Source organism: Pseudomonas sp. Bc-h, assembly GCF_002080045.1.
Taxonomy (GTDB): domain Bacteria; phylum Pseudomonadota; class Gammaproteobacteria; order Pseudomonadales; family Pseudomonadaceae; genus Aquipseudomonas.
Genome location: NZ_MUIN01000017.1, coordinates 1 through 227463 on the forward strand (window position 1 = coordinate 1; position 227463 = coordinate 227463).

Here is a 227463-nt window from a genome sequence, read left to right on the forward strand (position 1 = left end):
TGCATCGCCGATGGTAGTGTGGGGTTTCCCCATGTGAGAGTAGGTCATCGTCAAGATTAAATTCCGAAACCCCATCTGCGAAAGCAGATGGGGTTTTGTTTTTGCGCCCGGAAAAACCCTGGCGCGTGGCCTTGCTCTATGCGTCAACATCTTGCATGGATATCATGCGTCCCTCACTGACAGGTGTTAACGAAATGCAAACGTTGTTGAAGCTTCTCGGGGATGGGGAATTCCACTCTGGTGAGGCGCTGGGTGCAGCGCTTGGTGTCAGCCGCAGCGCTGTCTGGAAGAGGCTTCAGCAGGTGGAGGCTGAAACCGGAATAGAGATCCACAAAATTCGGGGGCGAGGCTATCGCCTGGCTACTCCTCTATATCTACTGGATGAGCGTTGGCTGAACGAAGGTCAGGGAGATGCGAACTGGTCGATTCATGTGTACGACAGTATCGACTCCACAAATGCCGAAGCAATGCGCCTGGTGAGTCGGGGTGACCGATTACCTCTCCTTGTGATCGCAGAGCGGCAGACGGCAGGTAGGGGGCGTCGCGGGCGTAAATGGGTGAGTCCCTTCGCTGAAAACCTTTACTACAGTTTGGCGCTGCGCATCGACGGCGGTATGCGTCAACTGGAGGGGTTGAGCCTGCTGGTTGGGTTGGCGGTGGTCAAGATGCTCCGGGAAATGGGTATCAAGGATGCTGGCTTGAAGTGGCCTAACGACATCCTGGTAGGTGGCCGAAAGCTTGCCGGTGTGCTGCTGGAGCTTACAGGCGATCCGGCAGACGTCTGCCACGTAGTGATCGGCATCGGTATCAACGTGAACATGCGTGCTTCTGCTGAAGTTGATCAGTCGTGGACGTCGATGATGCTGGAGCTCGGTGATGCCCAGGATCGGAATGAAATTGCGATGAAGGTAAGTCGTAATCTTGAGGCTTACCTGTCGATGCATATGAATAAGGGGTTTGCTGCTTTCAAAGACGAGTGGGAGGCCAATCACCTTTGGCAAGGTAAAGCTGTGACGCTGCTCGCTGGTGATAATGCAATAGAGGGGGTTGTCGTGGGCGTTGACGCTGTCGGTGCGTTGCGCCTGGAGGTCGCTGGCGAGTTGATGGTCTTCAGTGGCGGCGAGTTGACTTTACGGCTGCGTCAGGCTGCCGGTTGACGATACCTTGGGAAATAACTGCGTTGGGGCTGCTTTGGGTAACTGGTTTCGTCCCTGTGCGTGATTGGTCGTGAGGTTGTTATGCGGTGGGTGTTTTTGTTGTTGGTGATGTTGAATGTCTTCTACTACGTGTGGCACCAGCAGGAGGCGCCATTGCGTCCCAAGGAAGTCGCGCCTCTATCACTTTTCAAGGGTGCCAGCCAGGACATCCAGTTGCTCGTCGAATCAACCTCGGCAAAGTCTGCAAGTCAATGTTTGTACCTCGGAGGTGATATTCCTCAGGCTGAGGCCAAAACGATCGAGCAGCGTTTGACGACCCTGGATATACAAACCCAATTCGGCAAGCGTCTGGATGCCTCTGGGGTCGTGTACTGGTTGAAGATCGCGACAGATAGCCGTCGTCTTGTTGACGACTCCTTATTGGGGAGGTTGCGCCAGGACTTTCCGCAATTAAAAAGTGAAATAATGTCGTGTGAAGGCATTGCAACTGCTGATTAGTTTGCATAGAATGGCGCCCGCTTCGCAGTGCAGGACAAATTGAAATGCACGCGAAACAAAGGTCAACGTTTGTAACCTCAAGTTTTTATTGAGAAAAAGGTTGACAGAAGGCTGGCATGATATAGAATGCCGGCTCGCTTAGGAGGGGTTCCCGAGCGGCCAAAGGGATCAGACTGTAAATCTGACGTCTACGACTTCGAAGGTTCGAATCCTTCCCCCTCCACCAAATTTTCGAGCGTAAGCAACATGCTCGGCGGGTATAGTTTAGTGGTAGAACCTCAGCCTTCCAAGCTGATGATGCGGGTTCGATTCCCGCTACCCGCTCCAAGTTTTGTTGGTTGTGCAATGCGTTTTGCTCTTGTAGCTCAGTTGGTAGAGCACACCCTTGGTAAGGGTGAGGTCAGCGGTTCAAATCCGCTCAAGAGCTCCATTAATAAAGGCAGATATGAAAGTATCTGCCTTTGTTTTAAGCGGTTGGTTCGGTTCGGTGTTTCGGCTTCAGGCCTGGGCTGCAATCAGTCGCTAGCAGTGATTCGGTAGGGGTGAGACTGTGGCCTTAACGAATAGCTGTTGAAATCTTCCTGTCGGGTCCGCATAATCTTCGGCCTGATTTTGCTTTTAGGTCAGTAGCTCAATTGGCAGAGCGACGGTCTCCAAAACCGTAGGTTGGGGGTTCGATTCCCTCCTGACCTGCCAGATTCGCTTAACGTGTCTGGCTTTCTTTTCACAGGATTTTAGTAGATGAATCCAAAGGCTGAAGCCCCAGACTCCCGTTTTGATCTCGTCAAGTGGCTCGTTGTAGTCCTCTTGGTCGTGGTGGGTGTCGTCGGAAATCAATACTACTCGGCGCAGCCAATCCTGTATCGCGTGCTTGCCTTGCTTGTGATTGCCGCCGTTGCAGCCTATGTGGGGCTGCAGACTGGCAAAGGCAAGGCTTTCTTCGTGTTGGCCAAGGAAGCTCGCGCTGAGATTCGTAAAGTCGTATGGCCTACTCGTCAAGAAACCACCCAGACTACCCTCATTGTGGTGGCTGTGGTTCTGGTTATGGCGCTGCTGTTGTGGGGGCTAGATTCCCTGCTCGGCTGGCTTGTTTCCTTGATCGTCGGCTAAGGGTGTCCCGTGGCTAAGCGTTGGTACGTTGTGCATGCCTACTCGGGTTACGAGAAGCATGTTATGCGCTCTCTGATCGAGCGTGTAAAGCTGGCAGGCATGGAAGATGGTTTTGGCGAAATTCTGGTCCCTACCGAAGAAGTCGTAGAGATGCGTAACGGCCAGAAGCGCAAAAGCGAGCGTAAGTTCTTCCCTGGTTATGTGCTTGTTCAGATGGACATGAATGAGGGTACTTGGCACTTGGTCAAGGATACCCCGCGTGTGATGGGCTTTATCGGTGGTACGGCGGACAAGCCGGCTCCTATCACTGATAAGGAAGCCGAGGCTATTCTGCGTCGTGTTGCTGATGGCAGCGACAAGCCGAAGCCCAAGACTCTGTTCGAGCCAGGTGAAGTGGTTCGCGTTACTGATGGTCCGTTCGCGGATTTCAACGGTACGGTTGAAGAAGTTAACTACGAAAAGAGCCGGATTCAGGTCGCAGTGCTCATTTTCGGACGCTCTACTCCGGTAGAGCTCGAGTTCAGTCAGGTCGAAAAGGCATAGCTGAGCTGGAAATCCCTTACCCCGCAGCCCTGGGCTGTGGGGTTTTGTCGTCACTGGGATAAACGCGCAAGTAACCGGGGAGCCTTTTTCAGGCGTTTGAACCCGTAATTGGAGTGCCTCATGGCCAAGAAGATTACCGCTTACATCAAGCTTCAAGTGAAAGCCGCTCAGGCTAACCCAAGCCCACCTGTTGGTCCGGCTCTGGGTCAGCATGGCGTGAACATTATGGAATTCTGCAAGGCTTTCAACGCCCGTACTCAGGGTCTTGAGCCAGGTCTGCCGACTCCTGTGATCATCACTGTTTACAGCGACCGCAGCTTCACTTTTGAAACCAAAAGCACCCCTGCTTCGGTTCTGCTGAAGAAAGCAGCTGGCCTGACCAGCGGCTCGGCTCGTCCGAACACCGTTAAAGTTGGCACTGTTACCCGTGCTCAGCTGGAAGAGATCGCTAAAGTCAAAAACGCGGATCTGACTGCTGCTGACATGGAAGCTGCCGTGCGTACCATCGCCGGTTCTGCTCGTAGCATGGGCCTTAACGTGGAGGGTGTGTAATGGCTAAGCTGACCAAACGCCAAAAGGCAATCGCTTCGAAAGTTGAAGCTGGCAAATCCTACAGCTTCAACGACGCAGCTGCTCTGCTGACCGAGCTGTCGACCGTTAAATTCAGCGAGTCCGTGGACGTAGCTGTAAACCTCGGTGTTGACCCGCGTAAATCCGACCAGGTTGTTCGCAGCGCCACCGTGCTGCCACACGGCACTGGCAAGACTGTTCGCGTTGCTGTCTTCACTCAAGGTCCAGCAGCTGAAGCCGCTCTGGCTGCCGGCGCTGATCGCGTTGGTATGGACGACCTGGCTGCCGAAATGAAAGGCGGCGACCTGAACTATGACGTGGTCATTGCATCCCCGGACGCAATGCGTGTCGTAGGTCAGTTGGGTCAGATCCTCGGTCCACGTGGCCTGATGCCTAACCCGAAAGTCGGCACCGTGACTCCAGACGTAGCTAACGCGGTCAAAAACGCAAAAGCTGGTCAGGTTCGTTATCGCACGGACAAGAACGGCATCATCCACACCTCCGTTGGCAAAGTCGGTTTTGATGCTGACAAGCTGCGTGAGAACGTTGAAGCCCTGATCGCTGACCTGAAGCGTATCAAGCCAGCTTCCTCGAAAGGTATCTACGTCAAGCGCGTCACCCTGAGCACCACTATGGGCCCAGGCCTGGTCATCGACCAGGGTTCGTTGAACGCGTAAGACCGCAGGGTGCGGGTAACCGCATCTTTGCAAATATTGGGGTCCCTGCCTGGCGGGGGCTATCCAAGACCGTAGGCGGCGAAAGTCTTAAAACACAAGCCTACGCAGATGGTGCTCCCGGTTCCTTACCGAATCAGACACCAAAACGACATCCGGCTTCGGTCAGATGAAACGGTAACAAGCAGGAGTTAAACCCGTGGCAATTAAACTCGAAGACAAGAAGGCCATCGTCGCTGAAGTCAACGAGGCTGCCAAAGTCGCTCTGTCCGCTGTCGTGGCTGATGCCCGTGGCGTAACAGTAGGCGCGATGACCGGACTCCGTAAAGAGGCTCGTGAAGCTGGCGTATACGTACGTGTCGTACGTAATACCCTGCTCAAGCGTGCCGTTGCTGACACTGAGTACAGTGTTCTCAACGACGCGTTCACCGGCCCGACCTTGATCGCTTTCTCCAACGAACATCCTGGCGCTGCTGCCCGTCTGTTCAAAGAGTTCGCTAAAGGTCAGGACAAGTTCGAGATCAAGGCAGCTGCGTTCGAGGGCAAGTTCCTCGCAGCTAATCAGATCGATGTACTGGCAACCTTGCCGACCCGTAACGAAGCCATTTCCCAGCTGATGAGCGTGATCCAAGGCGCTACCAGCAAACTGGCTCGTACTCTGGCGGCAGTTCGCGAACAGAAAGAAGCTGCTGCAGCCTAAGGCTGCACACCTCTTCTCGCGTATTTTTGTTTATTTCGAAGGCCGCATAGGCCCTCACACAATTCAGGAATTAGAGTCATGTCTATCTCTCAAGACGATATCCTCAACGCCGTAGCTGAAATGTCCGTTCTGCAGGTTGTTGAACTGATCAAGGCTTTCGAAGAAAAATTCGGTGTTAGCGCTGCTGCTGCTTCCGCTGGCCCAGCTGCTGCTGCCGCTGTCGTTGAAGAGCAAACCGAATTCAACGTCATGCTGACCGAAGCTGGCGAGAAGAAAGTCAACGTCATTAAAGCAGTTCGTGAACTGACCGGTCTGGGCCTGAAAGAAGCCAAGGCAGTCGTTGACGGCGCTCCAGCAATGGTTCTGGAAGCAGTAGCAAAAGACGCTGCTGACAAAGCCAAAGCTACTCTGGAAGAAGCAGGCGCTAAAGTCGAGCTGAAGTAAGCATCGACCTTGCGTCTCCAGCCCGAGCGTTAAGCGAAAGGCTGATGGCTGGTGGCTTCTGCCACCGGCCTTTTTCCGTTCTTGGTGATCGATTAGGTCGGCGCCACTAACGTGCTTCAACCACCTCGAACGGTGGCGCAAACCATGGGGTTTGCAAGATTTTCTGGCCGCTCCCGTCGGGGGAGGCCAAACAAGCAGGTGACCAAGCTGGGGAACGCTGATGGCTTACTCATATACTGAGAAAAAACGTATCCGCAAGGACTTTAGCAAGTTGCCGGACGTCATGGATGTGCCTTACCTCCTGGCCATCCAGCTGGATTCGTATCGTGAATTCTTGCAAGCGGGAGCGACTAAAGATCAGTTCCGCGACGTGGGCCTGCATGCGGCCTTCAAATCCGTTTTCCCGATCATCAGCTACTCCGGCAATGCTGCTCTGGAGTACGTCGGATATCGTCTGGGCGAACCGGCATTTGATGTCAAGGAATGCGTGCTGCGCGGCGTGACGTACGCCGTACCTTTGCGGGTAAAAGTGCGCCTGATCATTTTCGACAAAGAATCGTCGAACAAAGCGATCAAGGACATCAAAGAGCAAGAAGTCTACATGGGTGAAATCCCCCTGATGACTGAGAACGGTACCTTCGTTATCAACGGTACCGAGCGTGTGATCGTTTCCCAGCTGCACCGTTCCCCGGGCGTGTTCTTCGACCACGACCGCGGCAAGACGCACAGTTCTGGCAAGCTGTTGTACTCCGCTCGCATCATTCCTTACCGTGGTTCGTGGCTGGATTTCGAGTTCGATCCAAAGGACTGTGTATTCGTCCGTATCGACCGTCGCCGCAAGCTCCCTGCATCGGTTCTGCTGCGTGCGCTGGGCTACACCACTGAAGAAGTGCTGGACGCGTTCTATACCACCAACGTATTCCACGTTCAGGGCGAGAACCTGAGCCTGGAGCTGGTGCCTCAGCGCCTGCGTGGTGAAATTGCCGTTCTGGATATCCAGGATGACAAAGGCAAGGTGATCGTTGAGCAAGGCCGCCGTATTACCGCGCGCCACATCAACCAGTTGGAAAAAGCCAATATCAAGGCTCTTGAAGTTCCTCTGGATTACGTCCTTGGTCGTACCACCGCCAAAGCGATCGTGCACCCGGCTACCGGCGAGATCATTGCTGAATGCAACACCGAGCTGAACACCGAAATCCTGGCGAAGATCGCCAAGGCTCAGGTTGTTCGTATCGAGACGTTGTACACCAACGATATCGACTGCGGTCCGTTCATCTCTGACACTCTGAAGATCGATTCGACCGGCAACCAGCTGGAAGCTCTGGTCGAAATCTATCGCATGATGCGTCCTGGCGAGCCGCCAACCAAGGATGCAGCCGAGACGCTGTTCAACAACCTGTTCTTCAGTCCTGAGCGTTACGATCTGTCGGCTGTAGGTCGCATGAAGTTCAACCGTCGTATCGGTCGTACCGAAATCGAAGGTTCGGGCGTTCTTTGCAAGGAAGACATCGTTGCGGTCCTCAAGACCCTCGTTGACATCCGTAACGGCAAAGGCATCGTCGATGACATCGACCACTTGGGTAACCGTCGTGTTCGCTGCGTAGGCGAGATGGCCGAGAACCAGTTCCGCGTTGGTCTGGTGCGTGTCGAGCGTGCGGTCAAAGAGCGTCTGTCGATGGCTGAGAGCGAAGGTCTGATGCCTCAGGACCTGATCAACGCCAAGCCAGTTGCTGCCGCGGTGAAAGAGTTCTTCGGTTCCAGCCAACTGTCGCAGTTCATGGACCAGAACAACCCACTGTCCGAGATCACCCACAAGCGTCGTGTCTCTGCACTCGGCCCTGGTGGTCTGACTCGCGAGCGCGCAGGCTTCGAAGTTCGTGACGTACACCCGACGCACTACGGTCGTGTTTGCCCGATCGAAACGCCGGAAGGTCCGAACATCGGTCTGATCAACTCGCTGGCTGCCTATGCCCGCACCAACCAGTATGGCTTCCTGGAAAGCCCGTACCGCGTGGTGAAGGAAGGCCTGGTGACCGACGAGATCGTCTTCCTGTCCGCTATTGAAGAAGCCGATCACGTGATCGCGCAGGCTTCTGCTGCCATGAACGACAAAGGTCAGCTGATCGATGAGCTGGTTGCCGTACGTCACCTGAACGAGTTCACCGTCAAGGCGCCGGAAGACGTGACCTTGATGGACGTTTCGCCGAAGCAGGTCGTTTCGGTTGCAGCGTCGCTGATTCCGTTCCTCGAGCACGACGACGCCAACCGTGCGTTGATGGGTTCGAACATGCAGCGTCAGGCTGTACCGACCCTGCGTGCCGACAAGCCGCTGGTGGGTACCGGCATGGAGCGCAACGTTGCGCGTGACTCCGGTGTTTGCGTCGTTGCCCGTCGTGGCGGCGTCATTGACTCGGTGGACGCCAGCCGTATCGTTGTTCGTGTTGCTGATGACGAAGTTGAGCCAGGCGAAGCCGGTGTCGACATCTACAACCTGACCAAGTACACCCGCTCGAACCAGAACACCTGCATCAATCAGCGTCCGCTGGTGAGCAAGGGTGATCGCGTTCAGCGTAGTGACATCATGGCCGACGGTCCGTCCACCGACATGGGTGAACTGGCTCTCGGTCAGAACATGCGCATCGCGTTCATGGCATGGAACGGCTTCAACTTCGAAGACTCCATCTGCCTGTCCGAGCGTGTCGTTCAAGAAGACCGCTTCACCACGATCCACATTCAGGAACTGACCTGTGTGGCGCGTGATACCAAGCTGGGCCCTGAGGAAATCACCGCTGACATCCCGAACGTGGGTGAAGCAGCGCTGAATAAACTGGACGAAGCCGGTATCGTTTATGTAGGCGCTGAAGTAGGCGCTGGCGACATTCTGGTGGGTAAGGTCACCCCGAAAGGCGAGACTCAGCTGACGCCAGAAGAGAAACTGTTGCGTGCAATCTTCGGTGAGAAGGCTAGCGACGTCAAAGACACCTCCCTGCGCGTACCTACCGGTACCAAAGGTACTGTCATCGACGTACAGGTCTTTACTCGCGACGGCGTTGAGCGTGATGCTCGTGCCCTGTCGATCGAGAAGAGCCAGCTGGACGAGATTCGCAAGGATCTGAACGAAGAGTTCCGTATCGTTGAAGGTGCAACCTTCGAGCGTCTGCGTTCTGCTTTGGTAGGCCGTAGTGTAGAAGGTGGTGCTGGCCTGAAGAAAGGTCAGGAAATCACCGACGAAGTCCTCGACGGTCTTGAGCACGGCCAGTGGTTCAAGCTGCGCATGGTCGAAGACGCGCTGAACGAGCAACTCGAGAGAGCCCAGGCTTACATCGTTGATCGCCGCCGTCTGCTGGACGACAAGTTTGAAGACAAGAAGCGCAAGCTGCAGCAGGGCGATGACCTGGCTCCAGGCGTGCTGAAAATCGTCAAGGTCTACCTTGCCATTCGTCGCCGCATCCAGCCGGGCGACAAAATGGCCGGTCGCCACGGTAACAAAGGTGTGGTCTCCGTGATCATGCCGGTTGAAGACATGCCGCACGATGCCAATGGCACGCCTGTGGATATCGTCCTCAACCCGTTGGGTGTACCTTCGCGTATGAACGTTGGTCAGATTCTCGAGACGCACTTGGGCCTCGCGGCCAAGGGTCTGGGCGAGAAGATCAACCGTATGCTCGAAGAGCAGCGTAAAGTCGTTGAACTGCGCAAGTTCCTGAACGAGATCTACAACGAGATCGGCGGTCGTCAGGAAAACCTGGACGACCTGTCTGATCAGGAAGTTCTGGATCTGGCGAAGAACCTGCGTGGCGGCGTTCCAATGGCAACTCCGGTGTTTGACGGTGCCAAGGAAAGCGAAATCAAGGCCATGCTGCGCCTGGCGGACATGCCGGACAGTGGCCAGATGCAACTCTTCGACGGTCGTACCGGTAACAAATTCGAGCGTCCGGTAACTGTTGGCTACATGTACATGCTGAAGCTGAACCACTTGGTGGACGACAAGATGCATGCGCGTTCCACTGGTTCCTACAGCCTGGTTACCCAGCAGCCGCTGGGTGGTAAGGCGCAGTTCGGTGGTCAGCGTTTCGGGGAGATGGAGGTCTGGGCGCTGGAAGCATACGGCGCGGCATACACTCTGCAAGAAATGCTCACAGTGAAGTCGGACGATGTGAACGGCCGTACCAAGATGTACAAAAACATCGTGGACGGCGATCACCGTATGGAGCCGGGCATGCCCGAGTCCTTCAACGTGTTGATCAAAGAAATCCGTTCGCTCGGTATCGATATCGATCTGGAAACCGAATAACACGTGACGCGAATCGAGGGTGGGTCGGTATGACCACCCTCTGCTCCGCCAGGAGGAAAGGCCTTGAAAGACCTACTGAATTTGCTGAAAAACCAGGGTCAAGTCGAAGAGTTCGACGCCATCCGTATCGGATTGGCATCGCCTGAGATGATCCGTTCGTGGTCGTTCGGTGAAGTTAAAAAGCCGGAAACCATCAACTACCGTACGTTCAAACCTGAGCGTGACGGCCTGTTCTGCGCCAAGATCTTTGGCCCGGTAAAGGATTACGAGTGCCTGTGCGGTAAGTACAAGCGCTTGAAGCATCGTGGCGTGATCTGCGAGAAGTGCGGCGTTGAGGTTGCACTGGCTAAGGTCCGTCGTGAGCGTATGGCTCACATCGAGCTGGCTTCGCCGGTTGCTCACATCTGGTTCCTGAAGTCGTTGCCGTCCCGTATCGGTTTGCTGATGGACATGACCCTGCGTGATATCGAGCGTGTTCTCTACTTCGAGAGCTATGTCGTTATCGATCCAGGCATGACCACCCTTGAAAAAGGCCAGCTGCTGAACGACGAGCAGTACTTCGAAGCCCTCGAAGAGTTCGGTGACGACTTCGACGCCCGCATGGGTGCCGAGGCTGTCCGCGAGCTGCTGCACGCTATCGACCTGGAGCACGAGATTGGCCGTCTGCGCGAAGAGATTCCGCAAACCAACTCCGAAACCAAGATCAAGAAGCTGTCCAAGCGCCTGAAGTTGATGGAAGCCTTCCAGGGTTCCGGCAACTTGCCAGAGTGGATGGTGTTGACCGTTCTGCCGGTTCTGCCGCCAGATCTGCGTCCACTGGTCCCACTGGATGGCGGTCGTTTCGCGACTTCCGACCTCAACGATCTGTATCGTCGAGTGATCAATCGTAACAACCGTTTGAAGCGCCTGCTGGATCTGTCCGCTCCGGACATCATCGTGCGCAACGAAAAGCGCATGCTGCAGGAAGCTGTGGACGCGTTGCTCGACAACGGCCGTCGCGGCCGTGCGATCACCGGTTCGAACAAGCGCCCTCTGAAATCCCTGGCTGACATGATCAAGGGTAAACAGGGTCGTTTCCGTCAGAACTTGCTCGGTAAGCGCGTTGACTACTCGGGTCGTTCGGTAATTACCGTAGGTCCGACCCTGCGTCTGCACCAGTGCGGCCTGCCGAAGAAAATGGCTCTCGAGCTGTTCAAGCCGTTCATCTTTGGCAAGCTGGAAATGCGCGGTCTTGCGACCACCATCAAAGCGGCCAAGAAAATGGTCGAGCGCGAACTGCCAGAGGTCTGGGACGTTCTCGCTGAGGTGATTCGTGAACACCCAGTGCTTCTGAACCGTGCGCCGACTCTTCACCGTCTGGGTATCCAGGCGTTTGAACCGGTACTGATCGAAGGTAAGGCTATTCAGCTGCACCCGCTGGTCTGTGCTGCGTACAACGCCGACTTCGACGGCGACCAGATGGCCGTTCACGTTCCGCTGACGCTGGAAGCCCAGCTCGAAGCGCGCGCGCTGATGATGTCGACCAACAACATCCTGTCGCCAGCCAACGGTGAGCCAATCATCGTTCCTTCGCAGGACGTTGTACTGGGCCTGTACTACATGACTCGTGAAGCGATCAACGCCAAGGGCGAAGGTCGTGTGTTCGCGGATCTGCAGGAAGTTGACCGTGTATTCCGCGCCGGCGAAGCCGCGCTGCATGCCAAGGTCAAGGTGCGGATCAACGAAACGGTCAATGACCGTGACGGCGGCAGCGTGAGCGGCACCCGTATTGTCGACACCACCGTCGGCCGTGCATTGCTGTATCAAGTTGTGCCAAAGGGCCTGTCGTACGACGTCGTCAACCAGCCTATGAAGAAAAAGGCGATCTCCAAGCTGATCAACCAGTGCTATCGCGTGGTTGGTCTGAAAGAGACCGTGATCTTCGCTGACCAGTTGATGTACACCGGTTTTGCGTACTCGACCATTTCGGGTGTTTCCATCGGCGTTAACGACTTCGTTATCCCGGATGAAAAAGCTCGCATCATCGATGCCGCGACCGAAGAAGTTAAAGAGATCGAAAGTCAGTATGCCTCCGGCCTAGTAACCCAGGGCGAGAAGTACAACAAGGTGATCGACCTCTGGTCCAAGGCGAACGACGAAGTCTCCAAGGCGATGATGTCCAACCTCTCGAAAGAGAAGGTTGTCGACCGTCACGGCGAGACTGTGGATCAAGAGTCCTTCAACTCGATGTACATGATGGCTGACTCGGGTGCGCGGGGTTCCGCAGCACAGATTCGTCAGTTGGCGGGTATGCGTGGTCTGATGGCCAAGCCGGACGGCTCGATCATCGAGACGCCGATCACCGCGAACTTCCGTGAAGGTCTGAGCGTACTCCAGTACTTCATCTCGACTCACGGTGCTCGTAAGGGTCTTGCGGATACCGCGTTGAAAACCGCGAACTCCGGTTACCTGACTCGTCGTCTGGTCGACGTTGCGCAGGATCTGGTGGTTACCGAAGTCGACTGCGGCACCGAACAGGGCCTGCTGATGACTCCGCACATCGAAGGCGGCGACGTGGTCGAGCCTCTGGGTGAGCGCGTACTGGGCCGTGTAATTGCCCGTGACGTGTTCAAGCCGGGCACCGAAGACGTCATTGTTCCTGCCGGTACGCTGGTAGACGAGAAGTGGGTCGAATTCATCGAGCTGAACAGCATCGACGAAGTGATCGTACGCTCGCCAATCAGCTGCGAAACCCGCTATGGCATCTGCGCCAAGTGCTACGGTCGCGATCTGGCCCGTGGTCACCAGGTGAACATCGGTGAAGCTGTCGGCGTTATCGCTGCACAGTCGATCGGTGAGCCGGGTACCCAGCTGACCATGCGTACGTTCCACATCGGTGGTGCGGCAAGCCGTACTTCCGCAGCCGACAGCGTTCAGGTGAAAAACGGCGGTATCGTCCGTCTGCATAACCTGAAGCACGTAGAGCGTCTCGATGGCAACCTGGTCGCGGTATCGCGTTCCGGTGAGCTGGCGATCGCCGACGAATTCGGCCGTGAGCGTGAGCGTTACAAACTGCCTTACGGTGCAGTGATCTCGGTGAAGGAAGGCGACAAGGTCGACGCTGGCTCTATCGTGGCCAAGTGGGACCCGCACACTCACCCGATCGTTACCGAAATGAAAGGTACCGTGACCTATGTGGGCATGGAAGAAGGTATTACGATCAAGCGCCAGACCGACGAACTGACCGGTCTGACCAACATCGAAGTACTTGACGCCAAAGACCGCCCGGCGGCTGGCAAGGATATTCGTCCTGCGGTCAAGATGGTGGGTATCGATGGCAAGGATCTGTTGCTGCCAGGTACTGACGTACCGGCTCAGTACTTCCTGCCAGCGAACGCCCTGGTCGGCGTTGCGGACGGTGCTCAAGTGGGCGTGGGTGATGTTATCGCCCGTATTCCACAAGAGACTTCCAAGACCCGTGACATCACCGGTGGTCTGCCACGCGTTGCTGACTTGTTCGAAGCGCGTCGCCCGAAAGAAGCATCGATCCTGGCGGAAGTCAGCGGTACGATCGCATTCGGTAAAGAGACCAAAGGCAAGCGTCGTCTGGTTATTACGCCAAACGACGGCAGCGATCCGTACGAAGAGCTGATTCCGAAATGGCGTCACCTGAACGTCTTCGAAGGTGAGCAAGTGAACCGCGGTGAAGTTATCTCCGACGGCCCTAGCGATCCGCACGACATCCTGCGTTTGTTGGGTGTCAGCGCTCTGGCGAAATACATCGTCAATGAGATTCAGGACGTTTACCGCTTGCAAGGCGTGAAGATCAACGACAAGCACATCGAAACGATCCTTCGTCAGATGCTGCGCAAGGTTGAGATCTCCGAGTCTGGCGACTCGAGCTTCATCAAGGGCGACCAGATGGAGTTGACGCATGTTCTGGTTGAGAACGAGCGCCTCGCACAGGACGAGAAGTTCATCTCGAAGTTCACTCGTGTGCTGCTTGGTATCACCAAGGCATCGTTGTCCACCGAATCGTTCATCTCGGCGGCCTCCTTCCAGGAGACCACTCGCGTACTGACCGAAGCGGCGGTAACCGGCAAGCGCGATTACCTTCGCGGCCTGAAAGAAAACGTGGTTGTGGGTCGTCTGATCCCTGCCGGTACCGGTTTGGCTTATCACAGCGAGCGCAAGCGTCGTCGTGAAGCTGACAAGCCGTTGCGTGTGAGCGCGAGCGAAGTTGAAGCCGCGCTGACCGAAGCGTTGAACTCAAGCAGTAATTGAGAGTAGGGCCCTGATCTTGATGTCCATTCACAGCTGACAGGTTTTTTCCTGTGAGCGGGTGGGCATAGGGGTCGGGGCTTTGCCTTGACTGGGGGCAGGATCCTCTTTAGACTCTTGTACCCCTAAATCTGGCGGGACTCATGTCCTGCCATTTTGCTTTTCTTGTAAGACAATAGCGTCGCAAGACAACAGTGGAGCTAGTAGATGGCAACTATCAACCAGCTGGTACGTCAGCCGCGTAAGCGTATCGTCGAGAAATCCGACGTACCTGCGCTGCAGAACTGCCCGCAACGTCGTGGCGTGTGCACTCGTGTGTACACCACCACGCCGAAAAAACCTAACTCGGCACTGCGTAAAGTATGCCGTGTGCGCCTGACCAACGGTTTCGAGGTTTCCTCGTACATCGGCGGTGAAGGCCACAACCTGCAAGAGCACAGCGTCGTCCTGATTCGTGGCGGCCGTGTAAAAGACTTGCCGGGTGTTCGTTACCACACCGTTCGCGGCTCCTTGGATACTTCCGGCGTTAAAGGTCGTAACCAGGGTCGTTCGAAGTACGGTACCAAGAAGCCTAAGTAGTAGCGGCTTTTTGTAAAAACTGAATCATCTTATTTTCTGAGTCGATAAGAGTAAGGTCGGAGGCGTCCCGAAAGGGCACCGATTCCGAGCGAACCTGAAGACCGTTTGAGGGCTTATCCATGCCAAGAAGACGCGTAGCAGCCAAGCGCGAAGTGCTTGACGATCCAAAATACGGAAGCCAGATCCTGGCCAAGTTCATGAACCACGTGATGGAAAGCGGCAAAAAAGCCGTTGCCGAGCGTATCGTTTATGGCGCGCTGGACAAGGTTAAAGAACGCAAGAACAGCGACCCCCTGGAAATCTTCGAGAAAGCTCTCGACGCCATCGCTCCGCTGGTCGAAGTAAAGTCGCGCCGTGTAGGCGGTGCTACTTACCAGGTTCCGGTTGAAGTTCGTCCGTCCCGTCGTAATGCTCTGGCAATGCGTTGGCTGGTAGACTTCGCGCGCAAGCGCGGTGAGAAGTCTATGGCTCTGCGTTTGGCTGGCGAACTGTTGGACGCCGCTGAAGGCAAAGGTGCTGCAGTCAAGAAGCGTGAAGACGTGCACCGTATGGCTGAAGCCAACAAGGCTTTCTCGCACTACCGCTTCTAATTTCAGCGTCACTAATTTTGCGAGGGCTTTATGGCTCGTACTACACCGATCAACCGCTACCGTAACATCGGTATCGTTGCTCACGTGGATGCTGGTAAAACCACCACCACCGAGCGCGTCCTTTTTTACACTGGCAAAAGCCACAAGATGGGCGAAGTGCATGACGGCGCTGCGACCACTGACTGGATGGTTCAGGAGCAGGAGCGTGGTATTACCATTACTTCTGCTGCCATTACCGCCTTCTGGCAGGGTTCGGCCAAGCAGCACAAAGACCAGTACCGCTTCAACGTCATCGATACCCCGGGTCACGTAGACTTCACCATTGAAGTTGAACGTTCCCTGCGTGTACTCGACGGCGCTGTCGTTGTGTTCTGTGGCACTTCCGGCGTTGAGCCGCAGTCCGAAACCGTATGGCGTCAAGCCAACAAATACGGTGTTCCACGTATCGTTTACGTGAACAAGATGGACCGTGCCGGCGCTAACTTCCTGCGCGTGATCGCTCAGATCAAGCAGCGTCTGGGTCACACCCCGGTGCCAATCCAGTTGGCTATCGGTGCCGAAGACAACTTCCAGGGTCAGATCGATCTGATGACCATGGAAGCGGTTTACTGGAACGATGCTGACAAGGGCATGACTCCACGTCGCGAAGCTATCCCTGCAGAACTGCAGGAGCTGGCTGAAGAGTGGCGCAGCAACATGGTTGAGGCCGCGGCCGAAGCCAGCGAAGAGCTGATGAACAAGTACCTGGAAGGTGAAGAGCTCACCATCGAGGAAATCAAGGCCGCTCTGCGTCAGCGTACTATCGCTGGCGAAATCGTCCTGGCTGTTTGCGGTTCTTCCTTCAAGAACAAGGGCGTTCCCCTGGTTCTCGACGCCGTTATCGACTACCTGCCGGCTCCTGTCGACATTCCTGCTATCAAGGGTTCCAACCCTGATAACGAGGAAGAAGAGATGGAGCGTCATGCAGACGACAACGAGCCGTTCTCGGCTCTGGCGTTCAAGATCGCTACCGACCCATTCGTGGGTACCTTGACCTTCGTCCGCGTTTACTCGGGCGTGTTGGCCTCCGGCGACGGCGTGATCAACTCGGTTAAAGGCAAGAAAGAGCGCGTGGGTCGTATGGTGCAAATGCACGCAAACGCCCGTGAAGAGATCAAGGAAGTACGCGCTGGCGACATCGCGGCCCTGATCGGCATGAAGGACGTCACCACTGGTGAAACCCTCTGCAACGCTGACAAGCCAATCATCCTGGTTCGCATGGACTTCCCGGAGCCGGTTATTTCGGTTGCCGTTGAGCCAAAGACCAAGGATGACCAGGAAAAAATGGGTATCGCACTGGGCAAGCTGGCTCAGGAAGACCCTTCTTTCCGCGTTAAGACTGATGAAGAGACTGGTCAAACGATCATCTCTGGCATGGGCGAGCTGCACCTGGACATCCTGGTTGACCGGATGCGCCGTGAGTTCAACGTCGAAGCCAACATCGGCAAGCCTCAGGTTTCCTATCGTGAGCGCATCACGAAGAACTGTGAAATCGAAGGCAAGTTCGTTCGTCAATCCGGCGGTCGTGGCCAGTTCGGTCACTGCTGGATCCGTTTTGCACCTGCTGATGAAGGTCAGGAAGGTCTGCAATTCGTGAACGAAGTAGTGGGTGGTGTGGTTCCTAAGGAATACATCCCGGCTATCCAGAAGGGCATCGAAGAGCAGATGAAGAACGGCGTTGTTGCCGGCTATCCGCTGATCGGCCTGAAGGCTACCGTGTTTGATGGTTCTTACCACGACGTCGACTCGAACGAGATGGCGTTTAAGGTGGCTGCTTCCATGGCGACCAAGCAACTGGCCCAGAAGGGTGGTGGTGAGTTGCTCGAGCCGATCATGGCGGTAGAGGTTGTTACGCCTGAAGACTATATGGGTGACGTGATGGGCGACCTTAACCGTCGTCGCGGCATGATCCTGGGTATGGAAGACACGGTTTCCGGCAAGGTGATTCGTGCCGAAGTTCCGTTGGGTGAGATGTTCGGTTATGCGACCGACGTTCGCTCGATGTCCCAGGGTCGCGCAAGCTACTCTATGGAATTCAAAAAATACAATACAGCGCCGTCGCACATCGTCGAAACTGTAACCAAAAAACAAGGCTGATTCAGCGCCTTTAGGCTAGGAGTTATTTGTCGTGGCTAAAGAAAAATTTGATCGTTCCCTTCCGCACGTCAACGTTGGCACCATCGGTCACGTTGACCACGGTAAAACCACTCTGACCGCTGCTCTGACTCGCGTCTGCTCCGAAGTTTTCGGTTCGGCTCGTGTCGACTTCGACAAGATCGACAGCGCACCAGAAGAGAAAGCTCGTGGTATCACCATCAACACCGCGCACGTTGAATACAACTCGCTGATCCGTCACTACGCTCACGTTGACTGCCCAGGTCACGCTGACTATGTGAAGAACATGATCACCGGTGCTGCCCAGATGGACGGCGCGATTCTGGTTTGTTCGGCCGCTGATGGTCCGATGCCACAAACCCGTGAGCACATCCTGCTGTCCCGTCAGGTAGGCGTTCCGTACATCGTGGTCTTCCTGAACAAGGCTGACCTGGTAGACGACGCTGAGCTGCTGGAACTGGTTGAGATGGAAGTGCGCGATCTGCTGAGCACTTACGACTTCCCGGGCGACGACACCCCAATCATCATCGGCTCTGCCCGTATGGCGCTGGAAGGTAAAGACGACAACGAAATGGGCACCACTGCCGTTCGTAAACTGGTTGAGACTCTGGACAGCTACATCCCAGAACCAGTTCGTCTGACCGACAAGCCATTCCTGATGCCAATCGAAGACGTGTTCTCGATCTCCGGTCGCGGCACCGTTGTTACCGGTCGTGTTGAGCGCGGTATCGTCAAGGTTCAGGATCCACTGGAAATCGTTGGTCTGCGTGACACTACCGTCACCACCTGCACCGGTGTTGAAATGTTCCGCAAGCTGCTCGACGAAGGTCGTGCTGGCGAGAACTGCGGCGTTCTGCTGCGCGGCACCAAGCGTGACGACGTTGAGCGTGGCCAGGTTCTGGTCAAGCCAGGCACCGTCAAGCCGCACACTCAGTTCGAAGCTGAAATCTACGTGCTGAGCAAAGAAGAAGGCGGTCGTCACACTCCGTTCTTCAAAGGCTACCGTCCACAGTTCTACTTCCGTACTACCGACGTAACCGGTAGCTGCGAACTGCCGGAAGGCGTAGAAATGGTTATGCCAGGTGACAACGTTAAAGTTTCCGTCACTCTGATCAAGCCAATCGCGATGGAAGACGGTCTGCGTTTCGCTATCCGTGAAGGCGGTCGTACCGTCGGCGCTGGCGTCGTAGCCAAAATCATCGCTTAATAAGTGATGAATTGAAAAAGCCCCCGCCTAGCGGGGGCTTTTTTATTGGGTTGACACCTATCTTGGGCGTCTATAGAATTGCGCCTCCTTTTAACGGGCGTATTGCGCTCGGTGGGAATAGCAGCCGGAGTCTGAAATCCAATGCAAAATCAGCAAATCCGTATCAGGTTGAAGGCTTTTGACCATCGCCTGATCGACCAATCCACCCAGGAAATCGTGGAAACCGCGAAACGTACTGGTGCTCAAGTGCGTGGTCCAATTCCACTGCCTACCCGTAAAGAGCGGTTCACAGTTCTGGTATCCCCGCACGTCAACAAAGACGCGCGTGACCAGTATGAGATCCGTACTCATAAGCGCGTTCTGGATATCGTCCAGCCAACGGATAAAACCGTTGATGCACTTATGAAGCTCGATCTTGCGGCCGGTGTGGAAGTGCAGATCAGCCTCGGCTAAGACTTGGGTCTTAGTCGTGTAACGCTCTGAAATGGGCGGCCATAGCGGGTGAAAGCCCCGTACACTCATGAGGTTTACAACATGACTATTGGTGTAGTCGGTCGTAAATGCGGTATGACCCGTATTTTCACCGAAGAAGGTGTCTCCATTCCGGTCACGGTCATTGAGATCGAGCCGAATCGCGTCACCCAGTTCAAAACCGAAGAAAGCGATGGCTATCGTGCAGTGCAAGTCACCGTCGGTGAGCGTCGTGCTTCGCGTGTGACTGCCGCTCAGGCAGGCCACTTCGCTAAAGCGAACGTTGCCGCTGGTCGCACTGTTCTGGAATTCCGTCTTGAAGAAGGCGAGTACCAGGCTGGTGATCTGATCAATGCGGAAATTTTTGCCGCTGGTCAACTGGTAGATGTGACCGGTCAGTCCAAGGGTAAAGGCTTCCAGGGTACTATCAAGCGCCACAATTTCCGTGGTCAAGATAATACTCACGGTAACTCCGTATCCCACCGCGTCCCGGGCTCTATCGGCCAGTGCCAGACTCCTGGTCGTGTATTCAAGGGCAAAAAAATGTCCGGTCATATGGGCGCTGAGCGCGTGACCGTGCAGTCCCTGGAAGTAGTGCGCGTGGACGCTGAACGCAATCTGTTGTTGGTCAAGGGTGCCGTTCCTGGCGCTACTGGCGGCAATCTGGTTGTACGTCCAGCAGCCAAGGCTCGCGGTTAAGGGGAAGCTGACATGCAATTAAATGTAAATGACGCTCAAGCGATCGAAGTTTCCGAACTGACATTTGGCGGCGAGTTCAACGAGACGCTGGTTCACCAAGCAGTCGTGGCCTACATGGCTGGCGGCCGTCAGGGCAGCAAGCAGCAAAAGACCCGTTCCGACGTTTCCGGTGGCGGCAAGCGCCCATGGCGTCAGAAGGGTACTGGCCGTGCTCGTGCCGGTACTATCCGTAGCCCAATCTGGCGTGGCGGCGGTACCACATTCGCAGCGCGTCCTCAGGATCACTCTCAGAAGCTCAACAAGAAGATGTACCGCGCAGCACTGCGCTCCATCCTTGCTGAACTGGTTCGTACTGATCGTCTGGTCGTGGTTCAGGATTTCGCCGTTGAATCGCCGAAAACCAAAGACCTGCTGGGCAAGCTGAACGACATGAGCCTGACCGACGTTCTGATCGTGTCTGACGCTGTTGACCAGAATCTGTACCTGGCTGCTCGTAACCTGCCGCACGTTGATGTACGTGATGTTCAAGGTTCCGATCCAGTTAGTCTGATCGCATACGACAAAGTGTTGATCACTGTGTCGGCCGTGAAGAAATTCGAGGAGCTGCTGGGATGAACCAGGAACGCGTATTTAAAGTTCTGCTTGGCCCGCACGTTTCCGAGAAGGCTACGGTTCTGGCAGACAAGAAAGGTCAGTTCGTTTTCAAGGTTGCTACTGATGCAACCAAGCTGGAAATCAAGAAGGCCGTCGAAAGCCTGTTCAGCGTGAAAGTAGAGCGCGTGACTACCCTGAATGTTCTGGGTAAGACCAAACGCACTGCTCGCGGCCTGGGCAAGCGCAATGACTGGAAGAAGGCAGTTATCTCCCTTCAGCCAGGCCAAGATCTCGATTTCAGCAGCAGTGCTGAGTAAGGAAGGGGTGCATCATGGCAATCGTTAAATGCAAACCGACTTCCCCTGGCCGCCGTTTTGTGGTCAAGGTGGTCAACCAGGAGCTGCATAAAGGCGCTCCTCACGCACCGCTGCTCGAGAAAAAATCGAAGTCTGGTGGTCGTAACAACAATGGCCGTATTACCACTCGTCACATTGGTGGTGGTCATAAGCAGCATTATCGTCTGGTCGATTTCCGTCGCAACGACAAAGATGGCATCTCTGCCACTGTCGAGCGTATCGAATACGATCCAAACCGTACTGCTCACATCGCACTGCTGCTGTACGCAGACGGCGAGCGTCGCTACATCATCGCCCCTAAAGGCGTGAGTGCAGGCGACCAGCTGATTGCAGGCGCTCTGGCTCCAATCAAGCCAGGTAACGCTCTGCAACTGCGCAACATCCCAGTGGGTTCTACCGTACACGGCATCGAACTGAAGCCAGGTAAAGGTGCACAGATCGCTCGTTCCGCTGGTGCTTCGGCTCAGCTGATCGCTCGTGAAGGTGTCTACGTGACCCTGCGTCTGCGTTCCGGTGAAATGCGCAAAGTGCTGTCGGAATGCCGTGCAACGCTGGGTGAAGTCTCGAACTCCGAGCACAGCCTGCGTTCGCTGGGTAAAGCTGGTGCCAAGCGCTGGCGTGGCGTTCGCCCAACCGTTCGTGGTGTTGCCATGAACCCGGTTGACCACCCACATGGTGGTGGTGAAGGTCGTACCTCTGGTGGTCGTCATCCGGTATCGCCGTGGGGCTTCCCGACTAAGGGCGCGAAGACTCGTGGTAATAAGCGTACCGACAAAATGATCGTCCGTCGTCGCAAGTAAATAGAGGGATACGACAGTGCCACGTTCTCTGAAAAAAGGTCCTTTTATTGATCTTCACCTACTGAAGAAGATCGAAGTGGCGGCGGAAAAGAACGATCGCAAACCAGTTAAGACCTGGTCGCGTCGTTCGATGATCCTGCCACAAATGGTCGGTCTGACCATTGCAGTGCATAACGGTCGTCAGCATGTTCCTGTTCTCGTGAACGAAGACATGGTCGGCCACAAACTGGGCGAGTTTGCCGGTACCCGCACATATCGTGGGCACGTGGCAGACAAGAAAGCCAAGCGTTAAGGGGTAAGGAACGATGGAAGTAGCCGCTAAGTTGTCGGGCGCTCGAATCTCCGCCCAGAAAGCCCGCTTGGTCGCCGACCAGATCCGCGGGAAGAAGGTGGGCGAAGCGCTCAACCTGTTGGCTTTCAGCAGTAAGAAAGCCGCCGAGATCATGAAAAAAGTGCTGGAGTCGGCCGTAGCCAACGCCGAGCATAACGAAGGCGCAGACGTTGATGATCTGAAGGTCAGCACCGTTTTCGTCAACGAAGGGCGTTCGCTGAAGCGCATCATGCCACGTGCCAAAGGCCGTGCTGATCGCATCGTCAAGCGGTCTTGCCATATCACTGTCAAGGTTGCTGACAAGTAACGGAGTCGAAGAGATGGGTCAGAAAGTACATCCCATTGGCATTCGCCTGGGAATCGTCAAGGAGCACACCTCCGTCTGGTACGCAGACGGTCGGACTTATGCGGACTACTTGTTCGCTGATCTGAAGGTGCGTGAGTATCTCCAAGACAAACTAAAAAGCGCGTCCGTAAGCCGTATCGATATCCATCGTCCGGCTCAGACTGCACGTATCACCATCCACACCGCTCGTCCCGGCATTGTGATCGGCAAGAAAGGTGAAGATGTTGAGAAACTGCGTCAGGACCTGACCAAGCAAATGGGTGTGCCTGTGCACATCAATATCGAAGAGATCCGCAAGCCGGAGCTCGACGGTATGCTGGTTGCGCAGAGCGTAGCTCAGCAGCTGGAGCGTCGCGTAATGTTCCGTCGCGCTATGAAGCGCGCAGTACAGAACGCCATGCGCATTGGTGCCAAAGGCATCAAAATCCAAGTGAGCGGTCGTCTCGGCGGTGCTGAAATCGCACGTACTGAATGGTATCGCGAAGGTCGTGTGCCTCTGCACACCCTGCGTGCCGACATCGACTATGCCAACTACGAAGCTCACACCACTTACGGTGTGATCGGTGTAAAGGTTTGGATCTTCAAAGGCGAAGTAATCGGTGGTCGCCAAGAAGAGCTGAAGCCACAAGCACCAGCGCCTCGTAAAAAAGCTGCTAAGTAAGGGGTACGCCAAATGTTGCAACCAAAGCGTACGAAGTTCCGCAAGCAGATGACCGGTCACAACCGTGGTCTGGCACTGCGCGGTAGCAAAGTCAGCTTCGGCGAGTATGCGCTGAAGTCTGTAGCTCGTGGTCGTCTCACCGCTCGTCAGATCGAGTCAGCGCGTCGTGCACTGACCCGTCACGTAAAACGTGGCGGCAAGATCTGGATCCGTGTATTCCCGGACAAGCCTATTTCCAAAAAGCCCCTCGAAGTTCGTATGGGTAAAGGTAAGGGTAACGTGGAGTACTGGGTTGCTCAGATTCAGCCAGGCAAAGTCCTGTATGAAATCGAGGGTGTTTCCGAAGAGTTGGCGCGTGAGGCTTTCGCCCTGGCTGCTGCAAAGCTGCCGCTCGCCACCTCCTTTGTTAAGCGGACGGTGATGTGATGAAAGCGAATGAACTTCGTGAAAAATCAGCACAGCAACTGAACGAGCAACTGCTCGGCTTGCTGCGCGACCAGTTCAATCTGCGTATGCAGAAGGCAACTGGCCAGTTGGGGCAGTCTCACCTGCTCTCGCAAGTTAAGCGTGACATCGCTCGCGTGAAGACTGTGCTCAACCAGCAGGCAGGTAAGTAATCATGGCTGAAGCCGAAAAAACCGTCCGTACGCTGACTGGCCGTGTTGTCAGCGACAAGATGGACAAGACCATCACCGTTCTGATCGAGCGTCGCGTAAAGCACCCGATCTACGGTAAATACGTTAAGCGTTCGACTAAGCTGCACGCGCACGACGAAACCAACCAGTGCCACATCGGCGACAAGGTCACGATCCGTGAAACCCGTCCGCTGGCCAAGACCAAGTCTTGGGCCCTGGTTGATATCCTCGAACGCGCTGTGGAAGTCTAAGGGCTAGGGGTCGGAGAAATTATATGATTCAGACTCAATCCATGCTCGATGTGGCCGATAACAGCGGCGCTCGCCGCGTTATGTGCATCAAGGTGCTTGGTGGCTCTCATCGTCGTTACGCTGGTATCGGTGACATCATCAAAGTGACCGTCAAGGAAGCAATTCCGCGCGGTAAGGTGAAGAAAGGTCAAGTGATGACTGCTGTTGTAGTCCGCACTCGCCACGGTGTTCGTCGTGCAGACGGCTCCATCATCCGCTTCGATGGCAACGCTGCTGTTCTGTTGAACAACAAGCAAGAGCCGATCGGCACCCGTATCTTTGGGCCAGTGACCCGTGAACTTCGTACTGAGAAGTTCATGAAGATCGTCTCGCTCGCCCCAGAAGTGCTGTAAGGAGATCCGACATGCAAAAGATTCGTCGTGACGACGAGATCATCGTGATCGCCGGCAAAGACAAAGGTAAGCGCGGTAAGGTGCTCAAGGTTCTCGCTAATAACCGTCTGGTTATTGGTGGTCTGAACCTGGTGAAGCGTCATACCAAGCCAAACCCGATGTCGGGCGTGCAAGGCGGTATCGTCGAAAAAGAGGCTCCACTGGACGCCTCTAACGTCGCCATTTTCAACGGCGAAACCAACAAGGCAGACCGCGTTGGCTTTAAAGTTGAAGACGGCAAAAAAATTCGTGTCTTCAAGTCGACCCAAAAAGCGGTTGATGCTTGAACACTGCTAGGTAGAAGACCATGGCACGACTAAAAGAGATTTACTGGAAAGAAATCGCACCGAAGCTTAAGGAAGAACTTAAGCTTTCGAACGTGATGGAAGTTCCACGCGTAACAAAGATCACCCTGAACATGGGTCTGGGCGAAGCGATTGGTGACAAAAAAGTCATCGAGCACGCTGTAGCTGACCTGGAAAAGATCACCGGTCAGAAAGTCGTTGTGACTTACGCTCGGAAATCCATCGCTGGCTTTAAAGTCCGTGAAGGTTGGCCGATCGGCGTCAAAGTGACTCTGCGCCGTGAGCGTATGTATGAATTCCTGGATCGTCTGCTGTCGATCTCCCTGCCTCGGGTCCGCGACTTCCGCGGCCTGAATGCCAAGTCCTTCGATGGTCGTGGCAACTACAGCATGGGCGTGAAAGAGCAGATCATCTTCCCGGAAATCGACTACGACAAGATCGATGCCCTGCGCGGTCTGGACATTACCCTGACCACCACTGCTCGTACGGACGAAGAAGGTCGCGCATTGCTGCGTGCGTTCAAGTTCCCGTTCCGCAACTGATTGGAGTAGGACCATGGCCAAGAAGAGCATGAAAAACCGTGAGCTGAAGCGTCAGCTCACCGTTGCCAAGTACGCCACCAAGCGTGCGGCACTGAAAGCAATCATCGTGGATCTGAACGCAAGTCCAGAAGCGCGTTGGGAAGCGACAGTTGCCCTGCAGAAGCAACCACGTGACGCAAGCGCCTCGCGCATGCGTAACCGTTGCCGCCTGACTGGTCGTCCGCACGGTGTTTACCGCAAGTTCGGCCTGGGCCGTAACAAGCTGCGTGAAGCTGCAATGCGTGGTGACGTACCAGGTCTGGTTAAAGCCAGCTGGTAAGCCGCACTTCTCGTACCATGCTGGCCGGTTTCTCTGTAAACCGACCAGCGTGAGACCTGAATTCGAATCAAGCCCCTTTTGGGGCTTGATTCGTTTGTGGGGTACGTCTAGAATTGCCGGCTCGCCAGAGTCCGTGTTTTCACGTGCCCGAGTTTTTTGGCGACAAGCAGTAGCCGTAAGGCTAATTATTTTGTATTAGGAGCGTCTAGCCCATGAGTATGCAGGACCCGTTAGCGGACATGCTAACTCGTATCCGTAATGCCCAGATGGCTGAAAAGCCCGTCGTAAGCATGCCATCCTCCACTTTGAAGGTGGCTGTAGCTAAAGTCCTGAAAGACGAAGGCTATATTGCGGGTTATCAGATCAGCAGCGAAACCAAGCCCTCGCTGTCTATCGAGCTGAAATACTTCGAAGGCCGTCCGGTCATCGAAGAGGTCAAGCGCGTTAGTCGTCCAGGCCTGCGTCAGTACAAGTCCGTCGATGATCTGCCAAAAGTTCGTGGCGGTCTCGGTGTGTCTATCGTCTCCACCAACAAAGGTGTGATGACGGATCGTGCTGCGCGCGCTGCCGGTGTCGGCGGCGAAGTGCTTTGCACAGTGTTCTAAGGGGGGATAAGCATGTCACGCGTAGCTAAGAACCCCGTTAAGTTGCCATCAGGCGTCGAAGTCAAACTCGTCGGCCAGCAGCTTTCGGTGAAGGGTGCCAAGGGTACTCTGGACCTGAACATTCATTCGTCCGTTGAAATTGTTGAAGAAGCTGGTGAGTTGCGTTTCGCTGCTCGCAATGGCGATCAACAAACTCGCGCAATGGCTGGTACCACTCGTGCGTTGGTAAACAACATGGTCCAAGGCGTAAGCCAAGGCTTCGAGCGCAAGCTCCAGCTGGTCGGTGTTGGTTACAAAGCGCAAGCAAAAGGCACGGTGCTGAACCTGGCCCTTGGCTTCTCGCACCCAGTGGACTACGAATTGCCGGAAGGCATCACCGCTGAGACTCCCAACCAGACCGATATCGTTATTCGCGGTATCGACAAGCAGTTGGTTGGTCAAGTGGCCGCTGAGATCCGCGACTTCCGCCGTCCAGAGCCGTACAAAGGCAAAGGCGTGCGTTACGCGGACGAAGTCGTCCGTCGTAAAGAAGCCAAGAAGAAGTAGGGCATAGCAAATGACCGTCAAAAAAGTTACCCGACTGCGTCGCGCTCGCAAAGCACGTCTGAAAATGCACGAACTCGAAGTCGTGCGTCTCTGCGTGTACCGCTCTTCGCAGCACATTTATGCCCAGGTCATCTCGGCCGACGGCAGCAAAGTCCTGGCAAACGCCTCGACTTTGGACAAAGAACTGCGTGATGGCGCCACTGGCAACATCGACGCGGCCACTAAAGTTGGCCAGCTGATCGCTGAGCGTGCGAAAGCCGCCGGTGTATCGCAAGTGGCTTTTGATCGTTCCGGCTTCAAGTACCACGGTCGCGTTAAGGCGCTGGCTGATGCTGCTCGTGAAGGCGGGCTGGAGTTCTAAGTTATGTCAAATAACGACCAAAAACGCGACGAAGGCTACATCGAGAAGCTGGTACAAGTTAATCGCGTAGCAAAAACCGTTAAAGGCGGCCGTATCTTCACTTTCACCGCGTTGACCGTGGTGGGTGATGGTAAAGGGCGTGTTGGCTTCGGCCGTGGCAAGTCACGTGAAGTGCCTGCTGCGATCCAGAAGGCAATGGAAGCTGCTCGCCGCAACATGATCCAGGTTGATCTGAACGGTACCACCCTGCAGTACGCTATCAAGTCCGCCCACGGCGCTTCGAAAGTTTACATGCAGCCTGCTTCTGAAGGTACTGGCATCATCGCCGGCGGCGCAATGCGTGCTGTCCTGGAAGTGGCCGGTGTTCAGAACGTTCTGGCCAAGTGCTACGGTTCGACCAACCCTGTCAACGTTGTTCACGCAACGTTCAAGGGTTTGAAGACCATGCAGTCCCCTGAGTCGATCGCCGCCAAACGCGGCCTGAACGTTCAGGAGATCTTCTGATCATGGCTACCGTTAAAGTTACGCTGATCAAAAGCATGACCGGCCGCATCCCTAACCACAAACTGTGCGTTAAGGGTCTGGGTCTGCGTCGCATCGGTCACACTGTAGAGGTCCTTGATACCCCGGAAAACCGTGGGATGATCAACAAGGCTTACTACATGCTGCGAGTCGAGGGTTAATCGATGAAACTCAATGATCTGAGTCCAGCGCCGGGTTCCCGTCGCGAAAAGCATCGTCCGGGCCGTGGTATCGGTAGTGGTTTGGGCAAGACCGGTGGCCGCGGCCACAAAGGTCAGACCTCCCGCTCCGGTGGCACCATTGCTCCGGGCTTCGAAGGCGGCCAACAGCCGTTGCATCGTCGTCTGCCCAAGTTCGGCTTCGTCTCTTTGAAAGCTATGGATCGTGCAGAAGTTCGCACCTCCGAGCTGGCTAAAGTGGAAGGCGTTGTAACTGTGCAGTCCCTGAAGGATGCCAACGTGATCAACCAAAACGTACAGCGTGTGAAAATCATGCTGTCCGGTGAGGTTACTCGCGCGGTCACCCTCAAAGGTATCGCAGCCACCAAAGGTGCGCGTGCGGCTATCGAAGCAGCTGGCGGCAAGTTCGAGGAATAAATGGCTAAGCAAGGTGCTCTCTCAGCGCTCAGCAAAAGCGGCGGGTTGTCCGAGCTCTGGGCTCGACTGCGTTTTCTGTTCCTGGCGATTATCGTCTATCGGATCGGTGCGCATATCCCAGTTCCAGGTATCAACCCTGACCGGCTGGCGGACCTGTTTCGACAGAATGAGGGGACCATTCTTAGCTTGTTCAACATGTTTTCCGGTGGTGCGCTGGAGCGCATGAGCATCTTTGCACTGGGGATCATGCCGTACATCTCGGCATCGATCATCATGCAGCTCATGACCGCTGTCAGCCCGCAGCTGGAGCAGTTGAAGAAGGAAGGTGAGGCTGGTCGTCGCAAGATCAGCCAATACACCCGCTATGGCACCGTCGTCCTGGCTCTGGTTCAAGCTATTGGCATGTCCATTGGTCTGGCCGGTCAGGGCGTTGCTTTCTCTGCAGATATCGGCTTCCACTTCGTGGCAGTCACCACCTTTGTGGCTGGTGCGCTGTTCATGATGTGGCTGGGCGAGCAGATCACAGAGCGCGGTGTTGGTAACGGTATCTCGATGTTGATTTTTTCGGGTATCGTCGCCGGTCTTCCGAGAGCGATCGGGCAGTCTTTCGAGTCTGCACGTCAGGGTGATATCAACATTTTCGCTTTGGTCGCCATCGGTTTGCTGGCAGTAGCGATTATCGGTTTCGTGGTGTTCATTGAGCGTGGTCAGCGTCGTATTGCTGTTCACTACGCCAAGCGTCAGCAGGGCCGTAAGGTCTTCGCTGCGCAGACCAGCCACTTGCCGCTGAAAGTGAACATGGCTGGTGTTATTCCGGCCATTTTTGCGAGCAGCATCTTGCTGTTTCCGGCTTCGTTAGGTGCCTGGTTCGGTCAGTCTGAAGGTATGGGCTGGTTGCAGGACATCTCGCAGTCGATCGCTCCTGGTCAGCCGTTGAATATTCTGCTGTTTAGTGCAGGGATTATTTTCTTCTGCTTCTTCTATACGGCGTTGATGTTCAATCCGAAAGACGTAGCGGAAAACCTGAAGAAGTCCGGTGCCTTTATTCCGGGCATCCGTCCTGGTGAGCAGTCTGCGCGCTATATCGATGGCGTTTTGACCCGTCTGACCATGTTCGGTGCTCTATATATGATGGCCGTATGCCTGCTGCCCCAGTTCCTGGTGGTGGCTGCAAACGTGCCGTTCTACCTTGGCGGGACCTCGTTGCTGATCGTGGTCGTGGTTGTGATGGACTTCATGTCCCAAGTGCAATCTCACCTCGTTTCGCACCAGTATGAATCCCTGATGAAGAAAGCCAACCTGAAGGGCTACGGCAGCGGCATGCTGCGCTGAAGCACCCATAAGGTTCGAGGAGTTGGTGATGAAAGTTCGTGCATCGGTGAAAAAGCTGTGCCGTAACTGCAAGATTATTCGCCGCGAAGGTGTTGTTCGAGTAATTTGCAGCGCGGAACCACGTCACAAGCAGCGCCAAGGCTGAGTGTGATCTGTGCTAAAAGCCCAGCAGCTAGTGCGCTGCTGGGTTGATTATTTGTTATTACAGCGATATTATCTCGCGCCCTATTTCTTGGCTTCCGGGGCGTAGGTAGCTGTCAATTGGAGTCCCACTGAATGGCCCGTATTGCAGGCGTTAACATTCCAGATAACAAGCATACTGTTATCTCGCTGACCTACATCTATGGTGTTGGTCGCACGACTGCACAGAAAATCTGTGCTACCACCGGGGTTAACCCGGCGGCAAAGATCAAAGATCTGAGCGACGAGCAGATTGAACAGCTGCGTGGCGAAGTCGCGAAGTTCACCACTGAAGGTGACCTGCGTCGCGAAATCAACATGAAAATCAAGCGCTTGATGGACCTCGGTTGCTATCGCGGTCTGCGTCATCGTCGTGGTCTTCCAGTACGCGGTCAGCGTACCAAGACTAACGCGCGTACCCGTAAAGGTCCGCGTAAGCCGATCCGCAAGTAATCGCCCCAGCGAATCGACAGGAATTAAATCATGGCAAAACCTGCTGCTCGTCCTCGTAAAAAAGTTAAAAAGACAGTGGTTGATGGCATCGCCCACATCCATGCATCTTTTAACAACACCATCGTGACCATTACCGACCGTCAAGGTAACGCTCTTTCCTGGGCTACCTCCGGTGGTTCGGGTTTCCGCGGTTCCCGCAAGTCCACCCCGTTCGCTGCTCAAGTAGCTGCCGAGCGTGCTGGTCAAGCTGCGCTGGAATACGGCCTGAAAAACCTCGACGTCAACGTCAAGGGTCCAGGTCCAGGTCGTGAATCTGCAGTTCGTGCTTTGAACGGCTGTGGCTACAAGATCGCCAGCATCACCGACGTGACGCCAATCCCGCACAACGGGTGCCGTCCGCCGAAGAAGCGCCGCGTGTAATCCAGGAGATTGTAAAGAATGGCTCGTTACATTGGTCCAAAATGCAAACTCGCTCGTCGCGAAGGCACCGATCTCTTCCTGAAGAGCGGCGTGCGCGCGATCGAATCGAAGTGCAACATCGAAGCTGCACCAGGTATCCACGGCCAGCGCCGCGGTCGCCAATCCGACTACGGCACCCAGCTGCGTGAAAAGCAGAAAGTCCGTCGTATCTATGGCGTTCTCGAGCGTCAGTTCAGCGGTTACTACAAAGAAGCTGCCGGCAAGAAAGGCGCTACTGGTGAGAACCTGCTGCAACTTCTCGAATGCCGTCTGGACAACGTCGTATACCGTATGGGTTTCGGTTCTACTCGTGCCGAATCTCGTCAGCTGGTATCGCACAAGTCGGTTAGCGTCAACGGCAAAACCGTTAACGTTCCGTCCTACCAGGTTCGTGCTGGTGACGTGGTCGCTATTCGCGAAAAAGCGAAAAACCAACTGCGTATCGTCCAGGCTCTCGATCTGTGTGCCCAACGTGGCCGCGTAGAATGGGTAGAAGTAGACACTGAGAAAAAATCTGGCGTCTTCAAAAACGTTCCAGCTCGCAGTGATCTGTCCGCCGACATCAACGAAAGCCTGATTGTCGAGCTCTACTCCAAGTAAGGGCTAGAAAATAGGTGCATCCATGCAGATTTCGGTAAATGAGTTCCTGACACCCCGCCACATTGATGTGCAGGTTGTCAGTCCAACCCGCGCCAAGATCACTCTCGAGCCTCTCGAGCGTGGTTTCGGCCATACCCTGGGCAACGCGCTGCGCCGCATCCTGTTGTCCTCCATGCCCGGCTGTGCAGTAGTCGAGGCCGAGATTGACGGTGTACTCCACGAGTACAGCGCCATCGAAGGTGTACAGGAAGATGTCATTGAAATCCTGTTGAACCTTAAAGGTCTGGCTATCAAGCTGCACGGTCGAGACGAAGTTACGCTGACCTTGTCGAAGAAGGGTTCGGGGGTGGTTACCGCTGCCGATATTCAGCTGGATCATGATGTCGAGATCGTTAACCCCGATCACGTAATCGCTAACCTGGCGTCTAACGGCGCCCTGAACATGAAGCTCGTTGTAGCTCGTGGTCGCGGTTATGAACCAGCAGACTCGCGTCAGAGCGATGAAGACGAAAGCCGCAGCATCGGTCGCTTGCAGCTTGACTCTTCGTTCAGCCCGGTTCGCCGTATCGCATACGTGGTGGAAAACGCCCGTGTCGAGCAGCGTACCAACCTGGACAAACTGGTTATTGATCTGGAAACCAACGGTACTCTGGATCCTGAAGAGGCAATCCGCCGCGCTGCAACCATCCTGCAACAGCAGTTGGCTGCGTTCGTCGACCTCAAAGGTGACAGTGAGCCAGTGGTAGTCGAACAGGAAGACGAGATCGATCCGATCCTGCTTCGTCCGGTTGACGATTTGGAACTGACTGTACGTTCGGCCAACTGCCTTAAGGCGGAGAACATTTACTACATCGGCGACCTGATTCAGCGCACCGAAGTAGAACTGTTGAAGACTCCGAACCTGGGCAAGAAATCCTTGACTGAAATCAAGGACGTTCTGGCTTCTCGTGGTCTCTCCCTCGGCATGCGCCTCGACAACTGGCCGCCTGCAAGTCTTAAGAAGGACGACAAGGCGACTGCCTGATCGTCGTAATCACCGAACGTAGTGTTTGGTAAGGAATGAACCATGCGTCATCGTAAAAGTGGACGTCACCTGAGCCGTACCAGCTCTCACCGCAAGGCCATGTTTCAAAACATGGCGGTGTCGCTGTTCGAGCACGAGCTGATCAAAACTACCCTGCCGAAAGCCAAGGAACTGCGCCGCGTTGCCGAGCCGCTGATCACCCTGGCCAAGGTTGATAGCGTTGCTAACCGTCGTCTGGCATTTGACCGTACCCGTTCGAAAGAAATGGTCGGCAAGCTGTTCAACGATCTGGGCAAGCGTTATGCAACTCGTGAGGGTGGCTACCTGCGCATCCTCAAGTGCGGTTTCCGCGCTGGCGACAACGCGCCAATGGCGTACGTCGAACTGGTTGATCGTCCTGTCGGTGGCTCTGTAGAAGCCGCTGAATAAGACATCAGTCTTTACAAAAAACCGGGCCTAGTGCCCGGTTTTTTGTTGCCCTTAAATTGGCTGAATACAACGCGTTATCAGTTATCGTGCATGATTATTGCGCTAAGTCTAAGTGATAAAGAGAACCTGCTTCGTTTACGCGTGTTTTCGGCACCAGATGTCAGAAAATAGCGTTTTTTCTTCGCTTTTCTGCTGTGGGGCGAGTGACCTGTCCTCAATGTTGGTTCAAACTATCGTCTTTCATGAAGGAGATCCACGGCGATGCAAGGCCACCCGGACGTCATCGATTACCTCAACACGCTGCTGACCGGCGAACTGGCTGCACGCGACCAGTATTTCATCCACTCGCGGATGTATGAGGATTGGGGTTTCAGCAAGCTCTATGAGCGGATCAACCACGAGATGGAAGAAGAGGCACAACACGCTGATGCGTTGATGCGCCGGATTCTGATGCTCGAAGGCACTCCTCGCATGCGCCCGGATGATCTTGACGTAGGCACCACCGTCCCTGAGATGTTCGCCAGCGATCTTCGCCTGGAATACAAGGTTCGCGCCGCGCTGTGCAAAGGCATCGCTCTATGCGAGCAGCACAAGGACTACGTCAGCCGCGACATCTTGCGCGTGCAGTTGGCAGACACTGAAGAAGACCACACCTACTGGCTTGAGAAGCAGATGGGCCTGATCAAATCCATCGGCCTGGAAAACTACCTGCAATCGCAGTTCTGATTCAGGTCCAATAAAAAAGCCCCTGTCGCGGTGTTCGCGGCAGGGGCTTTATGGTTTCTGATGCGCTCAATGCATCAAGCGCTATCCCGTTCCAGCAATGGCTTCAGGTAATGGCCGGTGTAAGACTGCTTCATCTCTGCCACCTGCTCCGGGGTACCTGTAGCGATGATCTGACCGCCTTTGGAGCCACCCTCCGGCCCAAGGTCCACTAGCCAGTCCGCAGTCTTTATCACGTCAAGGTTGTGCTCGATCACTACCACGGTGTTGCCGTGGTCCCGAAGACGATGCAGCACGTCCAACAATTGCTGAATGTCGGCAAAGTGCAGGCCGGTCGTTGGCTCGTCCAGGATGTAGAGAGTCTTGCCGGTGTCGCGTTTGGACAGCTCGCGAGAGAGTTTCACGCGCTGTGCTTCACCACCTGACAGCGTTGTCGCTGACTGCCCCAGTTTGATGTAGGACAAACCTACGTCCATCAGGGTCTGCAGCTTGCGCGCCAAGGCGGGGACGGCGTCAAAGAAGGCGCGGGCTTCTTCGATGGTCATTTCCAGCACTTCGTGGATGTTCTTGCCCTTGTATTTGATCTCAAGGGTTTCCCGGTTGTAGCGCTTGCTCTTGCACACATCGCAAGGGACATAAATGTCTGGCAGGAAATGCATCTCCACCTTGATCAGGCCATCGCCTTGACAGGCCTCGCAGCGCCCACCCTTGACGTTGAACGAGAACCGCCCCGGGCCGTACCCGCGCGAGCGTGATTCAGGTACTCCGGAGAACAACTCCCGGATGGGTGTGAAAAGACCGGTATACGTTGCAGGGTTTGAACGCGGCGTCCGTCCGATCGGGCTTTGATCGATGTCGACCACTTTATCCAGATGCTGCAATCCATCGATGCTGTCGTGGGTCGCAGCTTCCAGCGTGGTGGCGCCGTTCAATTCGGTCGCGCTGAGCGGAAACAGTGTGTTGTTGATCAGCGTCGACTTGCCAGAGCCCGAGACCCCGGTCACGCAGGTCAACAGGCCGATCGGGATTTCCAGATCGACATTGCGCAAGTTATTGCCGCGCGCTCCCTTGAGCTTGAGCGACAATTTCTTGTTCCGCGGAGTGCGCTTGGCCGGCACTGCAATCTTCACCCGACCGGACAGATATTTGCCGGTGAGTGAGTCGGGGTGCGACATGACTTCCTGCGGGGTACCTTCTGCGACGATGTTACCGCCGTGCACGCCAGCGCCCGGACCGATGTCGACCACGTAGTCTGCCAGACGGATCGCATCCTCATCGTGCTCAACCACGATCACGGTATTACCGATATCGCGCAGATGACGGAGTGTGTCCAGCAGGCGGTCGTTGTCGCGCTGATGCAGGCCAATGGAGGGTTCGTCGAGAATGTACATGACGCCCACGAGGCCCGCGCCAATCTGGCTCGCCAGGCGGATCCGCTGGGCCTCGCCACCCGAAAGCGTGTCCGCGCTACGATCCAGCGTCAGGTAGTCCAGGCCCACGTTGACCAGGAACTGCAGACGTTCGCGGATCTCTTTGAGGATCTTGTCGGCAATCTCGCCGCGACGTCCCGTGAGTTTCAAGCCAGCGAAATAATCGGTGGCGTCCCCGATCGGCAGATTGGTCACTGCAGGCAGCGTCTTCTCACCGACCCATACGTGACGGGCCTCACGACGCAAGCGCGTACCACGGCAATCAGGGCACGGCTGAGTGCTGAGAAATTTGGCCAATTCTTCGCGAACGGTGGCCGACTCTGTCTCGCGATAACGGCGCTCCAGATTCGGGACGATTCCCTCGAACGGGTGCGCGCGTTTGACGATGTCGCCTCGGTCGTTCAAATAGCGGAAATCGACGTTCTGACTGCCGCTGCCGTTGAGCAGGACCTTCTGTTGGTCTGCGGGCAGTTCCTTGAAAGGCACTTCAAGGCTGAAGCCATAGTGTTTGGCCAGCGAACCGAGCATCTGGAAGTAATAGACGTTGCGCCGGTCCCAGCCGCGTATCGCGCCCTCGGCCAGTGTCAGTTCGGCATTGACCAGTCGTTTGATGTCGAAGAACTGCTTGACCCCCAGGCCGTCACAAGTAGGGCAGGCTCCTGCGGGGTTGTTGAACGAGAACAGCTTGGGTTCCAGCTCGCTGATGGCATGGCCGCAGATCGGACAGGCAAAGCGCGCGGAGAAGATGATTTCTTCGCCCGGCTCATCGTCCATTGGTGCAACCAGAGCAATACCGTCGGCGAGCTTCAGTGCAGTCTCGAAGGACTCGGCAAGACGCTGCTGCAGATCGGCACGTACCTTGAATCGATCGACGACCACGTCAATGGAATGCTTCTTCTGTTTGTCGAGCTTCGGCAACTCGTCTAGCTCGCAGAGCTTTCCGTTGACCCTGGCGCGGACGAAGCCTTGCGCGCGCAACTCCTCGAAGACGGCCAGATGCTCGCCCTTGCGTTCGCGAACGACTGGAGCCAGCAACATCAGCTTGCTGCCTTCGGGCTGGGCCAGTACCAGATCGACCATCTGGCTGACGGTCTGGGCCTCCAGCGGGATGTCATGATCCGGGCAGCGTGGCTGGCCTACCCGCGCATACAGCAGACGCAGGTAGTCGTAGATTTCAGTGATGGTGCCCACGGTGGAGCGAGGGTTATGCGACGTCGACTTCTGTTCGATGGAAATGGCTGGCGACAGACCTTCAATGGTATCGACGTCAGGTTTTTCCATCATCGACAGAAATTGCCGGGCATAGGCCGACAACGACTCGACATAGCGGCGCTGCCCCTCGGCGTAAAGCGTGTCGAATGCCAGCGACGACTTGCCCGAGCCGGAAAGGCCGGTAATGACGATCAGTTTGTCGCGTGGCAGGGTCAGGTCAATGTTTTTCAGGTTGTGGGTTCGTGCCCCACGAATCAGGATCTTGTCCAAGGTGGCCTCGCACGGCGGGCGTCAAAACACAGGAGTATACGGCGAAATACTGGATGGATGCACACTATCGAGATGCTTCCTGACGCGCATGCGAAAAAGAAAATTCCCGCGATGCGCGGCAATGCGTCGTATGTGCTGTACATCGATGGGACTGGTAGAATCGCCGCCGGTTCACATGAGGTTCTTCCATGCACGATTCTCACAGCGAGCGCATGAGTGGCAGCGAAACCCGCGCGGCGGGCGGTCTGGCGCTGGTGTTCGCGTTCCGTATGCTTGGCATGTTCATGGTGTTGCCGGTACTGGCGACCTACGGCATGGACCTGGCTGGCGCAAGCCCGGCACTCATTGGTCTGGCGATTGGCGCATACGGCCTGACTCAGGCAGTCCTGCAAATTCCGTTCGGTATCATTTCAGACCGCATCGGTCGTCGCCCGGTGATTTATCTTGGGTTGATCGTGTTCGCGCTGGGCAGCGTGCTGGCAGCCCAGTCGACATCGATCTGGGGTGTGATTGCCGGTAGGGTGCTGCAAGGCGCCGGGGCGATTTCCGCAGCGGTCATGGCGTTGCTCTCCGATCTGACCCGCGAACAGCACCGAACCAAGGCCATGGCCATGATCGGCATGACCATCGGTGTATCGTTTGCGATTGCCATGGTGGTTGGCCCCATTCTGACCAGTGCATTCGGTCTGTCCGGGCTGTTTCTCGCCACTGGCGGGATGGCGCTGATCGGCATCGTGATCGTCGCGTTTGTCGTTCCGAAATCGACGGTGACCTTACAGCATCGTGAATCCGGCCTTGCGCGTCAGGCGCTGGGCGCAACCCTTCGCCATCCGGATCTGCTGCGTCTGGATTTGGGTATCTTCGCGTTGCACGCCATGCTCATGTCCAGTTTCGTCGCGTTGCCGCTGGCGCTGGTCGAGAAAGCCGGTTTGCCCAAGGAGCAGCACTGGTGGGTCTACCTGACCGCGCTGCTGATTTCTTTCTTCGCCATGATCCCTTTCATCATTTACGGCGAGAAGAAACGTCAGATGAAGCGGATTCTGCTCGGCGCCGTGTTGGTGCTGATGCTCACTGAACTATTCTTCTGGGAGTTCGGTGACACGTTGCGAGCGTTGGTGATTGGGACAGTTGTGTTCTTCACCGCGTTCAACCTGCTGGAAGCCTCGCTGCCTTCGTTGATCAGCAAGGTTTCCCCGGCAGGCGGCAAAGGCACGGCGATGGGGATTTATTCCACCAGTCAGTTCCTCGGTTCTGCCGCTGGCGGCATCCTCGGTGGCTGGCTGTTTCAGCACGGCGGGCTGGATGTGGTGTTCCTCGGCGGTGCGGGTCTGGCCGCCATCTGGCTGGCGTTTGCTGTTACCATGCGCGAACCTCCGTACGTGACCAGCCTTCGCCTGCCGTTGTCGCCCCAGGCCCAATGTGACGCAGGCCTTGCCGATCGCGTGTTGGCCGTACGTGGAGTAACAGATGCAGTAGTTGTGGCCGATGAGGCCGCGATCTATATCAAATTTGACAAAGAACTGTTGGATCGGGCGTCTTTCGACGAAGTGGTCAATCCAGCGTCGGAAACGGTTGAAGCCTAGGAGAACGTTATGGCCCGTGGGGTTAACAAAGTCATATTGGTCGGCACATGCGGCCAGGATCCCGAAGTTCGCTACTTGCCTAACGGTAATGCCGTGACCAACCTGAGTCTGGCGACAAGCGAACAGTGGACCGACAAGCAAACCGGTCAGAAGGTCGAGAAGACCGAGTGGCACCGCGTTTCGATGTTCGGCAAGGTTGCCGAGATTGCCGGTGAGTACCTGCGCAAGGGTTCGCAGGTCTACATCGAAGGCAAGCTGCAGACTCGCGAGTGGGAAAAAGACGGCATCAAGCGTTACACCACTGAAATCGTTGTGGACATGCAGGGCACCATGCAACTGCTGGGCGGTCGTCCACAGGGCGACAATGCTCAGCAAGGCCAGGGCGGTGGTGGTTATCAGAACTCCGCGCCTCGTCCACAGCAATCGCGTCCTCAGGCTGCTCCTCAGCCACAGCGCGAGTCGCGTCCCGCTCCGCAACAGGCGCCACAACCGGCCCCTGATTTCGACAGCTTCGATGACGATATCCCGTTCTGATCCCACGGGATCGAACGCGGTAGCGACAAAGCAAAAGCCCCCGAACAGTTGCGCCTGTCGGGGGCTTTTTTTGTGAAGTCTGCGCGCGGATTACAACCCCAGATCCGACAGGCCTGGATGATCATCCGGACGACGACCCAGCGGCCAATGAAACTTGCGCTCTGATTCCTTGATCGGCAAATCGTTGATGCAGGCGAAGCGGTTTGCCATCAGCCCGTCTTCTGCAAACTCCCAGTTCTCGTTGCCGTACGAGCGGTACCAGTTGCCCGAGTCATCGTGCCACTCGTAGGCATAACGCACGGCGATGCGGTTGTCGGTGAACGCCCACAACTCCTTGATCAGACGGTAATCGAGCTCCTTCTTCCATTTGCGGGTCAGGAAGGCCTTGGCTTCTTCGCGGTTTGTGGCGAATTCGGCGCGGTTACGCCACTTGGTGTCGAGGGTGTAAGCCAACGAAACCTTTTCCGCATCACGGCTGTTCCAGCCATCTTCGGCCAGGCGGACCTTTTCGATAGCCGATTCGCGGGTAAAGGGGGGAAGCGGCGGGCGAGTTTGTGCGTTGGACATGGCGAAGCCTCCAGACAGTGATCAGTTCAGCGGTTAATAAAGCGTTCTTGAAACTCAGGCTTCTACGGCGAAGCCTGTTTCAGCAACAGCTGGGCAACATCCCTGGCGCTGTCGGCAGCATCGTAGTCGCCCATGACGCGGGCCACGGTGATGGCGCCTTCCATGAGAATCAGCAGCTGTCTGGCCAGCACTGACGGCTGCTCGACATTCAACTGCTCGCACAGCTCAAGCGTGTAATCGAACAACTTCTGTTTGTGCAGCTTGGCGATCAACCGGATCGGATCATTGGGGTCGCCAACTTCTCCGGCGGTGTTGATGAACGCACAGCCGCGAAACCCTTCGGACTCAAACCAGCCTTTGAGCACCGCGAACATGTTGAGGATGCGCGCATCAGGTGTTTCAGCCCTGTCGGACTCGGTTCTGAACCAGTGCATCCAGCGCACGTCGCGGGCATTGAGCGCAGCGGCGGCGATTTCGTCCTTGGTGGCGAAGTAACGGTAGATGCTTTTTCTGGCGACGCCGGATGTCTTCACCAGGAGATCCATGCCGGTGGCGTGGATGCCGTTCTGATAGATGAGTTGCTCGGCGGTCGCGAGGATCTTTTCGCGTGTTTCGGTCGTCGATGGGTTCATGGGATTTAAGGTAGAACGATCGTTCTCCATGGTCAAGCGACTTTTGAGAAATGATCTTTTTCGCGGGTCGGAGTGGCTGATCGCAAACGAAGCTTTGCGCTGAAAAGCGAACTTGCCCGGTGAAATTCGATCAGTTTCTTTGGGCCCTGAATGCGTCGGGCCTCAAGACTGAAAGGAGTGACCTGCGTTTTGCCGAACTTCAAATCCGTCCTGCTGCTGTGTCTGACGCTCTGCGTCGCAAGTTTCAACGTTCTGGCGGCCGACGCACCTGCCGCAAGTACCGCTCAATCCGCTGCGCCCGCCGACTCTGCGCCCGCGGCCGTACCTGCCAAGCCTGAGATTTTGGTGAAGGGCGGGCTTCTCGGGGTCATCAGCTCCAGCATCGACAGCGTGCAGGACAAGCTGGATCTGGACGGCAATCTGTTCGACTCCTGGCGTTTACGTGCAGACCGCGCTGCAGACGAACTCGATACGCTGGTCAACAAGCCGCTGGCGCGTACACCGTGGAGCATCACCAGTGACTTCCTGATTCTCTCAGTGGTGTGGATGGGTGCCTTTGTGCTGCTCAACCGCGTCGCGACTTTCATGGTCTCGCGCATGTCGCGGCACCGTTTGTTGGTCAGGCGCGAGCGGACCCGCGGGGTACTGGGTTATATCCTGCCGTTCACCATTGCGGCCCTCATATGTCTGCCGCTGACGCTGTATGTCAGTCATTTCATGTCTCCGTCCATCGGGCGTGCGCTGGCGTTGTGCCTGGCGTATTCGACCAGCAGCGGCATTTTCTCGACCTCGGTGTTGCTGTCGGTGATCGTGCTGTTCAACTCCGGGCACAAACGGACGGCTGTGCGCATCATTCGTGGCTACGCGCCGCATCCGTTGTTCATCATCGGGTTCCTCGCAGCATTGAGTGATGCACTGACCAGCCCGCAGATTTCCCGGCAGTTCGGGGGCAACGTCACCACCAGCGTGGCGGCGTTTACCGGTCTGATGGCGTCGGTGATGTTCTGCATGGTGGTGATTCGCATGCGGCGGCCAGTGGCGCACCTGATTCGCAATCGGCCGCTGAGTGCTCGCCTTGCAAGGCCTGCGTTGCAGCAGACGCTGAAGATATTCTCGAGCCTGTGGCACTTGCCGATTCTGCTGATGATTCTGGTCTCGGCGGTCAATCTGATCGGTGCGGGGGAGGACAGTCAGGAGGCTTTGCGTTGCGCTCTGCTGACCACGGTTCTGCTGATTGGCACGGTGTTTCTCAGCACGCTGTTCCAGCACATGTTCAAACCTGCGCAGGCGCGTACCGGCAGTGTCTACAGAGAGCGCCTCCTGAGCCTCTTGCACGCAGTACTGCGTATCGCCCTGGCGGTGGGATTCATTGAAGTACTGGGCCGGATCTGGGGTTTTTCGCCGTTCGAATTCGCGCAACGCAACGCGCTGGGCAAAGTGATCAGTGATTCGCTGAGCAGCATCGGGTTGATCTTTCTGGTGACGTGGCTGCTCTGGGTGGTGATGGACACGGCGATTCAGGAAGCGCTCAAGCCACCGACCAATAGTCGCTCCTCGCGCCAGCCCAGCACACGGGTCAAAACCATCCTGCCGTTGCTGCGCAATGCCATGAAAATAATCCTGGTGGTGATCTGCACCATCACCACCATGGCTAATCTGGGAATCAACGTCGCGCCACTGCTGGCCGGTGCCGGGGTCGTCGGTCTGGCGATCGGTTTCGGTTCCCAGCAACTGGTCCAGGACGTCATCACCGGTCTGTTCATCATCATCGAAGACACCATTTCCATCGGCGATTGGGTGGTGCTGGACTCCGGCCATGCGGGCACCGTGGAAAGCCTGACCATCCGCACGTTGCGCCTGCGTGACGGCAAGGGGTTCGTGCATTCGGTTCCGTTCGGGCAGATCAAGGCGGTCACCAACCAGTCCCGGCAATTCGCCTACGCGTTTTTCTCGTTCCAGTTCACCTACGACTCGGACGTGGATTGCGCGACGTCGCTCATTCGTGAAGCCGGGCAGGCGATCAGCGATGACTTCTTGCTGGCGAGCAAGCTGCAAGGGCCGCTGGAAGTTTTCGGGCTGGACCGCATGGACATGAACGGCATTGTGATCACCGCGCAGTTCCGGACTTCATCGGGTGGGCAATACGCGGTGAGCCGAGCGTTCAACGACAAGCTCAAACGTCTTGTGGATAAGTCGACGGACGTGCGCTTCGCGCAAACTTACCCACAGCTGGTCATGAGCCCGCATAACGGGCAAATGCTGCCGATGGATGAGGATGACGAGCGACAACCGTTGCCTGGCAAGGCGTCGGTGGTGAACAAGGATGGGTCAGAGAGCCCGGTTTGAGCTGGGCATTTTTAGCAGTCTGGCTTGCTGGCGTGGGCGGTTTTGAAATCCTTGCTGCTGGCAACCCGGACCGCTACAGAATTGAGGCGGTCCGGCGATTATCGAAATAGCCGATCCCGCACCTGCAGCATCATTCCCGCATCCAGTTCGCCCCAGTATTGCGGTTTGCCTGCGACGATAGCGGCGATGGGAACGCCGTCGCGATACACCAGACGATTACCCACCACCGCAGGGACCTTCGCGCCTGGCAACAAGGTGCCGGCCAGGTTCAGCGGATCAACGCCACTCACACCGATCAAGCTTCCATCCAGCGGGCGCTTGCGCACTTCACGCAGTAACGGAATCGCCTCGGGCAGTGCGAACTGTTCGCCTGCCAGTCCCGCGACAAAGCGCCCGCCGCGAATTTCGCCTCGCGCTTCCAGACGGTGGAACGTGCGAAGCAATTCACGCCAGCTCGGTAGCCAGTCCGCTTCGCGTTCCAGCAGCCGCCAGAACACGACGCCATAGCGGCGCAACAGCGTCATGGCGATGTGTTCGAGGGTATCGCTGTCGAGTCGTTGCGATGCAGGCGCTTGCTTGACCGGGGCGCGTCGCAATAGGGCCCAGCGCCCGGCATCGTCCATCCCGCCAATGAACGCTCCGCGATTACGCCGACTGGTGTGCGCCGCGCGCTTGCTGGCAGGCGTGATCAGTGCGCGAAGCCCGGCGAAGCTGTCGGCGTTAACAAGGCCTGCGCCGACCAGTTCCTGCAACGCGTTTTCAAGTTCGGTGCGTAGCAGGTGCGCTTCGCCAGTGAGCTCATCGAAGAACATCGCGCCATGGGTCGACAGCACTTCATGCACCTTCTGCGCGCGCAATGACAATTCGGTTGGCGCAGGTTGCTCGGTCAGGCCGCTCCACAAACGTACCTGAGGGCGTGGCAACAGCACAATCGGCGTACTGCGCAACGCCGCGCTGCCAACCTTGTTGCGGCTGGTCAGGCGCATCCACACCACCTTGCCGGACCGACACAGGTCATCCAGCCAGCTTTGGGAATAGTCCTTCAAGCGCGCCGGAAGAATGTCGCTGTCCCAGGCGCCTGCGGCTGCCGAAAAACCTTCAAGCTGATCGACCACTTCCGGCAACGCAGCCTTGCCCTGACTCTGTGTCGAAGTGGAAAGATGCTGCCAGTCGAACAGGAACCGCACGAAGTCCTGCAACGAGACGGGCTCGATTTCCCGGCGCAGGCGTTTGACGGTGTAGCGATGAATGCGCGACAGCAGATGCCGCTCGCACCATTGCTCTTCGCTGGCGCCCGGATCGAAACGGCCACGAAGCACGTAGCCTTCGTTTTCAAGTTGCGCCAATGCCTGAGCGACCTCGCCGGGCGGCAGGGCCAGAGGCTCGGCGATGGCTTGCAAGGTCAACGGCCCGAACCCGCTCAAGCGGGCGCGCACGATCTCGACTCTGGCGTCATCCTCACTCCAGGCTTCATCGAAACCTGGCAACGCAACCAATGGCGGGTGCATCTCAGCGTCTGTATAGACGGCCTGGAGGCAGGTCAGACGTTCCAGCGCAATCCACAGCGCTTGCTCGGGCGTCACTTGCAAGCGAGTTGCGCGGCCGGAGCGGGCGAGGCTTTCCAGCCATTTCATCCAGTCCTGCTGATCCCGTGCTTCCGGGCCGCTGACGCAGCCCAGGCTCATCAGCGCTTCGTGCATTTCATCCACATTCTGCGGTTGCGGCCAGGCCTCGTCGCTGACGGCTGCTATCGCGTCGGCGTCGAGCGCGCCCAAGTCGTCGGCAGATTCAGGATCGCTCCAGCGGCGATTGAGTACGGCTTGGGTCCGGCGCTCTTCAAGCGGCGCGTCGTCCAGAAAGGTGTAGGGCTTGGCATTGAGAATTTCAGCCGCCAAAGGGGAGGGCGCAGGCAGGTCTCGGCTGATCAGGCGCACTTCGCCTTTTTCCATGCGTCGCAGCAATGCCAGCCAACCGTCTGCGTCCATCGCCTCATGCAGGCAATCGTCGAGGGTCTGTTCTACCAGCGGATGCTCGGGGACTTCCCGTTCGCCCACCAGGTTTTCCAGGCAGGCGATCTGGTCCGGGAACACCGTGGCGATCAGGTCTTCGCTCTTCATGCGTTGTAGTTGCGGCGCGACCTTGCGCCCGCCCGCGTAACGCGGCAGGGCCAGCGCGACACCCGCGTTCCAGCGCCAGCGCACCCCAAACAGCGGCGCATCGAGCACGGCCTGAATCAGCAGATGCTCGGCGGTATTGGAATTGAGGTAACGCCAGACCTCGTCCAGCGCAAAGCTGTGGCTGGTGGACAATGAAAGGACGATCGCGTCTTCGCTGGCAGCGGCCTGCAACTCGAAATTGAAGGTGCGACAGAACCGCTTGCGCAGTGCCAGACCCCAGGCCCGATTCACGCGGCTGCCAAACGGTGTGTGGATGACCAGTTGCGTGCCGCCGGACTCGTCAAAGAACCGCTCCATCACCAGCGTGTCCTGGGAGGGCAGCGCGCCGAGGGCCGAGTGAGCGCGGGCCAGATAATCGCCAATCTGCTCCGCGCTGGCTGAATCCAGTCCCAGGGTTTTCATCAGCCAGTCGATGCATGGCCGCAAGTTGCCCGGGTGGGCGCTGAGTTGTTGGTCGATATCGGCCTGCAAACGCGCCACGGCGAAGGAAAGTTCGTCACTGCGGCCGGGCGCCTCGCCCAGCCAGAACGGAATGTTCGGTGGCACGCCTTGCGCATCTTCGACCCGTACGCGGCCCGCATCGATGCGCAGTATTCGGTAGGAAGTGTTGCCCAACTGGAAGATGTCGCCGGCAATGCTTTCCACGGCGAAGTCTTCGTTGACCGTGCCGATGTTCAGCGCCTGCGGTTCGAGAATCACACTGTAGTCGGCGTTGTCCGGAATCGTCCCGCCACTGGTGACCGCCGTGAGTTTGCTACCGCGTCGCCCGCGCAACGTACCGGTCACTGCGTCGCGGTGCAGATAGGCCGCGCGCACGCCCTGACGGCCGCTGTAGCCTTCGGCGAGCATGCCCAGTAGCGCCTGATAGTGGCCTTCGTCGAGTTCCGCGTAGGGCGACGCCTTGCGGAACAGCTCCAGAAGCGCCTGTTCGTGCCACTCCTGACAACTGACCTCGGCAATGATCTGCTGCGCCAACACATCCAGCGGCGCCTTTGGAATCAACAGAGTGTCGAGTTCCCCGCGTCGTACGCAGTCCAGAAGGGCTGCGCATTCGATCAAGTCATCCCGCGAAACGGCGAACAGTCGGCCCTTGGGCGTTCCACCAACCTGGTGGCCGGAGCGTCCTACGCGCTGGAGGAAGGCAGCGATGGAGCGCGGCGAACTGATCTGGCAGACCAGATCGACATCGCCAATATCGATACCGAGTTCCAGCGAAGCAGTGGCAATCAGGACCTGGAGATCACCGCGCTTGAGCCGTTGCTCGGCGTCCAGACGCTGCTCCTTGGCGAGGCTGCCATGGTGCGCCGCCACAGCCTCTTTGCCGAGACGTTCGCTCAGGTGCCGAGCCATGCGTTCGGCCAGGCGTCGGGTGTTGACGAAGATCAGCGTGGTGCGATGTTCCCGGGCAAGCTCTGCCAGGCGGTCATAGACCAGCTGCCAGACGTCGTTGGCCATCACCGCCGTCAGCGGCACGGGCGGGACTTCAATGGCCAGATCCCTGGGCCGCGCATGCCCGATGTCGACAATCGCGCAAGGCCGGCGGACCGGGTCGCTGCCGACCAGAAAACGCGAAACCCGATCAATGGGTTTCTGGGTCGCGGAGAGCCCGATGCGCAGCAAAGGTTGTTCACACAGCGCCTGCAATCGTTCAAGGCTAAGCGCCAGATGGCTGCCGCGTTTACTGGCGGCGATGGCGTGAATCTCGTCGACGATCACCGTTTGTGTGTTCGACAACATGCGCCGGCCTGAATCCGAGCCCAGCAGCACGTACAACGATTCAGGCGTGGTCACCAGAATGTGCGGCGCGGTCTTGCGCATCGCCGTGCGTTCTTTCTGTTGGGTATCGCCCGTGCGCACGGCAGTGCTGATGCGCAATTGCGGCAGACCCCGTTGTGCCAACTGCTCGGTGATGCCCGAGAGAGGGTTTTGCAGGTTGATCTGAATATCGTTGGACAGCGCCTTGAGGGGTGAGACGTAGACCACGAAGGTCTGATCTGGCAATTCGCCGCCCATGTCCAGGCCTTGATGAACCAAATCGTCTATCACCGCCAGAAACGCAGTCAGGGTTTTACCGGAGCCGGTGGGCGCAGCGATCAGCGTCGACTGACGTCGCTTGATCAACGGCCACGCCCCGGCCTGAGCTGCCGTGACAGCCGGGAATGTGTTGCGAAACCAGGCGCTGACAGCGGGGTGAAAGGCGTCGAGTACCGGATCGAGAGTCTGGGAAACATTCATGGGTAAATTTATGCGGGCGCTGGCTTGCGGATGCAAGGGCCGGTGATCGGGGGCTTTGCCCGTCCACCTGTTGGGACTTGTCCATCGACGTGTTATGTTTGTGAGCGTTTTTCACCTATTTTTCTCAAGACTGAGCCTGCTGACTCTATGCGAATGCGCCTTATGCTGTTGGGCGGCGGGAATGCCCTTGGGCAGGCGTTGATTCGTCTGGGTGCCGAGGAGGACATTGGATTCCTCGCACCGCGTCCACCGCAAGACGGTTGGGATGCGGCAAGCCTGACGCAACTGCTCGATGACACCCGCCCGGATGCCTTGATCAATCTTGCTTACTACTTCGACTGGTTTCAGGCGCAGAGCGTGAGTGCAGAGCGGTTGAGCTCTCAGGAGCGCGCCGTCGAGCGCCTCTCCGAACTGTGCCAGCACCACAACATCGTTCTCGTTCAACCTTCCAGCTATCGCGTATTCGATGGCTCGCGAGCGACTGCCTACAGCGAAAAAGACGAACCTGTACCGCTGGGTTCCCGTGGTCAGGCGCTATGGCGGATCGAACAAAGCGTGCGTGCGACCTGCCCGCAACATGTGCTGCTGCGTTTTGGCTGGCTGCTCGACGACAGCGCCGACGGCGTGCTCGGGCGGTTTCTGAAGCGCGCCGAGTCCCCTAACGAATTGTTGATGGCCGACGACCGCCGTGGCAATCCGACGCCGGTCGATGACGCCGCGCGGGTGATCATCTCGGTCCTCAAGCAACTGGACTGCGCCGCGCCGCTGTGGGGCACTTATCATTACGCAGGTCACGAGGCGACAACGCCGCTGGCGCTGGGGCAAGCGATCCTTACAGAAGCGCGTCTGATGCGTGCACTGGCCATCGAAGCCCCGACGGCTCAAGCCCATGCCGCCAGCCCCGACGCTGCCGAAGAACCGCAGAACGCCGTGCTGGCCTGCAAGAAAATCCTTCACACTTTTGGTATCAAGCCCCGCGCATGGCGTGCCGGTTTGCCCAGCTTACTGGACCGCTATTACCGTCATGTCTGATGCTCCTGTCCTCATCACCGGCGGCGCCGGTTTCATCGGTTCTCACCTTGTCGACGCCTTGCTCGCCAAGGGTTACGCCGTGCGCATCCTCGACGACCTGTCCACCGGCAAGCGCAGCAACCTGCCGCTGGACAACCCTGGGGTCGAACTGATTGAGGGCGATGTCGCCGATGCCGCCCTGGTGGCGCGCGCGGCGGCGGGCTGCCAGGCGGTGGCGCATCTGGCAGCAGTGGCGTCGGTGCAGGCTTCGGTCGACGATCCGGTGAAGACTCACCAGAGCAATTTCATCGGCACCCTGAACGTCTGCGAGGCCATGCGCCAGGCGGGCATCAAGCGTGTGGTGTTCGCTTCGAGCGCTGCGGTGTACGGCAACAATGGTGAAGGTGAAGCCATCACCGAAGACACCGCAAAAGCGCCGCTGACGCCTTACGCATCGGACAAGCTGGCCAGCGAATACTATTTCGACTTCTACCGCCGCCAGCATGGGCTGGAGCCGGTGGTGTTCCGCTTCTTCAACATCTTCGGGCCGCGCCAGGACCCGTCTTCGCCGTATTCCGGCGTGATCAGCATTTTTGCCGAGCGCGCGGAGAAGGGCCTGCCGATTTCGGTGTTCGGTGATGGCGAGCAGACGCGGGACTTCTTCTACGTCGAAGACCTGGTCGATCTCGTGGTGCAGGGCTTCGAACTGCCTGCGGTGGAAGAAGGGGCGGTGAACGTCGGCTTGAACGCGACCACTTCGCTCAACGAGCTGTTGGCGGCGTTCGAACAGGTGGTCGGCAGTCTGCCGCCGGTGACCTATCTCGCAGCCCGCTCAGGGGACATCAAGCACTCCCGCGCCAACAACCAACGGTTACTGGAGCGCTTCATCGTTCCTGAGCCAACGCCGTTGAAAGTCGGGCTGGCGCGCTTGCTGGGGCGCTGAATCGCGCAACGCAAAAAGGCACCTTCAAGGTGCCTTTCGCGTTTGCGGACAAATGAACTCCTGTAGCCGTCCGGCTTGCCGGCGGTGGCGTTGTCGAAATCGCGACCGCCGGCGAGCCAGATTGCTACAGAGTCATCGACCCTGGGTAGTGACGTGCCTCAGAACTTGTAACCAAACCCCAGCATGTAAACCCACGGGTCGACATCGACGTTGACCTTGGTGCGTCCGACGCCAAGCGCCGAAGGGCCGTCCAGCGATGCCTGGGTGTCGATGTCCACGTACCAGACCGCAGCGTTGACCATGATCTTGTCAGTCAGCATGTAGTCCATCCCCACTTGTCCGGCCCAACCCCATGAATTTTTGATGTGCAGGTTGTTCATGCCCTGGCCCTTGCGGTCAGTGCTCAGGTTTTCGTCGTAGAACCAGGTGTAGTTAACGCCCAGACCGGCATATGGCTGGAATTTCGAGTTGGCTTCCATCGGGTAGTACTGCAGCGATAGTGTCGGCGGCAGCTGTTTGACATCCGCCAGTTTGCCATCCAGCCCCGCGCCGAGGCCCTTGAGTGCGACGGTGTGCTGGAACGGCGTGGAGGCCAGCAGCTCGACCCCGACGTGATCGGTCAGCATGTAAGCGAAAGTCAGGCCCAGTTGAGTGTCGCTGTCCAATGTCGCTTTGGTGCCCGGTGCCTTGACGCCGTCGAATTTCAAGTTGCCGCTGTCTTCGTTGGGTGCAGTGGTGGCCGCGCCGGCGCGAACGATGATGTCACCGGCCTGGTGAGCGTGGGCAGCAAGAGGTACGCCGAGTGCGAGCGCGAGCAACGACGCGCTGAGCAAGGACTTGTTCATGGGGGCTCCGTAAAGGCATTGGAAAGGGATGCCTTAATGTTACGGAGGGACTGGAGCGAGTGTTTTGACCTGGCTCAATGAAGCGTTGATCAGAACACCCGTGGCCCTGCTGCTAAAGGAATTGTTGAACTCGGGATGCTCACTGATCCGGCAGTTCATACACCAGAATTTTGTCCGCCTCCATCTGATAGCCGGCATCGGCCAGTTCGCTGGTGCTCGATTTGACCTGCATCGGCCCCTCGATCCAGTACGGCTGATACAACTCGTCGACCTTCACACCCAGCTCACTGGTGACGTGGACGATCTGGTTCGGCGGCGGGGGCGGTACATGGATGCAGGCGCCGAAATACGGCACCAGCAGAAACTCCGTGACGCGGCCTTCTTCGCTGACCTCCAGCGGCACGATGTAACCCGGCAGGCGCACCATCTGGCCGTCGAGCGATTTGACTACTGGCGCGTGGGGCGCCAATTGGTGAGCGGCGGGCGCGGATTCCACTGACAAGGCATCGGCCATTTTCGACAGGTCGTGGATGGGCGCCGTGACCAGTTTCACCGGCGGCGCATCGGGCGGAATCATTTCCTGCCAGGTCAGCACCCGCAGGTCCTGCGCCCACAAGGGGCTTGCGCACAGCAACGACAACAGCACCCACAAGCCACGCATCACAAGGTCCTCACAAACGAATCGACAGGCCATCGGCCAACGACTGGCGATAAGCGCGCCAGGCCGGCACCACGCCCATCAGCAGCGCCGCGCCGAGAATGCCGCCCAGCAGCGTCCATTCATAAGCGCTCGGCAGGGACAGTGGCAAGTACAAACCGTAGTTCGCCTGGACATAACCCTGGGCCGCGGCGATCCCGACGTACAACAACGCAAGGCCGCTGACCGCGCCCGCAAGCGCCAGAGCAAAGGCTTCCAGAATCAACAAACTTGCGATGTGCCAAGGCCGCGCGCCGACTGAACGCAGAATGGCCATTTCTCGACGCCGCTCGTTGAGGCTGGTGAGAATCGCCGTAAGCATGCCGATCAGCCCGGTCAGCACCACGAACAGAGAGATCACGAAGAGTGCCTTTTCGGCAGTGCCCATCAGACTCCATAGCTCCTGCAAAGCCACGCCGGGCAAGATAGCCAGCATGGGCTCGCCACGAAACTCGTTGATCTCACGCTGCAGGGCAAAGGTCGAGATCTTGTTGTTGAGTCCCAGCATGAAGGCGGTGATCGCCGTCGGCGTCAGGTCCATGTTGCGCGCCTGATCGGCAGTGATACGCCCGGCGCCCTGCGCGGGAACGCCGTTGTGCCAGTCGATGTGGATCGCTTCCATGCCGCCGAGGCTGATATGCAACGTGCGGTCTACCGGGGTGCCGGTGCGTTTGAGAATGCCGACGACGGTAAATGGCTTGTCGTCATGCTTGACCAGACTCACCACCGCGACGCCGTGGGCCAGCACCAGTTTGTCGCCAAGTTTGTAATGCAGCGCATCGGCCACTTCGGCGCCCAGTACCACCTCGAATGGGTCGGTGGCGAAGGGGCGGCCATCGGCGATTTGCAGATGTTGCTGGCGGCCGTACTGGTAATGCTCGAAATACGATTCGTTGGTGCCCATCACCCGATAGCCGCGGTGGCTATCACCCAGTGAAATCGGAATCGCCCACTTCACCTGCTTGCTGTTGGCGAAGTGCTCGAAGCTGTCCCAGCGGATGTTGTTGGTGGCGTTGCCGATGCGAAACACCGAATACAGCAGCAGATTCACCGAGCCAGAACGAGCCCCGACAATGAGGTCGGTGCCACTGATGGTGCTGGCGAAGCTGGCGCGGGCTTCGGTGCGCACACGCTCCACGGCCAGCAGCAGGCAGACCGACAACGCGATGGCGAAAGCGGTAAGAAAGGCGGTAAAGCGGCGGTTGGCGAGACTGGCCAACGCCAGGCGAAGAAGATACATCTCAAACCTCGGTGACGACGGCGGCGCGATTGAGCTCGGCCAACGACAGATGACGGTCGAACAGCGGCGCCAGGCTCTGATCATGGCTGACGAACAACAGGCTGGAACCTGCCTCGCGGCATTCGGCAAACAGCAATTTGATGAACGCTTCGCGCGCGTCGGCATCGAGGGCCGAGGTTGGCTCGTCAGCGATCACCAGCTCTGGCTGGCCGATCAATGCGCGGGCAGCGGCGACGCGTTGCTGCTGGCCGATGGACAGCGAGTCGGCGCGACGGCTCAGCAGCTGCGGGTCTTTCAGGCCCAGGTGAGCAAGGAGTGTCGCGGCGGCCTGATCGACGCTGCCATGGCGTTGCGTCGCGCGTTCGGCACGCAGTTTCGAGAAATGGCACGGCAGCTCGACGTTCTCACGCACCGACAGGAACGGCAGCAGGTTGAACTGCTGGAAGATGTAACCCGTGTGATCGACGCGGAAACGGTCGCGTGCGCCCGCCGAAAGTTGCGTCAACTCCTGGCCGAGCAGGCGAATGTTGCCGCGATTGGGTTTTTGTACGCCGCCCAGCAGTCCCAGTAACGTCGTCTTGCCGCTGCCGCTCGGGCCTTTGAGAAACAGGGTTTCGCCTGCTTCCAGACGAAATGCCGGAATATCCAGCAGCTCTGGATGCCCCGGCCAGGCAAAGCCGAGATCGGACAGTTCGATAAGTGCTTGAGTCATGGCCTCAGTCGCATCTGAAAAGTGAACGACCGGCAAGTCCCGGTCGTGTGTGAAGCCATGTTGGTTAAAACTTGACCACTGGATTGCTGGGGCGAACTTCTGCACCCATCTGGCGTTTCGGGGTAACCAGTTGTACCTGAATGGTCTGCGTGGCCGGGAAGCTCTTGAAGAGTTGCGTCAGGTCCAGTTTGTTCAGCACTGCCGGGACGTTGCAGTTGAACTGGTAATGACCGTGGATTTCGCTGTGCTCGTGTTCGTCGGCATCGCCGTCGTCGTGATCGTCATCCTTGTCGCCAAACAACGGGCTTTCGAGCTTCTGTTTGGTGACGGTACAACCTGCGGCTTCGGGAATGCTGAACAGGCCGTGGGGCTTGAGCAGCGTTTCGCGCGCCTGGGCCAGGGTCGCTTTATCGGCATCAGAGGTGGCAGCATGTTCGAAGCCGACAATGTTCATCGCCGGGGTGTCCAGTTCCAGCTCCAGCGTGCGGCCGTCGAGTGCCATGTCCAGACGCGCCACGCCGTGCACATGCGCGCCAAGGCTGCCGTGCTCATGATCGTGGTCATGTTCATCGGCAGCGTGAGCGAGAGCAAGGGGCAGCAGCGCGAAGGGCAGGGCGAGAAGCAGACGACGCATAGGGGAGGGCTCCAGAGAAGATGAAAAAGTTGTTATGTGATCTTATAACAATAAGTCACGCCGTTTATTAACTTTTTTGCCATGGCGCAGCATCAGGCGATTAGGTGCAGCGTGGGAAATCCTGTGGGACCATGCCGCTCAGTCAACCAGAGGACACACATCATGCTGCGAATCCGTGGAACCGTCGGCGATCTGGCCGTGGATCTGACCGTTGAAATGGACGAGAGCGATTGGGCTCGGCTGGGCTCGCAGTTGGGCGTGCAATTGCAGGAAAGCAAACCCGCAGGCGAGTCAGTTACCAAGCCGGTTGCCAATCGCAACGATGCGGTCTGGGATATAGCTCAAGACCTGCTGCGCAAGGCCGGGCACATGAGCGGGCCGGATCTGCTTGGGCAACTGGAAGGGCTGGCGGGAAGTACTGCGGCGGGCAAGCGATTGATGGTGCGCATGCGCCACAGCTCCAACGTGAAAGTCGAAAGCCATGGCGATGCGCCGGAGTATCACTGGGTCGATCAGTAAAGCGCAGCGAACAACTTGCGGCGGTAGGTCGTAACGAGCGGGTGGTCGTTGCCCAGCAGGTCGAATACCTGCAGCAACGTCTTGTGCGGCTGGCCTTCGTTGTAATTTCGATTGCGGATGAACAGCTTCAGCAAGCCTTCCAGCGCGGCGTCGTATTGCTGGCGGGAGAGCTGATGAATCGCCAGTTGATGCGCCGCTTCGTCATCCTGCGGGTTTTGCGCCAGACGAGTCTTCAGAGTGGCGGCATCCGGCAGGGCTTTCGCTTCGCCGAGGAACGTCAGCTGAGCTTTCGCACCGGCCAGCGCGGCTTTGTGGTCGTCACTCTTGACCGCATCCAGCACAGTGCGCGCTTCGTTCAGTTCGCCACGTTCAGCCAGGCAGCGCGCGTACAGAATAAGCGCGGCGGCGTTGGTGTTGTCTTCGCTCAGAATGGTCTGCAGAACGGCTTCGGCCTCAGCGAAATGGCTCGCGGCGAACATTTCCTGAGCGGTTTGCAGTGGGTCAGCGGCAGCAGGCGGCGGCATCTGCACATGAGGCTCGAGCAGCTTGCGGATCTCGGACTCGGGCTGGGCACCGGCGAAACCATCCACCGGCTGGCCATCCTTGAACAGCACCACGGTCGGCAGGCTGCGAATACCGAAGCGGCCGACGATGTCCTGCTCGGCGTCGCAGTCGACCTTGGCCAGCAGCAACTCCCCCTGGTAACTCTCGGCGATTTGCTGCAGCAGCGGCATCAGCACTTTGCATGGCGCGCACCACTCGGCCCAGAAATCCACCAGCACCGGTTTGTGAAAGGAATTCTCGATGACCAACTGATCGAAAGTGGCAGTGGTCGCATCGAAGATGTACGGCGTGTCCTGGCTCATCGCAAGTCTCGAAAAAGGCTTAATGGGGCCAACTATAAAGGGCTGGGGGGATTGTCGAAAGCGGGGTGTTTCGAAGTACAGGAATTCCCGCTTCGCCCAAGTATCAACGGGCGGCGTGATACAGGCTCACGTTGCGAAACTCCCAAGGCTCCGCCAGATCGGGCAGGGTGAGGGCTTCCAGCATTCCCAGTCGCCGATACAGCGGATGCTGAAAATCCCGGACTCGCGAATCCGCCACCAGTGCCTCTTTGCCGCGACTCAGAAACTGATCCAGCAACGGCAGATTGGCGCGGTCGTAGAGCACGTCGGCCACCAGAATCAGGTCGAAGCGGTCTTGCTCGGCAAAGAAGTCCGCCGAGTAACCCAGCGTTACGCCGTTGAGTTCTGCGTTGGCCTTGCACGACGCGATGGCGACGGGATCGAGATCGCACGCCACCACTTCCAGCGCGCCAGCCTTCATTGCAGCAATGCCCGCGACACCCGAACCGGCACCGAAATCAAGCACGCGCTTGCCCTCGACCCACTCCCGATGCTCGGCCAGAAACCGCGCCAGCGCCAGGCCGCTGGCCCAGCAGAAGCTCCAGTAGGGTGGATCTTCGAGGATGCGACGCGTCTCGTCCGGGCTGAAGGCGCGATCCATCTTGTCTGCATCGATGAGCCACAACTTCAGGTCGGTACCAGGCAGCGGCTCGGCGACCAGTCGGGCATCGCCCAGCAGTTCGCTCAATGCCGCCTGCAGGTGGAACGGGGGTGTCATGGCGCGGTGACGAATTGCAGCTGGCCCAGCGACTGCGTTTCAGGCTTGGCGATCAGCACCGACGGCAGGTGCAGGATCAATTGCCCCGACTGGCTGGCGCGGCCGCGCAACTCAACCCGTGCACCTTGCGGGAATGCCTCTGGATTGAAGCGCAACTGGAAGGGCAGCGATTTGTTGTTGCCGGTAAGGATCGTGCTGCTCAGCAGCTTTTGCGGGCGATTGCGCTCGTCGATCACCAGCAACGCCAGCTCGACTTCGGCGCCGGCGGGGACGCCCAGCAACTGCCCGCTCAACTCGCGCTGATAAGGCAGCAGCGGGCCTGGGCCTTCCGGCAGTTTGATCGCGTTGGGTGCAGGCTTGGCGGGCGCTGCGGGTTTGGGCGGCTCAGTGGTGCTACAGGCGGCGAGCAGGCCGACCAGGCTGATTACAGCAAGCGAACGTAGCGTCATGAACGGCTCCAGCAAAAAACAGAATCGAGTGAGATATGCGAGGTAGACGCAGTATCGCCGAGGGTGACAGCTTTCGCTGCACCGGATGCGCGTCTATATACCTCAAACCCCGAGACTTGTCTTGCCGGTGGGATGCGCTACCATGGCCCTCCCTTTTTTTGTTGCCTGCCACCATGCACTGTCCCTTTTGCGGTGCCAACGACACCAAAGTCATTGACTCGCGCCTTGTAGCCGAAGGCGATCAGGTTCGTCGCCGTCGTGAATGCGTCGCTTGCGGCGAACGTTTCACCACATTCGAGACCGCCGAACTGGTCCTTCCTCGTCTGATCAAGCAAGACGGCAGCCGTCAGCCCTTCGATGAAGAGAAGCTGCGCGCCGGCATGCAGCGTGCGCTGGAAAAGCGCCCGGTCAGCGTCGAGCGGCTTGAAGCCGCCCTTGCACACATCAAAAGCAAGCTGCGAGCGACCGGCGAGCGTGAGGTCAAATCACTGATCGTTGGCGAACTGGTCATGGGCGAGCTGCAAAAACTCGACGAAGTGGCCTATATCCGCTTTGCTTCGGTGTATCGGCGGTTCCAGGACCTCAACGAATTCCGCGAAGAAATCGACCGACTGGCCCGTGAGCCGGTTAAAGAGTGAGCATGTCCTCCACAGAGCAAAGCGTGCTCGACGCGTTTTACATGGCGCGAGCGCTGGAACTGGCACGCAAGGGCGTCTACTCGACGCACCCCAATCCACGGGTCGGCTGCGTGATCGTGCGCGACGGCGAAGTGGTTGGCGAAGGTTGGCACGTTCGCGCGGGCGAGCCCCACGCTGAGGTTCATGCGCTGCGTCAGGCCGGCGAAAGAGCCCGTGGCGCAACTGCCTACGTCACCCTCGAACCCTGCAGCCATCATGGACGCACGCCGCCTTGCGCCGAAGCGCTGGTCAATGCCGGCGTCGGTCGCGTGGTCGCCGCGATGCAAGACCCCAACCCCGATGTCGCCGGACGCGGCCTGTTGCGTCTGATGAGCGCCGGTATCGCTGTACAGAGCGGCGTGCTGGAAGGCGAGGCGCGGGCGATCAACAAGGGCTTCCTCAAACGCATGGAACACGGCCTGCCTTATGTGCGGGTCAAGTTGGCGATGAGTCTCGACGGCCGCACGGCCATGGCCAGCGGCGAAAGCCAGTGGATTACAGGGCCCGAAGCGCGCTCGGCGGTGCAGCGTCTGCGTGCCCAGTCGAGTGTGGTATTGACCGGTGCCGACACAGTGCTGGCCGATAATGCGCGGCTCACCGTTCGCCCCGATGAGCTGGGCCTGAATGCCGAACTGACCGCCCTGGCCATGACCCGCCCGCCGTTGCGTGTGCTGATCGATGGCCGTCTGCGGGTGCCCCTGGACTCGCCGTTCTTCAAGGCGGGCAGTGCCTTGGTTGTCACTTGCGCGGCGGCATCGGCGCGCGAGCGCTATCACGATGAAGGCCATGAAATGCTCGCGCTGGCGAGCAGCGGGGGGCATGTCGATCTGCGCAAATTGCTGGTCGAGCTGGCCGCCCGTGGCGTCAACGACGTGCTGGTCGAGGCCGGTCCCAAACTCGCAGGCGCTTTCACTCGTTTGGGTCTGGTCGACGAATTCCAGATTTTCGTCGCCGGCAAGTTCATGGGCTCCTCGGCGCGTCCGCTGCTGGACCTGCCGCTGGCACAAATGAACGAGGCGTTCGAACTGAAAATCGTCGAAATGCGCGCAATCGGAAATGACTGGCGAGTCATCGCAATACCTGCGACGAGCGCGAGCGTATAATTTTCGGCCATCGTATCAACGCTGGCCCTGTTCTCCCGGAGGACCCATGTTTACCGGCATTATCGAATCCATCGGCAGCATCCGCGCCATTACTCCCAAAGGCGGCGATGTCCGCGTTTATGTAGAGACCGGCAAACTCGACCTTTGCGACGTCAAGCTTGGCGACAGCATCGCTGTCAACGGCGTGTGCCTGACTGCAGTCGAACTGCCGGGCGACGGCTTCTGGGCAGACGTCAGCCGCGAAACGCTCGACGTCACGGCGTTCGTCGATCTGAAGACCGGCAGCCGCGTCAATCTGGAAAAAGCCCTGACCCCGACCACGCGCCTGGGCGGCCACCTGGTCAGCGGTCACGTCGACGGCGTTGGCGAAGTGCTGTCCCGCGAAGAAAACGCCCGTGCGATCCAGTTCCGCATGCGTGCTCCGCGTGAGCTGGCCAAGTACATCTCACACAAGGGTTCTATCACCGTCGATGGCACCAGCCTGACCGTGAACGCCGTCAATGGCGCCGAATTCGAGCTGACCATCGTGCCGCACACCCTGTCCGAGACGATCATGGGCGACTACCGCCCGGGCCGTAAGATCAACCTTGAGGTGGATCTGCTGGCACGTTACCTGGAGCGCTTGCTGCTCGGTGACAAGGCGGCCGACCCGACGCCGGCCCAGGGCGGCAACATTACTGAAAGCTTTCTGGCCGCCAACGGCTACCTCAAATCCTGAATTGAAGGGGGTGCCGCGTGGCGCTCAACAGCATCGAAGAACTGGTTGAAGACATTCGCCAAGGCAAGATGGTCATCCTCATGGATGACGAAGATCGCGAGAACGAAGGTGATCTGATCATGGCCTCCGAATGCGTCAAGGCCGAGCACATCAACTTCATGGCGCGTTACGCCCGTGGCCTGATCTGCATGCCGATGACCCGCGAGAAGTGCGAAACCCTGAAGCTGCCGCTGATGGCTCCGCGCAACGGCTCGGGCTTCGGCACCAAGTTCACCGTTTCCATCGAAGCCGCCGAAGGCGTGACCACCGGTATTTCCGCTGCTGACCGCGCCCGCACCGTTCAGGCCGCCGCCGCGAAGGATGCCAAGGCCGAAGATATCGTCAGCCCGGGCCACATCTTCCCGCTGATGGCACAGGCGGGCGGCACCCTGTCCCGCGCCGGTCACACCGAAGCAGCGTGCGATCTGGCGCGCATGGCCGGTTTCGAGCCGACTGGCGTGATCTGTGAGGTCATGAATGACGACGGCACCATGTCCCGCCGTGCTGAACTCGAAACCTTCGCCGCCGAGCACAACATCAAGATCGGCACCATCGCCGACCTGATCCATTACCGGATGATCCACGAACGTACCGTTCAGCGGATTGCCGAGCAGCCTCTGGACAGCGAACTGGGCCAGTTCAATCTGGTGACCTATCGTGATTCGGTCGAAGGTGATGTTCACCTGGCGCTGACCCTGGGCAAGGTTTGCGCGGATGAACCGACACTGGTTCGGGTGCACAACATGGACCCGCTGCGCGACCTGCTGATGGTCAAACAGCCCGGCCGCTGGAGCCTGCGTGCCGCCATGACGGCGGTTGCAGAGGCAGGGAGCGGTGTCGTTCTGCTGCTCGGTCACCCCCTCGATGGCGATGCCGTTCTGGCCCATGTGCGGGAAACCGCAGGCGCAGCACCGGTCAAGACGCCGACCACTTACAGCACCGTTGGCGCTGGTTCGCAGATCCTTCGCGACCTTGGCGTACGAAAAATGCGCCTGATGAGTTCGCCAATGAAGTTCAACGCGATATCCGGTTTCGATCTGGAAGTTGTAGAATACGTGCCCTCCGAATAAAGACTGGCAGGTCAGGGGCTGTGAAAACGCTGATGTTTTCGCGGTTTTTGTTCCTGCGGTCGCCGATTCGTGGCCTAAAATCCCAGCACGCGCGCCTGATGCGCGCTTGCTTGCTCTTTAATACGAGAACACGAGACTCAGCCGAATGACCCTGAAGACCATCGAAGGTACCTTCATCGCCCCCCAAGGTCGCTATGCCCTGGTGGTTGGCCGCTTCAACAGCTTCGTCGTCGAAAGCCTGGTGAGCGGTGCCGTTGATGCCCTGGTTCGCCATGGCGTGAGCGAAAGCGACATCACCATCATCCGCGCGCCGGGTGCTTTCGAAATTCCGCTGGTAGTACAGAAAGTCGCTCAACGCAGCGAGTTCTCCGCGATCATCGCCCTGGGCGCCGTGATCCGTGGCGGTACTCCGCACTTCGAATACGTTGCCGGCGAATGCACCAAAGGCCTGGCTCAGGTTTCCATGGAGTTCGGTGTGCCAGTCGCTTTCGGCGTACTGACCGTCGATTCCATCGAACAAGCCATCGAACGTTCCGGCACCAAGGCCGGTAACAAAGGTGCCGAAGCTGCGCTGTCCGCCATCGAGATGGTCAGCCTGTTGGCGCAGTTGGAGGCCAAGTGATTAACGACGAAAGCGATCAGTTCAACCCGCGCGACCCACGCCCGGCCGACGCTGGCAAACCATCGAAGAGTGAAAAGCGCCGTGCTGCGCGCAAGCTTGCCATGCAGGCGCTCTACCAATGGCACATGGCCAAGCAGTCGCTGAACGAAATCGAAGCACAGTTCCGTGTCGACAACGATTTCAGCGATGTCGACGCCGCCTACTTCCGTGAAATCCTGCACGGGGTTCCTGCGAAGAAGGCTGAGATCGACGTCGCGCTGACGCCATGCCTGGACATCACCATCGACGAGCTGGACCCGGTTGAACTGGCCGTATTGCGCCTGTCCACCTGGGAGTTCCTCGAGCGCATCGACGTGCCGTATCGCGTGGTGATCAACGAAGGCATCGAGCTGGCGAAAGTCTACGGTTCGACCGACGGCCACAAGTTCGTCAACGGCGTACTCGACAAGCTGGCTCCGCGTCTGCGCGAAGTCGAAGTCAAGGCTCACAAGCGCTGAGGCGTCTGGGTCTCTCCAGAACCTCTAGTGTTTGACGCCATGGGCGAGTTCGAGCTGATCCGCAATTACTTCGCCGCCGCGCCTTGTGCGCAGCCCGGCGAAGGTGTCGCATTGGGAATCGGCGACGACTGCGCCCTGTTGTCGGTGGCCTCTGGCGAACAGCTGGCGATATCCACCGACACGCTGGTGGCCGGGGTGCATTTCCCCGACGTCTGCGATCCTTTCCTGCTGGGCCAGCGTGCCCTCGGCGTCTCTGCCAGCGATCTGGCAGCGATGGGCGCCAACCCCATTGGCTTTACCCTCGCACTGACCTTGCCGGACGTTTCCGCCGACTGGCTGCAGGCGTTCGCCCGCGGTTTGAACGACATGGCCCAAGGCTGCTCAATGCGCCTGATTGGCGGAGATACCACCCGTGGGCCGTTGAGCCTGACGGTGACGGTGTTCGGTTCAGTTCCCTCTGGTAAGGCATTGACCCGCGGCGGCGCTCAAGTCGGTGATCTGCTGTGCGTCGGCGGCCCGCTGGGCGATGGTGCCGGGGCATTGCCGCTGGTGTTGAACCAGCGCAGCACCGAGGCGTCTACCACACAGGCTCTGCTGGCGCGCTACTGGTCGCCGCAGCCGCAGTTCGAGCTGGGCCTGGCGTTGCGCGACAAGGCCACGGCGGCGCTGGACATCTCCGACGGCTTGCTCGCCGATTGTGGGCATATCGCGTTGGCATCGGGCGTACGCTTGCTGGTCGAGCGCGACAAGTTGCCGATGTCTGACGCGCTAAAGGCGTTTTTCGATCCTGATGAAGCGCTCAATGCCGCGCTTAGTGGCGGTGACGACTACAGACTGGCGTTCACATTGCCGCCATCATGGTTGGCTGATCTGCTTGCCGCTGGTCAGCCCGTGTTCGTTATCGGGCAGGTCGTCGAGGGGCAGGGCGTGGCGCTTATCGATGAACATGGACAGGACGTCACTCCGTTGACTCGGGGTTATCAACATTTTCGGGAGACACGGTGACAGACCATCCTAATCAGGTCCCGGCGGAAAACGTTCCGCCGTCGGTATGGACCAACCCCTGGCATTTCCTGGCCTTCGGCTTCGGTTCCGGCACCTTGCCCAAGGCGCCCGGCACCTGGGGCTCGATGGTTGCCGTGCCGTTCATTCCACTGTGGCAAATGTTGCCGGATTGGGGCTACTGGCTGATGCTGGGGCTGACCATGCTGTTCGGCTTCTGGCTATGCGGCAAAGTGGCGGACGATCTGCGCGTGCATGACCACGAGGGCATCGTCTGGGACGAAATGGTCGGCATGTGGATAACCCTGTGGCTGGTGCCCGAAGGCTGGGTCTGGCTGTTGGTGGGTTTTCTGGTGTTCCGCTTCTTCGACATTCTCAAACCGTGGCCCATTCACTGGATCGACAAACACGTACACGGCGGCGTCGGCATCATGCTCGACGATGTTCTGGCGGGCGTTTTTGCCTGGTTGGCGATGCAGGGTCTAGTCTGGGTGTGGGGAGTGATATAGGAAACGAGCCATGGGCCGCGTTGGGATGAAATGGCTGCTGGGGCTGTCGCTGTTGGTTGGGTTGTGGATGGCGGCCGATGTAGCGTCTGCCGACGAGAAACCCGATGACATCGTGTTGGTCAGCGAACAGTGGAATGCCTACACCGAAGCGGACGGAACCGGCTTGGGCTGGGACTTGATGCGTGAAGTCTTCGAGCCCGCCGGAATCAAGGTCCAGTCCCGTATCGAACCCTATACCCGCGCGGTCGGCCTGGTGCAGCGCGGGGAAGCGGACGCCTGGGTCGGCGCCTACGAAAATGAGGTCGAAGGCACGCTGTACCCCAAATGGCATTACGACACTGACGAAATCTACGCAGTGGGTCTTGCCTCTAACCCCGCTCCGACGTTGAAGACCCTGGGAAGCTATCGGCTGGCCTGGGTTCGCGGCTATGAGTTTCAGCATTATCTTCCCAACGTAAAACATTTCAACGAGGTCGCCCGACGCGATCACATCCTGCCGATGCTCGAGCACGCGCGAGCCGATCTGTACATTGACGCCAAGCCGGAAGTGGATTTCATCCTCGCGCAGAGCAAGGAGCCCCAGCGGTTTCGCACGACTTATCTGACGGCTATCCCGCTCTATCTCAGTTTTGCAGACAACGAGCGAGGCCGTTTCCTGCGTGATCTATTCGATGAGCGCATAGCGCAACTGGTCCGTTCAGGCAAGCTGCGGCCAATATTCGTGCGCTGGAAACAGCCCTATCCGTTCGACACAGGCGATGCTGCGGGCAAGGCCGGGGCCAGACAATGATCAAACTTCCTGATCTGAATGGCCGACAATTCAGCCTAAGCGCCTGCGGGTACCTGCTGTTACAATGCCGCCTTGCTAATTTCCAGTCCTCATACTGATCAGGAGCACACGGTGCCCGTCGTATTTGTCGCGGCTTCCAAGCTGCCTACCCCTTTTGCCACTTTCAAAATGAACGGCTTCCTCGAGCAGGAAACCGGTCGCGAGCACGTAGTACTTAGCCTCGGCGATGTGTCGGATGGCGCCCCCGTTCTCGGTCGCGTGCATTCCGAGTGTCTGACAGGCGATGCCTTGTTCAGCCAGCGCTGCGATTGCGGTTCCCAACTCGAGGCTGCTTTGCGCGCCATTGCGGCTGAAGGTCGGGGTGTTCTGTTGTACCTGCGTCAGGAAGGACGCGGCATTGGCTTGATGAACAAGATCCGTGCTTATGAACTGCAGGACGGCGGTGCTGATACTGTCGAAGCGAACGAACGCCTGGGCTTTGCGGCCGACCAACGTGATTACGCGATCTGCTTGCCGATGCTGGAGCATCTGGGCGTGAAGTCGCTGCGTCTGATGACCAACAACCCGCGTAAGGTCAAAGCACTGACCGACATGGGCATCACTGTCGCCGAGCGCGTGCCGCTGCACACTGGCCACAACCCGCACAACAAGCTGTATCTGGCGACCAAGGCGGGGAAACTCGGTCACATGATGGGTAATGAACATCAGAGCGAGGTCGATCCGGCGTGACACGCGGCAACGTGCGCCGTCGTCTGGCGCTGGCGTGGTGGCGGCAACTGGCATTGACGCTGGGGCCGCTGCTGGTTGTCTGCGTGTTTTTCGGCGGCGACGAAGCGACCACCACCCCGTCGGTGTTCGCCATGCCACTGTTCATCGCAGGCATCGCCTCGATGTTTCTGAGTCTCAAGCCATTCGGCGTCTATAAGCGGTCGTTGATCGCAACGCAAAAAGCACTCGACACCCCTGAAGAGCCCGCCGCCTGGTTGCGCCTCGCGGCAGATCGGCGCACGGCGTTTCTGTTCGCCGGTATTCCCGCCTGGATCGCTGCGCTGGCGGTGTTCGCCGATCTGGAAGCCGTGCCGCTCGCCCTGTTGGCGTTGTCCAGTGTCGTGCTGTTGTACCTCTATCGCATCCCTCGCCAGTTGGCATGATGCGCCGGCTGATCGCCTGTTTGCTGGTGCTGATGGCGGGGCAGTGTATCGCTGCTGAACGTGTTGTCAGCCTCGCGCCTTCGCTCACTGAAATCGTCGTTGAACTGGGTGCCGAAGATTTGCTGGTCGGTGTGCTCGATGGTGGCGAGCGTCCCGCTCAACTCGCAGCCGTGCCGTCGGTTGGGCATTACGGGCAGTTGGAGATGGAAAGGTTGCTGAGTTTGCAGCCCAGCCTTTTGCTGCTCTGGCCCGGCAGCGTCAGCGCTGCTCAACGCGATCAGCTGCAGCGTTTGCATATCCCGACCTTCACTGCCGAGCCGCATTCGCTGGATGAGCTGGCGGACCAGATCGAGCAGATCGGCGCGCGTCTAGGGCGCGGCGAGCGTGGGCGTCAGGTGGCAGGGGAGTTTCGTCAGCGGCTGGTTGAGCTGCGTCAGCGCTATCACCGCGATGCACCCATCAGCGTGTTTTATCAGGTGTGGAATCAGCCGCTGTACACGGTGGGTGGTGGTCAGATCATCAGTGATGCGTTGAGCGTGTGCGGCGCGCGGAATGTGTTTGATGACCTGAGTCAGCCAGCGCCGCAGGTGAGTCTGGAAGCTGTATTGCAGCGAAACCCCGAAATCGTTGTCGCAGGCTCGGTTTCCCAGCTGAGCATGTGGAAAGCCTGGCCCTCGTTGAAAGCACGCTTTGTGGTGGTGCCGGACACAGGCGTCGAGCGGCCGAGTGGGCAGATGGTGGGGGCGGTGCAAAAGTTATGTGAAAGTCTTTTTCCCGGGCCAACTCAATAATCTGCAGCACCGCTCGCGGGCGGTAACGTCCGTGAGATCGCTACCGCTGGCAAGCTGCTACCACAGGTGGTTTGTCCGCGATTAAAGGCCAGGCGTCCAGGTCACGCCAAACATCCAGGTCCGCCCTTCTTCCCGGTAGCCGTAGTAGCTGCCATCGAAGCTGTACAAGGTGCGGCTGTAACGTTTGTCCAGCGCGTTATCCAGCTTGAACTCCAGCTTCACCTCGTCACTCGCCTTCCAGCTGCTGCGCAGACCGAACAACGCATAACCACCGATGTGCTGGGTATTGGCTTCGTCGTTGTAGCTGTCGCTGACCGCTTGCCAGCTGGCGCCGATGCCAAGCCGATCAAACTGACGATCCAGGTCCAGATTCACGGTGCGTCTGGCGCGGCGGTTGAGCGTGTGCCCGGTGTCGCGATCACGGGGGTCGATGATCGACGCGCCGAGCTTGCCGGTCCAGCCGAACAGTTGCTGTTCAAGTGATGCCTCAAAACCGTTGATTCGCGCCGATCCAATGTTCTGCGGGGCGAAATCAGCGTCCAGCGCAATCGCGTCTTTTAGGTCCGTGCGATACAGCGAGGCTTCGAGCTTGCTGGTGTCGCTCAGGCGGCTGCGCCATTGCAGTTCGTAGCTCTTTGAGTGCTCGGGCTTGAGATTGGGGTTGCTGAACCCTGGGTAATACAGATCGTTGAACGTCGGTGCGCGGAAGCCTTCGCTGTAGGACAGCAGCACGTCATTGGCATCGTTGAGAGGCACCGTCAGCGTGCCGCTCCAGGTGTTCTCGCTGCCGAACTGCTGATTATCGTCGTGCCGCAGGCCAATTTCGGTAGAAAACCCGTCGCCCTTGTAGCGGTGCTGAATGAACGCAGCGCGGTTCCAGCGGCTTTCTTCATCGAACGGTGTGCTGCTGTTGACCCGATCTTCGTACCAATCGCCGCCGAGCATCAGGCTGTTGCGCTCATCCAGCGTCAGGTCGTTCTGCCAGTTCACCGAGTCGCGATACGTGTTGAACACGTAACGGTCGTCGCTAAGTTTGTCGAAGGTCTTCTCGCGGTTTTCGCTGTGGCCAAGTTCAAGACGTGTTTTCCAGCCTTCGTTGACTCGTGCATCCAGGTAAGTGCCCAGAGTGCTCAGCTCGAAATCGCTGTACTGCTGCTGGCCGACGCTATTGAAGGTGACCGGGTCGAACAGGCCGAACGGGTTGTCGAACTCAGTCTTGCCCTTGTTATCCAGCGCGTTGAAGCCGATTTCCACATCATCGGTCAGCCAGTGGCTCAGGTTCAGGCTGTAGGCCTTGTTACGATAGGCATCGTGGTCGGCATCACTGGCGAAGGAAGGGCCGGTGCGGTCGATGCCGGCGGTTTCATCGAGGCTGGTGCTGAGATTGAAGTGGGTTTGCTCGTCGCCGCCAGATAATCCCAGGCTCTGCTGCCAGGTATCACGATTGCCGAACCCGCTGTGCAGCCGCGCCTGCAGGCCTTGCTCCGCGCCACGTCGAGTGAAGATCTGGATCACACCGCCAATCGCATCAGCCCCGTAAATGACCGAACGCGAACCGCGCAGGACTTCCACTCGTTCGATTTGTTCGATGTTGAGGTACTGCAAGGCGCTGTCGGCGGAGGTGGCGTTGGCGATGCGTTGGCCGTCGACCAGCACCAGACTTTGCGCGGCCTTGGTCCCGCGAATATAGATCCCCGGCAAGCTGCCGCGCCCGCCGCTTGGCGCAACCTGAACGCCAGGGACGCGATTGAGCAGATCGGTCACGCTGGTCGGCTGCAGGCGCTCTATGTCATCGCGGGTAAAAACGGTATTGGCCGCCGTGCTGGCGTCGCGCTGCTCGACCTGGCGGTTGGCGCTGATGACAACGTCTGACAGTTTCAGGGCTTGCTCACGATCAGGCAGATCGGCGAAGGCTTGAGTGATGGGAAGCAGCGATAGGGTAAAGGCGAGGCGGTGCAGGTTCATGTTCGTTCGTTTCAGTGATCGTTCCCACGCTCCGCGTGGTAACGCTGCCCCGGGCGCTCTGCGTCCAGCGCAGAATGAAGCGGAGCGTCAGGAGATGCATTCCCACGCAGAGCGTGGGAACGATCAGGGGTTAGATCTTCTGCAAACGCTCGGTGATCGAAGCTTCGATCCCGTCCGCATCCAGCCCGCATTCGGACAACATTTGCGCCGGCTTTGCGTGTTCGACGTAGACATCCGGCAAGCCCAGGTGCAGCACTGACTTGAGAATGTTCTCCCGCGCCAGAAACTCGCTGACTGCGGCACCGGCACCGCCCATGATGGCGTTTTCTTCGATGGTCGCCAGCAGGTCGTGGCTGGCGGCCATTTCGCGTACCAACGCCTCGTCCAGTGGTTTGACGAAGCGCATGTCGACTACGGTCGCATCGAGTTTTTCAGCGACTTTAAGCGCGTCGGCCAATTGCACGCCAAACACCAGCATCGCCACTTTGCTGCCCTGACGACGGACGATGCCCTTGCCGATTTCCAGCGGCTCCAGGCTGCTGTCGATCACGGCGTTCGGGCCGGTGCCACGCGGATAACGCACGGCGGCCGGGCCGTTGAACAGATGGCCGGTGCTGAGCATCTTGCGCAGCTCGTTCTCGTCGCTCGGTGTCATCACCAGCATGCCGGGGATGCAGCGCAGATAGGACAAATCGAAGCTGCCAGCGTGGGTCGGGCCGTCTTCGCCTACAAGCCCTGCGCGGTCGATTGCGAACAGCACGTCGAGGTTCTGCACCGCGACGTCGTGGATCAGTTGATCGTAACCGCGCTGAAGGAAGGTCGAATAAATCGCCACCACAGGCTTGGCGCCTTCACAGGCCATACCCGCCGCCAACGTTACGGCGTGTTGCTCGGCAATGGCCACGTCGAAATAACGGTCCGGATAGCGTTCGCTGAACGCCACCAGATCAGAGCCTTCCTTCATGGCCGGGGTAATACCCACCAGACGCTCGTCGGCGTCGGCCATATCGCACAGCCACTGACCGAACACACCGGAGTACTTCGGACCACTGGCCTTTTTCGGCGCGGCGGCGGGAGCATTCAGCGGGTCGAGCTTGGTGATCGCGTGGTAGCCGATCGGGTCGACCTCGGCAGGTGCGAAGCCTTTGCCCTTTTTGGTGACCACATGCAGGAACTGCGGACCTTTGAGGTCGCGCATGTTGCGCAGGGTAGCGATCAGGGTCGGCAGGTCGTGGCCGTCGATAGGACCGATGTAGTTCCAGCCCAGTTCTTCGAACAGGGTGCCGGGGACCAGCATGCCTTTGGCGTATTCCTCGGTGCGACGGGCGATTTCCCACGCACCCGGCAGACGCGACAGCACTTTCTTGCTGCCTTCGCGCATGCTCGCGTAGGTGCGGCTGGAAAGAATCTTCGCCAGATAGTTCGACAGCCCGCCGACGTTGCGCGAGATCGACATGTCGTTGTCGTTGAGGATCACCAGCATGTCGGCGTTGACTTCGGGGGCGTGGTTCAACGCCTCGAAGGCCATGCCGGCCGTCAGCGCGCCGTCACCGATAACGGCAATGGACTTGCGCTCGCTGCCTTGCAGGCGCGCGGCAATGGCCATGCCCAGGGCGGCACTGATGGACGTGCTGGAGTGGCCGACGCCAAAGGTGTCGTACTCGCTCTCGCTGCGACGCGGGAACGCCGCCACGCCGCCTTTCTGGCGCAGGGTCGACATCTTTTCGCGGCGACCGGTGAGGATCTTGTGCGGATACGCCTGATGGCCGACGTCCCAGACCAGCCGGTCGTCGGGGGTATCGAAGACGTAATGCAGGGCAACGGTCAGCTCAATGACGCCAAGACCGGCACCGAAGTGTCCTCCGGTCTGGCCAACGGTATAGAGCAGCTCCAGGCGCAGTTCATCAGCCAGGGCTTCGAGCTCTGCTTCACCTAACCGGCGCAGGCCATCCGGCGTCGCTGCCTTGTCGAGCAGGGGCGTGGACGGGCGCTCGCGGGGAATCTCTTTGAACGTCGTGGGCATCAGGCGAATCGTTATAAGTAAAAGAGGCGGCAGTTTACCTGATGCATCGCAAGCTGCACACGAAGGGCTGCAAACCGATGTTCAGATGATGACGTTGGTGTTGATAACCGGGGCGGACCGCTGGGGCGCCGCACCTGATCAAGGTCTATGACCTGCGCTTAGTTGCGGCGTTCGACGATATAACGCGCCAAAGCGCGAAGCGGCTCCGCTGCAGCGTCAAAAGGTCGCAGAGCCACCAGCGCCTGATCACGCAGTTCCAGCGCGTAATGCTTGGCCTCTTCCAGGCCCAGCAGCGCAGGGTAGGTCGGCTTGTCGCGGGCGATGTCGGCGCCCTGGCGTTTGCCGAGGGTGGCGGTATCGCTTTCGACGTCGAGGATGTCGTCCTGCACCTGAAACGCCAGGCCGACGGCGCGGGCGTAGATCTGCAGGGCGTTCAGCTGATCCTGAGAGGCATGTTCGCTGGCGAGGGCTCCCAGCTTGACGCTGGCCTCGATCAGCGCGCCGGTCTTGTGCCGGTGCATGAATTCCAGCGCCTTCTGATCAAGCTTCAGACCCACCGAGCCCAGATCGATGGCTTGCCCGCCGACCATGCCCGCAGGCCCTGCGGCGTGGGCGAGGGTGGCGACCATCTTCAGGCGGGTGTCGGCGTCCTGCGGGGTCAGCTTGCTGTCGGTCAGTACGCTGAACGCCAGACTTTGCAGGCCGTCACCGGCGAGAATCGCGCAGGCTTCATCGAAGGCTTTGTGAGTGGTAGGCAGGCCGCGACGCAGATCGTCGTCATCCATGGCGGGCAGATCGTCGTGCACCAGCGAATAGGCGTGGATCAGCTCGACGGCGCAGGCTGCGCCATTGGCCTTTTCGGCGTTACCGCCCAAGGCCTCGCACGCGGCGTAGACCAACAACGGGCGCACGCGCTTGCCGCCATTGGTGACGCTGTAGCGCATGGCGGCGTAAAGGCGGGTGAGTTCGGGGGCGGGGGCGTCGAACAGGCTGTCCAGCGCCGCATTGACGCGAGCCTGACTAAGGGCCTGATACTCGGCGATCATTCGGGCTGTTCCGCGTCGAAGGGTTCCTCGGCCAATTCGCCATCGCGCTCCAGCAACACCTGGACCTTCTGCTCGGCCTGCGCCAGTGCGCTCTGGCACTCGCGGGTCAGGCGAATCCCCTGTTCAAAAGCGGTCAACGAATCTTCCAGCGACAGCTCGCCGTTCTCCAGACGCTCGACCAGCGTTTGCAAATCCGTGAGGGACTGTTCGAAATCCAGTGCAGCTTTCTTGCGGGCCATGGCGGCTATCCCGGTAGACGTTAAACCGGCGCGACACTAGCAGAGCGAGGGCATTGGGGCAAATGAGAGGTGCCGGGCGGAATGGGTGGTTAGCGTCAAACAACCGCTCGCCAGCGACTTCACTGCGTAGCAGAACGGCTTGCCGGCGGTGGCGTCCTCAAGAACGATCCCGCCGGCAAGCCGTGCTGCTGCGGCATTACAGATTTACAGATAAGTAAACACTGTCTCAGCCGGCAGGCGCGACTTGGGCAGTTTGGCGTTGAAGTCGGTTTCGCTGCGATAGCCCAGCGCGACGATCACCAGACTGGTGAAACCTTTCTCGCGCAGGCCCAGTTCGCTGTCGAGTTTCTTGAAGTCGAACCCTTCCATCGGCGTTGCGTCCAGACCCAGCGAAGCGGCGCCCAGCAACAGCGTGCCCAGCGCCAGATAGGTCTGCTTTTCCATCCAGTGCTGGACGTCTTTCTGGTCATGCTTGTGCAGGTTCACATAGCCGCGACGGCTTTTGTCCTGGCCGGCCATGGCGTCAGCGGCGCCATCGAAACGACCGTCACGCTCTTCCTGCGCCAGCAACGCTTGCAGGTGTTCTTCAGTCATTTCGGTGCGGGTGCACAAAACGATCGCGTGGGAAGCATTGAGGATCTTGGCTTCGTTATAGACGAAACCACCTTCAGCGCCTTTCGCCACACGCGCCTTGCCTTGCTCGTCAGAGGCGACGACGAAATGCCACGGCTGCGAGTTCACCGAAGACGGGCTGTGGCGCAGCTGGTCGAGCAGAATGTCGATAGTTTCCTGTGGGATCTTGCGGCTGTTGTCGTAGGCCTTGGTGGTGTAGCGGGATTTGGCGAGTGCGGTGAGTTGCACGGTTGATCTCCTGAGTTAAAGCGGCCGAAGCTGAAAACGAAGTGGCAGGCGCAGCCGGAAGCCGGCGCCGAGGGGGCGCCGATCTTCACATGCAACAACCTGGATGAACAGTTGGTTCAGAAACCTTCCAGCACGATCTTGCCCTTGGCCTTGCCGCTTTCGATCACGGCATGGGCGCGGCGCAGGTTTTCGGCGTTGATGGTGCCGAAGCGCTCGCCCAGAGTGGTCTTCAGCACGCCTTGGTCGATCAGCAGGGAAACGCGATTGAGCAGTTCGTGCTGGGCGATCATGTCCGGGGTCTCGAACAGCGAGCGAGTGAACATCAGCTCCCAGTGCAGCGACAGCGCCTTGCGCTTCATCGGCACCACGTCGAGGGTTTTCGGGTCGTCGATCAGCGCCAGTTTGCCTTGGGGGCGCAGGGCTTCGATCAACTGCGCAAAGTAGCTGTCGGTGTGAGTCAGGCTCGCGACGTGGCTGACCTGGCCGACGCCGATCTTTTGCAGTTGCTCCACCAGCGGCTGACTGTGGTCGATCACATGATGGGCGCCGAGGTCTTTGACCCACTCGCGGGTTTCCGGGCGAGAGGCAGTGCCGATGACGGTCAATTTGGTCAGTTGGCGTGCCAGTTGAACCAGGATCGATCCCACACCACCGCCAGCGCCGATGATCAACAGGCTGTCGCCTTCGCCGCCACCTTCTTTTACGCCAAGGCGGTCAAACAACAACTCCCAGGCCGTAATAGAAGTCAGCGGCAGCGCGGCAGCATGAGCGTTGTCGATCGATTTCGGTTTGCGGCCGACGATGCGCTCGTCCACGAGGTGAAACTCGCTGTAGTTGCCGGGGCGGGCGATGGACCCGGCGTAGAACACCTCGTCACCGGCCTTGAACAACGTCACCTCGTTGCCGGCTTCGCGAACGATGCCGACCGCGTCCCAACCCACCACTTTCGGTTCGGTGGCGGCCGAGCCTGCGCGGATCTTGGTGTCCACGGGGTTGACCGAAATGGCGCGCACCTCGATCAGCAGATCCCGGGGCCCGGGAGCAGGTTTGGGCAGGTCCATGTCCATCAGCGATTTCGGATCTTCGATGGGCAGACCGTGCTGGGTGAAGGCAATGGCTTTCATGGCGTTCTCTCTTGAAGGCAATGGCTAAAAGTTGGGCCTATCTTGTTCTTCTCTACCGACAAGAAAAACCCGCACAATGCGTCAACACTTTCACAGCTGGAGTGAAAATGATCCGCATCGATGATCTGGCGCTTTTCGTCCGTACGGCTGCGCTGGGCAGCTTTTCCAACGCAGCGCGGGAAGTGGATTTGCTGCCGGGCCAGGTCGCCGCTGCCATCAAGCGTCTGGAGCGAGAACTGGATATTCGCCTGTTCGCCCGTTCGACCCGCAGCCTGCGCCTGACCGCCGAGGGCGAGCAGTACCTGCCGACCGCCAAGACCGTGCTCGATACGCTGCGCGACGGCCGGGAAAAACTGCGTCGCGAGAGCGCCGAACTGCAAGGCACCTTGCAGGTTGCGGCGCCTTCGGATTTGGGACGCAACGTATTGTTGGAATGGATGACGGATTTCCGCCGACAGCATCCTGCGCTGAACCTGCGATTGTTCGTCTCGGACCAGGTGGCTGACATGTTCCGCGATCCTGTGGACGTGGCCATTCGCAGCGGCGTTATCGAAGACGCCAATTACATTGCCTTGCCGCTCGCACCTTATAACCGCCGGGTGCTGGTGGCGTCGCCTGACTATCTGGCGCGCAAAGGGCGACCGCTGACATCGGACGATCTGTTGCGTCATGACTGTTTGCTGTACATCCTCAACGGCCGGGTCTATGACAAATGGCCGGTGGGTGCGCGCATATTTACGGTGTCGGGACCGCTGCTCACGGACGATGCCGATCTGGTCCGCCGCTGGGCCGTGGCGGGCGAGGGCATCGCTTATAAATCATGGGTGGACGTGCGGGATGATGTGCTGGCAGGGCGGCTGGAGCTGCTGTTGCCGGATTATCCAGGCGAACCCGCGCCGCTGAATCTGGTGTATCCACACCGCAAGCAATTCTCGCCTGCGGTGCAGCAACTGCACTCGATGCTCAAAAGCCGGTTCGTCGACATGGAGAAGGGCTTGCCGAAGTTGCTGTAAATGGCCTGCGAACAGCGCATTTGTGGGAGCCGGCTTGCTGGCGAAAGAGTCAGGTCAGAGAACCGCCTGCAACCTGACACTCTGCATTCACCCGTGCGCCGGCTCCCCCAGATTTAGCGCTTCATGCTCGGCCCGGCCGTGCCGCTGTTCAGCCGTCCACGCAACGACACCAGCCACCAGGCAGCCCCCACCGCCAGGGTGATCCCGGTAGTCAGGGCGGCGACGTGGTTCTCCTCCGGCAGGCTCAACGTCAGGATCACCCCCAACGCCCACAGGCCACCCAGCAGAATCATCGGCAACAGCCAGCGACCCAGACTGAACACGCCCTTGGGTGCGTCAGGCATGCTGCCTTTGCGGTAGGCGATAAACGCTGCGATCAGGGTCAGTAGGTAGGTGCAGTAATACGTGAGCCCCACCATCGAGTAGATCGCTTTGACGAAACCGCCGCTGGCCAGGTTGAGCAACACCGCAATCAGGGTGATCAGCAAGATGGCACCAACCGGCGTACCGAAATGCGGGTTGATCTTGGACAGCGCCTTGGATCCGGGCAGCATGTTGTCCCGCGAAAGGGCGAAAGTCATCCGCGTGGCCACGGCCATGTTGGCGATCAGGCAGGCCAGGATCGAGGCGAATGCGATGACGATCATTACGCTGCCGGCGAAGTTGCCCAGTTGCAGGCGCACGATGTTGATCACCGGGTTTTCCGACTGCGCGAACAGATCGCCTACCGAGCCCGGAATCGCGATGCCCAGAAGCGCGAACACGACAAAGCCCAACACGCTGGACACCACCACGGCGCGAATCATTGCTCGAGGCGCGCTGCGGCGTGGGTCTTTGGTTTCTTCGGCCAGATCTGCGGCGCCTTCCCAACCCAGTAGCACCGAGACCGGCAGCAACGTCGCCAGTGCCAGCGTGGAGAAGCTGACGGGTTCACCGCTGACTGCTTGCGCCGATGTCAGAATTGCCACGCCCTGAGTGTGCTCGAAGAAGAAAAACACCCCGAAGAACAGCGCCACGGCCAACAGCACCGTGCCGATGATTTCGATGATCGCGCCGATGTCATTGATCCGCGTGGCCAGCCGTATGCCGCAGACATTGAGCACGCCGACCACCAATGTTGCGCCGATGCTCAGGCCCTGAATCTGTCCTTGCGTCGGGTTAGGCCAGATCTCCGGCGCGAACACGCTGCCGATGGCCGCCGACGTTGCTGCCGTACCGGCCACGAAGGAAATGAACGCCACCCAGCCGGTGAACCAGCCGAAGTGATTGCCTGCCAGACGGCTGGACCATTGATAGGCGTAGCCGGTCAATGGAATGCGCCCGGCCAAATGGGAGTAGACCAGCACTATGCAGCCCACCAGCGGGATCACTAACAGCCAGAGCAGAATGCCGATGCCGCCGACCCGCGTGAACGGATCGGAGAACAGCGTGACCACCCCGGTGTTGATCGAGACCATCGAGAACGCCAGCGCGAAAGAGGTGAACGACCCCATCGTGCGGTGCATCTTCTGTTCGTAGCCAAGCGCGGCGAGGTCGGCATCATCGCTGGACAGCGGCAGGTCGCTGCGAGGTTGGGCATCGACAGCGAGTTTGCTTTCAATGGATGCTGTCATGCCCGTTGCTCCTCGATGATGCCGATGATTTCGTCCAGCACATCCAGAGCGCGCGACAGCTGTGCTCGTTCGATGTCCAGAGGAGGTTTGACCTTGATCAGATTGCCGAGACCGGCGTAACGGCTTTCTCCGAACAGTACGCCGCGCTCGACACCGAGGCGATAGACCTCTTGTGACTCGCGGCGGGCCGGCTCTTTGGTGGTGCGATCCTTCACCAGTTCCACGGACACCATCAGGCCAGGGCAGCGCACATCGCCAATCAACGGATGTCGCTGCCGCATTTCAAGCAGGCGTTCAGTGGCGTACTCGCCCGACAGCCGCGCCTTCTCACACAAGCCATCGGCCACGATCGCTTCCACCGTGGCGTGACCGGCTGCCAGCGAAACCGGAAAATGGCCGAAGGTCAGTGCTTCTTCGCCTTCGTCGAACCACTTCAGGTCATCTCGGGCCAGAATGCCTGCCAGCGGGAAACCACCGCCGACGCCTTTGCCGAAAACGATGATGTCCGGAACGATGTCGTAATAGTCCGCAGCCCACATGGTGCCCATGCGACCGAAGCCAGTCTGGACTTCGTCGAAGATCATCAGGATGCCGTGACGATCGCAGATGTCGCGCACGCCTTTGTAGTACGAACGTGGAAACTCGATGTGGCCGCCGTTGCCCTGAATCGGCTCCATCATGATCGCCGCCACGGCGCCGTCCACACCCTTGAGAATCGTTTCTTCGAGCAACGCCAGACAGAGTTGCGATTCGGCTTCCGGGTCCATGCCCATTCGGGTGCGATACGGATAAGGATGTGGCACGCGGGTGAAACGTGGCTGGATAGGCAGGAACGGGTTGTTCGGATGTGGCCAGCTGGCGCCCAGTGTGGCGAGCGAGCGACCGTGATACCCGTCCTGCAGCACGATCAGGTTCTGGGCTTTGGGGTTGTTCTTGAAGGCGAGCTTCATCGCCATTTCACCGGCTAGACTGCCGTGAAGGGCAAAACCCATCTGGTTCAGCGACGCTGGGGAGACCTCTCGCAACTTCGACACCAGGCGTGTGTGCGCCGCCGAGCCGAAGTTCGGCCGGATGTGTGTCATGTCCCGCAATTGAGCGATGGCGGCTTCGACCACGCGTGGGTCGTTTGCACCCAGATTGTTCGACCAGGCCTGAGCGGTGCAGTCGATGTATTCCTTGCCGGTATCGTCCCATACCAGCGAGCCACGGGCCTTCACCAGATTGATCTTTTTCGCTGGCGCGACAATTGCTTCATTCGAAAGAGTGTTTGTATTCATTGTGTTCATGTCTTTCTCCAGTGCGTGGATCGGGGAAGCTCGTCGCGTCGAGTGGCTTCATCCTAGACCGCACGTGGCGCACTTTAGAAAGACGGATTTGCGTTGGATTCATTGGCCTGCCTTATGAGTCAGGCCGCGATAAGGAGGGGTTGTGCAGACGTCGGCAATGGATATCCGCCTGCTCAAGGCGTTCGTGACGGTGGGTGAGGAACTGAGCTTCATTCGCGCGGCGACGCGGCTGCATGTGTCACAGCCGGCGCTGTCACAAAGCATTCGTCAGTTCGAAAGCCTGCTCGATGTACAGCTGTTCGTGCGCAGCACGCGTCATGTGGCGCTGACAGAAGCGGGTGCGGCTCTGTTGGAGGAGGCCCAGGAAATCCTGCGGCGTATCGATCATCTGGCACAGACCGCGCGGGATCACGCTTCAGGACTGCGCGGCTCGCTCAAGGTGGGTTTTCTCATCGGTGCGGGTGTGGACCTGATGCCGCAGATTCTCAGCGCCTACGCCGAGCGCTTTCCCGACGTGAACGTGGTGGTCAAGGAATTCGACTTCGCCTCGCCCCATGCGGGAATCGATGAAGGCATGGACGTGTCGGTGCTGCGCCCGCCCATCGAGTCGGCGAACGTGGAGCTTATCACTCTGGTGGAAGAACCCTGCGTAGCCTGCCTGCCGTGCGGCCATCGACTGGCCAGCGCCGACACGGTGAGCATCTACGACCTTCTCGACGAGCCCATTGTCGCCGCACCGGGACAGGGCGCATGGCGCAGTTACTGGACTGGGGACATTTACCGCAACAGCGAAAGCGCCCGCGTGGTGCACGAAGCCTCTACCGTGGAAAGCGAGCTGCAGGCCGTGGCGTCCAAACGCGGCATCAGTATCACCGCATCGTCCACCGCGCGCTTCTACAGCCGCCCGGGCCTGGCATTTCCGGTGATCCGCGATATGCCCTTGTGCAAGGTGGCGATCGCCTTGCCCGGCGAACCGAGTCTGGCCGCGCGCCACTTCGCTGAATTGGCTCAGGAGGTGGCGCGGGAGATGGCGGCAGGGGTAGCATTGTAATGTTTAGTGCGAGTGCCTAGGCTCGCCACTGCGTGCGATCACTCGCAGATGCAACGTCGCAGGCTCCAGACAGCCGCCTGTGGATAACTGTCCGACCAGCTGGCGATACAGCTCTTGCCACGGCGTCTGCGAAGCAGGCATTTTCGGCTCGAACTGCGCGCGGCGTTCGGCCATTTCTTCGTCGCTGACCAACACGTTGACGCTGCGGTTGTTCAAGTCCACGCGCAGGCGGTCGTTGGTTTTCAGCAGCGCCAGCCCTCCGCCCACGGCTGCTTCCGGCGACATGTTGAGGATCGACGGGCTGGCAGAGGTGCCACTCTGGCGACCATCCCCAAGGCATGGCAGGGAATCGATGCCGCGTTTGATCAGCTCCGCTGGCGGTGCCATGTTCACCACTTCCGCGCTGCCCGGATAACCCACCGTGCCCGCGCCGCGAATCACCAGAATGCAGCGCTCGTCGATGTCCAGCGACGGGTCGTTGATGCGGGCGTGGTAGTCCTCGGGCCCTTCGAAGACGATCGCTCGCGCTTCGAAGCTATTCTCTGCGCCCGGCTCCGAAAGATAGGTCTTGCGGAAGGCTTCGCCGACCACCGACATCTTCATGATCGCGCTGTCGAAGAAGTTGCCGCTGAGCACGATAAAACCGGCGCGGTGCTTGAGCGGGTCTTCGTAAGGGCGAATCACGTCGGCGTCCTGGGCAACGGCATTGCGCACGATTTCGCCAATGGTCTTGCCTGACACCGAGCCGCACTCCTCATGCAGCTTTCCGGCTTTTTGCAGTTCATGCATCACCGCCGGTACGCCGCCCGCGCGGTGGAAGCCTTCGCCCAGATATTTCCCGGCAGGCATGCAGTTGACCAGCAACGGCACGTCTTCGCCGATGCGCTGCCAGTCGTCCAGACTCAACTCGACACCCATGTGCCGGGCGATGGCGATCAGGTGTGGCGGGCAGTTGCTTGAGGCCCCCAGTGCCGACGCCACGGCAATCGCGTTTTCGAACGCTTCACGGGTCATGATCTGCGACGGGCGAACGTCCTCACGCACCAGGTCACAAATGCGTTTGCCGGTCATGTAGGCCATCTGGCCGCGCTCGCGATAGGCCGCGGGAATGCTTGCGCAACCGGGCAATGACATGCCCAGCGCTTCGGCCAATGCGTTCATCGACAGCGCAGTGCCCATGGTGTTGCAGTGACCCACCGATGGCGACGCGGCAGTGGTCATTTCCATGAAACCTTCGTAATTGATCTCGCCTGCCGACAGCAGATTGCGCGCATGCCAGAGCACGGTGCCGGAGCCGATCAACTCGCCTTTGTGACGACCGTCGAGCATCGGCCCGCCGGACAGCACGATTGCTGGTAAATCCGTGGTGGCAGCGGCCATCAGGCAGGCCGGGGTGGTTTTGTCGCAGCCGGTGGTCAGTACAACGCCATCGAGGGGGTAGCCATGAAGGATCTCGACCAGGCCCAGATAGGCGAGGTTGCGATCCAGTGCGGCGGTAGGGCGGCGCGTCTGCTCGGCCATAGGGTGGACGGGGAACTCCATAGGAATCCCGCCTGCGTCACGAATCCCTGCCTTGACTCGCTGCGCCAGTTCCAGGTGATGACGATTGCACGGCGCAAGGTCGCTGCCGGTCTGGGCGATGCCGATGATCGGGCGCCCGGATTGCAATTCTTCGCGGGTCAGGCCGTAGTTCATATAGCGCTCGACGTAGAGCGCGGTCATGTCGGCGTGGTCGGGATCGTCGAACCATTGCTGGCTGCGCAGGGGGCGTTTAGGCGTATCGGACATGGTTCGGGTCTCTCTTGGAATTAGGTGTGCTGCAGCGATCTGTTATCGGTAACATTGACCCTGAAACTCACATTTGTAAACCACCGGGATATCGGGTGTGACGGGGAGTTAGCGCCTGGCCCGGGCTATGTGGGAGGGAGCTTGCTCGCGAACGTATTGAATCAGTCGCCATTGACGTAACTGTTATGGCGCCTTCGCGAGCAAGCTCCCTCCCACGGGTGTGTCGCTGTGGGGGAGGATTTACCTCAACGAGACAGCAGATCCCGAGCTGCCAGGTTACGAATCAACGACCCGACCCCGAATGTCCAGGGCGTTGCCTGGCTGCTGTGGGTCACTTCGTTATGCAGGCCGCCGAGCAGGCGACTGCTGATGCTGACCTGATCCCCGAGCTTGTGGGTGAAACCGCCGCCAACATGATCGCGATCCTCGGTCGGGGCGAAGAGGGTGCCGAGGTAGAGCAGGAAGCCGTCCGGATACTGGTGGTTGGCGTTCAGGGTTTGCGCTGCGATGTCTTCCGGGTCGCGGCTGATTTGCGACATCGAACTGGAGCCCTTCATCACATAGCCGTCCTCGCCTTTCACCTGCAGATCGACCACGCAATTACGCACGTCGTCCATCGAAAAGGTCTCGTCGAACAGGCGAATGAACGGACCGATGGAGCACGAGGCGTTGTTGTCTTTCGCCTTGCTCAACAGCAGGGCACTGCGGCCTTCGAAGTCGCGCAGGTTGACGTCATTACCCAGCGTCGCGCCACGGATCTGGCCGCGACTGTTCACCGCCAGCACCACTTCCGGTTCCGGGTTATTCCACTCCGATTTCGGGTGGATACCGATCTGGCTACCACTGCCCACCGCAGCGAGCACCGGAGCCTTGGTGAAGATTTCCGCATCCGGACCAATGCCGACTTCCAGATATTGCGACCACATTTTTTGCTCGATCAGCAGCGCCTTGAGTTTGCTGGCCTGCTCCGAACCCGGCTTGATGCTGCGCAGGTTGTCGCCGATGGCGTTGTGCACGATGGCCCGCACGCTTTCGGCTTTGGCCGGGTCGCCTGCGGCCTGCTCCTCAATCACGCGCTCGATCATGCTCGCGGCGAAGGTCACGCCAGCGGCCTTGATCACTTGCAGGTCGGCGGGGGCGAGGAGGAATGGCTTGCGGGTGTCAGGATTGGCGGTCGAGTTGGCCAGTAGTTCTTCGACACTGGCGATCAGGGTGCCTTGGGTTTCGCGCACAGCCTTGAGCGGCGATTCGGATTCAAGCAGCTCGCTCAGGGTTGCGAACCTGGCCGACAGATCGAACACCCCGTCGCTGCGCAGCACGACAGGCGAAGGCCCGCTGACGCTGCCGGGCACCCAGGCGCGGCCGATCAGCGTGCCGTTCAGGCCATCGGCTGGCAAAGTGTTTTCAGGGGTGAGTTGAACAGGCATGGCGCGATCCTCGAAGGTTTTTATGCTTTTCCTGCCGACCCTAATCAGCGACGCCGATAAACTCCAATGACATCTGTTCAATTATCGATAACACTGGGTTATCGCAATTGAGGCTGCTTACCATGTCCGACATTTCCTTCTCGACGGTCTGCAACTGGCTGAAGTTCAAGCATCTGGTGCTGATCGACACCCTGGCTCGCACCCGCAACATGCACGCCGCCGCACTGCACATGAACCTCAGCCAGCCGGCCGTGAGCAAGATGCTGCGCGAGATCGAGCGCTTGCTGGGTTTCGATCTGTTCGAACGCCTGCCGCGCAATATGCCCCCGACTGCGTTGGGTGAGCATGTAGTGCGTTATGCGCAGATAGCCCTGAACGACGCGAACAAGTTCGTCGATCAGATCAGCAGCTTGCGCGAAGGCGGGCACGGGTTTCTCAAGGTTGGCGCGATCTTCGCGGCCACGGCGGTGGTGCTGCCGGATGCGATCGTTCAGTTGAAGCAGCGCTGGCCGCTGTTGTCCATCGAGATCGTGGAGCAGACCAGCGACCACCTGATGGAAATGCTCGACGACAAGAAGCTCGACCTGGCCGTGGCGCGCTACACCAATGAGAATCAGCAGCAGGTCTATGACTTCCAGGCACTGGCCCCGGAGCCGTTCTGCATGGTGGTCAACAGCCGTCATCCGCTGACCGAGCTGGACGAGGCGCCGTTGCAGGAGCTGGGCAAGTGGCCGTGGATTCTCTATCCGGTGGGTACGCCTATCCGAGCGCGCATGGAGCAGGCGTTTGCGCAAGCCGGGATCGCCACGCCGAAGAACACCATCGACACCATCTCGATGCAGACCTTCCTGCAAGTGCTGCAGTCTGGTCCGATGATCGCCATGCTGCCCGCCTCCATGGCCCAGCCGCATCTGGAAACCGGACTGCTGAAAGTGCTCGACACGCCGCTGAAGCTGGCACCGCAGGACTACGGAATCCTTACCCGCCGAGGTGAGCCGTTGCTCGGTGCCGCGTCGGAATTTGCCGAAATCCTTTTGGCGAATGCGCAGGTGGCTCGTCAGTGATTTGTTCGACTGCACTGCTGAACTGATCGCTCAATTCGGCAGCGACAAATTATCAGTGGGAGGGAGGTTGCCCGCGAGTGTGCCAGACCGATCACTGGCAATGGGTCTGATCCGCCGCCTTCGCAAGCCAGCTCCCTCCCACAGGTTTTCGGGTATGGCAAATACCAGGCAAGATCGAAGATCGCTCGCAGTGATCGATAACCCCGAGTTATCAATCAATGGAAACATGTCATTGTCGCGCCCCGTATTTACGGTAGTCAGGCTGGGTTGTTATCGGTAACATCGCTCCGTGTTTAGACCCTCCATAACAACAATACAGGCGCGTTCGAGTGCCTGGAGGTCCCACCATGGAAACCGTTTCCGATCGCCTGCCCGAACCCTCGGGTGCGGGGCAAGCCAGCTTCGAAGATCGTACCTACCGCAAAGTCATCCTGCGCATTCTGCCGGTCCTGCTGCTGTGTTACATGGCCGCTTACCTGGACCGGGTGAACATCGGCTTCGCCAAGCTGGACATGCTCAATGACCTGCAATTCAGCAACACCATCTACGCCCTCGGCGCGAGCATCTTCTTCTGGGGGTACTTCCTCTTCGAGGTGCCGAGCAACTTGTTGCTGCATCGCTTCGGCGCGCGCTTCTGGATCGCCCGGATCATGCTCAGTTGGGCCATCGTCTCCATGGCCGTGGCCTTCACCGTGCCGTTGGCGAAGTTTTTCCATATCGAATCCGAAACCATGTTCTATGTGCTGCGCTTTCTGCTCGGCATCTGTGAGGCAGGATTCTTCCCGGGCGTCATCCTTTACCTCAACTACTGGTTCCCGACTCGTCGTCAAAGCCGGGTGATGTCTGGCTTCCTGATGGCGATGCCGATCAGTCTGACACTGGGCGGTGTGATTTCCGGCTGGCTGATGACCAAGATGCAAGGCGTGCAGGGCATGGCCGGCTGGCAGTGGCTGCTGATCATCGAAGGCATTCCGTCGGTAATCATGGCCTTCGTGGTGCTGGCGTTCATGGCCAACAACATCGATGCCGCAAAATGGCTGTCGCCCGAAGAGAAAGCCATGCTCAAGGCCAACCTGCAGACCGACAGCAAAGGCAAGGCGTCGAACCTGCGCGAGGTGTTCTTCAACGGTCGGGTGTGGCTGCTGGTGCTGATCCTGCTGACGTTCAACACCGGCTTCTACGGCCTGGCGTTCTGGATGCCGTCGATCATCAAGAGCGCCGGGATCTCCAACCCGCTGGACATCGGCCTGCTGACGGCCATTCCGTATGGCATCGCGGTGATCGCCATGACCCTCAATGCGCGCCACTCCAACAAGACCGGCGAGCGTCGTCTGCATGCTGCGATCCCCGCGATCATCGGGGGTATCGGGCTGATGCTGAGTGCGTACTTCGCCAATAACGTGGTGCTGTCGATCATCTTCCTCAGCGTTTCTGCGTCCGGCGTGCTGAGCCTGATGCCGATCTACTGGACGTTGCCAGGCACTGTGCTGTCGGGCGTTGCAGCGGCGGCGGGGATCGGCATGATCAACGCCATCGGCAACCTGTCCGGCTTTACCGGCTCGATGATCACCGCGGTGGCCGAAAACCTGACTGGCAATATCAACAACGGCACCTATGTGTTGGGTGCGTGTTTGTTCGTCAGTGCCGCGCTGATTCTGTCGATTCCAAGAGCGATGCTGGCGCGCCATGAAGAGCCGGCTCCTACCCCGACCGGCGCGCTCTCACAGGCTTGATATCGCGCGCTCCTGTAGCAGTCCGGCTTACCGGCGGTGGCGATCTCCGGTCTGTCACCGCCGGCAAGCCGGACTGCGACAAGGCGATTCACCCAACACACTTTGACTGGCTGCCATCGCCATACGCGATGGCAAGCTCGCCAATGCCTGATATCCGGTCGGGGTAGGAGCCGGCTCTTCATGGCGCGCCAGCATCGCTCTTGGAATCGACAGAATCAGCGCGGCACTGACGAACAAACACGCACCCAACACACTTTGACTGGCTGCCATCGCCATACGCGATGGCAAGCTCGCCAATGCCTGATATACGCCCCTCCCGCTCACTCCTAACATCGGTCGCACACGACCCATCGCCACTGGCGAAATGAAAGGAGAGCCCATGAAAAACTTCCGAATCGGCCAGATCGTTCCCAGCTCCAATACCACCATGGAAACCGAAATCCCTGCGATGCTGACCTCGCGTTACTCGTTGTTTCCGGAGGAGCATTTTACCTTCCACTCTTCACGCATGCGCATGATGCATGTCAGCCCCGAAGAGCTGAAAAAGATGGACATCGACAGCGACCGTTGCGCATTGGAGCTGAGCGATGCGCGGGTGGACGTCATGGCTTATGCCTGCCTGGTGGCGATCATGTGTCAGGGCGCGGGCTATCACAAAGTGTCGCAGGAGCGTCTGGGCAAAACCGTCGCTGGCAACAAGTCCAATGCCCCGGTGCTCAGCTCGGCAGGGGCGCTGATCGACAGCCTGCACATGCTCGATTACAAGAAAGTCTCGATCATTACCCCGTACATGAAGCCCTTGACCCAACAGGTCATCGACTACATCGAAGCGGCCGGTATCGAAGTGGTCGATTCCATCAGCCTGGAAGTTTCAGACAACCTTGAGGTCGGCCGTCTGGACCCCATGAATCTGGTGGCCCACGCTGACAAGTTGAAAATCGGACAGGCTGACGGCGTGGTGCTGTCGTGCTGCGTGCAGATGCCTTCGCTGCCCGCCATCCAGGTCGTACAGAACCGTCTCGACAAGCCTGTGCTCTCGGCTTCGGTTGCCACCGTTTACCAGATGCTCAAGACCTTGGGCCTCAAGGCTCAGGTGCCGAACGCAGGGCATCTGTTGTCCGGCGCGTTCTGAGTCAATGACGGACGAGGTACTATGGCGGCCATTCTGGCCAGCACGCCCGGTACCTCACATGAAACTCGATCCCGTTTCGTTGCGCCTCTTCGTCAGCGTTGTCGAAGAAGGCACCATCGCAGCCGCCGCCAAGCGTGAGCACATTGCGGCGGCTGCGGTGAGCAAGCGGCTCAGCGAACTGGAAGAGTTGCTCGACTCCCGGCTGCTCAATCGCACCAACAAAGGCATCACCCCGACTGACGCCGGTCTTTCGCTGTTGTTCATGGCCCGCAGCGCGCTGAACAACCTCAATGAAATCGTCGTGCAAATGCGCGACTACTCCCATGGGCGTCGCGGTTCGGTTCATGTGCTGGCCAACATTTCTGCGATCACCCAGTTCATGCCGGGGCTGATCAAGTCCTTCATGGCGCTGTACCCGCTGATCAATGTCGGGCTTGAAGAACAGCAAAGCCTGGCGATCACCAAGGCGGTGGCGGAAAATCGAGCCGACATCGGCATTTTCACGCGCCTGCCCCACGGCGCGGACATCGAGGTCTTCCCGTTTCGCACCGACCGTTTGGTGCTGTTGGTGCCGAACGATCACCCGCTGGCAGGGCGCGAATCGGTCACCTTCAGTGAAACTCTCGATCACGAGTACGTCACGCTGCGCAGCGGCACTCATCTCAATTTTCAGCTGATAAAAGCCGCCAACGATCTGGGCCGCTCGCTGAAAATCCGCATGGAAGTTTCCAGTTACGACGCGCTGTGCCTGATGGTTCAGGCTGGTGTCGGAATCGGCATCATGCCCGCGGGCAGTGTGGAAATTTACAAGATGGATGGCGCGACCGCCGTGCAACTGCACGAGGACTGGGCCAGCCGCGAACTCAGCGTGTGCGTGAGATCCAGGGCAGGTTTATCCACAGCTGCGCAGCTGTTTCTGGAGCATTTGTTGGGCGAGTAGCGAGAGCGAGAGCTTCACGCACCCCACAAACTCTGTAGAAGCACGGCCGTGGGGGCCGTCAAGTCTGTGTAGGATCACTTCGGGTCATACCCGCCAAAACACGCCCGAACCAGCACCATCAACACCGCCAGATTCCCCTTCAAGCCACTGATCTTGGTCGGCACGTCGCCCTGTGGATAACGCCTTACCGTGGGCAGTTCGACGCAGCGATACCCCAGCCTCGGCGCGCGGTAGGACAGATACGCCAGCAGTTCATAAGTCATGAACACATCGCGAAACGTCGCAATTCGCGGGTCGAGCAACATCGTGCGGCTGTAGGCGCGAAACCCCTGTGTGGTGTCGGTCCAGTCGAATCCCGAGGCCAGACTCAGCATCGGCGCGTGTATGAAACGAATCGCGATGTCGCGGGATTTCGGCGTGTTGTCTGCCACGCCTCCAGCCAGAAACCGCGAGGCCTGAACGAAGTCCACGCCTTGTTTGAGCGCCTCGATGAACTGCGGTATCGCCTGCGGATCGTCCTTGTCGTTGCCGTCGATGGTGATGATGCCCTCGTACCCCTGATCCAGGGCAAACGCATAGGCGCAGCGCAATTGCGCGCTGAGTTTGCCCGGCGAGGTTTTCACCAACAGCCCGCGCACCCCGGTCACCATCAGCATGTCATGGGCCAGCGAGCCATCAGTGCTGCCGCCATCGACAATGATAATGTCGGCGATTTGATTGATCGAAAGCGCTGCCATGCGCGCGAGCAGGCTGACGATGCGCTCGCCTTCGTCGATGACCGGGATGACCACGCAATAGGCATGCACGCGGCCGAGCCACAACGGCGTCTCGAAGAACGGGATCTGCCGCGCGAGTTTGGTCAGCGTCGGTCGTCCGGGAGAGAAAGTTGTGTCAGTCATCAGGCCACCCGCGCAGTGATCAGGGCGACACCTGCGATCACCAGCAGGATGCCGGCCGCTGTCGTCCAGTAGAAGGTTTCACGAAAAATCAGGATCGACGAACAGGCCACGGCGGCCACTGCACCGGCAGTCAACACCGGGTGGGCGATGTTCAGCGGCAGGCGGGCGAGCGCGGCGGCGTAGAGCAAGAACGCGGCGCCGTACAAACCGAGTCCGACCCAGAATGGCCAGTTGCTCAGGGCCTCCAAGGGCGAACCCAGCGAAGGAAATCTGCGCGGCGGCATCATCGCCATTTTCACCAGCACGCTGGCCGAGGCGTTGGATAAAATCCCGAGGATCAGAATCGCCCACTTCATGGCTGCGTACTCGGGGGTTGGTTCCGGTAGTGCTGGATGGCCACGTTCAGCGCCCGCTCGATGGTGTCCAGATGCGATTCGTTGCGCGTCGGTAGCATTTCGATGCTGACCAGCAGATCCGGGAGATGGCGGTTGATGGCAGCGGCCATGGCGACATGATCGGTATCGCCGTCGCCCAGCGGCAGCAGGTCTCGCTCGCTGGCGTGAATGTGGCCGATCAGGTCGGCGTCATCTTTCAGCACGCTGTAAGGATCTTCGCCATTGATCGTCAGCGACCCGGTATCCAGTTGCATAAGGATGCTCGGATGGTCGACCTTGCGCACAATCTGCGCGGTGACGGGGCTGGTGGTCATGAAGTTGGCGCCGTAGCACTCGGGGTTCGGCTCCAGGCAAAAGGTCACTCCGTGATCTTCTGCGATGGCGCCCAGCGCCCGAAAAAACGGCACGGCGATGTCCTGCGCCTCCCAATCGTCCAGGCCTTTGCGGTCTCGGTTTTTCGGCGAACCGAACACCAGTCGGGTAGCGCCCAGACCGGAGCCGATGCGACAGACCTCGTTCAGGTGCTGCAGCATCGAGGCCTGACTCGCCGCGCAGCCAAAAAGGTTCAAGCCTTGCGTGCCGAACAACAGCGCCTGCATGCCGGTGATATCGATTCCGCGCGCAGTCCATGCGTCACGAACATCGGCAATCTGTCTGGATGTCGCGGCGACCGGATCAGGGAAATATTTGCCGGGCGCGACGTCGATTGCGTCGACGCCGTAGCGCTTGAGCAGCGCAGCGATGTTCTCATCCTCGACGACGTCCCAGGCGATGTTGGAAATGGCCAGCCTCATGCCTTGGCCTCCGTCGCGCGAGCTTCCGATTGCGCGTAACTGCGCACCGCCTGGATGGTGTCCCTAACGCTGTATTGATAGCGGCCCCGCCCCCCGAACAACGCCGCGTGGCAAGTCTGCATCGTGTATCGCGCAGGCATGACGCTGCGCACGTTTTCGAAGGGCACGCCAAACCCTTGGAGTGAGATGTCCGCGACTGTCACCGGCTCGGCACACAGGTGGATCAGGTCCAGCCCTGCGTTGAGCGCGGTCTGGATGTCGCATGCCAGATTGACCATCGGATAAAACTGGAACAGGCCACGGCTGTCGATGGCCGGCAGATTGTTCTGATGGAGGAAGTCGTAAATCACATTCTTGCGCAGTCCAGGACCGATGAGCCCCGGCAGACGGACGATCAGATGACGTGGGAAAAAGTCCTCGACGAAGCACTCCAGCAAGCGTCGGTTCATGCCATAGGCGTGCAGTCCGACCTCATCCACCGGCGAGTCCTCATCGACGCCAATCGGCGTATGGAACACGTCGACGGTGCTGATCAGCACGAAGGTCTGGCAGCGCACCGTGCGCAGGTGATCGATCAGCTTTTCGATCTTCTCCCGGTCGGCGTCGGGCTCGCGATTGGCGATCCACTTCTGCGCCGAGGCGCCCGCGCAGACCAGCGTGTCGAAGCTGCGTCCTTCGATCTCATGAATGTTGGTCGAACGATACAGCGCGTCGAAGCGCGCCTGACGCATCAGGGTCGAGCCGACAAAACCGGAGAAGCCAATCAGACCGTTGCTCATAATTGCGCATCCAGCGGGCAGTGCACCCGAATCAGTTGGGCGTTGTACACATAGAAATACGAGGTGTAAGTGCAGTTCAGGCGGCTGATTTCGGCTTCCAGTGCCTTGCCGCGACCGCTGACGTCCTTGTCCAGATTGACGTGGGAAACCAGTACGGAAAAATCCTTCGCCGGCCGCTGTCGCAGCAGTTCGGCGAGTGAATCCTGATATTCGACCATGCCCAGATTCGGGGCGCGATGCTTGGTGGCTTCGTCGAAAACACGCACGTACTGATGCTTGTTCAGGCGCTGGTCGAGCAGGGCGTAATACTCCAGCGAAGGCTGAGCATCGGGGTAAACGAGGAATTGGGTGGGCGGCATCTGCGCGACATGCTCGTACAGCGCATTATTGTCGACGTACTCGTAATTCACGCCCTTGAGGTTGTTGTAACAGGCCTTGCCGGCCTGCAGCGTCATCAACAACAGCAACGCCAGGCCGAGCATCTTGAGTGGGCGAGCAGGGCTGGCAGTGAACTCCAGCACTGCGCAACAGGCGATGACCATGCTGAACGGCACCAGCCAGATCACATGACGCGGGTAGGTCGCAGGGTAGAAACCGACGATTCTGCCGACGATCACCACCAGCAAAATGCCAATGAAAACCAGGTTCAGCGTGAACACAAAACCCTGTCGACGGGTGACCAGCAGCGCGACGTTGGCAATGCCCGAAACGACCAGCAATGCCTTGCCATACGCGCCGAGAATCGCCTCCTTCAGCACCCCCAGCGAGCCGAGCGCAGAGGTTGAGTAGTAATCGTCGTAATTGCCCAGCTGATACACCGTCAGGTATTTCATGTAGGCGTAGGCGGCGACCACCATCAGTGCGCAGATGAACAATGCTGCAATCGTCGCCTTGCCTCGTTCGTCCCACGGCCTGAAGGCAAAGGTCAGAGACGCATACACCAGCAGCGCGCCGGAGACGATCAGCGTCGAGAAACCCAACACGCTGAGCACGGCTGCCATGACAATCGGCCAATAGAGATTGCCGTGCTCCTCGGCTTGCCACAGCGAGTAGATCGCCAGAAAACTCACCGACACTTCCAGGAAGTAGTGCTTGAGTTCTGTCAGAAACAGCCCCATCGAAAACGAGTGGCCGATCATTGCCAGCAGGAACACCACCGCGCCCCAGCGATACTGCCGAAACACCGCGAACATCGGCGCGATCAGCACGCAAGACAGAGCCAGCACCGACAGCCGCAGCGGCTCGATGTTGTAGTGGAACAGCCACATGATCGCCTTGAAAAACAGCGACGCCAGCACCGGTTCGGCCTGATCGTAGTAAGGCAGTGGTTTGAGAAATTCGCCGGGGCTGCGCAGGGCGATGATGTCCTTGAGCAGCATCGCTTCGTCGATCCAGATCGAGCGCGTGGCAAGGGTCAGAAACAGGCTCGCGAGCACCGCAATTGCGAGGGGCAGAACGAACGCCGGGGCGATGCGCGACAGATCAGAAGACTTCATTGTCCAGTTTCTCCAGCACGTCATAGATGTTGTCGATCTTGCCGCCGAGCACCGAGTAGCAGCCTGGCAAACTGGCGTGCTTCTCGAACAGAATCGGCCTGCCGTCGTTGCGGTCGTTCTTCGCCAGTACGGTTTTCACTTCGTACAGCGAGTCCATGTGCCGTGAGTCGAGAATTGCCGGGAGATAACGGCCCACATCGCGAACCATGCGCTCGACGCGGCTGGAACGCTGGTGCCGGGCGAGCTTGTCGTACGGGTTGATCGCCTTCTCGTCATCCCAATGCAGATGAGGCGTGAACCGCACGTGAGACAGCGTGTGCAGGTCGCGCGAAGGGAACGGCATCATCGAGAAAAACGGCCCGTCCATCACCGTCACTCCGAGGCCTTCAAGCGCAGGCGGCATCTGCATCAGGGCCATTTCGGTGATCTCGTGACGCAGGTCGGTGTCCAGCCCCGGAAAGTCACCATTGAAGTGATTGCTGCCGCTGTAGGTGCAATTGAACAGATAACGACAACTCAGCCGCTGCGGGCCGTTTTCGTGCTCGGTTACCACTTGCAGCGTGGCGTCGGGTCCCTGGTAGATTTCGGTGGCGCGGGTCTGAAAGCGCACCTGCACACCGCATTCTTCAAGCTCCTGCACGGCCCAGCGCGCCAGTTGCGTGGAGTCGAAGGCGTACTCCTGCACCTGAAACACCTCTTCGATCAGACGTGGTTCGAACAGCCCGTGAGCGGCCGCATCCGCGCGCTTGATTTGCGCCCCGATGTCGCGACAGAAGCGCTCGAACTGCCGCGCCGTGACCTTCGAGTTGTGCCGCGCAATCGCATACAGCTTGGTGAAATCGCACTTCACCGCGTTTGGCCAGTCAGCGACGAAACGCGGCAGGTTGATCCGGCTGCGATAGGCCGTCGTGAAGCTGCGCGGGTAGTGATAGCCGTTATGGACGCGAGCCTGATTGTTGTAGGACGCGCGCCTGAGCAGGCCGCTTTCGCGCTCCAGTAGAACGATGCGTTTGAAGCCGCGCTGCCGGGCCAGATGGATCGCAATCGCCGATCCGTAGAACCCGCCGCCGATGACGATCGCCTCATGGCAAGGCTCCGGTTCGATCATCAAGATGCGCGCTCCCCGCCCCAGGTCCGTGCCATGCCGATCACCGGTGCGACTTCCTCGACGTTGAGCTTTTCCAGCCGCGTCATCCGGCAACTGGTGAACTCCTGACCGATGTAATACAGCGGCCCGTCGTTGGAGAAACTCGCCATGTTCAGGATGTACTCGCCGAGAACCAGCAGCACCAGCGAGATCAGAAAAAACATCCCCGACTCCTGCAGCGACAGACTGATCCAGCCCGCCGCCACATCGGTCTTGAACAGCGCGACACCCACCACGTACGCGCAATAGATCAGGTTCATCACCGCACCAAACAACGACAACGCCGTCACCAGTCGCATCGGCGCGCGGGTGCTCGACACCAGCATGCGAATCCCCCGATCCACGCTCTCGCCCAGATGCTTGCGCGGCTGCGCCTTGGGTGGGGCCGAATAGCTCAGGCACGTGCGCGCAAAACCGCCCGTGGCCGGCAAATGCCGATAGATCATCGTCGGTTTGGGATGCTGCAGAATGAAGTTGATGACCTTCTTGGTCAGCAGCCGAAACTGCGGCGCGTCCCTGACCAGATGAATGCCGTTGCACCAGCGATACGCCCGATGAAACAGCTTGAAGGCAAAGCGGTACAACAGACTTTGCGACGTGTGCTCGGTGTTGCAGACAAACACCACATCCGCTCCACGAGCCGCGTGCTCCAGCATGTTCGGCAGAAACGCGATGTCGTCCGCCAGCGGATCGAGCACCACCGCGTAATCCCCGAGCGCATTCTCCAGACCGACCCACGACGCCGTGTCCAGATCGACCTCCTTGGTCAGCGCGTACACCTGCAGATTCGCGACCCCGTCCTCCGCCGTCAGCCGCTTCAACTGCGTCACACTGCCATCGCTCGAGGCGTTATCGACAATGATCAGCTCATAGTCCGACACCATCGACGCAATCACCTGCGTCGCCTCGACCAACATCCCCTCAAGCCCTTCGGCCTGATTACGAACGACAAACACCACCGACAGAAAACAGGGAAAAAAAGCCATGGCGCGATACTCGGCAAACGGCCTTCCCTGGCAGTGTTTTTTTATAGAAGTGTGCAGACAGGTGTTGATAGGTGAACACGCAGTGAGTTGGAATTATTCAACGGGTTGGGGAGAGGCGTCTCGGGGTTGAAAATGGTCTTGTTAGATAATTTCAAAAGTTTGTATTTCTTTAAAAAGGCTTTGTAATCAGAAGGTTGTACCTAGCGAAAAGACAACCCTCATGCGGAAACAGAGACACTCGTCAGCTGGTTTTACACAGATTAGGGCTGCGCAACCGCTATTTAAAGTTTGCATAGGTGCATCGGCTTACAGCGAGAATACTGGCGCCAGAGTTTGGCAACTGAACGAGCATAAATCTCCCCTGTAGCAGCCCGGCTTGCCGGCGGTGGCGGTTTAGAAAGGTCATTTAATTTATGCGTATCACCGCACTCACATAGTTGTGGCTTGCCGGCTACAAAACACGCTTAAAGAGTAAATTTTGATGCTCGTGGGACACAAAGTAGCGGCCTCCAAAACCAAGGCCACTTTGCTTTTCTGTGTCTCAGGGGCTACAGTCCTCGCACCATTGCTAGTTTTTGATGCCCGAGGGCCACAAATGTCCACGCTTTCCGACGTTTCCGAAATGCTTAGACAAGCCCGCCGCGAAGCTCGACTGAGCCAGGAGGCGATCGCGGAACGCGCAGGGGTCTCACGTTCAACCGTTGCGCGCATGGAAACCATGGCCAAAGGAGACATGAGCGTCTCAGCATTCGTCCGCCTGCTGGAAGCCGCAGGTTATGACCTGAAACTGATCAAGGCGGGCCATCAGCGGACGGTCGAAGACATCCTTGCCGAGCAACGCAGCGGAGGGGGATGAGTGATGATTCTGGATGTTCATGTCGGGGACAGGCATGTCGCCAAGCTCTACCGCGAGTGGGATGAGTACGTCCTGCGGTATCTGCCAGAAACTGATGTCGCGGACTTTGTCAGCCTCGCATTGCCCGTTCGCGAAGAGCCTTGGCGTTGGCCGCGCGATCTTTTCCCGTTTTTTCGGCAGAACCTTCCTGAGGGATACCTTCTTGGGGTAATCCGAGAGGAGTTCGGCGCATTGCTGGATGGGACTGATCTCTCACTTCTTGCTGTAATCGGGGGCTCCGGGATCGGTCGTGTATCAGTGACTCCTGAAGGGACGTTACCGGGCATTGAACTGGCCCCACTGGAAATCGAACAGCTCTTGAAGTCTGACAACACCACGGAGCATTTCGAGACATTGGTCAGGCGCTATGCACGTGCTGCGGTCTCGGGAGTCGTACCGAAATTCATCGCCCAAGACGTCGCAGAAATGGACCTGCACATTGGAAAGCCAACGATACGAACCGGTTTTCACATCATTAAAGGATCGGACGATACGACGCCGTATTTGGGATTTAACGAGTTCTACACCATGAGAGTGCTTGAGCGCCTCAAGGTCGCACCAGTGGCGACATGCAGGATGTCAGAAGATGGTCGGGTGCTGGTCGTAGATCGCTTCGATGTCGACGAGAATGGTCGACCGCGGTACGGGGTAGAAGATGCCTGCGGACTCTTGGGTCTGCCTCCTCACGAAAAATACGCTACGACTACAGAGCGGGTCTGGAAAGCAACTCGAGCCTACATTCAACCAGATCGGCTACGCGAGCAGAGAGAGCACTTCGGCTGGCAGATCCTGACGAATTATGTGGTTCGTAACGCCGACTGCCACGCGAAAAATATCGCCCTTTTTTATACCTCGCGAACAGACGTCGAATTTACCCCGATCTATGACTTAGTGACGACACAGGCTTATCCTCGTTTCGCCACGAACCCACCGGGCTTGTCCATTGGGGGACGGCAGACCTGGACGCCTGGTCGCACACTTGAGATCTTTTTCAATGGCGTGTTGGGCATTCCCCCACGACAGTACGCGGCGATGGTCGAACAGCTCTGCGAGTCTGCAGTTGAAGTTGGAAAAGAACTGATCGAAGCTGCGAAGAACGAACCTGCCTGGAGAGACGTTGCCAAGCACATGGTGCATGCCTGGAATCAAGGCATGGAGACCTTGCGCAGCACAAAAGCTGCTCCGCATTTACGAGGACTGGAGGCGGCCATTACCGAGGCGGGATTTTCTGGCCCCAGAGCTGCGCAAAGCGGCCGGGTTCAGATTGGCCGCTCCGAATTGCTAGCACCGAGAAAATCCAGGTAGGTCTGCGTCAGGTCACTCATAAAGCCAAGGCTTCAACTCATCCCGATTCTTCACCACGATCTGTTGCGCCGCCGCTTTCGGGTCGAGCTTCTTCGGATCGATCTGGAAGCGCTGCAACACATACTTCACCAGCGCGCGGCGCGTCGGAATCTCCAGCACCCCGTTCTGCATGCCGAAATCGGCTTCGATGATCGCCTTCTGCTCAGGCTTGAGGCGTGAGTCTGGCTCGATGATCACGGCGACCTCGGTGTTCCAGTCCTCGTCGGCATCGATCAGGTTCTCGGTCTTGTGTTCGTACTCGGGCTGGCCACGCAAGCGGCTCAAGACGAAGTCGCGGTACATGCGGTTTTTCTCGCAGTGCAGTGGCGCTGTCATCAATGAACAGCGGCGTGAACTATTTGCTCGGTGCGTAGCCCTTCAGTTGCTTGCCAAATGTAAGATTTTCAGGCGCATGTTCGTTGATGTAGGTATTGATTTCCTTCGACGCCTGCTGACGGCTGATCCCGAAGCTCCGGATAAGGTGTTCCGTGGTCAGCCGGCCTTGCCACCACGCAACGGTCTCGATCAAACGTGGAGCGCGTGCTCGTCTACTACTACGAAGGCCACAAACCCACACCCGAACGCATCGACGAGCTCGGCGCCGGCTGGATCGCCGAAGAGGCCCTGGCCATCGGCATCTGGTGCGCGCTAACGGCGACATCGTTCGAGCAAGGCGTGATCAACGCGGTGAACTACAGTGGCGACAGTGATAGCACAGGCTTGATCACTAGCCAGATCCCAACCGAAGGTGTCCGCCAGACACCTGCACATATCGACCTGAAACTTCATACCGATCGTGGCATCGGTCAAACCGCCGCCAACCATCGCCACGGCCGTACCCAAGCCCGGAATCACACCCGCCAGCGCTGTGACACCGCCGCTTGTTACGGACATCTTGGCGTAACGGCTGATGATCTTCTCCGCCACCAGCGCCTGAACCTCATGCTCAGACGCCTTCGGTTTGGATGACTTCACCTGGCATTGCAATCGACTCTACCGCCTTGAGCAGGCGCCATTCGTTTTTGGGTTTGGGTGAAGCCAATGTACCTCTCAGTTTATTGATCTTCGCTGACGCTGTGGCAATCTGTGCGCTTGCGTTCATAGACCCCAGGCACCGCTCATGCTGATCTTCGACTGTACCCAATCCGCGTGTGAATTCTTCTCCAGTAAGGTGAAGGGTCAGCTTGTCAGCCATGTGCAACCGGCTTCTGCCGCAGAAACGCTTGAGGTCGCAGACGCGACTTGGCCAGCCGTTGACCGCTGGCAGCTGCACTGCGTGAAGTTCGGGCGAACCAACGTATTGGTCGCCGTCCAGGTCGATACACGCTTTGCCATGACGTTCGTCAAACTCAAACCCGGCGACGTCAAAGGCTTTCTGGAGCAGTTCTGCGGACGCTATCAGATTGAACTGCTCCTCCTGGCAGACAACACACAAGTCCCGCTTCCTCCGCAAACCGAACTACAGCGCCACGCCATCGCGTGGGCCGAGAGCATGTCCCCGGCTTACTTCTTCAAACGCAATGATCGCAGCGTTCAGTCGCACATCACCCAAGTGCTGGATTTCGCGGACCAGGTCGCTTACGAGAAAGGCCTGCCCGTCGAGGTGGAGGATGTGATCGCGTTCGACATGCGCGTGAATCGCTTTCTACGCAAGATCGGTGGCAAGGGTGATTACTTTCATCCGGATGAGGAAATGCTGCTGCGGGTTTATCCGGTGTTGGGTGGGGCGCTTTCTGTGGAGGGGGTGAAGGAGAGATATCGTCAGGTAGGGCGGGGAGGAACTCACCGGCCAGACTCTGATGACAGTGAGCGAGGCTAGGATCTGATTATCCCGTCCAGCGCTGTCTTCGTTTGCACAACCTTGCCCCAGAGCCGGCATAGGCAAGACGAGAAGGGATGTCATAAAAACGCATTGGGTTGGTATGCCAGACATTAAAAAGCCGGCTTGTGGTCGGCGTTATTTTCGATATTTTCCTAGGATTTACTGGGTTTTGCAGAGGGATTTTATTCTGTCCCCCCACTTATCCCCCCATTTGCTTGCTGCGTAGTCAGGCAATCGGTGCATCCACGTCGCTAAAAGATGACTTTAGTTGCCTTCTCTTCTCTCATTTAATGACAAGCTGCTACGATGCGGTCGGCAAAAGAAGCAGGCGATAGCCGCTGCAGGGAGGCGTTGTGACTATTTCCATCCGTGACGTGAAAGATGTGCTCCAAGCTCGCTCACTCAGAAATCCATCGCTTGATGCGCTGAACCCGAACGACCAGTCCTATCGCGCGCTTTTACTCCAGCCTGCCGGTCCAATATTAGCCGATAATTCCCGCATCGGTCCGCTCGACCTCGAGTTCGCCGACAAGCAGGCGACGAAGTTTCTAGAGCTTGCCACAGCGAAGGGACACCATCTCGTTGTAACCCCGGAGTACTACCTTCCCATAGCGACTCTGCTGAAGTGTGCTCAAGGCGCTACTTTCCCTGCCGTCGGAGCTCTTTGGGTTCTGGGGTGTGAAAGCATGACGCCCGTACAGGTCGAGAAGTTTAAGGTCGACTGTGCTGGGCACTGCGATGTGATCTTCGAGGAGGATACAGCGGCGGCCATTCAGGGTGTCTATTACGATCCTGTCGCGTACTGCTTCGTCACGAATGACGCCGAGGGAAAGGACCGGCGCGTGATCATCTTGCAGTTCAAGACGATTTCCTCGAGGGATCTGCACTTCTTCGAAAACAAAAACCTTCGCTGCGGTAACGTCATCTATCAATTCAAGGGTACGGATGAAGAGCTCTCACTCGCAACCATCATCTGCTCCGACGCCTTTAATGTATCTCCCGACGAAGCTGTACGCAGGAAACTTTCGCGTAACGCAACGCTGCTACACATTCAGCTGAACCCGAAGCCTAGGCACACCGGCTACATGCGCTATCGCGTCGATACGTTCAGCAAAAATAAGGACTTAAACAACTGCGACATCGTCTGCTTGAATTGGGCAGAAAACATGGTCCAAGTTGATGAGCCCGGCGGCAAAAGCGAGGCATGGAAGAACGAGAGCGGGTCCGCTTGGTACATCTCGGAACATCGTTGTTCATCGAACGACGATGAGGTTGAGAATAATGAAAAGTGTGGTCTTTATTTCACACGCCACGTTAACCAGCGGCACGTGCTCCACTTTCACTTCGGTGCAGCTGCGTTTGAATTGACGGTTGCTAAGGTTGTTCACCTAGGTTTCCGAGTCCACGACAACCATCTTGGACCTAAGATGGATGTTCGGTACACCTGGCAGGATGATCAGCAAGTCTGGGTACCGAACGTAGAAAACCCCGATCCGGGCTTGTCAGATCTCTTCGCACTTTCGTCTGATGTTACGTCGGCTTTCTCAAGCCTGAAAACGGGGAATAGCCGACTTCAGGTGGAGCGTGCTATTGCGCTTTCATGCGGCCTCTCGAAATGCAAGGAAGCTTGGTTCAAGGCTGCCGACCTTGATGCGTGCAAACTGGGGGAGGACGAAGTTGTGCGACGCGTGACGCTCGCTCTGGACCGCGATGAGGCTGCGCGCAGTGCACGCGAAAGCAGCATCAAAAAAGTTGCGGCTCTCAACAAAATCTTGGCCACGAAGAAGCTACCTCCTCAGATTCACGACCTAGGTGGTGGTGGAGCTCAAATCATGTGGCGGCCAGACTTGCCGCACGTGAACGTCTTCAAAGATGGGAAACATCCAGCTTTGGTCGCTTATTTAGGGATGGCTCCGAGCTCCGAGACCATTAAAAACGTAGGTGACGCTGCATTTGAGTTGCTGCGCCGTGAGAACAACAATGACCACAAGCACCGCATCGCGGTCTGCTATCACACGATAGATGGGCAAGCCGAGTTCGCACCAATTTCCAAGCTCACTGACATCACCCATGGAGGCGGCAGTGCCACCTCCATTGTGGAGGGGGACTAAATGTTGGAACTTCAGTCGGTTCGAGAGAAAGTCTCCGCACTGCTCGGTGATGTACAGAACATCGATGACACGGTCGTACGAGGCGAGCGCCGCCACGAAGGCAGGTGCTACGCAATTGCCTATGTGGACCTTGCCGATAATGTGGTCGGCCGTGCTCGCGAACTTTATGACTTTCAGGAGCGAGTCCTCGGCGACGACTTCTTCGGCACGCCCGGCGACTTGCGATGGAACAAGTACCTTTACATCGTTGCCGGCCCGAAATCGCTAAGCGATGGCGGCTTCGAAAAAGCGAAGGCGACGATTGAGTCGGACAAAGAGTATGCACGCAAGCGTGTCGTCTCTGAAGAAGAGCTTGAAGCGTTGCTTGGCGCGTCTCAGCATTTCATACCAAACAACGCTGGCAAGGACTTCAACGTCGTTAGTGAATGGGAGAAGCGCCTCGCCGCTGCTGATTTGGATGAATTGCTTGATCGGCCTACACGAAGGGACGTCGTTGAGCGCATCGGCACTCGCTCAGCCAAACGCGTGCCCGTTGCAGACAAGACCCTGACGCTAAATCCATCAGACGCGCTGCTTGCTCAGAATTGGCTTGCATCTATTGCCATTGATCGGTTCCGTCCAGTCCACGATGGAAAATCGTACACATTTGGCCAGGTAACTCTCATTGTTGGGGCCAACGGCACCGGCAAGACATCTCTGCTTGAAGCTATCGAGTACTTCTACTGTGGGTACAACCGTAGGCAGGGGAATGCAATCACTCCGATAATCTCCGGTTCATTGGTCGGCAGCATTGAGCCGCTGTTAGCCTCCACGGACGCTGGACGAATCAGGGCACGCTGTTTCACTTGGTATAATCGGGATGAGCGATTTGCGAAGTCGATTCTGAGTGCGTTCACTCGATACAACTTTCTCGATACAGATGCGGCCTTCAGAATCTCGACAGAATTAGAGCCATCAGAAATACCAAGTGATTTGAGTCGTTTACTTGTCGGTGCGGACGCCTCAATGATTTGGGACTATCTCGGCAAGATTTCGCCTGAGGTCGAAACTGCCCACGAGCGTTCAATTATTCGAGTCGACGAGAGTCGGCAGATGCTCGAGATTGCTCAGAAGGAGCTTGAGGATGCCCAGAGTCGCCCCTCTAACGGCAAAGCTCTTACAGACGCGTTCCGTGTCGCCTTGGATGGGCTTAGTTGGAAAGCTCCAAGAGTTACAGCGCCCCTAGCTACTGAGGAAGAAGCAGAGGGCCTCTCGGAGGCGCTCGGACATCTACAATCTGTACTTGCGGCAGATTCAGCCGCAGTGTCTATACATGCAATTTCGGTGCGTAGTACTGAGCTCAACCAGGCACTTGCCAAAGCCCTTCCGCTCGAAGCTGAGCGAAAACGATACACGCAAAAAATAAATCGGCTGGTTGATGAGATAACTGTCAGCGAAAATGCGTCTGAAACCCTAGACCGTTGGCTAACTTACGTGAATAGTGGTTTCGCCGTCGCCTATGCTCGCGGCACGAAGGCCAAAGCAGCGGTCGAAATCGCACAGGGCAAGCTTGGACTGTTCGCGACTAGCGATATACCTGAAGTACCTCAAGAATATGCAGTCGTATCGCTGGAGTCTGCAATTCGCGACGCAAACTTGGATGTTCTGGACAGCAGCGATCAAGTGATCGATTTGGAGAATCTGTCTGACAGTTTTGGAAAGGCAGCATCTGCACGAGCACAAGCTGCACGCCAACTACGAGCCGCTGCTGCGGCATCGTTCGACGCAGGCCATCCGGAAGATGAATGTCCCATTTGCCGGGCCAAATATTTGCCTCAGGAATTGGCCGCTCTTGTCGATCAAATCACCCACACACTAGAAGAGACAAACGAGCTCACAGAGGTTACTTCTAAACTTGCCGAAGCTCAGGAAAAACTCGATTCTTTTCAAGAGAGGGTCCGCTTCTTCGAGCTGCTGCAGCGGATGGCAAACGCCTTTGACCTACCACCAGATGTTCTCTGCGCTGAGGTTCCCGCTCGACTGGTAAAGTTAAAATTTGAGTTGGCGAGTGCTGAACAAGAACTTACCGCCGCCAGAATGGACTGGAAGCAACTCGCCAACTCCGAATTAACGATCAGCGAGCACGATGACCTTCGGAGCGCTGTAACTTCTCTTTTGATCTCGCCCGAATCAGAGTTCGATACGGCAGCTATCGATGAAGCACGAATCACGTTTCGCGAAGCTGCTGCTGCAACTCGGAAAATTCAAGCTGAGAATCTCGAGGGGCACAATCACGTAGAAAAACAGCTTTCTGATCTCAGTAAGACTGTCTGTGTCGGAGGTTGGAAGACGCGCGCTCAACACGACGCTGGTATAGAGTCTCTCGTTATCATGCAAGGTGAAATAGAGTCGATTCAGAGCCGAATTGATGCTTTGCAAGGCCTTATGGATATAGACGGCAGCAAGCTTATCGCTGAGTTAAGTATGGGTATCGTTGGCGCCATTCGAATCCATTCTGAGGCGATTGAGGCCGTCAAAATTGAAAGCATGGCATCAAGCAATATTTCCACACTTGTTGAACGCGTTGAGAAATTAAAGCAGCAGCTGAAACGAGGTTCTGAACAGGCGGAAAACTATCTGATCGCCAAAGAAACTTTGGAACTGCTCCGCAATGAGTGCTCTCTTGAGCATGCAACGCAAGAGTCGTTGGGTGCCATCAGCTCGCAGATTAATGAAATTTTCCGTCGTATTCATTCTCCACACGAGTACGAGTATGTTGGTAAGGGAGAGGCACTCCTTCAGACATGTACCTCGCACGAGATGCGTACGCTTGAGCAAATAAGCACCGGGCAGCGTGCAGCTTTCGCGCTATCTGTATTCTTGTCGATGAACCGCAACGCGACCAAGGCACCGCCAGTCCTTCTGATTGACGACCCTATCGCACATATCGACGATTTGAACGCACTGTCCTTCCTCGACTACCTACGCGATTTGGCTGTGAACTCCAATCGACAGATTTTCTTTGCTACAGCAGATACTCGAATCGCGTCGCTCTTTGCTCGGAAATTTAGCTTTCTAGGGGAATCGTTTCGGAGCATTCAGCTAGAGCGTGGGATCGCTGCTGGTTAGGGGCGATTTAGCCTGATCCATTGCGCGCATGAGTGGGAATAATCCGTATGCCTATTTCGAAGATGTGCTGACGCGGTTGCCGACACAGAAAGCCAGTGAGATCGAGCATCTACTGCCGCATCAGTGGATGCCTGGCTGATCTACGCAAGGCGTACTCCCCGTACGCTTACCCTTCCCCGACGCTTACCTTGTTCGGAGTTTCTGGTTACGCTTGTTGGATCCGCTTCGCCTACCCTCCAAACCCGCTTGGGAGGCGTAGCATCAGGTTCATGTGTCCTTCAGGTGCTAGGAGTGCCGATATGCCCGGGAAAACACCGTGGGAAGCTGCGATTGAGGTTGAGCCGAAAACCGACTCTGAGCGTTACCTGAGCCAGCTTGCGCGTCGTGCGTTCTTGAGCCTCTGGTGCTACAGCAATGTTCATACTGACGAGGGAAAAACCTCGCCAACCGGCGATGGCAAGGAGCTCTGTGATTTGCTCGTGGTTTTTGGAAACCACATCCTGATTTTCTCGGACAAGGAGTGCGTGTACACCGACCACGCTGACCCTTTGGTGGCTTGGGGGCGATGGTACAAGCGAGCGGTAGACAAATCGGTGAGCCAGCTGCTGGGCGCTGAGAAATTCATTCGTGAGCACCCCGATCGACTCTACCTGGACAAGCAGTGCAACGTGCCTTTCCCGTTCCGTTTGCCGGACATGAAACAGGGGATCATCCACCGCATCGCGGTGACCCGTGGCTCACACGACGCGGGTGTCGCCAATTGGAAGGGTGAGAGCAGTGGCAGCCTGATGATTAACACGGTGCTTGAGGGCAAGGCCGACCACCTTAAGATGCCGTTCACCATTGGCTGGCCTGCCGGAAGAGATCGTTTCGTTCATGTGCTCGATGAGTTGACCCTGGACGTACTGCTAGGTGAACTCGACACCATTGCCGACCTAGTCGCCTATTTTTCGGAAAAGGAGCGCTTCTTCAGCAGCGCCAAGTACATCAGCGCGCCGGGTGAGGAAGAGCTTATTGCGCACTACCAGACTACTGTCCGGAATGACAAGCACGCCCTGCCGCACGTTCCGAACGTTCCGCCCGGGTCGAGCATGATCATGTTGCCGGAGGGGGAGTGGGAGGCTTTCAATACGAGTTCCCAGCGTGCCTCACGAGATGCCGCCAACAACCAAAGCTATATGTGGGATCAAATCATTGAGTATCAGTCGACTTTCATAAGGTCTGCCAAGTCGGTGGCGGTGCTTGGTGGTAGTTACACTGTGGATCAGCAAGAAGAGCTCGTCAGGGCCATGGCAAGTGAGACCCGCTTTGGTCGACGCATGCTGGTAGCGGCGTTAACTGGCGTCCTACATCATCCTGTCGTTGCAAATGGGCAGTTTACCCGCAGAGCTCGAAGTCTCTCGGTGCCTGATCGGTATTATGTTTTCACCGTAATGGGGCGTGACGTAACTAGCGACTATGAGGTGTACAGGAAAAACAGAGCACTCGTTCTTACCGCCTATTGCCATGGCGTGAGGTTAAAGCACCCTGATGCGAAGGAGGTAATCGGCGTCGCGATTGAACCCATGACGTCCGACGCTTCATCGCAGGATGTTCTTTACATGGAGTTTCTTGGCCCACCGACCCCTGAACAACTGGTCACTGCTCGTGAGGATTGTGATCGCATAGGCATAATGCAAGATTTCGCGATGAGTGAAATCGCATATCCGGCGCAGGAATTTCCAGGGCCTAGGCCGATGAAGGATTACGAACGGTCTAATGGGCCTGCTAATCGCGCTGAGCGTCGAGCACAGGCGAGCGCTCAGCGTCGAAACGGCGGCGGGAAACGAGGGCATTGATGCTCTGCAGAGTTGAGACCATGCAGAAATCGCCGTCCAACTCTCTGTTCTCATCAATTTTTAGGGTTTTGGCGCACCAGGCACGCGGCAGCTGATTCAGCAGGCGAATGAGGTTGTGTAACTGCTGCGACAACAGTGGATGCGGGCCTGAGTAAGGCAAGGTGAGTTGGGCGGACGCTTACGATGCATCAGCCAGTAAGATTGATCAGTTGCTGCGCATCGGTATATGCCTTGGTGACATAGGCAGGTGAGCAGGGCAGACGCTCACTGCCAGGCCTGGAGGACGAATGGTTGACCCCCGCTCTGTAGAGCAGCGTCGCAAAATCATGCAATCCGTCGGAACCGCTAACACCGGGCCGGAAATAGTCGTACGAAGAGTTCTCTACGCTTTGGGATATCGGTACAGGTTGCACCGGAAGGATTTACCTGGAAAACCAGATATTGTTTTTGTAAAAAAAAGAAAGGTCATCTTTGTTCATGGTTGCTTTTGGCACGGACATGGGTGCCCGAAGGGGCGACTACCCAAAAGCCGTCTTGAGTACTGGGGCCCTAAAATTGATCGTAATCGCCAACGGGACCGTGAAGCCGAGGAAGCCCTTGCTCTCAAGGGGTGGGACGTTCTGACGGTATGGCAATGCGAGCTTAAAGACCTTCACCTTTTACGGTGTCGTCTGTCGGTGTTTCTTGGGCCCAGCAAAAAACCGATCGACATCTGTCCCGGAATCGCGTAAATTCCACGCCTCGTATGAAGGCGATGATTTTTCTCGCCGAGGGAGGAATGCAGATGACACGACCAATTGGAATAGATCTCTTTGCAGGGGCCGGTGGAATGTCCCTGGGCTTCGAGCAGGCTGGCTTTGACGTGGTAGCTGCCGTTGAGATCGACCCAATCCATGCAGCCGTGCACTCTTACAATTTCCCCAACTGCGTAGTGATACCTCAATCGGTGTCCTCGTTAACTGCTGAGGATATTCGTGACGCTGCGAACATTGGCCGCCGAAATGTAGACATCGTTTTTGGTGGCGCCCCGTGCCAAGGCTTTAGCTTAATGGGGCAGCGCGCCCTTGATGATCCGCGTAACTCGCTGGTCAAAGACTTTGTACGCATTGTCGTAGGCTTGGAATCCTCATACTTTGTTTTTGAGAACGTTAAAGGCATTACGGTTGGCCGACACAAACAGTTTCTTGCGGAGCTTATCGAAGAGTTTCAGAGCAACGGCTACGACGTTCTGCCTTGGAGAGTACTCAATGCAGCAAATTATGGCGTACCGCAGGAACGAGAGCGTTTGATTTTGATTGGGGCGAAGCGTGGACTAGAGCTTCCTGAGTACCCAGAGCCGACAACTAGGTCACCTAGATCATCTCTGCTACTCGATGCGCAGTTGCCAGAGGGACCCTCTTGCCAAGATGCTCTGGGAGATATTCCTGATGCAGAAGACTACGACGCCTTAATTGAAAATGATTCAACAGCCGTCAAATGGGGACGTCCGAGTGCCTATGCCAAAATTCTTCGCGATATGGTTGCCGAGTCGACCTACTACGGCTACAAAAGAAAATGGAACAAAGAGTTACTCACAAGCAGCCTCCGCACGAACCATTCTGAAATATCTCGTGCTCGATTTGCATCTACCGAGATGGGCCAGGTAGAACCAACCTCTCGATTCTTCAAGCTGCACGCTAATGGGGTATCTAATACGCTTCGTGCGGGCACCGACTCTGCGCGTGGTGCATTCACCAGTCCTAGACCCATCCACTACAAGTATCCGCGCTGCATAACTGTGCGTGAAATGCTTCGTTTACATGGTTTTCCTGACTGGTTCCGCACGCACGTCACGAAATGGCACGGCGCAAGACAAGTCGGGAATGCTGTTCCCCCTCCATTGGCGCGAGCAGTAGCGGCAAGCATCATTGACGCCATTGGATGGGAGCCGTCCAGTCCAACCGGCGCCATTTTGATGGGGGATGAGAGACTGCTTTCGATGGACATGGGCCAAGCCTCTCGCCATTTCGAAATCAATGTTCCGATCAAGCAGCGAGATCGCAAGGGGACACCGAAACCTAGGCAGTCAGTCACTCAGCCAGCTTAGTTAAATGCCCTTTACCTTTGGCTGAAGCACGAACATAGCGTCTCGATGGAATGTCGGGACGCTAAACTGATCTAAGGTTTCCCTGGTTACTGCTGCGAATTCGACCACGTAAATCCCTTTGTTCCTGATCGCTGCAATCGCTACAGGGATGACGAGATCAGTTTCAGTCGATTTGAAAGCGGCTATCACTTGGCGGCCAATCTGTTCAGTTAAAATGCGCTGATTACCTTGTTTGGCTTCCACAGTAATCAGTACTTCAGACTGTTTGCCATCAGGCGCTGCGTGCAGCGCTCGAAACAATGCATCTATCTGAACCTTTCTCAGTTTTATGTCCATTTGAAGGTGCGTGAGCTCCAGCGCATCAATCTGGCTATTCGAAGCACTTGCAAAGTGACTCTCTATTATCCGCAGGTTAACCGCTACCTGTAATAGCCAAGATTCATCCGTGCGCCCTAGAGCTTTGGACGCTAACGGTAAGCTAAGGCTTTGCACCGCGAAGCTAGGCGTAGAGTCGGAAGGCGTAAAGTCTTCATCAAGACTATCCAGTGCCCCTTCTATCCCATGAACAAACTCGAAAATGGCACCATCACCTGTCCTTTGTACTCCTCCGATCTGAAGGTCTTTCAGGCGCTGCGGCCACATCTTCGAGGCGCCTCTGCCTCTGACTATGTCCTTCATGAAGTTGAAGGGGTTACTGTCGAGCTTCATTTTGATGCCATAGTGCTCTGCACAGTAGCGCTTCGCTTCTTGAACGTCCTCTGCGGTCACCAGGGTGCGTGTAAACGTCTGGGCCTCCTTGTCGTAAAGCGTATCGAATATCCGTTCGATGACTATGGGTTTTTCGCTAACGGCCATTCACCAGTCTCCATCTGAAATTTACGATCAGAGATGGTAGCAAGAAAGGTTCGTGGCACGTTGAATGGTTAAGTGCCCGCGCCAGCGAGCAGGGTTCTCACCCTCTCGCAGGTTACGTGCCTTGGCAGCATCTAGAATCTGTTCGATTTGTCCACGTACCTCGTCAGCGGTTCTGGTTTTGGTGGCCCAGATAGGTTGAAGCACTTTGAGCACCTGGGTAGTCCCGATCTCCTCAGCAGACAACTTGCCGATGTGGGCAAACGCATAGAGCTCCAGCTTCCGAAGCCAGCCTTTACGCCACTTCTCTGACCAGGTGCCTCCGTGTGCTTCGCAGTATTCTTTGGCGAGTGTCTCGAACTTCAGCTGTTTGGCCTCGCTGGCTCGCTGTGCTTCGCGCTGAGCAGAGCGTTCGATGTCGCGAGCCGCTAGAGGATCAATACCGTCGCTCAACTGGCTTCGTTTAGCACTGGCGTCTTGTCTGGCTTTCTTTAGGCCGACCTCGGGGAATGAGCCTAATCCCATCTCTCTGCGACGCCCCGCCAATTGAAAGCGAAGTAGCCAGGATTTGCGCCCGGTTGGTTTGACGACCAAGCGAAGCCCGTCGCCATCTTCATAGGTGCCGGGTTCGGTCAGATTTTCGACTTTTTTCGGGTTCAGCTTACCCATTTGATTTCCCCTTCTCGTCCTTTTGTCCCCCCATCTGTCCCCCCACCTCATCGTCGGATGTAGTCAGATGGCGTTGAACACCATCGGACAGGGATGCGCCTGAAACATCCGTGATAGCTAGGCTATCGGCAGGATTCTCGGATGGGATAGGATTATTTCGGACAATTAAAAAGCCGGCTTGTGGCCGGCTTCTCGGTGACAGGTTTGGTTAGTTTTTGGCTATCCGCACCCATCCGCAAAAGTGCGCGCTACGAAGAGGCGCTTGTGAGGTAAACGAGGCGGGCCGTGGGGCGATCGCCTGGTCTGTCACCCACCAGCGGGTAGCCGATGGGTGTTGAAACGAAGGCGTGCAGGATACTCATGTTCGCTGCGAATGCCCACCCTTGATGCGCTGCCATTTGTCCTTTTCCTTCTGGATCAAGGCATTGTCGCGGGGTGGCGGCGGTTGTTGAGGGTGGACCACCAGAAGATCCAGCCGAGGATATGGATGTTCTGTTCCTGGATCTGTTCGGCGCTGAAGATTTCGTCGGGGTATTCGGCGGCGTTGTGGCTGCGCAGACGCAGGGCGCCGCCGGGGAGGCGGTAGAGGTATTTCACGCGCAGCATGCCGTCGTGTTCGAGGGCGTACATTTCGCCGTCGATGACGTGGGTGCGCCCTCGGTCGACGCCGATCAGCGAGCCGTCCTGAATTTTGTCGGCCATGCTGTTGCCGACCATGGCGACGCAGATGGCGTTGTGTTGTTCGACGTCCATGGCTTCGAGTACCTGTCGTGCGAGTCGGACCTTGTGGTTGGGGATTTCGCCCAGGGCGGTGCGGCCGGGGCTCTGGGTTTGCAGTTCGGTGAAAACCGGCATGTCCAGTTCGTCGCGCCCGTTGCTGCGCTCGGATCGCGTTTTTGGCAAGCCGTTGAGTCCGTTTTTGTCACGACTTTCTCCGGGGTGCTTCGGGCCGTCGCCGCTGCGCAGCCAACGCACGTTGACGCTCAGCAGTTCGGCGACTTCTTCCATGCGCGCCATGGGGATACCGCGTTTGAACCAGTTGTTCACGTGTTGCGGCGTCACCTTGCGGTTGGCGGCGAAATCTGTCGCGGAGAGATGGCACTCCCGCAGAAGGACGCGTAGTCGATCACCTGATGTATTCATGAACCGAATTTTACGGAAGGTTCAACTTTGTTTAAATGAACGAAGTGTTCAAATGAGTGGAGTGTCAATGTTGCGTTTGTGGGTTTGTATTACAGCGACAGACAGTGCATGTAGGTCGATTCTTTGATTGTTTTGTTTTTAATCAACAGTGCTCTAGTACTTTGCAAGTGGCGGAAATACAGGCTGATCTTGATTGGAGCCGTGATTCAGGGCGGTCGGGAAAGTTTAACTGACGAGGAGGGCGCACCGTTTGTTGTCAGGAAGCGAAACGGACTTTACTGGGTTAAACAGATTGTGTGTTTTGAAAAATATTTAAACGTCTGGCGCGTATTAAGTGCCGGAAAAAGCTGCGGGGGGTAGTTTGCGGAGGGAGTATGAGGGGGGAGTGCAGGACGGGGAGCAGCCCTTCAGAGCGCTCAGGAAGAGTGTTCTGAAGGGCGCGAATCGGATCAGCCTTTGTAGGCTGCGACCGATTTGGTGATGGCTTCGCGAGCGGCGTCTGTGCCAGCCCAGCCTTCGATCTTCACCCATTTGCCTTTTTCGAGGTCTTTGTAGTTAGCAAAGAAGTGCTCGATCTGCTGGATCAGCAGCGGTGGCAGGTCGGTGTATTCCTTCACGTCGACGTACAGCTGGGACAGCTTGTCGTGTGGGACTGCGATGACTTTGGCATCGCCGCCGCCGTCGTCGGTCATGTTCAGGATGCCGACTGGACGGGCGCGGATGACCGAACCTGGAGCAACCGGGTAAGGGGTCACGACCAGCACGTCGAGGGGGTCCCCGTCGTCCGCCAGGGTGTTCGGGATGTAACCGTAGTTGGCCGGGTAGAACATCGGGGTGGCCATGAAACGGTCAACGAACAGGCAGTCGCTATCCTTGTCGATTTCGTATTTGATCGGCGCATGGTTGGCCGGGATCTCGATTGCGACGTAGATGTCATTCGGCAGGTCTTTACCGGCCGGAATCTTGCTGTAGCTCATTGGGCTTTGCCCCCTTGGTTGACCATTCAGAATCTGACATGCCGCACCATCGTGCGACGCCAAAAAGTGGCCGGATTATAGGCATATTCGAGAAGTGTTGCCATGCGTGGCAGTCGGCTTCTACGCGTCGTGTCGAGCCTGATAGACCGGGTTTTCCAGCTGAAGTGCCGTCAGTCGCGCCAAAGGGTCCTGGCGATAGAAAGCCTTCAACTGCTGGTAGACCTCTGGATAAGCTTCGACCAGCAGATCCGGGCCGCTGAAGAAGTACTCGCTGGTAACCGCGAAGAACTCGGCGGGGTTCTCGGCGGCGTAGGGATCGATGGCCGTTTCAGCATCAGGATCGGCGTCCAGTTGACGGTTGAGGTCGTCATAGGCGCTTTGCATGACACTCGCCCAGTCACTGACGCGCATATCGTTGTGCAGCGGCGGGTGGCCATTGGCGTCGCCATTGAGCATGTCCAGCTTGTGCGCCAGTTCATGGATGACCAGGTTGTAGGCTTCCCAGCCGCCGCTCGACAACACGCCCGGCCAGGCAAGAATGACCGGGCCTTGCGACCAGGCTTCGCCGCTGTGTTCACCGTCCCACTCGTGCTCGATGCCGTTGGCATCGCGGTGTTTTTGCGGGCTGATGAAGTCGTCGCCGTAGAGAATGATTTCGTGAAAGCCCTGATACCAGTTCAAGTCGCCCAGCGCCAACAAAGGCAGTTGAGCCTGCGCGGCGAGGAACAGCCGGGACTCATCATCGAGGTCGACGCCCTCAAGGGCCGTGAGGTGTTTGGCTTGCAGGAACAGCACGCAGCTGTCGAGCAGTGAGCGGTCCTCTTCAGCGGTCAGGCCGTCGAGAATTGGCAGTCGCTGACGCACCCGTTCCCACAGTTGCGGGTCGACGGGGTTGCGCGCCAGCGTGCGACGATTGAGCCAGCCTCGTAGCGACCATCCCATGAATCAACGCGCTTCGGCGGAACGGCCCATGCGGCTGCGGATCAGGCCGATGATCATTGGCAGCAGCGACAACAGGATGATCGCCAGTACCAGTAGGGTCAGGTTCTTCTTGATGAACGGGATGTTGCCGAAGAAGAAACCCAGCGTCACCAGGCCGCCGACCCACAGGATCGAACCCAGCACGCTGAAGCCCACGAAGCGCAGGTACGGCATCTTGCCCAGGCCGGCAACGAACGGGGCGAAGGTGCGGATGATCGGCAGGAAGCGCGCCAGGGTGACGGTCTTGCCGCCGTGGTGCTCGTAGAATTCGTGGGTCTTGGTCAGGTAATCGCGGCGGAAGATCTTCGAGTTCGGATTCTTGAACAGCTTGTCGCCGACCGTCCGGCCAATCACGTAGTTGGTGCTGTCCCCCAGGATTGCGGCGGCCATCAGCAGACAGGCCAGCAGCACTGGGTCCAGGCCACCACCTGCAGCAACGGCACCAGCGATGAACAGCAGCGAGTCGCCCGGCAGGAATGGCGTTACGACCAGGCCCGTCTCACAGAAAATCACCAGAAACAGAATCGCGTAGACCCAGGTGCCGTAATTGGTCACTAGCATGTCGAGGTAAACGTCGAGGTGAAGAATGATGTCGAGCGGGTTGAAATCCATGTACGGCACCTGATTGAGAGACCCGGGCCCGGGCCTTCTGGGCGATAAGTTGAGGTGATGTGGGCCGCATTATAGAGGCAAGAAACAGGATGTTGCTGGGTGATGTCGAGATGGAAACATTTGGTAGCGATGGAGCACAGGCTTACGACTGCATCCTGTTCTGCGGGAGGGGGCTTGCTCGCCAAACGTTGTGTCAGTGCCAATGCTGTTGGCTGACCCAACGCTTTCGCGAGCAAGCTCCCTCCCACGCATCATCTAGCGTCTGGCATGGCAACGTCGTGTGAGTACCAGCCTTAATTGATCGGCAATACGTAGTTCTTGAACTGCGTGTCCTCACGGAAACCGATCGACTCGTAAACCTTTTGCGCGACGTCGTTGTTGGCGCTGGTGGAGACGCGCATGCGCACGGCCTGGGTTTCCCGGGCCATCTTCTTGGCTTTCTGGATCAGGTGATCGGCGACCAGTTGGCGTCGGGCGTCTTCGGCGACATAAATGTCGTTGAGGATCCACACGCGCTTGAGCGAGAGCGAGGAATAGCTGGGGTACAGCTGACAGAAGCCCAGCAGCTTGCTGTCGTCCTCGTCGTGCAGGGCCAGATAAATCACCGACTCTTCGCGGCGCAGACGTTTTTCAAGGAACGCGCGGGAGGAATCGGGGAAGGGCAGTTCGCCATAGAACTCGCGGTATTTGACGAACAGCGGGGTCAACAGGTCCAGGTGCTCCAGAGTCGCTTGGATGATCCGCATGGTTGGGCCTCAGCTTCATTGTGCAATTCATGAAAGGGGGAGGACGCGCCTGGCACGGGGACAGACGGTTCCGACTGTGCCTAAGCGGTTTAGAAAGCGCAATCCAAAAGCGGGAATCGATTGTTGTACGCAAAATCTTGAAACGCCGCAGAACTCTGTAGGAGACGTCGAAGGTTACGACGGCAGCGATCGTGGTAGGTCCGTCAAGAAAGAGTTGCTTGATACACCGCTGTCGCTGCCGTCGTGACCTCCGGCGTCTCCCACAGGTGCGATGCCGTCGCCCAGGTGCGATGGCTTTTCCACAGGTACGGTGGCGTATTTGAAGGCATGGTAACAAAAAACGGCCTCCGAAGAGGCCGTCATGTGCGGGCTAGTGCTAAATCAGAAGAAGCCCAGCGGGTTGATGTCGTAGCTCACCAGCAGGTTTTTGGTCTGTTGGTAGTGCTCGAGCGCGATTTTGTGGGTTTCGCGGCCCACGCCGGATTTCTTGTAGCCACCGAACGCAGCATGCGCCGGGTACAGGTGGTAGCAGTTGGTCCACACGCGACCGGCCTTGATGGCGCGGCCAACACGGTAGGCGCGGTTGATGTCGCGGGTCCATACGCCTGCGCCCAGACCGAACTCGGTGTCGTTGGCAATCGCAACGGCTTCGGCTTCATCCTTGAAGGTGGTCACGCTGACCACCGGGCCAAAGATTTCTTCCTGGAACACGCGCATCTTGTTGTTGCCTTTGAGCAGCGTCGGCTGGATGTAGTAACCGGTCGCCAGGGAGCCTTCCATTTTCTCGACCTTGCCGCCGGTCAAAAGCTCGGCGCCTTCGCCCTGTGCGATCTCGAGGTAGGAGAGGATCTTGTCGAACTGCTGCTGCGATGCCTGAGCGCCGACCATGGTTTCGGTGTCCAGAGGGTCGCCGCGTTTGATCTTCAGGACCTTCTTCATCACCGCTTCCATGAACTGCGGGTAGATCGACTCCTGAACCAGGCAGCGTGAAGGGCAGGTGCAGACTTCGCCCTGGTTGAAGAACGCCAGCACCACGCCTTCTGCGGCCTTGTCGATGAACTCGGGCTCGGCGCTCATCACGTCTTCGAAGTAGATGTTCGGCGACTTGCCGCCCAGCTCCACGGTGGACGGGATGATGCTGTCGGCTGCCAGTTTCATGATGTGCGAGCCCACTGGCGTAGAGCCGGTGAACGCGATCTTGGCGATACGCTTGCTGCTGGCCAGAGCTTCACCGGCCTCACGGCCATAGCCTTGTACGACGTTGAGTACACCTTTTGGCAGCAGGTCGCCTATGGTTTCCATCAGGACGGTGATACCCAGTGGCGTTTGCTCGGCAGGCTTGAGCACGATGCAGTTACCGGCGGCCAGCGCGGGTGCGAGTTTCCAGGCGGCCATCAGGATCGGGAAGTTCCAAGGGATGATCTGGCCCACCACGCCCAGAGGCTCATGTATGTGGTACGCAACGGTGTTGCCGTCGATTTCAGCGGCGGAGCCTTCCTGAGCGCGAAGCACGCCAGCGAAATAACGGAAGTGGTCGACCGCCAACGGGATGTCGGCGTTGAGGGTTTCGCGCACGGCCTTGCCGTTGTCCCAGGTTTCAGTGACGGCCAGCAGTTCGAGGTTCTGCTCGATGCGGTCGGCGATTTTCAGCAGGGTCAGCGAGCGCTCCTGAACGGAGGTCTTGCCCCACGCATCGGCAGCGGCGTGGGCGGCGTCCAGGGCTTTATCGATGTCTTCGGCAGTGGAGCGAGGGAATTCGGCGATCAGCTTGCCGGTGATCGGCGAGGTGTTCTCAAAGTACTGGCCTTTGACCGGCGGCACGAATTCGCCACCGATGTAATTGCCGTACTTGGTCTTGAAGGTAACGATCGAGCCTTCAGTACCGGGATGGGCATAACGCATGGTGAATATCTCCTTGCTCTTGTGATTGTGTGGGGATAACGCGCTGCTGCACTTGATGTAACGACGCTTGATGAAAGCGTAGAGCAAAGCGCGGGCCACTGCCGCGTAGTGCCCGGTTTGTAAGGGTTGTGTCGGAAAATCAGATGGTTGGCGAATGTCCTTGTGCCAGCTCCGGTACGGCGAGAGTGACACTTTGTATCGAATGTGGGACAGCCCGGCCCCCTGAGCCTTTGGAAGCATTGCAATGCTCGAAGTCGAAGAGGATGCTGGTCGCAACTCCCCGGGAGCAAACCTTGGAAGAACAATAAAAATGCACAGCAATCCGTTCGCTCGACATGCCCAGCAAGTCCTGACCGTTGCCCAAGGCAAGGCTCATCATCAATACGGCCCCGGCGCCGACCCTTCCATTGCTCGATCCTGGCTGCGCTGTCTTGAGGACTATCACCTCGACCCCGCCCAGGCCATGGCGCCCACCGTGCTGGAACATGCCCGTGTACTGGAAAGTCGCGAACGTCTACAGCAGGTGCTGACCATTGCCGGTAGCGAGATGAACAGCTTGCATCAGCAACTCTCGGGCGGTAACGCGGTTTTGCTGACAGATGCCCGCGGCGTCATCCTCAATTGCGTCACCGAGCCTGGCGAGCGCCGGATCTTCGAGCGCGCCGGTTTGTGGCTGGGCGCCGACTGGAGCGAGGCGCGGGAAGGCACCAACGGTATTGGTACATGCCTTGTGGAGCGTCAGTCGGTGACGATCCATCGCGATGAACATTTTCGCGGACGGCATACCGGGCTCACCTGTTCGGCAAGTCCGGTGTTCGACCCCCATGGCGATCTGCTCGCCGTGCTCGACGTTTCTTCGGCGCGCCATGACGTCTCCCGGCAGAGCCAGTTCCACACCATGGCGCTGGTCAACCTCTCGGCGAAGATGATCGAAAGCAGCTACTTCCTGCGCCATTTCGACAATCAATGGCTGCTGCGTTTTCATCTTCAGGCCGGCTCGGTCGGGCTGTTCAGTGAAGGCCTGCTGGCGTTCGATGGCGAAGGGCGTGTCAGCGCGTTGAACCAGAGTGCATTGAACCTGTTTGGCTTGAATCGCATCGATCTGATTGGTCAGCCTGTCGAGTCGTTGTTCGACTGCTCGCAGGATGAGTTGCTGAGTCGCGCTTCCCCGGATGCCGCTACCAGCTGGCCGCTGCGCACTCGGGATGGACGAGGATTCTTCGCTGTACTGCGTGGGCAATCGCGGCCTGTCCTGAAGGCCACTTCTGTATCTGTTGCCAGCAAACTTCTCGTGAAGCCGGCATTGAGCGGCATCTGCCTTGGCGATCCAACGTTGCAGACTGATTTCCGGCGGGCCCTGAAGGTCTTCGAGCGAGACGTTCCGTTGCTGGTCAATGGCGAAACCGGTTCGGGCAAGGAGGCCTTCGCCAAGGCTGTCCATCAGGCCAGTCAACGCGCGGGTAAGCCGTTCGTGGCGCTGAACTGTGCGGCCATTCCGGAGAGCCTGATCGAGAGCGAACTGTTCGGTTATCGCGGCGGAAGTTTTACCGGTGCGCGCAAGGAGGGCATGCGCGGCAAGCTGCAACAGGCTGACGGCGGCACACTGTTCCTCGATGAAATCGGCGACATGCCAGTGGCTCTGCAAACGCGATTGTTGCGGGTGCTGGAAGATCGTCTGGTGGTGCCCATCGGGGGCGAGCCGCAATCTGTGGACGTACGAATCATCAGCGCAACCCACCGGAATCTGCTGGGCCGCGTGGAGGATGGCACCTTTCGGGAGGACCTCTACTACCGCCTCAACGGCCTGGAAATCGCCTTGCCGCCTTTACGTGAACGCAGCGACAAGTCTCAGTTGCTGGATTTTCTATTGGAAGAAGAGGCCGGTGGCCATCCGGTTGTCATTGAAAGCGAAGCGCGGCAGGCGCTGTTGGGCTTCGGCTGGCCCGGCAATGTGCGGCAGATGCGCAATGTGCTGAGAACACTGGCTGCGTTGTGTGAAGACGACTTGATCTGTTTCGCCGACCTGCCGCAGGTGGTTCGTGAGGGGGCTGTTCAGAAGGCGGCCGTTGCTGAGCAAAGTGATTCACCCCTGGACGACGCCGAACGCTCGGCATTGATCGCGACGCTTGAAGCACAACGCTGGCACATGACCCATGCCGCCAGGGAGTTGGGAGTCAGCCGCAACACCTTATATAGAAAGCTGCGCAAGCATGGGATTGCACGGTAGTCAGCTGCGCCACGGTACCTGTGGGAGGGAGCTTGCTCGCGAAGGCAACCGGTCTGTAACCAATCTGCTGCCTGCGAGAATGAATCGCGAGCAAGCTCCCTCCCACGAAGGTTCTGCGTTGTTTGCGGGCCTTGTGTCTGGCAGCGCGCTGCGATTGAACTGTGCGAACCGACCCTCTCTAAGCTAACCTGCGCGAATGTTTTAAGAGGTCGGTCATGCACATTCATATTCTGGGTATCTGCGGCACGTTCATGGGTTCGCTGGCGGTTCTCGCCAAGGATCTGGGCCATAAAGTCACCGGCTCCGATGCCAACGTCTATCCGCCGATGAGCACACAGCTCCAGGCGCAGGGCATCGAGCTGATGCAGGGCTACGACCCGTCGCACATGGATCCGGCGCCGGATCTGGTGGTGGTCGGCAACGCCATGTCGCGGGGCAACCCGGCTGTGGAATACGTCCTGAACAAAGGCCTGCCATACGTTTCCGGCCCACAATGGCTCGCCGATCACGTGCTGCGTGGGCGCTGGGTGCTGGCGGTTGCCGGAACCCACGGCAAGACCACCACCAGCAGCATGCTGGCCTGGGTGCTGGAGCACGCAGGCATGAGCCCGGGCTTCCTGATCGGTGGCGTTCCGCAGAATTTCGCGGTGTCTGCGCGTCTGGGCGACACGCCGTTCTTCGTGGTCGAGGCCGATGAATACGACAGCGCCTTCTTCGACAAGCGCTCCAAGTTCGTCCATTACGGCCCGCGCACGGCGATCCTCAACAACCTTGAGTTCGATCACGCTGACATCTTCCCCGATCTTCCGGCGATTGAGCGCCAGTTCCACCACTTGGTGCGTACGATTCCGAGCGAAGGTCTGGTCATTCATCCGACCACCGAGCCCGCGCTGCAGCGTGTGATCGAGATGGGCTGCTGGACGCCGGTGCAGACGACCGGGCAGGGCGGCCAATGGCAGGCGAAGCTGCTCAGCGAAGACGGCTCGAAGTTCGAGGTGATTTTCGAAGGCGTCGCACAGGGCACGGTGGACTGGGACATGACCGGCCAGCACAACGTCGCCAACGCACTGGCGACGCTGGCGGCCGCGCGACATGTCGGCGTCGTGCCGCAGCAGGGCGTCGAAGCGTTGAGCGCGTTCAAGAGTGTGAAACGGCGTATGGAGAAAGTCGCTGAAGTGCGCGGCATCACCATTTATGACGATTTCGCCCATCACCCGACCGCTATCGCCACCACGCTGGATGGCCTGCGCAAAAAAGTCGGCGATTCGCCGATCATTGCTATCGTCGAGCCGCGTTCAAACTCCATGAAGCTCGGCGCGCACCGCGATGGTCTGCCAGAGAGCGTCGAACAGGCCGATCAGGTGGTCTGGTATTCCCCGGCGAATCTGGGTTGGGATCTGGCGGCAACCGCCGCGCAGTGCACGGTTCCGGCAGTGGTTTGCGACTCTCTGGAAGGCATCATCGAGCGTGTGAAGAGCCAGGCTCAACCCGGCACTCACGTGGTGATCATGAGCAACGGCGGCTTCGGCGGCCTGCACGGCAAATTGGCCGAGGCGCTGAAATGAGCGGGCCTGAACGCATCACCCTGGCGATGACCGGCGCGTCCGGCGCGCAATACGGGCTGCGTCTTCTGGATTGCCTGATTCGCGAAGACCGCGAAGTGCACTTTCTGATTTCCAAGGCAGCGCAACTGGTCATGGCGACCGAGACCGACGTCATACTGCCGCCGAAACCGCAAATGATGCAGGCGTTTCTGACCGAGTACACCGGCGCAGCCGATGGGCAGATTCGTGTATATGGCAAGGAAGACTGGATGTCGCCGGTCGCGTCCGGCTCAGGTTCGCCGGCCGCCATGGTCGTTGTGCCGTGCTCCACGGGCACCTTGTCCGCCATCGCCACGGGCGCCTGCAACAACCTGATCGAGCGCGCTGCCGATGTGACGTTGAAGGAGCGCCGCCAGCTGATTCTGGTGCCCCGCGAAGCGCCGTTTTCCAGCATTCATCTGGAAAACATGCTCAAGCTGTCGAACCTGGGAGCTGTGATTCTCCCGGCGTCGCCTGGCTTCTATCACCAGCCGCAGACGATTGACGATCTGGTGGATTTTGTCGTGGCGCGGATTCTCAATCTGCTGAACATCCCTCAGGACATGCTGCCGCGCTGGGGCGAGCATCATTTTGGCGCCGATGAATAAGAAACTTTTTGTCCTCACCGTTGGGCTTTTGCTCGCGACCGGTTGCTCGACCGTGCGTACGCTGGACGCCAATCAGCCCGGCGCACCTGTGGTGTATTCCGGCACGCGGCTGGATCTGTATGCGATTCAGGGTGGCTGTTGCGAGAAGGATCGTTTCGGTGCCGAGGCTCCGAAGTATCCGATGCTGGATCTGCCGGGCAGTGCGCTGCTGGATACGCTTCTGCTGCCGTTGTCGGTTCTGACGGTGCTGGGTGTGGGGTTTCAGGCGTCGGGCGGGTTGTAAAAGCCCTGTAGCCTCCCGTGGCAGTCCGGCTTGCAGGCCGTGGCGTCCGTCTCATTGCTACCGCCGGCAAGCCGGACTGCTACCGGGTATTTGACCGGCCAATATGCGCCGTTATTTCCCCAGCCGCCGCAACTCATCCGATTCCACGATCCGCACCCCATCCTGCTCCTCCAGCGCCAGGCGCCACAGCGCGCGGGCCAGGTGGCAGGCCTCGATGCCGCCGTATTTGCCGGGAATCAGCTTGGCGATCGGCGCGGCCAGTTGTTCCACCAGGCGTTGATCCTGACGCTCGCCAATCAGCAGTGAAGGGCGGGCGATGGTCAGTTGAGGCCAGTCCTGATCCCTGAGCGCGTCCTCCATTTCGCCTTTGACGCGGCTGTAGAAAATGCTCGATTCGGGGTCGGCGTTCACGGCGCTGATCACCAGCAGATGACGAGCCCCCAGCTCGCGAGCGCGCTTGCCAAAGGCCACGACCATGTCCATGTCCACGGCGCGAAACGCGTCTTGAGAACCCGCCTGTTTGATCGTGCTGCCCAGACAGCAAAAGGCGATATCGACCCTGCCGCCCAGTTCGGCGAGCAGCGATGTGAAGTCGCCAACAGGATTTTCCAGATGGGGATGTTCGGCCAGCGGCCTGCGACTGGGGGCCAGTACGCGGCTGACAGTGGGTTCGTTGAGCAGACGATCGAGCAGGTGTTCACCCGTCAATCCAGTCGCTCCGGCCAGCAGGATGTGTTGCGGCGTCAAGTACATGGTCTTTCTCCCTTGATACGACACAAGCATAGGCGCTCTATCGCAACAGACTGCTCGCGGATAACGCTGGTTTCACAAAACTTGTGAAATCTTCATTCCACCGGCGACGCCAAGCCAATTGTGGGAGCTTGCTCGCGAAAGATTTTTCAATCGACGCACATGTGTCGAATGTTCCGGCCGTTCTCGAGCAAGCTTCCTTCCACAGTCCCGGCGGTGGTCTCAATGTCTGGCTGCTGACCTCAGCCGTGCTCTACCGCTTGACCGTATTCAACGCCCGTTCCGCCTGGCTCTTGCGCAGCTTCTGCCAGTGCGCGATCACGCCTTTCGGCGCCCAGATCTGCGGTTCGGACGGGTTGAAGTTTTCCTCGATTTCCCGCTGCGCAACGATGGCGCTGGCGGTGTTGAAGGCCTGTTGCAGATCGTCTGTTTCCACCAGCGCCTTGCCGAACAGCGCTTCGCCGAAGTAGGTGAAATCCGCCTCTTCGGAACAACCGAACGACACCCGATCTTCCCGCGAAGCCGTGATGACCATGGTGTGTTCATCCTTGATCGCCGGGATGAAACCTCCGGAATAACAGGCCGAAATCACCACGATCTTGTCGCGATTCTTCAGCGGCGCGAGCATGCCGGCCATCTCGTTGGCGGGGAGGTCCGACAGCTCCAGACGCGGCTGATCCAGTACCAGTTCGTGCTCGTGCGTGCCGTGGCTCGTGAGGTAAATGAAGATCAGGTCTTCAGGGCCGCTGCGCTGGGCGAGTGTCTGCACGGCGCGGCTGATGTTCTCCCGGGTGGCCATCGGGCGATCAGTCATGTGATCTCGATGGTTGACCAGCGAAATCTGGCCGAAAGCGCCGAAGCGGGTCGAGAGCAATTTGTTGACGTAATCGGCCTCGCGCAGGAACACGCTCTGCTTGCCATCACCGCCCACGACCAGGCTGTAGAGCTCAATGGCGGGGGTCGAAGCGGGGACCGCGGCAAGGGCCTTTTCCAACAGCGGACCCTGTGCGAGCAGGCCCATTTCCAGCGGATCGGGCAGCAGCTTGCCCATCGCATCGCGCACGCGCTGGCCGTTGGCCCAAGTGCCGCTCTGCACGCTGCCGTCGGCTGAGGTCAGCACACCCGGGCCGTTGTAATTGTCGTTGTCGAACTGGCCGACATAGGCACTCCCGTCCGGCATTTTCAGCCGGCCTTCGCCGACGAATCGCCAGTTGCGAAATTGCCCCTGATAGTTGGTGCCGTCAGCACCGATCAATTCGCCCTTGCCGGTGAACGCGCCATCCTTGAACTGGCCCGACCAGACGTCGCCGTCGGCGTTTTCATAACGTCCGCGGCCGTTCAGTTGGTTGTTGTGGAAGCCGCCGACGTATTGATCGCCGTCCGCGCTGTTGAAATTGCCGGTGCCTTGCAACTGGCCGTCGACGAACTTGCCACTGAACTGGTTGCCCGAGGCATCGCTGCGCTGGCCTTCGCCATTGGGTTTGCCATGGGAAAACTCGCCCTGATATTCGCTGCCGTCTTCGAGCTCCAGATGGCCCAGCCCGTCGTACAGGTCGGCCTTGAACTCGCCGCGATAGCTCATGCCGTGCTCTTTGAGCGTGCCTTCGCCTTCGCGTCGCCCCAGTTTGTAGCCACCGACGTAGCTGCCGGCGCTGGTGGTCAGCGTGCCCTGGCCCTGAAACAGGCCATCCTGAAAGCCGCCCTTGTAGACGTCGCCGTTACTGGCGTGCCACTCGCCCTGGCCGTTCCATTGACCGTTCTTGAACTCCCCGGCGTACCAGCTGCCGTTGGGGTAGTCGATCCGGCCCTTGCCTTGCAGAACGCCGTTGACCACGTCGCCACGGTAGCGACCGCCATCGGGCAGGCGTGCATCGGGCGGCAACAGTGATTCGCCGTCACCGCAGGCGGTAAGCAGAAGAGTAAGGGCCAGAGGAGCAAGCGCGCGCATGGTAAATCCCGAAAATGAGTGTTTCGGCGTGATCAGAGTCGCGTACTTGTATCGAGTCGCTCACACAGCCGCAGCGAGTATGCCGTAGCCGGGAAGCGTCATGAAACAGTCTGTTACGACTGTTTCATGTTTTATGAGGTTTACACGAAGGCGAGGGAAAGTGGTTCAGCGATGAACGCAGGCTTCTCCTGACCCTCGATTTCAAGCGTTGCAGTGGCTTTGAGCAACCACTGGCCGGGCTTTTTCTCGGTCACTTCGGTAAGGGCAACTTTTAGACGAACGCGTGAATCGACTTTTACCGGCTGAATGAATCGCACGCTGTCCAGGCCGTAGTTGACGACCATTTTCAGGCCCTCGGGCAGCACGAGCAGCGACTCCATGAGCTTGGGGATCAACGACAGCGAAAGAAAACCATGGGCGATGGTCGAGCCGAAAGGCGTTTGCGCGGCCTTGACCGGATCGACGTGAATGAACTGAAAGTCGCCAGTGGCTTCGGCAAACAGATTGATACGTTCCTGGTCGATGGTCAGCCAGTCGGAACTTCCCAGTTCCTTGCCTTCATAACTCTTGAGCTCTGCAACAGGTACATAGGGCATCGATACTCTCCTTGTGAATCAACTATGTTTTTAACGGATCTACCGCGTCAGGCGCCGTTACTGCCTGGACAGGTTGCGATGTCCGCATCGTGCAATCCGAAGCCTGAAGATCAGCACGCCCACGGGCTGTGGTCAAGAAGCCGAAGGCTTGCGAATACCGACCCATAGCTGGCGAAGCTGCATGCTTATAATGTCGCCGCGAATTTGCTGGAGTTTTCTATGTTGTTAAGAGGCCTGACGTGGCTGGTGCTGTTCCAGTTGGTGGGAACGGCGCTGAATCATTTATTCCTGTCGATACTGCCGGGGCCGATCATCGGCCTGGTGCTGTTGATGATCTACCTGATGGTGCGCGGCGAAGTCAGCGAACCCATCAGCCTTGCCGCCAGCAGTCTGCTGCGTTACCTCCCTCTGTTGCTGGTGCCGCCAGCGGTGGGTGTCATGGTCTATGCCGGACAGATAGCCGACGACTTCTGGGCCATTGTTGGGTCTCTCGTGTTGTCGTTAATGATCTCGCTCACGTTCGCTGGCTGGTTGATGCAAAAACTCATCGACCGTCAGGCCCACCGCCGGGAGCCGTCATGAGTCTGGATTGGCAAGGTGCGTGGCTGGCGGTCATCCATCATCCGCTGTTTGGCATCGCTGTTACCCTCGGGGCTTATCAAGTGGTGCTGGCCGGTTATGAGAAAACACGATGGGTGTTCCTCCAGCCGGTGCTGATATCGATGCTGGTGGTGATCGGCGTGCTGGTCAGTTGTGGGCTGAGTTACGCCGAATACCGCAAGAGCACTGAAATCCTCAGTATTCTGCTCGGGCCTGCAACCGTCGCTCTGGCGGTGCCGCTTTATCTGAATCTGCGGCGTATCCGACAGTTGTTCTGGCCGGTCTTGACTACGCTGGTGATTGGCGGGGTGTTTGCGACGGCGTTGTGCGTGGGCCTGGGCTACGTGCTGGGCGCCGATCACATGATCCTGATGACCATGGCGCCGAAATCGGTCACTTCGCCGATTGCCATGCTGGTGGCCGAACAGATTGGTGGTGTGGCAGCGCTAGGCGCGGTTTTCGTATTGATCACAGGCGTCATTGGCGGCATATTCGGCCCCGGTCTGCTGACCCTCGCAGGGGTGCAGAGCCCGGAAGCAAGAGGTATGGCGCTCGGGCTGACCGCCCATGCGGTGGGGACTTCAGCGGCCTTGCAGGAAGGTGAGGAGTGCGGTGCCTTTGCAGCGCTCGCCATGAGTTTGATGGGTGTCGCCACGGCGTTGTTCCTGCCGTTGGCGGTGTCTCTGGTTGCTTGAGGGTGTGTTTATGTCGTTGCCGCTGTTTCCGCTGAATGCTGTGCTGTTCCCTGGGTGTGTCCTTGATCTGCAGATCTTCGAGGCGCGCTACCTGGACATGATTGGTCGCTGCATGAAACAGGGCGAAGGTTTCGGCGTGGTCTGCATCACTGAAGGCAGTGAGGTGGGTGATGTGCCCGAAGGTTTTTCGCAGATCGGCTGCGAGGCGCTGGTGACTGATTTTCAGCAGCAGGACAACGGGCTGCTGGGGATCCGCGTGGTGGGCGGTCGACGTTTCCGGGTAGTCGATGCCCAGACCCAGCGCGACAATCTGCTGATCGCAGAGGTGGAGTGGCTGGAAGACCCGGACGAAAAGCCTCTGCAGGAAGAGGATGAGGACTTGGTCGCGCTGTTGGCTGCCCTGGCCGAGCACCCCATGGTCGCCGCGCTGAATATGGGCCTGACCGCCAGCGGTCAGCAGTCACTGGCCAATCAACTGGCGTACCTGTTGCCGTTCGCCGAAGAAGACAAGATCGAACTGCTGGAAATCGATGACGCCGAAGAGCGGCTCGACGCGATTCAGGATCTGCTGGATGAGATGCAGGGCGACATGCAGGCCTGATCGGGCGTAACCCAGATATGTAGCGGCCCGGCTTGCCGGCGGTAGCAACTCCAGGTACACAACCGCCGGCGAGCCGGGCCGCTACAGGTCAGGCACAAGCCATTTCTGCATGTGATGACTCAATACTCATACCGAATCAGCCCATGAGTCAGCGAGTGAAACGCGAACCCGCCCAGCACTGCGACAATCGCCGGTAACAACAGCCACCACACGCGAAGCGGCAAGGCGGGCAGGGGCTGTTTGTTCTGGACGAACGCAAGGCTCGCCGCGCAGGTGAAGAATGCCAGCAGCATCCCGGCCAGCACATCCGTAGGCCAATGAACCCCCAGATAGACACGCGACACGCAGATCGAAGCCGCCGGAATCGCCCCCAGCACAAGCCAGGTCAGACGCAGACGCACCGGTTGCCCACGGCCGGCCAATACCGCCAGAGTCATGAACAGCGCGAACGACGCCGACGCGTGTCCGCTGGGCATGCTGTAGGTGGTCAATGGTTCGGCGAGCACTTCCGGGCGCGCGCGGGCGAAGGTGTGTTTCATGCTCTGGTTGATGATCGCCGCGCCCAGGGTCGTCGCACAGGCGAAGATCGCGTGGCGCCATTGGCGGGTCACCACCAGAATGATCAACAGCACTGCGGCGGCACAGAACTGCGTCCTGAAATCGCCGAGGCCTGTGACCAGCACCACGAAATTTTCTGCGGCTGCACTGCGGTGTTCCTGCACCAGCGTCATCACGCCCTGATCGAGATGGGCCAGATACGGCCAGCCCAGAAACACGCCGATCAGCAGAATCAGGCAGGTCAGGGCGATCAGTCTGGTTGCATAGCGCTTGGCTCGCACGCTGCCCTGAATCGCCACGCCCAGCAAGACAGCCAGACCGGCAGCAACAACGCCTGCTTCTGGCCAGAAGCCTTCTGGCAATGGCAAGCGGATCGCTGCTCCTGTCGCCCAACCCGGCAGGATGTAAGCCACCGACCAGCCCGCCGCGGCGATCACGCTGACACCGGCGAAGCGCACGAACGGCATGTCGAACATGCCGGCGACCATTGGCAGCATCGGACGCAGCGGGCCAATGAAGCGACCGACCAGCAGGCTGGCGATGCCGTAGCGCTGGAAATAGGTTTCAGCCCCCGTCATCCATTCCGGGTGATGGCGCAAGCCCGGCAAACGCCGAATGTTCTGGTGGAAACGACGGCCCAGGAAGTAGGAAACGAAATCACCCAACAGCCCGCCCAGAAAACCCAGCAACAGGGCTTCGCTCAACGGCAAAATGCCGCTGCCGGCCAGCGCTGCAATGGCGAACAGGGCAACGGTGCCGGGGATGATGATCCCTGCGATCGCCAGGCACTCCAGGCACGAAACCAGAAAGATCGCGGCGCCAAGCCACGACGGGTTGAGGGTCAGCCAAGCGGTGATGCTGTCGAGCCATGAGCCCATGGATCAGTTTCCTTGCTCGATGATGAAGTAGTCGCGACCTTCGACTTGCCCGCGTCGAACCGGGTTCCGCGTGCAGAAGCGCGCATAGGCGGCGTCGACGAAGCGGTACATCAGGTGCTCGTCGCGCCCGGCAGGGATGCCGAGGCGGGTGGTCTGGAGAATCTGTGAGGGAGGTGGGCCCACGTCTTCGACGAAAATCTGTTCGGGGTCGAAGCGCTTGGCGTCCCACATCGGTACCTTCAGGCCCAGCGCTTTGCACAGGAGGGTCTGCCCGGCGCAGAGCCGCTCGGGCGGTCGCAGGTTGCCGCTGGCATCGGGGTTGTTCAGTAGCATTTGCGCCAGGCTGTTTTCGTCCGAGACGGCATCGACCCAAGGATAAGCGGATTTGATCAACACGGCATTCCCGGGCCCGCCAGCGCTGAAGTTCAGCGAATCGCCGCCGCGGGCGTAATACATATAGATGTGGCCGCCATCCAGAAACAAAGCCTTACGTTTTTCCGTGTAGCCGAGGGAGGCGTGGCTGCCTTTTTCCTCGAGGTAGTAGGCTTCGGTCTCTATGATGCGCGCCGACAGCCATAATTCGCCCACCTTGTGTCGCACCACTTTGCCCAGCAGATCGCGGGCGAGTGTCTGCGCATCGCGGTTGAAGAAGCTGTCGGGCAGGGCGCGGGAAGACTGGGTGGGCATGGGCTGATGGCATCAGGGGGTGGCTGGCGATGATAGCAATCTCGGGCTTAATTGCAGCTGAATGGGCGGCTGGTAGCGTCATTCGTTTTGCTTTTGTAACGGTCCGGGTTGCCGACGGTGTCGGTCTCAGGGGCGCTACCGCCGGCAAGCCGGACTGCTGCAGGTGGGGTTTCGCGCTTCGATCCACAGGTTTCATCCAGCAAATCCGGCTTATATCGACCATCCGCCTGTCGCCGCTGTCGTTCGGCACGCCCGACAGCTATAATCGGCCGCTTTCTTCTCTGCCAAGACCTCTGAGACCATGACTGAGTCCGTTCTTGACTATATGACCCGTCTGGGTCGCGCCGCCCGTGAAGCCTCGCGTGTGATCGGCCGCGCCAGTACCGCGCAGAAAAACCGCGCGCTGGGCGCCACTGCCGCTGCACTGGACGCCGCTCGGGCCGAGCTGACTGCTGCCAATGAGCAGGACCTCGCCGCCGGCCGCGCCAATGGTCTTGAACCTGCCTTGCTTGAACGTCTCGCCCTGACCCCGGCTCGTATCGACAGCATGATCGCCGGTTTGCGTCAGGTCGCCAGCCTCCCGGACCCGGTCGGCACCATTCGCGACATGAACTTCCAGCCTTCCGGCATCCAGGTTGGCAAGATGCGCGTGCCGCTGGGCGTGGTCGGCATCATCTATGAGTCGCGTCCGAACGTGACCATCGACGCTGCCAGTCTGTGTCTGAAGTCCGGCAACGCGACCATCCTGCGGGGTGGCTCCGAGGCCATCAATTCCAATCGCGCCATCGCCGCCTGCGTTCAGCGCGGTCTTGCCGAAGCCGGTCTGCCTGCTGCCGTGGTGCAAGTGGTCGAAACCACCGACCGCGCCGCAGTCGGCGCATTGATCACCATGCCCGAGTATGTGGACGTCATCGTTCCCCGTGGCGGCAAAGGCCTGATCGAGCGCGTCAGCCGCGAGGCCAAGGTGCCGGTCATAAAGCACCTGGATGGCATCTGTCACGTGTATGTCAGTGCCCATGCCGATCTGGTTGCGGCCCAGCGCATCAGTTTCAACGCAAAGACCTATCGCTACGGCATCTGCGGCGCCATGGAAACCCTGCTGGTGGATCAGGCGATTGCTGCCGATTTCCTGCCGCAGATGGCCGGTCAGTTTCGCGAGAAGGGCGTGGAGTTGCGTGGTTGCGAGCGTACCCGCGACTTGATCGACGCGATCCCGGCGACCGAAGAAGACTGGCACACCGAGTATCTGGCGCCGATCCTGTCGATCCGCGTTGTGACCGGTCTGGATCAGGCCATCGAGCACATTAACCATTACGGCTCGCATCACAGCGATGCCATCATCTCCGATTCTCAGGCTCAGACTCGCCGCTTCATGGCTGAAGTCGACTCCAGTTCGGTGATGATCAACGCGCCTACCTGCTTTGCCGATGGCTTCGAGTACGGGCTGGGCGCGGAAATCGGTATTTCCACCGACAAGATCCACGCCCGTGGCCCGGTGGGGCTGGAAGGCCTGACCTGCGAGAAGTACGTCGTCATTGGCGACGGTACGCAGTTGCGCGGTCAAGCCTGACTTGGCTGATAGCCGCCAGCACGCAGGCAAAGGTGCAACTAAGGTGAACGATGCCGCCGGCGCTTCGGGCCATGCAGCGCGCACGCCCAAGCGTATCGGTATGCTCGGCGGGACCTTCGATCCCGTGCATATCGGCCATTTGCGCGGCGCGCTGGAAGTCGCCGCGCTGCTTGAACTCGATGAGTTGCGTCTGACGCCCAGCGCCAGACCGCCTCATCGCGATATGCCAGGTGTATCAGCGCAGGACCGTCTGGCGATGGTTCGCAGTGCGGTACAAGGCGTATCGCCATTGACGGTGGATGACCGCGAATTATTGCGGGATAAACCGTCTTACACCATCGACACGCTGGAATCGATGCGCGCGGAACTGGCGCCCGATGACCAGCTGTTTTTATTGCTGGGTTGGGACGCCTTTTGCGGGCTGCCCAGCTGGCATCGTTGGGAAGAGTTGCTGGAGCACTGCCATATCGTGGTGCTGCAACGCCCGGACGCCGACAGCGAGTCGCCGGACGCCATGCGTAACCTGCTGGCGGCGCGCGCGGTCAGCGATCCGAAGGCCCTGAAAGGGCCCGGCGGACACATTACATTCGTCTGGCAGACGCCGCTTTCGGTGTCTGCCACCCAGATCCGCCAACTGCTGGCCAGCGGGAAGTCGGTACGTTTTCTGGTGCCAGACGCAGTACTGGCCTACATCGAGGCGCACGGGCTGTACCGTGCGCCCAATTGAACTGAATGAGTTTTTTATGACAAAGCAAAAAATTTCCGTTTCCGGCGAAGAGCTGGTTGAACTGACCAAGGCCGCTCTGGAAGACGTCAAGGCTCAGGACATCCTGGTCATCGACGTCAAGGACAAACACAGCCTGACCGACTACATGGTGATCGCCACCGGTACGTCGAACCGTCAGATCAATGCGATGCTCGACAAGGTTCGCGAGAACGTCAAGGCCAAGGGCGCACAGCCTCTGGGCGAAGAAGGCAAAGGCGAAAGCGACTGGGTGCTGTTGGACCTGGGTGACGTGATCGTGCACATGATGACCGCCGCTGCCCGTCAGTTCTACGACCTGGAACGTCTGTGGCAAGGTGCCGAACAGAGCCGTGCCGCCAGCGGTGCGCATCACACGCCGGGCAACGAATAAGGCCTTGTCGTGCGTCTGCGTCTGATTGCTGTTGGTTCACGCATGCCTAAATGGGTGGAAGAGGGTTGGCATGAATATGCCAAGCGTCTGCCATCCGAACTGGCTCTGGAGCTGGTGGAAATTCCGCTCAATACCCGTGGCAAGAACGCCGACGTGGCCCGCCTGATCCGTCAGGAAGGTGAGGCCATGCTGGCGAAAGTGCAGCCGGGCGAGCGGATCGTCACCCTCGAAGTTCACGGCAAACCGTGGAGCACCGAGCAGCTGTCGGTCGAGCTCGACCGCTGGCGTCTGGATTCGCGCACGGTGAACCTGATGGTCGGCGGCCCCGAGGGGCTGGCGCCGGAAGTCTGTGCCCGTGCCGAGCAGCGTTGGTCGTTATCGCCGTTGACGTTGCCGCACCCGCTGGTGCGCATCCTCATCGGTGAGCAGATTTATCGTGCCTGGACAGTGCTGTCCGGTCACCCTTATCACAAGTAGCGCCGCTGCCTTCACTGTGAACACGCCCTAAATGTCTCAGCCGATTCGCCTGAAAGACCACGAAAAGGACGCACGCCTTGTGCGCAGCCGGGTCGTGGTCGGTGCAGTGGCCGTGATCGTGCTGATTTGCGTGTTGGTGGCGCGGCTGTATTTCCTTCAGGTCATCCAGTACGACTATCACTCGACACTGTCGGAAAACAACCGCGTTCATGTGCAGCCGATTCCGCCGAGCCGCGGGTTGATCTTCGACCGCAACGGCGTGGTCATTGCCGATAACCGCCCCAGCTTCAATCTGAGCATGACCCGCGAACGCTCAGGCGGTGACTGGGCCCAGGTGCTCGACACGATCATCGAAGTGCTTGAGCTGACGCCGGATGACCGGATCATCTTCGAAAAGCGCATGAAACAAGGGCGTCGCCCGTTTGAACCGGTGCCGATCCTGTTCGAGCTGACCGAAGAGCAGATCGCCCGGATCGCCGTCAACCAGTTCCGCCTGCCCGGCGTTGAAGTGGTGGCGCAACTGATTCGACACTACCCGCAGGGCGCGCATTTTGCGCACTCCGTGGGTTACATGGGGCGGATCAACGAGAAAGAACTGAAAAGCCTCGATCCCGTGAATTACAGTGGCACCCATCACATGGGCAAGACCGGTATCGAGCGCTTCTACGAGCCTGAGCTGCACGGTCAGGTCGGCTATGAAGAGGTCGAGACCAACGCCCGTGGCCGCGTGTTGCGCGTGCTGAAACGTACCGATCCGGTTCCCGGCAAGGACATCGTCCTGAGCCTGGATATCCAGTTGCAGGAAGCGGCCGAGGCTGCATTGGGCGGGCGTCGCGGGGCCGTCGTGGCGCTGGATCCGAGCACCGGCGAAGTACTGGCGATGGTCAGTCAGCCGAGCTTCGACCCTAACCTGTTCGTTACCGGCATCAGCTTCAAGGCCTATTCCGAGCTGCGCGATTCGGTGGACCGTCCGCTGTTCAACCGCATTCTTCGCGGTCTGTATCCTCCCGGCTCGACCATCAAGCCCGCCGTGGCCATTGCCGGCCTCGACACAGGCGTGGTGACTGCCAGTACCCGGGTGTTCGACCCCGGCTACTACATGCTGCCCAATTACGATCACAAGTACCGCAACTGGAACCGCACCGGTGACGGCTGGGTCGATCTGGACACGGCAATCATGCGGTCCAACGACACCTATTTCTATGATCTGGCGCACAAGGTCGGCATCGATCGCCTGTCCACATACCTGAACAAGTTCGGCATCGGCCAGAAGGTCTCGCTGGACATGTTCGAGGAATCGCCGGGCCTGATGCCGTCCCGCGACTGGAAACGTATTACCCGTCGTCAGGCCTGGTTCCCGGGGGAAACGCTGATTCTCGGGATCGGTCAGGGCTACATGCAGGCCACTCCCCTGCAACTGGCGCAGGCCACGGCGCTGGTGGCGAACAAGGGCAAATGGAATCGTCCGCATCTGGCCAAGACTGTCGAAGGCCAGAAGCCGGTGGACGAAAACCCGATGCCCGATATCGTCCTGCGCGATCCGTCCGACTGGGCCAAGGTCAACCACGGCATGCAGCAGGTGATGCACGGTGCCCGGGGTACTGCGCGCAAGGCCGCGATAGGCTCGCAATACCGCATTGCTGGCAAGAGCGGCACCGCGCAAGTCGTCGCCATCCGCCAGGGCGAAAAATACGATCGCTCGAAAGTGCAGGAGCGCCACCGCGACCACGCCTTGTTCGTGGGCTTCGCGCCGGCCGACAACCCGAAAATCGTCGTCGCCGTGATGATCGAGAACGGCGAGTCCGGTTCCGGGGTGGCAGCGCCGGTCGTGCGTCAGGTCATGGATGCCTGGCTGCTGGACCCCCAAGGCCATCTCAAACCCGAATACGCCAGCAATACACTGCCTCCGGAGACCGCGGCCCGTGAAGAGTAATTTCGACCGCATCCTCTCCAGTGAAGATGTGATGCGCCGTCGCGCCACCTTCCTGCAGAAAATCCATGTCGACGGCCCGCTGCTGATCCTGTTGCTGACGCTGGCCGCAGGCAGCCTGTTCGTCCTTTATTCGGCCAGCGGCAAGAGCTGGGACCTGCTGATCAAACAGGCCACCTCGTTCGGTATCGGGCTGGTGTCGATGTTCGTCATTGCGCAACTCGAGCCTCGCTTCATGGCGCGCTGGGTGCCGATTGCCTACATCTTCGGCGTGTTGCTGCTGGTGGCGGTGGACGTCATGGGCCACAACGCCATGGGTGCAACGCGCTGGATCAACATTCCGGGGGTGATTCGCTTCCAGCCCTCGGAATTCATGAAGATCATCATGCCGGCGACCATCGCCTGGTACCTGTCCAAGCGCACGCTGCCACCTCATCTGAAGCACGTCGCGGTCAGTCTCGGGCTGATCGGGCTGCCGTTTATCCTCATCGTGCGCCAGCCGGACCTCGGTACTTCGCTGCTGATTCTCGCTTCCGGGACCTTCGTGCTGTTCATGGCCGGGTTGCGCTGGCGCTGGATCATCAGCGTGATCGCAGCAGCGGTGCCGGTTGCAGTGGCGATGTGGTTCTTCTTCATGCACGACTACCAGAAGCAGCGGATCCTGACGTTCCTCGATCCTGAAAGCGATCCGTTGGGCACGGGCTGGAACATCATTCAGTCGAAGGCGGCCATCGGCTCGGGCGGCGTGTTCGGCAAGGGCTGGCTGCTGGGCACCCAGTCGCACCTGGACTTCCTGCCGGAAAGCCACACCGACTTCATCATCGCGGTACTGGGCGAAGAGTTCGGGCTGGTGGGCATCTGCGCGCTGTTGCTGATCTATCTGCTGCTGATCGGTCGCGGTCTGGTGATCACCGCCCAGGCGCAGACGCTCTACGGCAAGTTGCTCGCGGGCAGCCTGACCATGACGTTTTTTGTTTATGTTTTCGTCAACATCGGTATGGTCAGCGGCTTGCTGCCGGTGGTGGGTGTGCCATTGCCCTTCATTAGCTACGGCGGAACTTCGCTGGTGACGCTGCTGTCAGCGTTTGGGGTTTTGATGTCGATCCATACGCATCGCAAGTGGATCGCTCAGGTTTGATTACAGTGAATAACCGCTCAGGTTTAAAGGTCAGGAACTCAATGCAAGTAGTGCGTGGCTGGGCTGCTCGATATGTGCCGCTGGTCGGTCTGATGGGCATCCTCGGTTCAGTGCAGGAGTCGCTTGCGGGTGACTATGAGGGCTCTCCTCAAGTCGCTCAGTTCGTCAGCGATATGACCCGCGATTACGGATTCGCGGGTGAGCAACTGATTGAAGTCTTCCGGGATGTGCAGCGCAAACAGTCGATTCTCGACGCGATTTCGCGGCCGGCCGAACGGGTCAAGCCATGGAAGGATTATCGCCCCATGTTCCTCACCGATGCGCGTATCGCTCGGGGTGTGGACTTCTGGCGGCAGCATGAAGCTGCTCTGGCGCGCGCCGAGCAGGAGTACGGCGTACCGGCTCAGGTGATCGTGGCGATTATTGGCGTTGAAACATTTTTCGGACGTAATACCGGAAATTACCGGGTAATCGATGCGTTATCGACCCTCAGTTTCGACTATCCTCCCCGTGCGGAATTTTTCCGCAAGGAGCTGCGCGAGTTTTTGCTGTTGGCGCGTGAGGAGCAGGTAGACCCGTTGACGCTCAAAGGTTCGTACGCCGGAGCGATGGGTCTGCCACAGTTCATGCCGAGCAGTTTCCGCGCCTATGCGGTGGATTTTGACGGGGACGGCCACATCAACATCTGGAACGATCCGGATGACGCCATTGGCAGCGTCGCCAGTTATTTCAAGCGCCATGGATGGGTCGCGGGTGAGCCCGTCGTCAGCCGCGCGAGCGTTCGCGGCGACCGTGTCGATGAGGGTTTGAGCCCCGGAATCGAGCCGGTGAAGACTGTCGGGGAGTTGCGAGCCTTGGGGTGGGCGAGTCATGATGCGCTGCGCGACGATATGCCGGTCACGGCTTTTCGCCTCGAAGGCGACAGTGGCCCTGAATACTGGATGGGTTTGAAGAATTTTTACGCAATCACGCGTTACAACCGCAGCGTGATGTACGCCATGGCCGTGCATCAGCTGTCTGAAATGCTTGTTCAAGCTCGGGGCGTCAAGTAATGCGGTCATTGCCGATGCAACAACCATTGAAGCTGATGGCCTTCGCGGCGCTGGCATTGCTTGTCGTCAGTTGCTCCACCAGCCGACCTACGCAACAGGGCAATGTCATCCGCGCGCAGCCGGGCCTGGATATCAACCGCGCGCATAAAGATGGCGCGCCATGGTGGGATGTCGACGTCTCGCGCATTCCGGATGCCGTACCGACCTTGCACACCGGTCCTTACAAGGCCAACCCATACACGGTATTGGGCAAGACCTATTTCCCGCTCAGCGACTCCAGCAATTACACCGCGACCGGTACGGCGTCCTGGTATGGCACCAAGTTCCATGGCCAGAACACCGCCAACGGCGAGGTTTATGACCTGTACGGCATGAGCGCGGCGCACAAGACGTTGCCACTGCCCAGTTATGTCCGCGTGACCAACCTGGACAACAATCGCACCGTGATTTTGCGGGTCAACGATCGCGGGCCGTTCTATTCCGATCGCATCATCGATTTGTCCTACGCCGCGGCGAAGAAGCTCGGCTATGCCGAAATCGGCACCGCACGGGTCAAAGTCGAGGGGATCGATCCTGCGCAGTACTGGGCGCAGCGCGGCAAACCTGCGCCGTTGATGCTCGACCAGCCGCAAGTGGCAAGCAACCCGCCGCCACGGCAGGCGCCGGTCGCAACGCCAGTGATCACAGCTTCCGCAGGCACCATCGAACAATGGACGCCGCCACCGGCACAGCACGCCGCACCGGTTTCGCCGGTTCCGATCGACGCAAAAAAAAACGCTTCCGGACAAGCGTCTGGGCTGTTTCTCCAGGTGGGAGCCTTCGCCAACCCGGACGCTGCGGAACTCCTGAGGTCGAAACTGAGCGGGATGGTTCGGGCCCCGGTTTTCGTGAGTTCGATAGCGCGCAATCAACAGACGCTTTACCGCGTACGGATGGGGCCGGTCGACACGCCGGGTGAAGCCCAGCAACTGCAGAACAGCGTGCGGTCGGCCAATCTGGGCTCGCCAAGCGTGGTTACATCGGATCAGTAACGTCAGATCAATGATTCGACACTCGGCAACGAGGTCGAATCGAAGCTGCCTGGCAAGCGACTTGCCGCCAGAGCAAGCGTTGTCAGCAGCTTTTCACGGGATCATCTGTAGAATGTGAGCCCGTTTGCCGGGACAGCCCGGCACCACCGCTTTGCCCGCGAGGGCATGTTTGCCCATTAGCATTTTCGAGAGACGGATGAACATCACCACCTTTGCAAAACGCCTTTGCCTGTTAATCCCGCTATTCACCGCGCCTGCCGCGTTCGCAGCCGAGCAGATGACGCCGTCGGCGCCTCAACTGGCGGCCAAGGCGTATGTGCTGATGGATGCCAACAGTGGCAACGTTCTGGTCGAAAACAACGGTGACCAGCGTCTGCCGCCAGCCAGTCTGACCAAGCTGATGACCGCCTACATCGCGACCCTGGAAATCCGTCGTGGCCAGATCGGCGAGAACGATCCGGTGACCGTCAGCGAAAACGCCTGGCGTACCGGCGGTTCGCGGATGTTCATCAAGGTGGGCAGCCAGGTGACCGTCAGCGACCTGCTGCACGGGATCATCATCCAGTCGGGCAACGACGCCAGCGTGGCGCTCTCCGAGCACATCGCCGGCAGCGAAGATGCGTTTGCCGACATGATGAACAAAACCGCTGGCGACCTGGGCATGGTCAACAGCCACTTCATGAACCCGACAGGTCTGCCGAACCCTGATCACTACGCCACCGCCCATGACATGGCGCTGCTGGCCCGCGCGATCATCCACGAAGACCCGGCTCACTACGCGATCTACTCGCAGAAAGAGTTCTTCTGGAACGGTATCAAGCAACCTAACCGCAACCTTCTGCTGTGGCGCGACAAGACCGTCGACGGTCTGAAAACCGGTCACACCGAAGAAGCCGGCTACTGCATGGTGTCTTCTGCCGTTCGTGACGGCATGCGTCTGATCGCCGTGGTCTTCGGTACCAACAGCGAACAGGCTCGTGCAGCCGAAACCCAGAAGCTGCTGACCTACGGTTTCCGTTTCTTCGAAACCCAGACCTTCTACCAGAAGGGCACTGAGCTGGCTCAGGCGCCGGTCTGGAAGGGTGCAGAGCGCCAGGTCAAGGCCGCTCTGGCTGATGACTTGTCGATGACCATGCCTAAAGGCGAGATGAAGAAGCTCACCGCCAGCATGACCATGACCCCGAAACTGGTCGCGCCGATCGCCAAAGGTGACGTCATCGGTCAGGTCGAGGTGAAGCTGGATGACAAAGTCGTGCGCACCGCTAATCTCATCGCAATGGACGCCGTCGAGGAAGGTGGTATCTTCCGCCGCCTGTGGGATAGCATCCGCATGTTCTTCTACGGTCTGTTCAACTGATCATAAATTGATCGTTTGCTGATCGTCGCTCCGTACGCCCCTGCCGCTGATAGCGGTGGGGGACTGTCCGTTTTCCGGCTTACGAGGCCGTTACTGCCATGACAGATACCGAAGTAAAAGCACCGAAAATCGAATTCCCTTGCGCCGACTACCCGATCAAGATCATTGGCGACACCGGTGTGGGTTTCAAAGACGAGGTCATTGCGATCGTCAAGAAGCACGCAACGATCCTCGATGAGAAGCAGGCCGAGCGTCAGAGCAGCAATGGCAAGTACACCACCTTGCAGCTGCACATCGTCGCGACCGGTCAGGATCAGCTCTACGACATCAACAGCGAGTTGCGTGCCACGGGCAAAGTGCACATGGTGCTGTGATGAGTGATTGTCTGGGCTTTCGCGATCTTGGATTGATCGACTACGAGCCCACCTGGCAAGCCATGCAGCGCTTCACCGACGGCCGCACTCGCGACACCGCCGATGAAGTGTGGCTGGTGCAGCACCCTCCGGTCTTCACGCAGGGGCAGTCGGGAAAACCCGAGCATCTGTTACTGCCCGGAGATATTCCGGTGGTACAGGTCGATCGCGGTGGCCAAGTGACTTATCATGGGCCCGGTCAACTGGTGGCCTATCTGTTGCTGGATGTGCGTCGCCTGGGTTTCGGCGTGCGCGAACTGGTGAGCCGGATCGAGCGCAGCCTGATCGACCTGCTGGCCAGTTACGGCGTAACGGCGGCAGCCAAACCGGAAGCGCCGGGGGTCTACGTCGATGGAGCGAAGATCGCCTCCCTGGGCCTTCGTATCCGCAACGGTTGTTCATTTCATGGCCTGGCGCTCAACGTCGACATGGATCTGGACCCGTTTAAACGGATTAATCCCTGCGGGTATGCGGGGCTGGCGATGACCCAGCTGCGCGAACAGGCAGGCCCGATTGAATTTGCCGAGGTAAGTGCCCGGCTGCGTGCGCAGCTCGTCAAACACCTCGACTACGCTGAGCAGACGACCCTAACGGGCGGAATCGATTGATATGACTACTGCGCATGAGACGGCAGACGCCGTGCAAACCCTGATCCCGACAGTGAACGTTGCTACGCCGGAGCGCGCTGCACGTCCGAAAGTAGAAGCCGGCGTGAAGCTGCGTGGCGCGGAAAAAGTTGCGCGCATCCCGGTGAAGATCATTCCAACGGTGGACCTGCCGAAGAAACCGGACTGGATTCGTGTCCGCATTCCGGTTTCGCCTGAGGTCGACCGCATCAAGGCGCTGCTGCGCAAACACAAGCTTCACAGCGTTTGCGAAGAGGCTTCCTGCCCGAACCTGGGTGAGTGCTTCTCCGGTGGCACTGCGACCTTCATGATCATGGGTGACATCTGCACCCGTCGCTGCCCGTTCTGCGACGTCGGTCATGGCCGTCCGAAGGCGCTGGATGTCGACGAGCCGAAGAACCTCGCCGTCGCCATTGCCGACCTGAAACTGAAGTACGTGGTGATCACCTCGGTAGACCGTGACGACCTGCGTGACGGCGGTGCCCAGCACTTTGCCGACTGCATCCGCGAAATCCGTGCCTTGTCGCCGAACGTGCAGCTGGAGACGCTGGTTCCGGACTACCGTGGCCGCATGGACATCGCGCTGGAAATTACTGCTGCGACCCCGCCGGATGTGTTCAACCACAACTTGGAAACGGTGCCGCGCCTGTACAAGGCCGCGCGTCCGGGCTCTGATTACCAGTGGTCGCTGACCCTGCTGCAGCGCTTCAAGGAAATGGTCCCTCATGTACCGACCAAATCCGGCCTGATGCTGGGTCTGGGCGAGACCGACGAGGAAGTGATCGAAGTGATGCAGCGCATGCGCGAGCACAACATCGACATGCTGACGCTCGGCCAGTATCTGCAACCGTCGCGCAACCACTTGCCGGTGCAGCGCTTCGTGCACCCTGACACCTTCGCCTGGTTCGCCGAGGAAGGTTACAAGATGGGCTTCAAGAACGTCGCGTCGGGCCCACTGGTGCGTTCTTCGTACCACGCTGACGAACAGGCCAAGCTGGTCAAGTCGCTGCTGACCGCGAGCTGATTGCTGGCGTTATCGACGCGCACAACAAAACGGGCCGGATAGAAATATCCGGCCCGTTTTGTTTTGCGAGGAGCCACGCTGGCTGACTCGTCCTGTCATGCCGCATTATTGCCGATGACTCCAGACTGTGGGAGCTGCCGGAGCCGTGCGACGGCCGCGAAGCGTACTATCAGGCAATCCACCTGATGCCGAATCACCGCGTTCGCGGCCCCCGCACCGACTGTTCCCACAGGGGACATCGCTACTGTTATGGCTTTCTCAGGTTATCCAGCAGCTCTTGCGTTGGATAACCATCCGCCGGCCAGCCAAATGACTGTTGGGCACTGCGAATGGCCTTGCGCGTGTTGGCGCCGATGATCCCGTCCGGGGCGCCAGCATCGTACTGGCGAGCCGAGAGCAGGGTTTGCAGCTCGATACGCTCAGAGCGGCTCAGAGGGCGGTCGCCGCGTGGCCATTGGCCTAGCACGTAACCCCCACCGGTAAAGCGCTCAGACAACAGACCGATGCCCAAGGCATAGGACGACGAGTTGTTGTACTTCAGGATCGCGCGGAAGTTATCCATCACCAGGAACGCCGGGCCCTTGTAACCGGCAGGTAGCAACAAGGCAGCCTGCTGCTGCAGCAGATTGGCCGGTAGTGCCGCGCCGTTGGGCAGTTTCAGGCCCAGTTGCTGCCATTCGGCAATGGTCTTTCGGGTAGAGGCGTCGGCGATAGCGTAGTCGAAGCCCGGGCTCAGCTGTACTTCGAGTCCCCAGGGCTGGCCTTTCTGCCAGCCCGAGCTTTGCAGGTAGTGCGCGGTCGATGCCAGCGCATCCAGCGGGGAATTCCAGATGTCGCGGCGACCGTCGCCGTCAAAGTCCACTGCATGGGTGTTGTAGGTGGTCGGGATGAACTGAGTCTGCCCCATCGCCCCCGCCCACGAACCCAGCATGCTCGGCGCATCGATGTCGCCGTGCTGGATGATCTGCAGGGCAGCGATCAGTTGATCCTGAGCGAACTGCGGGCGGCGGCCTTCATAGGCCAGTGTCGCCAACGAGCGAATCACCGATTGAGTGCCCTGGAACTGGCCGAAGCTGCTTTCCATCCCCCACACCGCGACCAGCGCCTGGCGATCCACGCCATAGCGTTGCTCGATGGTGGTCAGGGCGTCGGCGTATTGCGCCAGCAGTGCCTGGCCCTTGCGTACGCGCACGGCAGACATTGCGCCGTCCAGGTATTCCCAGACCGGGCGAGTGAATTCAGGCTGGCTGCGGTCGGCTTTGACCACGCTCATGTCTGGCGTCACGCCCGCGAACGCTCGGTCGAAAACGTCAGGGCGAATCCCTGCGCTGAGCGCCTGAGCGCGGAACATGCTCTGCCACTCGCTGAAGCTCATCGCAGGCTGGATTTCGAAGTTGGCGTCGTCGGGCTGGGCCACAGCGCTAGGCACGGTCGGCGCGGCTTTTGCGACTTGCAGGGGAGCGGCTTGAAGAGGGGTGGCGACGGCAGCGGTAGGTTGCTCCGCGCAGGCAGCCAGAACGAGCAGGCTGGAAGTCGCGATCATCTGGCGTACATGCCAGCGACGGGGAAAGCTGAAGGGCATTCTGGGGTCCACAGGTATAAACCGTAAGGTGCAGACCTTAACATGTCGGCACTGCCGAAAGGGCGCCGGTCAGTAACCTCGCATGTTTTTCAGGCGGCCATAACGGAAGAAGCCTCCCAATCTCTCGACTGGAAGGCTTCGCGGCGGTAGCTGCCTTTGCCCTTGGTGGGTTGTTCCTGACGGCTGCGGAACAGTGGCTGGGCGATGATGGATTTGGCCTTGTTCGGCCGTTTCTTTGGCTTGCTCATGGCGGGTCTCTCTACAGGGGGGATGGGTGAAGCGGGGCGATGATCGGTCAGATAGGCGCGCAGGTCTAATTGATCTGCGCTATCGCGGTGCCGACGTGCAGCTATTTGTAGCAGTCCGGAGTGCCGGTGGTAGCGATTTCACAAGCCTCACCGTCGGCAAGCCGGACGGCTACAGAGCCCAGCATACTGCCGGGCAAATACCTGGGTTACTCCGATGGCAACGCCAGCCGCTGCCCGGCCATTAATAGCGACAATCGGCTCAAGCTGCTCCATACCGAGCCTTCGGCCTGGCCCTTGATTTGCGCATCGATATGTTGAGCGTCCATCAGCAGCTGACCCCAACGGCGTGCCGAGTGACGTTGCAGCGCTTTGCTCATCAGCGGTTTGCGCTTGTCCCAGATCGGCGGGCGTGCCTGGCTGAACGCCTTGTCCAGCGGCACGCCCTGGCTGTATTGCAGCGCCAGGTTGGCCAGCACGCGCAATTCTCGGGACAGCGCCCAGAGAATCACCGGTGGCTCGACACCTTCGCCGCGCAGGCCCTCAAGCATGCGTAGTGCGTGGGCAGCCTCGCCATTGAGGATCGCGTCGGTCAGGCCAAACACGTCAAAGCGCGCACTGTCGGCCACGGCGGCCTGTACGGTTTCGACTGTGATCTGGCCTTGTTCGGCCATCAGCTTGAGCTTCTCGATTTCCTGCGCCGCTGCCAGCAGGTTGCCTTCGACCCGAGCCGCTATCAGCTCCACTGCATCAGGACTTGCTGCCAGCCCGGACTGCGCCAGACGCTGGCGAATCCATTGTGGCAACTGGCTGGCATCTACCGGCCAGATCTGCACGAACTGGGTTTGTGGTCCTTCGACCAGTGCCTTGCCCCACTTGGTTTTTTGGGCAGAGCCGTCAAGCTTGGGCAGGCTGATCAGTAGCAGTGTGTCTTCGGCAGGGCGGCTGCAATATTCCAGAAGGGCGGCTGCGCCCTTGTCTCCAGGCTTGCCCGAAGGCAGGCGCAGTTCGAGAAGGCGCCGTTCGGCGAACAGCGACATGCTGGCGCCGGCCTGCAGAAGCGTGCCCCAGTCGAAGCTGGAATCGGCGCTGAAGACCTGTCGCTCATCGAAGCCCTGCAGGCGTGCAGCGGCCCGAATTGCGTCACAGGCTTCCTGGCATTGCAGTGGGTCATCGCCGCTGACGATATAGACAGGCGCCAGCGCACCTTGCAGGTGTTTGGCGAGTTGGGCGGGGGCGAGTTTCATGAGTCGGAAGAGGTCAGGGCCGGCGAACCGGCCCCAATGCCATTACTTGGACGGGATTTCGACAGGAGACTGTTGTGGCGTCTCGTCGCGAACGCGCTGTGCAGCGGCTTCGGCATCGGCCTGTGCGCGGGCAGCGGCATCGGCGCGGGCCTGCAGTTCGTCCAGGCGCTCAGGTGTCAGCTGCTGCAGGCGGGCAACCATCTTCTGCACCAGATCGTTGCGCATTTCCTTGCGGATCTGCTCGGCTTCCTGGTCGGAACCGATCAGGTTGTTGCCGTCGTGCACGAAGGTTTTGGTCGACTGCACGTTGTCCTCCAACAGCAGAACGTCTTTGCTGCCGTGAATTTCGTACTTCAGCACGTTGGTCAGCTCATACTCGGCCGAACGACCCGAACCCACGTAGCTGGCGGTGCGCTGGGTTTCGTCTTCGCGAGCCAGAAACAGCTTGTATTGAGCGCCGGTGTAGACGTGTACGCCGCTGCTGGACAGGGTCTGACGCAGTTGGGTGACGACCTGGCCGTAGGCGTCACGCGCGCTCACGTCCAGTTCCTTGATCGACAGGGCGTTGGTGCCGGTGCCGCGCAGCTGGAAACCGCAGGCGCTCAGCATCACCGCGAGGCCCATTACCAGCAGATTGCGTTTGATCATCTTGTTGCTCCCCTTGAATCCGTTTGAACCCGAAAGTGCGGGTCCTGGAAGTGTGTTCGGCGCCAGGCTGTGCCAGGCGCCCGATCCAATCAGCTGGCGACGATATTCACCAGTTTGCCGGGTACCACGATCACTTTGCGGATCGTCAGGCCGTCGATGAAGCGCAGCACGTTTTCATTGATGCGTGCGGCGGCTTCGACTTCTTCGCGGCTGGCGCTGGCTGGCATTTCGATCTGGCCGCGCAGCTTGCCGTTGACCTGAATGACCAGCGTCAGGCTGTCCTGCACCAGCGCGCTTTCATCCTGCACCGGCCAGGTCGCATCGATCACGGCATCGGCGTGGCCCAGTCGGCTCCACAGTTCATGGCTGATGTGTGGAGTAATCGGTGCCAGCAGCAGGGTGACGGTTTCCAGACCTTCGTGAACCAGCGCGCGATCCTGTTCGGTGACTTGTGCGGCTTTTTCCAGCACGTTCATCAGCGTCATGACCTGAGCGATGGCAGTGTTGAATTTGTGGTTCTGGCCGACGTCGTGCCCAGCCTGCTTGATAGCCAGGTGGATCGAGCGGCGAACGGCTTTCTGATCGTCATTCAGACTGGCGACTTCGAGTTTGCCCGGCAGCCCCTGAGAAACGTGGGCTTGAGCCAGGCGCCAGACGCGCTTGAGGAAGCGGTGCGAGCCTTCTACGCCGGAGTCGGACCATTCGGCGCTCATGTCAGGTGGCGAAGCGAACATCATGAACAGTCGGCAGGTGTCTGCGCCGAACTGATCGATCATCGACTGTGGGTCGACGCCGTTGTTCTTCGATTTGGCCATCTTCTCGGTGCCGCCGATTTCCACCGGCAGACCGTCGGCGATCAGTTTGGCGCTGATGACCTTGGCTTTGCTGTCGCGCTCGAGTTCGACGTCCGCCGGGTTGAACCAGGTGTAGGCACCGTTGGCTTCACGACGATAGTAAGTCTCGGCGATCACCATGCCTTGGGTCAGCAGGTTCTTGAATGGCTCGTTGGAGCTCACCAGACCTTCGTCACGCATCAGCTTGTGGAAGAAGCGCGCGTAGAGCAGGTGAAGGATCGCGTGCTCGATACCGCCGATGTATTGGTCAACGGGCAGCCAGTGGTCGGCTGCAGATTTTTCGACCAGACCACCTTCAAAGTGCGGCGAAGCATAGCGAGCGTAGTACCAGGACGACTCGACGAAGGTGTCCATTGTGTCGGTTTCACGCTTGGCAGGCTGGCCGCATTTCGGGCAACTGCACTCGTAGAACTCAGGCATGCGCGCCAATGGCGAACCGGCGCCGTCCGGCACCACGTCTTCAGGCAACACGACGGGCAGTTGATCTTCCGGCACCGGCACGTCGCCGCACGCCTGGCAATGGATGATCGGGATCGGGCAGCCCCAGTAACGCTGGCGGCTGATACCCCAGTCGCGCAGGCGGAATTGAGTGCGCGACTTGCCGAGGTCTTTCTTGATCAGGGCAACTTCGATGGCATCGAACGCACCGGAGAAGTCCAGGCCGTTGAACTCACCGGAGTTGATCAGTTCGCCGTGCTCGCCGTACGCGTCCTGCCATGGGGCAGGGGAGTCGTCGCCCGCGCTTGTGCGCACCACCGATTTGATCGGCAGGTTGTACTTGGTGGCGAATTCGAAATCACGTTCGTCGTGAGCCGGTACTGCCATTACAGCGCCGTCGCCGTAGTGCATCAGTACATAGTTGGCGACCCACACTGGCAGTTTTTCGCCAGTCAGCGGGTGCTCGACGAACAGCGAAGTCGGCAGGCCTTTCTTTTCCTGGGTGGCGACGTCGGCTTCGGCGACGCTGCCACTCTTGCATTCGTTGATGAACGCTTGCAGCTCAGGGTTGCTCTGCGCCGCCAGGGTCGCCAGCGGGTGCTCGGCAGCCACGGCAACGTAGGTTGCGCCCATCAGGGTGTCGGGGCGGGTAGTGAAGACTTTCAGGGCACCGGCTTCGCCTATCGAGGCCTGATCGTACGGGAACTGCACTTCCATGCCGCGGGATTTGCCGATCCAGTTGCGCTGCATGGTCTTGACCTGTTCAGGCCAGCCCGGCAGGTCATCCAGACTCTCCAGCAGCTCATCGGCGTAGGCCGTGATCTTGAAGTAGTACATCGGGATTTCGCGTTTTTCGATCACCGCGCCCGACCGCCAGCCGCGGCCATCGATGACCTGCTCGTTGGCCAGAACGGTCTGGTCGACCGGGTCCCAGTTCACGGTGCCGTTCTTGCGGTAGATCACGCCTTTTTCGAACAGGCGAGTGAACAGCCATTGTTCCCAGCGGTAGTAATCCGGTTTGCAGGTGGTGACTTCACGGGACCAGTCGACCGCCAGACCCAGGCTGCGCAGCTGAGTCTTCATGTAGGCGATGTTTTCGTAGGTCCACTTGGCCGGGGCCACGTTGTTCTTCATTGCGGCGTTTTCCGCCGGCATGCCGAAGGCGTCCCAACCCATGGGTTGCAGGACGTTCTTGCCGAGCATGCGCTGGTAGCGGGAGATCACGTCGCCGATGGTGTAGTTGCGCACGTGCCCCATGTGTAGCTTGCCGCTCGGGTAAGGGAACATCGACAGGCAGTAGTACGTTTCCTTGCCTGGTTGTTCACTGACTTCAAAGGACTTTTGCTCGTCCCAGAAAGACTGAGCGGCGGCTTCGATTTCGCGGGGCTGATAGAGTTCGTGCATGGCTACTTTTGACTAGAGATTGGTGACCCTTGACCGCTTCGCTGCGTTCCCGGGTCAGACAGGCTTCGCTTGCCTGGCTGAGCCTTTGGCGGGGCGATGCGTTCGGGCCGGGTGAGCCGAAGTGGAATTACAGGAAAGCGCCGTAGCATACATGAGCCCGAAGGATCGAGGGAAACCAAGATTGTGCCCTTGATGGCCGTGCAGGGCCCGGGAGCCGCCGTTGGTCGCGGCATCGCGCCGGTTTTTGCAGTGCCGCTAAGCTCATTTACGAGGGTATGTGTTTATCTTCAGTGAGGTGAACGGATGGCAGAGCTGCGGCACCAAGTAAAGAAACCTGATCTGTATGACCGTTTGATCGATCGTCTGGGGTTGGCTCTGGACATGGCGAAAACAGCAGTCCGGCTTCGCAATGAGCACCCCGCCGAACTGGAATTGCGTGGATTGAGTCATGCCGAATTCCAGTTGATCGAGGCGTATCTCGATGCTTGTCCGGAAAAGCAGGCAGTGGTTGTAAAAGAGGATTCACTGAACACAAAGAAGGGGAGTTCCAGCACTTCACGGGAGCCATCGGAGCCGATCCGCGCCCCGCACGCTTCAGCCAATGTCATCTGGCTGAAGGATCAGCGTCGCGCCAAGGTGTCGGCAAAGTTGAGTCGTTACAGTTCCAGCAAACATTTCAAGCGTTAACCTTTACGGGTGTTAACCCCGTCTGATTAAGCATTGTTGCTTAGCGTCAATCCTTTTAGGCTTCGGGCATCTGTTGGAGATGCCCGATGCCTTTTCGTTATTTCATCAAGAACCTGCTACTGCCGCCCGGCATCTTCCTGCTGCTCCTCTTGTTTGCCTGGTGGCTGAGACATGCCCGCCCCCGGTTGTCTCGAGCGCTGTTCGTGATCGGACTGGCGGGCATGTGGGCGATGAGCCTGCCGATCGTCGTGCAATGGTCGGCCAAGGGGATCGAGAGCATCCCGCCTTTGCCGCAGGACCAATGGACGACGCTGGCACAACGCGCCGATGCCATCGTGATATTGGGTTCGGGGCGCGAGCGCAATGATCCGAGCTGGGGTGCCGACATCCCCACAGGCGTGGCGCTGGAGCGGATGCGTTACGCGGCGCGCATGTCGAAGGCGTCCGGGTTGCCGATCCTTGTCACGGGCGGGCTGCATTATGGCGAGCCACCCAGTGAGGCGGCGATCATGGCTGAATCGCTGCGCGAAGACTTCGGCGTAACGGTGCGCTGGCAGGAAGGCGAAAGCCGCACGACCTGGGAGAACGCCACAATGACCGCTGCGATATTGCAGCCGCTGGGCATAAAACGCATCGTGGTAGTGACTCAGGCCTGGCACATGCCGCGGTCGGTCTGGAGTTTCGAGAAGGCCGGGTTCTCGGTCGTGGCAGCGCCCGTTGGATTCTTGAGTGTGGATAACGCCAGACCCTTTGGTGGCTGGACGCCTGAATCCAGGGCGATCTGGCAGAGCGGGCAATTGTTGAACGAAGCGGCGGGGTTGGTGGCGTATCCATTGTTTTATCGGTAGTTGGGTTTGATCGTCCCACGCAGAGCGTGGGAACGATCCTCACAACGTCAGACCGTCTTCGCTATCCGGCTCGCCAGCAGCGCCCAGCCGATCAGCAATACCGACAGGATGATCAGCGGCCAGGAACGCCAGTGCAGATACGGCGTGAGGTTGCGCATCGGCGTCACTTCCCCGTACATGACTGCGCGTTCGAACTGCGGCACGGTGGTGGTGATCTTGCCGAACGGGTCGATCAGAGCGCTGACGCCATTGTTGGTGGCACGGATCATCCAGCGACCTGCTTCAAGCGCGCGCATCTGCGCCATTTGCAGGTGCTGCAGCGGGCCGATCGAGGTGCCGAACCATGTGTCATTGCTCACCGTCAGCAACAGATCGCTCTGCGCCGAAAGGCTGGCCGCGAACTCGGGATACACCACCTCATAGCAAATGAACGGCGCGATCTGATAGCCCTTGGCCTGTAATAACGGCTGCTCGGCAGGGCCGCGTGCGAAGTCCGACATCGGCAGGTTGAAGAAGGTGATCAAACCACGCAGCAGATCCTGCAAAGGCACGTACTCGCCGAATGGCACCAGCTTCTGCTTTAGATAGGTACCGTCACCCTCGCCAGTCACGGTGATCGCGTTGTAATAGCGGTATTCACCCCGACCACCTTTCTGGCGTAGCGGCACGCCCGTGATCAGTGCCGAGTTGCGCTCGGCGGCGAACTTGCCCATTACCGATAAATAGCCTTCGACCGACTCCTTGAGTACGGGAACGGCGGTCTCGGGCCAGACGATCAGGTCAGCCTTCTGAGCAGTGAACGTCATGTCCCGGTACAGCGCGAGCTGTGCGTTCAGCGCAGCGGGGTCCCACTTCATGCTCTGCTCGACGTTGCCCTGAATGGCCGCGACTTTCAGCGGCTCGCCCGAGGGCTCGGTCCAGGGGTGGTTCTTCAGTGCCAGGCCGACAGCCCAAGGCGCCAACAGCAGCACAACGGCTGCGCCGAGAAAGCTTTTACGTGCGCGCAGTCGGGGCAGATTGCACAGCAAAGCAGCGGTCAACGCCAGAGAGAAGGAAATCAGCCACATCCCGCCCAGCGGCGCGAGACCTTGCAGCGGCCCGGTGAGCTGGCTGTAGCCAGAATAGAGCCAAGGAAAGCCGGTGAGGAACCAGCCGCGAAACATCTCCTGACCGAACCACAAGGCTGCGAAAGCCAGCGCGTCGGCCAGAGGCGCTTCGTTACGACGGATCCAGCGGGCCCAAAGCCAGGCGGGCAGGGCGAAGAAGAACGCTACCGACGCGCAGAACAGCACCATGAGGAACACGGCGAGCCAGACCGGCGCTTCGCCATAGGTGTGAATGCTGACGTAGATCCAGCTGGTGCCGCCGCCGAACAGGCCGAAACCGTAACACCAGCCACGCCACAGGGCCTGGCGGGGTTTCAGATCACGCAACCCGAGATAGAAAACCACCAGCGCAACGATCGCCAGTGGCCAGATATCGAATGGCGCCAGGGCCAGGGTAATGAGCGCGCCAGCCACCATGGCCAGCAGGTTACCGGGCCAGCCGGGGCGGGTGATCCAGCGCATTTACATTCCTTAGATACGACGTTAAGTGCGGGTGATCGGGCTCAGACGCAACAGATGGATACGGCGGCTATCGGCATTCAGGATGCGGAAACGATACGCGCCGATTTCGGTGATTTCATTACGCTTGGGCAGGTGCCCGAACGCGTTCATCACCAGGCCGCCAACGGTGTCGAATTCGTCATCGGAGAACTCGCTGTCGAAAAACTCGTTGAAGCTCTCGATGGGTGTCAGTGCCTTGACCAGGAAGTCGCCGCTGGGCAGCGGTTTGATGTAGCTGTCTTCTTCGACGTCGTGCTCGTCTTCGATGTCTCCGACGATTTGCTCCAGCACGTCTTCGATGGTCACCAGACCGGCCACACCACCATATTCGTCGATGACGATGGCCATGTGGTTATGGTTGGCGCGGAACTCACGCAGCAGCACGTTCAGACGCTTGGATTCCGGCACGAATGTCGCCGGGCGCAGCAGATTCTTGACGTCGCCAGCGCCGCCGTTGTCCTTGAGGATCAGCGGCAGCAGGTCTTTGGCCAGCAGCACGCCGAGTACGTCGTCGTGGCTTTCGCCGATCACCGGATAGCGCGAGTGCGCGGAATCGATCACCGCTGGCAGGAATTCACGAGGGCTCTGGCTGGCCTTGATGCTGATCATCTGCGAGCGCGGCACCATGATGTCGCGTACCTGCAGGTCGGCGACCTGAATGGCGCCTTCGACGATGGCCAGCGCTTCGCTGTCCAGCAGCTTGTTTTGATGGGCTTCGCGCAGCAGCTCAAGAAGCTCCTGGCGGTTTTTCGGCTCATGGGCAAATGCCTGGGTCAGTTTGCCCAACCATGACTTTTGCCCGTTGCTCGATCGGTCTTCGCTCATAGCCCTTACTCGTGGTCCTTGCCTGGTGTTGCTGTGTTTGGGGTGTCGACGAGTTCATCGTCGGCGTAGGGATCCGGATAGCCCAGCTCTGCAAGCAACTCTCGTTCCAGTGCTTCCATCTCTTCGGCTTCTTCGTCATCGATGTGATCGTAGCCCAACAAATGCAGGCAGCCGTGAATCGTCAGATGCGCCCAGTGCGCGTCCAGCGCCTTGCCCTGTTCGGCGGCTTCGCGGGCCACGACAGGGACGCAGATCACCAGATCGCCCAGCAACGGGATATCGAGGAGTTCGTCGGGCACGTCGGCAGGAAACGACAGGACGTTGGTGGCGTAGTCTTTGTGACGCCAGGTGTGATTCAGTTCCCGGCCTTCGACTTCATCGACCAGGCGAATCGTCATCTCCGAGTCGGCCGTGCGCTGGCGCAGGCCCATTTCACACCAGAGGCGGAACTGGGCTTCGCTTGGGGCGCTGGCCTGGCTTGCAACCTGCAGATCCAGCTCAAGCATCGCGGTGGTTATCCCGGGAGCCGGTCTGGTCGTTGCGTTCCTCGAAGCGCTCGTAGGCTTCGACGATTCGCTGCACCAGTGGATGGCGCACGACGTCCTTGGGCTTGAAGTGGGTGAAACTGATGCCCGGCACATCCTTGAGCACTTCAATGACATGGTTCAGGCCGGACTTGGTGCCTTTAGGCAGGTCGATCTGAGTGATGTCACCGGTGATCACGGCGGTGGAGCCGAAGCCGATACGGGTCAGGAACATCTTCATCTGCTCGACGGTGGTGTTCTGACTCTCGTCGAGAATGATGAAGCTGTTATTAAGGGTGCGGCCGCGCATGTAGGCCAGCGGCGCAACTTCAATCACCTGTTTCTCGATGAGCTTAGCGACGTATTCGAAGCCCAGCATCTCGTACAGCGCGTCGTAGAGCGGGCGCAGGTACGGGTCGATCTTCTGCGCCAGGTCGCCCGGCAGGAACCCGAGCTTCTCGCCAGCCTCGACTGCGGGGCGAACGAGCAGGATGCGGCGAATCGTTTCGCGCTCCAGCGCATCGACGGCGGCAGCGACGGCAAGGTAAGTCTTGCCGGTACCAGCTGGGCCAATGCCGAAGTTGATGTCGTTGGCGAGGATTTCCTTCACGTACCGCTGCTGATTCAAGCCGCGCGGGCGAATCATGCCTTTCTTGGTACGCAAGGCTACGCCAACTTCGGCGGCAGGGTGGTTATCCAGCTCTTCGACGCCGGACTCCTGCAGGAACAGATGCACCATGTCCGGCGACAGTTCGGTACTTTTGGTTTCCCGATAGAGTCGGCGCAACAGGTTTTCTGCCGAGGTGGTTTGTTTGCGCTCGCCAATCATCTCGAACTGGCCTCCGCGATTGCGGATCTCGATGTCCAGGCGCTGTTCGATCAGGCGCAAGTGCTCGTCGAATTGCCCGCACAGATTTGCGAAGCGGTGTGCCTCGATAGGTTCGAGGCTGAAACGATGTGGTTCGATAGGTGCGTTCAAAGTGGTTTTTAGCCGCCCTACGGCAATGAAGGTGAAATGAAGGATAACCCCTGTGGGCAGTGTCCGAAAGGGCTCACTTACTAATGGTTGGATAAGCCATTGCCACGGGCCCTGTAGGAGTCAGCTGTGCACTGCTACAGGGTCCTGTCTGGTCTATAAATAAGGGCGCTTTCGCTTATTGCAACAACGACCCACGCAGCGAGTGCGGTTGCGCACTGTCGATGTAAACATCGGCGAACTGACCGATCAGCTTGGGGTTATCGCAGCGGAAGTTGACGATGCGGTTGTTCTCGGTGCGCCCTTGCAGCTCGCCCGGGTCTTTCTTCGAGTAATCGGTTACCAGAATGCGCTGCACGGTACCGGCCATCTTGCGGCTGATTTCATAACCCTGGCGGTTGATCAGATCCTGCAATTGCTTGAGGCGTTCTTTCTTCACTTCTTCCGACGTGTCGTCGGCAAGATCCGCCGCAGGCGTGCCCGGGCGCGAGCTGTAGACGAACGAGTAGGAGAAGTCCATGCCGACGTCTTCCACCAGCTTCATGGTCTGCAGATGGTCTTTCTCGGTTTCGCCGGGGAAACCGACGATGAAGTCCGAGCTGATGCAGATGTCCGGCACCGCTGCTCGCAGTTTGCGCAGGCGCGATTTGTATTCCAGCACGGTATGGTTGCGTTTCATCGCCGCCAGAATCCGGTCCGAGCCGGACTGCACCGGCAAGTGCAGGTGCTTGACCAGTTCCGGCACCTCGGCGTGGGCCTGGATCAGGCTGTCCGAGACTTCCAGTGGGTGCGACGTGGTGTAGCGGATGCGGTCGATGCCGTCGATGGCCGCGACCACGCGAATCAGCTCGGCAAGATCAGCCACGCGCCCGTCGTGGGTCGTGCCGCGATAACCGTTGACGTTCTGGCCCAGCAGCGTGACTTCACGCACACCGTTTTCCGCAAGGTGGAAGACCTCGGTGATCACGTCGTCGAACGGACGGCTGACTTCTTCGCCGCGGGTATAAGGCACCACGCAGAAGGTGCAGTACTTGCTGCAGCCTTCCATTACCGACACGTAAGCGGTCGGGCCATCGACGCGAGGCTCGGGCAGGTGGTCGAATTTCTCGATTTCAGGGAACGAGACATCGACCTGGGGCAGGCGGGTGACCCGCGCAGCGTCGATCATTTCCGGCAGGCGGTGCAGGGTCTGCGGACCGAACACGACATCGACGTACGGGGCGCGATCACGAATCGCCGCGCCTTCCTGGCTGGCCACGCAACCGCCGACGGCGATCACCATTTCCGGGTTTGCCAGTTTCAGTTCGCGCCAGCGGCCAAGCTGGGAGTAGACGCGGTCCTGCGCCCGCTCACGAATCGAGCAGGTGTTGAGCAGGATGACATCGGCATCTTCCGCGCGGGCGGTGACTTCCAGTGCTTGATGTTCGCCCAGCAGGTCGACCATGCGCGAGCTGTCGTACTCGTTCATCTGGCAGCCGTGGGTTTCGATGTAAAGCTTCTTGGCCATGCGGGTTCATCAGGTGATTCAAAGAACCGCGCATTATAGTGACCGCGGGCTCGGGTTCCTAGCGTCGTCTAACGAGCGGCATGCTATAGTTCGTGCCCTTTTTCAAACCGCGATCACTGCCTGCCTGTTATGACCAAACGCGAAGCTCCAATCTACAAGGTGATTTTTCTCAACCAGGGACAGGTGTTCGAAATGTACGCCAAGCAGATCTATCAAAGTGATCTGTGGGGATTCCTGGAAGTGGAGGAGTTCGTCTTCGGTGAGCGTACGACTGTGGTGGTAGACCCTAGCGAAGAGAAGCTCAAGGCGCAGTTCGACGGCGTGGTGCGCAGCTTTGTGCCGATGCATTCGATCGTGCGTATCGATGAGGTCGAGCGGATGGGGACGGCGAAGATCAGTGAGGCGCGTCAGACCGGGAATGTCATGCCGTTTCCGATGCCGATGCCTGATAAGTGAGTTTTTAGCAGGGTTTCTGCGGCGCTGGGTTTGGGGTGTATATCTGTTATTTGTGGCGCCGGTGGGATCTGGCTAACGCCAGACCTGTTTCGCCTTCGGCGAGTTACTTTTGAAAAGCACCAAAAGTAACCAAAAGTGCCTGCTCCTGGTTTGGCCCTCGTTCCTCGGGTTCCTTCACTTCGGCGACGCTCCGTGGGCCCGCGCCGAACGGACATCCATGTCCTGACGGCGCTCTCGCGGCATCCATGCCGCTCGACCCACTCCACGCCACCTGCGTTCAGCCTGCACCCAAGTCGCGATTGGTGGTGTCTGGAATTTCGCGCACTTAGAAGCAAGATCAAAAGCCAACGCAGCTCTGGGATTTCACGCGAACCCTGTGGGAGAAGCCGGAGCTGTGCGACGGCAGCGATGCGGTGGGTCAGTTAGCAGATGAGCCACCAGACCCACCGCCATCGCTGCCGTCGCACAGCTCCGGCGTCTACCACAGGGATTGGTGTCCAACCTCGAGATTTCGGCTCGACACACAACCCTGCAGTCCGGAGTTCACAGTCGCGTTGCCGTTGCCGTTGATCTTCTTACGCAACAGCTCAGACACCACAAATCGCGATTTGGGTGCAGGCTGAACGCAGGTGGCGTGGAGTGGGCCGAGCGGCATGGATGCCGCGAGAGCGCCGTCAGGACATGGATGTCCGTTCGGCGCGGGCCCAGGCTGAACGCAGGTGGCGTGGAGTGGGCCGAGCGGCATGGATGCCGCGAGAGCGCCGTCAGGACATGGATGTCCGTTCGGCGCGGGCCCACGGAGCGTCGCCGGAGTGAGGGTACGGCGACGAAGTAGCCGCCAAACCAGGAGCAAGGACACTTGGTTACTTGGTGTCTTTTCAAGTAACTCGCCGAAGGCGAAACAGGTCTGGCGTTAGCCAGAACCCATCTCAGGGCTTGGCGCTATCCGGAAACGGCGCAAAAGGCGTACGCCCCTCGGCTGTCTGCAATTCCAGAAGATACTTGCGGAAAATCTGCCCCAATACCTGGGTGGCGACTTCCAGATCTTCCTTCTTCATTTGTGCCGAAACTTCGTCGGCCTGATCCAGAGCATCTTCCGAACCGTTCACCGCCGCCATCTTCAGCACGATATACGCCTGAATGTTATTGGCCTGCACACCCTCGCCACGGAAAAACATCAGGCCCAATTGATACTGTGCCTGTGCATGCCCCTGTAACGAAGCCTGTTCGAAGTAGTTGAGCGCTTGAGTCAGATCGCGCGGCGTACTCTTGCCGTCGTAATAGAACTGTCCCAACTCATATTGTGCCTGCGCATCTCCGCCTTGAGCCGCCTGCTGGCAGGCCGACAACGCTGCTGGCAGGTTGTCTGGCTGGGTATTCAGGGTGCAACGACCCACCGCTGGGATTAACAACGAGTTGCCACCTGCATTCGCCAGCAGGGGATGAAGAAGCAACAGGCAGCCCAATGCAAGGGTGCGGCCGGTGCGGTTCATGGAAGTCGACTTACCTCTGAAAAAGGTGCGGGCATGCCCGTCCAGCGAAACGTGCTGGCTGCGCATTATGAAATAAGCGGGGCCAACCTTACAAAGTCTTTGCTGATTTTCTGCTGCACGGGCTTGATCAGCCTGTATTCAGGCGCTCAAACCGGTGCGCAGAGGTAAACGTCTAACAAGATAACTCAGAAGTTGGTCGGCTATTTCAGTTTGGCAAAAGCCTTCTCGGCAGCATCCAGCGTCAATTGCAATTCCGCGTCGCCATGGGCAATCGAAGTGAACCCCGCTTCGAATGCGCTTGGCGCCAGGTACACGCCGCCTTCCAGCATCGCGTGGAAGAAGCGCTTGAAGCGGTCGGCGTCGCTGCTCATCACGTCCTGGAAGGTGACGATCTCTTTGGCATCGGTGAAATACAGTCCGAACATCCCGCCTGCCTGGGTGGTCACGAACGGGATGCCCGCCGCATCGGCGCGCTGTTGCAGGCCTTCGAGCATACGGGTCGTGTAGGCGCTCAGTTCATCGTGGAAACCCGGGCGGCTGATCAGGCGCAACGTGGTCAGGCCCGCGGCCATTGCCAGCGGGTTACCCGACAGCGTACCTGCCTGGTAGACCGGGCCCAGCGGCGCGATGTGCGACATGATTTCGCGCTTGCCGCCGAAACAGCCGACTGGCATGCCGCCACCGATGATCTTGCCGAAGGTGCTCAGGTCGGGTTTGACGCCGTAGTAGGCCTGAGCGCCGCCGAGTGCGACGCGGAAGCCGGTCATCACTTCGTCGAAAATCAGCACAACGCCATGCTTGTCGCACTCTTCGCGCAGACCTTGCAGGAAGCCCGGCGCAGGCGGCACGCAGTTCATGTTGCCCGCCACCGGCTCGACGATGATGCACGCCACTTCCTGGCCGACTTCAGCCAGCATCACTTTAACGGCATCGATGTCGTTGAACTGCAGCGTCAGGGTGTGTTTGGCGAAGGCTGCGGGTACGCCCGGAGAACTCGGCACGCCCAGGGTCAGTGCACCTGAACCGGCTTTGACCAGCAGGCTGTCGGAGTGGCCGTGGTAGCAGCCTTCGAATTTGATGATGCTGTCGCGGCCGGTGAAACCCCGGGCCAGACGAATCGCGCTCATGGTCGCTTCGGTCCCGGAACTGACCATGCGCACCATTTCCATCGACGGCACGATCGAGCAGACCAGATCGGCCATCTCGGTTTCCATGGCGGTCGGGGCGCCGTAGGACAACCCGTGTTCCAGTTGCTTGCGCACGGCGTCCAGTACGTCCGGGTGGCTGTGGCCGAGAATCATCGGGCCCCAGGAACCGACGTAATCCACATAACGCTTGTCGTCTTCGTCGGTGACGTAGGCGCCCGCAGCGTGCTTGAAGAACAACGGGGTGCCGCCCACGCTCTTGAAGGCGCGAACCGGCGAGTTGACGCCGCCGGGGATGTGTTTCTGGGCATTGGCGAACAGGGTTTCAGAACGGGACATGATGAGGTCTCTGTTTGAATCGGTCATGAAGGGGAGAGCGGTCGGCCCGAAACGGGGTCAGGCCGACTTGAACAAATCGTTGAAAGCACGGGCGCGGCGCGTGACTTCCTGGGGGGTGTCAGCACCGAACAGGCCATGCACCACCGCAAGCAGGTCGGCGCCATGGGCCACCAGCGGCGCGGCGTTTTCCAGGGTGATGCCGCCGATAACGGCGATTGGCAATTGAATGCGTTTGCGCGCCTGATCGAGCATGTCCAGGCTGCAAGCCGGAGCGCCGGGCTTGGTGTTGGAGTTGAAGAAACGTCCGAAAGCGACATAGGTCGCGCCGTCAGCTTTCGCTTTGTCGGCCAGTTCAACCTGCGAGTGGCAGGTAGCGCCGACGATGGCCTTGTGGCCAAGCAGCGCGCGGGCGTCCGGCAGCGAGCCGTCGGTTTGCCCAAGATGAACGCCAACGCCCAGCCGGGCTGCAACTTCGGCATCATCGTTGATGATCAGGCGGGTCTTGTAGCGCTCGCACAGTCTGAGCAGTTCCGATGCTTCGCGCAGGCGTCTGGTTTCATCGCCGGATTTGTCGCGGTATTGCAGCAGGGTCACGCCGCCATCAAGCGCCGCTTCGACATAGGACAGGAATTTGCCGGCCAACAGCTGGCTGTCGGTCACGGCATACAAGCCACGTAGTTTCATCAAGGGTGCCTCTTTTTCGTGGCGTTACGAGCAGAAATCCAGCGGCAGACGACGGGGTACGAACTGGCCTTTGCCCAATTGTTCGGCGTCGCGCAGTGTGCGCCAAGTGTAGTCGAGCGCGGTTTGCACGGCGCTGATCACGTCTTGTCCCAGAGCGAGACGACCGGCCAGTGCGCTGGCCAGCGTGCAGCCGGAACCGTGATAGCTGCCGGGCAGGCGCTGACAGGTAAAAGTGCGTGTTTCGCCGCCACGTATATAAAGACGGTTGTGCACTTCCTGCTCGTCGCCATGGCCGCCAGTGATGAGCAGGTGCTCGCAGAACGGCAACAGTTTTTCCGCACACTCATCGGCCGTGCCTTGCGGCAGCTCGGCGAGAATCCGTGCTTCCGGCAGGTTCGGCGTGGCAATGGTCGCCAGCGGCAGCAGCCGTTCGCGCATCGCGTAACCGACTTCGTCCTTGCCCAGCCGTCCACCACCACCGGCGCGCAACACGGGGTCGCATACCAATGGCAAGTGTGGATGGGCCTGAAGCAACTCGACGACGGTGTCGACCATTTCCAGCGAGCCGAGCATGCCCAGCTTCACGGCTGCGACGGTCGAGTCGTTGAGCACGGCATTGGCCTGAGCCATGACCCACTCACGGTCCAGAACCCGGAAGTCGGTGACGTTCACGGTGTCCTGAACGGTCAGGGCGGTGACTGCGGGGGCGGCATGACAACCCTGAGCGAGCAGGGCTTCGATATCTGCCTGCAAGCCGGCGCCGCCACTAGGGTCGTGGCCGGAGAGACAGAGGACAACAGGGCGGGAGCTATAGATATTCATGGTGCGCGAGCTTACCACTAAAGCTTTTGCCGGGCCGCTGGTCGGCCACAGATTTTTCCGGGGTAACGGCTCAAGGGCTCTGGCGTGCGCTTTGTAGCGTCAACAGTGCCAGTCGTCCTGAAAGGCAAACGAAAGCTTGGCGTGGGACGATTTAGATGGTGTCATCTAGCTATCAATCGCTATGCTGTTGGCTTAGTTTGTCTGTCCCTGCCAGAAGAGTGAATGCAAGTGCGTTGCCCGTTCAGCCTGTTGACCAATTTCTCGGTTGTGCCGAGGGTTCGGGGTGTGACCCGGATCAGGATGTTGTCTCCAATGGACCGGGGGATTCGCCACGCCGCCCAGACGAATGCGGGCGGTGTTGCATGCGCGTTCTACTGACCCTGCTTCTGGTTCTGCTGCCCATGCTGGCGAGCGCGGTGGAGTTCGACGAACACACGCGCAACTTGTCATTGGGCCGTGCGACCCAGGTATTCGAAGACCCGACCGGCACCGCAACTATCGAAGAGGTTTCTTCGGTCGAAGGTGCCGCGAAGTTTGTTGCGCTGGATGCCGGCTCGCTCAATGCCGGTTATTCGCGTTCGGCGTATTGGCTGAAGGTGGAGCTGACGTATCGGCCGCGCAATCCGGTGGCTTCCGCCGACTGGTTGCTGGAACTGGCCTATCCGCCGATGGATCATGTCGACCTCTATCTTGCCAGCGACACCGCGCAGCCGAGCCTGACCTGGCAGACCGGCGACATGCTGCCGTTCAACAGCCGGCAGATAAAACAGAACAACTATCTGTTCGATCTGAACCTGCAACCTCACGAGACCAAAACCGCTTACGTGCGGGTTGCCAGTCATGGATCGGTCCAGGCGCCGCTCAACCTCTGGGCCAGCCACGCTTATATAGAAGAGCAGCCGTCGCGGCTGTACATCCTCGGGATGATCTATGGCGTGCTGGCGGTCATGCTGGTTTACAACCTGTTCATTTACCTGAGCGTGCGCGACACCAGCTACCTCTATTACATCCTCTACATCACCTGCTTCGGTCTGTATCAGGTGTCGGTGAATGGCGCAGGCATCGAGTTCCTTTGGCCGGACAACCCGTGGTGGGCCAATACGTCCACCACCTTCCTGATCGCAGCAGCGATTCTGTTCGCCAGCCAGTTCGCCCGCAAATTCCTGCAGACACCGAGGCTCGGTTGCTGGCTCGACTCTCCGCTGCTGCTGATGATGGCCTGCGCTGCGCTGATCATGGTCCTGTCGTTGACCATGGACTACGGCATTGCGCTGCGTCTGGTGACGGCGCTGGTGCTGATCTTTACGCCCATCATATTGCTGATCGGTATCGTCGCCTGGCTCAAGGGGCGGCGTGTCGCGCGTTATTTCATCTTTGCCTGGTCGGCGTTTCTCGTGGGTGGGGTGATCAACGCCACGATGCTGCTGGGGCATCTGCCGAACAACTTCTGGACCATGTACGCCAGCCAGATTGGCTCGGTGGTGGAGGTTGCACTGTTGTCGCTGGCGTTGGCTGACCGCATCAACACCATGCGCGAGCGTCAGACCCAGATCATGGCGCAGTCGAGCAAGGATCTGGAGAAGCTCAACCAGCAACTGGCCGTGAGTAACCGGCTGAAGGATGAGTTCCTCGCAACACTGACCCACGAGCTGCGCACGCCGATGAACGGGGTGATCGGCTCGCTCGAACTGATGCAAATGGACGGCGCGGAAGACGAAATCGAGCTATACCGCCAGACCGCTGCAGATTCCGCGCAAAACATGATGGGCATCGTCAACGGCATTCTGACGTTGACCGAGTTGCAGGCCGGGCGTATCTGCGTGCAGACCGAGGCCTTCAGCCTGCGTCATCTGCTGTTTCAGGTGCGCAGTGCGTTCGAACCCTTGGCTCGCGCCAAGGCACTGACCCTAAGCGTTGAAGTGGATGAAGAGCTGCCGGACAGCCTGCAAGGCGACTCCTTCAAGCTGCGCCAATGCCTGGAATGCCTGATGGACAATGCGGTCAAGTTCACCAAAAGCGGCTCGATCCGCATTCGCGTCAACGGGCAATGCACCGATGCGCAACATGTGAGGCTGCTGGTGGATGTGATCGACACCGGCATTGGCTTCACTCGCCTGGATGAAGAGACGCTTTACGCCAACTTCTATCAGGTGGATGGCTCGATGACTCGCGAGTATGGCGGTCTGGGAATTGGTCTGGCGATCTGCAGACAGCTGATTGAATTGCAGGGCGGACGCTTGAGCCACCAGTCAGAGCCGGGCAACGGCAGTCAGTTCCGGTTGAGTCTGAATGTGTTGCGGGGGGCGACGCCCGCCCTATAAGTACTGTGGATGCGAGTTGGCAAGGGCAAAAGCGCCGTCATTTAGTCGTCTATGGCGCTTTTGTCGGGTTCGGGTGCGTGATTCACTGGGCTTCATCTGCGCCACAGCCGCGCGCTGACCGGAATGGAGCCCACTCATGAATTTGCACCAGTTCGCCGAAACTCATGACGTCACCAACCAGCCACCTACGCTGGACGGTACCAACCTCTACCGCATCGACCTGCCGTTGCAGGAGTGGTCGCAACGATTCGGTGCCGGATGGGCGCAGTCGAAGATCGACGCCTACGGTGCACTTGCAGGTGGCCCACTGATGGAGGCCGGTTTTCTGGCCAATCAGAACAAACCGGTGTTCGCCAGCCACGACCGCTACGGTCACCGTATCGATCTGGTGGAGTTTCATCCCGCCTACCACCAACTGATGCAGACCGCTGTCGAGCACGGTATTCCATCGTCGCCCTGGACCGATCCGCGAGAGGGCGCCCACGTCGCTCGCGCTGCGATGAGTTACCTGCACACCCAGGCCGAAGCCGGTAGCGGTTGTCCGCTGACCATGACTTTCGCCAGCGTCCCTGCGCTCAAGCTTCAGCCTGACCTTGCCGAGCTGTGGCTACCGAAAATCCTCGCCACCCGATACGACCCGCGCAACGTCGGTATTGCCCACAAGGCCGGGGCCACGATCGGCATGGCCATGACCGAGAAACAGGGCGGCACCGATGTGCGTGCGAACACCACTCGCGCGTACCCGGTCGGCCAGCCCGGGCCGGGTCAGGCGTATGAGCTGGTGGGACACAAGTGGTTCTGTTCGGCGCCGATGTGCGATGCGTTCCTGACCCTGGCCCAGACTGAAAAAGGCCTGACCTGTTTTCTGCTGCCGCGTCATCGCCCGGACGACACCCGCAACGAGTTCTATATCCAGCGTTTGAAGAACAAACTCGGCAACTGGTCCAACGCCTCCAGCGAAGTCGAGTTCCGCGGCGCGCTGGCGTGGATGGTCGGCGAAGAGGGGCGCGGTGTGCCAACCATCATCGAAATGGTGGCCATGACCCGCTTCGATTGCATGACCGGCTCCAGCGCCCTGATGCGTCAGGCGCTGACCCAGGCCGCGCACCATTGCGCCCATCGTACCGTCAGCGGCCGCTTGCTCAGCGAACAGCCTTTGATGCAGAACGTCCTGGCCGACCTGGCGTTGGAAAGCGAAGCGGCGCTGGCGCTGACCTTGCGCATGGGGCGGGCGCTGGAACGGCTGGATGACGCGCACGAAGCGCATTTCGCCCGGCTGGTGACGGCGGTGGGCAAATACTGGATCTGCAAACGCGCGCCCGCGATGATCAACGAAGCTGCGGAGTGCATGGGCGGTGCCGGGTATGTGGAAGACACCATCCTGCCGCGTCTTTATCGAGAAGCGCCGGTCAACTCGACGTGGGAGGGTTCTGGCAACGTGCAATGCCTGGATGTGCTTCGCGCGCTGTCCAAGGAGCCTGGCGTCCTCGACGCGCTGTTCGATGAACTGGGCGACGGTCACGGCGACAAGCGTCTGGCGGCGCATATCGAGCAACTGAAAAACGCTTTCAAGGACACCGGTGACATCCAGTACCGCGCTCGGCAGCTGACCGAAGACATTGCGCTGGGTTTGCAGGCGAAGTTGTTGCTCGAAGCGGGCAATTCGGTGGTCAGCGACGGTTTCATCGCGGGGCGTATCGCACAGCCTGGGCGAGTGTATGGCGCGCTGCCCCGAGGGGTGGATGTCGAGGCGCTGGTGGCAAGGTCTTCGCCGCAGATGCTTTGATGAGGACTGATCATGGGCGTTTCCGGAGGTTGCGATAGTGGCGCAAGCGGTGTGTCAGGAGCACCGCATTCGCCACCGTCGTAACCTCCTGCAGCTCCCACAAGTATGGGGGCCAGCCGCAGGAGGGTCCGACCGACTCGAACCCTGTGCGAGCAACCGGAGGTTACGACGGTCGCGAAAGCGATCTGGCTGACACAACTCGTGCCTTCCACTTGCGTTGCAGGCAAGATGGAGCCTTGCAAGATCAGAAGGATGCGCATCGTGACTGAAGCTTTTATTGTCGTAGAAACTGCCGAACAAGCCGTGGACCGGCTCGCCGAGCTGCACGGGCGTGCGACCACTTCCTTGAGCCAGGCGCTCAAGCGTTATCTCAAAGACCGCGTCGAGCCAGACGCCGCCGAGCGCAAGCTGTTCCGCTACCCCGAATTGCGTCTGACCTATCACTGCCAGGGCGAAGTGCCACTGACCACCCGCGCCTACGCCAAGGTACAACTGCCGGGCACTTATAGCGTCACCGTGACCCACCCGGCGGCGTTCCGCAAATACCTGATCGAACAGCTCGTGCCCCTGATGAATGACTTCACCGTGACGGTAGAAGTGGGCGTGAGTGAGCAGAATATCCCTTACCCCTATGTGGTCGAGCAGGGCGATGAACTCGCCGGGACCGGCGTAACGGCCGCGACCCTTGCGCGTGTGTTCCCGAGTACCGACCTCTCCGCCGCCACCGACGGCATCGCTGACGGTCTGTACGACTGGGCCAACACCGATCCGCTGCCGCTGGCGCTGTTCGACGCAGCTCGGGTCGACTTCTCGCTGCGTCGTCTGGTGCATTACACCGGCAGCGACTGGCGCCATGTGCAGCCGTGGATTCTGCTGACCAACTACCACCGCTACGTCGACCAGTTCATCGTGCATGGTCTGGAAAAACTGCGCGACGATCCGCGCTTCGTGAAAATGGTGCTGCCGGGCAACGTCGTCGTCGACAAGAGCATGGATCACGGCGAAGCTCAGGCCATCGTCTCCAGCGTGGTCTGGCACCGCTACCAGATGCCGGCCTATCACCTGATTGCCGAAGACGGTCACGGTGTGACCCTGGTCAACATCGGCGTCGGCCCGTCCAACGCCAAGAACATCACCGACCACCTGGCCGTGCTGCGTCCGCATTGCTGGCTGATGATCGGGCACTGCGGCGGCTTGCGTCAGTCGCAGACCATTGGCGATTACGTGTTGGCGCACGCCTACATGCGCCGCGACGGCATTCTCGACCGTGTCCTGCCGCCGAATATTCCGATTCCGGCACTGGCCGAGGTGCAATTGGCGTTGCAGGAGTCGGCAGCGCAGGTCACCGGCGAACGTGGCGACGATCTGAAAAAACGCCTGCGCACCGGCACCGTGCTGACTTACGACGACCGCAACTGGGAGCTGCGTTGGGCCCAGGAGCGACCGCTGATCAACTTGTCTCGCGCGGTAGCGGTGGACATGGAAAGCGGCACGATTGCCGCACAAGGTTATCGTCTGCGGGTTCCATACGGCACGTTGCTGTGCGTTTCGGACAAGCCCTTGCACAGTGAAATCAAGCTGCCGGGCTCGGCCAACGCCTTTTATGAGCGTGCCGTCACTCAGCATTTGAAGATCGGCATTGCCGCGCTGGACTTGATGCGTACCCAGCTGAACTCGCTGCACTCGCGCAAGCTGCGCAGCTTCGACGAGCCGCCGTTCCGTTAATCGGCTAGGCGTTTAGCGAAAGGGCCACTAAAGTGGCCCTTTCTGTTTCTACGCTTCGAGCTGATATGCCCCGCAATCAACGTCCTGTTTCTCGCCACCCGGCGCCGAGTAAATCCAGCGCACCTCGCCGTGTTGCCAAGGCACCGCCTGCCGAGCCTCGCCTGATCCTTTTCAACAAGCCGTTCGACGTGCTGACGCAATTCAGTGACGGAGAAGGGCGGGCGACGCTCAAGGATTTCATCGAGATCCCCGGCATCTATCCGGCGGGCCGACTGGATCGCGACAGCGAAGGCCTGTTGCTGTTGACCAACGACGGGCAATTGCAGGCGCGTATCGCCGACCCCAAGCACAAACTCGCCAAAACCTACTGGGTTCAGGTCGAAGGTGAACCCTCGCCAGAGCAATTGCAGACGCTGCGCGATGGCGTCGAACTGAATGATGGCCCGACCTTGCCCGCGCAGGCCAGGCAGCTCGATGAGCCTGAGCTGTGGCCGCGCAACCCGCCCGTGCGTTTTCGCAAGAGCGTGCCGACCAGTTGGCTGGAGCTGATCATCAAGGAAGGACGCAATCGACAGGTACGCCGGATGACGGCTGCGGTCGGGCTGCCGACGTTGCGGCTGGTGCGTGTGCGGATCGGCGACTGGAGCATCGAAGGGCTGGATCAGGGACAGTGGCGGGAAGTGCCGGCGAAGCTATAACAGGATTTGAGATAGGGTCATCAATCTTCCAGTTGACCGAAATCTACTGTGGGAGGAAGTGGTGCCCATTGAATATGCGTAGGGCGTGGGCGAGTGGCGGTCTGCGGGGTCAACCATGCTGTTCAAGATAGGCAATCACCACGCTCTTGATCACGAACGCCAATACCCCCAGGCCCAGCACGCCGAACAGGATCATGGTACCGAAGCGTCCGGCTTTGGATTTCTTCGCCAGATCCCAGACGATGAACGCCATGAAACCGATCAGCACGGTCACCAGAATGGTCATCATCCATTCTTCGAACAACTCGGGTTCCATGATCATCTCCAGTATCGCGGGCTTGCGAGTATAGAACGCGCTCGGTTTATCAACCGCGCAGGTGCACCAGTGGCAGTTCCGTGCTGGCCAGCACCTGATTGAGCACGAAGCTGGAGCGCACGCTGGTCACGCCATCGATACGCGTCAGGTGCCCCAGCAGAAATTTCTGATAGTGATCCATGTCTGGTACCACGACCTTCAACTGGTAATCCGCGTCGATGCCGGTCACCAGGCTGCACTCCAGTACCTGAGGCAGGTTGCGGATGTGTTGTTCGAAATTCTCGAACCGGTCGGGCGTGTGTCGGTCCATGCCGATCAGGACGTAGGCGGTAAGACTCAGCCCGAGTTTCTTGCGGTCCAGCAGGGCGACCTGGCGCACGATATAGCCGTCGTCCTCCAGTTGCTTGACCCGGCGTGAGCAAGGCGAGGGCGACAGGCCGATGCGCTCGGCAAGTTCCTGATTGGAGATACGAGCGTCGCGTTGCAGTTCGGCGAGAATACTCAGGTCATATCTATCGAGCTTGCTCACGATGGGCGCCTTTATAGAATCGATTGCGCTAGATTATTCATCCGAAGTGAAAAATTGCGCAAGTGGTGTTTTCGTCAGCAACATTAGCAATCCTCTGTCGCCCGCCAAAGCCTATTCTTTTACCCAGAATCACTGCCCGGACACAGCGTCCAGCGCGGCCCGCCGAATCAGGCCAGCCGCGGCCTCCAGCCCAACAGGGTTGATCAGGCCACCGGGCTACGCACTGTCCAGAAGACGATGCGAGGTGAGCCGGCGTCAAAAGCGTCGAGCCAGGACGAAGTATTCGAGGGAGGGCCCATGAGCCCTCTTTTTTTGTGCCCGCGATTTGTGCGCGCTGGTAGAGTGCGGCGAACGGCGCTCCAAGAATGCAGTCCTATCAACAGGTATCCGCGCCGCAGTGAGGAAAGCATGAACACGCGCATCTGGCGTTTGGCAGGTGTCAGTCTTTTGGCCTTGAGCATCAGCGCTCAGGTGTTGGCCGACGATAACAACCAGCAGCAGCAACAACAGCGTCAGCAACAGCGTCAGCAACAGCAACAGCAGCAGCACCAACAGCAGCAGCGTGGCTTCGAGATGCAGCGTCAGCAGCAACAGAACCAGCAGCGCTTCAATCAGGATCAGCAGCAAAACCAGAACCAGCAGCGTGAGCAACAGCAGCGCCAGCAGCAACAACAGCAATATCAGCAGCAGCGCCAGCAGGAACAGCTCAATCAGCAGCGCCAGATCCAGCAGAACCAGCAGCAGCGCTTTGACCAACAGCGCCAGCAGCAGGATCGTGAGCGCAACCAGCAGCAACAGAATCAGCGTCAGGAGCAGCTCCAGCAACAACAACGCCAGCAGCAACAGCAATTGCAGCAGCGTCAGTTGCAGGATCGACAGGGGAATCTTCCGATCCAGAGCCGCCCCGACACCGTAGTGCAGACACAACAGCCGCGTCAGGGCTTTTACCGTGACCAGCCTCGCGATAACAACAACCCTTGGCGCGGTGGCGATCATCGGCCCGACAACGGTCGACCGGGTGGGCATGGCGATGGCTGGGGTTCAGGACCGCATTACCGCCCAGGATACGAGATAGATCGCATGCCTGGCGGCTACTCCCGAGTGCCGTATCGCGGTAACGACTATTTTTATTCGGGCGGTTACTGGTATCGCCCGCAAGGCCCGCGTTATGTGGTCGTCGCGCCGCCGCGTGGCGTGCGTGTGCGTTACCTGCCCGATTATGCGCAGCAGGTCTGGCTCGGCAGCGCACTGTTCTTCGTCGCGGCAGGGACGTATTACACCTATGAGCAGAGCACCCAGGAATACGTCGTGGCTGAGCCGCCGCAGGGCGTAGAGCCTGTGTATTCACCGCAGCAACCACAGCAGGCGGCCGATCCTTACGACGTGGTCGCGTATCCGGCCAACGGTCAGAGTCAGCAGCAGTTCGAGCAGGATCGCTACGATTGCTATCGCTATGCGGTGCAGCAGAGCAATTTCGATCCGGCGAATGCGAGCTATCAGCCTGCACCCGAGGTGGTGGGGATTTATCGTCAGGCGCTGGCCGGGTGTTATGCCAGTCGGGGCTATAGCGTTCAGCAGTAATGCGGTGAACGCAGAAGGATACTTGTAGCAGTACGGCCGGGCGGCGTTCAGTTTGCCGGCGCTGGCGATCTCAAACTTGCCTGCGCCGGCAGGCCGGACTGCTACAGGTACATGAAGAATCTCAATTCAAAACAGGGCTACTGCCCCTGTTCACCACTTCCTGAGGGTCGGCGTGTACCAGCACTTCGGCTTTGGGATACTCGGCGATGATGGCTCGCTCAACCTGTTCGCACAGGTCGTGCGCCACCGACAATGTCAGCGACCCCGGCAACTCCAGATGCAGTTGTACGAACCAGTGATTGCCGGAAATCCGCGTGCGCAAATCGTGGGCGCCCAGCACCCCGGGAACGTTCTGGGCCAGCGCCAGCATACGAGCACTGACGTCTACAGGCAGTTCGGCGTCCATGAGCACCGATGTGGTTTCCCTGGCAATGGAGATCGCGCTCCACAAGATGTAGAACGCGATCGCCAGACCAAAATACGCATCCAGCTGGTCATAACCGAAGTACGCCAGCCCCAGCGCAACCATGATGCTGAGGTTGAGCAGCAGATCGGAGCGGTAATGCAGCGAGTCGGCGCGAATGGCCGCTGACCCCGTCGCCTTGACCACGCGATGCTGCAACATCAACAGCGCGACGGTCAGGCCGATCGATATCAACATGACCAGGATGCCCAGCCCGGGAGCCCCCAATGGCTGCGGATGCTGAATGCGTTCGATGGCCTGGAAACCGATCAGGAATGCACTGACGGCAATGAACAGTGCCTGCGCCATACCCGACAGCGCCTCGGCCTTGCCGTGGCCGTAACGGTGGTCGTCGTCGGCAGGACGTAATGCGTAATGCACCGCCAGCAGATTGAGGAAAGACGCTGCGCCATCGAGCAGCGAATCGGTCAGGCCCGCCAGCAGGCTGACCGAGCCACTCAACCACCAGGCCACCGCCTTGGCGATGATCAGAATACTGGCGACGGCCAGCGATGCCCGCGTCGCCAGACGCAATAACCGGGCATGTTCAGGGCTGGTGCTCATGGCGCTTCCTTCAGTCAGAACGTTGAAAACATCAGGCCGACGGCACCAGACCGAGGCTCGCCAGTTGCTGCGCGCTGCCTTTGTGCTGGATCAGACGTGGATCGTCCAGTGGCAGGGTGCGGCCCAGTTCTGTCTGGATGATGGCTTGCAGCTTGGCGTTGTCCACCGTGCCGTCAGCGCGCACGGCCGGCTCGAGTTTTTGCGGATCGATCTGCGCCTGCTTGCCGCTCGGCAGGTAGATCGCGCCAGTGGCGAAGTCGACCGCGAACGCAATCACACCAGGGATGATATAGAACAGCAGGCCGATGGCGTCGAGCACCACGATGGCAGGGTCCATCCGGCCGCTGCCTTGAATCTGACCGCGACGGTCAGGGTAGAAAATACTGCCGCAGGCGGTCAGTTGAGCCAACAGGCTGACGACCAGAGCACCGCCGATCAAACGGGAATGAATACGCATGGAGATCTCCTCAGAGGAAGCCGCAACTATACAAGGCAAATGCCTAATCAATAAGACTATCCAACCTCCAGGACGGTTCTGCGTCCTTCGAAACAAAGCTGCATCGCGCCCACGTATAATCGGCGGTCTGTTTTCGGAGTTGCCATGATCTCGCTGCCCATTGATGCCGTCCTGCCTGCGCTACGCCAGGCCCTTGCCGATCGCGACGAAGCCGTGCTCGAAGCACCGCCCGGCGCGGGCAAGACCACCCGCGTGCCGCTGGCGCTGTTGCAGGAGTCATGGCTCGCCGGGCAGACGATTCTCATGCTTGAACCGAGGCGTCTGGCGGCGCGCGCTGCGGCGGAACGGCTGGCGTCCGAGCTGGGCGAGAAGGTGGGCGAGACCGTGGGTTACCGGATTCGTCTCGACAGCAAGGTCGGCCCCGACACTCGCATCGAAGTCGTGACCGAAGGGATTCTCACCCGACGCCTGCAAGAAGACCCTTCGCTGGAAGGCGTCGGGCTGCTGATTTTCGACGAATTCCATGAGCGCAGCCTTGATGCCGATCTGGCGCTCGCATTGAGTCTCAATGGCCGCGCGCTGTTTCGCGATGAGCAGCCGCTGAAGATTCTGCTGATGTCGGCGACGCTGGAGGGTGAGCGACTTTCGACGTTGCTCAATGATGCGCCGGTGATCAGCAGCGAAGGGCGCATGTTCCCGGTGAAAATGCAGTGGGGACGGCCTTTCCAACCGGGGGAGTTCATCGAGCCGCGCGTGGTTCAGACCGTGCTCGATGCGTTGGGTAACGAGACCGGCAGCCTGCTGGTGTTTCTGCCGGGGCAGGCGGAGATTCGTCGGGTCAATCAGCAACTGGCCGACGCCTTGGGCGAACGCAGCGATGTCATGCTCTGCCCGCTGCATGGTGAACTCGACCTCAACGCACAGCGCGCCGCCATCGAACCTGCGCCCCAAGGCAAGCGCAAAGTGGTGCTGGCGACCAATATCGCCGAAACCAGCCTGACCATCGACGGTGTGCGGGTGGTCATCGATGCGGGGCTGGCGCGGGTGCCGCGGTTTGATCCGGGGAGCGGCATGACCCGGCTCGACACTCAGCGCATCTCTCGGGCCAGCGCCACGCAACGCGCAGGCCGGGCAGGGCGACTGGAGCCGGGCGTGTGTTATCGGCTGTGGTCCGAGGCGCAGCACGACCAGCTTGCAGCCTATGGCGCGGCGGAAATTCTTCAGGCGGATCTCGCAGGGCTGGCCTTGCAGCTGGCACGCTGGGGCGTCGAGCCTGGGCAACTGGTCTGGCTGGACGTGCCGCCGGCAGCGGCTTATGCACAAGCGCAGGATTTGCTCGGGCGTCTCGGCGCCTTGGTGCGCAAGCCGGCTGAGGACTGGAAACTCACACCCCACGGTCAATCGATGGCTGAGCTGCCAGCGCATCCGCGGATCGGCCATTTGTTGCTGCGTGGTCAGGAGTTGGGCCTTGGCTCACTGGCGTGCGATGTCGCGGCATTGCTGGGCGAGCGCGATATCTTGCGCGGCGCCGGCGCAGACCTGCACAGTCGCCTGACGTTGCTCGCCGGCACCGAGCGGGCCGGGCGCAGCAGTCAGGGCGGCGTTCAGCGGGCCAGGCAATTATCCCGACAGTACCGAGGCTATCTCAGAGGCTCTGCGAAGCAGTCAGTTGCCGAGCCCGATCACACTCGCTGGCTCGGGGCCTTGCTGGCGCTGGCTTACCCCGACCGGGTTGCGCAGCAACGTCGCGCGGGTGGCGCCGAGTATCGGCTAGCCAATGGTCGCGCTGCTTTGTTCGCCGAGCCTGATGCACTGATGAAAGAACCATGGCTGGTGATCGCCGACCTGGGCAGTCGTCAGGGCCAGAAAGAGGAACGGATTTACCTCGCCGCCGAGTTCGACCCTGCACTGTTCGATTCAGTCTTGGCGGAGCAAGTCACGCAGTTCGATCAGCTGGACTGGGACGAGCGCGAGGGTGTGTTCCGCGCCGAGCGTCAGCGCAAGGCCGGTGAGTTGATCATCAGCCGTGAGCCGCTCACCGGCCTGGATGATTCCGCACGCGGTCAGGCGCTGCTCGCGCTGGTCAGGCGCAAGGGGCTGGAGCTGCTGCCGTGGACGCCGGAGCTGCGTCAGTGGCAGGCGCGAGTCGGCTTGTTGCGTCAGCTGGATCTGGAAAAACAGGACAGCAGCGAATGGCCCGACGTCAGCAACAACGCTTTGCTCGAACGCCTGGAGCACTGGCTGCTGCCTTACCTGGGTAAAGTCACGCGGCTGAGTCATTTCGGCAATCTGGACGTGTCGTCGATGCTCCACAATCTGCTGCCATGGCCGTTGCCCCAGCGTCTCGAAGAGCAGGCACCCCACCATTTGAGCGTGCCCTCAGGCTCGTCGGTACGGCTGGATTACAGCGAGTACCCGCCGATTCTGGCGGTCCGCTTGCAGGAACTGTTCGGCCTGTCCGACACCCCGCGCATCGCGGGCGGTCGGCAGATCGTCAAGCTGCATCTGTTGTCCCCCGCGCGGCGCCCGGTGCAGGTAACCCAGGATCTGGCCAACTTCTGGCGCAGTACCTATGCCGAGGTGAAGAAGGATCTCAAGGGGCGATACCCCAAGCACTATTGGCCCGATGATCCCTTGATTGCCGAGCCAACCGCGCGGGTCAAGCCGCGCAAGCCTCAGGCCTGAAATCGCGTCCAGCTAACAGGCGCTAACACCGAATAACTGGTCGAATTCGACACGGGTCCTCAATCTGTAGCCTTGCCGAACAAAGCAGGACAGCGCGGCCCCGTGCGCGTTGTCCACGTCCTGGCGAGTGACGATGAAAAGGGATTGGATGATGTCCGAAGGTTATGGCGAGAGCTGCGTATGTGCAGACGACCGGCCCAGCAATGACGAGCTGAGCGCGTTGATCGCGCAAGTGGTGATGCGAGGGCAGGACGCACCGCAGCGTTTGTTCTCGGCCGTGGCGCCGTTGCTGAGCGCATTCTATGAGGGGCATATTCAGGCCGGGCGTGCGAAGCGCGAGGACCTTGAAACGCTCGTGCAAGGGGCCTTTTTGGCGGTCTGTCAGCGTCATGGCAGCTTTGATGGCGGGCACCCGTTTCGGGCCTGGCTGATCGAGATCGCGCGCAGTACGTTACTGGATTATCTGGTCAGCCAATCGGCGAACAGGGGTGGGGTTGCTTCTGTGGTTGCATCGCCCATCCGTCGCAAAAAGGCTTTGAGAGCTGTTTGATTAGCCGCCCTTGGGCGTGCGTCGTTTGCCGGGAAACTTCATGATCAGTATTGAAAAGATTCTCTACACCGGTCACACCCATACGACCGGTGGCCGTGATGGCGCCGGGCGTAGCTTCGACGGGCGTCTTGATCTCAAACTCTCTCCTCCCGGCGCTCCGGGCAACGGCACCAATCCGGAACAACTTTTTGCCCTGGGCTGGTCGGCCAGCTTCCTCGGTGCCCTGCGTCATGCCTGCAACGCGCGCAAGGTTGCCTTCCCCAATGATGCGGCCGTGGATGCCCAGGTCGACCTGGGCCATGGTGAGCAGGGGTTCTTTCTGCAGGCGCGGATGGCCGTGTCATTGCCGGGCATTGAAGAAGACGCGGCGCAGGCCTTGATCGACGCAGCGCATCAGAACTGTCCTTATTCGAAAGCCACTCGGGGCAATCTGAGCGTGACCCTGACTCTGGTCTGATTCTTCCGTCCTGTCTCCTCGGCCTGTTGCTGCAACAGGCCGCCTGCACTTGAACGATCATCAAAAACACCTATCATCCTTGAACCTGCAGGTATGGTTCGTCATCCCGCGCCAACATCACCCCCCATTTCGAGAGAACGATCCTCGTGGAGTCCGCCCCAGACGACCTGCACGAATCCCCCAGCCTGCGATTTGCCTTCGGCCCCTTCTGCGTTACGCCGAACAAGCGGCTGCTGACCAAAAACGACCTCCCGCTCGAGATCGGCGGACGTGCGCTGGACCTGTTGATCGCGCTGATCGAGCAGCCCGGACGCGTACTCTCCAAACGTGACCTGATCAAGAAGGTCTGGTCTGACATCGTTGTCGAGGAAGGCAGCCTGCGCTTTCACATGACCGGTCTGCGCCGCATCCTTGGCGATGGCGAGGAGGGCGCGCGCTACATCAGCACTCAGGTCGGGGTCGGCTATGCCTTTGTCGCGCCCATCGTGCGTTTGCCATCCGGGCGCAGCGCTCAGCCTTTTCCGCCGTCTGCGGTGCGTTGGCAGAGCAAACGCTTTTCCAGCTCGGTGGGGAGCCTTCCGCCACGCACTCGCCTGATCGGTCGTGAAGCCGACGTGCAACTGGTCGTTGATCGGCTGCAGGAGCCTCGGCTGTTCACCATTGTTGGCGCGGGCGGGGTGGGCAAGACCAGCCTTGCGATCGAAGTGGGACACCGGATCTGCGACGCCAATCCTGACTGCGTGCGGTTTGTCGATCTGGCGCAGGTCGAGGATCCCCTGCTGGTTCCTTCGGCGCTGGCCGGCTCGCTGGACATTCCGGTGCAGGCCGAAGACCCGATGTTCGTGCTGCTTGCCCATCTTCAGGAACAGAACCTGCTGCTGGTCATCGACAACTGCGAGCATTTGATCGACGCGGTGTCGGCTATCGTCGAGCGCATCAGGGAGGCTGCGCCGCAGGTAGGGGTGCTGGCAACCAGCCGCGAGCCGCTGCGTGCCCGAGACGAGCAAGTTCATTGGCTGAGCCCGCTGGACTTCCCGAGCGACACGCAGGACCTCTCGGTGCAGGAATTACTGGCCTTCCCGGCAATCGAGTTGTTTGTCGAGCGAGCGTCTTCGGGGAATGCTGCGCTGGCGCTGGAGGCCGACAACACGCAGATGATCGCCGATATCTGCCGCCGGCTGGAGGGCATGGCGCTGCCCATTGAACTGGCAGCCATGCGTGTTGCGGCCCATGGCGTCCCGGCGACTCACGCATTGCTGGGTGAGCGGTTTTCCCTCGGTTGGGCCGGGCGGCGCACGGCTTTGCCCCGTCATCAGACGCTGCGCGCCATGCTCGACTGGAGCTACAACCTGCTATCGGCCGAAGAAAGTCTGGTGTTCGACCGCCTTGCGATTTTTGTCGGTCCATTCTCGCTGGATGCGGCCTCGCAGATTGTCGCTGATGCGGGGCTTGATTCGATCACCGCAGCTGCCCTGCTGGATGAGCTGGCGGCCAAGGGATTGGTCACGGTTGATCCCGGCGACCCGATGGCGGCGTACCGGCTGCTGGAAATGACCCGCGCCTATGCCCGGGAGAAACTGGCGGAGCGGGGCGATGCCGAGGTTCATGCCCTGGCGTTTCGGCATGCGGCTTTTTACATGGACTTGCTGGGTCATCTCGGAACATCGCCCGGCGAGATCTTCCAGAACTCGGCAAAGCTTGGCAGCCAGTTGGGCAACATTCGCAGCGCACTGGAGTGGAGCTTCGGGCCGCAGGGCGATCCGGGGTTGGCATTGCCACTGGCGGCAGCGAGCGCGCAGCTGTTTCTGCACTTTTCACTGTTGGTCGAATGCCGCACCTGGTGCTCGCGAGCGACTGAGTTACTGGAGCTTGGTTACTTCGGCACACCGACGGAAATGGAACTGCAAGCGGCGCTCGGTCTGGTGCAGATGTTCACTCAAGGCAACAGCGAACTGGCAGAAAAGGCGCTGCTCAGGGCGCTGGATATCGCCGTGGCGCTGGGTGATCGCAGCTCCCAATTGCGGTTGTTAGGGCGGTTGCAGATTTTTTACGAGCGCATTGGCGACTTTCCGTCATCGCTGGCATGGGCCGAGCAAGCGGTTGAAGTGGGTAATCTCATCGGCAAACCCGAAGCCATCGCAGTGGCGGCGTCGCTGGCGGGGATATCCCACCATCTGCTGGGCAACCAGACATTGGCGCGTCAGGAACTGGAGCTGTCTTTGCGCAACAGTGTTCCGGCGCAGCGCAGCGATACGATTCACTACGGTTTCGATCACCGTAATCGCACCGGATTGGGTCTGGCACGAACGCTGTGGCTGATGGGGTTTCCCGATCAGGCGCGATGCTGGGCCGAGCGGGTCGAAGCGGAGGCGGCGGCACTGGATCATGCCGTGACTCACTGCATCGCGCTGGTCTGGACCCTCTGCATTCACGTCTGGACGGGGGATCTGGACAAGGCCACCGCCGGGTTGAAGACATTCACCCGCATTGCCGAGACAAACGCACTCGGCCCTTACGCGGCGGCAGCCATCGGGATACGCGGCGCCATTGCGATACGGTCAGGCCTCGCTGGCGATGCCGTGGCGTTGCTTGAGGAAAGCCTGGCGCGGCTGCATGGCATGCGCTACGAACTGCTCACCACCTCGTTCGAAATCTCGTTGGCAGAGGGATTGGTCCTCAATGGCCAGCACGAGAAAGCGCTAAAACAGGCCAACAGCACCATCGAACATTGCCGCAAGAGCGGTGACGCCTTCGCCCTCCCGGAGTTGCTGCGGATCAAAGCCGACGTGCTCAGGATCCTGACCCCAGACGATATCAATGCTGTCGAAACCCTGCTGGACGAGTCAATCACCATGGCCAGGCAGCAAGGCGCGCGGGCGTGGGAGTTGAGAGCCTCGATGGACCTCGCCAGAGGGTGGCTGGATCAGAGCCGGACTCCTGAAGCAAAGGCGCTACTGAAGGCATGCCGTGATCAGGCGACCGAAGGATTCGACACCCTGGATCTGCGCCAGTTGGAGACGCTTTGGGAGCGGGTTGTTGATCGGTGAGGGGAAATGTTGACAGGCGCGATGCGGGGGGCAGTCACAGACAGGTTTGTCTGGACCACCGCTTCGCTGCCGTCGTGACCTCCGGCGTCTCCCACAAGGATTGCGGCAGCCAGATTTATTTCGTCTTCCCGATCCATCGCCGAGCTAATGCCGGACAAACAGCCTACAGCCCACACTACTCATCGTGGGAGAGAGCTTGCTCGCGAAAGCAGTCTTTCTGGCGCCGTTGCTTCGCCTGATTTACCACCTCATTCCGTATCCCGCCAAGACCAGGCTTGATGGGTTGTGACATGGAAGTTCGCAGACTTGCCGCCGTGAGTTACTCCCGACATGTGCCGTCACAACGCCGACATCTGAGAGTCCACCTCATCAACTACGGTGAAGAAAAACCGGGTTGTCAGGAGGGAGTGGAGTGCCGGAGCTATCTGAATCCCGCCGTTTGCGTCGCGGCAGGGTGTCCGAAAAAGGAAGGGCTTATATGGTCACCTCGACTGTCCTGGATCGTCGCAATGTCTTTGCAGATTGGCGAGTCGGGCGATTACTGGTGGCCGAACTGAAGGCGGCCCAGGAGAAAGGGCTGGCGCGCTCAATGGCATGGGTGGTCATGCCTGATCACTTTCACTGGCTGTTTGAACTGCGAGAGTCCGAATTGAGCGAGCTCGTTCGCCGCATCAAATCCAGGACGAGCATTGCAGTCAATCGTGCGCTGGGCGGGAGTGGCGGGATATGGCAGGACGGGTTTCACGATAGGGCTGTCAGGCGGGAGGAGGATTTTCTGCCGATCGCCCGTTACATCGTTGCAAATCCATTGCGGGCAGGTCTGGTGAGCAAGATCGGAGATTACCCTTTATGGGACTGCATCTGGTTGGAGGATTCGGACTGAGCGGTCAATCGTGTGAGGCGGCATGCCCGGAAAAGTGATTTGACCTGCATTGCTGTGTTGACTCGTCTACCACCTTCGCGAGCAAGCTCCCTCCCACAGTAGACCGGGTTGATCGCGAGATTTCCGGATGGCTCAGGATTTGGCGATGGGGCAGTAGTAACTTGAAATCCCTCTACAGTAGACCGGGTTGATCGGGGGATTTCGGCTGGCTCAGTATCTGGCGATGGGGCAGAAGTAGATTGAAATCCCTATCACAGGGTCTGTAGTAGCCAGGCTGCTGGAGTGTGCTCGACAAGCGGCCGATTTCATGCCGATCGACAATTTGCCAGCCCGCACGGTCCATCGTGGGAGGGAGCTTCCTCGCGAAGACATTGTTACATCCAAAGGGGTTATGGGGCCTGTCAATCAGCCTTCGCGAGCAAGCTCCCTCCCACGGTAGACCGGGTTGATCGGGGGATTTTCGGATGGCTCGGGATTTGGCGATGCGGCAGAAGTAGATTGAAATCCCTCTCACAGGGTCTGTAGTAGCCAGGCTTCTGGAGCGTGCCCGATAGGCCGCCGATTTCATGCCGATCGACAGTTTGCCAGCCCACACGGTCCATCGTGGGAGGGAGCTTGCTCGCGAAGACATTGGTACATCCAAAGGGGTTATGGGGCCTGCCAATCAGCCTTCGCGAGCAAGCTCCCTCCCACGGTAGACCGGGTTGATCGCAGGGTTTTCGGATGGCTCAGGATCTGGCGATGGGGCAGAAGTAGAGTGAAATGCCTCCCACGGGGTTGGTGGTGGCGAGGCTTCTGGGGTGTGCCCTACAAGCGGCCGATTTCATGCCGATCGACAGTTTGCCAGCCCACACGGTTCATCGTGGGAGGGAGCTTGCTCGCGAAGACATTGGTACATCCAAAGGGGATATGGGGCCTGTCAATCAGCCTTCGCGAGCAAGCTCCCTCCCACGGTAGACCGGGTTGATCGCGAGATTTCCGGATGGCTCGGGATTGGCGATGCGGCAGAAGTAACTTGAAATCCCTCTACGGTAGACCGGGTTGATGGCTGGATTTTCGTACGGCTTGGCCTTGGTGAGCTACCTCACAGCCAATGACAACAGCCCAGCCATTTTCACCAGGTCAGCCAGGGAGCGGGCTTTCATCTTGCGCATGACTTTGCCGCGGTGTGCCTTGACGGTGATTTCACTGATGCCAAGGTCCGAGGCGATGACTTTGTTCAGCCGGCCGGCAACGACCATTGCCAAGACTTCCTGCTCGCGTGGGGTGAGGGTGGCGTAGGCGTTGCGCAGTGAGCGCAGGCCGTCTTCGCGGTTCAGCGCGGCGCGGCTGTGGTCGAGGGCGTCGGCGATGGCCTGGAGCAGGACTTCATCATCGAACGGCTTGGTCAGAAACTCCACCGCGCCGGCTTTCATCGCGCGCACAGTGAGTGGCACGTCACCGTAGCCAGTGATGAAAATAATCGGCATGTCCGGACGCTCGCCGGCGATTGCACTCTGCAGGTCAAGCCCGTTGAGGTCGGGCAGGTTGATGTCGAGCACCAGGCAACAGGGAACTTGCGACCGGGGGTGCTCAAGAAAGGCTTGAGCCGAGTCGAAAAGTTGCGGGCGCCACTGGGCGAAGCTGATCAGCAGCTCCAGCGATTCGCGCACCGAAACGTCGTCATCGACAACAAACACCACAGGTGTGGCATCGGTTGTCGCTGCCGGTTTCGGCGCTACGGCCAAGGCATTATTCAGGTCCACTCTGGCACCTCCACACTGATTCGATCCAACGTTCAACTCACAGGCAGTGCGGCGCTCAATGCCTTGAGCAACGCCGCTTCGCTGAAGGGTTTCATCAGACACTCCACGGCACCCTGGCTCATCAGCCTGGGTCGCTCCGCGGGATCGCCGTGGGCGGTGATGAAGATGATCGGGATATCGTGACCCCGAAGTGTAAGTTCTTTTTGCAGATCCGGCCCGGACATGCCCGGCATGGCGATGTCCAGAATCAGGCAGCGGGTCTGCTCGATGAAGCCCGACCACAGAAAATCCTGCCCGGAGGAGAACGCCTGAACCGCAAAGCCGAATTCTCGGAGCAGATCCGGCAGCGACTCGCGCACGGATTCATCGTCATCGACCACTGAAATCAGCAGGGGGGCGTCCATCAGCGACCCTCCTGGGCGTTGCCGGTGACTGCGTCAATTTCAGCCAGTGGGGGAATGGCGAAACGAAAGATCGCCCCCGGGCCGGTGTCGTTGACTGTCGCCCAAAGCCTGCCTTGGTGTTTTTCGATGATCGAACGGCTCACGGAAAGCCCAATGCCCATCCCCGAGCTTTTGGTGGTGTAGAAGGCATTGAACAAGCGCTCGGCATCCTGAGGGTCAAAGCCGGTGCCGTTGTCCTTCACCTCCAGATACACGCACTGGCTTTCGTCCAGCCCGGTGACAATGCGCATGTGCCGCGAGCGGCTGGTGATTTTGTTCATCGTCTCGATGGCATTGAGGATCAAATTGAGGATCACCTGTTGCAGTTGCACGCGATCACCCCTGATCTGCGGCAGGTGCTCGGCGAAATCGGGGTGCAGCATGACGCCGTTGCGCTGCAGCTCCCCCAGCAACATGGCGATGACTTCTCTGGCGGCGGCGTTGATGTCGACGTTTTCTATCGTGATGCTTTTTTTCGAAAACAGCGCGCGCAGCCGGTTGATCACATCGGACGCGCGATTACCGTCGCGAATGGTGCGGCGCGCGGTCTCCAGTGCTCCGGCAACATTCGGCGGGTCGGCGCCAAGCATGCGCAGGCAGGTGCTGGCGTTGGTAATGATGCCCGCCAATGGCTGATTGACCTCATGGGCGATCGACGCGGTCAGCGCGCCCAGGCTCGCGACCCGAGCCAGATGGGTCAGCTCCGAGCGGACCTTGCCCAGTGCTTCTTCCGACAGGCGCCGCTGAGTCACGTCCTGCAACGCGGCGATATATTCCAGCCCGCCGTCTTTGTCGGTAATCGCATGGGCGACCAGATGCACGTGCTTCACTGTGCCGTCGGGCAACAACAGGCGATGCTCGTGCTCGAAATCACCGGCCGTTTCGCGCTGACGTCTGAACATCTCCTCAAGGAGCAAGGTGTCGTCGGGATGGATGCGCGTATAGATCAGTTCGAAAGTCGGTGTCACGCCGGGGTCCAGGTCGAGAATCCGATAGATCTCCTCAGACCAGGTGATTTCGTCGGTCTCGACGCGCCAGGAAAAAGTGCCCGTTGAACTGAGACGTTGGGCCTTGTTCATGAATGCCTGGCTTTGCTTGAGCGCGGCCTCGTTGCGTGCCCGGTCGATGGCGATACTGGCCAGGTGAGTAAATTGCGCGATGAGGTTTTGCTGTGTCGCCGATGGTTCGTTTGGCTCGCGGTAGAGGATCGACAGGATGCCGGTCACGCTGTCATTGATGGAGGTGATCGGCGTCGACCAGTTCGCCCGCAACCCATGGGATAACGCAGAGCAGACCCAGCCCGCCCAACGAGTTTCCTCGGCGAGATCGGTCGAGATTACCTGCTCATTGCTGAGCGCTGCGGCTGCAAGCGGGCAGCACATGGCGTCCACCGGCCGGCCGTCGGCGCCTGGCATCAAGTCCGCTGGAAGATTGGGCGCAGCGCCGGGTTGCATGCGCGGCACCGCTTCAAGTGCCGGATAAGGGCGCTTGAGTTCGACCAGCACGACACTGCACAAGGCACCGTCAAAAGTCGCTTCCACCAGTTCGCAGAGTGCTTCCAGAGTCAGCGAAAGGGCTGACCCGCCCGCCATCATGCCCAGCAAGTGCTTTTCTCCGGCCAGCAGCATTTCTGCGCGCTTGCGGTCTTCAATGTCGGTGTTCTCGCCGTACCAACCCACTATCTGCCCAGACTCGTCATGTTGCGGGACTGCCCTGATCATGAACCAGCGATAGACGCCGTCGAAGCGTCGGATGCGGGCTTCGTATTCTCCCGATTCGCCCGACGCCAGCAGCGCATACCAATAGGTCGCCAAACCTCCTGCATCGTCCGGATGCAGGGAGGTGGTCCAGCCTATGCCGCGCGCATCGTTCAGGGAAACGCCGGTGTAATCGCACCAGCGCTGGTTGATGAAGATCACGCCGCCGTCGGTTCCTGCACTCCAGACGAAACCCGGGACAGCGTTAATGATGTCGCGCAGGCGGTCTTCGGAGGCGCTGACGTCGGCCAATGCCTGGGCGATCGTGGTCTTGTCGCGCCGTCTCTCGTCAATATCGACCTGCAGCACGCACCAGCGCAGGATGCGACCCTCGACGTCCCTGATGGGCAGGCCGCGTACGTGAAACCAGTGATAGACGCCGTCTGCGCGACGAATGCGGTGCTCGATTTCGTAGGGCTCGCCGGTTTCGACCGAGTGCATCCAGACAGCGATCACCGAGGGCAGGTCTTCCGGGTGCACGGCGTCGGTGGCGGCCCAGTCTTTCAGTTCGTCGAGCGGTGCGCCCAGATAATCCAGAATCTGGCGGTTCACCCGTTCCAGCGTGCCGTCCGGCGCCATGAACGCGACCATGGCCGGAATGCTGTCGATGAGCGAGTCGGCATCGACGCGGTCGAGTTCGTTATCCATACCTGTCCTATTGTTCCGATCGCTTGTTGCGAGGATGCGCCCGAGGGTGGTTGGCGCCCATCATACTTTGGTGTCGCACCCGGTAAATAAGGCACTCGTGTCCCGAAAATGGCTTTTCTGTGCGCATCGATCCGACGTCGGCCACAACCATCGGGACCCTATACATAGGTATGCACCGACACCTTGGTGCAATCGTCCACAGGCGTTGGCGGTGGTGTCATCAGCCTCATGCTGGCCGCAGCGCATGGCGGCCACCGACCAAAAGGAGATTGATGATGCTTGCCACTTCGCGCGCTTCAACCTGGCGCCGCTTTCTTGCCTCTTCCGCCATGGCCAGCTCGATGGGGCTCATACTGCTTGCCTGCGCTGGCCACGTCTCGACCGCATCGGCGGCCACTGCTACGGCCGCGTCCGATGCCATTCGCCCCTTCAAGATTCATGTCCCCGAAGCGCAACTGACCGATTTGCACAAACGCATCGCTGCCACTCGTTGGCCGGACAAGGAGACGGTCAGTGACGCGTCTCAAGGCGTGCAGCTGGCGCAGGTTCAGGCGTTGGTGAAGTACTGGGGCAACGGATATGACTGGCGCAAGGCCGAGGCGAAACTCAACGCGCTGCCGGAGTTCATCACCACCATCGACGGCGTCGACATCCAGTTCATCCACGTGCGCTCGCGCAATCCCAATGCCATGCCGCTGATCCTGACCCATGGCTGGCCCGGCTCGCAGTTCGAGTTTCTCAAGACCATCGGCCCGCTGACCGATCCGGTGGCCTATGGCGGCAAGGTGGAAGACTCGTTCGACGTGGTGATTCCGTCGATTCCGGGGCACGGTTTTTCCGGCAAACCGACCGAACTGGGTTGGGGCCCGGATCGAGTGGCCAAGGCTTGGGATGTGCTGATGAAGCGCCTGGGCTACAGCCATTACGTTTCCCAGGGGGGCGATCACGGGTCGGTGATTTCCGATGCTCTGGGGCGTCTGGGGCCACCAGGTCTGTTGGGCATTCACCTGAACATGCCGGCGACTGTCCCGCCAGAACTGGTCAAGCCGATCTTCGGTGGCGATCCCGCTCCGCAAGGGCTGACGGACCACGAACGCAAGGCGTTCAACTCGCTGAGCACCTTCTTCGGCCGCAACGCCGCTTATGGCGCGATGATGGTGACCCGCCCGCAAACCATCGGCTATCTGCTGGCGGACTCTCCCTCGGGCACCGCAGCCTGGATGTACGAGAAATTCGCCGCGTGGACTGACAGCGACGGCCACCCGGAGCGTGTGCTCAGCCGCGACGAAATGCTCGACGACATCAGCCTGTACTGGCTGACCAATAGCGGGGCGTCGTCGTCGCGCTTCTACTGGGAAAACAACAACAATAACTTCAGCGCGACCGCGCAGAAGACCACCGATATCAAGGTTCCGGTGGCGATCACCGTGTTCCCGCACGAGATCTATCAAGCGCCGAAGACCTGGGCCCAGCGCGCCTACCCGTCGCTCTCCTACTACAGCGAAGTCAACAAGGGCGGCCACTTCGCCGCCTGGGAACAGCCGCAACTGTTCAGCGAAGAACTGCGCAGCGCCTTCAGGCCTCTGCGCGGATCGGCGAATGCCACAGCAAACACCACAGACGCGAAGACCGGCCAGTAAGTCGTCGATTGACCGACTTCAACACCCGGAACGGCGGCTCGCCGTTCCAAACGGAGACTCACCATGAAGATTACCTTGTTGAATCAACGCTCTGCGCCGCGTCGCCGGCGTCTGCTTGTCCCGTCGATTCTGGCGATGGCCCTGTTGCAGTTCGGTGCTTTCGGGGCCGCCTCGTCTGCCAGTGCGGCAGACACACCGGCGACCGCGATCGGTCCGATCACGCCGGGTACGAACACCTCGTTCGGCGCGCTCAAGCACGTCAAGACCCCGCTGCTCGACGTGGCTTACGCCGAAGTCGGCCCGGCCGATGGCCCTGTCGTCATCCTGATGCACGGCTGGCCGTACGATATTCATAGCTACGTCGATGTGGCACCGGCGCTTGCGGCCAAGGGCTACCGGGTCCTGATCCCTTACGAGCGTGGTTACGGCGACACGAAATTCCTGTCTGCGAAGACGATCCGCAACGGCCAGCCTGCTGCGCTCGCCACCGATCTGGTGGACTTCATGGATGCGCTGAAGATCAAGAAGGCCGTGCTTGGCGGTTATGACTGGGGCGCCCGAACCGTGGATATCGTTGCGGCGCTGTGGCCGGAGCGGGTGAAAGCGCTGGTGGCGGTGAGCGGTTATCTGATCGGCAGCCAGGAGGCAGGCAAGGCCCCGTTACCGCCAGCGGCCGAGTTGCAGTGGTGGTACCAGTTTTATTTTGCGACCGAGCGCGGACGGCTGGGTTACGAGAAGAACACCCACGACTTCGCCAAGCTGATCTGGAAGCTGGCCTCGCCCAAATGGGACTTCGACGACGCGACCTATGATCGCAGCGCAGCAGCACTGCAGAACCCCGATCATGTGGCGGTTTCGATCTTCAACTATCGCTGGCGTCTGGGGCTGATCAAGGGCGAAGCAAAATATGACGCCATCGAGAAAAAACTGGCGGCGTCCCCCTCCATCGGCGTGCCGACCATCACCATGGAAGGCGACGCCAATGGCGCGCCGCATCCACCCGCCGAGGCCTACGCCAAGCGCTTTACCGGCAAATACGAATATCGCCTGATCAGCGGCGGCGTCGGCCACAACCTGCCGCAAGAAGCCCCGCAGGCCTTCGCTCAGGCGATTGTCGATGCGGATCACCTTTGATGCTGGCTTGAGAGGAATGCTGCGATGAACCTCAGGCAACTGGCGGGATTGTCCGCTGTGGTCGGCGTTGCGGCGCTGGCTGCCACCGGAGTCGCCCTGGGCGATTCCGGGGGTGGTGACTCGTCCCCGATCTACGGCGTGAAGATTCCCGATGGCTATCGACGGTGGGTGCTGATTGCCCCCGCCCAGGAAGCTGAACCGCTGAACGAGCTTCGCGCCGTGGTGGGCAACGATCTGGCGATCAAGGCGTATCAGGAGTCGACGCTGCCGTTTCCCGACGGCACGGTGTTGGTGAAGCTGGCGTGGAAGCACGTTCAGTCGCCTGAGTTCGAACCGGCTTCGATTCCCGGCGCGGCGACCACTGTCCAGGTCATGGTCAAGGACTCGCAAAAGTACGCCTCGACCGGCGGTTGGGGATTTGGGCGCTTCATCAACGGCAAGGCGGTCGATGAAGCCCAGCACCAAACCTGTTTCGCCTGTCACCAGGCCCGCGTGAAAAACCACGACTTTGTCTTCACCCGGTGGGCACCGTAACCCAACCCCTCAAGGAGCCATCACTGAAAAGATTCGCCGCCGCTTTGGCGTTTACTGCCCGCTTGTTCATGGCCGGTTCACTGAGCGGCTGGCAATAAAAAGCGCCCGATAACCGGTAGGTGATCGGAAATCAGCAAGGTGTCTGCCTGACGGACCTGCGCATCGACGCGCTTGAGTTTCGGGCTGTAAAACAGGTAGTCCAGCGTCCGGTCCGGTCCGCTGAGCCGTGGGTCGTTGGGGAAGCGGGTGTACCACTTGCGACGATCCTCACCGTTGGCGTCGTCGTTGCTGGGGATCATCGGGTATTTGTCCCACAGCGCGTGCAGTTCGCTTTCAGGGGCATATTGCTCGCGCTGTTCGGCGGGCAGGCGCTGGTATTGGCCCTGGGGCAGCAGATTGAAGTCGCCGCCGCTGATCCACAGCGTTCCTGCCTGTTCGAATGTGTCGAGCAACTGGGTGGTCGCGGCCACCTGGCGCTGCAAGGTGTCATCACCGGGTTTGAAGTCGCCCAGATGCGTGTTTACAACGGCCAGATGCCCGCCATCGCGCAGCGGCAGGTCACTCACCAGCAACGCGCGCTTGGGCTCGAACTGGCGGCCGATGAGATTGCCGTTGGGGGAGGGCAGTTGCAGGCGTTCGGCCTTGTCCATTTGATAGCGGCTCAACGTTGCCAGCTTCATGCCGACGCTGCCGTAGATATGCCGGTCGGGGACGAAGTCGGACTTCCAGTAGAACGCCTCGGTGCTGCACGGATACAGGTCCGTGACCCGCTCCTGGAGCAGTGCCAGTTGATTGGTGTAATCGGTGTTCTTGGCGCCGTCATTCACTTCCTGCAGCAGCACGATGTCTGGCTGTTCATCACGGATGACCCGCGCGACTTCGTCGAGGTTGTAGGCGATGTCATCGGCAGTGGGGCGTTCGTCCGGGCCGCTGCCATCGGGCATGTCGTACCAGAACACGTAGCGCTTGCCGGCCAGATATTGAATGTTCCAGGTCATGACCTTCAGCGCCTGGCCAGGCATCAAGAGCGGCGGCGCTGCATCTCTGGCGTTACAACTGACCGCCATGCGCTCGTGTCGTGCCGGGTGCCAGGTCACGTTGTAGATCAGGCCGCCGATCAGCGCGAGCAGCAGCGCAAGGGCGATGACATAACGCAGCAGGCGGGGCATCGAGTTACCTCAGGCCGGCTGCGCGGGCTCGTCGATCAGCATGAACAGGCGGAACATCACCACGCTGATGAACAATTGCAGGAAGCTGGAAACGCTGTCGACGATCAGCGACAGCAACGGGCTTTGCTGGTCGGGCAGGACATAGAAACTCAGGCCTTCGAGCACCGACAGCGGGATATAGACGAACAGCACGCAGACCAGAATCCGCACGATATGCCCGCGCGTCATCTTGAAGCTCTCGCGCATCGCATCCAGTGGCCCAAGGCCGCGCAGCACCAGCAAGTACTCGGAGAACACCAGTTTGATCATCACCCATACGCCGGGAACGATGAACAGCGACAAACCGGCCATGATCAGCAGCGTGCTCAGGGCGGTCAGCACAGCGAAAGTGGGCCACATGCGCAACGTGGCCGCGAGCAGGTTGCGCTTGGAGGGCTCCTCGCCTCGAGTCTTGGCGTCGAGGAACAGAATCAGCGCGCCGGTGTACAAGGGGTAGAACAGCAGGCCGATCAGCAACTGCCAACTCGCCGAGCTATCGGGTGCCGAACTGCCGAGCAGCTGTTTGGTCAGGGCCTCGAGGATCACCAGCGGCAGGCACAGCGTGAGAATGCTGGCGAAGTTACGCCGGAAAAAGTACAGCGAGTCTTGAATGATAGTCAGCGGATTCATGAACGGATCACAGGAAAAAGCAGGCCGACACTTTAACGTAGAGCCGGTGTGCTGGGCCAACCTTGTGCGGCGCAGAGGGTTCTTAACTTTTTCTACATCCTATTGAAACGCCCTTGAAACGCCCCATTACTGTTTGTGTCTGACACTCAGGTCAGCCACAGAATTCCTACGGCAATCTAACGAGGTCGCCATGAACAGCGAAGAGCAAACCCTGATCGATGGCCTGTTTGGCAAACTCAAGCAGGCAGAAACCGATTCGGCCCCCCGTGACGCCCAGGCCGAGGCGCTGATCAAGGAGCACCTGACCCGGCAGCCCGCCGCGCCTTATTACATGGCGCAGGCGATCCTGGTTCAGGAGGTCGCGATCAAACAACTGGAGGCCCAGAGCCGCCAGCGCGACGAACAGATTCAACAGTTGCAGGCCGAATTGCAGCGCGTCAAGGCGCAGCCGGCGCCAGCACAAGGTGGCGGCGGATTCCTGTCGAGCATCTTTGGCGGCGGCTCCCGCGAACCGCAGGCCCAACAACCGGCATCCTCGTTCTCCCGCCCATCAAGCCCGCAGCCTTCAGCAGGTGGCTGGCGTGACAACGGTCCAGCCACTCCCCCTCCTTATAACGCACCACCGCAGGGCAACTACGCCCAGCCACAGCAGCAAGCTCCTGCGGCTCCGATTGGCAGCGGCTTCCTGGGTGGCGCGTTGAAAACCGCGGCGGGCGTGGCGGGCGGTGTGATGCTGGCGGAAGGTATTTCCAGCCTGTTCCATCACAACAGCCAACCGCAGGAAATCGTCGAGATCATCAAGGAGGAGCCTGCACAGCCTGCAAGCGACAGTGATTTCGGTGGTGGCAACAGCGGTGGTTGGGGCGACGATCAGCAACGCGTCACCAGCAACGACGGCTGGGGCAATAACGACTCTGGCGGTTTTGCCGATACCGATTACGGCAGCGACGACAGCGGCATGTTCGGCGGTGATGATGACGATTCGTTCGTCTGATTTTTGAGGCAATCAACACTTGCCGCTGGAGCAGTGCAACGTCCGTGGATTAACGCAAAGGCTTAGGCACTGACGCAAACACTTAGGGACTGACGCAAAATCTGTGGGAGGGAGCTTGCTCGCGAAGGTGTCAGATCAGCCGCTGCTGTGATGGCTGACCCAACGCATTCACAAGCAAGCTCCCTCCCGCAACAATCAACTGCGATGCCGCACTAGCATTCCCCCCATCGACCCTGATGCACTGAACGCTTCAATCCCCTCCCCAAACTGGCATACTGAGCGCCGGTCCGACGTTCGGGCCCTTGTCGCTTGTCAGCGCATCGAGGAGTTCGGGTGAGAAGAATCGCGGTGTTCGCCGACGTACAGAATCTGTATTACACCGTGCGTCAGGCTCATGGTTGTCACTTCAACTATGCCGCCCTGTGGGCGGACATCAGTCAGCGCGGGCAAATCGTCGAGGCCTATGCTTATGCCATAGACCGCGGCGACAGCAAGCAGCAGCAATTCCAGCAGATCCTCCGCAACCTCGGTTTCACCGTCAAACTCAAGCCCTACATCCAGCGCAGCGATGGCTCGGCCAAGGGCGACTGGGACGTGGGCATCACCATCGATATCATGGACGTCGCGCCAAATGTCGATGAAGTCGTGCTGGCGTCCGGCGACGGCGACTTCGATCTGCTCCTCGAACGCATCATCAGCAAACACGGCGTCGAGGCAGTGGCCTACGGCGTGCCAGGGCTGACAGCCAATTCTCTGATTCGCGCAGCCAGCCGCTATGTGCCGATCGAAGGCGGGTTGTTGCTCAAGAGTTGAAAGATCAATTACACGTTGTAGCAGCACGGCTAGTCGGCGGTGGCGACTTCACGTTCGTCCCTCCGGCAAGCCGTGCTGCTACAGATATTCGTTGCATTAAAGGTTACCCCCATGCAGGAACGCATCGCCGTCATCGACTTCGAAACCACTGGCATCTCCCCCAACAGCAGCTGTCGGGCCACCGAGATTGCCGTGGTCATCATGGAGCAGGGCGTCATCGTCGAGCGCTATCAGAGCCTGATGAACGCTGGCGTGCGCATTCCGTCCTTCATCGAATCGCTCACCGGCATCAGCAACAGCATGCTGCGCACAGCACCTCCCGCCGAACGGGTCATGAATGAAGTTGCCGAGTTCGTCGGTCTGACCCCGCTTGTCGCCCACAATGCTTCGTTCGACCAGAAGTTCTGGGACTACGAACTGTCCCGCATCAAACGCAACCGCGAACAAAGCTTCGCCTGCTCGATGCTGCTGGCCCGGCGCCTGATGCCCAGTGCGCCGAACCACAAGCTCGGGACGCTCACAAGCTGGGCCGGTCTGCCCCACACCGGCAAGGCGCACCGGGCCATGGCCGACGCCGAGATGGCCGCCAACCTGACCGCTCACCTGAGCCACGAATTGCGCAACACCCACGGCATCGCCGGGGTGTCTCACCAGTTGCTCTGCACGCTGCAAAAGGTGCCAGCGAAGAAAATTGCCGAAGCGATCAGCAAACATCGCGGCATCTGACACGCTGATTGAGGCTGTCAGGAAAAGTGTACGGGTCGAATAAACATCAGTTGTTACTGACATCTCGGCCCCGGACATTTCTAGAATCACACTAATAATAAATTTCCGAATCCGAGCCTTTCATGCCTGCTGCCCGCCGTTTTCCCCTGCTGCTCATCGGGGCCTTTTTCGCGCTTTACGTGATCTGGGGCTCAACCTATCTCGCTATTCGCATCGGCATCGAAACCTGGCCCCCGCTGATGATGGCCGGCGTGCGTTTCACCATCGCCGGCTCGATCCTTTTTGCCTTCATGCGTTTTCGCGGCGCGCCCATGCCAACCTGGCAACAGTGGAAGGCCGCTGCAATGATCGGCTTTCTGTTGCTGGCCTGTGGTAATGGCGGGGTCACGTTAGCCGAACATGCCGGCGTGGCCTCTGGCGTCGCGGCGTTGGCGGTCGCCGTCGTCCCTCTGTTCACGCTGCTGTTTGGCCTCATCTGGGGCCATCGCAACACAGGTCTTGAATGGGCGGGAATCATCCTTGGTTTAATCGGCATCGCGCTGCTCAATTTCGGTTCCAACCTGCAAGCCAGCCCCCTTGGCGCTGCGATGGTTATCTTCGCGGCTGGCACCTGGGCCTTCGGCTCGGTCTGGAGCCGTTATCTGCCGCTACCCGCCGGGCCGATGGCCAGCGCATGCGAAATGTTGGTAGCGGGTGCTGTCCTGTTGGTCGGCAGTTTTGCTAGCGGCGAACGCATGACTCAATCCCCTGGCGTTTCGGGATGGGCGGTCATGGCCTATCTCGTGGTGTTCGGCTCAATCGTCGCTTTCAGCTCTTACATGTATCTGCTCAAAAATGTACGGCCAGCGGCCGCCACGAGTTACTGCTACGTCAATCCGGCAGTGGCAGTGTTGTTGGGCGTGTTATTCGCCGATGAGCACATCGGTCCCGCAGAAGCGGCGGCCATGGCCGTGATCATCAGCGCCGTGGTGCTGATCGGCTTGCCGCAGTGGCGCAAGCAGAAACCGGTGCAAAACGGGTAAACTGCGCGCCATTGCGCAACGCACGACCCTTTTCCAACGGTATTCACATGACATTCGCCTCTCTTGGCCTGATCGAACCTCTGCTGCGCGCCCTCGAAGCGCTCGGCTACCAGACGCCAACCCCCGTTCAGGCCAAGGCGATCCCGCCTGTGCTGGAAGGCCGCGACCTGATGGCCGCTGCCCAGACCGGCACCGGCAAGACCGCAGGCTTCGCCCTGCCATTGCTGCAACGCCTGACCATGGAAGGCCCGAAAGTCGCCGCCAACTCGGTGCGCTCGCTGGTGCTGGTGCCGACCCGCGAACTGGCCGAGCAGGTTCACGAAGCCATTCGTCAGTACGCCGAACACCTGCCGCTGACCACCTATGCGGTCTATGGCGGGGTCAGCATCAACCCGCAGATGATGAAACTGCGCCGTGGCGTCGACGTACTGGTTGCCACCCCGGGCCGTCTGCTCGATTTGTATCGCCAGAACGCCGTTAAGTTCTCTCAGGTTCAGACCCTGATTCTCGACGAAGCCGACCGCATGCTCGATCTCGGCTTCTCCGAAGAGCTGCGCGACATCTACGCCGCACTGCCGAAACGCCGCCAGACCCTGCTGTTCTCCGCGACCTTCTCCGACTCCATCCGCGCGCTCGCCGGGCAAATGCTCGACAACCCGCTGAGCATTGAAGTCAGCCCGCGCAACGTCGCTGCGTCGACGGTCAAGCAGTGGGTCGTGACAGTGGACAAGAAGCGCAAGAGTGAACTGTTCATTCACCTGCTGAAAAAACAGCGCTGGAGCCAGGTTCTGGTGTTCGCCAAGACCCGCGTGGGCGTCGACCAACTGGTGGATCGCTTGCAAGGGCTGAGCATCAACGCCGACGGCATTCACGGCGACAAACCCCAAGCCACTCGCCAGCGCGCGCTCGATCGTTTCAAGGCGGGCGAAGTGCAAATCCTCGTCGCCACTGACGTCGCCGCCCGGGGCCTGGACATCGACGACCTGCCGACCGTGGTCAACCTCGACCTGCCAATCGTCGCTGAAGATTACGTCCACCGCATCGGCCGCACCGGCCGCGCGGGCCAGACTGGCGAAGCCATCTCGCTGGTCTGCGCCGACGAAGTCGAACTGCTCAGCGCCATCGAAGTCCTGACCCGCCAGACCCTGCAGCGCCGGGAAGAACCCGACTTCATCCCCGAACACCGCGTCCCGGCCACCGATGCCACCGGTCAGATTATGAAAAAACCCAAAAAGCCGAAGAAACCGAAAGTCAGCGGTGGGGGCGGCAAGCGCAATCTGGGTAAGTGGGTCGACAGCGGCGAGGTCGCTGCCGATGTGCCGGCAGCCAAGCCTGTGAGGAAGGTGCCGGTGTTTAATACCGGGCCGAGGAAGCGTAAGCCGTAAGCCCATTGCATCGCCACGGTGTGTGAGACCGCGGGCGAATGGGTGTCGGACCATTCGTACAGCCCTAGAATTTCGAACCTTTGCCGGGCTGGGGCGCCGGTAGCGAACGCCTAATTACTGTGCGACAATCCGCCGTCTACGCACACACTAAGACATAATATTGCCTAGCAGTTTCACTTGTGCCCGCATCCGCTCACTCACGAACACTTTGTGCGTCGGGTGATAGCCGAGTGTATTGTTGGCGGCCGGGATAGTCAGGTAAAAACGTTTGCACACACTCCAGGCAAGCTCCCAGAACCTTTTCGTGATTGCTGCTCGACCCCGACGATGTTCCGTAGCGTTGAGTCCGCTAAGCGCGACAGGCGGTAGCTTTTCTACTGTTACATCGACATTACAGCACCCGCCGCTTATGCAACTAAGCCTGCAAGCCAGCTTGTTTATCTGGTGTAGAAGCAGCGGTGTCCATCAGATGCCGACGCCCCACGCCCACACAACTGGCGAAGTGATTCATTAATGGATCTCCTTTCGTCCGCACTTCCGAAAAACTTGCTTAACGAGCGTCGAATCTTTTGCGGCGGCATGTGCTCTAACGCCGCTCATCGCCAGCGTAGGGACATCATTACGGCCATCGTTGGCCCCTCGCTTTCGTTCAGAGACAGCAATTCTCTGCTCTCGGCAGCTTTGCAAGCGGTACCGGGACCACGGGAAGCGCAAAGGCGTTGCTGGCCTCTGAAAACAATATTTATCTCAATTTAAACCGGATTACGAAGGGTGGACCAAGCCTGTGAGAAAGGGAATGCTTCTATGCCTCAATTGAAACAGCGTCTGAAGAACGGGATATATCAGGCTTATCGCGGCCTGCCGTTGTCTACCCACCGCCGCCGGCAGATCAAGAACTTTCTTTTCCGCTACCTGGGGCCCGTCTTCAAGGACTTGCATGCCTATAAAGCATGGGTGCATTACCATGAGCAGCTCCTTCGGGATAAAGAGTCAGAAGAAGACTCGATGATTCCCAAGGCTGTTGTATTTTCTGAGCCCCCGGTAGCAAACGGTGTGTGGGAGTGGGACGACTATCGCCATATTCGATCCCGTATTGCCGATGCGAAGAGGACAGAAAGAGCCCGCCGCTCACCTGAGCCGATTGAGGTTCTGGACTTCGAGGCCTCTGAGCTCGCCGAGATTGCCACAGCGCTGAACTTCAACGGGCTTGGCGCGACTCCGCTGGTCTCGATCATCATTCCGGTCTTCAATAACGTTAAGCTGACCCTCGAATGCCTTGCTTCCATCGAGCGTCATCTTCCTGAGGATATGGCGATCGAGGTGATCGTCGCCGATGATGCGTCTTCGGACGACACACAGGCGCTCATTCAAGCGGTGCCGAATATCAAGTACGTGCGCGGCGAGCAAAATCTTGGGTTCCTGCGCAACTGCAATCGGGCCATGGCCCAAGTTACCGGCAAGTACACAATTTACCTGAACAATGATGTACAGGTGACCGAGGGCTGGCTGCAAGCGCTGCTGTCCACATTCGATACTTATAAAAACGTCGGTGCCGTCGGCCCGAAGTTCGTATATCCGAACGGCCACCTGCAAGAAGCAGGCGCTTCACTGGCGCCCGACGGCATTTCGACCATGGTCGGTTTTGGCGAACATCCAGACGAGCCGCGTTTCAATTACACACGCCGCGTCGACTATGTTTCGGGCGCATGCCTGGTCGCTCCTACCGAACTGCTGAGGAAAGTGGGTGGCTTCTCGGAAGAGTTCCTGCCTTGCTATTGCGAGGACAGCGACCTGTGCATGAGCATCAGGGCGGCGGGCTACGAGATCTACTACAACCCGGATGCGACGATCATTCATCACTTGTCGAAGACGACCGCCGCTACCGACAATGCTTTCAAGATGGAATGCATTTCCAAAAACGTCAGCGTCTTGAACAGGAAGTGGGCGTCCGCAATCGAGAAGAAATTCGACCCGCGGCTGATTACGTTCTACCTGCCTCAATTCCATCCCGTTCCCGAAAACGACCTCTGGTGGGGCAAAGGGTTTACCGAGTGGACGAACGTCAGCAAGGCGCGTCCCAATTTCGTCGGTCACTACCAGCCACGCATTCCGGCCGACCATGGCTACTATGACCTGCGTCTTCTTGAGGTCTTGAAGTCTCAGGCAGAGCTTGCACAGCGCTATGGCATCCACGGCTTCTGCTTCTATTACTACTGGTTCGACGGCAAGCGTCTGCTGGAGCGTCCGGTAGAGCAACTGCTGCTGAGCGACAAGCCTGATATTCCGTTCTGCCTCTGCTGGGCGAACGAAAACTGGACACGCCGTTGGGACGGTCAAGAGCAAGAGATCCTGATGGCTCAGGCTCATACCGAAGAGGACGACGTGGCGGTCATTTATGACCTGATCCGGTTCTTCAAGGATGACCGATACATCAAGGTGGACGACCGTCCATTGATCCTCATTTATCGAGTGACGCTGTTCCCCGACTTCGCCAAAACCGCCGCAAGCTGGCGCAAGGTCTGCCGTGAGCAGGGGCTTGGCGAAATCTATATCGCCATGGTCGAGTCGTTCGAGCTGTCTCATGCGAACACTCATCCGTCGGAGTATGGCTGTGATGCTGCCGTTGAATTCCCTCCGCAGGGGATGGCGGAGATCAAGCCACCGAGTGGCGAGGTCATCAATCCCGAGTTTGCGGGGCATGTAGCGGACTACCGTGACATCGCTGTGAGATATGCGTCCCGACCTGCGCCTGGCTACACGCGCTTCAAAGGTGCAATGCCGGGCTGGGACAACACGGCACGTCGTCAGCACGCCGGTTTCTGCTTCGAGAAAGCCTCACCGGGAGCGTTCCAGGCTTGGCTGGAGGAATCCATCGTCGATACCCGAGAACAAAACTTCGGGGATGAGCGACTGGTGTTCATCAACGCCTGGAACGAATGGGCCGAAGGTGCCTATCTGGAACCCGACCGTCGCTATGGCCACACCTATCTCGAGGCTGTTAGCAACGCGCTGGACGCTTCGCGTCTGTTGAACAAAAATTAAGCGGCTGGAACCTGATGACTCGCATAAATAACGACAGTAGTGACGTGTGCCTCGCTGGCCATCCGTTTGCGCCGATTGGAATGGGTGAGCACGTTCGCGCCACGTTTCGCTCGCTTCGAGCCGTGTACACGCCTCCCAGGCTCCACGACATTTACAAACTGGTGCAGCCCAACGAGGCCGAAGTCGCCGAGTTTTCTGGAGCGATGATCGAAGAACCCGCGCCGATCAACGTCTTCCATATCAACGGAAACGAGGTTGACCAGGTCTGGACGCACATCAGCCACAGTCGGCCATGGACGGGATACAACATTGTGTATCCACTGTGGGAACTGCCCCGCTATCCGAAGGAATGGGCAGTCGAGCTTGATCGCTTCGATGAGATCTGGGCCGCGTCGCGGTTCGTCATGGAAGGGTTGCAGGAGGTCTGCACCAAGCCGGTAGTGCACATGCCTCTGGCGACGGAAATCAAGCTCGATAGCTTTATGAGCCGCCGCTTTTTCGGCCTGCCCGAAGCGGATTATGTGTTCCTGTTCTTCTATGACCTGCGTTCGTATTCCGCCCGCAAAAACCCTCAGGGTGTGCTGGAGGCGTTCAAGAAGCTCGTTGAAAAACGGCCTTACACCAAGACGCATCTCGTGATCAAAGTGAACGGTGTCGACACCAATCCCCAAGCCTTTGAGGACTTGAAGCTACAGGTCCACGAGCTGCATGGCCGGGTCACGCTGATCGACAGGATGATGAGCAGTAATGAAGTTAAAAACCTGCTGCGATGCAGTGATTGCTTCGTCTCCCTTCATCGTTCCGAGGGCTATGGCTTTGGTATCGCCGAAGCCATGGTGCTGGGCAAGCCGGTGATTGCCACTGCTTACTCGGGGAATATGGATTTCATGACCGAAGACACCAGCTTGGCAGTGGGGTACCACTTGGTGCCAGTGCTTGAGGGTGAGTACCCGCACCATGAAGGCCAACGTTGGGCTGATCCTGACTATGAGCAAGCGACAAGCTACATGGTCAAGCTGGTCGATGATCCTGCAATGGGTCGAGCTATAGGCAAGAAAGCGAGGCTGCACATGCAAAGCTATTTTGACTACCGGTCAACAGGATTGCGCTACCGCGACAGGCTCAACGAGATTCGCGCCGCGTTACGCAGCCAATGACGTGAAGCGGCTTCTGGAGCCGTTTCGCTTTTAGCTGAACAAAAAAAACGCCTGATGACATCAGGCGTTTTTTTTGTTTCTGGCAGGCAAAAAATTATGTCATTGCAGGGGCTGTAGCCATCTGTCGGCGCCAGTCGGCCAAAATGCTCTCCAGCGTTTCGCTCAGCGGTGTTGTCGGCGCCCACCCAAGCTCGTTCCGGATACGACTGTTAGAGCCCGCCGCGACAGGAATGTCGGAGGGACGTAAACGGTCCGGGTCGGTTTGAACCTCGATTGCCAGTGAACTGAGTTTGAGCAGCTCATCGAGCATCGCCTGAATCTTTTTGCTCGCGCCCGATGAGATGTTGTAGATCAGGTGATCGAGCTTTCCATCTTTAACCGAGAGAAACTTCGCATACGCGTCGCACACATCATCGACGCTCAAGAAGTCCCGACTGGCGTCGAGATTGCCCACCTTTATGGCCGGGGACTGCAAGCCCGCTTCTATCGAGGCGATCTGCTTTGCAAAAGACCCCGTCACGAAGTCAGCACTTTGCCCTGGGCCGATGTGGTTGAAGGGGCGAACGATGACTCCATTCATGCCCTGGCGAAGATACTGCAGCATCGATATCTCTGCTGCGAGCTTACTTGCCGCATATGGGTTCATCGGTGCGCAAGGCGCCTCCTCGTCCAGCAGGCTGCCCGATTTGAACGACTCGCCATAGACTTCAGATGAACTGACGAAAAGCGTAAAGCAGTCGGGCGCATGAGCTTTCAACGACTCCAGCAGATTCATGGTGCCCATGACGTTGGTGTTCCACGTCAGCAACGGGTCCTTGAAACTGATGGCGACGTTGGAAATGGCAGCAAGGTGCACAAGGTGGGTCGGGTTTATCTGCTGGATGACCGTGTCGACATTCGCGCGATCACAGATATCCAGTACGGTGTAGCGAAGGTCCGCGTCCTGTTCGGTTGGCAGCGAGCCAACCGTCCCGAACACTTCATGACCCTCCCGCAAGAGACGTCTGTGAAGCACCTTCCCGACAAAACCGTTGGCCCCTGTTAACAGAATCCTGCTCATGCCAAATACTCCAAGTCCGTTACTTTTTTACCAGGGGGCGGTACAGGAAGAGCGTCACCTGCGAGTCGATGCCGGGTCAGAACGAGAAGCCCAGTTCGTTGCGGCGCAAATCGGCTTCGACCATCATGCGGCACAGCTCTTCCAGCGAGGTCTTGGCTTCCCATCCAAGCACTCTCCGGGCTTTCTCGGGGTTGCCCAGCAACTGTTCCACTTCGGTAGGGCGATAGAATTTAGGGTTCACGGAAATGAGCGTCCGGCCGGTGGCTTCGTCGATACCGGTTTCGTTTTCGTTCTCACCCTTCCAGGTAATGTTGATGTCCACTGCCTTGAAGGCGAGGGAAACGAAGTCACGCACCGATTCCATACGGTTAGTGGCCAGCACGAAAGTATCCGGCTGATCGGCTTGCAGCATGCGCCACATCCCTTCCACGTACTCCTTGGCATAACCCCAGTCGCGCTTGGCGTCCATGTTGCCGAGTTCCAGGCGGTCCAGCTTGTTCAGCTTGATCTTGGCGACACTGTCGGTGATCTTGCGGGTTACGAACTCTCGACCACGTAGCGGTGATTCGTGATTGAACAGGATACCGCTGGTGCCGAAAATGTCGTATGACTCCCGATAGTTGATAGTCATCCAGTGGGCGAACAGCTTCGCGACGCCGTAAGGGCTGCGCGGATAGAACGGGGTGGTCTCGACTTGCGGCACTTCCTGGACTTTACCGAACATCTCGGAAGTCGACGCCTGGTAGAAGCGGATCTTGGGATTTACGATTCTGATCGCTTCCAACAGATTGACCGCGCCCAGGCCGGTAATCTCGGAAGTGGTCATTGGTTGGTCGAAAGACACGCCGACGAAGCTTTGCGCTGCCAGGTTATAAACTTCAGTCGCCTGGGTGCGCTCAAGCAGACGGATGCTGGTCGAGAGATCAGTGAGATCGTATTCAACCAGATGCAGATTTGGATGTTGATCGAGCCCCAGTTCGTTGAGCCGCCAGAAGTTGACAGAGCTGGTACGGCGATAAGTGCCGTAAACGGTATAACCTTTGGCGATCAGAAGTTGCGCCAAATAAGCACCATCCTGGCCAGTGATACCAGTGACAATAGCGATCATAAATCCTCCAAGATTCAATCCCTTCGCGACCCTCGACGGAGCCCAGGGGGGTAATAGATCAACGGGGCCATGATACTGACTATGGGCCTCAATGACGAGGTCGGGAGCGCGCTGCCGCGCGCGTTGCCACGATGTCTCAGGCTAGCAGGCCAGCCATGATTTGCTCCTCCGACAGCGCGTCCGGAGCTGAAAAATGCAGGAAATGATGCCGGGGGGCAGGAGAGGGCGTTGCATCGATGACTCTCGCCCGTCGCCGCTTCAAGCACGCAGGCGGGCGAGAGCAGGCTCGCTTAACTACTTCGCGCGACCATAGATGTCTTCCAGGCGGACGATATCGTCCTCGCCCACATAGTCACCGCTCTGCACCTCGATAAGCACAAGATCGATCACGCCAGGGTTGCTCAGCCGGTGTTGGTGGCCGGCGCGAATGAATGTGGATTCATTGGTGTTGAGCATGAATTCCTTGTCCCCGTTGACTACCGTCGCCATGCCGCTGACAACGATCCAGTGTTCACTGCGGTGATGATGCAACTGCAATGACAGCGACGCCTTCGGCTTCACGACGATCCGCTTGATCTTGAAGCGATCACCGTTCTCAAGCGTGGTGTAGGTTCCCCACGGGCGATGTACCGTACGATGCAGCAAATGAAGTGTATGCCCGCTGCTCTTGAGTTGGCCGACGATGTGCTTCACATCTTGAGCGTGATCCTTGTGCGCAATCATCAGCGCATCCGGCGTGTCCACCACCAGCAAATCCTCGACGCCTACCAGCGCTGTGAGGCGATCTTCGCTGTTGACATAGTTGTTGCGCGAGCCGTGAGACAACACCTCGCCTTCAAAACGGTTGCCATTGTCGTCCCTGGCAGTGAGCTCGCTGACGGCATTCCAGGAACCGATGTCGCTCCAGCCGATGTCGCATGGCACGGTTGCTACACGGTCTGAACGCTCCATCAAGGCGTAGTCGATCGAGATGTCCGGGACTTTCGCAAAAGAATCGGCGTCGACCGCGAGGCAGTGATAGGCATCACCCTGCGTCAGCCGCGAGCTCGCCAGAGAAGCCGCTGCCGCATCCAGCACGTCCGGGGCATGCTTGGCAAACTCCTCGAGCACTGTCCCCACCTGGAAGCAGAACATGCCGGCGTTCCAGAAGTAATTGCCTGCCGCGAGGTATGACTCAGCTGTCTTAAGGTCCGGCTTTTCGACGAAGCGCGCAACTTTCAACCCCTCATCTGTCCCAATCGCATCGCCAGCTTCTATATAGCCAAAACCCGTTTCCGGATACTGGGGCTGAACGCCAAACGTCACCAGCCAGCCCTGCGATGAAAGCGACACCGCTTTCGCGACGGCTGAAGCAAAGGCAGCCTCATCCTGGATCAGATGGTCGGCGGCAAGCACCAGCATATGAGCGCCATCACCTTTCAATCCCTGAATCTGCAGCGCTGCCATCGCAACCGCTGCTGCAGTATTGCGACCGAACGGTTCGAGAATGAAGCCCTGAGCCAGCCCCGCCGTGTTCACGCTGCGGTACTCATCTTCTGTCTTGAACAGCAACTCACGATTGGTCACGGTCAAGACCTGCGAAATGCCCTTGAGCGAAGCGGCGCGCAAGAATGTTTTCTGGATCAGATTCTGGCCATCCGGCAACGTCATGAACGGCTTCGGATGGGCCTCGCGGGACACGGGCCACAACCGGCTGCCAACGCCGCCAGAGAGAATTACGGGTATCAGGTCCATGTGATGATCCTTAGGTGCAACTCGTAGTTATATGGTATGCGTGCGTGGCTGGCCGATCTTAGCTGACTGCCAGATCAGTCTAAGAGACATGTGTAAGCATTTATATGGAGGAATAACATGGTATCTTGATCAGCTGGGCTCAACGCGCACATACGTGCGGAGGATACCAGAGAAAAACCGCGTACGTGGCTAAGACCTTGGGTTGGCGATGATGAGGGTGAGGAGCGTCGGGTATGTCCAAAAAACTACCGAGCTGATCGCTAAATTCGTGGGAAACAATCTTGTACGAATGCTTCCCAATCGAGTCCGGTCAGCTCGCAGCGATATGCTTTTTATACTCTTCGGTAGCTTGGTTTATATCGATTCTCACAAATTCACCTATTAATCCTGCCGCTTTTAGATTGTCGAGTACTATGTTGGGGTTGATCAGGTATGGTCCTGCAAAAGTTGCTGCTTCGATATTTGCTCTGATATAGGTCGGTTCTAGTCCGATAACTTTGTCGAAAGCCTCAAGTGTGTTGTAAGTCGTGCGATGCCGAGGTTCGCGCTCGATATAAAATACGCGAGTGCCTTGGCGACTAAACATAAGGTTATGCATAGCACTTCCAATGATCCCGCAGTAAATGTTTGATTTTCTGGAGATTTTTATTTGTTCTGGAACGCTTAGTTGTTCCGGGTAAACAATTTCCCAACCTTGTCGAGCGAGCTCGTGCTCAAGCTCAAGCTCGCCAAATACAGGTCGAATAGTGAATTTTGAACGCGAGAAGTAGATGGGTTGCGGTTGTTTTGGGAAGGGACTATAGATGTCCCCAAACGTCCTGTCTGTAATCGCCGAACAGACTTGTTTGTGCACTGCAAAAGCTTCTGTGGACCCAAGTCGGATAGCTGGGTCAGGGATGGTGAGTAAAGGTATTTGGGTGGGTTCATTTATGATTGTTATTTTTTCTTTCGGCCAGCCTAGTGTTTCAAGTAAAAAATCTCCTATAGGGCAAGCTTCGACTGCGCCGGGATGTGAGTGAAATATGATTCTGTCAAACTCTTCGTGTCTCATCAGTCTCCACATCCGAGCTAGAGACTCTATCAGGAAGTGTCCATAATGAGTCCTGTATAGAAAGCCACCGTAGGCAACTCGACCATCGATGCAGTTGGTGATATTGGTACTGAGCGATCCGCCTTTCATGATTGGCGCCCCTTCGCCACGGTACAAGCCTGATTCAGGAATGAATAGTCCCTGGTCATCGAAAATGCCACCGAACATCTCTAGGGAATCAGTTTTCGGAACAACTTTTGAGCTAGGCATTGCGATTGCGTTGGTGTGAACCTTTGCGTTTGGAAGTTCAAATTTTATTGTTACGCTCATAAGCTTCCTTAACCTGATTTTTGCTGCTAGGTTCAAATCTAGCAGTGGTTGCCTTACGGGTTTTATTGCGCTGGACAGCAAGAGTTTTAATCTGTTCTGGTGGTTGTGATGTCACCTTTTATCATCGCTGCCAAGTTGGCTCTAACACCTTGGCCGTCCTGTAGAATCCATTGATCTTTTGCGGGGTTGCAGTCACCGCTTTAGAGGCACGATGGAAGTCAGTAATGGACGGCCCCCAGCGGGGCCACCCTTCAGCGCCGACCAGGTCGCCTATCGCTCTCGCTGCTGTTCTTCAGACTCTTGACCCATATCTTCACGGATGATCGCGAGTTTTTCAATGCAAGCTTGTATATCGTCAAAGGGTAATGTGTTGATGAGGTTTAGTGGGATATCCCACCACTTCAAATCCAGCAGTCGCTCGACGATGAATTTATCAAATCTCGATCTTATCTCACGTGCTGGGTTGCCCCCTACGATCATGTAAGGTGGCACGTCTTTAGTCACTACCGATCCCGCAGCAACAACTGCCCCGTCACCTACAGTCACCCCGCTGACGATACAAGCCTTCGCACCTATCCATACATCGTTTCCGATGATTGTTTCCGGATGCACTTGCCATGGGATTTTGGTTGCAGACTCAAAGTCTTTATCTCTAACAAAAGGACCTTTGCTAATTGTTAGGTGATGAGTGCTTAGGAAGTCCAACGGGTGACTCGCTAGGCCTATCTCCACAAAACGGCCTAGAGCGCAGTACCTGCCCATCGTTACGTTAGCGTAAATGATTGAGTCAGCATTGATAAACGCGTATTTGCCGACCTTCGACCTGTGACCAATTGAGGCACCTTTGCCGACAAAACAAGGCGGTTCGAGGGTGACATTTGCTGTAAGGCTTGCAGACGGGTCTATATGCCCACCCTTCTCGGAGTTCAATGATCTCAGTAAGTCGATGCTCATAGGGCTACTCCAGCCTCTCGGCTGTTTTTACAGTATTAACTGCAGTCTCAAAGTGCACGCATCCTTCCGAAAGCGGCATGATATGTGCTTCGTTAGTGGATGAGATGAAAATAAGCCGGCAGTTTTTTGCGTCTTGGCTATATTTTTTATCCACGTGGAAAGTGAACCCGCAGCGTGGTGCGATTTTTTGTGAAAGAGTTTCGGCCACATCGCGCCTGATTGTAAGAGTCCGATGAAGGGAGATAACATCATCGTGATGACAGAATAAAATCTGTATGGGTGGGCGGGCGCCCGCACGGTCGACCGCCCATCCAGCAATCTGTAAATACGTGATATCTTTCTCTGTGGCCGAAGTTAAAGATTCCAAGTATCCAAAAAATGAATTTACGGAGTTCTTCGCAGTCGCAAATATTCTTTCGCCAGAGTTTGTAGCACTAATATGGATATTGTCGTTGGAGACGCTCATCGTTCTCGCGCCCCCTTCGAATATGTATCGGTTTCCTGCCAATTTGCCTGTGTTTCGACCCAGCAAGTGCTGATTAGCTATTTTCTTTTCAGCTAGCCACTGATAGCCATAGTTAATGCGCTCGATCCACCCTTTCCAGAAGGACAATGTGTCCGTTCTGGAATTCTTTGTTTCGAATATATAGTCCAGGACAGTCGCTAGTGCGTTGCCTTTTGTAACAGACTCTAACGGGTGAAGGTAATGACAGCACAGGAATGATGTGAGGCTGTCTAGGTGTTCATGGTTAGGGCTGGATATATTTTTTATGCTAAGAGATCGTTCGGAAAAGTTCAATTTTCCTCCGACGTCAAAAGCTGCCTCGCCGTATAGGAATGTAACTTTTCCTAAAAGCAAAGCTTCAAACCCAACCGAGCTGTTGATAGTCGCGACTGCAGCGGCTTGTGCCAATATGTTTATAGACTCAAATGCCGTTGCTGTGTGGGGCATAACTGTTACGCGCTCTCCAAGCGTGCGCGCATAATTAAGCGCCTTCGTTTGTGCGATCAAGTTGAATGTACGCCCAACCGCCGCCGGATGTCCTTTAACTACTACGTCTAGACCAATGTCTAACGCTTGAGGGATAACGTGACGAAGAAAAGCCTCTGGCGTTTTGAATTGTGAGTACAGTTGGGTGTTAAGGTCGTCCTCGAGCTGTAGAGGAATGAATAGATAAGGTCTTGAGTCGCTTGAGCGGCTCATTGAGTTGTTATTAGACGTCGTAGCAACATCGATGAGCCCCACCTTCTTCTCATCGTTCCAATCTTTTCCGTGCCGGGTTACCCAAGTTTCTCGTGGGACGGTAATTTCTGGTGTTAGTTCAGGGAGAGGTGCTTTCAGTACCGCTGCCGCACCATTTGTCCCATCTGGATCAAGGTAAATTGTTTGATGGAATGGTGCTCGCGTTGGCCCATATTCTGCGTGCAGAATCGCTATGTCATTGTCCAGGCAAAATTTCCGAACTGCTCCGTTGTCCGACCATAGAAGTACGGCATCAAACGGGTACTCCTTATGGACTCGTTCTAGGACAGATACGTAGAAATCACATAGAGGGCCTTCTCCCTTCACGAGTGAGAGCCATTCATGGATAGTCTTCAGATTCCACTGGCCATAGAAATTTTCCAGCAGTTGGTTCTCTTGGGACGTGAATCTCAAAGATAGATAGGACAGACTCGGTGCTTCAGTAATGATCCGATCAACTATTGCGTCGTTGGATAGATAGCGAAAGTTATATCCAGCGCTTTGATCTAGTTGGAGCATTGCCTGACATAGCAAGAGCCCTACATCGTAGAATTCTTCATAATAGTTTCGGATTGGGTGTGGCTCGATATATACCAGTACGTTACGCATTTTTTTCACCCATAAATGTTGTGAGCCAGGTGTCGATCTGAGGGGCTGTAGAAACAAGACGTTCGATGCGAGTTATCTCTAGCTCTCGCTCGGCGGCGTCTTCCATCTTCTTGCTATTGAGCGCTGCCTCCCACTCCTCAGGTGTTCTGCATTTGTGCAGCAGTGGCGACTCAAATCTATCGATATCCGGTATAGGCGTTGCAATTACATCGCATCCTGCTAGCGCCGCCTCAAAAAACTTTAAACCGCTCTTCGACCGAGTAAACATGGTGTCTTCAAGCGGGGCTAAGACAGTTGCACATTCCGCCATGGTTTTCGCAAGTTCATGAAACGATACTAGCGGTTTCGTAACTACTTGGTCGCCAAGAGCAGCAAATTCTTCCGGTACTTTTAGTGGGCCCACCAAAAGAATTCTTCCACCGGTCTTCGCTAATAAGGCAGCAATGTACGGGGCAATCATTGCGAAGTCTTTGTCGTGGGTGGCTGTGCCCGAGAAGTATCCGAGTAAAAACGGCCGTAGATGGATTGGGTTGTTTTTTCGCGCAACCCTAGATAATCCCATGAAGCCGGGGTCAATAGAGTTGCTCAATACGATGGCTTCGCTTCCGGGGAAGAGATCCAGTGCATGCTCCCTCAGTGGAGATGTCGAGAGCGAGAATCGACTGAATAGGCTGGATGCATCATGTGTCTTTGATAGGTAAGACCTCACTGCACGGGACTCACCGCCTCTGACACGTACCATTGGGGTCATATCCGCGTAGCGCACATCGAATATCAAATCGTCAAAGTCAGCGATGGTGATTCTGTTTTCCACATCCTCTAACAGGAAGTCGCTCAATTCCTGAGTCAAGTATGGGCGGTGAAAAATATACGCGTCGAATTCTGGCAGGGTCTTATAAGTCGCTTGAAAGGTAAGCTGCGACATAACTGAGGCGGAGTGACCCCTCCTGATCAGCTCACTTGCGAAATTGAAGCACCGGTACCTAACTGACGGGTCAAAATAAGGGCGTTCATTTCTTGACGTCCACGAGATAAAAAGAAAATTCTTTAACATTTACGCCTCTAAGATTGCAGTATTAATAGGTCAGTTATCCGCAGGGAGCCTTGATGTTTCTTTTGTGGTCCGAGTTCATCTAAGCTAAAACATTGCCGTACATGTATGATTTAGCCCACGGCCATGTTTGCAGACCTGCATATTTTTTTCTAATCAGGAATCACGAAGTTTCGGAGGCTGTTGCCGCTGAGTTCTCCTTGCTGCGAGCCAGATTCATGAGGCGCGTACTCCTTTACTAAGTTTTCGATGCTATTTGTGCCTAGCCCCTACCAACCTGAGCGGCATCGCCAGCCCCCCATACGGCCCACTCAAATAATCATGACTCAGCGCCGGGTGGTAATACGGGTCGTTGTACCCGTTCAACGCCCAGCGCTCGATAAATCTCTGCTGCTCACGCAGTGCCCTTGATCGCTTCTCGGCGCTGATGTCTTTGCCTCGGCTGGCGGATTCTGCGTGGATCAGTTTTGCGAATGCTGTCCAGATTAGATTCAGGCCTGACTGCTGGATGCGTAGGCACAGATCGACGTCGTTGAAGGCGACGGGGAATGCTTTTTCGTCGAGGCCATCGAGGGCTTCGAATACGGATTTGCGCATCAGCAGGCAGGCGGCAGTTACAGCGCTCTGGCGGCGGGTGATCTGGTTGGTCGCGAGGTAGCCGGCATCGTTTTCTTCGAGGTTGTTGCCAGCGTGTGCAGCCAGGCCGTTGATGCCGACTACGACGCCGCCGTGCTGAACCATGCGGTTGGGCCATAGGAGTTTTGCGCCCACGGCACCGACGTTGTCGCGCAGCAGTTGGCTGACCATTTCTTTCAGCCAGTTGCCTTCGATGATTTCGATATCGTTGTTGACCAGCCCGATGATCTCGCCGGTGGCGTGTTCTACGGCTCGGTTGTTGATTGTCGAGTAGTTGAACGGGTGCGGGTGGTCGAGCACCTTCACGCCCCGGGCCGGTAAGGTCTGCAGGTAGTCCAGTGTCAGTGGATCGCTGGACTGGTTGTCGACGACGATGATTTCCAGGTCTGGGTAGTCGGTGTCGTTGAGCAGGCCTTCGATGCAGGTCCGCAGCAATCCCAGCTGGTCCCGGGTCGGCACGACTAGGCTTACGCGCGGCAAGGTCGATGGCAGCGGCCATTGGACACGCAGCAGTGACGGAAATTGGGGCAGTGTTTCTACCGTGCTGCCGGGCACCAGGGATTGGCAGAGCCAACTGATCGCGTGCTGCCGGTCAGCCGAGGCCTGCGCTTGTTCCGGGCTTGCCGGGGCGTTGTGGTTCCGGTGGTAGAGGACCTTTGGCAAGTGGACGACTTTAGCCTGATGTTTTTCCGTGGCAAGCACGATGCCGGCGGCGAACAGTTCCCAGCTCACAGGCTGCTGCGGCTGCGCGGACTCCAGCAACGACAGTGCGTGCTGGATGATGTCAGCGCTGAAAATCGCACCGGGGGTGAAGACATCCGCGCCGATGAACATGTCGATGTCCCACACGGGTTTAAGCCAGGGGAGGCTGCGCTTACCGCCGGGACCGTCGCGGTCGCAGTCGGCATACGCCCAGGCAACGCCTTCATCGAGCACGTCAGTCAGCTGGCTCAGCGCATGGCTGGCCAGGTGATCCCCCGCTTTGAGCGGGACGATGCTGGTGCAGCCGGCATCGAGTAAGTGCCGCAAGGCTGGCGACAAGTTTTCAGCGTTCGCTGTGGCCAGGTGTGAAGGCCGCGAATCGCCATCGCCCAGGCTCGCGAGGCTAATGTTTTCGAGGCCTTTGTCACCTTCGCTGATCAGCAAAAGGCCGGCATTGCCAAGGCGCTGCTGAGCAGGTGGCGGTGCTATGCGCTGAAAGGTGTCGAACCACTGTGGGTAATGATGGAAGCCCGCGCTTTTCGGGAAGCGCAGGGTCTGTTCTTTCGCAACCTCACTGAGCAGCATCAGAGCGCGCGTATCTACGGTCTGGTGCTCGAGCAGTTTCAGCATTCCTTCCAGGCCTTCTGGCCAGCAGCACAGTTTGATCGGGCTGCCTGATAGAGGGTGGCCCAGATCGTTTTCGATGTGCAGGGTATGAGGCTTGCCGTCGGCCAGCTCCCAAGGCAGATCGAGGTTGAAACCGTGATGACTTGTGGTGCGATAGACCAGTGCCTGATGGTGCTGGTCACAGACGGTTTGCGCCCATACTCGGCTGTCTTCGCGGACCGTTATCCGGACCTGGCGTTGCGGCGCGTCGGCGTCCCACGACCAGCCACTCAGGCGCAACCCGCCGCTGTGCCAGACCTGTGAAGCGACAGGGGCTGGCTCTTTATTGGGTGGGGCCGGCAGCCACAATTCGCCTGCAAGACTCAATGGCTGGTTCGCTACCCGGGCACTGATGTGGCGAGCCTCGTTCAGCCAGTTTTGTCTGAGTTGCACCGTGAAGCCGTGAAACTCATCGCCCGCATCAGCATTGGGGTAGAACTGATCTGCCCGGGCCAGCGCGACACACGCGCCGTCAATCATGACCTCGATGACCAGGCGCTCTTCCGGCCGGGCGCAATCCATCGCCCACCCCTGAAGCACGTCGGCGTAGAGGCCGGTAATTGTGCCCTTTATGGAAGGGTGAATGACGGTGGTGTCGCTGTGCGCGAGCTTTGTGGCAACTTCAACTGACATCAGACTCGGCTCGGTGAAAGAGGTAAGTGAAACATGGGGATGGCGCCTGCTTCGTCGGCAACTGGGCTGGGTATCGCGTAAAGCGCGAGGCCAACACTGTCTGCCAGAACAGGGGCGCTCCACCCTGCGCCGGGCTCCGTGCTCAGACTGAGTGCGGCCGAGCAGCCCGCGAGGCGCAAAGACTCCGCAAGCGTCAGACCGTCGAGTACGGGTTGTGCATGAACCGCGCCAGTAGCGAGCAAGGCTTTACGCCATGGGCTGTCGACATGCATCAGTAATGTCAGGGGAAGCGCTTCGCGTTTGATGCGCCTTGCCAGGCTCAGCCATTGCTCGGCGATGTGTGCGTCCTGCAAGGTATCGGCAATCAAGAGCGTATGCGGGTTGCCGGTGCTGCTGGCCAGACGTTGCTCCTGAGACTCGATGACGAGCCTGGCGTCCGGAAGCGCGGCGGCATAACGGGGGTGCAAGCTTGCCCATGGGAGATGCACGCTTTGTGCTCGACTGGCGAATACCGCGCCATTAAGAGAAGCGTTTGGCCGCACGAGTTGGTCGTCCCGACAGATGATCCGGTATGGCTTTTCAAGCGAAGAGGGCAGGCTGTAAAGCGCAGGCGGCGCTCCTGTCAGGTGCTCGTAGATCAGGGCGTCCACCGGCAGCCTTTGCAGGTCTTCAAACAGCTGGTCGGTATCGGCCGGCAGTTGATAATCGAGGCTGAAATCCAGCGGCGTTATTTTTGCCTGAAGGGTCAAGCGGGTGTTCGAGCCTTCATGGCACCACGTCAGGCTCAGTGGGGCGTCGACTGCTTCGTGTTTGCCGATATGCAGGTGCTTGAGGCTTGGTTCTGGCCAGGAGCAGGTCATGCTAGCGGCGATTTGGCTTGCCAGTTCATCCAGGCGTTCGCGTTGGAGCATCTGACGTGCAGGCTTGATTGGGTCGCGAAGGCAGAAGGCGTCGAAACGGGCAGAAGCGTCTGGATAGCGTTGTTTCAGGATGGCGTTGTTGTGAGCGACACGCAGTGACTTTTCTTCACCGAAGGAAACGCCTCCCTGATGTGCAACGAAGACATTCGGTGCTCCCATGTGGCGCCAGCCCAGTCCGCGAGCGCGCAGGCACCAGTCAGTTTCTTCCCCATAGCCCCGGGAGAGGTGCACCTCATCGAGGTAGCCCACTGCATCTATCGCGCTGCGCTTGATGTACAGACAGAATCCGCAACCGGTCTCGATTTCCATAGGCTGGCCGTTGGCGGAGGCTGCCAGTGCGTCCAGTTGCCCTTGTTCCGCTGCAGTGGGCATCGGGTGGCTGAATCGACTCCGGGGGAAGCTCATCAACTCGCCGTTGTTGGTAAAGGGGGTGACCGAGGCGATATCTTCATCGCTGTAGGCCACTTCCCGCAGGCGGTCGAGCCAGTTGCCGTGAACCCGCGTATCGGCATTGAGCCACACGACATCCTGTTTGGGGCTCAGCGCCATTGCGCGGTTCATGCTACGAATGAAGCCGAGGTTAACCGGGTTCTGGACAAGCGTGATTTTGCCTTTAGCGGCCAGGACCTTCAGGGCTTTGGACAAGGCAGGAACAGGTGATACATCCTCGATCACTACCACCCGGTGAGGTGTACGGTTGAGCTTGCGTGCTGTTATCGCGCTGTTGATGCATTCGAGCGTTTCATCCAGGCCGTCAAACACGGGAATCAGCACATCCACCGGATGCTTTGTCCCCGGGTTCATCGCTGGAGGCGGTGGTGTGAATGCCGGCATTGCGAAAAGCGGGCTGCCCTGCAGCATGGGGCCTGCTTCGAAGCGCATCTGAACCGCCGGAGCGGGGTTGCTCATCTTGATACGGATGCCGCCGTGCGCGACTGGCAGTCCGGCAGCGGCCAGCAATGGACTGGGCGAACTGGCGACGATGCTTATCTTGTGACCGTTGGCTTCCAGTTGCAGCGCAACGGGAGTCCGTAGGTCATGCAGGTTGAGCGCCCAGCCATGAATTTCCTGCTGTTCGGGCAGGTATTTCACGACGCCCACGCAGCCGGGCATCTCCCTTTGCGCCGCCAGTTGCTTGAGCACGAATGACAGCTCGTTGGGCGCTGTGATGTCTGGCAGCTGCGCAAGGATCATGCGCCGCAGCTGTTCGGCGGATTCGCACTGAGCGCGTGCGTGCCAGAGAGACATACGCAGCGCGGGATCATCAGGCAGTTTCTTCCAGGCTGCCGTCAGGTAGCGGCTGGCCAATGCCGGGTCACCTTGCGCAAGGATGCAGCGGGCAACGAGTGCCTGAACATCGGCGCGCAAAGGCAACGCATCGGCGGCGTAGCTTAAAAAAATAAAAGCGAGCTTGGGGGCCGCGGCCAGTGCATCGATACCTTTCCAGATGGCTGCTTCCGGGCGGTATTCGGATGTCTGGAATGCACACTCGAGCGCCACGCAGGCGGCAGCATGTTCGGCGGCCTGGCGGTCACGGTGGAAAATGTCCATGAGCGTTTCTCGCCCATGGTCGAGGTGTATGGACATAAGCTGTCGGGTTCACAAGAAAATAAAAGAGGGGCGACCCGAAAGTCGCCCCTTTTTGCATACGACCCAGCCTTGCGGCCGGGCGTATTTGTCGCTACGACAGGGCTAGTTACACCGCGCCGTGCAGAACAACGACGTTGTCGTTGTGAGCGACTGCTTCAGCAGAACCAACGATAGCGATTGCCACGTCAGCGTGGGTAGCGCCGTTAGCCAGGGCAGTAGCCCAGTCAGACTTGCCAGCGTCGTCGGCGGTACGGCCGAGGGCGTTCTGGTACAGAGTGTCCAGGAACTGGCTGTCAGTGTGAGCAGTGGCTTCAGTCGAGCTGGTGATGGATGCAGCTACATCAGCGCGGCTTGCACCGTTGAACAGTGCCGATACCCACTGGCTTTCGTCAGCGCTGGTGGTAGCGCCATCGCGGCCCAGTACGTTGGTGTACAGGTCGTGGATGAAGGTACCGTTCGAAGCGTCTACAGTCTGTGCTTCAGCGGAGACAGCAATTGCAGCAGCAACGTCGGACAGCGAAGCGCTGCCGTTGGCAACTGCGCCAGCCCAATCGTTAGCACCAGCGTCACCAGTGGTGTCGCGGCCCAACAGGCTCAGGTACAGATCGTTGACGTGAGTTGCAGCTTCCTTGGTCGAGAACTCGGAGGAAGTCAGGAACTGGTTGGTGATGTCGGTCAGCGAAGTACCGGCTTCAACCTGAGCGCTGAAGTACTTGGCGCCTTCCAGTTCAGCGTCGCGACCCAGCAGGCCTTCGTACAGACGCAGAGCGGCTGCTTCAGCATCGCTGTGTGCCAGAGCAACAGTGCTGCCGTCGGTGAAGGTCAGGAACTCTGCATCGGAGATGACTGCAGTCTGGTCACCGGTCAGGGTCACGTTGTTGTGGTTGCCAGCGGCGTAGGTGTAGTCAGCAGCCGAACCAGTCAGCTGAACCACGTCGTAGCCAGCACCAGCGTTGACGATGTTGGTGTTGCCAGCAACGCCGTCCAGAACGATGGTGTCGTTACCGGTACCGGTCGTGACGTTGTTGTTGCCTTCGCCAACCAGAACGGTGTTGTTGCCGTTGCCAGTGACGATAGTGTCGTTGCCGTTACCGCCGTCGACGAAGGTGTTCTGATCGCCTTTAACGGTGATCACGTCGTTGCCAGCACCGCTGCTTACAACCAGACCGAAATCGGTGGTCGGTGCAGCAGCAACAGCTACGCGAGCCAGGGAAGCTTCAGCAGCAACTGGAGCGTCGATGGTTACGTTCAGGCTGGCGTTGGTGTCGAAGATGTACGCTTTAGCCGAAGCCAGCGAATCAGGCAGATCAACGTTGACCAGGTCGGTGGCAGCGCCAGCGATGGTTGCAACTACAACGTCAGCATCGGCAGTCTGGCCAGTCGGAGTCACAGGAGCGGTTACACCGTCCCAGGCTGCGTAGTTGACGGTTTCAGCAGTGTCCAGGTTCAGCAGAGCGCTGATGGCAGCTGCGGTATCTTGAGAAACGCTGGCGGTGTCCAGGAAAGACTGGAACGAAGCGGAGGTAATTGGGCTGTCGTATTGCATGTGGAAGTCCTGATACGTCAGGCCATTTGGCCTGTGCTACTAATTTTCTGCTTCAATGCAGAGTTTTCCCACGGAGACTTATAGCGGGCAGCGTTCATCTTCGTTACGGGTGTAATGCAGATATGTAGCGCCACCAACGGCTCGGTGCCGGTAGGGCCATACATCATCTGGTCGGCAACAACGAGTTGCGGCACGGAGCCGCGGAACACGATGTGCCCTGACAATTCGTATAAATGACGGTTCGGTCCTACCAGGCCAAAGCCGGCAGATACCAATGGAAGAGATTTGCCCCGGGTGCCGGTGAACGTCCCGGAGACCACTTTCGGGCTGGGGCCTGAACCGCTGGCGGTGGAGGCGTAAACGAGGTCGACACCGGCAGGCTTGCCTTCCCAGTGAAGGCTGAAACCTTCCAGGCGACGGATGCTGTCATGCTCGCCAGCCCAGCCTTCCGCAGACTCCACATCGCCTGCACCTTGAAGATGCGCGAGGAGTTTCAGCGTCACGGGTACAGGGGACGGGGCGATGACTGCGCTGGCATCCGGTGTGGAGATGACGCCGAAATTGCGCATGATGGCTGGGGATGTGTCGATACGGTCGATGCGCAGATCGATAGGATCAATGCTTTCATCGAACATGTGATATTCGGTGATCAGGACAGTCGCGATGCCGTTTTTGACACGGGCCACTATGGTGTCGCCGAGCTTGGCCAGCATATTTTTGCTGATGCCTTCCGCCGGGAAGAAATCGATCGCACCTTTGCCAAGCGGCGCTTGCTGCAACGCGATACAGACAGGTTTGTCTGCGGGGGGCTGTGAGGCGTAGCGGAAAATGTACATCCCCGGTTCAAGCAGCGTGACGCGGGAAGTGATTTTCAAGCCATCTAATGTTTGCGACTGCACTCAATAAGTTTCCTTCTTATCCCGAGCTGACAGCAGTTGATTCAGAGGCATGGGCCTCGCTCAACTCTAAACAGGTACTGCACAACTTAGTGGCGCATTGGTGGCAACCGTCCGAGTGGCGAGATTAATCGATCCGGGACAAAAGTCAATTCAATCCATGTCAGAAAGTAGGATCTTTCTGATTTCTAAGTACGAAAATACCGGCGGACATGGTGATATGAAATTGGAATTTTGTGTGCACCGTTGGTCCGGAAAACATCGCTTTTGAATCCCTTCGTATGAGGGTAGTCGCTCCTTTGTAAGCCCTCTGTCTCGGGCGCTGCAGCGTAGTCGGGGAATAAAAATCGATGCGTCTCAAGGTACTCGTCGGGGTCGGGCAGTCTTGGGTTGGCCCAAGGCGGTGAGCGGCCTTTTTTGGGAGGATTTATGGTCGACCGCTCTGGCTCGCGGGTCTTGCTCTTTGCGGGCAGATTTTTCGGCGAGCCGGCTCGCCAGCAAGCGTCAGTGTGTTGGTTGTTTTCTGATCAATCTCTTTATGAGTCGTTACGCTCGCAGATGCCTGGCCAAGGGCTGAATTCCTGAAAATTGTCGGGTGCGCGCTCGATATCTCAATCTGCAATTTTGACGATACTACTGGTGGCAAACTGCTACACGATTATGAGTCGCACTGGTGGGTCGGAGCGGAAGAGGCAGGCGCGGATGAAACTGAATGGGTCGGTCAGGAAACATACCGACATATATGTTGCGCAGTTCGTCGGGATAATCGCAAACATGTGGAACTATCGCGCTAAGTTGCATCCCACTGTTGCCGGTGAAGTCTTGTGGATTTCACTTTCTGACAAAACATTCATGAAAAATCTGCCGAGCGGACAGTAATTTGATGGCCCTTTAATGCTGCCTGACGCTATCGCCGATGGTACACTGCCGCGCTTTCGCAGCCCTATCTCTAGTAATGGATTCCATGAGTCGCTCACACGAAAACAATCTGCAAGCGGCCCTCAGGGTCTGTAAAGGTAGCTTCCTATCGGTCGGTTTCTTCAGCTTCTTCGTCAACACGTTGATGCTGGTACCTACCTTTTACATGATTCAGGTGTCTGGACGCGTAGTGCCCAGCAGCAGCACGTCCACGCTGATCATGCTGACGCTCATTCTGACCATTCTCATGGCAACGCTCGGTTCGCTGGAATGGGTCCGGTCGCGGATCATGGTCCGTATCAGTAATCGTCTGGACGTGCTTCTCAGTCGGGACGTCTACCGGGCCAGTTTCAAGAAGGCATTGAGCAGCGGGGGCATGGATGCCTCTGCTCAGTCTCTTAATGATCTCACCGCTCTGCGTCAGTTTTTGACCGGAAATGGTCTGTTTGCCTTCTTCGATGCCCCATGGCTGCCGATCTACACCGCTGTAATGTTCCTTTTTCATCCGTGGTTCGGCTGGATGACTGTCGCGGCGGCGGTTGTGTTGGTGGTGTTGGCGTACCTCAATCATCGCTACACCGGTAATGCCTTGGCCGAGGCGAACAAACAAAGCCTCACGGCCAACCTGCAAACCACCAAAAATCTGCGCAATGCCGAAGTGATCGAGTCCATGGGGATGCTCGACACGCTGATGGGGCGTTGGGCCACTCGTCAACGCAGAGTGCTGGTGCTGCAGTCTGCGGCCAGTGACAAGAGCGGGATCATTACGTCCATCTCCAAAACGTTCCGCAACTGGGCTCAGTCGATGATGCTCGCAGCGGGCGCCTACCTGGTCATCACCCACGAAATCAATCCAGGCTTGATGATGGCCGGCTCGCTTCTGCTGGGTCGTGCATTGTCGCCAATCGATCAAATGATCGGCAGCTGGAAAGGCTTTGTGGCCGCGCGCGTGCAGTATCAGCGTCTGAACGAGACGCTGGAAAAACTCCATGCGGAGCCCGAGCGCATGTCACTGCCCGATCCCCAGGGGCATGTTCAGGTTGAGAGTCTTGTTGTCGCGGCGCCGGGCGCAAAAGCGCCGGTCATCCGCAACATCAGCTTCGTGGCTCCGGCGGGCAGTATCGTCGGTATCGTCGGGCCGAGTGCAGCGGGGAAATCGACGCTGGCCCGAGCGTTGTTGGGCATCTGGCCCCCACAGCATGGCAAGGTACGACTGGACGGTGCTGACATCAGTGCGTGGGACAAGCAGAAGCTGGGTCCGCACCTGGGTTATCTGCCGCAGGACATCGAGCTGTTCGAAGGCAGCATCAGCGAAAACATCGCGCGGTTCACTAAAGTCGATCCCGAACAGGTTGTGCTGGCTGCACGGATAGCCGGGGTGCATGAGTTGATTCTGCAACTGCCTGACGGATACGACACTGTCATCGGTAGCGATGGGGTCAATCTTTCAGGTGGCCAGCGTCAGCGCATCGGCCTGGCCCGCGCCGTCTATGGAAGCCCGCGTCTGATCGTGCTGGATGAGCCCAACTCCAACCTTGATGAGGTGGGCGAGCGAGCGCTGGGTGTGGCGTTGCAGAAGATCAAGGAAACCGGGGCAACTGTATTCATCATCTCTCACCGTCCCAATATCCTGTCCCGACTTGATCGGGTCATGGTGCTCAATGCAGGCGTCATCACCATGTATGGCGCGCGCGATCAAGTGATTGCCGAACTGGCTCAGCAACAAGCGAAAGCCCAGGCGCAGGCTCAAGGGCAGGCCCAACCCAGAGTCGCACCCGCGACCCCTGAAACGGCCCAGCCCAGCGCTTGAAAGGAACTCATAGATGACCAGTAATGCAATGACAGTGCTCGAAGAGCACTCAGTAGATATGCCGACTTCCGACCGCGGTATCCGCCGGGTCGGAATGACAATTGTCCTGGTGACCTTTGGCCTGTTCGGTACATGGGCGGCATTTGCCCCTCTGGGTAATGCGGTTTATGGCAACGGGATGGTGACTGTCCAGAGTTACCGCAAGACCGTTCAGCATCTGGAAGGTGGCATCGTCAAAGAGCTACTCGCCCGGGACGGCGATACGGTCCATAAAGGCGATCCTTTGATTGTTCTGGATGACTCCCAGTTAAGCGCCGAATATGAGTCCACCAGCAACCAGTTGATCACCGCTCGTGCCAAAGAGGCCCGTTTGAGAGCCGAACGCGATGATCTTCCGTCGATCCCGGCGTTGGTTATCAGTGGCGTAGAAAGTGAACGGGCACGAGAAGCTATCAACGGCGAAGCTCAGGTTTTCAAGGCGCGGCATGTGGCGCGTCTGGGCGAGATTTCCGTACAGCAGGAACGTATCGGTCAGCTGAAACAGCAGATCATCGGCCTTAACGACATGATCGCGACCAAGGTCAATCTGGAGAAGTCCTACAGCGGTGAGATCACCGAACTGAAGGACTTGTTGCGCCAGGGCTTCGTCGACAAGCAGCGTTTGCTCGAGCAGGAGCGCAAGCTGGACATGCTCAAGTCCGAAGTTGCCGATCACCAGTCGACCATCACCAAGACCCGCCTGCAAATCAACGAAACCGAGTTGCAGATCGTGCAGTTGAATCAGAAATTCAGCTCTGACGTCGCCAAGGACTTGAGTGACGTTCAGGCGCAGGTGTTCGATTTGCAAGAGAAGGCGACAGCCCTGAAGGATCGTCTGTCACGCGTCATCATTCGTGCCCCTGAAGACGGCATGGTGCTGGACATGAAGGTTCACACTATCGGCGGTGTTGTCAGCGCGGCGACGCCGTTGCTGGACATCGTGCCAGAGTCCTCCGAGCTGGTGGTCGAGGCGCATATCGGCACTAACGATATTGATCGGATCACCATCGGTAAAAAGACCGATATCCGCTTCAGCGCGTTCAACAGCGCAACCACCCCGGTCATTCAGGGTGAGGTGACGCGCATTTCCGCCGACCGCCTGACCGACGATAAATCGGGTGAAGGCTATTACCTGGTGCGTGTGAAGCTCACCGACGAAGGCAAAGAGCGTCTGGGCGATCGCAAGCTGCAACCGGGCATGCCTGCTGAGGTGTTGATCAACGCCGGTAACCGGACGATGTTGCAGTACCTGCTAAAGCCTGCTCACAACATGTTCGCCAAGTCGATGATCGAGGAATGATTGTGTTGCGTCTTTTCTCGCTGGCGCTGTGCGCATCTGCTGTGTTGCAAGTTCAGGCTGCTCAACCACCGGTTTCCAGATCGGTCAGTGCTTCGAACTACTCGCTGGATCTGATGACCCTGTATCGGGAGTCGCGCCTTGAAGACCCGCGCGTTCTGGCTGCTTATGCCCGCGCCCGTTCGGCAGCGGAGAAGGAGCGCGAAGCACTGGGTGGCCTGTTGCCGCAAGTGACGGCCAACGCGACCACGAACCGAATCCTGCGCAGGGATGAGGCATCTCGCGAAGCCTACAACAACAAAAGCTACTCGCTGAACCTGACCCAGTACCTCTATAACAAGCAGGCGTGGGAGCACTATCAGCAGTCCAAAAGCCTGACTCAGCAAAAAAGCGCGCAATCTGATGATGCGCAAGCAGAGGCAACGGTTGATCTGGCACAGCGCTATTTCGTAGCCCTCGCCGCTGACGATGAGTTGGAGTTGGTCATGGCCGAACGCCGTGCAACCCAGAAGAACCTCGATCGGGTCAATGCGATGTTTGAAAAGAAGCTCGCCATGATCACTGACGTGCTGGACCTCAAGGCACGAGTTGATTCACTTGCAGCGCAAGAGGTCGATGCGCGCAATCAGGTCATGATCAGCCGGGAAGCACTGTCGGAAATTGTCGGGCGGCCCATCAAAGAGCGCTTGAGCCGCATTCGTAACGATGTCGCGCTGCAGGCCCCCTCGCAACCGCTGCAGAACTGGATCGCCGAAGCGATCGACAGTAACCCGCTGCTCAAAGCCCATCAAAGTGGTCTGGAGGCGGCCAATGCTGCGGTGAGAGAGGGGAAGGGTGGCCATTATCCGTCACTGACCTTCAGTCTCGGTGCTCAGCAGAGCGACGTCGGCTACGACAATACCCAGACCCCTCGCAGCGATAGCTATGTGGCAACGTTCGGCGTGCAAGTGCCGATATATAGCGGCGGCTCCACTTCTGCTCGGGTACGGGGGCTCTATGACGAGCAACTGGCGGCCGAGCAAGAGGTTGAGGGTGTCCGTCGGCAGGTGGTGAAAGAAACCACCAACTCCTATCTGACGGCGCAGTCGAGCGTTGAGAAAATCCGGGCTAACCAGAACGCCTTGTCTTCCGCCAAGCAATCCAGCGTCGCGGCGCAGAAGGCGTTCACCTATGGCGTAGTCAACGCTGTCGACGTGCTGACTGCAGTGCAGAACGAGTTCAAGGCTCGTCGGGACCTGCTCAAGTCGCAATACGACTTCATTACCAATCTGTTCATTTTGAATCGTTGGGCCGGCAAGTTGTCCGAGGACAGCGTTGATAGCGTCAATGTCTGGCTGGGTGGTAACGAGTCGGACGCGGTTGAGGATCTGAAGCTTTCCAGCGCAAGCCCTTCCGCTCGTTGATTGAAGCGGCTTCGCGCTCATTGGCTGTACAACCGCTCCTCGCCAGTGGGTGTCTGTTGCCGATTTGGCAATGTGACCGGTTATACTCCACCGGCTCGCATTTTTGCGTCTAGTTCGACATACATGGATTAAACAGGGCTCATATGGCCCTGTCAGGACCTCAAGGTAGATAACTCTCGTGAAGATCTTAGTAACAGGCGGCGCTGGCTTTATCGGCTCGGCGGTCATTCGTCACATTATTTCCTGCACCACTGACTCGGTCGTCAACGTCGACAAGCTCACTTATGCGGGCAACCTGGAGTCCTTGCAGTCTGTCGATCAGGATGCGCGATACGCTTTCGAGCACGTCGACATCTGTGACCGCCAGGCACTGGATCGTGTATTCCGTGAGCACCAGCCCGATGCGGTAATGCATCTGGCGGCTGAATCCCATGTTGACCGCTCTATCAGCGGTCCATCGGAGTTCATCCAGACGAATATTATTGGTACCTATGAGTTGCTCGAAGCAGCACGTGGGTACTGGACTGCACTGGAAGAGCCACGCAAGTCGGCATTTCGCTTCCATCACATTTCGACCGACGAAGTGTATGGCGACCTCGAAGGGCCGGAAGACCTCTTCACCGAAACCACCCCATACCAGCCGAGCTCTCCTTATTCAGCGAGCAAGGCGAGCTCCGACCACCTGGTTCGCGCCTGGGCCCGTACCTTTGGCCTGCCGACGCTGGTCACGAACTGCTCGAACAATTACGGCCCGTTCCATTTCCCCGAAAAACTGATTCCGCTGGTCATTCTTAATGCCCTTGAAGGCAAGCCGCTGCCGATTTATGGCAAAGGGGATCAGATCCGCGACTGGTTGTTCGTTGAAGATCACGCCCGGGCCCTGTACAAGGTTGTGACCGAAGGCGAGATTGGCGAGACCTACAATATCGGCGGGCACAACGAGAAGCAGAACATTGAAGTCGTGCGTACCGTTTGCGCGTTGCTTGATGAACTGCGTCCTGATTCGGCATTCCGCCCTCATGTGGACCTGCTGACCTACGTCAAGGATCGTCCGGGACATGACCTGCGTTACGCGATTGACGCCAGCAAGATCCAGCGCGAGCTCGGCTGGGTGCCAGAGGAAACATTTGAATCCGGCATCCGCAAAACCGTGCAGTGGTACCTCGACAACCCTGAATGGGTAGCTCACGTGAAGAGCGGCAGCTATCAGCAGTGGATCGACAATAACTACACCGCGCGCGCTGACAAGGCATGAAGATTCTTCTGCTAGGTAAAAACGGTCAGGTTGGCTGGGAGCTGCAGCGCGCCTTGAGCGTGTTGGGTGAGGTGGTCGCACTCGATCGCCACCCGGCGCCCACGGCTTATGGCACGCTTGCCGGGGATCTGTCTGACCTTGACGGGTTGCGCGACACGATCCGTCGTGTCGCCCCGGATGTCATCGTCAATGCCGCGGCCTACACCGCAGTCGACAAGGCTGAAACCGAGCGAGAGATGGCTCATAAGGTCAACGCTCTGGCCAGCCAGGTTATGGCTGAAGAGGCGAAGCGATTGAATGCGTGGCTGGTGCACTACTCCACCGATTACGTTTTCGACGGCAGTGGCAGTGATGCATGGGTTGAATCTGCCAGCGTTGCGCCGGTGAACTACTATGGCGCAACCAAGCTGGAAGGCGAGCAACTGATTGTGGCTTCTGGCTGCAAGCACCTTATCTTTCGCACCAGTTGGGTCTACGCGGCGCGAGGCAACAACTTCGCCAAGACCATGCTCAAGCTGGCCAGAGATCGTGCGTCGCTCAACGTCATTGCGGATCAGATCGGCGTTCCCACGGGAGCTGACCTTTTGGCTGACGTCGCGGTTGCCGCGCTGCAGAAATCGCTGCTCGACCCACAATTGGCTGGTATTTACCACTTGGCCCCTGCCGGCGAAACGTCCTGGCATGCGTACGCCAGGTATGTGATCGATTTCGCGCGGGCAAATGGCGAGACACTCGCTGTCGAGACGATCAGCCCAATACCCACGACCGACTATCCGACCCCGGCCAAGCGGCCTCTGAATTCGCGTCTGAACACTCAAAAGCTGCGTGATACTTTTTCCCTGCACTTGCCGGATTGGCAAAGTGGCGTAACCCGAATGCTTATGGAAGTTTTAAACAAATGAACACGACAAATCGCAAGGGAATCATTCTGGCCGGCGGTTCGGGGACGCGTTTGCACCCGCTGACGCTGGGCGTCTCCAAGCAGATGCTGCCGATCTACGACAAGCCGATGATTTTCTATCCGCTGTCCGTGCTCATGCTCGCCGGGATGCGCGAAATCCTGATCATCTCTACTCCAGAGGATCTGCCAGCGTTTCGCAAGTTGCTGGGCGATGGCAGTCAGTACGGTGTCAACCTCACCTATGCCGAGCAGCCGAGCCCTGACGGTCTGGCTCAGGCGTTCATCATTGGCGAGGAGTTCATCGGTACGGACCCTTGCTGCCTGATTCTGGGCGATAACATTTTTTACGGACAGCATTTCTCCGAGAACCTGCGCTCCGCCACCGAGCAGGCTCACGGTGCAACAGTCTTCGGTTATCACGTCGCAGACCCTGAGCGCTTCGGCGTCGTGGAGTTCGATGAAACAGGCCGCGCCCTGAGTATCGAGGAAAAGCCAGCTGCTCCGAAATCCAGCTATGCGGTGACCGGCCTTTATTTCTACGACAATCAAGTCGTCGAAATTGCCAAAAACATCAAGCCGTCCGAACGCGGCGAACTGGAGATCACGGACGTCAACCGTGCCTATCTCGAACAGAAATCCCTGACCGTAGAAATGCTTGGTCGCGGTTTTGCCTGGCTCGACACCGGTACGCACGAATCGCTGCTCGAGGCGAGCCACTTCGTGCACACCATCGAACAGCGCCAGGGTTGGAAAGTAGCTTGTCTTGAAGAGATCGCCTACACCAATGGGTGGATCACCAGCGAGCAGGTCGCATCGCAAGCTGAAAAGCTCAAGAAAACAGGGTATGGCCAGTATCTCCAACGGCTTCTGGAGCCGGGCAATATCTGAGGTCATGCGCGCTCACGAGCCTGAGGCTACGGCGCCCTCAGGGCTCCCTCGGGTCGCCGTGCTGCTGGCGGCCTATGAAGGCATGTCATGGATAGAGGAGCAACTGGCCTCTATCCTCGCGCAAACCGGTGTGAGAGTGACCATCTATATCAGTGTCGATCCGTCGAGTGACGGCACTGAGGCTTGGTGCGCCGACTACGCATTAACTCACTCTCAAGTCGTGCTGCTTCCCTCTTCGGGACCATTCAGAGGCGCCTCGCGTAACTTCTTTCGCCTCATTCGAGATGTAGAGTTCTCTGAGTACGACTATGTGGCGTTCTCTGATCAGGACGACATCTGGTATTGCGATAAGCTCGTACGCGCCGTATCCACGCTGCATACCGCCAGAGTCGATGGTTATTCCAGCAACGTCAGGGCTATTTGGCCGGACGGTCGGCGTATTCTTGTAGACAAGGCGCAGCCGCAGGTGGAGTGGGACTTCCTTTTCGAGGCGGCAGGCCCAGGATGTACCTACGTATTGACTCAGCGTTTGGCCTGCGCATTTAAACATCTGATCTCGCGCGCCTGGACAGACGTTCAGTCGATCGATCTGCACGACTGGTTTTGCTATGCGTTTGCGCGAAGTCAGGGTTTCAAATGGTTTATCGATCCCTTACCGGGAATGGATTATCGACAGCACGCCAGCAACCAGGTCGGGGTCAACTCAGGCTTTCGCTCCGCCATTGCCAGATGGCGGAAAATAGCGGATGGATGGTGGTTCCGACAGATTTGTCTGACCGCGATGATTCTGAAAGTCAGCAATCCATACACGGGCGGAGCGAGCGCAGCTGCCGCTGCTCTGTCCACCGTAAGAGTGGCGCGCGATGTCAGGAAGTGCCGGCGTCGGCCACGGGACAGGGTGGTACTGCTAGTTGTCTGTCTACTACAGACCGTCGCGGGTCGTCGATAGATTGCAAGGGCTGCTGTTCTGGCAGTCATCGGAGTGTTTGGTGACCCCGATGACTGTCGTGGCGGTGGTTATCGCAGTTTGGGCTTCAAGAACACCAGACGCTGGTACTGGTCCTGAAGAAAGTGCTCAGTGCCAACCACTTCCCACTCATGCCAGTTTTCAGTGATGTAAGCGAGAGTAATAGAGGTGTCACCGTAGGTGATTTCTCCGTTAACCGTTGCCGGGGAACCTTCGCCATGGGGCGTGAAGGCAAACCCTTTTGTATCGTGATCGGAAAGCATCACCGACTTGACGACTTTGTCATTCTGGGACGATGGGTGCACTTCCCAATATGATCGAGGGCGCACGGTAATAACCAGTAGCCCGTCATCGGCAATGTGTTTGCGGCATGCAGTGACTGCCGCAAGTGCCGCTCGCTCCGAAAGATGAGTGAAAACAGAGTAAGAATAAATAAAGTCGAACGTGACACCCGGGAAGGGAAGTGTTTCCGGCAAATAATCAGAAAGCGCGAGGTTTGCCGTGATGCCACTTTCCCTGCATATTTCCAGCGACTTGTCCCATGGGTCACATCCGTAGATATTTTCTGGGGCGGTGAACTTATAAAGCAGCCGGAGAAGTCGGCCCCACCCGCATCCAAAATCCAGAACTTTGGTATTGTCTAGCGAGCGCCCCGAATATCGGTTTATGCCGCACTCCAGCGTTCGCATGAACGCACAACTTTGCAGCAGCAGATCGTAACCCGATGAGCCATTCCAGTTTTTTTGTATCTGGTCAGGGGCCATGGTTGGTAATAGTGATCTGACTTCAGGGAAGTTTTCGGGGATGTTTAGCATCAGGTCCCCAATGACATCAATTGGGAGACTCCTCAGCTGCAGGAAAAAGGATTCTTTATTGTTTGAATGAGAAGCAAGCGATTTGTAAACGTCAAGACGGTCCATCGTGCTACCTTTTCAGAATCGTGAGACCCAGAGCGGGAAGCCGAATGTAGCTCAGAAAAAAGGAAATCAAAACCGAAAAATCAAGGCAGGGACGGTGATGCGCCGGATGCTGCCTGTCCTATGCATACCGCAAGCTGGGGGGGCGCGGCGATGTAGACGTTGCGAATATTGGCTGGAGGTGTCTGAACCGGCGGTTGGCAGCCTTGGGACCAGTGGTTGGAGTGATTGATGGTTGGCCCGGTCGGCTCAACGCTGTGTGCAGCAGCTCAGGCGGCGATGCCGGTTGGAAGGGTCGCTGAGGTGGGCGATTGCGGCCCAGCGTGGAGAAGGGCGGCCTTTTCAGGTCCGCCCTCATTCATTCAGACTACACCGCGTCCGCAGTAATGATCATCGAGTAATACGTGAGACAGTAACTCCAGTTCGTCAGACGAATGCTTCGAGAAGAACTCCGTCGCCAGTTCCTTACTGACTTGCGGCGAAGGCGCAAAACTGCCAAGCAATGTATTGCGGATATTCAGCGCGTCTTTTGCAAATTGTAATACGCCGTTTTGCAGGTCATCCCTGAATGCATTACACGCCACTTCTGCATCGGACAGCTCACGGTGATGCGCTTCTACATTGATTCCATCGGTAGACGTGTATTTCATGATCTGTGCACTGCTGGAGCTCAGCAGTTTTTCAACTTCAAAGCTTCGCAGGTACATTGTTGGCGCAGTCTGGTTGCGTTCTACGTTCTCCATCATGTAACCACGGATAACGACATCGTTATTCTTCGCGACGTCGATCGAGCGTACATCAGTCGCCAGATAGTAGCCGTCGATCGGCCGCTCGGTGAGTTTGCACAGATAGTTCTGAATCGTCGCTCCATAACCAACGTCGACCACTGAAGACTTGCGCTCGCTCATCATTCCCATGGAGTTCAGGTAAACGACCAGCGCCTCGTGTTCCTCCCTGGCTTGGGCAAAGATGGCATCAGCCACCTTAGGCAGCAGGCTGTCAAGAATACCGAGGTTTTCGTGATGGACCTCGACCTGTGTGTCTTTTCCAACGCCTGTTTCTGCGGCGATCTGTTCCCAGGTCGTGTCGTTCAACTCCAGGCCGAAGCGCTCTACCAGAAAGTTCGCTGCGGTGTTGGCGTGATAGTCGCTTTTGGAAATAGTCAGGATGTCTTCCATGGTCTTGACCAGAGGAACACCACACGTACGTCGGGAGACGATCAGGTAATCGGCCTCAGGAGCATTCGAGAGCCCTTGGCTCCAGATGTCGTACACCGACTTCATCAGCTGGCCTTCGCGGGCAAGGAAATACAGTCGTTCAACACGATCGTTGGCGGCGCTGTCGATAAGCCATTGCGCCATGCTGGTCAGCAAGGGGCCGATCAGGCTGTAGCCGACGTTGTACGGTGTGGCGTGGAAGAGTGAGCCGGGATTGAGGTTCGGGTACGTGACTGCCGAAAAGTTCTTCGCGATCAACAGCCCCAGTGTCAGCTCCGCATTAAGGTCGTGGGCGAACTCGTATTTCTCGATGAAACGGCGCAGTCGTGGCATTCCACGGGCGAGTTCCACCGGGCGCAGCACGTGCATGCCGACAATGCCCATGTCGCAAGGGATCTGGAAGTCGGAGCGCTCATTATCGCCCACCATGATCAACTCGTCCGGCCGGAGGCTGTGAGCGTTCAGAACGTGGGCATAGAGCTCGCCCGAGTCCTTGCGCAGGCCTATCTCGTTGGAGAGATAGAACTCTGACCAGTCGCGAATGCCGTTGGCGTTCAATGCCTGGGTGATCAACTGTTTTGGAAGAAACATGTCCGAGACGAGTACCACGGGTTTGCCGGTTGCCTTCGCCTGCTCAAACAGTTCGGCTCCCCCGGCTCGTACGGACAGCGATTTGTATTCAGTCTGTTCTTCAAGCGTCCTGATGGTGGAGATATCTGCATCGGACAATTGGGTCAGTTGCTGAAACTTGGTGTAGATATCGCCCAGATCGACATCTTTTTTCTTTTGTTGGCGTGCTTCGCCTTCAGCGACCACTCGGTACTCGGTATACATCTGCGCCAGAGGCTGAGGCAGGTTTGCCGAGACGATACGCTTTGTCGATTCGGCATCGATGAGCGGGCGGGACAGCAGCGTGTCGAAAATATCGAAAGCGATGTATTTGACGTTAGGATTGGCGAACTGGTCCAGCAGCGATGTGAAGGGCCGGGCTGTGGATTGCTCCAGTCTCCAGGCTGACCAGCTCGGGGTTTCCGTGTCCAGGATGATCCCAGGCTGCAGGCCTTGTTTCTTGGCAGAAAGTACCAGCAAACGCTCCAGGCAATGAGCGAATGTTCCGTCGGTCTGACCACTTTCTCCCACAAAATCATTGATGGAGATGTTGGCGCTGAAGAGGGGTTGCAGGGCATCCCCTCTGGCCCAGAACATCGAGCCGGCCGGGAAGTCGAAATAACCCTGGGGGACAGGCGCTATACCCAGTCGGGCGCACCACGCTGTGCCCATGGCCTTGTTCGCCAGCCAGGTGTTGGCCTGCAGCGGGAGTGACTTGAAGTTCTGTGGATATACAACGCCGTGGCCAGTTGAAAGCAGCGTGAATATCTTGCGGATCGTGTCGGCACTGCCCAAAAGGTTGCGGGTGAGGTACTGCCGCCAGCCTTCGGTTGCGCCGCCGTTGTATAGAGACTTCTTGCTGTGCAGGTGCGCGATGAAGTCGTAGCCACGCAAGGCCTCGCCAAACGTGCAGAACATCGGAGCAATGTCGCGCCCGCGATTATCGACCACCTTGATGGTCAGCGACTGGCAGTTTTGCAGATTGGAAAATGCATTGCGACAAGCCGTTTCGCCTTCCTCGTTCTTTACCGAGACATAGAGATCGTAGGCAAACGGCATGTTCTTGAGATGGTCGGCGAACTCAGCGGCCAGGTCGTGATAATACATGTGCAGATGAACCGCGATACGGCCTTCGACGGTATCGATTGCCCGGACGGTATCCAGCGCAATGAGCGAGGTGTCGGTAACGCCTATGTGTTGCGGACTGCCGTTTTTCCAGAACTCATAATGCGGGCTGCCGCGAAAGACCGCAGGCAGATTCCGGTAGCCCCAGTGCAGAATGGAGGTACGGTATCCAGGGGGAATCGCCCAGTAGAGTGGCTTGACCTGCTGGAGCACCCGCGCCCGCAGGCCCCCGGCTACCAGCGGACGCTGACCTTTAACGGCTCTCGAGACCAGGCGCAGAGGGGCGGTGACCTTCCAACTGGTCGACTGCTGGAACCCACGGACCGTCGTACCGAATTCGTCAGCGGCCCGCTGGTTCATTTCTTTGGCCAATGCCAACTGAAGACGCAGGCTTTGGATCTCGTCTCGAGCGCTTTTGACCTCATAACGAGCGTTATCAATTTCTTCTCGCGCGACGACTATCTCGTTACGGACGATAGCGAGTTCTTCCACGCCCCGGTTCACTTCGTCCCGGGTGTTGGCCAATTCCTCTGCGTTCTGCTGGGCAGCGACGTGGAGCGCGTTCAGCTGCTGATGCGCGTCGGCGATCTGCGCGTCCAGCGTCTGTTGATGTGTAATAAGGGTGTTTTTTTCCGATCGCAGCTGTTCGATCAGGCGGAAATCAGGTGGGTTCTCCTGGAAATTCGCCAGGTCGCTGGAGCCCGGCGTGCGCGCATTGTCATACACCTCCAGCGAGTGGATCATTTTGTTCTGGAACTGTTCTTCCAGCGACTGGCTCTTGGCGAACACGGCGACGAAATCGTTCCAGGCGCCGTCCATGGTTTCGGAAGCTCGCGGCCCGATGAAAGATTCCAGAAGAACCGGATCGTAGCCGCTGCGCTTGGCCCATGTCACCAGCGCGTTGCCGGCATCTGGATAGAACCGCCAGCAGTCTACCGGCCAGCGGTGAATATAGCCGTTGCTGGGGGCGTTGATGTAAACGAGACCGGTAGGCTTGAGAATGCGTAGAATTTCGTTGAACACCAACCAGAACATGTCCGAGTGTTCGAAGCACGAACTGCACACGATGGCATCGATGCTTTCGTCCTCGAACGGGAGAACGTAGGGGTCATCCAGAACGATGTCTACGCCCTTGCCCATCACGAAATCGACGCCGATGTATTCCAGGTCATCCGGACAGACATCCTTGATGGAGCCATTGACGTTCTGGGCCCCGATGTCTACAACTTTTGAGCCGGCAGGCAAGTTATCCCGATAAGTCTCAAAGAAGAGCCGGCCATAGTTTAGTGCGGAGAGATGCATTTAAAGACCTGCCTCGATATCTGTACTTAGTTGGATATCCAACATAGGAATTCCGATCAGCCCCGACGCAGAAGGGTCGTTGCTGGAGTGAAAAATGACGGCGTCATGGATCCAGTGATGTTGGGTGTGATCGCGCTGATCACCATCAGCAAGCGCCACCTGGATCGAATAATCGCCTTGGGCAAGCCACGGCATTGCGAAAGTAAAATGGGCGGCGAGAAGTTGCCCCGAGTCAACCGTTGGAGGGAGGCTGTTCTTGATGTTCAACGTGTTGCTGCCAAACAGGAACTGACCAAGCCGGTCCTTCACAAAAAAGCCGATGATCGGGCTTTGAAGGTCGTGGTAAGCAATAGCGTGAATGGACAGGGTAACGATTTCTCCACCCTTGAGTGTCCTGACTTCTGAGCCGTCCTCGGTCGTGATGCTGACGTGCTTGATCTCGGCACCGTGCGGGCCCATTTGTGCGGATGCACCGATGTTGGGCTTGAACAGTCCCTGAGCATCTGCCGATTCGTAGTGACGCTCGTTCGCCCAGATTTTTTTGAGCCTGTCGGCAGTGGACAGCACGTCGTCGCGTGCTATCTCACCGTCTTTTTTTGTGGCACCCAAAATATGGGTCAGATAGTTCTCGCAGGTCTTCTTCGCTTCACCGAGCTCCTGCATCTCGCCGTTTGCCAGCCAAAGGGCTTTGTCACAGAGTGCGATTACCGAGCTGCTGTCATGACTTACAAACAGCAGTGTCTTTTCCTCTTTGAACTTGCGCAGAAAACGCATGCACTTCTGAGTGAAGACCGCATCACCCACGGCCAGGGCCTCATCAATGATAAGAATATCGGCATCGACATGTACGATCGTCGCAAACGCGAGTCGGACGAACATGCCGCTGGAATAGGTTTTGACGGGCTGCTCGATGAAATCCTTGATCTCGGAGAAATTCACGATGTCATCGAATCTGGCATCCGTCTCCTCTTTGGTCAGGCCGTAGAATGCAGCGCTGAGGTAGACGTTTTCACGGCCGGTGAATTCAGGGTTGAAACCCGCGCCAAGCTCAAGCAATGCGGCGACTTTACCGAACGTCTGTATTTGTCCATGCGTCGGGCTCAGCGTGCCGCAGATCAGTTGCAACAGCGTCGACTTCCCCGATCCGTTGCGTCCGATGATCCCCAGCGTTTCTCCTCTTTTGAGAGTGAAGGAAACGTTATTGAGCGCCCAGAACTCCCGTCCATAGGTTTTGGCCTGCGCCCCTACGGCGCGTCTCAGGCGTGGCATGAGCGACTGCTTCAAGCGATCCTGTGGCTTGTTGTAGATATGGAAGCACTTCGATACGCCATCGACGATGATTGCAGGATCTTCTTGCGGGGGGACGTTATAAGACATCAGCGAAGCCTTTTCGAGTTCTCTGGAACCAGGCGTAACCCACCCAGGCGGTGAACAGTGCCATCAACGAATATAGGCCTAGACCGGCCCAGTCCGGCGTATTGCCCCAAATCAGGACTGCCCTGACCTGCTCGATGATGAAGGTGAGCGGATTGGCCATCATTAAAGGTCGCATGTCCTCCGGAAGCGAACTTACCGGGAAAAACACCGGCGAGAGGAACAGCATGACCATGGTGATAATCCCGATGGTCTGGCCAACGTCGCGAACGTAAACGCCCAGAGAGGCGAAGATCCACGCAAGGCCCTGGGTGAATATGATGAAAGGAAGTACGACCAGCGGAAGATAAAGCATGGTCGCATTCAGATTGCCATCGACGAAAACGATGGCGCAAATCAGGACCAACAGGCTGACTCCACTGTGGAAAAGGGCGGCGCACATGGAGATGACTGGAAGGATTTCGAGCGGGAAAACGACCTTTTTTACATAGTTCACGTTCGCCAGAATCAGGCCGGGAGCGCGATTCAAGACTTCAGCGAACAGGCCATGCACGATCATTCCCGCGAAAAGCAGTACGGCGAAGTCGGTTTTACTTTCGTCCGGAGAGGTCGTCCAGCGAGCTTTGAAGACGACAGAAAACACAAATGTATAGACTGCCAGCATGAACAGTGGGTTGAGGAATGACCACAAAAGTCCCATTACAGACCCTTTGTAGCGTCCTACAACTTCTCGACGTGTCATCTGCAGAACAAGGCTGCGATGCATCCACAGATTCTTGACTAGCGCCCATGGGGTTATGGGAGCTCGCGAATGCGGGTTCATTCGTGCACCTCAAGGTGTGTTAAGGATGAGCATTCGCGGCAGGTTTTCTCACGCTGAATGTTGAAATTTTGCGTTTTCTCGAATCGCAGCGGATCCGCTGTTTCTTGCCCCATAAGCTTGTGAAAAACCTTCTGATGGTTCGCATACTGAATCGATTGAGACGTCGAGCGTCTTGAGTGCCGCAGGGTGAAATCTGGCTGAGTCATTGTTCATCCTTGGTCATTCAAGAGGCTCGGCGTTGGTATGTTTCTCAGGCGTCTCAATCAAATTTGTCGGCATCTTCGAACAAGACAGCTTTCTGGTCCTTTGCTGACAACGCCGGCTCACCTTCAAATGGCCATTCAATAGCTACCGTGGGGTCATTCCATGCAAGGCTGCGTTCGTGCTCGGGAGCCCAGTAGTCAGTGGTCTTGTAGAGAAATTCCGCGCTTTCAGACAGCACAATGAAACCGTGGGCAAAGCCTTCCGGTATCCAGAGCTGCTTCTTGTTTTCTGCGCTCAAATGCACGCCGACCCATTTGCCGAAAGATGAAGACCCCTTGCGCAGGTCGACAGCCACGTCAAATACTTCGCCGTGGGTGACCCGAACCAGCTTCCCCTGTGGCTGCTTGATCTGATAATGCAGACCGCGCAAAACGCCTTTGACCGAGCGCGAGTGATTGTCCTGAAGGAATTGAACAGGACGTCCGACAACCTCTTCGAACACTTTTTGGTTGAAGCTTTCAAAAAAGAAACCCCGATCATCACCAAACACTTTTGGTTCGAAAACAATGACTTCTGGAATTTCAAGGCGAGTTGCGTTCATGTAAAGCGAATCTCCGACATGCTGATTAAGCATCTGCGATGCGTCGTTTGGGCCCGTTGCGTGCGACGATGCCCACCAAAGTTTGTTTCAGATCCTGGCCACGAAAGCCGCGATGACCAGGCTGATATTTCCGCCCACCGTTTGGCGATAGACGCCCGACTTGCGTAATTCACAAAGCCGCGACTTGGCGCCCAGGCGCCGTCCGTTTTCGAAATGCTCCAGCGTCGCCCGGCTCTCTTGGGTAATCAGCGGGCTCATAGCCCTCAAAATTTGGAGGTTCGCATCATTCCATTCCACGAAGCGACCCGAAAGCATCTTGCGAAAGCGAGTGAGTCTGTCTTTAAAGCTGGCGTTGGCGCCGATGAGGTTACTGCCGTGTTGCCGGTAATCGAGGCTGGCCTGGGCGTCGTAGATTGCTGTGCCGCCGCAGGCGGTGATCAACAGATAGGCAAGCCAGTCATGTGCGACGACCTTGGCGTCATCAGGTAGCTGCAGCAACACATCACGGGCCGATTGGTTGATCATCATGGTGTTGGCCCCAGCCAGGCTTTGTACCAAGGCATTCTGGAAGGAGGGTGGACGGGAGAACAGGGGAGAGAAGCCAGCCGCATTTCGCTTGGCATCCACCAGACGTGTCCGAGAGCAATAAAGAGCGGGCGTTTCATCAGCTACTGTGACCAAGTGGGCGACGCTTCGTTCAAGCTTGTCACTGAACCACACGTCGTCCTGATCGCTGAAAGCGTAGTAACGCGCCTGGACCTCCGGGCGCTTGAGAAGAGAGATGAAGTTTTTGGCGAAACCCTGACACGGACCGCTGAAAATTTTTAGACGGCTTTCGCCCCATCGCTGTTGATAGTCGGCCAGAATGCTACGCGTCGCATCGGTGGATGCGTCGTCCGAGACGTAGAGCGTCCAATGCTCGAAGGACTGGTCACAAAATGATTCGAGTTGTTCCTGCAAATAGGCGGCACCGTTGAAAGTGCACATCAATATTGCGACATCGATCTGGCGGTCGTCCGTAGGTTGGGCCTGGAGGCTACCCCCTGGCTTGGGACTGACGCCGCGACTCTTATCCTCATCCTTTTCCGTAAGTCGGGATCTCAAGAAATTCTTCGCTTATAAAAAGACGCCATTTTACGCTCTGTGCCTGATTCCGTCAGCCCTGAGTTTGTTTCAGGCAAAAAGGTGTCTAGCTTGGGGCGCCTTTCGCTGATCTCACTACGCCATTGTCTTTTCCCGCCCAACCCCTCACCATCGCTTTCCGGTTATCCGTTTGCCTCATGGACTAGACGAATTGGCAGTACGTTCAGCTCATAAGCGCCCTGGTTTTTGGCTGCTTCTGGCGCTTGCACTGACGTGCACGGCGTGTGCGAGCTATCTGAGTGCCGATTGGGATTTTTCCCTGATCAGTCGTCGTGCCGAGAGCCTGTATGGGCCGCTTGGGGCGGGGAAGCAGCGGATCGATGCCTGGCAGAATCTGTTGGCGACCGAGAAGCAGGTCAGCGAGATGGACAAGCTGACGGTGGTGAACCAGTTCTTCAATAAACAGATGCGTTATGAAGAGGATATCGATCTGTGGCATGAGGTCGATTACTGGGCCACACCGATCGAGTCGCTGATCAAGGGCGCGGGGGACTGTGAAGATTACGCCATCGCCAAGTATTTCAGCCTGCGCCGCTTGGGCGTGCCCAGCGAGAAACTGCTGATCACCTACGTCAAGGCCCTGCGCCTGAACCGCGCGCACATGGTGCTGACGTATTACTCGAGCCCGAACGCGATGCCGTTGGTACTCGACAGCCTGATCAATGAAATCAAACCCGCCAGCGAGCGACAGGATCTGTTGCCGGTGTATTCCTTTAACGCTGAAGGACTATGGCTACCGGGTGCGCAAGGCAACAAGAAAGTTGGGGATACCAAGCGTCTGTCCCGCTGGCAGGACTTGCTGAAGAAAATGACCGCCGAAGGCTTCCCGGCCGAGCCCGAGAATTAGGAGTACTGATGTCTCTGTTCAAGCAACTGTTGATCGCTATCTGTCTGTTTATGGTTGTCGCGTTTGCGGGCAGTTTTGTCGTCAGCCTGGAGAGTTCGCGGGCGCAGTACGTCAATCAGCTGCGTTCACACGCGCAGGATGCGGCCACTTCGCTGGCCCTGTCGCTGACTGCCAATATCGACGATCCGGCGATGGTCGAGTTGATGGTGA

The 227463-nt window shown here is 58.4% G+C and carries 208 protein-coding genes, 4 tRNA genes and 4 pseudogenes (1 of these 216 only partly in view); 132 read left to right on the top strand and 84 right to left on the bottom strand.

Going from position 1 to position 227463, the window contains the following annotated elements; genetic code table 11:
• Window positions 1-194: 194 nt before the first annotated feature.
• The 47 genes from birA (at window position 195) to bfr (ending at window position 33354) form a co-directional block, all read left to right on the top strand.
• A complete protein-coding gene (birA, locus tag BWR59_RS29340) occupies window positions 195-1157 on the top strand; it encodes a bifunctional biotin--[acetyl-CoA-carboxylase] ligase/biotin operon repressor BirA (RefSeq protein ID WP_081569198.1) in 963 nt (320 codons plus the stop codon).
• A gap of 81 nt (window positions 1158-1238) precedes the next feature.
• The gene (locus BWR59_RS29345) at window positions 1239-1655 is read left to right on the top strand and encodes a hypothetical protein (protein WP_081569199.1); all 417 of its coding nucleotides are present in this window, start codon (window positions 1239-1241) and stop codon (window positions 1653-1655) included.
• Between the two features lie 141 nt (window positions 1656-1796).
• Window positions 1797-1881: transfer RNA gene (locus BWR59_RS29350), tRNA-Tyr, on the top strand.
• Window positions 1882-1908: 27 nt separating this feature from the next.
• Window positions 1909-1982: transfer RNA gene (locus tag BWR59_RS29355), tRNA-Gly, on the top strand.
• Window positions 1983-2009: 27 nt separating this feature from the next.
• Window positions 2010-2085 (top strand) — tRNA-Thr (locus BWR59_RS29360).
• Between the two features lie 190 nt (window positions 2086-2275).
• Window positions 2276-2351, top strand: a tRNA-Trp gene (locus BWR59_RS29365).
• Window positions 2352-2396: 45 nt separating this feature from the next.
• Entirely contained in the window at window positions 2397-2765 is a 369-nt protein-coding gene (gene secE / locus BWR59_RS29370) for a preprotein translocase subunit SecE (protein ID WP_081569200.1), read from the top strand.
• Window positions 2766-2774: 9 nt separating this feature from the next.
• Window positions 2775-3308, top strand: coding sequence for a transcription termination/antitermination protein NusG (gene nusG, locus BWR59_RS29375; protein ID WP_002555501.1), 534 nt, complete (start codon window positions 2775-2777; stop codon window positions 3306-3308).
• A 120-nt stretch (window positions 3309-3428) separates the two neighbouring features.
• Window positions 3429-3860, top strand: a complete 432-nt coding sequence (gene rplK, locus BWR59_RS29380; protein ID WP_081569201.1) for a 50S ribosomal protein L11 — start codon at window positions 3429-3431, stop codon at window positions 3858-3860.
• A complete protein-coding gene (rplA, locus tag BWR59_RS29385) occupies window positions 3860-4555 on the top strand; it encodes a 50S ribosomal protein L1 (RefSeq protein WP_062384458.1) in 696 nt (231 codons plus the stop codon). The genes rplK and rplA overlap by 1 nt, the downstream gene beginning before the upstream one ends.
• 196 nt (window positions 4556-4751) lie before the next feature.
• On the top strand, window positions 4752-5252 hold the full coding sequence (gene rplJ, locus BWR59_RS29390; protein ID WP_081569202.1) for a 50S ribosomal protein L10: 501 nt from the start codon (window positions 4752-4754) through the stop codon (window positions 5250-5252).
• A 78-nt stretch (window positions 5253-5330) separates the two neighbouring features.
• The gene (rplL, locus tag BWR59_RS29395; protein WP_005791984.1) at window positions 5331-5696 is read left to right on the top strand and encodes a 50S ribosomal protein L7/L12; all 366 of its coding nucleotides are present in this window, start codon (window positions 5331-5333) and stop codon (window positions 5694-5696) included.
• Window positions 5697-5916: 220 nt separating this feature from the next.
• Complete coding sequence (gene rpoB, locus BWR59_RS29400; protein ID WP_081569203.1) at window positions 5917-9990, top strand: DNA-directed RNA polymerase subunit beta; 4074 nt, start codon at window positions 5917-5919, stop codon at window positions 9988-9990.
• Between the two features lie 63 nt (window positions 9991-10053).
• Window positions 10054-14253: a DNA-directed RNA polymerase subunit beta' gene (rpoC, locus tag BWR59_RS29405; RefSeq protein ID WP_081569204.1), complete on the top strand. Its 4200-nt coding sequence runs from the start codon at window positions 10054-10056 to the stop codon at window positions 14251-14253.
• Between the two features lie 204 nt (window positions 14254-14457).
• Entirely contained in the window at window positions 14458-14829 is a 372-nt protein-coding gene (gene rpsL / locus BWR59_RS29410) for a 30S ribosomal protein S12 (protein ID WP_002555494.1), read from the top strand.
• Between the two features lie 119 nt (window positions 14830-14948).
• Window positions 14949-15419 (top strand): 30S ribosomal protein S7, encoded by a 471-nt coding sequence (gene rpsG, locus BWR59_RS29415; RefSeq protein WP_010490886.1) that lies wholly within the window; start codon window positions 14949-14951, stop codon window positions 15417-15419.
• Window positions 15420-15449: 30 nt separating this feature from the next.
• On the top strand, window positions 15450-17555 hold the full coding sequence (gene fusA, locus BWR59_RS29420; RefSeq protein ID WP_081569205.1) for an elongation factor G: 2106 nt from the start codon (window positions 15450-15452) through the stop codon (window positions 17553-17555).
• A 31-nt stretch (window positions 17556-17586) separates the two neighbouring features.
• Window positions 17587-18780 carry an elongation factor Tu gene (tuf, locus tag BWR59_RS29425; RefSeq protein WP_074817517.1) on the top strand — a complete coding sequence of 398 codons (1194 nt, stop codon included), beginning with the start codon at window positions 17587-17589 and terminating at the stop codon, window positions 18778-18780.
• 141 nt (window positions 18781-18921) lie between these two features.
• The gene (rpsJ, locus tag BWR59_RS29430; protein ID WP_003186070.1) at window positions 18922-19233 is read left to right on the top strand and encodes a 30S ribosomal protein S10; all 312 of its coding nucleotides are present in this window, start codon (window positions 18922-18924) and stop codon (window positions 19231-19233) included.
• An 81-nt stretch (window positions 19234-19314) separates the two neighbouring features.
• A complete protein-coding gene (rplC, locus tag BWR59_RS29435; RefSeq protein ID WP_081569206.1) occupies window positions 19315-19950 on the top strand; it encodes a 50S ribosomal protein L3 in 636 nt (211 codons plus the stop codon).
• A 12-nt stretch (window positions 19951-19962) separates the two neighbouring features.
• On the top strand, window positions 19963-20565 hold the full coding sequence (gene rplD / locus BWR59_RS29440; RefSeq protein ID WP_037017717.1) for a 50S ribosomal protein L4: 603 nt from the start codon (window positions 19963-19965) through the stop codon (window positions 20563-20565).
• A complete protein-coding gene (gene rplW, locus BWR59_RS29445) occupies window positions 20562-20861 on the top strand; it encodes a 50S ribosomal protein L23 (RefSeq protein WP_008374165.1) in 300 nt (99 codons plus the stop codon). Before rplD ends, rplW begins: the two co-directional genes overlap by 4 nt.
• Before the next feature lie 14 nt (window positions 20862-20875).
• Window positions 20876-21700 (top strand): 50S ribosomal protein L2, encoded by an 825-nt coding sequence (rplB, locus tag BWR59_RS29450; protein WP_032626510.1) that lies wholly within the window; start codon window positions 20876-20878, stop codon window positions 21698-21700.
• A gap of 16 nt (window positions 21701-21716) precedes the next feature.
• The gene (gene rpsS / locus BWR59_RS29455) at window positions 21717-21992 is read left to right on the top strand and encodes a 30S ribosomal protein S19 (RefSeq protein WP_002555486.1); all 276 of its coding nucleotides are present in this window, start codon (window positions 21717-21719) and stop codon (window positions 21990-21992) included.
• A gap of 13 nt (window positions 21993-22005) precedes the next feature.
• The gene (rplV, locus tag BWR59_RS29460; protein ID WP_003103908.1) at window positions 22006-22338 is read left to right on the top strand and encodes a 50S ribosomal protein L22; all 333 of its coding nucleotides are present in this window, start codon (window positions 22006-22008) and stop codon (window positions 22336-22338) included.
• A gap of 13 nt (window positions 22339-22351) precedes the next feature.
• Window positions 22352-23038: a 30S ribosomal protein S3 gene (gene rpsC, locus BWR59_RS29465; protein WP_003176422.1), complete on the top strand. Its 687-nt coding sequence runs from the start codon at window positions 22352-22354 to the stop codon at window positions 23036-23038.
• A 12-nt stretch (window positions 23039-23050) separates the two neighbouring features.
• Complete coding sequence (gene rplP, locus BWR59_RS29470; RefSeq protein ID WP_019409905.1) at window positions 23051-23464, top strand: 50S ribosomal protein L16; 414 nt, start codon at window positions 23051-23053, stop codon at window positions 23462-23464.
• The gene (gene rpmC / locus BWR59_RS29475; protein WP_002555481.1) at window positions 23464-23655 is read left to right on the top strand and encodes a 50S ribosomal protein L29; all 192 of its coding nucleotides are present in this window, start codon (window positions 23464-23466) and stop codon (window positions 23653-23655) included. The genes rplP and rpmC overlap by 1 nt, the downstream gene beginning before the upstream one ends.
• Before the next feature lie 2 nt (window positions 23656-23657).
• Entirely contained in the window at window positions 23658-23924 is a 267-nt protein-coding gene (rpsQ, locus tag BWR59_RS29480; protein WP_003444370.1) for a 30S ribosomal protein S17, read from the top strand.
• Between the two features lie 23 nt (window positions 23925-23947).
• Window positions 23948-24316 (top strand): 50S ribosomal protein L14, encoded by a 369-nt coding sequence (gene rplN / locus BWR59_RS29485; protein ID WP_002555479.1) that lies wholly within the window; start codon window positions 23948-23950, stop codon window positions 24314-24316.
• Window positions 24317-24327: 11 nt separating this feature from the next.
• Entirely contained in the window at window positions 24328-24642 is a 315-nt protein-coding gene (rplX, locus tag BWR59_RS29490) for a 50S ribosomal protein L24 (RefSeq protein WP_003176416.1), read from the top strand.
• 20 nt (window positions 24643-24662) lie between these two features.
• Window positions 24663-25202: a 50S ribosomal protein L5 gene (rplE, locus tag BWR59_RS29495; RefSeq protein WP_037017720.1), complete on the top strand. Its 540-nt coding sequence runs from the start codon at window positions 24663-24665 to the stop codon at window positions 25200-25202.
• A gap of 13 nt (window positions 25203-25215) precedes the next feature.
• Window positions 25216-25521: a 30S ribosomal protein S14 gene (gene rpsN / locus BWR59_RS29500; RefSeq protein WP_003228726.1), complete on the top strand. Its 306-nt coding sequence runs from the start codon at window positions 25216-25218 to the stop codon at window positions 25519-25521.
• Between the two features lie 212 nt (window positions 25522-25733).
• Window positions 25734-26126 (top strand): 30S ribosomal protein S8, encoded by a 393-nt coding sequence (gene rpsH / locus BWR59_RS29505; RefSeq protein WP_081569207.1) that lies wholly within the window; start codon window positions 25734-25736, stop codon window positions 26124-26126.
• 12 nt (window positions 26127-26138) lie between these two features.
• The gene (gene rplF, locus BWR59_RS29510; protein WP_081569208.1) at window positions 26139-26672 is read left to right on the top strand and encodes a 50S ribosomal protein L6; all 534 of its coding nucleotides are present in this window, start codon (window positions 26139-26141) and stop codon (window positions 26670-26672) included.
• Between the two features lie 10 nt (window positions 26673-26682).
• Window positions 26683-27033, top strand: a complete 351-nt coding sequence (gene rplR / locus BWR59_RS29515; protein WP_037017727.1) for a 50S ribosomal protein L18 — start codon at window positions 26683-26685, stop codon at window positions 27031-27033.
• A 3-nt stretch (window positions 27034-27036) separates the two neighbouring features.
• On the top strand, window positions 27037-27537 hold the full coding sequence (rpsE, locus tag BWR59_RS29520) for a 30S ribosomal protein S5 (RefSeq protein WP_081569209.1): 501 nt from the start codon (window positions 27037-27039) through the stop codon (window positions 27535-27537).
• A 2-nt stretch (window positions 27538-27539) separates the two neighbouring features.
• Window positions 27540-27716 (top strand): 50S ribosomal protein L30, encoded by a 177-nt coding sequence (gene rpmD / locus BWR59_RS29525; protein ID WP_003186033.1) that lies wholly within the window; start codon window positions 27540-27542, stop codon window positions 27714-27716.
• Window positions 27717-27719: 3 nt separating this feature from the next.
• Window positions 27720-28151 (top strand): 50S ribosomal protein L15, encoded by a 432-nt coding sequence (gene rplO, locus BWR59_RS29530; RefSeq protein ID WP_037017733.1) that lies wholly within the window; start codon window positions 27720-27722, stop codon window positions 28149-28151.
• Window positions 28152-29483 carry a preprotein translocase subunit SecY gene (secY, locus tag BWR59_RS29535; protein ID WP_062384496.1) on the top strand — a complete coding sequence of 444 codons (1332 nt, stop codon included), beginning with the start codon at window positions 28152-28154 and terminating at the stop codon, window positions 29481-29483.
• A gap of 28 nt (window positions 29484-29511) precedes the next feature.
• Window positions 29512-29628: a 50S ribosomal protein L36 gene (gene rpmJ, locus BWR59_RS29540; protein ID WP_002555468.1), complete on the top strand. Its 117-nt coding sequence runs from the start codon at window positions 29512-29514 to the stop codon at window positions 29626-29628.
• 131 nt (window positions 29629-29759) lie between these two features.
• Window positions 29760-30116: a 30S ribosomal protein S13 gene (gene rpsM / locus BWR59_RS29545; RefSeq protein WP_004883692.1), complete on the top strand. Its 357-nt coding sequence runs from the start codon at window positions 29760-29762 to the stop codon at window positions 30114-30116.
• Between the two features lie 30 nt (window positions 30117-30146).
• A complete protein-coding gene (gene rpsK / locus BWR59_RS29550; protein ID WP_002555466.1) occupies window positions 30147-30536 on the top strand; it encodes a 30S ribosomal protein S11 in 390 nt (129 codons plus the stop codon).
• 18 nt (window positions 30537-30554) lie between these two features.
• Window positions 30555-31175, top strand: a complete 621-nt coding sequence (rpsD, locus tag BWR59_RS29555; protein ID WP_002555465.1) for a 30S ribosomal protein S4 — start codon at window positions 30555-30557, stop codon at window positions 31173-31175.
• Window positions 31176-31197: 22 nt separating this feature from the next.
• Window positions 31198-32199, top strand: coding sequence for a DNA-directed RNA polymerase subunit alpha (gene rpoA / locus BWR59_RS29560; protein ID WP_007970428.1), 1002 nt, complete (start codon window positions 31198-31200; stop codon window positions 32197-32199).
• A 42-nt stretch (window positions 32200-32241) separates the two neighbouring features.
• Window positions 32242-32628: a 50S ribosomal protein L17 gene (gene rplQ, locus BWR59_RS29565; RefSeq protein ID WP_062384499.1), complete on the top strand. Its 387-nt coding sequence runs from the start codon at window positions 32242-32244 to the stop codon at window positions 32626-32628.
• A gap of 261 nt (window positions 32629-32889) precedes the next feature.
• On the top strand, window positions 32890-33354 hold the full coding sequence (gene bfr, locus BWR59_RS29570; RefSeq protein ID WP_081569210.1) for a bacterioferritin: 465 nt from the start codon (window positions 32890-32892) through the stop codon (window positions 33352-33354).
• A gap of 74 nt (window positions 33355-33428) precedes the next feature.
• Here bfr and uvrA read toward each other — a convergent pair whose 3' ends face one another.
• Window positions 33429-36263, bottom strand: a complete 2835-nt coding sequence (gene uvrA / locus BWR59_RS29575) for an excinuclease ABC subunit UvrA (protein WP_081569211.1) — start codon at window positions 36261-36263, stop codon at window positions 33429-33431.
• Window positions 36264-36451: 188 nt separating this feature from the next.
• Here uvrA and BWR59_RS29580 point away from each other — a divergent pair, with 188 nt between their 5' ends.
• Window positions 36452-37846, top strand: coding sequence for an MFS transporter (locus BWR59_RS29580; protein WP_081569212.1), 1395 nt, complete (start codon window positions 36452-36454; stop codon window positions 37844-37846).
• A 9-nt stretch (window positions 37847-37855) separates the two neighbouring features.
• Window positions 37856-38380 carry a single-stranded DNA-binding protein gene (locus BWR59_RS29585; protein WP_081569213.1) on the top strand — a complete coding sequence of 175 codons (525 nt, stop codon included), beginning with the start codon at window positions 37856-37858 and terminating at the stop codon, window positions 38378-38380.
• 90 nt (window positions 38381-38470) lie between these two features.
• On the opposite strand, the gene BWR59_RS29590 is transcribed toward BWR59_RS29585, so the two are convergent.
• A complete protein-coding gene (locus BWR59_RS29590; RefSeq protein ID WP_081569214.1) occupies window positions 38471-38947 on the bottom strand; it encodes a nuclear transport factor 2 family protein in 477 nt (158 codons plus the stop codon).
• Between the two features lie 62 nt (window positions 38948-39009).
• Window positions 39010-39579, bottom strand: a complete 570-nt coding sequence (locus BWR59_RS29595; RefSeq protein WP_081569215.1) for a TetR family transcriptional regulator — start codon at window positions 39577-39579, stop codon at window positions 39010-39012.
• A 252-nt stretch (window positions 39580-39831) separates the two neighbouring features.
• On the opposite strand from BWR59_RS29595, the gene BWR59_RS29600 reads away from it, so the two are divergent.
• Window positions 39832-41925, top strand: coding sequence for a mechanosensitive ion channel family protein (locus BWR59_RS29600; RefSeq protein WP_230982120.1), 2094 nt, complete (start codon window positions 39832-39834; stop codon window positions 41923-41925).
• A 98-nt stretch (window positions 41926-42023) separates the two neighbouring features.
• Here the strand turns inward: BWR59_RS29600 and BWR59_RS29605 are convergent, their stop codons facing one another.
• A complete protein-coding gene (locus BWR59_RS29605; protein WP_081569217.1) occupies window positions 42024-46337 on the bottom strand; it encodes a DEAD/DEAH box helicase in 4314 nt (1437 codons plus the stop codon).
• A 147-nt stretch (window positions 46338-46484) separates the two neighbouring features.
• On the opposite strand from BWR59_RS29605, the gene BWR59_RS29610 reads away from it, so the two are divergent.
• Both BWR59_RS29610 and BWR59_RS29615 read left to right on the top strand, forming a co-directional pair.
• Entirely contained in the window at window positions 46485-47369 is an 885-nt protein-coding gene (locus BWR59_RS29610; protein WP_081569218.1) for a sugar nucleotide-binding protein, read from the top strand.
• Window positions 47362-48291 carry an NAD-dependent epimerase/dehydratase family protein gene (locus BWR59_RS29615; protein ID WP_081569219.1) on the top strand — a complete coding sequence of 310 codons (930 nt, stop codon included), beginning with the start codon at window positions 47362-47364 and terminating at the stop codon, window positions 48289-48291. Before BWR59_RS29610 ends, BWR59_RS29615 begins: the two co-directional genes overlap by 8 nt.
• 158 nt (window positions 48292-48449) lie before the next feature.
• Here BWR59_RS29615 and BWR59_RS29620 read toward each other — a convergent pair whose 3' ends face one another.
• From BWR59_RS29620 to BWR59_RS29640, 5 genes are all read right to left on the bottom strand, one after another.
• On the bottom strand, window positions 48450-49136 hold the full coding sequence (locus tag BWR59_RS29620) for an OmpW family outer membrane protein (protein WP_081569220.1): 687 nt from the start codon (window positions 49134-49136) through the stop codon (window positions 48450-48452).
• 139 nt (window positions 49137-49275) lie between these two features.
• Window positions 49276-49797, bottom strand: coding sequence for a DUF3299 domain-containing protein (locus tag BWR59_RS29625; RefSeq protein WP_081569221.1), 522 nt, complete (start codon window positions 49795-49797; stop codon window positions 49276-49278).
• Window positions 49798-49807: 10 nt separating this feature from the next.
• Window positions 49808-51073, bottom strand: a complete 1266-nt coding sequence (locus tag BWR59_RS29630) for an ABC transporter permease (RefSeq protein ID WP_081569222.1) — start codon at window positions 51071-51073, stop codon at window positions 49808-49810.
• Between the two features lies 1 nt (window position 51074).
• Entirely contained in the window at window positions 51075-51785 is a 711-nt protein-coding gene (locus BWR59_RS29635) for an ABC transporter ATP-binding protein (protein WP_081569223.1), read from the bottom strand.
• 64 nt (window positions 51786-51849) lie between these two features.
• Complete coding sequence (locus tag BWR59_RS29640) at window positions 51850-52419, bottom strand: DUF2796 domain-containing protein (RefSeq protein WP_081569224.1); 570 nt, start codon at window positions 52417-52419, stop codon at window positions 51850-51852.
• A gap of 162 nt (window positions 52420-52581) precedes the next feature.
• Between BWR59_RS29640 and BWR59_RS29645 the strand changes: the two genes are divergently transcribed.
• On the top strand, window positions 52582-52938 hold the full coding sequence (locus BWR59_RS29645; protein ID WP_081569225.1) for a hypothetical protein: 357 nt from the start codon (window positions 52582-52584) through the stop codon (window positions 52936-52938).
• Here BWR59_RS29645 and trxA read toward each other — a convergent pair.
• The 3 genes from trxA to BWR59_RS29660 form a co-directional block, all read right to left on the bottom strand.
• Complete coding sequence (gene trxA, locus BWR59_RS29650; protein ID WP_081569226.1) at window positions 52932-53804, bottom strand: thioredoxin; 873 nt, start codon at window positions 53802-53804, stop codon at window positions 52932-52934. The genes BWR59_RS29645 and trxA overlap by 7 nt on opposite strands.
• A 103-nt stretch (window positions 53805-53907) precedes the next feature.
• Complete coding sequence (locus tag BWR59_RS29655) at window positions 53908-54561, bottom strand: 50S ribosomal protein L11 methyltransferase (RefSeq protein ID WP_081569227.1); 654 nt, start codon at window positions 54559-54561, stop codon at window positions 53908-53910.
• Window positions 54558-55010, bottom strand: a complete 453-nt coding sequence (locus BWR59_RS29660) for a YbaY family lipoprotein (RefSeq protein WP_081569228.1) — start codon at window positions 55008-55010, stop codon at window positions 54558-54560. Before BWR59_RS29660 ends, BWR59_RS29655 begins: the two co-directional genes overlap by 4 nt.
• Window positions 55011-55183: 173 nt before the next feature.
• Between BWR59_RS29660 and nrdR the strand changes: the two genes are divergently transcribed.
• The 12 genes from nrdR to BWR59_RS29720 all read left to right on the top strand — a co-directional run bounded on the left by nrdR (window position 55184) and on the right by BWR59_RS29720 (window position 63979).
• Entirely contained in the window at window positions 55184-55648 is a 465-nt protein-coding gene (gene nrdR, locus BWR59_RS29665) for a transcriptional regulator NrdR (protein ID WP_165869747.1), read from the top strand.
• Window positions 55649-55650: 2 nt separating this feature from the next.
• Window positions 55651-56790 (top strand): bifunctional diaminohydroxyphosphoribosylaminopyrimidine deaminase/5-amino-6-(5-phosphoribosylamino)uracil reductase RibD, encoded by a 1140-nt coding sequence (gene ribD, locus BWR59_RS29670; protein WP_081569230.1) that lies wholly within the window; start codon window positions 55651-55653, stop codon window positions 56788-56790.
• 46 nt (window positions 56791-56836) lie between these two features.
• Entirely contained in the window at window positions 56837-57508 is a 672-nt protein-coding gene (locus BWR59_RS29675; RefSeq protein WP_081569231.1) for a riboflavin synthase, read from the top strand.
• Between the two features lie 17 nt (window positions 57509-57525).
• A complete protein-coding gene (gene ribBA, locus BWR59_RS29680; protein WP_081569232.1) occupies window positions 57526-58617 on the top strand; it encodes a bifunctional 3,4-dihydroxy-2-butanone-4-phosphate synthase/GTP cyclohydrolase II in 1092 nt (363 codons plus the stop codon).
• 145 nt (window positions 58618-58762) lie between these two features.
• On the top strand, window positions 58763-59239 hold the full coding sequence (gene ribE / locus BWR59_RS29685; protein ID WP_074756916.1) for a 6,7-dimethyl-8-ribityllumazine synthase: 477 nt from the start codon (window positions 58763-58765) through the stop codon (window positions 59237-59239).
• Entirely contained in the window at window positions 59236-59736 is a 501-nt protein-coding gene (gene nusB / locus BWR59_RS29690) for a transcription antitermination factor NusB (protein ID WP_081569233.1), read from the top strand. Before ribE ends, nusB begins: the two co-directional genes overlap by 4 nt.
• Window positions 59737-59775: 39 nt before the next feature.
• Window positions 59776-60741, top strand: a complete 966-nt coding sequence (gene thiL / locus BWR59_RS29695; RefSeq protein WP_081569403.1) for a thiamine-phosphate kinase — start codon at window positions 59776-59778, stop codon at window positions 60739-60741.
• Window positions 60738-61247 carry a phosphatidylglycerophosphatase A gene (locus tag BWR59_RS29700; protein WP_081569234.1) on the top strand — a complete coding sequence of 170 codons (510 nt, stop codon included), beginning with the start codon at window positions 60738-60740 and terminating at the stop codon, window positions 61245-61247. The genes thiL and BWR59_RS29700 overlap by 4 nt, the downstream gene beginning before the upstream one ends.
• Before the next feature lie 67 nt (window positions 61248-61314).
• Window positions 61315-62037, top strand: a complete 723-nt coding sequence (locus BWR59_RS29705; RefSeq protein WP_143490988.1) for a transporter substrate-binding domain-containing protein — start codon at window positions 61315-61317, stop codon at window positions 62035-62037.
• Between the two features lie 111 nt (window positions 62038-62148).
• Complete coding sequence (gene ribA, locus BWR59_RS29710; RefSeq protein ID WP_081569235.1) at window positions 62149-62766, top strand: GTP cyclohydrolase II; 618 nt, start codon at window positions 62149-62151, stop codon at window positions 62764-62766.
• Complete coding sequence (locus BWR59_RS29715; protein WP_081569236.1) at window positions 62763-63188, top strand: MFS transporter; 426 nt, start codon at window positions 62763-62765, stop codon at window positions 63186-63188. The genes ribA and BWR59_RS29715 overlap by 4 nt, the downstream gene beginning before the upstream one ends.
• Window positions 63188-63979 carry a cobalamin-binding protein gene (locus tag BWR59_RS29720; RefSeq protein WP_081569405.1) on the top strand — a complete coding sequence of 264 codons (792 nt, stop codon included), beginning with the start codon at window positions 63188-63190 and terminating at the stop codon, window positions 63977-63979. Before BWR59_RS29715 ends, BWR59_RS29720 begins: the two co-directional genes overlap by 1 nt.
• An 81-nt stretch (window positions 63980-64060) precedes the next feature.
• On the opposite strand, the gene BWR59_RS29725 is transcribed toward BWR59_RS29720, so the two are convergent.
• The 6 genes from BWR59_RS29725 to BWR59_RS29750 form a co-directional block, all read right to left on the bottom strand.
• Window positions 64061-65944 carry a TonB-dependent receptor gene (locus tag BWR59_RS29725; RefSeq protein ID WP_081569237.1) on the bottom strand — a complete coding sequence of 628 codons (1884 nt, stop codon included), beginning with the start codon at window positions 65942-65944 and terminating at the stop codon, window positions 64061-64063.
• Between the two features lie 130 nt (window positions 65945-66074).
• Entirely contained in the window at window positions 66075-67967 is a 1893-nt protein-coding gene (dxs, locus tag BWR59_RS29730) for a 1-deoxy-D-xylulose-5-phosphate synthase (protein ID WP_081569238.1), read from the bottom strand.
• A gap of 158 nt (window positions 67968-68125) precedes the next feature.
• Window positions 68126-69013, bottom strand: a complete 888-nt coding sequence (gene ispA, locus BWR59_RS29735; RefSeq protein WP_081569239.1) for a (2E,6E)-farnesyl diphosphate synthase — start codon at window positions 69011-69013, stop codon at window positions 68126-68128.
• Window positions 69010-69252, bottom strand: a complete 243-nt coding sequence (locus tag BWR59_RS29740) for an exodeoxyribonuclease VII small subunit (RefSeq protein ID WP_062384761.1) — start codon at window positions 69250-69252, stop codon at window positions 69010-69012. The genes ispA and BWR59_RS29740 overlap by 4 nt, the downstream gene beginning before the upstream one ends.
• Before the next feature lie 204 nt (window positions 69253-69456).
• The gene (nfsB, locus tag BWR59_RS29745; RefSeq protein WP_081569240.1) at window positions 69457-70113 is read right to left on the bottom strand and encodes an oxygen-insensitive NAD(P)H nitroreductase; all 657 of its coding nucleotides are present in this window, start codon (window positions 70111-70113) and stop codon (window positions 69457-69459) included.
• A gap of 116 nt (window positions 70114-70229) precedes the next feature.
• Window positions 70230-71237 carry a zinc-binding alcohol dehydrogenase family protein gene (locus tag BWR59_RS29750; RefSeq protein ID WP_081569241.1) on the bottom strand — a complete coding sequence of 336 codons (1008 nt, stop codon included), beginning with the start codon at window positions 71235-71237 and terminating at the stop codon, window positions 70230-70232.
• Window positions 71238-71344: 107 nt separating this feature from the next.
• On the opposite strand from BWR59_RS29750, the gene BWR59_RS29755 reads away from it, so the two are divergent.
• Window positions 71345-72250: a LysR family transcriptional regulator gene (locus BWR59_RS29755; RefSeq protein ID WP_081569242.1), complete on the top strand. Its 906-nt coding sequence runs from the start codon at window positions 71345-71347 to the stop codon at window positions 72248-72250.
• A 113-nt stretch (window positions 72251-72363) separates the two neighbouring features.
• On the opposite strand, the gene BWR59_RS29760 is transcribed toward BWR59_RS29755, so the two are convergent.
• Both BWR59_RS29760 and BWR59_RS29765 read right to left on the bottom strand, forming a co-directional pair.
• Complete coding sequence (locus BWR59_RS29760) at window positions 72364-73863, bottom strand: amino acid permease (RefSeq protein ID WP_081569243.1); 1500 nt, start codon at window positions 73861-73863, stop codon at window positions 72364-72366.
• Window positions 73860-75149 carry an aminotransferase class III-fold pyridoxal phosphate-dependent enzyme gene (locus BWR59_RS29765; RefSeq protein WP_230982114.1) on the bottom strand — a complete coding sequence of 430 codons (1290 nt, stop codon included), beginning with the start codon at window positions 75147-75149 and terminating at the stop codon, window positions 73860-73862. The genes BWR59_RS29760 and BWR59_RS29765 overlap by 4 nt, the downstream gene beginning before the upstream one ends.
• Before the next feature lie 142 nt (window positions 75150-75291).
• Here BWR59_RS29765 and BWR59_RS29770 point away from each other — a divergent pair, with 142 nt between their 5' ends.
• Window positions 75292-76200, top strand: coding sequence for a LysR family transcriptional regulator (locus tag BWR59_RS29770; RefSeq protein WP_081569244.1), 909 nt, complete (start codon window positions 75292-75294; stop codon window positions 76198-76200).
• A gap of 3 nt (window positions 76201-76203) precedes the next feature.
• Here BWR59_RS29770 and BWR59_RS29775 read toward each other — a convergent pair whose 3' ends face one another.
• The gene (locus BWR59_RS29775; RefSeq protein WP_081569245.1) at window positions 76204-77988 is read right to left on the bottom strand and encodes an IlvD/Edd family dehydratase; all 1785 of its coding nucleotides are present in this window, start codon (window positions 77986-77988) and stop codon (window positions 76204-76206) included.
• A 245-nt stretch (window positions 77989-78233) separates the two neighbouring features.
• Window positions 78234-79415 carry a fumarylacetoacetate hydrolase family protein gene (locus BWR59_RS29780; protein WP_081569246.1) on the bottom strand — a complete coding sequence of 394 codons (1182 nt, stop codon included), beginning with the start codon at window positions 79413-79415 and terminating at the stop codon, window positions 78234-78236.
• Window positions 79416-79537: 122 nt separating this feature from the next.
• Between BWR59_RS29780 and BWR59_RS29785 the strand changes: the two genes are divergently transcribed.
• From BWR59_RS29785 to BWR59_RS29800, 4 genes are all read left to right on the top strand, one after another.
• Complete coding sequence (locus BWR59_RS29785; protein WP_081569247.1) at window positions 79538-80479, top strand: LysR family transcriptional regulator; 942 nt, start codon at window positions 79538-79540, stop codon at window positions 80477-80479.
• A 347-nt stretch (window positions 80480-80826) separates the two neighbouring features.
• Entirely contained in the window at window positions 80827-82212 is a 1386-nt protein-coding gene (locus BWR59_RS29790) for an MFS transporter (RefSeq protein WP_081569248.1), read from the top strand.
• Window positions 82213-82591: 379 nt separating this feature from the next.
• The gene (locus BWR59_RS29795; RefSeq protein ID WP_081569249.1) at window positions 82592-83344 is read left to right on the top strand and encodes an Asp/Glu racemase; all 753 of its coding nucleotides are present in this window, start codon (window positions 82592-82594) and stop codon (window positions 83342-83344) included.
• Between the two features lie 58 nt (window positions 83345-83402).
• Window positions 83403-84284: a LysR family transcriptional regulator gene (locus BWR59_RS29800; protein WP_081569250.1), complete on the top strand. Its 882-nt coding sequence runs from the start codon at window positions 83403-83405 to the stop codon at window positions 84282-84284.
• A gap of 74 nt (window positions 84285-84358) precedes the next feature.
• Here the strand turns inward: BWR59_RS29800 and BWR59_RS29805 are convergent, their stop codons facing one another.
• The 7 genes from BWR59_RS29805 to BWR59_RS29835 are packed head-to-tail and all read right to left on the bottom strand — an operon-like array spanning window position 84359 to window position 90780.
• Window positions 84359-85183 (bottom strand): glycosyltransferase family 2 protein, encoded by an 825-nt coding sequence (locus BWR59_RS29805; RefSeq protein WP_081569251.1) that lies wholly within the window; start codon window positions 85181-85183, stop codon window positions 84359-84361.
• Window positions 85183-85539 carry a multidrug transporter gene (locus tag BWR59_RS29810; protein ID WP_081569252.1) on the bottom strand — a complete coding sequence of 119 codons (357 nt, stop codon included), beginning with the start codon at window positions 85537-85539 and terminating at the stop codon, window positions 85183-85185. The genes BWR59_RS29805 and BWR59_RS29810 overlap by 1 nt, the downstream gene beginning before the upstream one ends.
• Complete coding sequence (locus BWR59_RS29815; RefSeq protein WP_081569253.1) at window positions 85536-86372, bottom strand: sugar phosphate isomerase/epimerase; 837 nt, start codon at window positions 86370-86372, stop codon at window positions 85536-85538. The genes BWR59_RS29810 and BWR59_RS29815 overlap by 4 nt, the downstream gene beginning before the upstream one ends.
• A complete protein-coding gene (locus tag BWR59_RS29820) occupies window positions 86369-87151 on the bottom strand; it encodes an NAD(P)-dependent oxidoreductase (protein ID WP_081569254.1) in 783 nt (260 codons plus the stop codon). The genes BWR59_RS29815 and BWR59_RS29820 overlap by 4 nt, the downstream gene beginning before the upstream one ends.
• Window positions 87148-88647 (bottom strand): hypothetical protein, encoded by a 1500-nt coding sequence (locus BWR59_RS29825; protein WP_081569255.1) that lies wholly within the window; start codon window positions 88645-88647, stop codon window positions 87148-87150. The genes BWR59_RS29820 and BWR59_RS29825 overlap by 4 nt, the downstream gene beginning before the upstream one ends.
• Window positions 88634-89755 (bottom strand): FAD-dependent oxidoreductase, encoded by a 1122-nt coding sequence (locus tag BWR59_RS29830; RefSeq protein WP_081569256.1) that lies wholly within the window; start codon window positions 89753-89755, stop codon window positions 88634-88636. Before BWR59_RS29830 ends, BWR59_RS29825 begins: the two co-directional genes overlap by 14 nt.
• Window positions 89755-90780 (bottom strand): glycosyltransferase, encoded by a 1026-nt coding sequence (locus BWR59_RS29835; RefSeq protein ID WP_081569257.1) that lies wholly within the window; start codon window positions 90778-90780, stop codon window positions 89755-89757. The genes BWR59_RS29830 and BWR59_RS29835 overlap by 1 nt, the downstream gene beginning before the upstream one ends.
• 595 nt (window positions 90781-91375) lie before the next feature.
• Between BWR59_RS29835 and BWR59_RS29840 the strand changes: the two genes are divergently transcribed.
• The gene (locus BWR59_RS29840; protein ID WP_081569407.1) at window positions 91376-91636 is read left to right on the top strand and encodes a helix-turn-helix transcriptional regulator; all 261 of its coding nucleotides are present in this window, start codon (window positions 91376-91378) and stop codon (window positions 91634-91636) included.
• A 3-nt stretch (window positions 91637-91639) separates the two neighbouring features.
• Entirely contained in the window at window positions 91640-92980 is a 1341-nt protein-coding gene (locus BWR59_RS29845) for a type II toxin-antitoxin system HipA family toxin (protein ID WP_081569408.1), read from the top strand.
• Between the two features lie 12 nt (window positions 92981-92992).
• Here BWR59_RS29845 and BWR59_RS29850 read toward each other — a convergent pair.
• Window positions 92993-93497: pseudogene (locus BWR59_RS29850) on the bottom strand (hypothetical protein).
• 62 nt (window positions 93498-93559) lie between these two features.
• Here BWR59_RS29850 and BWR59_RS29855 point away from each other — a divergent pair.
• From BWR59_RS29855 to BWR59_RS29890, 8 genes and pseudogenes are all read left to right on the top strand, one after another.
• On the top strand, window positions 93560-93988 hold the full coding sequence (locus BWR59_RS29855; protein ID WP_230982115.1) for an ADP-ribosylglycohydrolase family protein: 429 nt from the start codon (window positions 93560-93562) through the stop codon (window positions 93986-93988).
• A gap of 151 nt (window positions 93989-94139) precedes the next feature.
• Entirely contained in the window at window positions 94140-94838 is a 699-nt protein-coding gene (locus tag BWR59_RS29860; RefSeq protein WP_081569258.1) for a hypothetical protein, read from the top strand.
• A gap of 356 nt (window positions 94839-95194) precedes the next feature.
• Window positions 95195-96952 (top strand): hypothetical protein, encoded by a 1758-nt coding sequence (locus BWR59_RS29865; protein WP_081569259.1) that lies wholly within the window; start codon window positions 95195-95197, stop codon window positions 96950-96952.
• Window positions 96953-97696, top strand: a pseudogene (locus tag BWR59_RS32990) (AAA family ATPase); the annotation flags it as partial.
• Between the two features lie 2308 nt (window positions 97697-100004).
• A pseudogene (locus tag BWR59_RS32995) lies at window positions 100005-100199 on the top strand (transposase domain-containing protein); the annotation flags it as partial.
• Window positions 100200-100359: 160 nt separating this feature from the next.
• Entirely contained in the window at window positions 100360-101898 is a 1539-nt protein-coding gene (locus tag BWR59_RS29880) for a hypothetical protein (RefSeq protein ID WP_081569262.1), read from the top strand.
• Window positions 101899-102185: 287 nt separating this feature from the next.
• Window positions 102186-102629, top strand: coding sequence for a very short patch repair endonuclease (locus BWR59_RS29885; RefSeq protein WP_081569263.1), 444 nt, complete (start codon window positions 102186-102188; stop codon window positions 102627-102629).
• Between the two features lie 53 nt (window positions 102630-102682).
• Entirely contained in the window at window positions 102683-103984 is a 1302-nt protein-coding gene (locus tag BWR59_RS29890; RefSeq protein ID WP_168184548.1) for a DNA cytosine methyltransferase, read from the top strand.
• On the opposite strand, the gene BWR59_RS29895 is transcribed toward BWR59_RS29890, so the two are convergent.
• The 8 genes and pseudogenes from BWR59_RS29895 to BWR59_RS29930 form a co-directional block, all read right to left on the bottom strand.
• Window positions 103985-104839 (bottom strand): hypothetical protein, encoded by an 855-nt coding sequence (locus tag BWR59_RS29895; protein ID WP_081569265.1) that lies wholly within the window; start codon window positions 104837-104839, stop codon window positions 103985-103987.
• A 69-nt stretch (window positions 104840-104908) separates the two neighbouring features.
• Window positions 104909-105505: pseudogene (locus BWR59_RS29900) on the bottom strand (Arm DNA-binding domain-containing protein); the annotation flags it as partial.
• 417 nt (window positions 105506-105922) lie between these two features.
• On the bottom strand, window positions 105923-106648 hold the full coding sequence (locus tag BWR59_RS29905) for an XRE family transcriptional regulator (protein WP_081569266.1): 726 nt from the start codon (window positions 106646-106648) through the stop codon (window positions 105923-105925).
• A gap of 449 nt (window positions 106649-107097) precedes the next feature.
• Entirely contained in the window at window positions 107098-107625 is a 528-nt protein-coding gene (gene ppa / locus BWR59_RS29910; protein WP_081569267.1) for an inorganic diphosphatase, read from the bottom strand.
• Between the two features lie 120 nt (window positions 107626-107745).
• Window positions 107746-108567, bottom strand: coding sequence for a zinc-dependent peptidase (locus BWR59_RS29915; protein WP_081569268.1), 822 nt, complete (start codon window positions 108565-108567; stop codon window positions 107746-107748).
• 3 nt (window positions 108568-108570) lie between these two features.
• Window positions 108571-109218, bottom strand: a complete 648-nt coding sequence (locus BWR59_RS29920; RefSeq protein WP_081569269.1) for a DedA family protein — start codon at window positions 109216-109218, stop codon at window positions 108571-108573.
• Between the two features lie 293 nt (window positions 109219-109511).
• Window positions 109512-109964: a GNAT family N-acetyltransferase gene (locus BWR59_RS29925; protein ID WP_081569270.1), complete on the bottom strand. Its 453-nt coding sequence runs from the start codon at window positions 109962-109964 to the stop codon at window positions 109512-109514.
• Between the two features lie 381 nt (window positions 109965-110345).
• Complete coding sequence (locus BWR59_RS29930) at window positions 110346-111866, bottom strand: aldehyde dehydrogenase family protein (protein WP_081569271.1); 1521 nt, start codon at window positions 111864-111866, stop codon at window positions 110346-110348.
• A gap of 310 nt (window positions 111867-112176) precedes the next feature.
• Between BWR59_RS29930 and BWR59_RS29935 the strand changes: the two genes are divergently transcribed.
• The 4 genes from BWR59_RS29935 (at window position 112177) to BWR59_RS29950 (ending at window position 116567) form a co-directional block, all read left to right on the top strand.
• A complete protein-coding gene (locus BWR59_RS29935) occupies window positions 112177-114093 on the top strand; it encodes a sigma-54-dependent Fis family transcriptional regulator (RefSeq protein ID WP_081569272.1) in 1917 nt (638 codons plus the stop codon).
• Between the two features lie 215 nt (window positions 114094-114308).
• Window positions 114309-115658: a UDP-N-acetylmuramate:L-alanyl-gamma-D-glutamyl-meso-diaminopimelate ligase gene (mpl, locus tag BWR59_RS29940; RefSeq protein ID WP_081569273.1), complete on the top strand. Its 1350-nt coding sequence runs from the start codon at window positions 114309-114311 to the stop codon at window positions 115656-115658.
• A complete protein-coding gene (gene ubiX / locus BWR59_RS29945; protein ID WP_081569274.1) occupies window positions 115655-116284 on the top strand; it encodes a flavin prenyltransferase UbiX in 630 nt (209 codons plus the stop codon). Before mpl ends, ubiX begins: the two co-directional genes overlap by 4 nt.
• Window positions 116277-116567 (top strand): YceK/YidQ family lipoprotein, encoded by a 291-nt coding sequence (locus tag BWR59_RS29950; RefSeq protein WP_081569410.1) that lies wholly within the window; start codon window positions 116277-116279, stop codon window positions 116565-116567. The genes ubiX and BWR59_RS29950 overlap by 8 nt, the downstream gene beginning before the upstream one ends.
• Before the next feature lie 111 nt (window positions 116568-116678).
• Here the strand turns inward: BWR59_RS29950 and BWR59_RS29955 are convergent, their stop codons facing one another.
• The 3 genes from BWR59_RS29955 to BWR59_RS29965 all read right to left on the bottom strand — a co-directional run bounded on the left by BWR59_RS29955 (window position 116679) and on the right by BWR59_RS29965 (window position 119861).
• On the bottom strand, window positions 116679-117320 hold the full coding sequence (locus BWR59_RS29955; protein ID WP_081569275.1) for an oxidoreductase: 642 nt from the start codon (window positions 117318-117320) through the stop codon (window positions 116679-116681).
• A gap of 250 nt (window positions 117321-117570) precedes the next feature.
• Window positions 117571-119265 (bottom strand): C13 family peptidase, encoded by a 1695-nt coding sequence (locus BWR59_RS29960; protein WP_081569276.1) that lies wholly within the window; start codon window positions 119263-119265, stop codon window positions 117571-117573.
• A gap of 140 nt (window positions 119266-119405) precedes the next feature.
• Complete coding sequence (locus BWR59_RS29965) at window positions 119406-119861, bottom strand: MaoC family dehydratase (protein WP_081569277.1); 456 nt, start codon at window positions 119859-119861, stop codon at window positions 119406-119408.
• A 219-nt stretch (window positions 119862-120080) separates the two neighbouring features.
• Here BWR59_RS29965 and BWR59_RS29970 point away from each other — a divergent pair, with 219 nt between their 5' ends.
• From BWR59_RS29970 to BWR59_RS29980, 3 genes are read left to right on the top strand one after another with little or no spacing between them, the layout of a single operon-like run.
• A complete protein-coding gene (locus BWR59_RS29970; protein WP_081569278.1) occupies window positions 120081-120443 on the top strand; it encodes a CidA/LrgA family protein in 363 nt (120 codons plus the stop codon).
• Window positions 120440-121156 (top strand): LrgB family protein, encoded by a 717-nt coding sequence (locus BWR59_RS29975; protein WP_081569279.1) that lies wholly within the window; start codon window positions 120440-120442, stop codon window positions 121154-121156. Before BWR59_RS29970 ends, BWR59_RS29975 begins: the two co-directional genes overlap by 4 nt.
• A 10-nt stretch (window positions 121157-121166) precedes the next feature.
• Window positions 121167-121757 (top strand): LON peptidase substrate-binding domain-containing protein, encoded by a 591-nt coding sequence (locus BWR59_RS29980; RefSeq protein ID WP_081569280.1) that lies wholly within the window; start codon window positions 121167-121169, stop codon window positions 121755-121757.
• Window positions 121758-121876: 119 nt separating this feature from the next.
• On the opposite strand, the gene BWR59_RS29985 is transcribed toward BWR59_RS29980, so the two are convergent.
• A complete protein-coding gene (locus BWR59_RS29985; protein ID WP_081569281.1) occupies window positions 121877-123193 on the bottom strand; it encodes a bifunctional DedA family/phosphatase PAP2 family protein in 1317 nt (438 codons plus the stop codon).
• A gap of 3 nt (window positions 123194-123196) precedes the next feature.
• Complete coding sequence (locus tag BWR59_RS29990) at window positions 123197-123880, bottom strand: DNA-3-methyladenine glycosylase (RefSeq protein ID WP_081569282.1); 684 nt, start codon at window positions 123878-123880, stop codon at window positions 123197-123199.
• Between the two features lie 301 nt (window positions 123881-124181).
• Between BWR59_RS29990 and BWR59_RS29995 the strand changes: the two genes are divergently transcribed.
• The 12 genes from BWR59_RS29995 to lipA all read left to right on the top strand — a co-directional run bounded on the left by BWR59_RS29995 (window position 124182) and on the right by lipA (window position 135634).
• The gene (locus BWR59_RS29995) at window positions 124182-125450 is read left to right on the top strand and encodes a glutamate-5-semialdehyde dehydrogenase (protein ID WP_081569283.1); all 1269 of its coding nucleotides are present in this window, start codon (window positions 124182-124184) and stop codon (window positions 125448-125450) included.
• Window positions 125451-125493: 43 nt separating this feature from the next.
• Window positions 125494-126177, top strand: a complete 684-nt coding sequence (gene nadD, locus BWR59_RS30000; protein ID WP_081569284.1) for a nicotinate-nucleotide adenylyltransferase — start codon at window positions 125494-125496, stop codon at window positions 126175-126177.
• A gap of 16 nt (window positions 126178-126193) precedes the next feature.
• Window positions 126194-126586 (top strand): ribosome silencing factor, encoded by a 393-nt coding sequence (gene rsfS / locus BWR59_RS30005; protein ID WP_081569285.1) that lies wholly within the window; start codon window positions 126194-126196, stop codon window positions 126584-126586.
• A gap of 9 nt (window positions 126587-126595) precedes the next feature.
• Window positions 126596-127063, top strand: a complete 468-nt coding sequence (rlmH, locus tag BWR59_RS30010) for a 23S rRNA (pseudouridine(1915)-N(3))-methyltransferase RlmH (RefSeq protein ID WP_062384870.1) — start codon at window positions 126596-126598, stop codon at window positions 127061-127063.
• Window positions 127064-127094: 31 nt separating this feature from the next.
• Window positions 127095-128996, top strand: coding sequence for a penicillin-binding protein 2 (mrdA, locus tag BWR59_RS30015; RefSeq protein WP_081569286.1), 1902 nt, complete (start codon window positions 127095-127097; stop codon window positions 128994-128996).
• Between the two features lie 31 nt (window positions 128997-129027).
• Window positions 129028-130131, top strand: a complete 1104-nt coding sequence (gene rodA / locus BWR59_RS30020) for a rod shape-determining protein RodA (RefSeq protein ID WP_168184552.1) — start codon at window positions 129028-129030, stop codon at window positions 130129-130131.
• Between the two features lie 41 nt (window positions 130132-130172).
• Window positions 130173-131183 (top strand): lytic murein transglycosylase B, encoded by a 1011-nt coding sequence (gene mltB, locus BWR59_RS30025; protein WP_081569288.1) that lies wholly within the window; start codon window positions 130173-130175, stop codon window positions 131181-131183.
• Complete coding sequence (locus BWR59_RS30030) at window positions 131183-132214, top strand: septal ring lytic transglycosylase RlpA family protein (RefSeq protein WP_081569289.1); 1032 nt, start codon at window positions 131183-131185, stop codon at window positions 132212-132214. The genes mltB and BWR59_RS30030 overlap by 1 nt, the downstream gene beginning before the upstream one ends.
• A gap of 196 nt (window positions 132215-132410) precedes the next feature.
• The gene (locus BWR59_RS30035; protein ID WP_081569290.1) at window positions 132411-133571 is read left to right on the top strand and encodes a D-alanyl-D-alanine carboxypeptidase family protein; all 1161 of its coding nucleotides are present in this window, start codon (window positions 132411-132413) and stop codon (window positions 133569-133571) included.
• Between the two features lie 98 nt (window positions 133572-133669).
• Entirely contained in the window at window positions 133670-133945 is a 276-nt protein-coding gene (locus BWR59_RS30040) for a DUF493 domain-containing protein (protein ID WP_081569291.1), read from the top strand.
• Window positions 133945-134592: a lipoyl(octanoyl) transferase LipB gene (lipB, locus tag BWR59_RS30045; RefSeq protein WP_081569292.1), complete on the top strand. Its 648-nt coding sequence runs from the start codon at window positions 133945-133947 to the stop codon at window positions 134590-134592. Before BWR59_RS30040 ends, lipB begins: the two co-directional genes overlap by 1 nt.
• 1 nt (window position 134593) lies before the next feature.
• Window positions 134594-135634, top strand: a complete 1041-nt coding sequence (gene lipA / locus BWR59_RS30050; RefSeq protein WP_081569293.1) for a lipoyl synthase — start codon at window positions 134594-134596, stop codon at window positions 135632-135634.
• A 247-nt stretch (window positions 135635-135881) separates the two neighbouring features.
• Here the strand turns inward: lipA and BWR59_RS30055 are convergent, their stop codons facing one another.
• The 5 genes from BWR59_RS30055 to leuS form a co-directional block, all read right to left on the bottom strand.
• On the bottom strand, window positions 135882-137216 hold the full coding sequence (locus BWR59_RS30055; protein WP_081569294.1) for a lytic murein transglycosylase: 1335 nt from the start codon (window positions 137214-137216) through the stop codon (window positions 135882-135884).
• A gap of 89 nt (window positions 137217-137305) precedes the next feature.
• Window positions 137306-137464 (bottom strand): alternative ribosome rescue factor ArfA, encoded by a 159-nt coding sequence (gene arfA / locus BWR59_RS30060; protein ID WP_081569295.1) that lies wholly within the window; start codon window positions 137462-137464, stop codon window positions 137306-137308.
• Between the two features lie 206 nt (window positions 137465-137670).
• Window positions 137671-138708 (bottom strand): DNA polymerase III subunit delta, encoded by a 1038-nt coding sequence (gene holA / locus BWR59_RS30065; protein WP_081569296.1) that lies wholly within the window; start codon window positions 138706-138708, stop codon window positions 137671-137673.
• A 42-nt stretch (window positions 138709-138750) separates the two neighbouring features.
• Entirely contained in the window at window positions 138751-139356 is a 606-nt protein-coding gene (gene lptE / locus BWR59_RS30070; RefSeq protein WP_081569297.1) for an LPS assembly lipoprotein LptE, read from the bottom strand.
• Between the two features lie 89 nt (window positions 139357-139445).
• Complete coding sequence (gene leuS, locus BWR59_RS30075) at window positions 139446-142052, bottom strand: leucine--tRNA ligase (RefSeq protein WP_081569298.1); 2607 nt, start codon at window positions 142050-142052, stop codon at window positions 139446-139448.
• Window positions 142053-142355: 303 nt separating this feature from the next.
• Here leuS and BWR59_RS30080 point away from each other — a divergent pair, with 303 nt between their 5' ends.
• Together BWR59_RS30080 and BWR59_RS30085 are read left to right on the top strand one after the other, a co-directional pair.
• Window positions 142356-142739 carry a hypothetical protein gene (locus BWR59_RS30080; RefSeq protein WP_081569299.1) on the top strand — a complete coding sequence of 128 codons (384 nt, stop codon included), beginning with the start codon at window positions 142356-142358 and terminating at the stop codon, window positions 142737-142739.
• Between the two features lie 86 nt (window positions 142740-142825).
• Window positions 142826-143587, top strand: coding sequence for a YdcF family protein (locus tag BWR59_RS30085; RefSeq protein WP_081569300.1), 762 nt, complete (start codon window positions 142826-142828; stop codon window positions 143585-143587).
• A 47-nt stretch (window positions 143588-143634) separates the two neighbouring features.
• On the opposite strand, the gene lnt is transcribed toward BWR59_RS30085, so the two are convergent.
• The 5 genes from lnt to miaB form a co-directional block, all read right to left on the bottom strand.
• A complete protein-coding gene (gene lnt, locus BWR59_RS30090; RefSeq protein WP_081569301.1) occupies window positions 143635-145155 on the bottom strand; it encodes an apolipoprotein N-acyltransferase in 1521 nt (506 codons plus the stop codon).
• Window positions 145156-145176: 21 nt separating this feature from the next.
• Complete coding sequence (locus tag BWR59_RS30095) at window positions 145177-146019, bottom strand: HlyC/CorC family transporter (RefSeq protein ID WP_081569302.1); 843 nt, start codon at window positions 146017-146019, stop codon at window positions 145177-145179.
• 5 nt (window positions 146020-146024) lie between these two features.
• Window positions 146025-146525, bottom strand: a complete 501-nt coding sequence (ybeY, locus tag BWR59_RS30100) for an rRNA maturation RNase YbeY (protein WP_081569303.1) — start codon at window positions 146523-146525, stop codon at window positions 146025-146027.
• Entirely contained in the window at window positions 146518-147522 is a 1005-nt protein-coding gene (locus tag BWR59_RS30105; RefSeq protein ID WP_081569304.1) for a PhoH family protein, read from the bottom strand. The genes ybeY and BWR59_RS30105 overlap by 8 nt, the downstream gene beginning before the upstream one ends.
• A 175-nt stretch (window positions 147523-147697) precedes the next feature.
• The gene (gene miaB / locus BWR59_RS30110) at window positions 147698-149026 is read right to left on the bottom strand and encodes a tRNA (N6-isopentenyl adenosine(37)-C2)-methylthiotransferase MiaB (protein WP_081569305.1); all 1329 of its coding nucleotides are present in this window, start codon (window positions 149024-149026) and stop codon (window positions 147698-147700) included.
• A gap of 129 nt (window positions 149027-149155) precedes the next feature.
• On the opposite strand from miaB, the gene BWR59_RS30115 reads away from it, so the two are divergent.
• On the top strand, window positions 149156-149482 hold the full coding sequence (locus BWR59_RS30115; protein WP_081569306.1) for a DUF1820 family protein: 327 nt from the start codon (window positions 149156-149158) through the stop codon (window positions 149480-149482).
• A 929-nt stretch (window positions 149483-150411) separates the two neighbouring features.
• On the opposite strand, the gene BWR59_RS30120 is transcribed toward BWR59_RS30115, so the two are convergent.
• The 4 genes from BWR59_RS30120 to BWR59_RS30135 all read right to left on the bottom strand — a co-directional run bounded on the left by BWR59_RS30120 (window position 150412) and on the right by BWR59_RS30135 (window position 153965).
• Window positions 150412-150975 carry a tetratricopeptide repeat protein gene (locus BWR59_RS30120; protein ID WP_062384928.1) on the bottom strand — a complete coding sequence of 188 codons (564 nt, stop codon included), beginning with the start codon at window positions 150973-150975 and terminating at the stop codon, window positions 150412-150414.
• Between the two features lie 200 nt (window positions 150976-151175).
• On the bottom strand, window positions 151176-152459 hold the full coding sequence (gene hemL, locus BWR59_RS30125) for a glutamate-1-semialdehyde 2,1-aminomutase (protein WP_081569307.1): 1284 nt from the start codon (window positions 152457-152459) through the stop codon (window positions 151176-151178).
• A 57-nt stretch (window positions 152460-152516) separates the two neighbouring features.
• Window positions 152517-153143, bottom strand: coding sequence for a thiamine phosphate synthase (thiE, locus tag BWR59_RS30130; protein ID WP_081569308.1), 627 nt, complete (start codon window positions 153141-153143; stop codon window positions 152517-152519).
• A gap of 24 nt (window positions 153144-153167) precedes the next feature.
• Window positions 153168-153965, bottom strand: a complete 798-nt coding sequence (locus BWR59_RS30135) for a hydroxymethylpyrimidine/phosphomethylpyrimidine kinase (RefSeq protein WP_081569309.1) — start codon at window positions 153963-153965, stop codon at window positions 153168-153170.
• Between the two features lie 362 nt (window positions 153966-154327).
• On the opposite strand from BWR59_RS30135, the gene BWR59_RS30140 reads away from it, so the two are divergent.
• From BWR59_RS30140 to BWR59_RS30155, 4 genes are all read left to right on the top strand, one after another.
• A complete protein-coding gene (locus tag BWR59_RS30140; RefSeq protein WP_081569310.1) occupies window positions 154328-156286 on the top strand; it encodes a hybrid sensor histidine kinase/response regulator in 1959 nt (652 codons plus the stop codon).
• 136 nt (window positions 156287-156422) lie between these two features.
• Entirely contained in the window at window positions 156423-158072 is a 1650-nt protein-coding gene (locus BWR59_RS30145; protein WP_081569311.1) for an acyl-CoA dehydrogenase family protein, read from the top strand.
• 228 nt (window positions 158073-158300) lie between these two features.
• Window positions 158301-159797, top strand: coding sequence for an AMP nucleosidase (gene amn, locus BWR59_RS30150; protein WP_178111257.1), 1497 nt, complete (start codon window positions 158301-158303; stop codon window positions 159795-159797).
• A 65-nt stretch (window positions 159798-159862) separates the two neighbouring features.
• Window positions 159863-160495 carry a pseudouridine synthase gene (locus BWR59_RS30155; protein WP_081569312.1) on the top strand — a complete coding sequence of 211 codons (633 nt, stop codon included), beginning with the start codon at window positions 159863-159865 and terminating at the stop codon, window positions 160493-160495.
• 109 nt (window positions 160496-160604) lie between these two features.
• On the opposite strand, the gene BWR59_RS30160 is transcribed toward BWR59_RS30155, so the two are convergent.
• The 3 genes from BWR59_RS30160 to BWR59_RS33170 all read right to left on the bottom strand — a co-directional run bounded on the left by BWR59_RS30160 (window position 160605) and on the right by BWR59_RS33170 (window position 162366).
• Window positions 160605-160811 carry a DUF2788 domain-containing protein gene (locus tag BWR59_RS30160; protein ID WP_081569313.1) on the bottom strand — a complete coding sequence of 69 codons (207 nt, stop codon included), beginning with the start codon at window positions 160809-160811 and terminating at the stop codon, window positions 160605-160607.
• Between the two features lie 49 nt (window positions 160812-160860).
• Window positions 160861-161340, bottom strand: a complete 480-nt coding sequence (locus BWR59_RS30165) for an Lrp/AsnC family transcriptional regulator (protein WP_081569314.1) — start codon at window positions 161338-161340, stop codon at window positions 160861-160863.
• A gap of 255 nt (window positions 161341-161595) precedes the next feature.
• A complete protein-coding gene (locus tag BWR59_RS33170) occupies window positions 161596-162366 on the bottom strand; it encodes a hypothetical protein (protein ID WP_343287015.1) in 771 nt (256 codons plus the stop codon).
• Between BWR59_RS33170 and BWR59_RS33175 the strand changes: the two genes are divergently transcribed.
• The gene (locus BWR59_RS33175) at window positions 162256-162921 is read left to right on the top strand and encodes a DUF6515 family protein (protein WP_343287013.1); all 666 of its coding nucleotides are present in this window, start codon (window positions 162256-162258) and stop codon (window positions 162919-162921) included. The two genes, BWR59_RS33170 and BWR59_RS33175, sit on opposite strands and share 111 nt — an antisense overlap.
• Window positions 162922-163042: 121 nt before the next feature.
• Here BWR59_RS33175 and BWR59_RS30180 read toward each other — a convergent pair whose 3' ends face one another.
• Together BWR59_RS30180 and BWR59_RS30185 are read right to left on the bottom strand one after the other, a co-directional pair.
• The gene (locus BWR59_RS30180) at window positions 163043-163948 is read right to left on the bottom strand and encodes a cation diffusion facilitator family transporter (RefSeq protein ID WP_081569316.1); all 906 of its coding nucleotides are present in this window, start codon (window positions 163946-163948) and stop codon (window positions 163043-163045) included.
• A 31-nt stretch (window positions 163949-163979) separates the two neighbouring features.
• Entirely contained in the window at window positions 163980-164405 is a 426-nt protein-coding gene (locus BWR59_RS30185) for a polyribonucleotide nucleotidyltransferase (RefSeq protein ID WP_081569317.1), read from the bottom strand.
• Between the two features lie 144 nt (window positions 164406-164549).
• Between BWR59_RS30185 and hrpB the strand changes: the two genes are divergently transcribed.
• The 5 genes from hrpB (at window position 164550) to BWR59_RS30210 (ending at window position 172027) form a co-directional block, all read left to right on the top strand.
• A complete protein-coding gene (gene hrpB / locus BWR59_RS30190) occupies window positions 164550-167090 on the top strand; it encodes an ATP-dependent helicase HrpB (protein WP_081569318.1) in 2541 nt (846 codons plus the stop codon).
• A 151-nt stretch (window positions 167091-167241) separates the two neighbouring features.
• The gene (locus BWR59_RS30195; RefSeq protein ID WP_168184550.1) at window positions 167242-167640 is read left to right on the top strand and encodes a sigma factor; all 399 of its coding nucleotides are present in this window, start codon (window positions 167242-167244) and stop codon (window positions 167638-167640) included.
• A gap of 40 nt (window positions 167641-167680) precedes the next feature.
• Window positions 167681-168097 carry an organic hydroperoxide resistance protein gene (locus BWR59_RS30200; protein WP_081569320.1) on the top strand — a complete coding sequence of 139 codons (417 nt, stop codon included), beginning with the start codon at window positions 167681-167683 and terminating at the stop codon, window positions 168095-168097.
• A gap of 146 nt (window positions 168098-168243) precedes the next feature.
• Window positions 168244-171144, top strand: coding sequence for a winged helix-turn-helix domain-containing protein (locus BWR59_RS30205; RefSeq protein ID WP_081569321.1), 2901 nt, complete (start codon window positions 168244-168246; stop codon window positions 171142-171144).
• A 478-nt stretch (window positions 171145-171622) separates the two neighbouring features.
• The gene (locus tag BWR59_RS30210) at window positions 171623-172027 is read left to right on the top strand and encodes a transposase (RefSeq protein WP_230982117.1); all 405 of its coding nucleotides are present in this window, start codon (window positions 171623-171625) and stop codon (window positions 172025-172027) included.
• Window positions 172028-173106: 1079 nt separating this feature from the next.
• Here BWR59_RS30210 and BWR59_RS30215 read toward each other — a convergent pair.
• From BWR59_RS30215 to BWR59_RS30225, 3 genes are read right to left on the bottom strand one after another with little or no spacing between them, the layout of a single operon-like run.
• The gene (locus tag BWR59_RS30215; RefSeq protein WP_143490983.1) at window positions 173107-173772 is read right to left on the bottom strand and encodes a response regulator; all 666 of its coding nucleotides are present in this window, start codon (window positions 173770-173772) and stop codon (window positions 173107-173109) included.
• A gap of 32 nt (window positions 173773-173804) precedes the next feature.
• Window positions 173805-174176 (bottom strand): response regulator, encoded by a 372-nt coding sequence (locus BWR59_RS30220; RefSeq protein ID WP_081569323.1) that lies wholly within the window; start codon window positions 174174-174176, stop codon window positions 173805-173807.
• Window positions 174176-176620, bottom strand: a complete 2445-nt coding sequence (locus tag BWR59_RS30225; protein ID WP_081569324.1) for a PAS domain-containing protein — start codon at window positions 176618-176620, stop codon at window positions 174176-174178. Before BWR59_RS30225 ends, BWR59_RS30220 begins: the two co-directional genes overlap by 1 nt.
• A gap of 275 nt (window positions 176621-176895) precedes the next feature.
• Here BWR59_RS30225 and BWR59_RS30230 point away from each other — a divergent pair, with 275 nt between their 5' ends.
• The 3 genes from BWR59_RS30230 (at window position 176896) to BWR59_RS30240 (ending at window position 179928) form a co-directional block, all read left to right on the top strand.
• The gene (locus tag BWR59_RS30230; protein ID WP_081569325.1) at window positions 176896-178260 is read left to right on the top strand and encodes an epoxide hydrolase family protein; all 1365 of its coding nucleotides are present in this window, start codon (window positions 176896-176898) and stop codon (window positions 178258-178260) included.
• A gap of 63 nt (window positions 178261-178323) precedes the next feature.
• The gene (locus BWR59_RS30235; RefSeq protein ID WP_081569326.1) at window positions 178324-179394 is read left to right on the top strand and encodes an alpha/beta hydrolase; all 1071 of its coding nucleotides are present in this window, start codon (window positions 178324-178326) and stop codon (window positions 179392-179394) included.
• Between the two features lie 24 nt (window positions 179395-179418).
• Entirely contained in the window at window positions 179419-179928 is a 510-nt protein-coding gene (locus BWR59_RS30240; RefSeq protein ID WP_081569327.1) for a cytochrome P460 family protein, read from the top strand.
• 77 nt (window positions 179929-180005) lie between these two features.
• Here BWR59_RS30240 and BWR59_RS30245 read toward each other — a convergent pair whose 3' ends face one another.
• A complete protein-coding gene (locus tag BWR59_RS30245; protein WP_081569328.1) occupies window positions 180006-181097 on the bottom strand; it encodes an endonuclease/exonuclease/phosphatase family protein in 1092 nt (363 codons plus the stop codon).
• Window positions 181098-181106: 9 nt separating this feature from the next.
• Window positions 181107-181766, bottom strand: coding sequence for a YciC family protein (locus BWR59_RS30250; protein ID WP_081569329.1), 660 nt, complete (start codon window positions 181764-181766; stop codon window positions 181107-181109).
• Window positions 181767-181956: 190 nt separating this feature from the next.
• On the opposite strand from BWR59_RS30250, the gene BWR59_RS30255 reads away from it, so the two are divergent.
• The 7 genes from BWR59_RS30255 to BWR59_RS30285 all read left to right on the top strand — a co-directional run bounded on the left by BWR59_RS30255 (window position 181957) and on the right by BWR59_RS30285 (window position 190905).
• Complete coding sequence (locus tag BWR59_RS30255; protein WP_081569330.1) at window positions 181957-182760, top strand: DUF2076 domain-containing protein; 804 nt, start codon at window positions 181957-181959, stop codon at window positions 182758-182760.
• A gap of 333 nt (window positions 182761-183093) precedes the next feature.
• A complete protein-coding gene (locus tag BWR59_RS30260; RefSeq protein WP_081569331.1) occupies window positions 183094-183573 on the top strand; it encodes an NYN domain-containing protein in 480 nt (159 codons plus the stop codon).
• A gap of 111 nt (window positions 183574-183684) precedes the next feature.
• A complete protein-coding gene (locus BWR59_RS30265; protein WP_081569332.1) occupies window positions 183685-184299 on the top strand; it encodes a 3'-5' exonuclease in 615 nt (204 codons plus the stop codon).
• Between the two features lie 122 nt (window positions 184300-184421).
• The gene (gene yedA / locus BWR59_RS30270; protein WP_081569333.1) at window positions 184422-185321 is read left to right on the top strand and encodes a drug/metabolite exporter YedA; all 900 of its coding nucleotides are present in this window, start codon (window positions 184422-184424) and stop codon (window positions 185319-185321) included.
• Window positions 185322-185368: 47 nt separating this feature from the next.
• The gene (locus tag BWR59_RS30275) at window positions 185369-186706 is read left to right on the top strand and encodes a DEAD/DEAH box helicase (protein ID WP_081569334.1); all 1338 of its coding nucleotides are present in this window, start codon (window positions 185369-185371) and stop codon (window positions 186704-186706) included.
• Between the two features lie 804 nt (window positions 186707-187510).
• Window positions 187511-189748 carry a glycoside hydrolase family 99-like domain-containing protein gene (locus BWR59_RS30280; RefSeq protein ID WP_143490984.1) on the top strand — a complete coding sequence of 746 codons (2238 nt, stop codon included), beginning with the start codon at window positions 187511-187513 and terminating at the stop codon, window positions 189746-189748.
• Between the two features lie 14 nt (window positions 189749-189762).
• Window positions 189763-190905 carry a glycosyltransferase family 4 protein gene (locus BWR59_RS30285; RefSeq protein WP_081569335.1) on the top strand — a complete coding sequence of 381 codons (1143 nt, stop codon included), beginning with the start codon at window positions 189763-189765 and terminating at the stop codon, window positions 190903-190905.
• Window positions 190906-190999: 94 nt separating this feature from the next.
• Here BWR59_RS30285 and BWR59_RS30290 read toward each other — a convergent pair whose 3' ends face one another.
• From BWR59_RS30290 to BWR59_RS30340, 11 genes are all read right to left on the bottom strand, one after another.
• Window positions 191000-191965, bottom strand: a complete 966-nt coding sequence (locus BWR59_RS30290) for a GDP-mannose 4,6-dehydratase (protein ID WP_081569336.1) — start codon at window positions 191963-191965, stop codon at window positions 191000-191002.
• A gap of 76 nt (window positions 191966-192041) precedes the next feature.
• Window positions 192042-193073 (bottom strand): GDP-mannose 4,6-dehydratase, encoded by a 1032-nt coding sequence (gene gmd / locus BWR59_RS30295; RefSeq protein ID WP_081569337.1) that lies wholly within the window; start codon window positions 193071-193073, stop codon window positions 192042-192044.
• A gap of 294 nt (window positions 193074-193367) precedes the next feature.
• Window positions 193368-194807 (bottom strand): mannose-1-phosphate guanylyltransferase/mannose-6-phosphate isomerase, encoded by a 1440-nt coding sequence (locus BWR59_RS30300; protein WP_081569338.1) that lies wholly within the window; start codon window positions 194805-194807, stop codon window positions 193368-193370.
• A 310-nt stretch (window positions 194808-195117) separates the two neighbouring features.
• Window positions 195118-196167, bottom strand: a complete 1050-nt coding sequence (locus tag BWR59_RS30305; protein WP_081569339.1) for a glycosyltransferase 61 family protein — start codon at window positions 196165-196167, stop codon at window positions 195118-195120.
• A 270-nt stretch (window positions 196168-196437) separates the two neighbouring features.
• Window positions 196438-197121 carry a CatB-related O-acetyltransferase gene (locus tag BWR59_RS30310; protein WP_081569340.1) on the bottom strand — a complete coding sequence of 228 codons (684 nt, stop codon included), beginning with the start codon at window positions 197119-197121 and terminating at the stop codon, window positions 196438-196440.
• 4 nt (window positions 197122-197125) lie between these two features.
• Window positions 197126-198973, bottom strand: a complete 1848-nt coding sequence (locus BWR59_RS30315; protein ID WP_081569341.1) for a hypothetical protein — start codon at window positions 198971-198973, stop codon at window positions 197126-197128.
• Window positions 198966-199811 carry a glycosyltransferase family 1 protein gene (locus BWR59_RS30320; RefSeq protein ID WP_143490985.1) on the bottom strand — a complete coding sequence of 282 codons (846 nt, stop codon included), beginning with the start codon at window positions 199809-199811 and terminating at the stop codon, window positions 198966-198968. The genes BWR59_RS30315 and BWR59_RS30320 overlap by 8 nt, the downstream gene beginning before the upstream one ends.
• A gap of 465 nt (window positions 199812-200276) precedes the next feature.
• Complete coding sequence (locus BWR59_RS30325; protein WP_081569343.1) at window positions 200277-202661, bottom strand: glycosyltransferase family 2 protein; 2385 nt, start codon at window positions 202659-202661, stop codon at window positions 200277-200279.
• The gene (locus BWR59_RS30330; RefSeq protein WP_081569344.1) at window positions 202661-205132 is read right to left on the bottom strand and encodes a glycosyltransferase family 2 protein; all 2472 of its coding nucleotides are present in this window, start codon (window positions 205130-205132) and stop codon (window positions 202661-202663) included. The genes BWR59_RS30325 and BWR59_RS30330 overlap by 1 nt, the downstream gene beginning before the upstream one ends.
• 145 nt (window positions 205133-205277) lie before the next feature.
• A complete protein-coding gene (locus BWR59_RS30335; protein ID WP_081569345.1) occupies window positions 205278-206717 on the bottom strand; it encodes a DUF4214 domain-containing protein in 1440 nt (479 codons plus the stop codon).
• A 17-nt stretch (window positions 206718-206734) separates the two neighbouring features.
• On the bottom strand, window positions 206735-207553 hold the full coding sequence (locus tag BWR59_RS30340) for a hypothetical protein (RefSeq protein WP_081569346.1): 819 nt from the start codon (window positions 207551-207553) through the stop codon (window positions 206735-206737).
• A gap of 1024 nt (window positions 207554-208577) precedes the next feature.
• On the opposite strand from BWR59_RS30340, the gene BWR59_RS30345 reads away from it, so the two are divergent.
• The 7 genes from BWR59_RS30345 to BWR59_RS30375 all read left to right on the top strand — a co-directional run bounded on the left by BWR59_RS30345 (window position 208578) and on the right by BWR59_RS30375 (window position 217073).
• Window positions 208578-210341 (top strand): type I secretion system permease/ATPase, encoded by a 1764-nt coding sequence (locus BWR59_RS30345; protein ID WP_081569347.1) that lies wholly within the window; start codon window positions 208578-208580, stop codon window positions 210339-210341.
• A 13-nt stretch (window positions 210342-210354) separates the two neighbouring features.
• Window positions 210355-211680 carry an HlyD family type I secretion periplasmic adaptor subunit gene (locus BWR59_RS30350; protein WP_081569348.1) on the top strand — a complete coding sequence of 442 codons (1326 nt, stop codon included), beginning with the start codon at window positions 210355-210357 and terminating at the stop codon, window positions 211678-211680.
• On the top strand, window positions 211677-213080 hold the full coding sequence (locus BWR59_RS30355) for a TolC family outer membrane protein (RefSeq protein ID WP_081569349.1): 1404 nt from the start codon (window positions 211677-211679) through the stop codon (window positions 213078-213080). Before BWR59_RS30350 ends, BWR59_RS30355 begins: the two co-directional genes overlap by 4 nt.
• Before the next feature lie 178 nt (window positions 213081-213258).
• Complete coding sequence (rfbB, locus tag BWR59_RS30360; RefSeq protein WP_081569350.1) at window positions 213259-214335, top strand: dTDP-glucose 4,6-dehydratase; 1077 nt, start codon at window positions 213259-213261, stop codon at window positions 214333-214335.
• Window positions 214332-215237 carry a dTDP-4-dehydrorhamnose reductase gene (rfbD, locus tag BWR59_RS30365; protein ID WP_081569351.1) on the top strand — a complete coding sequence of 302 codons (906 nt, stop codon included), beginning with the start codon at window positions 214332-214334 and terminating at the stop codon, window positions 215235-215237. The genes rfbB and rfbD overlap by 4 nt, the downstream gene beginning before the upstream one ends.
• Complete coding sequence (gene rfbA, locus BWR59_RS30370; protein WP_081569352.1) at window positions 215234-216124, top strand: glucose-1-phosphate thymidylyltransferase RfbA; 891 nt, start codon at window positions 215234-215236, stop codon at window positions 216122-216124. Before rfbD ends, rfbA begins: the two co-directional genes overlap by 4 nt.
• Before the next feature lie 4 nt (window positions 216125-216128).
• Window positions 216129-217073, top strand: a complete 945-nt coding sequence (locus BWR59_RS30375) for a glycosyltransferase (protein WP_081569353.1) — start codon at window positions 216129-216131, stop codon at window positions 217071-217073.
• A gap of 68 nt (window positions 217074-217141) precedes the next feature.
• Here BWR59_RS30375 and BWR59_RS30380 read toward each other — a convergent pair whose 3' ends face one another.
• The 6 genes from BWR59_RS30380 to BWR59_RS30410 form a co-directional block, all read right to left on the bottom strand.
• Window positions 217142-218011, bottom strand: coding sequence for a class I SAM-dependent methyltransferase (locus tag BWR59_RS30380; RefSeq protein WP_081569354.1), 870 nt, complete (start codon window positions 218009-218011; stop codon window positions 217142-217144).
• A 359-nt stretch (window positions 218012-218370) separates the two neighbouring features.
• Window positions 218371-222261, bottom strand: a complete 3891-nt coding sequence (locus BWR59_RS30385) for a rhamnan synthesis F family protein (protein WP_081569355.1) — start codon at window positions 222259-222261, stop codon at window positions 218371-218373.
• The gene (locus BWR59_RS30390; RefSeq protein WP_081569356.1) at window positions 222262-223638 is read right to left on the bottom strand and encodes an ABC transporter ATP-binding protein; all 1377 of its coding nucleotides are present in this window, start codon (window positions 223636-223638) and stop codon (window positions 222262-222264) included.
• Complete coding sequence (locus BWR59_RS30395; RefSeq protein ID WP_081569357.1) at window positions 223628-224458, bottom strand: ABC transporter permease; 831 nt, start codon at window positions 224456-224458, stop codon at window positions 223628-223630. Before BWR59_RS30395 ends, BWR59_RS30390 begins: the two co-directional genes overlap by 11 nt.
• A 259-nt stretch (window positions 224459-224717) precedes the next feature.
• Window positions 224718-225263 (bottom strand): dTDP-4-dehydrorhamnose 3,5-epimerase, encoded by a 546-nt coding sequence (gene rfbC, locus BWR59_RS30405; protein ID WP_081569359.1) that lies wholly within the window; start codon window positions 225261-225263, stop codon window positions 224718-224720.
• An 87-nt stretch (window positions 225264-225350) separates the two neighbouring features.
• Entirely contained in the window at window positions 225351-226250 is a 900-nt protein-coding gene (locus BWR59_RS30410; protein WP_230982118.1) for a glycosyltransferase family 2 protein, read from the bottom strand.
• Between the two features lie 346 nt (window positions 226251-226596).
• On the opposite strand from BWR59_RS30410, the gene lapG reads away from it, so the two are divergent.
• Both lapG and lapD read left to right on the top strand, forming a co-directional pair.
• The gene (gene lapG, locus BWR59_RS30415) at window positions 226597-227253 is read left to right on the top strand and encodes a cysteine protease LapG (RefSeq protein WP_143490991.1); all 657 of its coding nucleotides are present in this window, start codon (window positions 226597-226599) and stop codon (window positions 227251-227253) included.
• Window positions 227254-227261: 8 nt separating this feature from the next.
• A protein-coding gene (gene lapD, locus BWR59_RS30420) for a cyclic di-GMP receptor LapD (RefSeq protein ID WP_081569362.1) crosses the window boundary here: on the top strand, window positions 227262-227463 show its 5' end (the start). 1745 nt of this gene lie beyond the right edge of the window; the window shows 202 of its 1947 coding nt (coding positions 1-202); the start codon lies at window positions 227262-227264; its stop codon lies off the right edge, out of view.

What these genes read in the sequence shown, in the direction of transcription:
- BWR59_RS29920 (WP_081569269.1), bottom strand. Translation starts at nt 109,218, where the DNA reads ATGGATTTCAACCCGCTCGACATCATTCTTCACCTCGACGTTTACCTC.
- BWR59_RS29835 (WP_081569257.1), bottom strand. Translation starts at nt 90,780, where the DNA reads ATGGCTTTTTTTCCCTGTTTTCTGTCGGTGGTGTTTGTCGTTCGTAAT.
- ribE (WP_074756916.1), top strand. Translation starts at nt 58,763, where the DNA reads ATGACCCTGAAGACCATCGAAGGTACCTTCATCGCCCCCCAAGGTCGC.
- BWR59_RS29930 (WP_081569271.1), bottom strand. Translation starts at nt 111,866, where the DNA reads ATGCGTTATGCCCATCCCGGTACTGAAGGCTCGATCGTTACCTTCAAG.
- BWR59_RS30240 (WP_081569327.1), top strand. Translation starts at nt 179,419, where the DNA reads ATGAACCTCAGGCAACTGGCGGGATTGTCCGCTGTGGTCGGCGTTGCG.
- rplR (WP_037017727.1), top strand. Translation starts at nt 26,683, where the DNA reads ATGACCGTCAAAAAAGTTACCCGACTGCGTCGCGCTCGCAAAGCACGT.
- rplC (WP_081569206.1), top strand. Translation starts at nt 19,315, where the DNA reads ATGACTATTGGTGTAGTCGGTCGTAAATGCGGTATGACCCGTATTTTC.
- gmd (WP_081569337.1), bottom strand. Translation starts at nt 193,073, where the DNA reads ATGATCGCTATTGTCACTGGTATCACTGGCCAGGATGGTGCTTATTTG.
- rpmC (WP_002555481.1), top strand. Translation starts at nt 23,464, where the DNA reads ATGAAAGCGAATGAACTTCGTGAAAAATCAGCACAGCAACTGAACGAG.
- rfbD (WP_081569351.1), top strand. Translation starts at nt 214,332, where the DNA reads ATGAAGATTCTTCTGCTAGGTAAAAACGGTCAGGTTGGCTGGGAGCTG.
- trxA (WP_081569226.1), bottom strand. Translation starts at nt 53,804, where the DNA reads ATGAGCCAGGACACGCCGTACATCTTCGATGCGACCACTGCCACTTTC.
- secE (WP_081569200.1), top strand. Translation starts at nt 2,397, where the DNA reads ATGAATCCAAAGGCTGAAGCCCCAGACTCCCGTTTTGATCTCGTCAAG.
- bfr (WP_081569210.1), top strand. Translation starts at nt 32,890, where the DNA reads ATGCAAGGCCACCCGGACGTCATCGATTACCTCAACACGCTGCTGACC.
- BWR59_RS30305 (WP_081569339.1), bottom strand. Translation starts at nt 196,167, where the DNA reads ATGAGCGTAACAATAAAATTTGAACTTCCAAACGCAAAGGTTCACACC.
- BWR59_RS29975 (WP_081569279.1), top strand. Translation starts at nt 120,440, where the DNA reads ATGAGTCTGGATTGGCAAGGTGCGTGGCTGGCGGTCATCCATCATCCG.
- rplL (WP_005791984.1), top strand. Translation starts at nt 5,331, where the DNA reads ATGTCTATCTCTCAAGACGATATCCTCAACGCCGTAGCTGAAATGTCC.
- BWR59_RS29895 (WP_081569265.1), bottom strand. Translation starts at nt 104,839, where the DNA reads ATGGCCGTTAGCGAAAAACCCATAGTCATCGAACGGATATTCGATACG.
- arfA (WP_081569295.1), bottom strand. Translation starts at nt 137,464, where the DNA reads ATGAGCAAGCCAAAGAAACGGCCGAACAAGGCCAAATCCATCATCGCC.
- hemL (WP_081569307.1), bottom strand. Translation starts at nt 152,459, where the DNA reads ATGTCCCGTTCTGAAACCCTGTTCGCCAATGCCCAGAAACACATCCCC.
- BWR59_RS29790 (WP_081569248.1), top strand. Translation starts at nt 80,827, where the DNA reads ATGGAAACCGTTTCCGATCGCCTGCCCGAACCCTCGGGTGCGGGGCAA.
- BWR59_RS30380 (WP_081569354.1), bottom strand. Translation starts at nt 218,011, where the DNA reads ATGGACCGTCTTGACGTTTACAAATCGCTTGCTTCTCATTCAAACAAT.
- rplN (WP_002555479.1), top strand. Translation starts at nt 23,948, where the DNA reads ATGATTCAGACTCAATCCATGCTCGATGTGGCCGATAACAGCGGCGCT.
- rpsG (WP_010490886.1), top strand. Translation starts at nt 14,949, where the DNA reads ATGCCAAGAAGACGCGTAGCAGCCAAGCGCGAAGTGCTTGACGATCCA.
- BWR59_RS29955 (WP_081569275.1), bottom strand. Translation starts at nt 117,320, where the DNA reads ATGTACTTGACGCCGCAACACATCCTGCTGGCCGGAGCGACTGGATTG.
- BWR59_RS29795 (WP_081569249.1), top strand. Translation starts at nt 82,592, where the DNA reads ATGAAAAACTTCCGAATCGGCCAGATCGTTCCCAGCTCCAATACCACC.
- BWR59_RS29935 (WP_081569272.1), top strand. Translation starts at nt 112,177, where the DNA reads ATGCACAGCAATCCGTTCGCTCGACATGCCCAGCAAGTCCTGACCGTT.
- BWR59_RS30245 (WP_081569328.1), bottom strand. Translation starts at nt 181,097, where the DNA reads ATGCCCCGCCTGCTGCGTTATGTCATCGCCCTTGCGCTGCTGCTCGCG.
- BWR59_RS30300 (WP_081569338.1), bottom strand. Translation starts at nt 194,807, where the DNA reads ATGGACCTGATACCCGTAATTCTCTCTGGCGGCGTTGGCAGCCGGTTG.
- BWR59_RS30285 (WP_081569335.1), top strand. Translation starts at nt 189,763, where the DNA reads ATGACTCGCATAAATAACGACAGTAGTGACGTGTGCCTCGCTGGCCAT.
- rpsE (WP_081569209.1), top strand. Translation starts at nt 27,037, where the DNA reads ATGTCAAATAACGACCAAAAACGCGACGAAGGCTACATCGAGAAGCTG.
- rplP (WP_019409905.1), top strand. Translation starts at nt 23,051, where the DNA reads ATGTTGCAACCAAAGCGTACGAAGTTCCGCAAGCAGATGACCGGTCAC.
- rpsM (WP_004883692.1), top strand. Translation starts at nt 29,760, where the DNA reads ATGGCCCGTATTGCAGGCGTTAACATTCCAGATAACAAGCATACTGTT.
- BWR59_RS29820 (WP_081569254.1), bottom strand. Translation starts at nt 87,151, where the DNA reads ATGAGCAACGGTCTGATTGGCTTCTCCGGTTTTGTCGGCTCGACCCTG.
- rplQ (WP_062384499.1), top strand. Translation starts at nt 32,242, where the DNA reads ATGCGTCATCGTAAAAGTGGACGTCACCTGAGCCGTACCAGCTCTCAC.
- BWR59_RS29950 (WP_081569410.1), top strand. Translation starts at nt 116,277, where the DNA reads ATGAATAAGAAACTTTTTGTCCTCACCGTTGGGCTTTTGCTCGCGACC.
- BWR59_RS29610 (WP_081569218.1), top strand. Translation starts at nt 46,485, where the DNA reads ATGCGAATGCGCCTTATGCTGTTGGGCGGCGGGAATGCCCTTGGGCAG.
- BWR59_RS30230 (WP_081569325.1), top strand. Translation starts at nt 176,896, where the DNA reads ATGCTTGCCACTTCGCGCGCTTCAACCTGGCGCCGCTTTCTTGCCTCT.
- BWR59_RS29905 (WP_081569266.1), bottom strand. Translation starts at nt 106,648, where the DNA reads ATGAATACATCAGGTGATCGACTACGCGTCCTTCTGCGGGAGTGCCAT.
- BWR59_RS30180 (WP_081569316.1), bottom strand. Translation starts at nt 163,948, where the DNA reads ATGAGCACCAGCCCTGAACATGCCCGGTTATTGCGTCTGGCGACGCGG.
- BWR59_RS30195 (WP_168184550.1), top strand. Translation starts at nt 167,242, where the DNA reads ATGTCCGAAGGTTATGGCGAGAGCTGCGTATGTGCAGACGACCGGCCC.
- BWR59_RS30140 (WP_081569310.1), top strand. Translation starts at nt 154,328, where the DNA reads ATGCGCGTTCTACTGACCCTGCTTCTGGTTCTGCTGCCCATGCTGGCG.
- BWR59_RS29845 (WP_081569408.1), top strand. Translation starts at nt 91,640, where the DNA reads ATGATTCTGGATGTTCATGTCGGGGACAGGCATGTCGCCAAGCTCTAC.
- BWR59_RS29630 (WP_081569222.1), bottom strand. Translation starts at nt 51,073, where the DNA reads ATGTATCTTCTTCGCCTGGCGTTGGCCAGTCTCGCCAACCGCCGCTTT.
- rplE (WP_037017720.1), top strand. Translation starts at nt 24,663, where the DNA reads ATGGCACGACTAAAAGAGATTTACTGGAAAGAAATCGCACCGAAGCTT.
- ppa (WP_081569267.1), bottom strand. Translation starts at nt 107,625, where the DNA reads ATGAGCTACAGCAAGATTCCGGCCGGTAAAGACCTGCCGAATGACATC.
- BWR59_RS30040 (WP_081569291.1), top strand. Translation starts at nt 133,670, where the DNA reads ATGACAGATACCGAAGTAAAAGCACCGAAAATCGAATTCCCTTGCGCC.
- BWR59_RS30160 (WP_081569313.1), bottom strand. Translation starts at nt 160,811, where the DNA reads ATGGAACCCGAGTTGTTCGAAGAATGGATGATGACCATTCTGGTGACC.
- BWR59_RS29655 (WP_081569227.1), bottom strand. Translation starts at nt 54,561, where the DNA reads ATGACACCCCCGTTCCACCTGCAGGCGGCATTGAGCGAACTGCTGGGC.
- BWR59_RS30265 (WP_081569332.1), top strand. Translation starts at nt 183,685, where the DNA reads ATGCAGGAACGCATCGCCGTCATCGACTTCGAAACCACTGGCATCTCC.
- BWR59_RS30030 (WP_081569289.1), top strand. Translation starts at nt 131,183, where the DNA reads ATGCGGTCATTGCCGATGCAACAACCATTGAAGCTGATGGCCTTCGCG.
- BWR59_RS30055 (WP_081569294.1), bottom strand. Translation starts at nt 137,216, where the DNA reads ATGCCCTTCAGCTTTCCCCGTCGCTGGCATGTACGCCAGATGATCGCG.
- BWR59_RS30210 (WP_230982117.1), top strand. Translation starts at nt 171,623, where the DNA reads ATGGTCACCTCGACTGTCCTGGATCGTCGCAATGTCTTTGCAGATTGG.
- BWR59_RS30390 (WP_081569356.1), bottom strand. Translation starts at nt 223,638, where the DNA reads ATGTCTTATAACGTCCCCCCGCAAGAAGATCCTGCAATCATCGTCGAT.
- BWR59_RS29960 (WP_081569276.1), bottom strand. Translation starts at nt 119,265, where the DNA reads ATGCGCGCGCTTGCTCCTCTGGCCCTTACTCTTCTGCTTACCGCCTGC.
- lipB (WP_081569292.1), top strand. Translation starts at nt 133,945, where the DNA reads ATGAGTGATTGTCTGGGCTTTCGCGATCTTGGATTGATCGACTACGAG.
- rfbC (WP_081569359.1), bottom strand. Translation starts at nt 225,263, where the DNA reads ATGAACGCAACTCGCCTTGAAATTCCAGAAGTCATTGTTTTCGAACCA.
- BWR59_RS30345 (WP_081569347.1), top strand. Translation starts at nt 208,578, where the DNA reads ATGAGTCGCTCACACGAAAACAATCTGCAAGCGGCCCTCAGGGTCTGT.
- rfbA (WP_081569352.1), top strand. Translation starts at nt 215,234, where the DNA reads ATGAACACGACAAATCGCAAGGGAATCATTCTGGCCGGCGGTTCGGGG.
- BWR59_RS29880 (WP_081569262.1), top strand. Translation starts at nt 100,360, where the DNA reads ATGCCCGGGAAAACACCGTGGGAAGCTGCGATTGAGGTTGAGCCGAAA.
- BWR59_RS30410 (WP_230982118.1), bottom strand. Translation starts at nt 226,250, where the DNA reads ATGTGCACTTTCAACGGTGCCGCCTATTTGCAGGAACAACTCGAATCA.
- BWR59_RS33170 (WP_343287015.1), bottom strand. Translation starts at nt 162,366, where the DNA reads ATGCCCACCCGGTCGACCGTTGTCGGGCCGATGATCGCCACCGCGCCA.
- rpoB (WP_081569203.1), top strand. Translation starts at nt 5,917, where the DNA reads ATGGCTTACTCATATACTGAGAAAAAACGTATCCGCAAGGACTTTAGC.
- BWR59_RS30275 (WP_081569334.1), top strand. Translation starts at nt 185,369, where the DNA reads ATGACATTCGCCTCTCTTGGCCTGATCGAACCTCTGCTGCGCGCCCTC.
- mltB (WP_081569288.1), top strand. Translation starts at nt 130,173, where the DNA reads ATGCAAGTAGTGCGTGGCTGGGCTGCTCGATATGTGCCGCTGGTCGGT.
- BWR59_RS30120 (WP_062384928.1), bottom strand. Translation starts at nt 150,975, where the DNA reads ATGAACCGCACCGGCCGCACCCTTGCATTGGGCTGCCTGTTGCTTCTT.
- BWR59_RS29995 (WP_081569283.1), top strand. Translation starts at nt 124,182, where the DNA reads ATGACTGAGTCCGTTCTTGACTATATGACCCGTCTGGGTCGCGCCGCC.
- rpsQ (WP_003444370.1), top strand. Translation starts at nt 23,658, where the DNA reads ATGGCTGAAGCCGAAAAAACCGTCCGTACGCTGACTGGCCGTGTTGTC.
- rplA (WP_062384458.1), top strand. Translation starts at nt 3,860, where the DNA reads ATGGCTAAGCTGACCAAACGCCAAAAGGCAATCGCTTCGAAAGTTGAA.
- hrpB (WP_081569318.1), top strand. Translation starts at nt 164,550, where the DNA reads ATGATCTCGCTGCCCATTGATGCCGTCCTGCCTGCGCTACGCCAGGCC.
- BWR59_RS30255 (WP_081569330.1), top strand. Translation starts at nt 181,957, where the DNA reads ATGAACAGCGAAGAGCAAACCCTGATCGATGGCCTGTTTGGCAAACTC.
- BWR59_RS29640 (WP_081569224.1), bottom strand. Translation starts at nt 52,419, where the DNA reads ATGCGTCGTCTGCTTCTCGCCCTGCCCTTCGCGCTGCTGCCCCTTGCT.
- BWR59_RS30085 (WP_081569300.1), top strand. Translation starts at nt 142,826, where the DNA reads ATGCCTTTTCGTTATTTCATCAAGAACCTGCTACTGCCGCCCGGCATC.
- BWR59_RS29760 (WP_081569243.1), bottom strand. Translation starts at nt 73,863, where the DNA reads ATGACAGCATCCATTGAAAGCAAACTCGCTGTCGATGCCCAACCTCGC.
- rpsK (WP_002555466.1), top strand. Translation starts at nt 30,147, where the DNA reads ATGGCAAAACCTGCTGCTCGTCCTCGTAAAAAAGTTAAAAAGACAGTG.
- BWR59_RS30250 (WP_081569329.1), bottom strand. Translation starts at nt 181,766, where the DNA reads ATGAATCCGCTGACTATCATTCAAGACTCGCTGTACTTTTTCCGGCGT.
- rpsH (WP_081569207.1), top strand. Translation starts at nt 25,734, where the DNA reads ATGAGTATGCAGGACCCGTTAGCGGACATGCTAACTCGTATCCGTAAT.
- BWR59_RS30290 (WP_081569336.1), bottom strand. Translation starts at nt 191,965, where the DNA reads ATGAGCAGGATTCTGTTAACAGGGGCCAACGGTTTTGTCGGGAAGGTG.
- leuS (WP_081569298.1), bottom strand. Translation starts at nt 142,052, where the DNA reads ATGCACGAACTCTATCAGCCCCGCGAAATCGAAGCCGCCGCTCAGTCT.
- lptE (WP_081569297.1), bottom strand. Translation starts at nt 139,356, where the DNA reads ATGATCAAACGCAATCTGCTGGTAATGGGCCTCGCGGTGATGCTGAGC.
- rpsC (WP_003176422.1), top strand. Translation starts at nt 22,352, where the DNA reads ATGGGTCAGAAAGTACATCCCATTGGCATTCGCCTGGGAATCGTCAAG.
- BWR59_RS29595 (WP_081569215.1), bottom strand. Translation starts at nt 39,579, where the DNA reads ATGAACCCATCGACGACCGAAACACGCGAAAAGATCCTCGCGACCGCC.
- rpsJ (WP_003186070.1), top strand. Translation starts at nt 18,922, where the DNA reads ATGCAAAATCAGCAAATCCGTATCAGGTTGAAGGCTTTTGACCATCGC.
- BWR59_RS29580 (WP_081569212.1), top strand. Translation starts at nt 36,452, where the DNA reads ATGCACGATTCTCACAGCGAGCGCATGAGTGGCAGCGAAACCCGCGCG.
- BWR59_RS29800 (WP_081569250.1), top strand. Translation starts at nt 83,403, where the DNA reads ATGAAACTCGATCCCGTTTCGTTGCGCCTCTTCGTCAGCGTTGTCGAA.
- BWR59_RS30220 (WP_081569323.1), bottom strand. Translation starts at nt 174,176, where the DNA reads ATGGACGCCCCCCTGCTGATTTCAGTGGTCGATGACGATGAATCCGTG.
- BWR59_RS29645 (WP_081569225.1), top strand. Translation starts at nt 52,582, where the DNA reads ATGCTGCGAATCCGTGGAACCGTCGGCGATCTGGCCGTGGATCTGACC.
- thiE (WP_081569308.1), bottom strand. Translation starts at nt 153,143, where the DNA reads ATGAAACTACGTGGCTTGTATGCCGTGACCGACAGCCAGCTGTTGGCC.
- BWR59_RS29830 (WP_081569256.1), bottom strand. Translation starts at nt 89,755, where the DNA reads ATGATCGAACCGGAGCCTTGCCATGAGGCGATCGTCATCGGCGGCGGG.
- BWR59_RS29780 (WP_081569246.1), bottom strand. Translation starts at nt 79,415, where the DNA reads ATGCCTGTTCAACTCACCCCTGAAAACACTTTGCCAGCCGATGGCCTG.
- BWR59_RS30395 (WP_081569357.1), bottom strand. Translation starts at nt 224,458, where the DNA reads ATGAACCCGCATTCGCGAGCTCCCATAACCCCATGGGCGCTAGTCAAG.
- BWR59_RS30355 (WP_081569349.1), top strand. Translation starts at nt 211,677, where the DNA reads ATGATTGTGTTGCGTCTTTTCTCGCTGGCGCTGTGCGCATCTGCTGTG.
- BWR59_RS29890 (WP_168184548.1), top strand. Translation starts at nt 102,683, where the DNA reads ATGACACGACCAATTGGAATAGATCTCTTTGCAGGGGCCGGTGGAATG.
- BWR59_RS29970 (WP_081569278.1), top strand. Translation starts at nt 120,081, where the DNA reads ATGTTGTTAAGAGGCCTGACGTGGCTGGTGCTGTTCCAGTTGGTGGGA.
- rpsN (WP_003228726.1), top strand. Translation starts at nt 25,216, where the DNA reads ATGGCCAAGAAGAGCATGAAAAACCGTGAGCTGAAGCGTCAGCTCACC.
- BWR59_RS29965 (WP_081569277.1), bottom strand. Translation starts at nt 119,861, where the DNA reads ATGCCCTATGTACCTGTTGCAGAGCTCAAGAGTTATGAAGGCAAGGAA.
- BWR59_RS29885 (WP_081569263.1), top strand. Translation starts at nt 102,186, where the DNA reads ATGGTTGACCCCCGCTCTGTAGAGCAGCGTCGCAAAATCATGCAATCC.
- BWR59_RS29605 (WP_081569217.1), bottom strand. Translation starts at nt 46,337, where the DNA reads ATGAATGTTTCCCAGACTCTCGATCCGGTACTCGACGCCTTTCACCCC.
- BWR59_RS29980 (WP_081569280.1), top strand. Translation starts at nt 121,167, where the DNA reads ATGTCGTTGCCGCTGTTTCCGCTGAATGCTGTGCTGTTCCCTGGGTGT.
- birA (WP_081569198.1), top strand. Translation starts at nt 195, where the DNA reads ATGCAAACGTTGTTGAAGCTTCTCGGGGATGGGGAATTCCACTCTGGT.
- rplO (WP_037017733.1), top strand. Translation starts at nt 27,720, where the DNA reads ATGAAACTCAATGATCTGAGTCCAGCGCCGGGTTCCCGTCGCGAAAAG.
- BWR59_RS29775 (WP_081569245.1), bottom strand. Translation starts at nt 77,988, where the DNA reads ATGTCCGATACGCCTAAACGCCCCCTGCGCAGCCAGCAATGGTTCGAC.
- rplW (WP_008374165.1), top strand. Translation starts at nt 20,562, where the DNA reads ATGAACCAGGAACGCGTATTTAAAGTTCTGCTTGGCCCGCACGTTTCC.
- rpsL (WP_002555494.1), top strand. Translation starts at nt 14,458, where the DNA reads ATGGCAACTATCAACCAGCTGGTACGTCAGCCGCGTAAGCGTATCGTC.
- BWR59_RS29915 (WP_081569268.1), bottom strand. Translation starts at nt 108,567, where the DNA reads ATGGGATGGTCGCTACGAGGCTGGCTCAATCGTCGCACGCTGGCGCGC.
- BWR59_RS30350 (WP_081569348.1), top strand. Translation starts at nt 210,355, where the DNA reads ATGACCAGTAATGCAATGACAGTGCTCGAAGAGCACTCAGTAGATATG.
- mrdA (WP_081569286.1), top strand. Translation starts at nt 127,095, where the DNA reads ATGTCTCAGCCGATTCGCCTGAAAGACCACGAAAAGGACGCACGCCTT.
- BWR59_RS29705 (WP_143490988.1), top strand. Translation starts at nt 61,315, where the DNA reads ATGGCGGCCGATGTAGCGTCTGCCGACGAGAAACCCGATGACATCGTG.
- ybeY (WP_081569303.1), bottom strand. Translation starts at nt 146,525, where the DNA reads ATGCTTGAGCTGGATCTGCAGGTTGCAAGCCAGGCCAGCGCCCCAAGC.
- BWR59_RS29740 (WP_062384761.1), bottom strand. Translation starts at nt 69,252, where the DNA reads ATGGCCCGCAAGAAAGCTGCACTGGATTTCGAACAGTCCCTCACGGAT.
- ispA (WP_081569239.1), bottom strand. Translation starts at nt 69,013, where the DNA reads ATGATCGCCGAGTATCAGGCCCTTAGTCAGGCTCGCGTCAATGCGGCG.
- rpsD (WP_002555465.1), top strand. Translation starts at nt 30,555, where the DNA reads ATGGCTCGTTACATTGGTCCAAAATGCAAACTCGCTCGTCGCGAAGGC.
- BWR59_RS30115 (WP_081569306.1), top strand. Translation starts at nt 149,156, where the DNA reads ATGACCAAACGCGAAGCTCCAATCTACAAGGTGATTTTTCTCAACCAG.
- ubiX (WP_081569274.1), top strand. Translation starts at nt 115,655, where the DNA reads ATGAGCGGGCCTGAACGCATCACCCTGGCGATGACCGGCGCGTCCGGC.
- rplX (WP_003176416.1), top strand. Translation starts at nt 24,328, where the DNA reads ATGCAAAAGATTCGTCGTGACGACGAGATCATCGTGATCGCCGGCAAA.
- BWR59_RS30095 (WP_081569302.1), bottom strand. Translation starts at nt 146,019, where the DNA reads ATGAGCGAAGACCGATCGAGCAACGGGCAAAAGTCATGGTTGGGCAAA.
- BWR59_RS30235 (WP_081569326.1), top strand. Translation starts at nt 178,324, where the DNA reads ATGAAGATTACCTTGTTGAATCAACGCTCTGCGCCGCGTCGCCGGCGT.
- BWR59_RS29750 (WP_081569241.1), bottom strand. Translation starts at nt 71,237, where the DNA reads ATGAAAGCCATTGCCTTCACCCAGCACGGTCTGCCCATCGAAGATCCG.
- BWR59_RS30080 (WP_081569299.1), top strand. Translation starts at nt 142,356, where the DNA reads ATGGCAGAGCTGCGGCACCAAGTAAAGAAACCTGATCTGTATGACCGT.
- BWR59_RS30385 (WP_081569355.1), bottom strand. Translation starts at nt 222,261, where the DNA reads ATGCATCTCTCCGCACTAAACTATGGCCGGCTCTTCTTTGAGACTTAT.
- BWR59_RS29725 (WP_081569237.1), bottom strand. Translation starts at nt 65,944, where the DNA reads ATGAACCTGCACCGCCTCGCCTTTACCCTATCGCTGCTTCCCATCACT.
- lnt (WP_081569301.1), bottom strand. Translation starts at nt 145,155, where the DNA reads ATGCGCTGGATCACCCGCCCCGGCTGGCCCGGTAACCTGCTGGCCATG.
- BWR59_RS30185 (WP_081569317.1), bottom strand. Translation starts at nt 164,405, where the DNA reads ATGCGTATTCATTCCCGTTTGATCGGCGGTGCTCTGGTCGTCAGCCTG.
- thiL (WP_081569403.1), top strand. Translation starts at nt 59,776, where the DNA reads ATGGGCGAGTTCGAGCTGATCCGCAATTACTTCGCCGCCGCGCCTTGT.
- mpl (WP_081569273.1), top strand. Translation starts at nt 114,309, where the DNA reads ATGCACATTCATATTCTGGGTATCTGCGGCACGTTCATGGGTTCGCTG.
- nrdR (WP_165869747.1), top strand. Translation starts at nt 55,184, where the DNA reads ATGCACTGTCCCTTTTGCGGTGCCAACGACACCAAAGTCATTGACTCG.
- BWR59_RS29675 (WP_081569231.1), top strand. Translation starts at nt 56,837, where the DNA reads ATGTTTACCGGCATTATCGAATCCATCGGCAGCATCCGCGCCATTACT.
- lipA (WP_081569293.1), top strand. Translation starts at nt 134,594, where the DNA reads ATGACTACTGCGCATGAGACGGCAGACGCCGTGCAAACCCTGATCCCG.
- BWR59_RS29625 (WP_081569221.1), bottom strand. Translation starts at nt 49,797, where the DNA reads ATGCGTGGCTTGTGGGTGCTGTTGTCGTTGCTGTGCGCAAGCCCCTTG.
- BWR59_RS29805 (WP_081569251.1), bottom strand. Translation starts at nt 85,183, where the DNA reads ATGACTGACACAACTTTCTCTCCCGGACGACCGACGCTGACCAAACTC.
- BWR59_RS29990 (WP_081569282.1), bottom strand. Translation starts at nt 123,880, where the DNA reads ATGCCCACCCAGTCTTCCCGCGCCCTGCCCGACAGCTTCTTCAACCGC.
- BWR59_RS30315 (WP_081569341.1), bottom strand. Translation starts at nt 198,973, where the DNA reads ATGCGTAACGTACTGGTATATATCGAGCCACACCCAATCCGAAACTAT.
- rplB (WP_032626510.1), top strand. Translation starts at nt 20,876, where the DNA reads ATGGCAATCGTTAAATGCAAACCGACTTCCCCTGGCCGCCGTTTTGTG.
- yedA (WP_081569333.1), top strand. Translation starts at nt 184,422, where the DNA reads ATGCCTGCTGCCCGCCGTTTTCCCCTGCTGCTCATCGGGGCCTTTTTC.
- BWR59_RS30225 (WP_081569324.1), bottom strand. Translation starts at nt 176,620, where the DNA reads ATGGATAACGAACTCGACCGCGTCGATGCCGACTCGCTCATCGACAGC.
- amn (WP_178111257.1), top strand. Translation starts at nt 158,301, where the DNA reads ATGGAGCCTTGCAAGATCAGAAGGATGCGCATCGTGACTGAAGCTTTT.
- BWR59_RS29345 (WP_081569199.1), top strand. Translation starts at nt 1,239, where the DNA reads ATGCGGTGGGTGTTTTTGTTGTTGGTGATGTTGAATGTCTTCTACTAC.
- BWR59_RS30135 (WP_081569309.1), bottom strand. Translation starts at nt 153,965, where the DNA reads ATGAATATCTATAGCTCCCGCCCTGTTGTCCTCTGTCTCTCCGGCCAC.
- BWR59_RS29840 (WP_081569407.1), top strand. Translation starts at nt 91,376, where the DNA reads ATGTCCACGCTTTCCGACGTTTCCGAAATGCTTAGACAAGCCCGCCGC.
- dxs (WP_081569238.1), bottom strand. Translation starts at nt 67,967, where the DNA reads ATGCCCACGACGTTCAAAGAGATTCCCCGCGAGCGCCCGTCCACGCCC.
- BWR59_RS30035 (WP_081569290.1), top strand. Translation starts at nt 132,411, where the DNA reads ATGAACATCACCACCTTTGCAAAACGCCTTTGCCTGTTAATCCCGCTA.
- BWR59_RS30325 (WP_081569343.1), bottom strand. Translation starts at nt 202,661, where the DNA reads ATGTCAGTTGAAGTTGCCACAAAGCTCGCGCACAGCGACACCACCGTC.
- BWR59_RS29615 (WP_081569219.1), top strand. Translation starts at nt 47,362, where the DNA reads ATGTCTGATGCTCCTGTCCTCATCACCGGCGGCGCCGGTTTCATCGGT.
- BWR59_RS29860 (WP_081569258.1), top strand. Translation starts at nt 94,140, where the DNA reads ATGCTGATCTTCGACTGTACCCAATCCGCGTGTGAATTCTTCTCCAGT.
- ribD (WP_081569230.1), top strand. Translation starts at nt 55,651, where the DNA reads ATGTCCTCCACAGAGCAAAGCGTGCTCGACGCGTTTTACATGGCGCGA.
- BWR59_RS30200 (WP_081569320.1), top strand. Translation starts at nt 167,681, where the DNA reads ATGATCAGTATTGAAAAGATTCTCTACACCGGTCACACCCATACGACC.
- rpoA (WP_007970428.1), top strand. Translation starts at nt 31,198, where the DNA reads ATGCAGATTTCGGTAAATGAGTTCCTGACACCCCGCCACATTGATGTG.
- BWR59_RS30145 (WP_081569311.1), top strand. Translation starts at nt 156,423, where the DNA reads ATGAATTTGCACCAGTTCGCCGAAACTCATGACGTCACCAACCAGCCA.
- rplV (WP_003103908.1), top strand. Translation starts at nt 22,006, where the DNA reads ATGGAAGTAGCCGCTAAGTTGTCGGGCGCTCGAATCTCCGCCCAGAAA.
- holA (WP_081569296.1), bottom strand. Translation starts at nt 138,708, where the DNA reads ATGAAACTCGCCCCCGCCCAACTCGCCAAACACCTGCAAGGTGCGCTG.
- BWR59_RS29755 (WP_081569242.1), top strand. Translation starts at nt 71,345, where the DNA reads ATGATCCGCATCGATGATCTGGCGCTTTTCGTCCGTACGGCTGCGCTG.
- BWR59_RS30340 (WP_081569346.1), bottom strand. Translation starts at nt 207,553, where the DNA reads ATGTACATTTTCCGCTACGCCTCACAGCCCCCCGCAGACAAACCTGTC.
- BWR59_RS30330 (WP_081569344.1), bottom strand. Translation starts at nt 205,132, where the DNA reads ATGGACATTTTCCACCGTGACCGCCAGGCCGCCGAACATGCTGCCGCC.
- BWR59_RS29765 (WP_230982114.1), bottom strand. Translation starts at nt 75,149, where the DNA reads ATGAACACAATGAATACAAACACTCTTTCGAATGAAGCAATTGTCGCG.
- BWR59_RS29635 (WP_081569223.1), bottom strand. Translation starts at nt 51,785, where the DNA reads ATGACTCAAGCACTTATCGAACTGTCCGATCTCGGCTTTGCCTGGCCG.
- BWR59_RS29720 (WP_081569405.1), top strand. Translation starts at nt 63,188, where the DNA reads ATGCGCCGGCTGATCGCCTGTTTGCTGGTGCTGATGGCGGGGCAGTGT.
- BWR59_RS30375 (WP_081569353.1), top strand. Translation starts at nt 216,129, where the DNA reads ATGCGCGCTCACGAGCCTGAGGCTACGGCGCCCTCAGGGCTCCCTCGG.
- fusA (WP_081569205.1), top strand. Translation starts at nt 15,450, where the DNA reads ATGGCTCGTACTACACCGATCAACCGCTACCGTAACATCGGTATCGTT.
- BWR59_RS29660 (WP_081569228.1), bottom strand. Translation starts at nt 55,010, where the DNA reads ATGACGCTACGTTCGCTTGCTGTAATCAGCCTGGTCGGCCTGCTCGCC.
- BWR59_RS30335 (WP_081569345.1), bottom strand. Translation starts at nt 206,717, where the DNA reads ATGCAATACGACAGCCCAATTACCTCCGCTTCGTTCCAGTCTTTCCTG.
- miaB (WP_081569305.1), bottom strand. Translation starts at nt 149,026, where the DNA reads ATGGCCAAGAAGCTTTACATCGAAACCCACGGCTGCCAGATGAACGAG.
- BWR59_RS29590 (WP_081569214.1), bottom strand. Translation starts at nt 38,947, where the DNA reads ATGTCCAACGCACAAACTCGCCCGCCGCTTCCCCCCTTTACCCGCGAA.
- BWR59_RS29825 (WP_081569255.1), bottom strand. Translation starts at nt 88,647, where the DNA reads ATGAAGTCTTCTGATCTGTCGCGCATCGCCCCGGCGTTCGTTCTGCCC.
- rplF (WP_081569208.1), top strand. Translation starts at nt 26,139, where the DNA reads ATGTCACGCGTAGCTAAGAACCCCGTTAAGTTGCCATCAGGCGTCGAA.
- BWR59_RS29925 (WP_081569270.1), bottom strand. Translation starts at nt 109,964, where the DNA reads ATGCGGATCATCCAAGCGACTCTGGAGCACCTGGACCTGTTGACCCCG.
- rplD (WP_037017717.1), top strand. Translation starts at nt 19,963, where the DNA reads ATGCAATTAAATGTAAATGACGCTCAAGCGATCGAAGTTTCCGAACTG.
- rplK (WP_081569201.1), top strand. Translation starts at nt 3,429, where the DNA reads ATGGCCAAGAAGATTACCGCTTACATCAAGCTTCAAGTGAAAGCCGCT.
- BWR59_RS30155 (WP_081569312.1), top strand. Translation starts at nt 159,863, where the DNA reads ATGCCCCGCAATCAACGTCCTGTTTCTCGCCACCCGGCGCCGAGTAAA.
- rodA (WP_168184552.1), top strand. Translation starts at nt 129,028, where the DNA reads ATGCGCCGTCGCGCCACCTTCCTGCAGAAAATCCATGTCGACGGCCCG.
- rsfS (WP_081569285.1), top strand. Translation starts at nt 126,194, where the DNA reads ATGACAAAGCAAAAAATTTCCGTTTCCGGCGAAGAGCTGGTTGAACTG.
- BWR59_RS29785 (WP_081569247.1), top strand. Translation starts at nt 79,538, where the DNA reads ATGTCCGACATTTCCTTCTCGACGGTCTGCAACTGGCTGAAGTTCAAG.
- rpmD (WP_003186033.1), top strand. Translation starts at nt 27,540, where the DNA reads ATGGCTACCGTTAAAGTTACGCTGATCAAAAGCATGACCGGCCGCATC.
- BWR59_RS29585 (WP_081569213.1), top strand. Translation starts at nt 37,856, where the DNA reads ATGGCCCGTGGGGTTAACAAAGTCATATTGGTCGGCACATGCGGCCAG.
- rpmJ (WP_002555468.1), top strand. Translation starts at nt 29,512, where the DNA reads ATGAAAGTTCGTGCATCGGTGAAAAAGCTGTGCCGTAACTGCAAGATT.
- BWR59_RS29620 (WP_081569220.1), bottom strand. Translation starts at nt 49,136, where the DNA reads ATGAACAAGTCCTTGCTCAGCGCGTCGTTGCTCGCGCTCGCACTCGGC.
- BWR59_RS29815 (WP_081569253.1), bottom strand. Translation starts at nt 86,372, where the DNA reads ATGAGGCTGGCCATTTCCAACATCGCCTGGGACGTCGTCGAGGATGAG.
- BWR59_RS29810 (WP_081569252.1), bottom strand. Translation starts at nt 85,539, where the DNA reads ATGAAGTGGGCGATTCTGATCCTCGGGATTTTATCCAACGCCTCGGCC.
- secY (WP_062384496.1), top strand. Translation starts at nt 28,152, where the DNA reads ATGGCTAAGCAAGGTGCTCTCTCAGCGCTCAGCAAAAGCGGCGGGTTG.
- BWR59_RS29985 (WP_081569281.1), bottom strand. Translation starts at nt 123,193, where the DNA reads ATGGGCTCATGGCTCGACAGCATCACCGCTTGGCTGACCCTCAACCCG.
- BWR59_RS30280 (WP_143490984.1), top strand. Translation starts at nt 187,511, where the DNA reads ATGCCTCAATTGAAACAGCGTCTGAAGAACGGGATATATCAGGCTTAT.
- BWR59_RS30310 (WP_081569340.1), bottom strand. Translation starts at nt 197,121, where the DNA reads ATGAGCATCGACTTACTGAGATCATTGAACTCCGAGAAGGGTGGGCAT.